Raw genomic sequence first — 168,692 nt, forward strand, 5'->3', positions numbered from 1 at the left:
CAGCCACTGCCCGTGTTCGCCCGTATCAGCGGGTGGGATTCAGCGAACAAACGCCGCTAGCGGAATGGCTGACGGCGGGCGAACCTGACCTCTCGGCGACCGATCTGCGTAAGCCAATTGATCCCGGATCGATCGCTGCTGCTTCTCGACGGCTTGAGCGAAACCGGCGACCGTCGCTCCGGTCGATCCGCCAAGCCGGATGGTGAACAGTGGCTTATGATCCCCGCGAACGCTTTCAAACTGCTGCCAACAGCAAGCTCATCCTCAGCAGCCGCGTTCAAGAATACCGCCAGATCGGCAACAGGCAGGTTTAAGCTGCGTTGTCCGGTTAGGAAAGGCCAGACGATGATCAGATGGCGTCATATCTAGGCGACCTACCGGATTTATGGGCAGTGGTGCAAACGGACAACTTGATCTCAAAGAAAGGCTGCGCACCCCGCTGCTGCTTGGCGTTATTCGCGTCGGCTTAGAGGAGGCGAGGAGTGGCACGCGCCTTCAGGATCTGAGTGCAGGTGATCTGAATGACAAAATTTGGGATGTGTTCATTGAGCGCCGTTGGGTATTTGAGAACAAAAACGCAATCCCGAGCATCCACTGCCTTATAGTGCAGACTAAACCTGAAGGCGCGCTTGGGTAAGGCTGCTGTAGCTTCACTCGGTGATTGGCAGCGTGACAACAGGCTTATTCTCGCTAGTGATGTGGGGATCGGATGGTACTGGTTATCGACTCCGCGCTCCGGCTCGACGCTGGTACTCGTAGAGATGGGGCTGCCACAGCTTTCTGCATCTGCAGTTGCGCCGAGTATGCTCAGTTCAGTGGTCACTGGACGTTCTACGCCAACCAATAGTGAACCCTGATCGTGCTACCGCCGTAAGGGTTCTAGTGATACTAGGGATATACGGGCAGTCGGCCGTTGATCGCCGCGCTGCACGATCCGAGCGCATCCTTATCAGAGTTAACCGATGCTCTCCGGGAATTTGCAGAATGCGTCGGTAGAACCACTGATCGCTGCCCTCCGTGATCGAACGGAACTTTCCTATGGGGTAGCAGATGCGTTAGGGAAGTTGGGATGCGCGGGCGGTTGAACCCCTTATCGCTGCTTTGCACGATCCGGATAAGAATGTCCGCTATATACGGCCCATTCGCGCTAACGCAATTGAGAGATTTATGGGCAAAGTTGAACCCCTTATTGCCGCTTTGCGCGATCCCGGATAAGAATGTCCGCCGCGCTGCTGATATGCTACGGGATTCCTGGAGACGCACGGGCAGTCGGGCCATTAATCGACCGCTTCATGATCCGTACGAGGATGTCCGTGAACACGCGCTCTGGGCACTGAGCCGTTTCAAAACGATCCTTTGGCACTCTTAGCTCTCACATTCCGTCGCACAGGCAGAGGTCGAACCGCGCAGGACGACGCTAGTCCGCACAAAATCCTGTACACGGGCATAAAGTCTCCGGCGCGCAAGATCAATAAATCAACCGCTCATAGCGTTTGACCGTTTGCTCGGTCATGCGCTCCACGCTGGATGCCGTCTCCAGCCGATCCCCGACTAACCCCATATGCCGCCGCAGTGCGGAGGTCCCGCGATCGCTCCGTTGAGCGCCCGCGCCAGCGGCGGGGGGTCGCGGCGGCACGAGCTTGCCCGTCCCGCGGTGCAGCGGCCGCCAATTTCCGGGATCGCGCTCCACATTCGACGCGATGATCGGCGTTGCTACGCCATCGCTTCCAGCAGCACCAGCCCAAAGCCTTCCCACGGGCTCGGCGCGGCAACAAGATGTCGAAGGCGGCCATCAACTGCGCGGTATCCTCCGCCAACCGAGAAGTGCACGCGGTCGGCCACGCTGATCGGCGCTTCGGCTTGCGCGACCCGCGCAGATTGCCATCCCTGGCGATCACCACTGACGGCGTTCGGCGCATCCAGCCGAGCGAACGCGCGCAGGCTGGAGACCAGCCCCTTCTGCGTCAGGCGGCACACCGAGGATGGACGCGTCCGGGTTCAGCCCGAGTTCATCGACCGCTCCGAGAGGCCAGCCTCCACCTGGCAGTTGCGCGCCCGTAGTGGATGGGTGGATTTTTCTGCGCTTGACACTCTCCACGCGGATGCAGAACGCCGCACCGACTCCGAGATCGCGATTCCGGCGGAGGCCAGCCGCCACAGGATGTGTTGACGAGGCGCATGGGGATCAGCGTGCGGAACTGGTCGTCACATTGTGCCGACTGATCACCGTGCGGCGTACGCGCGCCAGCTTCGCCGCGATGCCGCCAGAGATCAGCGTGCAGCAGATGCGTATGCGCGATATCCGGCTTGGCAGGCTGGCGCAGCGCCGTTCGCAGCCGCCCGATCACGCCGAAATCGAGATGCCGCCCGATCGGCACGCGCACCACGGGCACGCCCTCCGGCGCGAACTCCTCGACGGGCTTGCCCGCTCGTGGATCAGCAGCAGCGTCGTCGACACCCGCGCCTTGAGCGCAGGCAGCAGCGTCATCAGGTGGCGCTCCGCCCCCGCGACCCGCGTCGCTTTGATGATGAACGACTTTCATAGATTACCTTCGGTACAGGACTGAGCGCTGAGGACTAAGAACTGAGTGAAAACCAGCCGCCTCTGTGCCCCTATTCCTACACGAAGCCAAGCAGGCTTACCCACCTCACTTAGTCCTTTCACCTCAGTCCTCAGTCCTATCTCTTGAGGAACCACTCAACCGTGCGCGCCAGCCCCGTGTCAAAATCGACCACCGGCGCGTAATCGAGCAGATCGCGGGCTTTGTCGGTCGCCGCGCGCGAATGCTTGATGTCGCCCGCGCGCCCTTCCTCGAAGATCGGCGTGATGTTGGTGCCGAGAATGCCGTTGATTTTGTCCACGAGGTCGAGCAGCGAAATGCGCCCCCGTCGCGAGGTTCATCATCGCGCCCGCCGCATCCGGCGCCTGAATCGCCAGCAGGTTGCCATGCACGACATTGTCGATGTACGTGAAGTCGCGGCTCTGCTCGCCGTCGCCGTAGATCGTCGGCGCTTCCCCGCGCGACATGGCGGCGACGAAGCGCGGGATCACGCGGCGGCATACTGCGAGGTTTCGTCCTGCCGCGGCCCGAACACGTTGAAGTAGCGCAGCGCGACCGTCTCCAGCCCGTACACTTCGGTGAACGACTTGCAGTAGTATTCGCCCGCCAGCTTCGCGACCGCGTAAGGCGAGAGCGGCTTCGGCGTATGTCTTCGGTTTTAAACTCGCCTTCGATGTCGCCATACGCCGACGATGAGGCCGCATAGGCCACGCGCTTCACGCCCGCGTCACGCGCTGCCAGCAGCACATTCAGCGTTCCGGTGACGTTGTATTCGTTAGACGTCAGCGGGTCGGCGACAGAGCGCGGCACCGAGGCCAGCGCCGCCTGATGGAACACATAGTCCGCCCCGGCGAACGCCGTGTCTAGCGCCGCTTTATCGGTGATGTTGACTTCGAAGACTTCCAGATCGCCGGATAACTCGGCGACATTCGTTCGTTTACCCGTGACGAAGTTATCGACAATGCGGACGCGGTGACCCTGTCGCAGTAAATGCTCGGCGATGTGCGATCCGATGAAGCCCGCGCCGCCGGTAACAACGTAAGTTTCGCTCATGCTACCTTCCTAAGTTGAAAGTTAAAAGTCGAAAGTTAAAAGTTAAAAGCGAGCACTTGATGCCACTTTTAGCTTCAGTTTGGAAGGGAGTTTGCGTTCTATCCTCGACTCCATCCCTCGCCCCTAGAGAGGATCAGCAGCAGCGTAGGCTAAACCAAGCTAAACTCAGATTGCTTTTTTACTTGCTACTTTTAACTGCTCTTCGCCGATTGTAGCTGATATTTTCGCCGCACGAACATCATAAAAATGAAGGCCGCGCCCAGCAGCGCCAGCCCGATGGCCCCGGTCAGCAGCGCCAGATTGAACGGGAACACGCTGACCGCCACGCCCATCGCCCCGAAGAACAGGCACGCGCTGTAGAGCACGAGCAGCGTCCAGCGCTGACTCAAGCCGAGGCTCATCAGGCGGTGCGACGTGTGATCCTTGCCCGCCTGCCCCGGTGATCGCCCTTCCAGCAGGCGTGTGATCACCACGAGGTGAATGTCGAACACGGGCAGCGCCAGCACGAGAATCGGCACCATCCACGTCACGCCGAGTGGCTGCTGCCCGAATTAGCTTGATGCCGAGAATCGCCAGCGTGAAGCCGAGCACCATCGACCCCCCATATCGCCCATGAAGATGGCTGCCGGGCTGAAGTTGTACACCAGAAAGCCGATGGCACTGCCTGCCAGCGCTGCGGCTGAGCGCTGACCAACGTCAAGCCTTCGTTGAAGGCGATCAGCGTGAACCAGCCCGCCGCAATCGCGCTCAGGCCGGAGGTCAGACCGTCCATGTTGTCGAGGAAGTTGAGCGCATTCGTCAGCGCGACGATCCAGAAAAGCGTCAGCAGAATGTCGAGCACGGGGAAATTGAACAGTTGAATGTGAATGCCTGCCGCGACGACGATCAGCCCGGCGGCCACCTGCGCGATCATCTTGGCCTTGATGCCCAGCTCGTAGCGGTCGTCGATCAGGCCGACGATGGCGAGCAGCGCCGCGCCGATCAAGAACGCGCCAGATCCGAGCATATAGTGCGGCGGCGTGAAGCAGATCGCAATCGCCAGCCCACCGAAGATCGCCAACCCGCCCATCAGCGGCTGCGATCCTTATGGATTTTGCGCTGATTTGGCTTATCGACCACGCCCAATCGCAGCGCCAGCGCCCGCGAGAGGGGCGTCAAGCCGAGCGATGCGGCAAACCCGACCACGAGGATCGGCACAAACAACAGGGTCCATGAATGCCTCACGACACGTTACGCGGGCATTATAGCAGATGAGTCATGATGGGGAGGATTCACCCCGGAATAACCCTCAATAAACGTAATTAACGTACCCATCCTCGATTTTGAAAATCTCTGGATATTCTCTAATCCATACACTCAATTTTGTCTTGCCAAAGCGATGTTCATAATGCTTACCGAATTGACGCAGGTTCTTGCCCATGTTTGACAGCGAGACTTTGCCATATTCCTTCTCTGTACGGTCAAAGGCTTGGACGAGTTCGGCATAGCGCGCGGATTCGAGGTGCGCATCAATTCGGCGAACCTGCTGCCCATCATACTCGAACTCTTGCGCAACGCTCTTGAGTAGTGCAGATAAGGAGTATTTTCCGAATTGCGTTTCGAAGTCCGCATACAGTTCGCGTAATCTCGTCTCGAAGTTCTGTTGGCTGATCCAAACATAAAGTTCGTTTGATAGATCAAAATAGGCAAGCCGAGCAAAGTGAAGAAATTTCCTCACGTCCTGCGGTACAACGGGATAGCGCTGTTCAAGAACTGTGAGTTCGGCAGTGAGATCTTCCAGATAATGCGTGATGTACCCAGACGCTTGCAATGTGGGGGAGGTTTTCGCTCTGTTACCCATAACATATACATATTTCCCACGAGTTTCGAGTTGATCACGAAGGGTTACGAAATCCCCATCAGCAGAAACGATGATGATGACATTTACATAGGGAAAAAAGCCATCTGCTGCCATCTCCGCCGCTTCGAAAATTAACCCGTGATCGGTCGCGTTCTTCCTGCCTCCTTTAACCTGTCGGCGTTCAATCTGCAGCGCGTCTAATTTTCTTGCGCCAACGGACACGACCAGGACGTTCCCAATCCCCATATGCACGGCAAATTTCTATTTTGCCGTAATACTCGATCAGCCTCAGTGCTTGTTCAAGGTATTTCAGTTCTGCATTATCGCTATCAGTGAGGACCGCAATTCGGTTATGTAGGGAGAGTTCAAGCATGAAATTTCCTGCTGGGGTTACCGGGGAATAAATAAACGATGATAAAAGAAAGTATATACCGTTAATAAGTGGAAATGGCTTGAAATCGCTTTTCGCCGTGCCTAAATCTCGGTTAGCGTTGGACGAACATTTGCGAAAAAGATTGTCAAAACCGGGAATCGTCCCCTACGATGGAATTATTCGTCGGGACGCAATTCATGGCGTCCGTTTATTCGCAACCTCACCCCCTAACCCCCTCTCCCAAAGGCGAGGGGGAATCTGGCGACCCGCTGCAAATCCCCTCTCCCCGGAGAAGGGATATAGGGGTGAGGTGAGTAGGGATGACTCTCAATGGATGCACGCCACCAAGTGCGCCGGGTGTTGATCATCACGCTGGTGCTCAACCTCGCCGTCGCCGTCGGCAAAATCATTGTGGGCGCGCTGACGGGCGCAGTCTCGATCACGGCGGACGGCTTCCACTCGCTAATGGACGGCTCGTCCAACCTGATCGGCTTGGGCGCGAACGCCATCGCGGGCAAACCCGCCGACGAGGATCACCCGTACGGCCATCGGCGCTATGAAACGCTCGCCGCGCTCGCCGTCGGCATCCTCTTGATCTTCACGGCATACGAGATCATCACCAGCGCCATTGAACGTCTGACCAGTGGTGAAAAGCCGGAGCTGTCGCCGCTCTCGTTTATCGTGTTGATCGCCACGCTCGGCGTCAACCTGTTCATCAGCCGCTACGAAGGCGCCGCCGGGAAGCGTCTCAACTCCGAACTGCTCATCGCCGACGCGGCGAACACAGGCGCGGACGTGTTCGTGACGCTCTCTGTGCTCGTCAGTATGGTGCTGGTCGCGTTCTTCAACTGGACGTGGGCGGACCCCGTCGCCGCGCTCATCATCGTCGTGTTGATCGGGCGGGCGGCGTGGCAAATCATCAAGCAGACGGGCGGCGTGCTGGTCGATACCGCGCCCTACAAGTCTGGGGAACTGGCACAGTTCGCGGGCGAAGTCCCCGCCGTGCGCAAGGTGATCCGCGCGCGCAGCCGGGGGCACCATCGACGCCGCCTTCATCGACATTGATGTGGAAGTCGCACCGGGCACGACCGCCGAGCAGACCGCCGCCATCACCGAAGCAATTGACGAGAAAATGCGCGCGCATCTGACGGGCATCTCCGAAGTCGAAGTGCATTTTCAGCCGAGCGGCTACGACGAACGCGATTATGCGCAAACCGCCCGCGCCCGTGCCGATGCGCTCGGCCTGAACACGCACGAAGTCCGCGTGATCGACGCCAACTACGGCAAAGTCATGGAGATGCATGTCGAAGTGCCGCCGAATCAGACGCTCGGCGAGGCGCACGAACAGGCCAGCGAACTGGAAAGCTCGATCCGTTCGGCGCTGCCGGATGTGGTCGAAGTCGTCACACACATCGAGCCCAAGCTCACCGAGTCGAGCGGCGATTTCTCCCGCGAGGCGAAAGATCTCAAGGTACAGGCGCTCACACTGCTGCGCGACCACTTCCCGACGGCGGACTGGCACGAACTGCGCGTGTCGGCGCTCAATGGCAGCGGCTACTATGCGTGTACGCTGCACGTCGCGCTCGCCGCCACTATGACGCTCGAAGACGCGCACGACCTCGCGGAACGCGCCGAGATGCTGCTGCGCCTCGAACTTCCCCGCATCGCCCGCGTCACCATCCACACCGAACCGCAGGAAGCCCGCGATTACCCTACCTCCACGCGTGGCGGAGATGTTTGCTCCTGGGGGGGGCCGGGGGGGGGGCAGATCTCGCCCGTTATCTGGAAGGCTAGGTTATCCCTAATACAACACAACCGTCTGGCGCAGAGCGCTCTCCGCTAGCTCACGCCGACCTTCGATCTGCGCCAAGCCCTGATCCAGCACCTGCTGCGCGCTAACGCGCCCGGATGCCAGCCGGTTGAACTCCAGCCCATCCATCGTGATCGTCGCTTCGGGCGGGTTGTTTCCGCCGACCAGCCATGCCCCGCCCGCCGGTCCGGTCAGGCGATACAGCACGCTCTGCCCATTCAGGCTGGCGTTCAGGGTGCGATCCAGCTCCCGCACCACCAGCGCCACGATGCGCCCGTCGTGGTCTGCCGTCTGCACCATCTCGCGCCCGGTCGCCCGGCAGATATCCGCGCGATGCATCCACATATCCCGCGTGTAAATATTGTCGATCAGATCGCCTAAGCTCACCCGCAGGTTCGAACCGGGGACCGGGATGGTCACGCGCCGCAGCAGGGCGGGAAACCGCTGCCGTCCGGCGAACGAAGCCTCCCGGTGATCGCGCATTTCGGCGATCAACTGGGCCAGCGACCACTGCGCGCGCAAATCGATCTGCCGCTGGTTCGCCGCATCGAGCCCGTTCATGCCTCGGGCCGTGTAAGCGCGGGCGCGCAGCGGGTTGAACTGATCCATGAATTCGCCGAAGCGCGTCAGCCCAAACACATGGCTGGCCTGATGCGCGATGATGTCTTTGACCGACCACAGGGTGCAGTCGGTCGGTTGGTTGAGGTCGGCGGGCGTCAGCGTTTCGACCAGCGCCAGGAACCGTTCCAATTCGACGCGCGCCAGCGGGATCACCTCAGGCGGAGCCAGCTTAGGAATGGCCGCGGCGGGTTGTGCCGCACTGTAGTCTGTGAACTGGGATACGCGTGTCATAACCTGCATTGGATGGCTCGGGTGCTAAACCGCCCCTCCCCGATGGGTAAATCGGGACTGTTGGCGAGATGCAGCGCCGTAATTCCGTGCTGGATGGCGATAAACAGGTCGAGCGCCTGATCGAGCGAAAGCCCGGGATCGAGATTTGCGGCGCGCAAGCTGTCACCTAACTGTTGGCGGCCTTCGGTGAGCGCCGCGTACATCTCGGCCATGCTCTCGTCGGAGGGGACAAAACCGGGGACATGGCGTTCAAACAGCAGTTTGAACAACTCCGGATTCTCCACCGACCATTGAACGTAGGCCGTCATCACTTGCAGCCCCTCTTCCCAGCCAGCCGCTGCTGCCGCATCCGCCCGGATCTGCGCCATGTAAGCGCGAAAATGCCGCGTACCCACCCGGAAACAAGTGATCGTAGAGCGCCAGCTTGTTCGGGAAGTACTCATAGAGCGACGGCGTCTGCATGCCGAGCATCCGCGCGATCTCGTTCAGGTTGAGCGCCGCGACTCCTTGCTCACGCATGATCTGACGGGCGGAGTTGACGATGGCCTCGATCATTTCTTCCCGGTTGCGCTGACGGCGCTGCTTGGGCGAGAGTGTCTTGCGTTCAGTCACTCAAACCTACTCCAATTTGGTTTACCTAATACAATTAGGAATACCTAGATAGTATAGGGATTTGCGTGATTGTCAAGTGGTCAATTCAGGCGGACGAGTTGGTTGGGGGAAATGGGTTTTCGTGTCGAGGGTAAGCAGGTATCAGGATGTCTCAAAAGTCGGATTCCGACCCCTCCCCGAATTCAGGGAGGGGAGCCAACAAAAGCGGTTTTTCCGCCTCAGGCAACTTGCATGCGAGTGGGGTTTCAAGCAAGCTGTACGTGGGGCAGCTGGCGCTGATCGGCTTAGTTCGTCTCGTAGGCCTGCTTGAGCCACGCGATCAGCTCATCGTCGATCTGCGCGCTGTCGGTCAGCTTGACGAGATGCGACACCATGCCGTTGAAGCCGCCTTCGGTCAGGCGTTCGGTGGGCTGCACGCCCTTGAGCTTCAGACCAACGTCAAAGCGGCTCTTGGTCGCGGGCTGCAAACAGGCGAACTGCTTGTTGCGGCGCACGCTCACATAGGCTTTCATCGGCACGAACTCGACATCATCGCCAAACCCGCGGATGATGTCGGCTAACTGATCGTAGATCGGGCGCAGCGCTGCTTTGCCCCCGGCATACTGCGCCTCGATCAGGCTGTCGCGGTCGTCTGTGGTCGCGGCGGCGCTGCTGTTGGCGGTGTGCACGATGAGGTTCGCATAGCCATAAGACAATCCGTGTTCCGTTTGCAAAAACTTGAGCATCTCGCCGTGCTTTTGTAAACCGCTGCCTTTGGCGATCGCCACCCATTGATCGATGGTCTTGCCGGTCGATTTCTCCAGATTGGCGATCATATTGGCCGTCTCGGCGGCTGGATCCCGTGGTGCTGGCATCATCTCACTCCTGACCTGCGTCTAAAAATGTAATACGTTTGTTCTGTTTTAGTAGCGTAGCATAAGTTCATTTGTTCGTCTACTAACTGCTTGAAACTTAAGCTGATCGTTAGGAAAATCTATCGTCTGGGACAGGGTGCGCTATAATGCGCCTTACAATGTCCGTTAAGCAAAGGACGAGACGATGAGAATCCTACTGGCGCTGCTCGCTTTGATGCTGCTGGCGTGCACATTGAGCAATGTTCCCCCGACGCCCACCACCGCGCCGTTCCCTACCGTGGACCCGGCGCTCCAGTTCAGCACGCCGTTCGCGCCCGATCAGACGGGCCTCGGCGCGGCCACGCCTACGCTCGATATCTCCGGCGTGGGCTCCGGCGGTGGCGCGACGCTCGCCACCAACCCGAACTGCCCGCAGCCGCCCGGCTGGATCACCTATGTGGTCGAATCCGGCGACACACTCGGCTTGCTCTCACTGCAAACCGATACGCCGGTCGCGGATCTCGCCGCGTCCAACTGCATTACCGATCAAGACACCTTGTTTGTCGGCCAAGTGATTTATCTGCCGACGCAGCCTGTCGTCCAATAGGAGCCAGCATGCCCGACTCGATCAAGACCGTCCAAGTTATCATCAACCCGGCGTCCGGACAGGATGCGCCCATGCTCGCCATCATGAACCGTGCCTTTCGCGCCGCTAAAGTCGATTGGGATGTGAAGCTCACCAAGGAAGCGGGCGATGCCGAACGCTTCGCCCGCGAAGCCATTGCGGCAGGCGTCGATGCGGTCGGCGTGTATGGCGGTGACGGCACAGTGATGGAAGTCGCTTCCGGGATGAATGGGGCGGACGTGCCCCTGGCGATCTTCCCCGGCGGCTCAGCCAACGTGATGTCGGTCGAATTGGGCATCCCCGGCAATCTCGAAGAAGCGGTCGCGCTGGTGTGCAGTGACGCGCGGCAGATCCGCCAGATTGATATGGGACGGCTCGGCGATCAGCAGATGTTCATGCTGCGGTTGGGCATTGGCTTCTTCGCGGAGACCACCAAGGGCGCAGATCGCGAGGTCAAGAACCGGGTGGGCGTGCTGGCCTATGGCCTGTCGGCGCTGCAAGCCCTGCCGAAGGCGCAGAAATCCGTTTACACCATCACGCTGGATGGCGGCGAAACTGTGCAGGCCGAAGGTATGGCCGCCTTCATCGCCAACTCGATCAACCTCGGCGTTCCCGGGCTGACGCTCACCAAGAAGGCCAGCGTGAGTGACGGTCTGCTCGACGTGATCGTGCTCAGCGACATCACCATCGGTTCGCTGATGCAGGCGGCGGCCAATGCGGTCGGGCTGGCGCAGGATCTCCCGCACTGGCAGGCCAAGTCGATCAAGCTGGAAGCTGATCCGCCGCAGAGCATTGAATGTGACGGCGAAATCATCCACGATACGCCCGTCACCGCGACGGTCGTTCCGAATGCCGTGCGCGTCATCGTCCCGAACCCGGAGACCATCGACGATGCCGCGGAGCAGGTCAAGGCGGCGGAACCGAAGGGGGATTAAGGGCAGCCTGCCTTTCCAGTCCCCTCGCCTCTAGAAGAGGGGATTTAGGGGTGAGGCTGTTATCCCCCTCTCCTTTAGGAGAGGGGTTAGGGGTGAGGTTGATCTTTCTTCTGGCCCCCCTCCCTGAATTCGGGGAGGGGCCAGGTGGTGACCAGGGGAGGTAGGGCTTTTCGTCCGTGGACGAGGCATGCCTGGCCTAGTGTCAGGGACAACACGGCCGTAACCCGACTTGCTAAAGCGAGCTTTTGCGTTCACGGAACACAGGCTTTTTGTCCAATCCAGGGAAAACAGGACGAGGCGCCGTCCCCACAGGGAGTTTTGGCGAAATAACTCCGCGTTCCAGTGGGAAACACTTAAAAACTCCCCTCCCTGACGGGAGGGGTGGGGTAGGTTATCCCCCCATTTCGTATCATCTGTTGAGAGGCGATTGTATGAGTGATCAACTGCCATCTGATCCGACCGAGTTGAAGCCATCCCCGCCCACCGCAGCCGAAAAGAAGCTGAATCCATCCGTCGACGCCAAACCCATCGAAAATCCGGTCAAGGAATTAAATCAGCCGGAAATTCCCGAAGTCATCGCTACGCCCGCCGATGTGGTCGAACCGAATCCGCTCAAGCATGCGCTGCATCTGCTCCAGCAATTGCGCAAGCAGGGGCTGTTCGTCACGCTGCTCGAAGCCGTCGACCAGATCATCCGCCGCGTCGGGGGCGCGCCGACCGAACGCTTCAGCCGGGTGACACCGCATGTCCACGTTGGCGGGCAGTTCACGCCGCGGGGCTGGCTTCTCTTGCAGAAGCGTGGCGTAACCGCCGGCGTCAGCTTACGCGGCGAATTCGACACGCGCGCGGCGGGCTTCGCGCCCCAAATACCTGCACCTGCCGACCGTCGATAACCACGCGCCGACGCAGGAAGACTTACAAAAAGGGGTCGAGTTCATCCAGGCGGAAGTTGATAAGGGCGGGCAGGTCTACATTCACTGCTGGGAAGGCGTAGGCCGCGCGCCGACCATGACCGCCGCCTATCTCGTCAGCACGGGCTGCACGCCCGCCGAAGCGTGGGGGAAAATCAAGCAGGTGCGCCCGTTCATCCGACCGAGCGTCGCCCAACTAGAGCTGATCGACTTGTACGCGGCCAAGCTGCGCGGGGTCGACGCCGCGCCGCCGCTCTCCGAGAAGCTGCCCTCCGTGCCCGAAGGCTCGATTCAGCAAGCCGCGCAGGAACAAACGACGGCGACGTAAAGACCAAGATTCAACGCAAAGGCGCAAGGACGCCAAGACGCCAAGGAAAGTTATCTAAACACACTTTGCGCCTTTCCGTCTTGGCGTCTTGGCGTTGAATCTTTTCTTTCTTTAGGTTCTTTCTTGTCTTTTCTGCAATAGAAACGCCGGGAGGAGCGCCACCGCGCAGATCACCGCGCCCAGCAAGCCGATTTCCGTCAGCACCTTGACCGTGAGATCGGCGTACACCGTGATCGCCGCGCTGGGATCAACCACCTGCGCGCCGAGCGCCACGCTCGCCAACGAGGCCAAACGCTGCGATGCGAACGCCGTCAGCGCGGACACGCTGATCGTCATGCCGAGCAAACGCATGATGATCACCAGCGCCGACGCGCTGCCGAGCTTATCCTGATCCGCCGCATTGATAACTGCCGCGCTGATCGGGGAGAACGTCAAGCCCAAGCCGATGCCCACCAGCGCCATTTCGACCGCAATCAACGAATCGGTCATGCTGAGCGTCCATGTCTGCCAGATCGCCGCGAAGCCGATCCCCGCCAGCAGCAAGCCGAGTCCCGCCGTCCATCCATTCCCAATGCGCTGACTCAGCCACCCACCGGGGATCGCCGCTAACGCCATCGGCACGGTCAGCGCGGAGAGCAGAATGCCGACTTGCAGTGCCGCTTCCGAGAGGAAGCTCGCATCTTCAATGCGAATGTTGACGAGGATCGGCACGCTCACCAGCCCGATCATCAGACAGAACCCGACGAACAGATTGGTCACCAGTCCCGCCGACAATGCCCGCCGCCGGAACACGCGCAGATCAAACAGCGGATCGCGTGACCGGAGTTCCACCACGACGAACAGCACCAGCATCACCACCGCGCCGATCAGCACGGGCGCGGCATACGGCGGCAGCCCGCCGACTTCCTCAAACGTCGTCGTATCCGCCGACACTTCGATATTCGCGCCGAGGCCGAGCACGAGCGCCGTCAGCGCCCCGATGATCAGCAGCGTGCCGAGCCAGTCAAAGCGCCCGCCGGAGCGTTCCTGCTTGACCCCGCGCAGCGCCCACCAGGTGAGTACGAGCGCGATCAGCGAGATCGGCAGGTTGATCCAGAACAGCGCGCGCCAGTCCGGCACGCCCCAGTTCAAGCCAACCGAGCGGAAGAAGTTCACAATGCCATCGCCCGACTCCGCGAACCAGCGCACCATGATTCCGCCGTACAGGTGACCGAGCACCCAGCCGAGCGTATCAATCGCGCCGATCACGCCGAGCGGCTGCGCGCGCTTTTCCTTCGGGAACAGGTCGCCGACCAGCGCCAGACTCACGGGCACTATCGCGCCCGCGCCCAACGCCTGAATCACGCGCCCGATGATGATCGTCACCAGCGCGATCTGACCGGGATCAGGCCGCGCCCCCGTCGGGCTAAAGCGGTACGCCAGATCATAAATGATCCCGGCGATCCCCGTCCGCGCCCGCGGATCGACTTCCGCGACGACGAACGAGCCGATCATGAAGATGATCAGGCAGGCGATATAGGCGCGCCGCCGCCCGACGAGATCGCTCACGCGTCCCATAAACGTCATGCTGATGGTGTAGGCCAGCAGGTAGCCCGTGACCACCCACGCCGCGTCGTCGATGACGCTCTGCACGGGCAGTTCCAGCTTGATGATGATCTCCGGCAAAAACGCCGAGACAATCGTCAAATCCAGCGAGCCGACGAACACGGGAATCGCCACCAGCGCCAACACCAGCCACGGGTTGATCCGGCGCGGGGCGTTAATCATCTGTGTTTGCTGCATACATGCTCCTCGATTCAACCTCACCCCCTTGGGGGGGGGGCCGGGGGGGGGGCTCCCGTTTGGCGGGGTCGCTCCACCAACGCCCCATCTTTCTCCCCTCTCCTCTTTTCGGAGAGGGGATTTAAGGGTTGTCCGGTACTCAGATGGTCTGACCCCACCCCCAGCCCCTCCCCGAATTCAGGGAGGGGAGACAGAAAAGACCGCTTTCGCCCCTCTCCCCGCTTGCGTGGGAGAGGGGTTGGGGTGAGGGGTGAACCGCCGTCACTCTTGTTGAAGTATAGAAAACCTTCAATCAATACCGGACAAGCCTATTTAGGGGTGAGGTTGGACAAAACGCTAATTCTGAAATAACCTCACGCCTCGTTCCTTCACCAACGCCCCTATCTGTCTCCCCCTCCCTGAAAGGGGGAGGGCCGGGGGTGGGGTCGGAAACAACGATCATATCCTAACGTCAGGTCTACGACCCGTTCCCCAGCAGACTCGGCGCGCTGACGCCTTCCGTCGCTTCGGGCGTGACCTCCGCCGTCGCTTCGAGCTGCGGCACGTTCAAATCTGGCGCGGCGTTCACGTCATAGATGTCGATGATCCACTTAACAGGCTCGGCTTCCTGACCCGGTTCGGGCGTTTCCGCATACGGGCTGTTGAACTCGCTGATTTCAAAGCGCACGGGGAAGCGCGTCTCACGCTGCACATACACGTCGACGGTCACATCGCCGACCGGCTCGATCAGCCCGGCGAGCAGCGCCGCCACCTGATCGCCCTGCGCCCGCGAGCTGATGTGGTACACCGACGCGCCATTATCGAGCGTTTCTTCGCCCACATATTCCAGTTCGATCAGCGCGTTGAGCGCCGACTGGAAGCCGGTGTCTTCGGCGATCAGCGTTTCCGGGTTGAAGCCCGGCGCAAACGCCGCGTTGACCCAGTTATCGCCCGTCCACACCGCCGAATACCATTGATCCATGCCGCGGGAATACACGGAAATCTCAATCGGCAGGCCGAGCGCGATCACGCGGATGCGCGCCTGCATCTCTCGCGGCGCGACGTACTGCGCGGTGGCGCGGCGGAACAAGACCGGGGCGTATTCGGTGTAAATGGTGTAATTCGGGCCTTCTTGATTCACATCAATGCGGAATGTTTCGGCGGCGCGAATGTTGTTCGCCGCCTCGGTGATGAGCGCCAGCGAATCGACGGTCGCTTCCGCTTCGGGCGTGGGGTTTCCGTTGCAAGCCGCCAGCAGGGTGACGAGCGCAAGCAGGCTGATCAGTCGCAGCACGGGTTTTCCTTCCTCAGACAATCATGCTCTGGGATTATACGCACGCCGAGGAAGGATCGTTACACCCAACGCGAGAATCTTAGAGGCTTTTCACAAACCCCGAACAATGGAGCGCATTATTCCCCTCTCCTAAAGGAGAGGGCCAGGGGCTGAGGAGGACGGTGTCAATCTTAACTCTCCTCCCTGAATCCAAGGAGAGGGCTAGGGTGAGGTTAGTCTCTTTCCCCTCTCCTAAAGGAGAGGGGCAGGGGTGAGGTTGTATCTACGACATGCCGACGGGCGTTGGCCCGGGCGATCCGTTCAGATACCCGTCGCCGCCGCGGAACAGATCCTCATCGCTGATGATGGCACGCGGCGCGACTCCGGCGGGCGCGGCTCCTTCGGCGCTGCTCGCGCCTTCGGCGTCCGCTTCCTGAATCAGCAGGTACTGTCCGACCGAGATGAAGCGCGGACTGCGCAATTGCGGGTTGAGCGCCATGATCTCGTCGATGGTGACGCCATACGCGTAACCGATCGCCGCCATGGTGTCGCCCGGCATAATCAGGTGGCGGATCGAGCCGTCCGCTTGGGGCGGCTGCGCCACGACGAACGACGCGGTCGCCGGGGTCGGGACGGCGGTCGGGACGCCGGGGACCGGAGCCGCCGCGCCACCCGCGCCGCCCACGGTCAGCGAGGCATCGTCAAAATACGCGCGGTTGATGTCGGCGGGCCACGCCTGCGTGACAAAAATGAACAGCGTCGCGCTCGTCCCGTTGGCGGTGGCGCTCACGGTCGCCTGTTCCCAACGCTGATGCGGCTGGATGTTGTTCGACCACACGACTGCCGGATCGTAGGGGTTGGTGCCGCCGTTCGGGTCGATGCCCACGCGCACGTACACGCCCGATTCGACCGCCGAGCCGCAGTTATCCGCGATGAAGTTGCCACTCGCGTCTTTCGCAATATTGCAGGTGTGCACCCATGCCCACGCGCTCCCGACCAGATTGGCGCGATTCGGCACGGTCACCGTCTGGTAGACCGCCGCCGTGTAGGTGACATAACCACCGTTCAGGTTCTGCGACTTGGTGCCGCTGTGAATCTCCGGCGGCGCTGGGTGCGGGAACGCGAACAGGCGATCCGAGCGATTCTGCCATTCGTAATTGCGCGGGCTGTCTACCGACCACAACCCCCACGGGGCAGCGGTGTTCAAGTCCGGGCGGCCGCGCGCGACATATGCGCCTTCAAAGCCCGGGTCTTGCAGCAGGTTACCGTCCTGCGCGGAGGTGGTCAGGGTGGTCACTGCCAGCAGCGCAACCAGCCCAATGATCAAGAAGCGAAACCAACGCATGCGTCTATACTCCAGTTCACTTTTGGCGTAGGAACCCGCGGCGGCGCGTCTGTAAAGCGTCCCTACAGGGGATTCATTTCGTGTCTGTTCCAAAGTGTAACGCGAAATCAGCGGCGGGAAAGCACTGTTTTCCCTACGTAGGAGAGAATGAAAATCGCCGTGAGCGTGAGCACAATGGTCGCACTGGGCGCAATCCCGTTGATGTGCCACGCGAGGTACATGCCGACCACGCCACCAACCGCGCCAATCAGCGCGGCGACGATCATCATTTGCCACATCCGCTTGACCCAGAAGCGCGCCGCCGCCGCGGGGGTGACCAGCATCGCCGCCACCATCGCCACGCCCACCGCCCGCAGGCTGATCACGACCGTGAGCGCCAGCAGCACCAGCAAGGCGATCCGCAGCGGTTCGCCGGGCAGGCGCAGGGTATGCGAGAGCGTCGGGTCAAACGAGATGATCAGGAATTCTTTGTAGAGGAGGATCACCGTGACGATCACGATCAGGCCGATGCCCGCGATCAGCACCAGATCGTCGTTGCCAACCGCCAGCACGTTGCCGATCAGGATATGCGTCAGGTCGGCGGTGTAGTTGTTGGCCGTCGAAATGAGCGCGATTCCGAGCGCCAGCGCTCCGGCAAAGATCACGCCGATGGCCGTGTCCTCGCTCAATTTGCCGCCGCGCGTCAGCCAGCCAATCCCGAGCGCGGAGATCACGCCTGCGCCCAATCCACCGATCAGCACCCAGCCCGGATCACCGTTGCTGGCGAGGTAGCCGATGGCGACGCCCGGCAAAATGGTGTGCGCGAGCGCATCGCCGAGGAAGGCCATGCCCCGCGTGACGACGAAGGCGCCCATCACGCCGCTGACCACGCCGATCAAGATGACCGCCAGCATGGCCCGCTGCATAAACGGGAGCGTGAGGGGGTCAATGAGAAGCTGCTGTACTACGTCCATGCCAAACCTGAGCCCATGTCTCAATTAGAGTAGCAATCATAGCCGATTTGTGGGCGATTTTGAAGGGAATCCGCGCCGCGGGGGAGTGTTGGTCAGAGGGAGGAGTTTGAGATCGAGCGGTGGTAGGGACACCGCATTAAATGTTCAATGTAAAGTCGGTGCAACAGACTCGCTGTTGCGCGTCCGTGAACCAAGTTTTCCATCACAACCATACTGCAATGCACCCGAGTATTAAAACTACATCTTTCAATTTATTCGGGAAAGAACTGGTGCTGATCTCTTATTTTCTCCCCGTCTTCTCTTTTGGGAACAGGAGTTAGGGAGCGGTTGCACTTAAGGTCTATTCGGGCGCATCTCAATGATTAAGATCACCCACGCCTCAATGCTTTTCAGAGCCGGTCTGAGGTCACTTTTTCCCCTCATTTCAAGGCCAAACCTCACCCAAAATCGGTCAAAAACGAACTGGTCTGTCCTGCCCCGCCGTGATCCGCCCCATGACATTCAACCTCCCCAAACTTGGATGAAGATAACTCCCAATTTACCCCCACTTAACATTACACTAAAGGTAAATAGGAAACTTTTAGGAGTAATACCATGTTACAACCGACCGTGATGGTGCAAATGGCAGATGTACGCTGGACGACTGCCGCCGTCGAGGTAGCGGCGCGGCGAGCCAAGGAGATCGGCGCTGAAATTGCGCTGGTTGAGATGATCGCCTGCGAACGGCTGAACTGGCAGGGAATTGAAGCGCACGACTATCAATTCTCGTCGTCGGAACGCGAAAACATCAAGAGCTATAAGGCCATCGCTGCGCGCTTTGGCGTGCCGGTCTCGGTGCATGTGTGCAGATACGAATCGTTGACCGAAGCGATTGCGCAGGCCGCCGATGAACTGGATGCCGAATCTGTATTCGTCACCCTACCTCATACCCTCATTCCGTTCGTGCATGAACGCCAGGTCTTGCAGTTGAATCACCTGCTGGAAGAGCATTATCATCACCTGTTCACCGTGAACGCCCGGGTGAATGAACCTGAAATCGCCGCCGTCTAACGGGTACGCGAATCAAAAAGGACGAGGCCTGCCTCGTCCTTTGTTTTCACCCGGCTTACAACCCCGGCGGATACACCTCAACGTAGTACGACGTATTGTCCCCTTCGGCAATCCAACCGACCGTGCCCTCATGATCGACGCGATACCACGCGTAACGTTCACTGCACACGGGGCCTTGCAGCACAAAGAAGATCTCATTCGAGGGGATTTGCGCGATGCGGTCGTTCTCCGTGCCGGGCGCGGCCCGCATGTTGACCGGACGCGGATCCTGCGTCGAGACGCGGGCGCGCTCATGTACGATCAAGCGGGTCGGCGGGGCATTCGGGCACATCGGCTCGGGCGTAGTCGTCTGCGCCTGCGCCACGACGCCCGCCGCGATCACCACCCCTAACGCCAGCAACCATCCGATTAGCCGCATCTGCACCCCTTACCAATCCACGCTTCGTAGGGACACGCTGTCCATTGTATAAGGCTTATCAATCTGCCAGCCCCTCTCCCTTGGGAGACGGGCTGGTGGTGAGGCGACGCTTTACTGTGTCCGCGTGCCGAAGCCGAGCGCGTCGCGCGCACCCCAGTAGGCCATCACACCAAACGCGACCGCATACACCAGCAGATAGGGAATATACCCCGGCGCATAGCGCGCCGCGACCCACACACCCCACAGCGCATAGGCCGAAAACAGCACTTCCCACAAAAAGCCGCGCTGCTTCATCAGGCCGCCATAACCGTTCGGGTTGCGCGCCTTGACCGACGCGAACTTCGGCGTGCGCTTGAACTCTTCGCGTCGATTCAGCAGCCCGCTGATCACTGCGCGGCTGTTGCTCCACGCCATCCCTGTGCCGAGCGCCACCAACGCGGGCAGCGCCAGAATTTTCTGCTTCCAATTGCCGTACAGCGCCTGCTGACTGATGATGTACAGCAGCGGTGGGAACAACCCGACTAAGCCGAGCACGCCCAGGCTCAAATGCTGGATCGCATGCATGATCAGCAGCGGCGGCGTGAGCAGAATCATCAGCATGATCACGGGGTTGACGAGGTACTGGCACAGATGCATCGTCGCCATGAGCCGCTGCCCCAGCGTGAGGCGCGGATGCCGCCACACGGGGAAGATCATCAAGCGAAAGACCTGCGTGCCGCCCTTCGCCCAGCGCGCTTGCTGCTGCTTATACGCGGCGATGTGTTCCGGCAGTTCCCCCGGCACCACCACATCGGGCATATAGGCAAACCGCCAGCCGAGCAGCTGCGCGCGATAGCTCAGGTCGAGGTCTTCGGTCAGCGTTTCATCGCGCCAACCGCCCGCCTCGTTGATCGCGTTGACGCGCCACACCCCGCCGGAGCCATTGAAGTTCATCAGCAGACCAGCGCGGCTGCGCGCCGTCTGTTCAACCACAAAGTGCCCATCGAGCGCCAGCGCCTGACCTTTCGTCAGCGCGTTGTCGTCCGGGTTGAGGTGCCCCCAGCGCGTCTGCACCATGCCGATCTTCGGGTTGCTCACCAGAAAGGCGACAGTCCGCTGCAAAAAGTCGGGCTGCGGCACGAAGTCCGCGTCCAGCACGGCGATATATTCCACATTGAGGAGGGTCATGCCGTACGCTAACGCCCCCGCTTTGTAACCTTCGCGGTTCGGTCGACGCACATGGGCGATATTCACGCCCTGCTGCTGCAAAGCAGCGACCGTCCGGGCGACCAGTTCGGTCGTCGAGTCGGTCGAGTCGTCCAGGATTTGAATCCATAACCGGTCACGTGGATAGTCCAACGCCGCCACAGCGTGCAGCAGCCGCTCCACGACGAAGAGTTCGTTGTAGATCGGCAGTTGGACGGCGACGGTTGGAAAGTTATGCAATTGTAAAGGCGTAACAACCTCGTTACGGTAGCGTAGATAAGCGATCAGGAGAACGGTTGTGCCTAGGGCGAACGCCGTCAATGCAAATGCGCACACCACGTACACGGCAGTCAACAGGGCTAACAGCATAGGCTTTATCTGCCTGCATTTTCCGGTACAAACCATATGCAGTGTATCAAAACGCCTTACTAATGACAAGCGACAACCGAGCACCGCTCTCCAAGCTCTCATAGAAATAGGCCACAAGTTCTAGGCCGCTCTCCGCTAAAAGTTGGACACCGCCGCGACCCCTTCCCCAATTCAGAGACGTGAGCCAACAACATAAGCCAAGACACGTTTGTCTTCGTAGGGACGCGATTTAGAGGGTGTCCAATTAGGTTGTTATCTGTAGGGACGAGGCATGCCTCGTCCATGAACCTAGTTCACAATTGGTGAAAATGCTCAACCTCACCCCCAACCCCTCTCCTAGAGGTTGACAGAGGACAGTTTTAACATTGGGAGCCATGTAAGGCCCACCGGTTTGAGGGGAAACAGATTTCGTAACGGACGCGCAACGGCGCGTCCACGTTTTGCCCTCAACGGACGCCCCTTGGAAGCGCTATCCTCTCGATTGTTAAAAGTGTCCTGTCCTCAACCTAGAGGAGAGGGGAGACGTGCGCAGATCTTAAGTCCCCTCGCCCTTGGGAGAGGGGATTTAGGGGTGAGGTTAGGCAAAGTGCCGCTTGCGTTACAGCACTTTCCACAAAATGACCTCGGGCGGGCACAAAAAGCGCGCGCGCGGTGCGCCATACCCTTCCAGGCCGACGCCCCGCGACACGTAGAGCGTCATCCGCCCGACGGTGTAGCGCCCCATCACATACTGCATGCCGAGCTGACTCGCCGAGAGCAGCGCGCCCACCAGCGGCAGACGAATCTGCCCGCCGTGCGTATGCCCGCTCAGCATCCAATCGATCCCCGCGGCGGCGGCTTCCGGCGCGATATCCGGCGAATGCGCCAGCAGCAGTTTGAGGCCGCCCGCCGGCGCGGTCTGCAGGGCGGTCTGTAAGGCGGCGCGGTCGGTCGGCAGGTCGTGCGTGGTGATCAGCCCGAGGATGTGCAGCGCGCCGTCGGGAGTCACCACGGTATGCCACGCGTTGAGCAGCAGCGTGAGGTTCTCCAACCCGGCGACGAAGGCGTGCACGCGCTCGGGCGGTTCGACACCCGGCGTCCCCGGCACGCAGTACACGCCGAGCGGCGCCTGCCATTCCCCGATGATCGTGCGGATGTCAGCTTCCGCCTGCGAATCATGCGTGTACGACAGGTTGACGAAATCGCCCGTAAAGACGATCACGTCTGGTTTCAGCAGATGAATCAATCGGTTGAGCTTACGTTCGCGGTCGGTGATGCGCTCGACGTGAATATCGCCAATGTGCAGCACCTTAATCGGCGTCGACCAGCCCGCCGCGGTCAGCGTTTCGTGCGTCACGCCGAGGCGGAACGGCTCGACCCAGGTGGCGTAACCCGCCGCGCCGAGGATCAGCCCCACGACGGCGACCGCCCCGACCCAGTCCGCGTTGAGCAGACCGAATCCGAGCATGACCAGCGTGATCGCCGCAGCGAGCGCCAGCGTCGTCGCTTTTTCCGGGCCAAAGCTGCGCCGCTGCCGGGGCAGCAGGCGCAGCATGAACCATCCGCCAAAACTGGCGATCCCCGTGCTCACTCCGGCGGTCAGCGCCGCCCCTTGATCGCTCCAGGCGAGCGCGGCCAGCCCCGCGCCGCCAAGCAGCAGTGCCGCGACGACGGCATCCGGCAGCCTCTGGAGGTTGCGCGTCGTCACCAGCACCGTATGCAGCAGCGACGGCGGTTCCGTATGTTGTGCTGTCAATGTATCTTCAACCCTGATCTGTCAACCAAGCCCTGAATCTACCACATTTGGCGGATCATCCTCCGGCAGCGCTGCTGCACCCGGCGCCAGCTGCAGGCTGACCGTGAAGCAGCTCCCCTTGCCCGGCTGACTCGTCACCTGAATCTCGCCATTGTGCAGCGTGACGATTTGCTGGACGAGGCTCAAGCCCAGCCCGGTCCCCGCGACATCACTCACCACGCGGTAGAACGGTTCAAAGATGTGCGGCAGATGTTCTCACGCGATTCCGACGCCTGAGTCCTGAATATCGACATGTGCCCGGCCATCGATCACCCGCAGACTCACCGTGATCCCGCCCTTGACCGTGTAATTGATCGCGTTCGTCACCAGATTCGTGAACACCTGAATCAAGCGCTCGCCATCCGCGCTGACCATGATCGGCGGGCTGTCCACATCTAAAGTGAGTGTCAGCCCCTTTTGCTCGGCTTCGGGACGCTGCAAGTCGGCCACCCGCCGCAGCAAATTGACCAGATCGAGCGGCTGAAAGCGTACATTGATCAAGCCGCGTTCCAGCCGCGTCCGGTCGAGCAGATCTTCGACCAGCCGCTTCATGCGTTCCGCGACTTCCTCCAGCACGGGCAGTTGTTCGGGCAGGGTTTCCGGGCGTTTGCGCAGCAGATACAGGCGCGTCTTCAAGTTGGTGATCGGCGTGCGCAGTTCGTGCGAGGCATGCGCCACAAACTGTGACTTTTGCAGCGCCAGTTCGCGCTCCAGACTGATGTCGCGCAGCAGTGTCACCGAGCGCAGCGCCGCCTGCCCACGATTCCCCATCGGCGATACCGTGAGCCCGGCGTAGAACGTCGTGCCATCCTTGCGCACCAGGCGCGTCTCACCGCGCCACACACCATGCTTCCAGATCATGAGCGGCATGGCGCGGATCTGCTGCAGTTCGCCCGTGTTCAACCCTGGGTCGCGCAGGCTGTCCAGCGTCTTGCCGATCAATTCCTGCTGCGTGTACCCGGTGAGCGCTGCCATCGCCGCGTTCGCATACTGGATGTACGCGCCTTCGGTGTAAAAGATACCTTCGCCCGTCGCGTCGAGAATCGCCCGCAGCCGTGTGTGCGTCAAATGGAGCTGCGCCGTGCGCTCATTGACCTCTTTTTCGAGGTCGGTCGCGTAGCGCCGCGTCTCGTCGAATAGGCGCGCGTTGCGAATCGCGATGGCCGCTTGAACTGCGAACGTCGTCAGCAGCCGCGCCTGCGCGGGGGTGAACGCCCCCGGTCGTTCATCGCTCAGATTCAGAAAGCCGATGGTCTCGCCTTCGAGCCGGATCGGCGCGCTCAGTTCCGCGCGAATCCAATCCACCACCGGAATCGGCACCCACTCCGGATGCGCCGCCGTGTCCTCAATCAAAATAGTCTCGCCCGAGGCGATCATCTGCCGCAGATTAGCGAATTGACTCAGTGGAAAGCGCAGATCCAGCACTTGCTGTTCAATGCCGCGCGTTTGAAACCCGCGCAGACGCACGATGCGCGCCACGCCATTTTCGATCAGCATGATATCGCTGGAACTTGACGGCACAATCCCGGCGATCTGCTGCAAAATCCGGTCGAGCACCTCTTCGAGATCCAGCGTGCTCGACAAAATGGCTGTCATTTCGGTCAGCGCTTCGGCGAGGCGGCGCGCATCATGCACCTCGCGCAGCGTCTGCTGGAGTTCATTCTCATTCTCGCTGCGTACATAGGCGATGGTTTGCAGTGAGAGGAAGACGCCCACGTACAGAATCGTCACAAACAGGACGTAGGTCGTCTCGCCGGGGTGAAACCACGGGTATATTGCCATCGAAATGCAATAGGTCAGCAGCGCGCCGAGACTGGCGAGCCGCGTCCCATACAGCACAAAGATCATCCACAGGCAGATGATGTACCACACCAGCACGATAACCCCGACCGCAATGGGCTCGCTCGGAGGCGCGAAGAAGGTCGACACGGGCAGCAGCAGTGCGGTGATCACGGCCAGCAGCGGCGCAATCCTCCACCAGCGCGTGCGCAGCAGCCCATAGCTGATTCCCAAACCCAGCACGCCGATCCACAAGTTTGGGCGGGGCGTTCCCATCCAGAGCCGCGCAATAATCGCGCCGATCAGCAGCGGCAGCACCAGCAGAATCGTCAGCGCCAGCATCCGCGCTTGTTGGCGGGCCATGGGGTCGGTGATATGCGCTGGGGGTTCGGTGAGTTTACGCCAGAGCGCCAGTCTCCGGCGGGGCTTCGGCACTGTTGAAGTCAAAGTGCTTGTTCCTGACGTCGTACGGTCATTTATAAGACATCAATCATATCCTGAAAGCGGCAGCAGATCACACTCACGAAGGCCGGGCACGGGAATAATGTTTGCTCAAAACCATGTCAATACGCGCAGACGCCCCTCACTCACGCTCGGGGAGGGGCCGGGGTGCTAACAGGGGTAGGTATTTCATGCTTCCCCAGCCAACACCGTTTTCTTCGCCTCGTCCCTACAATTAAAAACCTACCCCTGAGAGGGGCCGGGGGTGAGGTCACTGTGCTCGTACCACCAGCGGAAATAAAACAGGACGAGCCTAAGCTCGTCCTGTTCGTGACAACGGGTGATAGAACTTACTGCGCCGTCGCAGCCTGATCGTCGTTCTGCGGGGTCGGCGTGTGATCTTCGGTCATCACGCGGCCCATCAGTTCTTCGAAGCCGGTACGATCCAGCGTTTCCTGTTCGATCAGGATGCTGGCGATCAGTTCCAGCTTGTCGCGGTTCTCGGTCAAAATCGACTTGGCGCGCGTGTAAGCGGTCTGCACGATACGCTTGACTTCATTGTCGATCTCTTCCGCCGCCTGTTCGCTGTAGTCGCGCTGCTCGTACAGGTCACGACCGAGGAACAGCGATCCCGAGCCCCCGCCGAAGGTGCGCGGGCCGAGCGTGTCGCTCATGCCGTACTGCGTGACCATGCTGCGCGCCATCGAGGTCGACTGCTGCAGGTCGTTGCTCGCGCCGGTGGTGAACTGGTTGAAGATAATCTCTTCCGCCGCGCGTCCACCCATCGCCGCCACGATCTGGTCTTCGAACTCTTCGCGTGATCGCAGGAAGATGTCGGTATCCGGCAGCGAGAGCACGTAACCGCCCGCGCGTCCACGCGGCACAATCGTGATCTTGTGCACGGGGTTGGCGTGTTCCAGCAGGTGGTGCAGGATGGCGTGTCCAGCCTCGTGGAAGGCAATCGACCGCTTTTCCTTTTCGGAGATCACGCGGGTCTTGCGTTCCGGCCCCATGATCACGCGTTCCATGCTTTCCTGCAGTTCGCTCATGCCAATCGACTTCTTGTTACGGCGCGCCGCGAGGATCGCCGCTTCATTGATCAGATTTTCGAGATCCGCACCGGAGAACCCGGGGGTGATCTTCGCAATCGATTCGAGATCGACATCGGCGGCCAGCGGCTTGCCCTTGGCATGCACCTTGAGGATGTCCTGCCGACCTTTGAGGTCCGGGTTATCCATGATGACCTTACGGTCGAAACGACCGGGGCGCAGCAGCGCCGGGTCCAGAATGTCGGGGCGGTTGGTCGCCGCGATGACGATCACGTTCGTGCCCGTCTCGAAGCCGTCCATCTCGACCAGAATCTGGTTGAGCGTCTGTTCACGTTCGTCGTGACCACCGCCCAGGCCAGCGCCGCGGTGCCGACCGACCGCGTCGATTTCGTCCACAAAGACAATCGCCGGGGCTTCCGCCTTGGCGCGTTCGAACAGGTCACGCACGCGGCTCGCGCCCACGCCGACGAACATCTCGACGAATTCCGAACCCGAGATGCTGAAGAACGGCACGCCCGCTTCGCCCGCCACAGCGCGCGCCATCAGCGTTTTACCGGTTCCGGGCGGCCCCACCATCAGCACGCCCTTGGGAATGCGCGCGCCGAGGCGAATAAACTTTTCCGGTTCTTTCAAGAATTCGACGACTTCCGCGAGTTCCTGTTTGGCTTCTTCCGCGCCCGCCACATCGGTGAAGGTGACCTGCGGCCGTTCCATGTCGCGCACCACGCGCGCCCGGCTGCGACCAAAGCTCAACGCCTGATCCTGCCCCGTGCGGACGGAACGCATCATGCGCCACAGCAGCCACACGATAATCAGCGTGGGGATGACGGCGATGAACAACTGGAACAGCAGGTTCGTCGTATTGTCGCCCTGCTGCTCGTAATAGCGAACGTTGTTCATTTGTTCCTGCGTCACGCCGAAATTCTGCAGCGCTTGCAGCAGATTGGTTTCGCGTTCCTTGTAATAGTAAGCGTTGGTGTTGTTGGTCAGCTCGATGTAAACGTCGTTGCCACCACGCACCTGAATCTCGACCACGCTGCCATCGCGAATTTCCTCCGCCAAGCGATCCAGCGTGATTTTGTTGCCACGCGGAATATTGTTGGGCTGCGCGAAAATCACGACGAACAAGAGGGCGACGACAATCGCCGCCACAATCCAAATGCGCTGGGCATTGCGATTGGAGAACGGGGAATTGCCGTTGTTGTTCTGTGAGTCTGGGGTTTTGTTGGTCACACTAAAAAGTCTCCGAACCTGTTGAACGAGTTGGGGAGTCGGTCTTGTGGGAGCTGCTGCACGATGAACCTGATGAACATAACGAAATTATACACGAGACCGTCAACTAGTGTCATACGAAAAACGAAGATCAGGGATCGTTCATAATCTTCTATCGAAAAATTTACAGTAGGGATAAAATAGGAATGTACGGTGAAATGACTGAGGTTAAGACTTTCATGACAGAATGTCCTTGGTGCGGGCGGCCAATTGAAGCAACAGTTACTACGTGTCCTCACTGTGGGCTTCCTATCAAAGCAGAGCCGATGGGGACGACGCGTGGACTGGGCAATACGGATATCGAACCGGGAACACCCCGCTGGGGATCCGCTAAAGTCGATTCGCGCACAAACTTGATCCTGAAAGTGAAAGATTTAGATAAGGTGTTTGTCTTCGATGCCGGGACGATCAGCGAACTGCGCATTGGGCGCGTCAACCCGGACAATGGCGAACGCCCCGAGGTCGACCTCACGGATGCCGAAGCGATTGAAAAAGGCGTTTCCCGCCGGCACGCGACGATTATCCGCAAAGAAGGCGGCGCGATTCATCTGGTCGATAAGGGGAGTGATAACGGCACCTACCTCAACGGGCAAAAGCTCATTCCGAACCAGGCGCGCATTCTGCGCGATGGTGATGAAATTTGGTTGGGTTTTCTGGTGCTGAATGTCCGTTTCGAACGCTTTAGCTAATCCTCATGCGCTGCGGTGGATGGGACGTGTTATCATCGAAGGGCAAAGCGCACTTCGGATTAGGATTCCATGACCGAACGCACAAATGAAGAGTGGCTTGCCGACCTCCAGAGCGAGGGCGAGCGACAAGCTGAGGCGCTTCAAGACCTGCAAACCCGCCTGCAACGCGGCATTTTTTATTACCTCAGCCGGGAACGCAGCGATCTCACCGGACTTTCCACGCATGAGCTAACACAGATGGCGCAGGACATGGCGCAGGATGCCACGCTCCGCGTGATGGAAAACCTCACCAGCTTCCGCGGCGACAGCCTGTTCACGACCTGGGCGACACGCGTCGCCGTGCGTGTGGCGATCAGTGATTTGCGCCGCGCCCGCTACAAAGACTTCAGTCTCGACCATATCACCGCGGAAGGCGATGTCCTGCCGCCCGCGTCCACGCTCGTCGGCGGATCGCGTCCGCTCAACCCGGAACGGGCCGCCGAACAGTCCGAAATTCTGGGCAAGGTGCAAGCCACGCTCGACGACGTGCTCACCGAACGCCAGCAGCAAGCCTTGATCGCCGTCGCCGTGCGCGGCGTGCCGCTCGAAATTGTCGCCGAGCAAATGCAGACCAATCGCAATGCGCTGTACAAGCTCATCCATGATGCGCGGCGCAAGCTGCGCACCCACCTCGAGGCGCAGGGCTTATCGCTCGACTACGTGCTCAATCTGTTCCAGGAATAACGCCACTCCACACCCTAGACGCTGCGGTTTACGGCAAGGGCGTAACTGGTTGTAACGCCGCCTTGGAGGGGTTTCCAACTGTCCGCTGTCGGCGGACGAGCCTAGCGTGTCTCTACAATGGCTCAATTACTAAAAAGTATTCTATCCTCAACCGAAATTCAGCGAGGGCAGACAGCAAACGCTCTGTTCGTCTCTCCTCTTTTCGGCGAGCGATCAAAGGTGAGGCTGCGCTTCCCTTCATGCCCAAGCCTTGGCGGCACAGCCCGCCGGACACGGTACAATAGGCGCTGTCGTCGTCTTATCGTTAGTGAAGTTGGGAGGCTGAACCCTTGCCTAAACTCAAACTCGGACACGCCCTGCGCATCCTGCGCCGCGGACGCCGTCTGCTCATCAACCGGGTGCGACTGCGCCATACCGGGCTCGACTACCTCACGCTGACGCTCCCCGCGGCCCTGCCCGCGCTCCCTGAAGATCGCAACTGGTTCCTGCGCCGCGTGCAGGGCGAACCGCCCATCAGCCTGTGGGAGCTGGATGAGGTTTTCACGCGGATTGGCGCAGATCCCCGCGTCCGCGGCGTGGTGCTGACGCTGCGCGGCCTGAGCATGTCGCGCGCCGACCTGCAAACGCTGCGCGGCTCGATCCAGCGGCTGCGGGCGCGGGGCAAGCGCGTGATCTGTCATGCGCAGTCCTACGATCTCGCCACCTATTACGTCGCCAGCGCTGCCGATCAACTCCTGTTGCAGCCCGGCGGCGATGTGAGCCCGCTTGGTTTGCATCAAGAGGCGGTCTTCCTCAAAGATGCGCTCGCGCAAATCGGCGTGGCGCTGGATGTCGTCGCCATTTCACCTTACAAAGGCGCCTTCGACCAGTTTTCGCGCGGTGATGTGTCGCCCGAAGGCCGCGAACAACTGGAATGGTTGATCGATTCGCGCTACGAGCAGTTGATCGCCGGAATTGCCGAGGGGCGGAAGCGTTCCGCCGATGAGGTACGCCGGATGATCGACACCGCGCCGCACATTGACACGGACGCGCTCGCCGCGGGCTACGTCGATGGCGTGGTGCACGAGGAGGGCTTATATAAACATCTCGGCAGCGAGCATGTCATCCCCTTCGCTGACGCGCGCAAGCGTCTGCTCCTGCCGCCGATCAAGCCGCCGAGCGAAAAGTATGTGGCGGTGCTCAAGGTCACGGGGTTGATGGTTCCCGGTGAGAGCGGCGCGCCACCCGTCGATCTGCCGATTCCGTTCATTGGCGGCGAACGCGCGGGCGATGTCACCGTTGTGCAGCAGGTGCGCGCGCTGATGAAAGACGAAGCGGCGGCGGCGGTCGTCCTCTTCATCGACAGCGGCGGCGGCGCGGCGATTGCCGCCGAAGCTATGACCAGCGCCCTCGAAGAGCTCGCCAAGACGCGCCCGCTCGTCGTCTATATGAACGCGGTGGCCGCGTCGGGGGGCTACTACATCGCCACGCCCGCGCAGCACATCGTCGCGCAGCCCGGCACCATCACCGGGTCGATTGGCGTCGTCACGGCGAAACCGGTCACCGGCGGCCTGCGTGATCTCCTGCGCGTCAAGGCGTTTGAACTGATGCGCGGCGCGAATGCTAACCTCTACGTCGATTCACGCCCCTTCACCGAGGCGCAGCGCGCGCAGGTGCGGCGCATCATCGAAGCCTCATACCAGCGCTTCGTCGAGCGCGTCGCCCGTGGGCGCAAACTGACACCGGAAGCCGTCGACGCGGTCGGCGGTGGGCGCGTCTGGACGGGCGCGCAGGCTTTTGGGCAGGGTCTGGTCGATGAACTCGGCGATCTCCGCGCAGCGATCAAGAAAGCGCGTGAACTCGCGCAGCTGCCGGAGTCGGCCCCGGTCGCCGTCGTTGGCGGCAAGGTCAAGAATCTGCCGCCGCAGCTCGCCGAGACGGTTGTCCCGGCAGCGCGGTATGCCCTGCACAACGCCCGCCACATCACCAACGGCAAAGCGCAGGCCATTCTCCCCTTCAGCCTCGAATAAGCTGTCATTAGTGAGCCGAACGGGCTGAACAAGAAGTTGGAGAGGACTGTGCCTGCCAGTCGCATTGAGGGGTAGTGAGTGTTACTTGGGTTCGACGGAGATACAACCCGCTTCAGAACTGCCGTTCGGCATCCAATCGTCCAGCGCCAGCATCTGCGCATTGCTCACTGAAACCAGCAGAGCATCTGGCGCTTAGATTGTCCATAACCGCTGTATGCGGTGCGCCATTCGGCGTGCATGCACCACCAGTTATTCAGAAAGTTGTTCGACAGGTATTTTCTCGGAGGCAGAATGCCGCCTCTGCACGCTCGCACAGAGGCGGCTCTGATTTAATGAGATGTAGGTTACAGCACGCAGTCCGCTGGGATAAAAACATTCTCCCAGCCGCCGACAAAGATCTGGATCCAGCGCGAACCATTCGGGGCGACCGTATCGACCGCGGCCCCATAGAACGTCTGCCCGGCGTAGACCATGCCATTGGGGATGGCCGCGCCGCCCGCACTCTCGTAGATCGGTGTGTCGCAGATGACGCTGCGCATTTCAAACTCAACCGGCCAAGAGGGGCCAATTTCCACCACGGGCACACAGCGCTCAATCTCGTAAAACCAAACATCATCATCCCAGTACCCATCTTCTTCATAGGCACTATTGGGATTGAGCGTGCCCCAGACTTCAAAATCCAATTCCGTCCCGGCGGGATAGGCGGGGAAGGTGAGCGTGCCGCTGTACGTGCCATCGATGACGGGAATAACCACATAATGGAGTGGAACAACATCATCAATGGATTGAGTGACATACAGCGTGACATACGGCGCATCCGACGTCCCGGTCGCGGTGAAGCTGCTGCACGTCAGGGTGTAGTCGGTGACATCGGCGTAAGCGTTCGCCGTCTGGAGGGGAGCAATCAGCAGGCCGAGGAGCAGAGCGGCGGTGACCAGAGAGATCCAGCGGAGCTTCATAGTCTACCTTTCTTGAAACTAGCGGTGCAATACTCTTATGGACAAGCTTAGCGCATCGCTCAGTAAATGAGCCTTGATAAAGCGTAAAGAAATTAATCAATTATGTGCTTGATTTAATGTGATCTGAGGCGCGCCACTGATCTGCCAACAGGGTCCGGGGGGGGGGGGGGGGGGGGGGGGGGGGCGGGGGGGGGGGGGGCTCATTAGTGCTCTGTCCGACAAGTCTTCGCAAAATGACGAGTTTTGTTCTTTCGTGGCGGGAGGGGCGCACCTGCGTGTGCGCCCACAACCGGGCAGACACATCGGTCTATCCCTACGCAAGAACATTCGGTAGCTTACTTTTAGACCGTCAGGGGCCAATAAAAAAAGCCGCCTCCATGTACTGGAGGCGGCTGGAACTGACAAAGGCTGGGAGCGTTACTGCACGCACTCCGAACGGATGTAACCATCCGCCCACCCGCCGACGAAAATCTGCATCCAACTGGTGTTGTCAGCGGCAGTGACCGCAATCGGATCAACATAGAATGTTTGGCCAATCGTCACAGCGGTGCCGGGGATGGGATTGCCCGCCGGGCTGTCATACAGCGCGGAGTCGCAGATGATGGTGCGCGGCAGATAGCCCACTTCCGGATACGGCCCGACATACAGTTTGCACGCTTCGATGTGCATCCACGGGTCACCGATGGGGAAGGGGGTTTCCAGATTGTCGACCGGGAACACATACATCATAATGGGCGTCCCTTCGGGAACTTCCGGAATGGAGACGCCGCCGCTGAAGTGACCATCGACGACCGGGACGATGACCATGTGGCCAAAGGGGATGAACCCATTGAGCGGCTTGGCGCCTGTGCGAATCAGCTCCGTGTGTTTGACGGGCATGCTGATGGTCCGCTGATTGGACGACGTTTTCGCGAAGGCATAGTCCACGATAATTGCGACATACGGCGCGGTCGAGCTGCCTTCGGCGCTGCCGCCGCTGCAGCTCAGTTGATAGGCATCGACGACGGCCGGGTCGCTTTTGGCGCCGGGTTGGGCGGAAACAGGAGCAAGGACAACAACGAATAGGAGCGCGGAGACCAGGAGGAGGATCCAGTAGCGTTTCATAATGTTTCCTTCATGGAAGCGAAAGCTGCGATGTTTGCTGACTTATATCGATAATAAATCCATTTCAAAACGGGAGTCAATGGATTTTAATTAAGAAGCATAAATGAATGTGGTTAAATTTACGAAAAATCAATATAACTTACAGCCCGGGGTCAGTGTTGGGGACTCTACCTTGCCCGCCCAGGTTTGGTGGCTGATGCGCAGAATCGCTGCCTGCCGGCTAAAGTCCAAAAAAACACCGCGCCCCTCCTATTGGAGGGGCGCGGTGGACAAGTTTCGCTACAAACGGTTACTGCACACAGACCGACGGGATGAACGGATAGGCAAACGCGCCGTCGAAAAACTGTGTCCAGTGGGAACCGTCGGCGGCGATGGTATCGAACGGATCAGCGTAGAACGTCTGCCCAGCAAATACATTCGCGCTGGGGATGACCACACTTGCAGGGTTTTCAAAGACCGGGATATCGCAAATGATTACGCGCAGCACATAGGCGGCAGGAATGTCGGGGCTGGGTTCGACGAACGGTACGATTGGCAGCACGCTGGGCGCGCTGTTCGACGGCGTGCTGTTCGACGGCGTGCTGCTCGACGACGTGCTGCTCGAAGTGGAGGTGCTTGTTGAAGACGAGGGATTAGGATCCTGACCATAGGCAGTGTGAAGCGGCGAGACGACGAAAACGAGCAGCAAAGCGGCGGCGATGAGAAGAGTCCAGCGGGCGTTCATGGGGTTTTCCTTCGCGTGAGCGAGTGTGCAAAGTTTCACTATCTGCAAATGATCATATAGTTGATTTATACGTAATGTCAATTCAAGAAGAGTTAACATAATAACTTTTCACAAGGAATTTACGTAAGGTTAATTAATTTACATAGGAAGGCTCAGACGGATTATTAGTGTATGGCGGCTGGAGTGTGGGCACCGGATCGTGACTCAATTCGCGGATGATCCGGCATTCGTTTACCGTGTAAACCATGAGTAACAGCAACCAGACCGCCGCTTCCGGCGTATAACAGGATGACACACGGTCAAATGAGGGTGACAAATCTATGGTTTCACGTCCGGCAATGAATTTCAATCCGCTGGCACCGGAATTTCAGGCGAATCCTTACCCGGTCTACGATATGCTCCGCTCGACTATGCCCATCTTTCACTGGCAGGACTGGGGCATGTGGTTTCTCACCCGGTACGAGGATTGTGCCGCCATCCTGCGTGATCCGCGCTTTGGCCATGAAATCCTCAACTTTATGACGCGCGACGAACTCGGGTGGGGCGACCCTGTGGCGAGTCAGCAACCGCTCAACGCGGTGATGGCCGGGTGGATGCTGATGCGCGACCCGCCGACGCACACGCGCCTGCGCGGTCTGGTGCACAAAGCCTTCACCCCGCGTGTGATCGAACGGCTGCGCGACCGCATTCAGGCGATCACCGATGAGTTGATCGATGGTGCGCTGGCGAAAGGCGGCATGGATGTGATCGCGGATTTCGCTTTCCCGCTGCCGATCACCGTGATCGCGGAACTGCTCGGCGTGCCGACCAGTGACATGGACGACATTCGCCGCTGGTCGCGGGCGCTAGCCTTTACGCTGGAACTGACGACCGATCCTTCGGTCTATGACGAGGGATCGGTCAATGCGGCGGAATTCGCGGGGTATCTGCGGGATATGGCAAATCAGCGCCGCCGCGCGCCGCAGGATGATCTGTTGAGCGGGCTGCTGGCCGCTGAAGCCGAAGGCGACAAACTCACGGAGGACGAACTGATCGCGACCTGCGTGCTGCTGCTGCTGGCGGGGCACGAAACAACCGTCAACCTGATCGGCAACGGCCTGTATGCGCTGCTCACCCACCCCGATCAATGGGCGCTGCTCAAGGCGAACCCGACGCTCACGCGTTCGGCGGTGGAAGAATGTCTGCGTTTCGACAGCCCGGTGCAGATGACCAGCCGCACGGTGCTGCACGATGTCGAGTTCAACGGGGTGACCTTCCAGCGCGGGCAGCAGGTCGCGACCATGTTCGGCGCGGCGAATCACGACCCGGAGAAGTTTGCTAACCCGAGCACGTTCGACATCACGCGTGATCCGAATCCGCATATGGCGTTCGGCAACGGCATCCATTTTTGCCTCGGCGCGCCGCTCGCTCGGCTTGAAGGGCAGATCGCGTTTGAGACCTTGGCGCGGCGGCTGCCCGACCTCAAGCTCGCTGGTGATCCCGAACGCCGGAGCACCTACATTCTGCGTGGTTTCTCGGCGCTGCGCGTGATGGTGTAGCGCCTCCTGCTCCTCTGTGCTTCACCTAACCTCACCCCGTTTCGCTGCGCTCAACCGCCCCTCTCCCTCTGGAGAGGGGCAAGGGCACGGCGGGTTGTGTCCTTCTCCCCTCCTGGGAGAGGGACGGCTTGCGCAGCCAGCAGGGTGAGGTTGAATATTATCACCGGGGTGAGGTTTGGATGCTGCGGATGCGCAGATCTGCCGCCGCCGAAAATTCCCCTCTTTGGTCGGATGCACAGGTTCGCAACGCGACATATACTGGTACCAATTGGGTTTTGATGCTTGGGAGTATATTTTCATGTCCGCTGACCAACTGCGTCGCGCCTACGACCTCATTCGCCAGGGGCAAAAGGAAGAAGCCGTCGCCATTTTGCAGCCCATTCTTCGATCTGAGCGCGACAACGCCGACGCGTGGTGGCTGATGGCGAATGCGCTCACCGATCCCGCCCGCCAGATTCAAGCGCTCAATCAGGTACTGCGCCTGCGCCCGAGCGATCAGCGCGCGCAGAAGATGCTCGCGCGCCTGGAAGCGGAACAGCGATCGAAGGAAGACGCCTTTTCCTTCCCCGTCTCCGACGATGATCCGTTCGCCAATGCGTCGCGTTCCTCCAACGACATTTTCCCAAATTCGTCGTCGCGCGCTGACCTGTCCGGCAGCGATCCGTTTGCCAGCAACGCGCCCCCGGTCGGCAGTGGCGACCCGTTCGCCAGCAGTTCCGATCCGTTTAGTCAAGGCGCACAGCAGCCGCGCCCGACCTATGCGACCTTTGAGCCGCCGCGCCAGCAGCGCGGGCGCAACCCGTTCGTCACCTGCCTCGCGATCGTCGGCGCGCTGGTGATCGGCTGCTGCGCGTTCACCTTTTTCGTCCTGCCGCGCGTGGCGGGGCCGATTGTCGAACAGGTCGCTTCCCAGTTTCCCGAACTGATCGGGAGCCTGACGGCGAACCCGGAGCTGCAGAGTGTCTTCGCCACGCTGGGTGCGGAAGGGTTTGAATTCAACGGCAGCACCAACGCCGCCTTCAACCCGAGCGACGCGCAGGATCGCGGCAAAATCGAAATCGGTCGTCCGCTCACGGGCAACGTCGATACCTTCGACGATGACTTTTACACGCTGGCCGTGAATGACCGCCAGAGCCTCACTATCGAAGTGAATGCGACCCCCGGCAGCGATGTCGACCCGCAGTTGTACGTGTATGACGCCAGCTATAATCTCGTCGCCGAAAATGACGACATTTCCCTGAGCGACAACAACTTCAACTCGCGGCTGACGGTCACGCTCGCGCCCGGCGCATATTACATCGTGATCAGCGCGTTTGGCTCCGGCGGCGCGTACGAAGTCAGCGTCACACGGTAGGCTAAGTCTCATCCCCTGTGCGTCTCTTGACAGGGGGTTGAAAGGAGCCATGAAGTCGCTGGTTTGAGGAAAACAGAATTCGGAGGGACGCGCAACAGCGCGTCCGTTGTGTCTAGCGCATGGCGGACGCCCCGTTGGGCGTCCCTACAGTCCCTGCATGTGTGAACTGTGTTCCGCCCCGGCGATTTCTGACTGTGGCGCGGATTTTTTACCTGATTCTTACACACCCCTGTTAAAACAGTAGACGTATTCAATCAGTCTGTTTTAGGGGCGTGTACCACATGGCAGAACAATTCTCATTTAAAGCCGAAATTCAACAATTACTCGACATCCTCATCCACTCGCTGTACACGGATCGGGAAATCTTTCTGCGCGAACTGATCTCGAACGCGTCGGACGCGCTGACCCGCGTGCAGTTCGAGTCGCTGACCAACAGCAACCTCGTCGATGCGGGCGCGGAACTCTACATCGAGATCACGCCGGACGAAGAGGCGGGCACGCTCACCATCAGTGACAGTGGCATTGGCATGACGCGCGAGGAGATGGTCGAAAACCTCGGCGTGATCGCCCACAGCGGCGCGAAAGCCTTTGTGCAAAAGCTCAAAGAGCAGCAGGCGGCGGGCGGGCAGGATGTGATCGGACAGTTCGGCGTCGGCTTCTACTCGGTGTTTATGGTCGCGGATAAAGTGCGCGTGGTGTCACGCTCCGCCCACCCCGAAGCGCAGGCCTTCGCGTGGGAGTCGAACGGGTCGGACACGTACACGATCGAACCCAGCGACCGTGAGACGCGCGGCACGGACATCATCATCACGGTGAAAGAAGACGCCAAAGACTTCCTGAAGACGTGGAAGTTGAGCGACATCGTCCGCCGCCACAGCGACTACATCGCCTACCCGATCTACGTGGGCGAGCCGAAAGAGGGCGAGGAGCAGGAAGCGGTCAACAAGCAGGTGGCGATCTGGCGGCAGGAGAGCAAAGAAGTCACCGACGAGCAGTACGACGAGTTCTACAAGATGCTCACGTTTGACTGGGAGAAGCCCGTGCATCACATCCACATGCGCGCGGATGTGCCGCTCCAGTTCTACGCGCTGCTGTACGTTCCCGCAGGCTCCGAAGCGAATCCGCTCATGGGGCGGCGCGAACCCGGCCTCAAGCTGTACGCGCGCAAGGTGCTGATTCAGGACAATACGACCGAACTCCTGCCGGACTACCTCAACTTTGTGGCGGGCGTGGTCGACAGCGAAGACTTGCCGCTCAGCGTGAGCCGTGAAACCGTGCAGGCGACGCGCGTCATGGCCAACCTCAAGAAGACGATCACCAACAAGGTGCTCAACGAACTCAAGCGCCTGCAGAAGAACAAGCCGGAAGTCTATCACCAGATTTTCGAGGCGTTCGGGCGGCACATCAAGCAGGGTGTAGTCGTCAGCCCCGGCGAACGCGAAGATATCGAACCGCTGCTCATGTTCCCCTCGACCAAGACGGCCAGCGCCGACGAGTGGATCACCTTGCAGCAGTACGTTGAGCGCATGGCGGAGAACCAGACCGACATCTACTACGTGATCGGCGACGACTACGCCAGCGCCACCCGCTCGCCGCACCTCGACGCTTTCCGCCAGCGCGGCATCGAAGTGCTGTACTTCGTCGATCCGGTTGACCCGGTGCTGATCATGGGCTTGAGCGAGTTCAGCGGGCACAAGCTGCGCGCCGCCGACGAAGCCGACATCGATTTGAGCAATGTCGGGGCGGTCAGCGCGGACGAAGAAGCGCCGCGTGACGCTCTGCCCGAAGATCAGTTCACGGGCGTGCAGGAGCGCTTCAAGGCCGTGCTCGGCGAACGTGTCACCGACGTGAAGGAGAGCAAGAATCTGGTGGGCAGCCCGGCGCGCCTCGTCACCAGCGACCACAACCCGACACGCAATATGTTCCGCATCAATCGCCTGATGGATCGCGATTACGAACTGCCGGTCAAGGCATTGGAACTCAACCCGCGCCACCCGCTGATCTACAACCTGAGCGGCAAGCTGGCCGCCGACCCGCAGAACCCGATCATCGACGCGGTGATCGAGCAGGTCTTCGAGACGGCGCTGCTGCAAGACGGCATCCACCCGGATCCGGCGTCAATGGCGGCGCGGCTGTATCAGCTCATGCAGGCGGCGACGGAATAGCAGGACTGAGGGTCGAGGACTGAGGACTGAGTAGGGACGCGCAAGGGGCCGTTGGGCTAATTGATCATGGCGGTGCCAGTGCGCGCCTCTCCTGTGGTAGAGGGCGATTGGTGAAGGGAGGTTAGGGAGTCCCCCGCGGTCTCTTGCGAAGAGGGCGGCGTTAGGGTTGCCGATACCAAGGAACACAGCGATTCTGAAATGACCTCCTGCCTTGTTACCGTTGGGCCGGAACGAACCGCGCAGGTGCCGTCCCTAAGCCTCCAGCACTGAGAGAATATTCCCCGCCGGGTCTTTGAACCACGCGATATTGGGGCCGCCCTGACCGCGCGCGATCCCTTTGTCATCCGTCTTCAGGTAGGGCAGGTCATAGACTTCAAACTGTACGCCGCGCTGCGTCAGCGCGTCCACGGCCTGCTCGACATTCGGCACGGGGAAATTCAGCACCGTGAACGTCGCGGGCACATGGTATTCGCCTTTGGCGTAGATCAAGACTTTCGTGCCGCCCCCAAAGTGCAGAATCAGCTCATCCTCTTCTTCGCTTACCTCAATGCCGAGTGTCCCGGCGTAAAACGCCTTCGCTTGTGCAATGTCATCGACCGAGAAACCGCTGAATGCTGGCGTATCTTTGAACATGCCACTGCTCCTTGATCTATGTTGGCTGCATCATAAAACCAGTCTCGTGCTTGTCAAGCGGTGTGCGGGGATGCGGCTGGCCGATATACTCTAGGGTATTCAAGCACGAGCAAAATTAGGAGCAATCCGTATGCACATCCTCATGGTCTACATTCACGTCAAACCGGAGATGGTCGATGCGTTCATCGAGGCGACGCTGGCCAATGCGCGCGGCAGCAATCAGGAACCCGGCGTGGCGCGCTGGGACTTCAACCAGCAGCAGGACGACCCGACGCGCTTTTGCCTGTACGAAGTCTACCGCTCGAAGGACGCCTTAGCCGCGCACCGCGAAACGGCGCATTTCCTCACGTGGCGCGACGCCGTCAAGGACATGATGGTCAGCGAGCGCACGCGCACCGAATACACGAACATCTACCCGCCGGATGAGAGCTGGTAAGCAATCTTCATTAGTGCAGAAGGGGTCAAGGTGTGGCACAATCGCCAGAGTTGGATCAGAAAGGCGATACCTTGGCTCCTACCTTCGATTTTGGTACGTTCCCCGTTTTAACCACCGAACGCCTCCGCCTCCGCCAGATCACCGCCGAAGACGCCGCTGATTTCAGCGCCATTTTCGGATCGCCGGACGTGCTGCGTTTTCTCAATCTGGAACCCGTGACCACGACCGAGCGCGCGCTCGACGTGATCAGCTGGCTGGCGCAGGGTTATCAGGCGCAAAGAGAAATCGATTGGGCGATCACCCGCCCCGACGATGACCGCATGATCGGCATGTGTGGGCTGCACGACCTCGACACGCAAAACCGCCACATCGAAATCGGCTGGCATCTGCATCCGTCGGTTTGGCGGCAGGGCTACGCGACCGAAGCGGCGCGCGCCATCATCGCGTGGGGCTTCCAGAATCTCGATGTCCATCGCATCTGGGCGGACTGCACGGCGGGCAACGATGCTTCCGAACGCCTCATGATCAAGTGCGGCTTCCAGTTTGAAGGCCACTTCCGCGAGCATTACTTTGAGCATGGGCGCTTCGTCGATGCGCGCTATTACGGACTGCTGCGCCGCGACTTTGAGGCGCTGTCAGCGAGGTAGGCGCGTTCGTACGCCTTAGGTCCTACGTCAAGTGGCTGAAGCGTGTTTCGACTTCTGACGGGTTTTTCTTGCGTTCTTATTATTCAAGCCTATGATGTGATTGTAAGCAGCAAGCGCATCTCACATCACATCAAGGGACGCACTCATGAAGCATATGACTCGTAAGTTTCGCTTTTTGCTGTTCACCGGTTTGATCCTCGCGGCGTTTGTCGCCGCCTTACCTGCTGCGGCTGCACCGGGGGGCACGATTGTCAACTACGCCCTCAATGCCGCCGATTGTTACGTTGATATCACCGTTCAGGTACAGGACGCGGGCTTCTATGCCATCAATATGTGGGATGATGGAGCTTTTCGGGCGGGGGCGGGCGCGCAGGTCGGCGCGGGCGAAACCTTGACCGTCCGCTTTGTCATCGGGGGCGTCATTTTGCAGGGCGCGGCGGGGATTGGCGTTTATCTCGAAGACGGAATTGGAACCGCTGCTACTACGACCTACGCTTCGAATAGCTCGGCTCAACTATGGTCGGATGTAGTTGGCAGCGCGTGTGCTGCGACCCACACGTGGAGCGCGGCGGTTGCGCCCGGGGCTTGCGCTAATCCCCTGCCGAGCGGAACTCCGATTTACAACGTTCCGGCAGGCGCGCTGGCCTTCTATGATGACGACGTGAGCGCGTACGCGGGTTTCAACCTGCCCGCCGGCACGTGGTACATCACCGACTTTGGCGAAGCGTTTGCCCAAGTCTGGATCGATTGCAACGCGCAGCCCATTTACATCCCCGTGGAAAACGTCGTTCGCTAAGCTTAGATGTCAACGGGCGGGAACACTCCCGCCCGTTTTTTTGTTTTTTCCTCTCTCCAGCAGTCAAGCAGCTCAGCCCGGCAGAGTTGCCACATAGATCAGTTCGTAGGCCAGCAGCCCCGGCAGAAGCGGCGCAGGCAGCGAACGCTGGGTGGCGCGGGCGAAGCGGTTGGCGAGGTTTTGCAGCGCGCTCCCGGCGATGTGCACCGCCTCTACCCGGTACCCCTGATCTTCGAGTAAGCGCCGCCCCGTGTCGACCGTGTAGAAATGCACGTGCGTGCGATCCATGATGCCGTAATCGGCGTAGTCGAAGCGCCCGCGCAGCAGCTTGAGGCGGACGTTCCAATGCGCGATATTGGGCAGCGACACGATCACCCACGCGCCCGGTTTGAGCAGCGTTTTCGCCCGCTGGAGCAGCGCTTCGGGATACTTCAGATGTTCGAGGATGGCGGCAGCCAGCAGCCCATCGAACGGGGCGGTGGGCGCGGCGAGATCGAGCGCGTCCGGCTGATCGAGATCGGCCAAATACGCGTGGGACATGCGCGTCGCGGCGATCTGGACCGCCGCGGGATCGAATTCCAGCCCGGTCACCGTACAGCCGAGGCGCTGCTCCATGTAGCCGGAGAGATACCCGGACGCGCAGCCGAGTTCCAGCACGCGGCTGTGCGGCGGCACGAGGCGCATCAGCAGACTGTGCGCGTCGTCCGGGTTGGTCTGTTCCGGGGTGAAAATCGTTTCGATATGATACTTGGGCAGCGCCATGCGGTGTCTCTCGGTGGATTGATTAGTCCGCTCCATTATAGCGCCAGATGAGCTGTCGCCCAGCGTGCCCTATTCAACTAAATTCAAACGGTCTATCGCATTTTAGCGATGCGCCTGTTACTATTCCCCGCATTCTTTCGACATGAGGTAGAAACTGATGGGTGAGAAATATCAGGCGCTCCTGCATCATCTGATGGAGATTCGCAACGTCAACCGCGCCGAAGCGCTGCTCGGCTGGGATCAGCAGGTCAACATGCCGCCGGGCGGCTCCAAGGGGCGCGCCGCGCAGGTCGCGACGCTCGCCCGCATCGGCCACGAAATGCTGACCGACGAAAAGACCGACATGCTGCTCAAAGAGGCGCAGTTGGAACTTGGCGATGTGGCCTACGACTCCGACGAAGCCAGCATGATCCGCGTGACGCGGGTTGACTATCACGAAAACACCTGCATCCCGTCGGATCTCATCGCGGAACATGCCGAAGCGACCGCGCTCGGTCACAACATCTGGAAAGAGGCGCGCGCCAAAAATGATTTCGCCGCCTTCGCGCCGATCCTCACGCGCATCCTCGACCTGACGCGGCGCATGGCCGACTACATCGGCTATCAGGAACACCCGTATGACGCCCTGCTCGGGCAGTATGAGCGCGGTATGAAGTCGAGCGAGGTCAAACGCCTGTTTGACGAACACAAGCCGCCGCTCGTCAAGCTGATCGCGCAGATCAACGAGCGTGCTGACCACGTCAGCGATGAGGTGCTGCACCGCGACTTCCCGCTTGACCGGCAGCGCCAGTTCTGCACCGACATCGCCAGCGCCATCGGCTACGACTTCAACCGGGGACGCATCGATGTAGCGACACACCCGTTCGCCATCACCTTCAATCAGGGCGATGTCCGCATCACCACCCGCTACTACCAGAACTTCATCAGCCCGGCGATCTTCGGCACCATGCACGAATCCGGTCACGCGATGTACGAGCAGGGCGTATCGCCGACGCTGGAAGGCACGCCGCTCTCGCGCGGCACGTCGCTCGGCGTGCACGAGTCGCAGTCGCGCCTGTGGGAGAACTTCGTCGGGCGCAGCAAGGGCTTCTGGACGTGGGCGTATCCCCAACTGCAAGCGACCTTCCCCGAGTCGCTCGGCGATGTGTCCGTCGATACGTTCTACCGCGCGATCAACAAGGTCGGGCAGTCGTTCATTCGCGTCGAGGCCGACGAAGCGACCTACAACCTGCATATCATGCTGCGCTTTGAACTGGAAATGGAAATGGTCGCTGGGAACATCCCGGTCGAAAAGCTGCCGCAGGAGTGGAATCAGCGCTTTGAAGCCTACTTCGGCATCGTGCCGCCGACCGACACGCTCGGCGTGCTGCAGGATGTGCACTGGTCCAGCGGCTTGATCGGCTACTTCGCCACCTACGCGCTCGGCAACATGCTGGCGGCGCAGTACTGGCAGCAGGCGCTGCGCACGCATCCGGAAATCCCCGCGGAGATCGAGCGCGGCAAGTTCGACACGCTGCTCAAGTGGCTCAACGTGAACATTCACCAGCACGGCCGCAAGTTCACCCCCGCTGAATTGACGAAGCGCATCACCGGGGAGAGCATCAAGTCAAGCGAATATATGAAGTATCTCGAAGCGAAGTACGGCGAGATCTACGGGCTGTAAACCAGGCCCCGGCGTTTCGTAGGGACGCAAGCAATTGCGTCCGTCGTTTCCAACCTCCCCCACTCGCCCATCCACCTAGCGGCGAGGGGCCAGATACGGGTTGTTGTGTAGGGACGAGGCCTGCCTCGTCCTCCTTTAATCAACCTCACCCCCCAGCCCCCTCTCCGAGCGGCGAGGGGGAGTTAGATGGGCTTTTCAAGTCCCCTCTCCGAAAAGAGGAGAGGAGATTTAGGGGTGAGGTTACCCTTGCAGCACCTTGAGCATGTCGCCGTGCAGCAAACCGTTGCTGGCGACGACTTCTTCGCCGCTGAAGGCTTTGGCTGTGCCACCGCCGATGTCGGTGACCGTGCCGCCCGCTTCCTGAATCACGCAGATGCCACCCAGCACATCCCACGAGTGGATACGCCGCTCCCAGAAGCCATCCAGCCGACCACACGCCACATACGACAGATCGAGCGCCGCCGAACCGAAGCGCCGCATATCGCGCACCGCCCACAGCATGTCGCGCCAATGCCGCAGGTTGTTGAGGTCACCCTCGACCGTGTGGCGATCTGTGGGGAAGCCGCTCGACATGACCGCGCGGCGCATATCTGCTGTACGCGAGGCATGGATCGGCTGGCCGTTGAGGGTCGCGCCGTGCCCTTGCGCCGCGCTGAACAGCTCGCCGAGGATTGGCATGTAGACCACGCCCACCACCGGGCGCAGACTTCGATCCGCCAGCGCGATGCTCACCGAGAAGAACGGGATGTTGTTGGCAAAATTGGTCGTGCCGTCAATCGGGTCGATGTGCCATTGATACTCGCCACCGTCGGCGCCGCCGCCTTCCTCGCTGAGGATGCCGAATTCCGGGAACGCCTGCTGCAAGATCGGCAGGATCGCCGCTTCCGCCGCGAGATCGCCTTCGGTGACCACATCGTAAATATTCGCTTTGATCGTCTCTTCGTGGGGGTGGTTGAACAGCGGGCGCAGTACTTCCCCCGCGCTGAGGGCCGCTCGTTCGGCTGCCGCTTGAACCGCTTTTAAATCCACGGGCTTTTAACTCCTGAGTACGTTACATCCAACATACCCTATAGCTTCTCAAAAAAATGAGCCTATCGCTAGGATAGGCTCAAGAAGTTCCATGCCAAACACATTTTTTAAGAGACGATCACGTAATTTGCGATCCCGCTAGACGGCAGTGACAGAGCTTGCCTGTTTTCCTTTCGGGCCGTCGATGATTTCGAATTCGACCCGTTCTCCTGCTTCTAATTTCCGATAGCCAGTGGACTGAATTGCAGAGTAGTGTACGAAAACGTCGGGACCGTTTTCTGGAGTGATGAACCCGTAGCCTTTGTCGGCGCTGAACCACTTCACCACACCACGAATGCGTTGTGCCATTGCTTCAAAAACTCCATACTTAAAATTGGGTCGAATCTGCCTCAATTACGCGGCTAAAATGGAGTGTATTGCAATTTCATAACGTTTGTCAAGTTTTTTGTTACTAACTTTTGCCTCTATGAAATAAAGCGATTGTATCGATGTAATAAGTTTGTGGTGACAAGTCTATGGGCTGGGCCACAACCAGTTCATAGCCGGCGCGCTTGAGGCGTTTGGTCTCTTTGGCGAGCGTCGCCGGGTCATCGCTCAGGTAGACCAGCGTCGGAATCTGGTTGATGCTGGCGAAGGCTTCGCGGCTGAGGGCGGCGGGCGGATCGACAAGGGCGGCATCATAGCGGTCGTTGAGCGTGGGCAGCACGACTTCCACCCCGCCTTCGAAGACATCCACATTGTCGAGATCGGCGAGGTTTTCGTCGGCATCGGTGACCGCGGGCGGGTAGCTCTCGACCAGCGTCACGAGGCTGGCGGCCTGCGCGGCGAAGCGGCTGAACATGCCGACGCCCGCATACAGATCCAGGACTTTTTCACCCCCCCGCAGATCGAGCAGCATGAGCGCCGTGTTGACGAGATTGTCCAACTGCGAGTAGTTGGGGCGGATGTAACTCCCGGCGGTTACGCGGAAGGCGTGCCCGTTGACCGTGAAACGCGAATGCGAGTCGCCGATCAGATTCATCGGCACGTTGTCCGGCAGAATCAGGTTGATGCTGGCGGGTAGGTCGATTTCGAGTTCGGGCGCGTCTTCACTGAGCGTGGTCAGGATGACCATCGGGTCGCCGTCGCTGCCCTGCTGCAAACGCACGCGCTTAAAGCCCGTCAGGTCGATATCTATCTGCTGGTACAGCGTGAGCAGATCCGGGTGCAGGATGTGACATTCTTCGATGGGGAAGATGCCGCGCCCGTTCGCATCGGGAAAGCCGATCTGACCGTCGGCGGTGACCGTCAGCGTCATGTGATAGTTGTAGTACCACTCGTCCGGGCTGGCGATGGTGGGGCGCAGGGCCGCGAGGATCGCGCGATCCGATAGTTCGCCCATACGCGACAAATGATCCGCCAGAATGTCCTGCTTGATCAGCAGTTGGGCGGCGTAGTTCATATGCTGCCAGTGACAACGCCCGCATTTGTGCGGCCCGAAGTGCGGGCACACGGGGAACACGCGGTCAGCCGACGCGTCGAGCAGGGTGATGCCTTCGGCGAGGATGCGCTTGTCATCGGTGTCGACGCGGCGGGCGAGCACCCGTTCGCCGGGGATGGTGTACGGGACGAACACCGGGCTGCCCTTGTGGCGTCCGAGTCCACTGCCGCCGTGCGCCATGCTCTCAATTTCGACTTCGAATTCGCTGCCCATCGCCTACCGCCTCTGTTCGATTGCGCTGAGTCAGTTTACAACGGTTGACTTTGATCCACCAGCGTGGTGATCTCTGTTACTAGGTGCGCATCAAGAACGCGGTCTGAACGTAGTGACTTGGTAGTAACCAAGCATTGGAGGTTGCACTATGCCTCGTATCCTCGTTCTGTGCGCTGTCGTCCTACTGCTCAGCACTTTGCCCGTACAAGCGCAGTTTGTTCCCACCTTTGAACCGGCTCCCTGTCCGATCCGGTACGCGCCTCATTATGACGTCACCTGCGGTTACGTCGTCACGCCGGAACACCACAGCGATCCCGACGGCGCGACGATCCGCGTGATGGTGGCGATTTTCCCGGCCAGAAGCGCCACGCCCGCCGAACCGATCATCTACCTGCAAGGTGGCCCCGGCACCAGCGGCATGGCGCGTTTCGCCTCCGGCCTCGACAGCTTCGGCGAAACGTTCATCCAGAACCATGCGTTCATCCTGCTCGATCAGCGCGGCATCGGTAACTCGCTCCCGTCGCTCGACTGTCCGGAAATCAACGAACTGCACGACAGCGCCCTCGGCGGGCAAGCCTGCTATGATCGGTTGGTCGCGGATGGCGTCGACATCAGCGCCTACACCACGGTCGAAAGCGCGGGCGATGTGATCGCCAGCGCCGATGCGCTCGGCTACGAGCAAGTCTCGCTGTTCGGGAGTTCCTATGGATCAACGCTGGCCATGACGGTCATGCGCCACTACCCGGATCGGGTGCGCTCGGTGCTTCTGGAAGGCGTCACGCCGCCGGAAGTCGATCTGTCAACCTCATGGGCGAGCAGTTTGCAGCGCGCGTGGGATCAGGTTGTCGCCGACTGTGACGCCAGCGAACGCTGTGCCGCTGCCTACCCGAACCTCGACGCTATGCTGGTAGAGGTCGTCCAGCGCCTCAACGCCGAACCGTTGGCGCTGCAGGTCACTGATCCCAATACCGGGGAACTGATCGATCTCACAGTGGATGGCGAAGCGGTGCTGTCCGGATTGCAAAGCGCCATGTACAGCTATGCACTCGTGCCGCGCCTCCCCCTGTTGATCGCCGCGCTGTACGCGGGGGAAAACGAAGCGGTGATTCAAATGGCGGAGTCACTGGCGCAAAACAACATCGATCGGCAGTCGGAAGGCGCGTTCTATGCCATGCGCTGCAGCGACGATGTACTCATGACAAACGTCGAAGCGGATCAGGCGGTGCTCGCCAGTGTCCGCCCGATCTTCGCGGAACACTTCCGGGATGGGTATACCTCGTGGGAGCCAACCTGTGCCCTGTGGGGAACTCAGCTTGACCCGGTGGAGAATACGCCCGTGGTGAGCGACATTCCGACCCTGATGCTCAACGGCGCGTATGATCCGGTCACGCCGGCCCACTGGGCGGACGCCGCCGCCGAACAGCTCACTTATGGGTACAGCTACACCTTCCCGGAATCGACGCACGGCGTGCTGCCCGATTTTTGTGCCACGCGGATTGTCGATCAGTTCCTCGCCGATCCCTTCACCGAGCCGAGCCATCAGTGCCTCGACCGCTACGCGGGGGTCGCGTTTCAACTGCCGTAAGTCTGTCTACGGGTGGGTGTGGGCCGATGCGCCGACACTCCACCCGTTTTCAATTGCCGCGTATGCGTAGTTCGGGGTAATGCATCTGCATCCACTGCAAGCCGATGATGGTTCGCGCATCTTTGATTTCCCCAGCGTACAACATCTTGATTGCGGTGCCGAAGGGGATTTCGACCGCGCGGATGTCTTCGCCTTCGCTGATCAGGCCGCCGCCCACACCAACCTTGTGCGCCGACGAGACCGCGGCATAGTACAGGAAGATGCGTTCTGATGTGCCGCCGGGACTCAGGTAAAACGTGGTGATATGCCGCAGTTCTTCAACTTCGTAGCCGATTTCTTCCAAAATTTCGCGGCGCATGGCGTCGTCCGGCGCTTCTTCGACCGTGTCGAACATCCCGGCAGGCGCTTCCAGCAGCCACCCGTCACCGCGTTCATAAGTGGTATGGCGAAATTGTTCAGTGAAGATCACATTATCTGTATCGACATCGTAGACCACGGCTGTAACGCCATCCCCGCGTTCGAGGGTGAGCCGCGTGATTTCGCCGCCTAGGCTGCCGTCGTACTTTTCGTGGCGCAGTCGGACTTCGTCAATTGCGAAAATGGCTTTCTTGAAGATCCGCTATTTGGAGATAATTTCGACGCGTTTAGGCATGGTTTACTCTCAGTGTCACTGGGGGGGCCCGGGGGGGGGCGGGGGGGGGCGGGGGGGGGGGGGGCCCGGGGGGGGTTTAGGCGGGACGTGCTCGATTCGCGCTGGGTACAACGTGAAGTCGATTTTGCGCGCGGCTTTAGAATCCTCACCCTCCCAGTTGTCGTCTTCGATGATGATTTGAAGACCACTCCAGGCAAAAGCAAAAACACGGGTCACTCTGCGCGATATTGATCTACGGCGCGGAAACGGAAAGGGCAAAAGGGCTGGCAGCTTCATCAGCGCTGGAAAAATGATCGCACTCCTTGCAGCCTGCTGAACCCCGGCGGGTGGAGGGGGCCCGGGGGTACCCAACGACCGGGGTCTTCGGCAGAGGCGTTGTGCTGATGTTCAAAAACGGTATGGAGCGTGTTCGCACCAATCTCAGTGTCAACAAAATCGCATGGGATCGGGACTTGGTAAACGGGATTTCCTGAATCAACGTTCGTCAAAGCATCGCCGAAAGGCGAAGAAAAAAACGCGAGGGGGCGGGGGGGGGGGGGGGGGGTTAATTGGGGGTTGAATTTTCCCCAAAAGAAAAAAAACAAAAAACAACAAAACCACCAAAACAAAAAAGGGGGGGGGGGTGTCGGCGGGGGGGGGGGGGGAGGGGGGGGGGGAAGGGGGGGGTTGGGCCAAACGGGGAGGGGAAGGAAGGAAAAGGGGGGGGGAAGGGGACGGGGAACAAGAGGGGGGGGGAACCCACGGGGGCGGTGTGGGGGGGGGGCGTGAGGGAAGTACAGGCGGGGAGAAGGGGGGGTCGGGGGCGGGTTTCGTTTGTGAGTGGTTTTTGGGGTTTGGTTTGGCCGGTGGGTGATCGGCGCTTTTGTCTTACTTCGCCAGCACGCTGACCACATCGACGAGTTCTTCGACCACCTGCGACAGGTGATCGGTCGTCATCTCCGGGTAGATGGGCAAGCTGATAATCGACTGGGCGGCGGCTTCAGACTGCGGGAAAGCGCCCGGTTGGCCGCCGTACCCGCGCATGGCGGGCTGCAAGTGCAGCGGAACCGGGTAATGCACGCCCGCCCCAATCCCCCGCTGATTCAGCTCTGCGAGGATCGCGTCACGGTCGCCCTGCACGCGCACACAGTAGATATGGAAGACGTGCTGGCTGTCCGCCATAACCTGCGGCGTCTGCACCCCGGCGACGCCCGCCAGCGCCTGCGTGTAATAGGCGGCATGCTGGCGGCGCGCTGCGTTCCAGCTTTCGAGATGCGGCAGCTTCGCGCCGAGAATCGCCGCCTGCAGCCCGTCGAGGCGTTCGCCATAGCCGAGCTCGTCGTGCTCGTACTTGCTCATGCGCCCGTGATCTTTCAGTTTGGCGATCAGCGTGGCCAGCGCCTCGTCATTGGTGCAGACTGCGCCCGCATCGCCATACGCGCCGAGATTCTTGCCGGGATAGAAGCTGAAGCACGCGGCATGCCCCCACGCGCCCGCCCGGAGGCCGTGCAGTTCCGCGCCGTGCGCCTGCGCCGCGTCTTCGATCACGTACAGGTTGTGCTTCCGCGCGATCTCCATGATCGCGTCCATCGGCGCGAGCTGACCGTACAGATGCACGGGCATGAGCGCTTTGGTGCGCGGGGTGATCGCCGCCTCAATCAGCGCCGGGTTGATGTTATACGTCGCCGGGTCGATGTCCACGAACACAGGCGTTGCGCCGCTCTGGGCGATTGGTTCGACGGTCGCGATGAACGTGTGCGGGGTGGTGATCACCTCGTCGCCCGCGCCGATGCCGAGCGCGCGCAGCACGAGATACAACGCGCTCGTGCCGTTGGCGATGCCCACTGCGCGCTTGGTCCGCTGGAACTGCGCGAAAGCCGCTTCGAAGTTCGTCACCTCCGCGCCGCCGATGAAGCTGGTGTTGGCGATCACGCGGGCCAGCGCCGCGTCAATCTCCGGCTTGATCGCCGCGTACTGCGCTTTGAGGTCGACGAGGGGAATTTTAGCCATGCTGCCTCCAAGAGAGCAGGACTGAGTGCTGAGGACTGGGGACTGAGACAACATCACGGTCGGCTGCACAGAGACGACCTGATGCTTCAATGACTCAGTCCTTTAACCTCAGTCCTCAGTCCTTAGAATAGAACTGGATATTGTCGATGTGATTGATCTGCCGGGCCGGGCTGCCCACCATGACCGCGCCGGGCGGCACGTCTTTCGTCACCACCGAGCCCGCGCCGATCAGCGCGCGCGCGCCGACCCGCACGCCGGGCAGCAGCGTCGTGTTCGCGCCGATGATCGCGCCCGCCTCGATGATCGCGCCTTCCAGCCGATCCTTCGCGCCCTGACTGATCGGGTAGCGCGCGTTCGTCACCATGACGCCGGGGCCAAGCCAGCAGCCCTCGTGCAGTTGGCTGTATTCCGGCACGAACACGCGGCTGTGCAGGCGCACCTGGTTGCCAATCGTGACGTGATGCTCGATGATGCTGTGCGTGCCGATGCTCACGTGATCACCAATCGTGTTCTCCTCGCGGATGACAACGTGATGCCCGGTCTGCAAGCCCACGCCGATCACGTTGCCCGCGTAGATCACGCTGTGCGAACGGATGACACAGCCCGCGCCAAGCGTGAGCGGCAGGTCGCCGGGCTGCGCGCCCCGCGGCGCTTTGCCGAGAATCACGAACTCGTCGATCTGCGCGTCGGCGGGCAGGTGGACGTTCGGGTAAATGTGAATGAGGGGCGATTCGGTCATCGATTGGTCTCATATTGTAGGGACACCCACCGGGGCGGCCGCTCTTGATAAAACTTGATTTGGCCTCACCCCGTTTCGCTGCCCTACGAAACTGCCCCTCGCCTGACGGGAGAGGGGCCACGAACCGGGAGGCCGGGGGGCGGACTCTAACCTCACCCCTAAATCCCCTCTCCGAAAAGAGGAGAGGGGACTTCAAATGCCCGCCTGTCTCCCCTCTAGGAGAGGGGTTGGGGGTGAGGTTTGGTTCTTACCCTTTTTCCACCGGCAGACCCGCCGCGATCCACGCGTCGAGGCCGCCCTCGACATGCGCGAAATCGGCGAAATTGTGCCGTTCCAGCAGGCTGGCGGCGATCTGCGAGCGCACGCCCGTCGCGCAGTGAATGACCAGCGAGCGGTCGCGCGGCAGTTCATCGATGCGCTCCGGCAGATCGTGATACGGAAGGTTGACCGCCCCCGCGATCCGCTTTTCACGGTACTCGCTGACCGCGCGCACGTCAAGCACCATTGCACCCCGGCGAATGCGTTCGGCGGCGGTGTGCACATCGATGACCGGGAGTGTGCCGCTGTAAATGTCGACTTCGTCCGGCACGAAATAGCCCGCGATGTTGTCGATGCCCACCGCGCGCAGTTGGCTCATCAGCGCGTCGACCTGCTCCGGCGCGGTGATCAGGTAGACCGGATGCGCGAAATCGACGAACCACCCGGCATAGGTGCTGAACTGATCGCTCGGTTGAATATGCAGCGCGCACGCGACATGCACGTTGCGCCGCCGCGTATCGATCAGCAGCGCGTTGGAGCGCACCACATCGTTGAGCAGAAAGCGTTCCATGCGTTCGGGGCGCGGCAGCGTGCTGACGAGCGGCGCGCCCTGCTTGTTGACGCGCTTCATCTGCGCGAAGTAACGCGGCGCGGGCGGTTGATCGCTCAGCAGCCAGCGGACAAATTCAGCTTCATCGTCAAATTGAAAGGCCGGGTTGACCAGCTTCTCATAGCCGAGCGTGGAGGACGGCACCGCGCCGAGCGCTTTGCCGCACGCGCTCCCCGCGCCGTGACCGGGCAGAATTTGCAGATAATCCGGCAGGGTTTTGAGCATTTGCAGGTTGCGGAATTGACCGCGCGCGCCGATCTCGGCGGTGTTGGCGTAGCCCGCCGCCACTTCCAGCAGATCGGGGCGTCCCACATCGCCGACGAACAGGCAGTCGCCCGTGATCAGGCCGAAGGGTTGATCCGAGGCTTGGGTGTCGGTGATGGCGAAGATCAGGTGTTCGGGGGTGTGCCCCGGCGTATGGATCGCCTGAATGCGGATATTGCCGAGCAGCCACGAAGCACCGTCGTGCAGCAGCGTGGTGTTGGCGTCGGCGAACTCATACTGCCACTCCGCGCCGCCCTCCGCGCTGAGGTACATGTGCGCCCCGGTCGCCGCGGCGACTTCGCGGATGCCGCTCACAAAGTCCGCGTGGATGTGCGTTTCGGTGACCTGGGTGATGCGCAGATGTTCCTGCTGCGCCGCGTGGAGATAGGGGGAAATATCGCGAGCCGGGTCGACGATCAACGCCTCGCCCGTCTCTTGACAGCCGATCAGGTATGACGCCTGCGCCAGTGCCCGATCGTAGAAATATTTGAGCAGCATGGGTGAACGCTCCTGGTGAACCGCGTCCCCCAACTATAACAAACTCTGTTCAAAAAAAGATTAGCGAGATGCGATCACGAAGGCGCGCCCCTCACGTTCGGGTTCCGCCAGCGGCGTCTGGAGGTCGGCGGCGCGGGCAAAGTAGACCTGCTGCCAGCCCGTATCTTCCAGCAGGTCGCGCACATGGGCGAGGTCGAACACCGTGTTGTAGGCGTTCTCTTCGAAGCGGGTGTAGCGTCCGTCGTCCTCGCGGATGAAACCCGTGATGCGCACATAGGCGCGCTCGCCGCCGTCGTAGATGCCCCGGTTGATGAGCGTGACTTCGGGCGTTTCGCTGAGCGTGATGTTGTTCCAGCGCTGCAAGCCGACGCGCGTGTTGAGGTCGAAGATGAACACGCCGCCGTCTTGGACAGCCGCATACACGCAGGCGAAACAGCGGCGCAGCGCGTCGGCATCCGGCAGATGATTGAGCGCGTCGAAGGTCGAGATGGCCAGCCCGACGGGGGTCGGAATCGTGAAATCCGCCGCATCGGCGACGATGAAGCCCGCGCGGTCGCGGTAGGCGGCGGTGTTCTGCCGCGCATGCGCGATCATGTGCTCGGAGAGGTCAACCCCGGTGACGGTGAACCCGCGTTCCAAGAAGTAGAGCGCGACCTGTCCCGTGCCGCAGCACACATCGAGCAGGGTAGGATCCGCGTCGGGGCGCGCCGTGTAGAACTCATGGAGGCGCGGCGCTACCGAGCGGGCAAAGTCGCCCCACAGCAGGTTGTACACGCGCGCAAAATCTTGGTTGTAGGCTTGGTTCATTGGTCGTGTACCCTCTTTAATCTAGGGTGGCAGGAAGCTTACTTATAAGTAAGCTTTTCGGATGTGAAATTCATGCAATTTGGAATAACAAAATGAACACACCTAGGGACCAATTTGAGATCGAGCATGACATAAGTCGGATAGAAATGATTTTGGATACAGAAATTTTTGCTCAAGAGAATATGTCTCATCCTTTAGTTCTGTCAGCTTTTACCGAACTCATTATATGTCTCAACGACTTGTTGCAGAAATGTCGCAAGGCGGATGTTCCCGTAAGATTTGATGTGGATGTCGACCCAACTGCTGATTTAGATAGCATCACAAATTTAGTGAATAGAATACGCAATGCTGTGTGCCACATAACAAATGAAACTCATCAGGTTGAGAACAGTGAAATGATATTCTCGTTCAATGTCATTTACGGTGAAGGGGCGTTAGCGCAGTTTGGTGCATACGTGTTTCGTAGTGATTACGCTGATGATATATGTTTCTTTTGGCACAAATCGCATCTATCTGAAGCGTCACATCACTCCGAGCATTTGAGGAAGCAAAACACCAATTGTTCAGCGATCGCTAAAGTCCATTTCTATGCAACGCAGTGAATTGCCGGAGGGACGCGAGTTATCGCGTCCGCCTAACGATATTCACGGCGGGATTGTATTCGCGGAGGAATTTACGGTCGCTAACGCCGACCGAATAGGCGGCGCAGCCGCGTCAGCAGCGGTGTGAGGCGATGGCTTGGGGGCGGGGTCAGCACCTGCGCGCCGCCGGGATACTCGACCGCCTCCAGTGCCTGCGCCATGGCCTGCGCCGAGTCAAAGCGTTCGTCAGGGTTGGCGCGCAGCGCCCGCAGAATGAGCGCGTCCAGTTTTGGCGACACATCGGCATTGAAGGTGCGCGGCGGGCGCAGGGTGTTCGCCAATTTGACGTCAAGCAGCGCTTCTGGGGTGACGGCCATGCGGAACGGCGGCTCGCCGGTCACGAGGTCGTAGAGCGTCGCGCCAAAGCTGTACACGTCCGAGCGCAGATCGAGCGCGTCCAAGCGGATTTGCTCTGGCGGCGCGTAATGCAGCGAGCCGAGGATGTGCTGCAGGTAGCCGAGCGAGGGCGCTTTCCGCACTACCCGCGCGAGTTCGAGGTCGTTGAGGTAGACCTGATTATCCCCGGCGACGTAGACCACCCGCGGGGAGATCGAACCGTGGACGAAGTGGCTGCGGTGCAAAAAGCTGACCGCTGTGCCGAGCTGCTGCATGATCGGCAGCGCCGTTGCCAGCGGCACGCCGCCGTTGCGCAGCAGGGCGTCGAGCGTGCCGGGCAGCATGCGCGACACGATGTAGACCGCCTCATTGCCGATCTGCCCGGAGGCATAGAGCGGCAGCAAATGCACGTATTCCAACCCGATGATGTGCTGGATCTGGCTGTTGAATTCGTCGAGAAACAGGGTGCGTTCCGCCGCGTCGTGCGGCAGCGGCGTCACCTTGAACGAGACGAAGCGCTTGACCGACTCCTGCACCGCCCGGTAAATCGTCGTGTCGACCCGCGTGTCGACCGCCTCCTGGACGAAGAAGCCATCGATGAGCCGGTTGGTGTAACGCGCATCCATTACGGGAACAGGCGGTAGAGAAACCGGGTGACGTTGGTCATCACGAAGCTGAATACCCAGTAGGCGGTCAGCAGCACGACGTGCTGTTCGCGAGCGAAGCGCGTCGGCCCTGCGCGCAGACCGAGCAGCGGCGCGCCGATCTCGTCCGCGCCCCACATACGCAGCCCCATGAAGAACCCCCCCGCGATATCGCGCCAGCGCGTCGTCGTGCGCGTGCCGCCGTAGAGGAACCCCGCTGTGATCAGATACGCCCATTCGGTGAGGTCGCCGAGCAGGTCGCGCGTTTCCAGCGAGCGCGGCGCGCTTCCGGTCAGCGACTGGTAGGCGCGGCGTCCCGCCGCCTGAAACGGCGTTTCGCCGTCGGCGTACTGCCGGGGCACGAGCGCGCGTTCTTCCAGCGGATCCGGGCGACCGCTGTCCTCAGCGGGCAGGAGCGCGCGCGGAAACACGACCGGGACGATCTGCCGGGTGTAGTAGCGCATGGCATACGCGCCAATCACGCCGCCGATCACGCCCATGAACGCGGCTTTCCGTCGATCCGGTACACCAGACATAGCCTGTGCTCCCCACTCTCTCGTCATCCCCTTAGTCTAGCGGACACACCGCCCCGCCTTCTACGGAAACAAGCAGAGACTCAGGATTGTCTCATGCAGCGGATAAAAAAGGCCACCCTATGGGGCGGCCTGTGGTTGCTTCGATGCGGTTTTACATCTGTCGCCCCTCCCCGAATTCGGGGAGGGGGGGGAGGGTTCGGAAAGCTCAGCCGCCGCCCATGTTCATGCCGCCCATGCCTTCGGCATCGGGATCGCGCACGACCACGTCGACGCTGACTTCGCCGTAGTGTTCAAACGTCAGCGTGAGCGTGAAGCTTTCGCCGACCACCAATTCACGGGTCAGACCCATCAGCATGATGTGGTAGCCGCCGGGCATCAACTGCGTCGCGCCGCCTTCGGGAATGTGGAGGTGCTGGCCTTCGACCGGGCGCATCTGCATCACGCCGTCGGCGGTCATGCTCATCTCATGGATTTCGACCATGCTGGCGACATCGGTGGCCGCGCCGATCAGGGCTTCGTGCACCGGGTCGGGGTTGGCGATCACCATGTAGGCGGCGCTGTTCGGCGCCCCCGCGATGCTCGGACGCGCCCACGCATCGACAATGCTCACGCCGCACGGCGCGTCGGCCTCGGCGTGGTCGTGCCCCGCTTCTTCGGTCGCATCCATCGCCATCGGTTCAGCGGTCGCTTCGTCCATATGCCCCATGTCGTGCATCGGTTCGGCGGTGGCGTCGCCCATGCTCATGCCGCCCATATCCATGCCGGGCATGGCATCGGGATCCTGCACGGGCACACTGAGCGCAACTTCGCCGGCGTGTTCAAACACGAGCGTCAGGTCGAGCATGCTGCCGGGGGTCAGTTCACGGGTCAGACCCATCAACATGATGTGGAAACCACCGGGCTGCAGGGTGAAGAAGTTGTGCGCGGCGACGGGGAAACCACCTTCGACCGGACGCATCTGCATGACGCCCTCGGCAGTCATGCTCATCTCGTGCAGTTCGACGCTGGTGGCCGCGTCCGTGCTGGCGCTGACCAGCGTATCGTCTTCGTCGGTCAGATTGATGAGCAGGCCGTAGGCGGCACTGTTCGGCGCTCCGGCAACGCTGGCGCGCGCCCAACCGTTGTACAGCGATACGGTCGCATGACATTCACCTTCATGGGCGAGGGCGGGCAGGACGGCCACGGATGTAAACAGGGCGATGAGCAGCAGAGTCAAAAGAACTGCTTTGGACTTCATTTTGTAGCCTTTCAGACTTGATCGGTGATTGTTTATCGTTAAGTGTGGTCTGCTGCGCCCATCTTTGCCATACGCTAAATAGCGTAGATCGATGGGCGCAGCCGCCAAGGGTGTCAGGCTTGGGGATTGGCGCCTAACAGCACCTGAATATCGTGGACAATGTCGCGGTAGTTCGTGCCGTACAGGTATTGCGAGAGGAGGCGGCCCTGCGGGTCGATGAGGAAGACAGACGCCGTGTGATCCATCAGGTAGGCTTGCGGGTCATCGCCGAGCACCTGCTTTTCCGCCACCACGCCAAACTGATCCATGACGGCTTGCAGGGTATCGCCTTCGCCGCGCAGACCGATGAAATCCGGGTTGAAGGCGGCGGTGTACAGCCCGAGCAGATCGAGCGTGTCGCGGTCGGGGTCAATCGTCACGAAGACCACCTGCACCTTTTCGGCCAGATCGCCGAGGTCGTTCATGACGCGGCGCAGTTCCGCAAACGTGGTGGGGCAGAAGTCCGGGCAGCTCCGGTAACCGAAGTACAACAGAATCACGTCGCCAGAGTACGCACTCAGTTCAAACGCAGCGCCCGTGGTCGAGTCGAGGTTAAACTCCTGCAGTTCGCGGGGTGGATCGTAGACCGCGCCCATCAGCTCATCAGCGTAGTCGGGAGTCGGCGTTGCCGCTGGGGTGGCCCCACTGCAGCCCGCCAGCAGCAGCAAACCCAATAGGACGAAAACAAATTGTTTCATGGTCAGCCTTTAGCTCTACTCGACGATAATGCGCACCACCGAGTCATGGCGCACGCTGCACACCCCTTCGAACACCTGAGGCGTGGTGAACGTTTGCCGGAGCGTCTCGCCCGCGCGCACGAAGAATGGTCCGATCGTATGATCGGCCAGATCATTATTTTTCAGAACCAGCGTGTTTTGTCCATTGACAGATAAGCGTATTTCCGTGGGCATCACATCGTCGCCATGACCTTCCCGGATCTGAGCGGCCGTCCCCTGCGGGATGACGATCCAGAATTCCTCAGGATGCGCGACTTGCGCTGCTTCGATAGCGGTGTTGCTGGCGTAGGTTTCGCGCGGGCTCATGTTTTCTTCGAGCACAGCGAATACGAAGGCCGTGAACTCATCGCGAATCAGTTCATCGCCGACCCAGGCGCTCACGTCGATTGTCCAGCGGTCGGTCGCGGGCCACACCATCGGGATTTCGTACACGCCCTCCTGATCTTCAGTGGCACGACCGTACAGGGGAATCTGCCCTTGCATCGTGCGGTTGGCTTCGACTTCGATGCTGGCCCCGCTGATCGGTTCGCCATTCTTCACGAGGCGCAAAACCAGCGTGTTCACGCCGACAATGAGCGGGAAGGGTTTCGAACTCAACTGAATATGGATCTGGTCGTCCATGAGGACTTCTTCTTGGGAGCCGCGCACGACGAGATAGGTGCCGATGCCGATGGCGACCACGACGATTACAGCGACTACAGCGATGATCATTCTTCGCATAGGTGAGTATCTTGGCTATGTTTGCGGGTGCTTTGTGATCATAAAGGTGGATGTCATGCCTGAATAGTGACAACTTGCACGAAATCAGATGAGAAAGTTTACGTCTTAACCTGTCGTAATAATCAGCCACAGCACGCCGACGCCTAATGTCAGCAGCGTGATCGGGATACCGGCTTTGAGGAACGCCCCGAATTTGAGTTCGACGCCCTGCACTTTCGCCAGCTCCGCGACGATCAGCGTGGCCGCCGAGCCGAGCAGCGTGAAGTTGCCCGCCAGCGTCGAAGCCATGGCCAGCGTCAGCCATGCCTGCTGCGGATTGGCGAACTGCGCCATCGACGTTTGCAGCAGCAGCACGGCGGGCACGTTCGAGATCAGGTTGCTCAGGACGGCAGTGATCAAGCTTAAGCCGGGGACGCCGTTGGTCAGCATGGAGCGCGTCGCGTCGAAGAAGGCGTCACTCAACCCGGTTGCGCGGATTGCGCCCGTGATCACGAACAAGCCCGCGAAAAACACCAGCAGTTCCCAATCCAGCGCGAGCAGTTTACGCGGACGCAGCCGCGAAACGAGCAGCGCCGCCGCCGCGACACAGGCCGCCGTCACAATCGGCGCGCCGAGCAGAAACGCGATCAGCAGCAGGGCGACGATGCCGAGCGTGCGGTTGAGCAGCGGCGTGAACGGGCGCGGCGGCGGCAGTTCGACCTCCGCCAGCGTCCCGCGAAACTCGGCGCGGTACAGCAACACGATCACGCCCCAACAGAGCGCCAGCCCGATCAGCGCGACGGGCGCGAGGTGCGCGGCGAAACTCACGAACGAGATATCACTCGCCTGCCCGATGATGATGTTCTGCGGGTTGCCCGTGATCGTCGCCACTGAGCCGATGTTGGTCGCCGTCGCCAGCCCAATCAAATAGGGGATCGGGTCGCGCCCCAAGCGCCGGGTGATATCCACGACCAGCGGCGTGAGCATCAGGCAGATGGTGTCATTCAGGAACAGCGCCGAGAGCACGCCTGACGAGATGATCACCAGCGCCAGCAGCATCTGCGGCGTGCGCGCGAGGCGCAGGGTGCGGCTGGTCACGGCGCGGAAGAACCCGGCGAGGCGCAGATTGATGTTGATGACCATCATTGCGCCCAACAGCAGCAGCGTGCCGAGGTCAATCGACTCCAGCGCGGCGTGCTCGCTGATCGCGCCGATCACGACCAGCAGCGCCGCCCCGACCAGCGCAATGGTCGCGCGGTTCATGCGCAGTTGGGGAATGGTGCCCACGGCAATGGCCGCGTAGATGAAAATCAGCGTGATGGCGTACAGGGGGAAGGTTAAGCTCGACATAGATCAGTTGCAGAGTCCTGGGTAGGGACGCGCTATGAGCGTGTTGAAAGGTACCCCACCCCCGGCCCCTCCCCGAATTCAGGGAGGGGAGACAGATTCACCTCCGCCCCGATTGCGTGGGAGAGGGGAAGAGCGATCTCTGTTTTGCTGCCCTCGCCTCTTTTCGGAGAGGGGGCGGGGGGTGAGGTTAGTTGTTCGCGCGCACGGATATCGGTGTCTACTCTACTCGCAAATGATCATTCAGCCAATGGATCACCTGCGCGGTGGCACTGTCCCGCTGGGGATTGCTCTGCCGAAACATGTCCGTGCCATGCACTGACGAATTGTAGACCGTCATCGCCGCTTCGCCCGTGGTGCGCTCGAACATGCGCAGCGTGTCGTAGAGCACATTGTCGGTCCGCCCGACCATAAACAGCACCGAGCGGTCGCTCATGCGCGCATACAACGCCTCGTTGAGCAGCGGGAAATCGCCGGGGGAGATGAGGATCGAGGTCAAACAGCCGGGTTCGGGAGCACAGCCCGCCAACGCGGGCACTGCGCCGAAACTGCCCCCGACTAAGGCCAGCGCGTCGCCCTGCACATCGGGTTGGGCGTGCAGCCATTCAAACCAGAACCGCGTATCGTCAATACTGCCTTCCATGGACCGTGTGCCGCGTGTTTCACCAAAGCCGCGCAGATCTACGGTGAGGACGTGGTAACCGGCTTCCAGCAGCGGCGGGATCAAGGGCAGCCACTGATCCCGATTGCCGCTCAACATGTGCTGCAGCAGCACGGTGGGCAGTGGTTCGGTCGCATTCGGGACGCGGTAAAAATCGCCCACCATGACCAAGCCATCGGCGGCGGTGACGGTCACGCGCTCCGGTTCAGGCAGCGCGTCCGTTTGGGCGAAAACGGTCAGCGGCAGGCATAGGAACAGGACGAAAACAGTTAGGCGGAACACGGAGACCATAGCATCCTTTCAGAGACCGGGATTGTAGGGACGAGACAGGCGGGTGTTTGCCCCCTCACCCCAACCCCTCACCCACGCAAGCGGGAAGAGGGGAGACGTTGCGAGCAAGGTTGGCTCCCCTCCCTGAATTCGGGGGGGGCCGGGGGTGGGGTCGGAATCAAACCTTTTTCAACACGCTCATGCCTCATCGTCAGCGACTATAAGGTGATTTGAATCCAGTAAACAAGCACACTGATAACTTGGTGGCCAGTTTTAACAAAAAAGGACGAGGCATGCCTCGTCCCTACAAAAGATTAACGCAAATTACTGCCGCTGGGGAAAGTTGCCCTACTTCACGCCCTGCCACGCGGTCTTGACCTCGGTTGCGCCGGCTTTCATGGCGCGGAGCAGCGCGTCCTGATCGACCGGGATGGCATAGATGCGCACGCCGACCGCGTTGTAGATCGCGTTGCAAATGGCGGGCGTCGTGTTGATCGACGGGATTTCGCCCACGCCTTTCGCGCCGTACGGCCCTTCACTCATGCGGTGCTCGACCAGATGCGAGATGATCTCCGGCGCGTGCTTGATGCTCGGCATCTTGTAGCGCGAGAGCAGCCGTGACCACGGCACGCCATCTTCGAGGATGAAGGCTTCGCTCAGCGCGTTGCCCATGGCCATGACGATGCCGCCTTCGATTTGCCCCTGCAGCATCAGCGGGTTGATCGCGCGGCCAATGTCCGTGCCGGACACCACCTTGATCACGTGGACTTCGCCCGTTTCCATATCGACTTCCACCAGCGCGGCCTGCGTCGCGTAGCTGAACGCGACGTGCATGTCGCCGCCCGTGCCGAGCGGCTGCGTCTTGGGCGCCCAGTATTCGTGTTTGACACGGGCTTGCAGACCGTGCTGCTTCATCCAGCCGACCACCTGACCGAGCGGCACGCGGTCGCCGTTGGAGCGGAGGAGACCTTCTTCGTAGTAGATGTTTTCCGGCGGCACATCGAGCATTTCGGCGGCGCTCTGCGTGATCGCTTCGCGCAGCGCGGAGGCGGCGAGGCGCGCGGCATTGCCGCTCACGAACGTCTGCCGGGAGGCGGTGGTTGGGCCGCCGTTCGGCGTCAGATCGGTATCGCACAGCAGCACTTTGACGCGCTCGTAGGGCAGGTGCATCTCTTCGGCGGTGCACTGCGCCACCACATGCGCGATGCCTTGCCCCATGTCGGCGGCGGCGGTGCGCACTTCGACCGTGCCATCTTCGTAGGCTTCGACTTCCGCCTCGGATTTGTCCGGCGCGCCGCCGCCCAAGCCCGTGTTCTTATACGCGCAGGCGATCCCCCACGCATAGGCTTTCGTGCCTTCACGCCACGCCCAACGGAAGGAGGCGGGTTTACCCGTCTTGTCTAACCCCACCCCCTGCCCCTCCCCGAATTCAGGGAGGGGAGCCAGCGGCTCTGTCGACGCGGCGGTTGTTTCGCCTGTGGCGGACGTGTTTGCGCCCTCTCCCGAATTCGGGGGAGGGTTGGGGAGGGGGTCGAAGTGGGCGATCATATCCGCTTCCACCCGATCAATCGTCTCCAGCAGGCCGACCGATTCGCGCAGGAGCTGCCCGGTCGCCGTCGTCACGCCGACCGTTTGCGCATTGATGCGCCGGAGTTCAATCGGGTCGATGCCGAGCTGTTCCGCGATGAGATCCATGTTCTGCTCGACGGCGAAGGCCGACTGCGTCACGCCGAAGCCGCGGAACGCGCCCGCAGGCGTGTTGTTGGTGTACATGGCGAAGCAGTCGATTTTGGCGTTCGGCACGGTGTAGGGCCCGGTCGCGTGCGTCGTCGCGCGCGTCATGACCTTGTCGGAGAGCGACGCATACGCGCCGCCGTCGCCGTAGAGTTCGGCTTGCACGGCGGTCAGCTTGCCGTCTTTGGTCGCGCCCGTCTTGATGCGGATGATGGTCGCGTGGCGCTTGGGGTGGAAAATCAGCGATTCCTGCCGCGAATACAGCATCTTGACCGGGTGTCCGGTGACCGTTGCCAGCATCGCCGTGTGAATCTGCCCGGCGATGTCTTCTTTGCCACCAAAGCCGCCGCCGATCAGCGTGCCGATGATACGGACTTCTTCTTCGGGCAAGCCCAGCGCCAGCGCCACCTGATTGCGATCCTGATACGGGATCTGTGAGCCGACGTACACGGTCAGCTTGTCGTGACCGGGGTAATCTTTCGGCACGCCGATGGAGCATTCCGGTTCGAGGAAGGCGTGTTCGGTGGTCGGCGTGCGGTACTCGCGCTCGACGATCACATCCGCCTGCGCAAACCCCGCGTCAATGTCGCCGTGGCGCACCTTGATGTGCTTGAGCAAATTGCCCGTTGGGTGATTCGGATGCAGCACGGGCGCTTCGGGTGTGTGCGCGTATTCGGGATCGGCGACGACGGGCAGCGGCTCATATTCGACTTCGATCAGCGTCAGCGCCTGGTCGGCGATGTCTTCGCTGTCCGCCGCGACCACCGCGACCGCATCGCCCACGTAGCGCACGACCGTGGCGCACAGCACCGGCCAATCACGATAGACCAGCCCGTGCAGATTTTCGCCGGGCACATCCTTGTGCGTCAGCACGGCTTGCACGCCGGGGAGCGACTTCGCCTTCTCCGTGTTGATGCTGAGGATTTTCGCGTGCGGGTAGGGCGACCGGAGCGTGCGCGCGTACAGCATGCCGGGGAAGGTGAGATCATCGGTGAAGATCGCCTTGCCCGTGACTTTCTCGCGCACTTCCTGCGGCGGCACGCTGCGGCTGATCACGTCCAGCGGTTCGCTGACATGGGGATCGGCGACGGGCAGCGGTTCGCCCGTGCGGATCTCGTGCGCCGCCGACTTGATCGCGCGCAGCACACTGCTGTAACCTGTGCAGCGGCAGAAGGTGTCCTTGAGCGCGTGCTTGATGTCGCCGTCGGTCGGGTCAGGGTGCTCGTCGAGCAGCGCCTTCGAGGTCATGATCAGGCCGGGGGTGCAAAAGCCGCACTGCACCGCGCCGTGCTCGATGAAGTTGCTTTGCAGCGGGTGCAGGTCTTCGCCGTGCGCCAGCCCTTCAATCGTCACGACGCTGCGCCCGTAGGCCTTGAACGCCGGGAAGATGCACGAATTGACGGGCGTGCCGTCGACCAGCACGCTGCAAATGCCGCATTCGGCTTCCTCACAGCCGATTTTCGTCCCCGTGAGATGCAGGTCGTAGCGCAGGAACTGCGCCAGCGTCCGCGATTCGGGGATGTCGAGCGTGTAGTCCTGTCCGTTGACGGTAATCTGTAATTCGCTCATGGGAACACCTGTTGAACTCAAATCCTACATTTACGCGCAGACCGCAGTCTGCTGTTTCTGACCCCACCCCCGACCCCTCCCCGAATTCAGGGAGGGGAGCCAACATCGCTCACAACACCTCCCCCTCCCCGGGGGCGGGGAGAGGGCTGAACGGACGCGGTTGGGCATCCCTACGATCTCGTCCTCACCAAACGTAGGGGCGACCCAATGTGGTCGCCCGTGAAACCGGGTAGGGACATTGCCCCGCCCCTACCAACCATACCCTGCTTTTATTCCCCCTCTCCTCTTTTCGGAGAGGGGGGCGGGCTAGGGGGTGAGGTCAGCTCACCCCTTCCGGCACCGCCGCGCCCGTTTCCGCGCGTTCGACCGCTCTGGTGAGCGTCTTGCGCAGCAGCACGGCGACCATCTCATAGCGATAGTCGGCGGTGGCGCGATACTTGCTCGTGCGCAGCTTGAGCGTCGCCTGCGCGGTGGTGATCGCCGCCTCGATGCTCTCCGCATTCGCGGGCGCGCCGAGCAGCACTTCTTCGACATCTTCCGCGCGGGCGGGGATCGGCGCGGACGGCGCGACACACACACGGGCGCCCGTGAACTTCCCGTCGGCCACGCTCACCCACACGGCACAGCCGAGCACCGGCAGCGCCACGCCCTGCGGGCGCATGATGCGCGCAAAGGCGGTCGCCTGACCGCTGGTCGTCGGCTGGAAGCGGAAGCGAATGAGCAGATCGCGGCTCGAATCCAGCAGCGACTGCCCCGCGCCGCGGAACAGATCGCGGATGGGCAGCCACTGCCGTACACCATCTTTGATGAGTTCGGCTTCGGCGTCCAGCGCGACCAGCGAGGTCGTGCCATCGCCCGCCGGGAGCGCGTGCGCGACGTTGCCGCCAATCGTGCCAACGTTGCGCACCTGCGGCCCGCCGATCACGCCGCAGCCTTCGACCAAACAGGTCGCGTTCGCCCGCAAATCCGCCGATTTGACGATCTGCGCGTGGGTCACGCCTGCGCCCAAGGTGATCGTGTCGCCATTGCGGGTGATCGCCGCCATGTCGGGGATGCGCGTCACATCGACCAGCGCCTCGTGCGGCCCGTGATACTCGGCGCGCATATCGACGAGCAGATCCGTGCCGCCCGCGACGATTTTCGCCTGTCCCGCATAGCGCGTCAGCATAGCAACGGCTTCATCTACCGAATGTGGAGTGTGATAGTGATTCCAGAGTTTCATAATCGGCAACCCCCAACGGTCGTTTGATGCTGTTCAGGGGCCTGAAGGCTTTGCCTTGGCGCTTAACTTGGTCTAGCAGAACAACCTGATCTTGCGCGGTTCAAGGGTCGCGCTGAACTTATCGCGTCCTGCCTATTCGGTGTAATAGTGCACGGCGCGCCTTTGCGCGTCAGGCAGGTTCAGGTTAGCATATGCCTTCATCTGTCTCCGCTGAATTCGGGGAAGGCGTCGGAAGTGCAGGGTCGTTCTCAAGGCCGCGCCGGCCAGGGGGTTTGAGGGGCGCGCCCCATCTGCTTTACCGATATCGATAGTTTCCGCCGACTGCTGCCACTTCTCTCATTTGATCGCCCACAATCCCTCACCCCGACGTTTCCCGCCTTCGCCAGATGCCCTTCGTACATGACGAGGATGCGATCCGAGATTGCGCGGATTTCGTCCAAATCTTCCGAAATCAACAAAATCGCCGTGCCTTTCGACCGCTCTTCCAGCAAACGGTGATGGATGTACTCGGACGCGCCGATATCCACCCCGCGCGTGGGCTGCGCCGCGATCAACACCTGCGGCTCGCGCGCCAGTTCGCGCGCCAGCACCAATTTTTGAATATTCCCGCCCGATAAACTCTTGATCGGCGTGTCATGGGACGGCGTCTTAATATCATACGCGCGAATGGCGTTTTTGCACTCCCGCGCAATCGCGCCGAAGTTCATCAATAAGCCGCCCCGCGCGAACGGCTGCTTGCCATGATTCTGCAAAATGTAATTTTCAGCGACCGTGAAATTCTTGATCACCCCGTCGATCATGCGTTCTTCGGGGATGTAGGCCAGCTTGCGCGCGCCCGTCGGTTTGCCCGTCACATCCTGCCCGTTGATGATCACGCGCCCACCCGTTGTTGGACGTAACCCGGCAATCGCCTGCGCCAGTTCATGCTGACCGTTGCCGCTCACGCCCGCGATGCCGACGATTTCACCCGCGCACACCGTCAGGCTGACGTCTTTCAGGCCGAGATCGCCGCGGTTGCTCAACGCGCTCACGCCCGCCAGTTCCAGTTTGACATTGCCTCGTTTACACGGATGGCGGTCGTATTCCAGCGTGACCGGACGCCCGACCATCATCTCCGCGAGCTGGAGCTTGGTCGCGCCTGCCGTCGGGATCGAATCGACGTACTGGCCGTCGCGCAGCACGGTGATGCGGCTGCTGATCGCCAGCACTTCGTGGAGCTTATGGGAGATGAACACCAGCGCGCGCCCATCCGCCGCCATCTGCTTGAGCACGTTAAACAGGTGATCGACCTCGTTGGGGGTGAGCACGGCCGTCGGTTCGTCAAGGATGAGCAGATCCGCGCCGCGGTACAGCGCCCGCAAAATCTCCACGCGCTGCTGTTCGCCGACGGCCAACTGCCAGATCGGGCGGCGCGGATCGACCTTGAGGTTGTAACGGTCGGCCAATTCGCTCAACGCCTTTTCGATCGCGCGCAGATCCGTGCGCCAGCCGAGCTGCATGCCTAAGGCGACATTTTCCGCAACCGTCAGCGAGGGCACGAGCATAAAGTGCTGGTGGATCATGCCGATGCCGCGGCTGATCGCCTCAATCGGGGAGCGGACTTTGACCGCCGTGCCGTTAATGCGAATCGTCCCGGCTTCGGGCTGGTACAGGCCGTAAAGCAGCTTCATCAGCGTGGATTTGCCCGCGCCGTTTTCCCCCAACAGCGCGTGAATCTCGCCGGAGCGCACATCAAAGTCGACGTTGTTGAGCGCCAGCACGCCGGGAAACCGCTTGACGATGCCTTGCATGTGCAGGTGGTCGATCTGAGGGGTGGTGGTCATGGGGCAACCTACGCAATCTAACCAAACGTTGTGTCTAAAACACGGAGGACGAGCGGCTGATTTTTTCACCCCACCCCACCTACCCCTCCCCGCAATCAGGGAGGGAGCAGGTGACCTCTTCGCCCCGCCCCTGATGCGGGGAGAGGGGTCGGAGTGGGGGTCAGAAAGCGCCACCTCGCCCTACAAAAACACCCCCTACAACCCTCTCCAACCGGAGAGGGGGCAGGGGTGAGGTTATCTCACTTACGACGCCGGGGTCGCTTCCGGTTCCGGCGGCAGCACGACGATGTCGCCCGCGATGATGCCGGTGATCAGTTCGTCAATCTGCGCGCTGATCGCGGTCACGGTTTCTTCATCCAGCCCCGTTGATTCGCTGATGTCGACCGTCAGGCCGCCATTTTCGAGCGTCAGGGTGTAGGCTTCGCCGCCGAGCACGCCTTCTTCGAGGTTGGCGATGATGTCATTGAGCACGACTTCCCAGTGATAAACCTGGAAGCTCACGCCAGCTTCCGCCGCGAGGTCGGCCTGGCTCGACTGCGTGCCGAACCACAGCAGTTCGTTTTCCTGTGCCACGCCGATCGCGCCGACGACCATCTGCGCCGACCCGGTCAGGACGTCCGCGCCGTTCTGAACGTGCGCGTTGGCGGCTTCAGTCGCCAGCGGGACATCGCTGAACGAGCCGATATAGGTCACGTTGACGGTGGCTTCCGGATCCGTCGCCAGCGCGCCGTTGACGAAACCATCAACATAGGCCTTGGCATCGCCCACTTCAATCGGGCCGACGACGCCGATGATGCCGCTTTCGCTCAGAGTCGCCGCGACTGCGCCGTTGACGTAGCCGCCTTCAGCCGCCGCCGCCGTGTAGGCGTACACATTGTCGAGGCCGAACGTGTTGACGTCGGTGCCCCACGCGAACGACACTTCGGGGAATTCCGGCGCGAGTTCTTCGATGATCGAGCCATACTGCGAGCCGTGCGCGATGATCAGGTCATATTCGCCCGACGCCGCCCAGTCACGGAGCGCGACCGCCGCATCGTCGACCACGAACGTGCCTTCCTGGAAGTCGAACTGGAATGCGTCTTCACCCATCTCGGCCTGTACGCGCAGCAGAGCGTCGTACATCGATTGGCTGAACGCGAGATCGTTGGTGGCGCTCGGCGCGACCACGGCCACGCGGAACACGTCATCTTGTGCCGAAACGCTGAGGACACCCATCATCAGGACGACCACCAGCAGGAGACCGAAACGAACCATGTTCTTCATCTTCTAACTCCCTAGGCTGCAAATGCTCTGAGCACTGGAACGGGGATGTCTCCCCGCTGATCCCACTATCAATGCAGGACTGAGGTGCGAGGACTGAGGACTGAGTAAAAACGAGATCGTAGGGAAATTATCTTGGCATCCGGCGTAGTGGATGTGCAAAAGGTTGTCCCTATCGATTTCTCAGTCCTCAGTCCTTCATTTTCTCAGTCCTGATTACGACTCGCCGCGTTCGAACGGCTTGTTGAGCGCGTCGGGCTTTTCCGTCTGCCGCGACGCAAACACCAGCGCGATGATCGTGATCACATACGGCGCCATGACCGCGAACTCGGTCGGGATTTCGATGCCGATGGCGCTCACCTGCAACTGGAGGGCGTTGACGAAGCTGAACAGCAGCGCGCCCACCAGCACGCCGTAGGGTCGCCAGCGCCCGAAGTACACCAGCGCCACGGCGATGAAGCCGAGGCCACCCGTGATGTTCTGCTGGAACACGTCAAGCAGCGCAATCGACAGGGACGCACCGGCCATGCTCGCCAGAATGCCGCCAATCGTCACGGTCGTATAGCGGACGCGCCGCACGTTGACGCCCATCGCATCCGCCGCCTGCGGGTTTTGCCCCACCGCGCGAATCGACAGGCCGAAGCTCGTCTTGTTCAGAATGTATGCTGAAATCGGCACGAGCGCGAACGCCACGTACACGAGGAGATTGTGATTGAAAAAGATTTCCCCGATCACTGGAATGTCGGACAGGACGGGGAAGTGAATGCGCGGGAAACCGTCCACCGACTGTGGCGTGCCGACCCACTTCTGAAACAGCAGTTCGCTCATGCCGAGGCCGAACAGGTATAAACCAATACCGCTGATGCCCTGTTCCGCTTTGAGGGTCACGCTGACAAACGCCATCGCCAGACCGAGGATTGCCCCGACGATGATGGCGACGAGCACGCCGAGCAGCAGGCTGCCCGTGGACAGCACGGCATAGAACGAGAAGAACGCGCCCATCAGCATGATGCCATCCACGCCGAGATTGAACACGCCGCTGCGCTGCCCGAACATCTCGCCAATCGAGGCGAACAGGTACGGCGTGGCGAGGCGGATCATCGAGGCGAAAACGCCCGCGGTGAGAATGTCGCTGATCATGGCTGTGTCTCCAACTGGGCGACGGGCGTCGCGGTGGCCGGGGCAGTGGCGCTGAGCGCGCGGCGTTTGGCGCGCCACGTCACGAAGATTTGACTGCTCACGACGAACACGACGATCAAGCCGTTGATCGAGGTGATCATCGAGGCGGGGATGCCGAGGTCGCGCTGCATTTTCTGTGCGCCGACCAGCAGCCCGCCGAAGAAGACCGAGGCGGGGATCGCGCCGAGCGGATTCAAGCCGCCGAACAACGCCACGACGATCCCATTGAAGCCCGCGCCCGCGGTGAAGCCCGCCGCCGAGCCATCCGTTTGCAACCGATATTGGAGGCCGAGCACCTGCACGACGCCCGCCAGCCCGGCGCACCCGCCCGCCAGCAGCATCGCCAGCACCATCTGGCGCTTGTCGCTGATGCCGGCGTAACGCGCCGCGCGCTCATTCGCGCCGACCGCGCGAATCCGGTAGCCGATGGTCGTGCGCCAGAGCAGCACGTAGATCAGCACGGCGAGCAGCAGCGCGAGGATCAAGCCCCAGTGCAGGCGCGTGCGCCCAAAGAGTTCGACGCCGTCGCTCAGCGTGAATGACAGGCGTGGCAGTTCCGCCCATTCGACGATGCGCGCCGTCTTGGGAATGTGGTTCATCCCCGCTTCGCTCGGGTCGAGCAGCACGCCGTTGAGCAGGTAGTTCATCAACTGCACGGCGATCTGGTTGAGCATGATCGTGCTGAGGATTTCGTTGACGTTGAAATAGGCTTTGAGCACACCCGCGATGCCCGCGTAGACGGCCCCCGCCGCAAACCCGCTGATCAGCGCGAGCGCAATGATCACCCAGCCCGCCGCGTTCGCATTGCCCAGCGCCAGCGCCACCGTCACGCCCATCACTGCCCCGGCGATCATCTGGCCTTAGCCGCCGATGTTGACCACGCCGCCGCGAAACGCCACGCAAATGCCGATGGCGACGAACAGCATGGGAATCGCCTTGACGAGCGTTTCAGCCGTCGAATTTTCTTTGCCGAACGCGCCATTCCATAGGGATTGGAAGGCTTCGATAGGATTGGCGTTGAGCGCGATCAAGAGGAGGGATGCAACCAGCAGCCCGGCGAGGAGGGCAAGAAAGGGGGGGAACACATCGAGTGTTCGACTAAGCAGGCGCTTAAAGACCATACCGTATTCCGAACGTTAATGTCTGTTTAATTATGCTGCGGATTGTAACGCGAAATACGTCAGTAACCACCACAAGTGTAACTATTCTTTTGTGAGATTTAACCCATGTTTATGATTGTCGACAGCTATTGTTTTGTAAGATTTAACCCATTTGGGCGATTTCGGCATGGCGAAAACAGTCAACGGTGTGATCATTGACTAACCCGGTGGCCTGCATCATGGCGTAGCAAATCGTTGAGCCGACGAACTTAAAGCCGCGCTTGAGCAAATCCTTGCTGATGCGCTTCGACAGGTCGGTTTCAGCGGGGATCTCGCTGAGCGACTGCCAGTGATTGTGGATTGGTTGGCCGTCGACATAGCCCCACAGATAGTCGGAGAACGAGCCGAATTCGCGCTGCACCTCGAGGAATTTCTGGGCATTGTTGATCGTCGAGGCGATCTTCAGACGGTTGCGCACAATGCCGGGGTTCGCCAGCAGTTCCGCGACTTTCGCCTCGTCGTAGCGCGCCACGACCGCCGGGTCGAAGCCGTCGAAGGCGGCGCGGTAGTTCTCGCGCTTGCGCAAAATCGTGATCCAGCTCAAGCCCGCCTGTGCCCCTTCCAGGCAGATGCGCTCAAACAAAGCTGAATCATCGCCCTTGAGCGGCACGCCCCATTCTTCATCGTGATATTTAACGTAGAGCGGGTCAGCGCCGCTCCAGGCACAGCGGATCAGAGTGGTCATACGTGACGATCTCCTTGCGGTATCACTTTACGTCAGTATATGTCAATTCAGGGTGGTTCTGTTACGACGAGCCAACAAGTAGGGCCGCGCAACGGCGCGTCCGGTGGGTCTGAATAAATGAAACGGACGCCCCGTTGGGCGTCCCTACGAACATGCTACCAATTATCTGAAGCGTTTTATCCCTGTTTCGCTTCCCGTTCCAGCAGCAGACGCTTGCGCTCGACGCCCCACTTATACCCGGTGAGCTTGCCATCCTTGCCGATCACGCGGTGGCACGGGATGAGGATCGCCGCGTGATTGCTGCCACACGCCGACGCGACCGCCCGTACCGCTTTGGGATTGCCCAGCGCCGCGGCGATCTCGGAATAGGTGCGCGTTTCCCCGCGGGGGATGCGCCGTAGTTCGTCCCACACGCGCCATTGAAACGCGGTCGCCTGAATATCCAGCGGCAGATCCGGCGCGGGGCGCGTGCCCTCGACCGTGTCGAGAATGGCGTTCACCGTCGCTTGCAGCGCTTCGTCGTCGCGGAGCAGGTGCGCAGCGGGGAATTCGCCCGTCAGCGCAGATTCCGCCGCGCGTTCATCGTCGTAGATGCCGATGGCGCATACCCCGCGCTCGGTCAAGCCGATGAGCAGCGCGCCGAGGTAGCAGGTCGCCACTGTGTAGCGAATCGTCGTGTCGGGCGCACCGTCGCGATACGCTCCCGGCGTCATGCCGATCAGACCGTCGCTGTACACGCGGCTGGGCGAGCCGAAGCCCGCTTCGTAAATCGCCTCGGTGATCGTCGTGCCGTTCTTCAGACTGGTCTTCAAGTGATCCATCCTTCCCATTTGGGCGTACTGGTGCGGGGTGATGCCGAGCGTCGCTTTGAACATTTCGCCGAGATGTCCGGCCTCATAGCCGAAGTGCTCGCCGAGCGCCTTGAGCGTCAGCGCCTCCGGTTGATCGATGTGCGCGCGGATGTGGTCGCACACGGCCTGCACGAGACTCAAGCGCGGGTCGGTGATGCGGGCTTGCCGCGGATGGCAGCGTTTACATGGGCGAAACCCGGCGTCCTCGGCCTGCGCGGGCAGCGTGAAGAAGACGACGTTTTCGCGTTTGGGCAGGCGCGACTTGCACGAGGGGCGGCAGTAAATGCCCGTCGTCGCCACCGCGTACACGAATTCGCCGTCCGCCGCGTGATCGCGGCTCGCCAATTGTTCCCACTGCGTATCAGTGTGCATGTGCCACTCCTCTTCGTGTACCTCCCCCGCTCGTAGGCACTCTGCTGCGAACCCTGTTGTCTCCCCTCCCTGAATTCGGGGAGGGGTCGGGGGTGGGGTCAGCTTTTCAAGATACGCCTATGGTACAGGATTCGCTGATGCGGCTCTATCCGTTTTCGGGGATGCAATTTTTAAGGTGGATTGGCAACTTGTGACTGCTGTAAATTTCAGCCTCAACCCGGTTCGCGTCGCTCAACCGCCCCTCTCCCTTGGGAGAGGGGCAAAGAACCGTCAGGTTCTTGGGGTGAGGCTTGGACGTTCCTAGTACGGCAGCGACCGGCGCGCACGCGACGGTGTGCTGGCGATGAAGTGCGCCGCCAAGTGCATGGCTTCCTGCTTGTTGTGCGTTGTGAGTAGGCGGTTACGCAGCAGATTGCGCGCGATCACTTTGTTCGCGTCGAAGAACCAGTACTGCGCCATCAGCGGTGAGACGAGGATCGGCACGAGGTTGCGGTGCTGCGGGTACATCTGATAGTTGCCGAATTCGCCGTGCACCGCGGGGATGATCCGCGTGCTGATGTGGCTGGCGGTGTGCTTGGGCTGTTCCCACACATAGCGACAGGCCGCCTCGAACTGCTGAAAAGCGGGCATCTGCTTGACCAGCGCGCACGAGCCGTAAAACGCGTCCGCTTTGAAAAGCGCCGCCATGTTTTCGAGCGCACTGTAATGGCACACCGCCTCTTCGACTTCGGTGCCGAAACCGATGCATGCCAGAATCTTGACGGGCACATCCAGCGGTTCAACCGCGATCAGCGAGAGCGTATCCTCGACAATCGTGCCCGCGCCTGACTCATCGCCGCGCATGATCGAATCCACGCCGCCATCCACCAGCAAAATCGCGTCGATGGCGAGATGTTCGACCAATGTCTTATACGCGTCGATCAGCGGGAGCGCGCCCGTATTCGCGAACATCCAGATCGTCACCGCTTCGCCGTGCACGTCGCGGAACCACTGCGCGAGGTACGGCTCGGGACAGTAAGTCAGCGGCACTTCGACCTCGCCCTGCGCCCCGATCAACAGATTGGGGATGATTTTCTCCGTTTTGCTCATATAACTGGTGAGCTCGAGATCGGCGAAGCTGAAGTTGGCCAGATGCACGGTTTTGCCCTGCTCGCGCAGGGTGAAGTAGATCGGCAGCCCGGCGAAGACATCAAAGCCGCCGCCGGCGCCCGCGATGAGAATGTTTTGGGAGGACTGGAGTTGGTCGAGGATGGGCAGGTTCAAACGCATGAGAGGAGTCTCCTGAGTAATGCCTAAATTATACCCCGGCTCGGATCTCCCGTGTCGCTCGCCGATGGCCGGGCCTGACTAATCCTCATCGGGGAGTGGTCCCCGGTAATGCTGCTGCATCCACTCGATCGCGAAGCTCTTCAAGCCGTCGGCGGGAAACAGATAGGCCTGTGCCTCGCCCACGGTGCCCTTGCGGGCATTCGCCGTCGCCGCGAAAGCGCGCCCGATTTCTAAGAAATAGTCTTCCACGCCAAAATCGGCAATCCCATCGGTCGTATCAAATTCCTCAACGTCGACCCACACTGTCTTGCCAGCTTGGAGTATGGGCATCTGATATTGATCAAGCTGCTTAGACGGCAGCTCGACAAGCTGCTCAGCGTGGTGCACCAGCGTTAGGTTAGAGAGCGGCGCGCCCAGCACCAGAACGCGTCCATCCGCCGCACACAGTCGCCCCAGCGGTGAATCGACCCCGAAGCCATAGTGCCGGGGATGCACTTCGGTCAACCAGGTCGCTTTATGACCAACCGCAACAAACGAAGCGAGTGGGTGCGTGCTGCGTTGTGCTCCTTCCCATGTGCGCAGATATTCGGCGAGGATGCTCAGTTCGCGGTGATCGGCAGGACTAGTCTCCGGGTCAAAGGGTGGACACTCGTCCAACCACCGCTGCTGTTCCTCATCGCTCCACTCGTCAAGCTCATACGGGTTGCCCTCCCAACTCGCCAGCATCATCAACGTGCCTTCAGCGGTCAAGACATCAAAGATCGCCTTGAGTACGACTTGTGGTCCGCCGACCATCCAACCGATCGATTTCACTGAGACATGCAGGAGCACGGTATCGCCCGCCCGCAGCCCCAACCGCCGCAAATCGGCGCCCAGTTGGCTGCGGACGACTACGGGTTTTGCAGTTTCATCTTGCATGACACACCGCTTTCTATCCCATCTCATGTTCAAACCGGCACGATTGCTTGATTATATGCGGAACTGGGGCTTGCCCCTGACGTAACGTAACCCTGTAGACTCTGAATGCAATCAGGGGCTTGGGGAGGGCTGCACCATGCAGAGAACGACTTATCACGTCGGCGAATTCGCCGACCTCGCGGGCGTGACGGTGCGCACGCTGCGCTACTACGATCAATCCGGGTTGCTGCGTCCGGCGCGGCGCGGCAGTACACGCCAGTATCACCAAACTGATCTGCTGCGTTTGCAGCAAATTCTCACGCTCAAAGCGCTCGGTTTTTCGCTCAACGAGATCCGCGACCTGCTCGAAGACCCGCACTACGATCTACGGCGCTCGTTCGCCATTCAGCGTGAGGCAATCCATGCGGAAATCGAACGCCTGCAGAAGGCGCTTAAGGGGCTGGACTTGACTATCGCGCACCTCGACGCAACCAACCAGATCGACTGGCACGAGATCGCCGTCATCGTGACGGCGCTGAATGCCGACTACAAGCAGGAATGGTCGCGGCGCTACTATACCGATGAGCAGCGCGCCCGGTTCGCGCAGGCCACGCCCGCCGAAGTCGAAGCGGGGACGAGCGGTTGGCTGCAGCTGACTGAGGATTACAAAGCGGCGCGGCATTTGCCGCCGGATCATCCGCAGGTGCAGGCGCTCGCCGCCCGGCAGGTTGAACTGGTGCGCGCGTTCACGCAGGGCGACCCGGAGGTCGAAAAGTCGCTCAAGGCGATGTACGCCAACTTCGAGAGCATCCCGCCGGAATTTCGCCTGTTCGACCGCGATCTGCTGGAGTACATGGGCGAGGCCGTGCGCATCTATCAGGAGCATAATCGGTAGACTAGCAGGGCCCCCCCGCGGGGCCTGGCCGCGCCCCCGGGCCCGCCGCCCCGGGGGCCCGGGTACAATCACACGCATCAGGCGGCGTGTTCGCGGAGCGCGAACGCGGCAGCAAAGGAGTCGAAGACCTGATGAAGTTTGTGATGGTGGGCAGCGGCGCGGTCGGTTGCTATTTCGGTGCGCGGCTGCTGCTGGCGGGACATGACGTCACTTTTATCGCGCGCGGGGAGCGGCTGCGCGCTTTGCGGGAGCAGGGGATCACGCTGGTGCATGGCGACGAGCCGACATCGATCCCGCATGTCCACGCAACCGACACGCTCGCGGATGTGGATGCGGTCGATTATGTGTTTCTGGGCGTGAAAACGTGGCAGGTCGCAGCAGCGGCGCAGACCTTCAGCGCGCTGACGAGCGAACACACGCGCTTTCTCACGCTGCAAAACGGCGTCGATGCGCCGCACGAAGTCGCGGGCATGGTCGGCGCGCGTCGGACGCTCGGCGGCATTGTGCGCGGCTTCTTCGAGATGACCGACCTGACGACGGTGCGCCATGTCGGTGTGCCGCCGACCATCATCTATGGGCAGATCGACGGCGGGCGTTCCGCACCAACGGATCAGCTTCTGCGACTGCTCACCGAAGCGGGCATCAACGCCGAACATTCGACCGACATCGAAGCCTCGCTGTGGGAGAAATTCCTGCTCGTGACCGCGTTGAGTGGTGTCGGGACGGTGACGCGCTCGACCGTTGGCGAATTCCGCGCGTGTGCCGAGACGCGCCACATGCTCTACGGGGTGCTGGTCGAAATGGCGGCGGTGGCACGGGCGCGCGGCGTCCGCCTGCGTGACGATGCCGCTGACCGGACGCTGGCCTTCATTGATACGTTCCCCGCCACGGCGACCACCTCGCTGCACCGCGACCTGATCAATGGGCTGCCCTCCGAACTCGAAGCGCAGACGGGCGCGGTCGTGCGGATGGGGCGGGAGACGGGCGTGCCTACGCCGATCAACCAGTTCATTTATGCGAGCCTGCTGCTGCAAGAAGCGCGCAACCGCGCCGGGATGAAGCCAAAATGACCTTGACCAAACTGGAACTCGCGCGGCAGATCGCGGCGCGCTACGCGGAAATCCCGCTCGTGCGGGCTGTGGCTGTCAGCGGTTCGACCGCCTCGCAGGCCGCCGAACCCGGATCAGATATCGACATGTATGTCTATGTGGAGCGCGCCATCCCGCTCGATCAGCGCATGATCGCCGCGCAGCCGTATAACCCCGACGCCGAATTCGACCTGCAGTTGTTCGAGACGACCGACAACTACGTGAACGCCGAGACCGGCTATCCGCTGGATGTGCTGTTCCGCTGGGTCTCGTGGACGGAAGGCGAGATGGCGCGCATCTTTGATGAGCCGGTCGGCTGGCTCGGCTATACCACCTCGGTCTGGTACAACATCAAAATTGCCCTCCCGCTGTTTGATCGCGACGGGTGGTTCGCGGGCATTCAGGCCAAAGCCAAGCAGCCATACCCGGAAGCGCTGCGGCGCGCCATCATCGAGAAGAATACACTCGTCGCCCGGCGCACCATGTTCTCGTATATGCAGCAGATCGAGAAGGCGGTCAAGCGCGGCGATCTCGTGAGCGTGAATCACCGGATCGCGGCGCTGCTTGCCAGTTATTTCGACATTCTGTTTGCGCTCAACCGCCAGCCCAACCCCGGCGAAAAGCGCCTGATCAGCTTTGCGGAGACGCTCTGCCCGCTGCGACCGGAGCAGATGCGCACGGATATCGAAGCGGTGCTGCGGCTCGGCGGCACGGGCGACCCGGCGACCACTGCCGCCGCCCAGCACCTGCTCGATCAGCTCAACCCGCTGCTCACGGCAGAGGGGTTCACCGCGGTCTAGACAGCAACCCTTTTTGCAGATGCGCTGTTCTCACCTCTCCTCTAGGAGAGGGGCCGGGGGTGAGGCTGCCTGTCCCGAATTCAGGTGAGGGTGGGGGAGGCGGACGCGCCGTTGCGCGTCCGCCTCCCCTAGATAGGGATGGCTTGCGGAACAGGCAGGGTGGGGGCGCTCTTCTTTACGCACCGCTTACCCACCGCTTTTGCCAGATTTTCCCCATCGCGCTAGAATACACACAGCGTTTGCAAGCGGTAGGAGCGGTGATATATGGCAGCATACGGACGGCTGGACGTGTTCTTCCCGGATGGGCTGTTCAAGACATACCTGCTCACCGATCCGAACACGACCATCGGACGCTCAAATACCAGCACGATCCCCATCGACGACGAAACGCTCGCGCTATCACGTCAATATCACGCTGAAGAACAGCGTCGTGTACATCGCCGACATGGAGTCGGAGAACGGCACGTTCATCGACGGCAGTCGTCTCGAAAGCAACACCGCGACCGAACTCAGCGGCGGCGAAGAGATCATGATCGGTGACCTGCGCATGATCTTCGCGACGCTCGACGACAGCCCCACGCGCCCCATTGAAGTGCCCGAAGAGACCACGCAGCGCGTCGACCTACCCGATGCCGAGTTTTACATCGAAATCGCGGATTCCTATCAGACGGTCGCGCCGGGGGCGCACATCTCCACCCGCGTCAGCATCACCAATGAGGGCGAGAAAACGGAACGCTTCGCCATCGAAGTGACCGGGCTGCCGCGCGAATGGCTGCGCATCGACAAAACCGAAGTGGAGATCTCGGCGGGCAAGAGCGCCGAGATCACCCTGAGCTTCAAGCCGCTGCGGCGCAGCGACAGCCGCCCCGGCGATTACACCGTGCAGATCGCCGTGCGCCGCAAAAGCCAGCCCGATCTTGTGCTGCGCGGGAGCGTCAATCTGTTGGTGCTGCCGTACAGCGGTTTCGGGATGGCGTTGGACAAGAGCCGCCTCAAATCGGGTGACCGCTTTCGCCTGTTTCTCCACAATCAGGGGAGCGCCCCGCTGCCGCTGACGATCAGCGGGCGTGACCTGAGCAACAGTCATTTGCTCATTAAGCTCGTGCCTAACCGCGTCGAACTCGCACCCGGTCAGCGCGTGGTGGTGCAGGGCGACGCGCGCCCGAAAAGCACCCGCCTCTTCGGTGACGCTCGCCAGCACAGCTTTGATTTGCTCGCGCGTTCCGGCGACGCCTCCGGTTTTCTCGTCTCGGCGCGCGCTTATGTCGATGAGAAGCCGCCGCTGCCCGCGTGGTCGGTGTTCGCGTTCGGCGGCCTCGGCGTCGCCGTGATCGGCATCTTCCTGATCGGCCTGCTGGTTCTGCTGCGGCCCTCTACCGCCACGCCGAGCATCACGCAGTTTGACGTGAGCGCCGAGCGCGTTGCGCAGGGCGATCCGCTCACCCTGTCGTGGATGGTGCTGGACGCCGACTCGGTCGCCATCACGCTGAACGGCGCGCAGGTTATGCAGACCGACACTGACGAGAACAACATTCAGATCGACACCACACCGTTCACGCCCGGCCCCGTCACGTTTGGCCTGATCGCCATGAACGGCGATCAGCAGGTGCAGGAGACGCGCACGGTCGAAATCTTTGTGCCGCTGCGGCTGCTCAGCTTTGCCTACAGCCCGAATCCGCTCGTGCGCTACGTCAACCAGACGATCACGCTGCGCTGGGATGTGCCGCAAGCGTCGAGCGTGCGGATTGTCGGCTTAGAGGGCTTCAGCACCACCGAATCGATTGATACGGCCTTCAGCGCGTCTGACGAGCTGTCGCTGACGGGCATCATCACCACTGCTGACCCGCTCACCGTCACGCTGATTGCCGAAGGCGCGGGCAGCACGACGCCCTTAGAGCAAACTGTCGCGCTCGACGTGATCGACCCGCAGTGCACGACCGCCGCGGGCGGCGTCACACTCTACGATGGGCCGAGCACTTCCGCGCAGGTGATCGGCACGATCCCCGACGGCGGGTTCGTCACGGTCAACGCGCAGGACCCGAGCGGCGCGTGGCTGCGCGTCGTCTTGAGCGGCGGCGTTCCCGGTTGGGGGCAGTTGAGCGCGTTTCGCTGCGCGGTGACCTTCAACACGCGTGACCTGTTCCGCGAGTTGATCGTGCCGACGGCTGTGCTGCCCGCCACCCTCCCGCCGACCAGTACCGGGACGCCGACCGCGACGCTCCGCCCCACGCGTACACTGCGCCCGACGTTCACCCCGACGCCCGCAGGCTGAGCGGTGGACAATCACCCTATGGCGGACGCCCCGTTGGGCGTCCCTACACATGACGCCGGACACGCACAAGCGTGTCCGCTTGCTGCCTAACGGACTGCCGCACCCATGACCAAACACATCCCTTTGTTTGTGCTTCTGATCGTCTACGTCATTGTCGGGGCGCTGTACGCGGTGCGTACGCCCGCGTGGCAAGCGCCTGACGAACCCGCGCATTACAACTACGCCGCGCAGGTGGCGGCGAACGGCTGCTGTCCGGTCATTGAAATGGGCGACTGGGACTCGGCCTATCTCGACACGCTCAAGGCGGAACGCTTTGCGCCCGACCTGCTCGACCGCTTGCCGACCATTCAGTATGAGGATCATCAGCCGCCGCTCTACTACCTGCTGAGCGGCCTCGTCTATCGCCTCACCGACGGCAGCCTGATCGCGCTGCGCCTGCTCTCCGTATTGATCAGCGCGGGGATCGTCGCGTGCGCCTATGCGATCACCTTGGCACTGCTGCCCGATCGGCGCGCGCTGGCGCTGGCCGCCGCGCTGCTCGCCGGTTTCATCCCGCAAAACCTCGCGATCATGGCCTCGGTCAACAATGACGCGCTGGCGGGTTTGATCGTCGGCTTGACGCTCTATCTGCTCATTCGCTATCTACAGGGCGCGCGTGTGCCGGTGTGGGCGCTCGGTGTCGCGGTCGGCGTGGGGCTGCTCACCAAAGTGAATACGATCTTTCTCGCCGGGCTGGTGCCGCTGTTCGTGCTGCTGCACTGGTGGTTCACCCCCGACCGCCGCTTCAGTGAGTTGATTCGCCGCCTCGCGCTGTTCGCCGTCCCCGCGCTGATCCTCGGCGGGCTGTGGTGGCTGCGCAACGTCGGCGTGTACGGCTTCCCCGATGTGTTCGGCCTGCGGCGGCATGATCAGGTGGTGGTCGGCCAGCTCCGCACCGCCGAATTGATTGCGCAGGTCGGCTTCAGCGAATATCTGCGCCGCGCCGTCGACACGACGTTCACCAGTTTCTTCGGGCAGTTCGGCTGGATGGGCTTGTTCATGCCGACATGGGCGTACTGGATCGTGCTGGCGTTCCTCGGCGTGGTGGTGGTCGGCTGGATCGTTGCCTATCTAGGACTGAGGACTGAGGTGAAAGGACTGAGTGAAAAGACTTCATCCTCCACTCAAGCTGAGCGGAAACCTCAGTCTGTTCTCAGTCCTCAGTCCTCAGTCCTCAGTCCTTCGTTTCTCTCGTGGGCGCTCCTCGCCTTGGCGACCATCCTCGCCGTGCTGCAATACCTGTACTACAACACCGAATTTGTGCAGTTTCAGGGGCGCTATCTGTACCCTGCGCTGATCCCGCTGGCGTTGTTCGCCGCGCTCGGCGTGGACGGGTGGCGGCGTGTACTGGCGTGGTTGATCGGTGACCGTTCCGCGCTGGCGTGGCTCACCCCGCTGATCGCAGCCTTGTTCATCCCGCTCAGCCTGTTTATGATTTGGCGCGTAATCCCACAACTTGCGCCATAATGAGGGCAATCGTATGGACATTTTGATCGCTACTTCCAACCCCGGCAAGCTGCGCGAATATCAGGCGCTGCTCAGCGAGTTGAACCTGACCTTTTTGAGTCTGCGTGATGTGAACGTCAACTTGGACGTGCCTGAACCCTACGAGACGTTCACCGAGAACGCCGAACACAAGGCGCGCGAATACGCCAAGCTGACGGGCATGGTTACGCTGACCGACGACAGCGGCCTCGTGGTCGATGCCTTGGGCGGGCGTCCCGGCGTGTATTCGGCGCGCTACGCGCCCGGCACGGATGCGGATCGCTATACCAAACTGCTTGAGGAACTGGTCGGCGTGCCGGAAGAAGGCCGCACGGCGCGCTTCGTGTGCGCGGCGGCGCTGGCCGCGGGCGACGGCTCGCTGATTGATTTGCAGGTCGGCACGGTGGAGGGAAAGATCGCGTTTGCGCCCGGCGATGGCGCGAACGGCTTCGGCTTCGATCCCGTGTTCATCCCGAACGGCTTCGACGTCACGCTCAACGCGCTGACGATGGATGAGAAGAACGCCATCGATCACCGCGGCAATGCGCTGCGCCTGCTCATCCCGACGCTGCGCAAAATAACCTAACAATCGTGGTAGTATGTCATTCGATTTGCTGCATAACGACACAGCCTGAAAGCTGCGCTTATGTTATTATTCTTAGGAGATGTCTGTGCTTTGACACCTAAGAGGTAACAATGCATAAACAAGCGAGGATCTGTTGCAGTTCCCTTAGCTCGGGGATGATGCTGCTAATAGCAATACTCGTGCTGACAGGTTGTGGTCAATCTGACATAGAAGCAACACCAAATACTATGGCGCTGGTCTCTACCCCTGCCGGAACTGCGATTGGGATAGTACAAGGGGTTGAAACTAGGACACCAACCCGAACCCCCATGCCGACCTTGACCCCAAGTATGACTCCCACCGCAACTTATACTCCAATGCCCACGTTGCCAGCCGAACTGCCTTTACCCCTTCCGACAGAACCACCTCGGAAAGCTGGAGAACCAACGAGCATTCGAGATGTCGTAGTGACTAATGGATCCTTCATGTTTCATGTTCAGCGTGGGAGCTTTCGAAATATCATTCGCGGGTGGACACCTGAATCCGGTAAGAAATACTTTGTTTTAGACGGATTGCTCTACAACTTTGGAATCGTCAACCAAGCTTTCTTCGACACGGATTTTGTTCTTCAATTATCTGATGGGCAATTGATAACCGCCGATGTTAGCGCATCAGGTGCATACAGTGATGAACTTGAGTCACTTACACCAGTCACAGATGTGATTGATTTTCCAGGGCGTAACTTTGATCGCGCGCCTGGTCGATTTCTAGAAATTCCGGCTGGCGGTTTTCGCCGAATAGTCATTGTGTATCAGATCCCAGAAGAAATCGAAGATGTCATACTCCAATTTATTGCCAACGGATTGCCATATCAGGCTATTCAGATCGCCCTAGTTCGAGATCCAGCCACTCCAGACCAACTAATCATGATCACTACTCACCGTGGAGATGCGAGTCAAAGTTCGTTTGCGTTTCATATTGTGGATAGCGAAATCGGAGATCCAATTCCCATTAGTGAACCCTCCACATCGAATATCATTGAAGATGACTGCGTCGAAGTCGATACTACAACGACGTTCACAACAGATTTTTGGTTTGAGTACAGCGAAACGCTGATCATCGATCAGGGATATCAAAACAATGTGGACATTGGGCTGGTAGCAAATCCAGATGCTGATAATTCGCAAGTTTCAAACGTGTTTTCGCTCGTTGCTGATCAACTGGATCGAATTGGCCTTGGTCTAGAAGCTCAGAATTGGTATCGAGAAAACTATCAGAGAGAAGAACAGTCAGGAGTCAAAATTGGTAACTCTACTCCTGAAATTGTTAGAGCCAACCATCGAGCGGTAACCACGATTTTACGGCAGTCGGTGATCACACCCTATCGTATTCAGGTTTTGGTTGACAATCAGCTTTTCGAGTACCAGTATGCGGTTGAAGGAAGCAAATATACAACGGATCGCCACCAAGAACCGTGCACACCATAATTGGTGGCATGCACATGTAATAGATTCGAGCGCTCTGGCCCCTCGCCCTATCGCGAGGGGCCATTAAGCACTGCGGCGTAAGGTTACCCTTTCCGCCGACTCGCCTCCGCGTACCGCGCGTCCCATTCCGCCCGCAGCAGTGACATCAGGTGCACATCGTAGTACACGCCGTCACGGTAGACGTACTGGCGCAGCGTGCCTTCCGGCGTGAAGCCGATCTTCTCGTAGGTGCGCCGCGCTCCCTCGTTGTAGGCCATGACTTCCAGCCCGACGCGGTTCATGTTCATTTCCCAGAAGGCGTATTTCAGCATCACCTTGACCGCGTCCGAGCCGTAGCCCTGACCCCTGATCCGCTGGATCGCCGATATTGATGAAGAACGAGCAGTGCCGCGCCTGCCAGAAAAATATCCTTGATCGCCAGCATGCCCACCAACCGATCATCGTCCAGCGTGCGGATGCCAAACGGGATGAACTGGTATTCGTCGACCTTGCCCAACCAATCCCGCATATCCCGTTCGTCGCTCGGATAGACCATGGAGCGGCGCAGCAAGCGCTGATTCTCCATGTCTTCCGTCCAGCGGGCGAGCAGGGCGTAATCGCTGTCCAGCAAACGGGCGAGGCGCACGCGCTCCCCGCGCAGCAGTTCATTTCCCAAGAACGGCACAGGCATCGATCAACCTTCCTTATCTGGAGTTCGCTCAACAACTGTATGTGCTGGGGTATGGCGAATGTGACAGATTACATTTGAACTAGCGAATTTGCGGCTATAATCGGCGGTGATGAAGCCTATTGGGTCAGCGGATGAGCGGCTTATGCCTCTGCACAAGTGTTTGATCGCCAATCGCGGCGAAATCGCCGTGCGCATCCTGCGCGGGTGTCACGAGCTCGGCGTGCACACGGTCGCCGTGTATTCGGAGGTCGATGCCAACGCACGGCATGTGCAGCTCGCCGACGAAGCCTATCTGCTCGGCGCGGCCAACCCCGCGGACAGCTACCCTCAACATCCCCAAACTGATCGATGCGGCGCGACGGTCGGGCGCGGACTGCGTGCATCCCGGTTACGGTTTTCTCTCGGAAGTCGAAGATTTCGCGCAGGCGGTGCTCGACGCGGGCTTAGTGTGGATCGGACCGCCGCCGGAAGCGATTCGCCTGATGGGCGTCAAAACCGAGGCGCGCGCCTTGATGGGTAGAGCGGGTGTGCCCCTCGTCCCCGGCTACCAGAGCGATGCGCAGAACGACGCCGATTTCGTCGCCGCGGCGGATCAGATCGGTTACCCGGTGATGGTCAAGGCGGCGGGCGGCGGCGGTGGCAAGGGGATTCGCGTGGTCTACGAGCGGCGCGATCTGCCGGAGGCGCTGGCAGCGGCGCGGCGCGAAGCCCTGCACGCTTTCGGCGATCCGCGGGTGTTTCTCGAACGCTACATCGAGCATGGGCGGCATATCGAAGTGCAGGTGCTGGCCGATCAGTTCGGACACACCGTGCATCTGTTTGAGCGCGAATGCAGCGCGCAGCGCCGCCATCAGAAGGTGATCGAAGAGTCGCCGTCGCCGCTGCTCACACCAGAGATTCGCGCGCGCATGGGCGCGGCGGCGGTCGAGGCGGCGCGGGCGGTCCAGTACGTCAACGCGGGCACGGTCGAATTCATCGCCGCGCCGACGGGCGAATTCTACTTTCTGGAGATGAACACGCGCTTGCAGGTCGAGCATCCGGTCACGGAGATGGTGACGGGGCTGGATTTGGTCAAGCTGCAAATCGCGATTGCGGCGGGCGAACCACTGCCCTTCACGCAAGCCGACCTCACGCAGCGCGGGCACGCCATCGAATGCCGCCTGTACGCCGAAGACGCGCCGAATGGCTTTCTGCCCGCCGTCGGCACGCTGCTGGAATTCATCCCGCCGAGTGGCTTGGGCGTGCGCGTGGATTCGGGCGTGGGCGCGGGCGATGCCATCACCATCCACTACGACCCGATGATCGCCAAGCTGATCGTCTATGATTGGACGCGAGATGGGGCGATTCAGCGCATGGACGCGGCGCTGCGCGACACCGTCATTCTCGGTACGACGACCAATCTCACGTTTCTGCGCGCGCTCATCAATCACCCGGCGTTCCAGGCTGGGGAAGTGGATACCAACTTCATTGAGACGCATCTCGCCGAACTGCTGCCGCCGGAATCGGCGCTGCCCAAAGCCGCCTTGATCGCGGCGGCGCTGCACGATTTGACCACCTCACCCCCTGACCCCCTCTCCCAAGGGCGCGGGCGAAGTGAGCGGTACAGCGTACCTGATCCGTGGGCGCGCACAGATGGGTTTAGAATCGGGTAAAGCTAGCCTCACCCCTCATTCCCCTCTCTCACGGGAGAAGGGAGGCATATAATTAGTTTCGCCCCTCTCCGTTCGGAGAGGGGACGGGGGCTAGGCTCACTATTGAAAAGGATGGCTCCATGTGCGGACTGTTGACTTTACTGCTCGTCTTTGGTGGCTTTATCAGCGTGTTCGGCATTAGCTCGGCGGTGGTGATGCCCGTCGAACCCATCGGATCGGTGGAAGTGACCGTCGTGCAGGCGCTGCCAATGACGCCAACGTTCACGCCCACGCCCGCGCGCCGGGTGGGGAGCGTCCTCGCGCCGACCATGACGCCGTCGCCGACCGCGCTGCCTCCCGCCAATCCGCAGATTGTGAGCATTTGCGCGCCGCCCGACCAGAGCGATTTGCAGGTCGCCGCCGCGTTCGAAGGCAACCTACTGCCCAGTCCCGCGTGGATGCTCTCCGCGACCAGCACCGAGTCGATGACGCGCTTTACGTGGAACAACAGCGCCTATGGCAGCGTCGCCATGCTCGAACTGCTGCACTACGACTGCGGCTACACCGACGACGACATCGACGCTTTCTATAACGAGGGTGTGTGGGATACGCTGTTCGCTAGCTACGAGTCGTGGGAAGAAACCGGGGTCTGCCTCGTCGGGCGGCTGCGTCTGCATGAATTCGCTGCGACCTACGCGGGCTCGAATTACACCATCCGCTACTGGATCGACCCGATCAGCGATCAGCGCGTGGCCGCGTTTATGCTCGTGTATCCGGAATGGGGACTCGACGAACTGGATGTGATCGCCGGGCAGCTGCGACCGGATCTGCCGTCCTGCGCCAGCCTATGATCGCCAGCTACGTCTATCAGGGTAGGCCGTACACCGTCGAGTTGGAGCGCCAGCTGGATGGCAGCTACCGCGCGGTGATCGACGGCGAGACGATCCCGTGCGCATCGTGCCCGCGCCCAACGGCGGCACGATCCTCGTGCTCGGCGATGAGCGCATCACGACGCATGTCGTCCGCGCCGGGAATGAACGCCATGTGGCGGTCGGCGGCGATGCCTATACGCTCAGCCTGCCGGAGAAGCGCGGATCGAAGCGCGGCGGGGCGGCGGGTGGCGGTGGTGACCTGACTGCGCAAATGCCGGGTCAGGTGCGCGAACTGCTGGCCGCCGAAGGGGACGCCGTCGAACGCGGCCAGCCGATTCTGCTGCTCGAAGCGATGAAGATGGAAATCCGCGTGACCGCCCCGATTGCCGGGACGGTCAAACGGCTGCTGGTCAAGGCGGGCGATGTGGTCGAACGCGGCCAACGCCTCGCCGAAATCGGCTAGCATCTTCCCCTCTCCTTTAGGAGAGGGGCTAGGGGTGAGGTTTGCTTTTCCGGCTGAATCCGTGCCAGCGGACCAATTCAAAGTAGGGACAAGGCATGAGGGTGTATAAGAAGCATTCCTTAAAGCCTTTCCCTTCGTCAGCGGACGCAATGATGCAATTTAACTTATGAGTACGGAGATCCCGAATGTAGGGGAGGGGCAGTGTCCCCACCCGTTCATGGGCGACCACATAGGGTCGCCCCTACAGCCAATATCCGCGATCATTAGTTAAACTGCATAATTGCGTCCCTACGAAAACCAATTTGACTTGGCGAGTGATGTTGGCTCCCCTCCCTGAATTCAGGGGCAGGGGGTGGGGTCAGAAGCGGCCCTACGGCCCGACGTTCGCCTGTTCCGTGATCTCCAGCGTGCCTTCAGTATCCGCGCCGCCGCTGGCAATCCAGATGTCGTACTGCCTCGACCGGATTCTCCAGATCGACCACCGGATTCAAATTCCCTGCCTGAGTCGTCATTGCAGTACCAGTTGCCCTGTGGATCGTTGACCAGCAGCGCGGTGTCGCCGTTCGCGTTCGTCGCCTGGAAGAAGATGCGCAGGAGCTGCGACGATCCCGACCAGTTGAGCCGCACATCCGGTTGGGCGGTCGCGCGCCCCACGCATTGATCGCCGAGGTTGAGCGTGCTCGTGTCGATGTCGCCGCCGGCGATCACGTCCAGCGTGAACGGATCCGGTTCGAAGCCCGCCGCCAGATCGTATACGCCATAATTCGGGTCGAGCGTGTAATCCAGCGTGACGCCGGTCAGCAGTTCGGGATCACTGCCTGACACGGCAGGCGCCGCGGCGATTTGCTCGTTGCCCACCTGCCCAGCGTTGATCTCCTGCGCGGTCACGCCCAGTTCGGCGAGGATGGCGGGCAGCGGCGTGATGCCGCCCAAGCGCCCGCCGGTCGTGTTTTCCGCGCGCACGGCGGTCGGAATGCCGATGTATTCACCGTTCTGGTTCACGACCGTGCCGCCGCTGTTGCCGGGGGAAATTTCCGCGTCGGTGTTATACCAACCGGCCACACGCTGACCGTTGAGCGATTCGTTCTGCACACCGGAGATCGTCCCCGTCGTGTAGACGAGGTAACCTTCGCTCAAGCCGGGGTAGCCGAACACGGAAATGTTCTCGCCGAGCCGTGCCCGTTCCGAGGCCAGCTGGATCGTCGGCAGGTTGAGGCTGGCCGTATCGATCTGGTTGCCATCGAGGTCGCGGTCGATTTGCAGCAGCGCGAAATCGATGGTCTCGGACACGCCGACCACGCTGGCGAGGAAGCTCTCGACGGGTGGTTCGGACGGGTCTTGCAGGATGAGGATCAAAAAGTCGTCCGATCCTTCGACGACGTGGCGATTGGTGAAGATCAAGCCGTCCGGGCTGACAATCGTCCCCGAACCGATGCCGGCGACCTGACCTTTCTTGAGCGCACCGATTTCGACCACGCTCTGCGCAATCTGCGCGATCTGGTCCGGGCTGAGAGTCCCGGTCTGCGCGCTCACGCCGCTGGCTACCAGCAAGCTAAGTAGGACGACGAGCCATAACATCCGTTTCATCTGCTGTACTCCTTAGATGTAATGTAAGTCGTCAGAATTATGATTGTAATTGTTTAATGCTACATGAGACGCGTTGGGCAATGTGCGTGGCTGTCCGGTAGCTCCACCGAATAGCGTGAAGTCGTTCTAGATGCAGCGGACGCAATGAATTGCGTCCCTACACCAGCACCGTCTTCTCGTAGGGACGCGATTTATCGCGTCCGCAAATTCCCAAAACCGACCTGTAACCCATTTTCACGGTGGTCTACGCACTTACCGGCTGTCCTCGACAACCTGCAAGTAGCAGATGCGGCGCGGATAGCCTATGATGAATCGAACGAGCGGAAACTGCTCCTACGGATTGATGGATATCTGAATCATGCAAACAGCGCAGCGGGCCAAGCTGAAAATCTATCTGGGGATGGCGGCAGGCGTGGGCAAAACCTTCGCCATGCTCGACGACGCGCGCGAAGCCAAACGTGCCGACGGCGTCGACGTGGTGATCGGCTGGGTGGAGACGCACAACCGCCCCGAAACCGACAACCTGCTGGCGGGCTTTGAGATCGTCCCATACCGTGCCGTCTCCGGCGGCGGCGTGATCCTCGCGGAGATGGATCTCGATGCCATCCTCGCCCGGCAGCCTGCGCTCGTGCTCGTCGATGATCTGGCGCACAGCAACGCGCCGGGGTCGCGCCATCCGCAGCGCTACCAGGATGTGCTGGAACTGCTCGACGCCGGGATCGACGTGTGGACGACGGTCAACGTGCAGCACTTCGACAGCCGTGCCGACACCGTGCAGACGATCACCGGGGTGACCGTCAGCGAGCGTGTGCCCGATTCGATCCTCGAACTGGCCGACCAGATCGAACTGGTTGATTTGTCGCCGGAAGACTTACGCGCCCGCCTGCTCGAAGGCAAGGTGTACACGAGCGAACCGGTCGAAACGGCCATCAAGACGTTCTTTCGCATCGGCAACCTGACCGCGCTGCGCGAGATGGCGCTGCGCTTGACCGCCGAGCGCGTCGATCAGCAGTTACAGGACTACCGCCAGCTCAAGCAAATCACCACGCCGTGGAAGGCGGGGGATCGCTTGCTGGTGGCAGTCAGCCCGAGCCCGCTGTCCGAGCGCCTCATCCGTTGGACGCGGCGCATGGCCTACAACATGGAAGCACCGTGGATCGCCGTCAATGTCGAACTGCCGCGCCGTCTCTCGCCCGCCGACCGCGAACGGTTGATTCGCAATGTGGCGCTCGCCCGCGAACTCGGCGCGGAGGTCGTCACCACCATCGCGGGGGATGTAATCGCCGGGCTGATGCGCGTCGCCCATGAGCGCAACGTCACGCAGATCGTCGTCGGCAAGCCCGCGCACAGCCGCCTGCAGGACTTCGTGCGCGGCGGTTCCATCGTCAACCGCCTGATCGAAGCCAGCGGTGCGATTGATGTGTACGTCGTCACGGGTGACGAACCGGAGAGCAGCGCGCCGCGGACGTTCGTGCCGCCCGTCGAACGGCATTCGGCGCTGCGTCACTACCTGATCGCTTTCGCCATCGTCGTGTTGATCACGGTGGTGAGCATCTGGCTCAGCCCGATCATCGAGTATCAGGCGGTCGGCCTGATCGATCTGCTCGTCGTGCTGCTGATCGCGGCCTACCTCGGGCGCGGCCCCGCCATTCTCGCGGCGACCGTCAGCGCGATCACGTGGGGCTACCTGTTCATGCCGCCACGTAACATGTTCATGGCCGTGAACATCGAAGATGTGATCGTGCTCGGCCTGTACTTCGTGATCGCGCTGTTCGTCGGCAACTTCACGGCGAAAATCCGGCAGGGCGAACGGCAGGCGCGCCTGTACGCCGAACGCACGCTCGCGCTCTATCACCTCTCGCGCCAACCCTCGGTGACCGACGTGCTGCGGAGCGCGGTCGACGAAATTGAGCGGGCGTTCAATGCGGAAGTTGCCATCTTCCTCACGCTGCCCGACGACATGCTAGCGCTGGAAGCTCACCCGGTGAGCACGCTGCGCGTCACCGAGCGGCACTTCAGCATCGCCAAATGGGCGTTCGAATCGGGCAAGCCTGCCGGGCGCTTCACCGACACGCTCTCGCAGTCCGACGCGACCTTCCTGCCGCTGATCACCTCCGGCGGCAAGGTCGGCGTCATCGGCCTCAAGCGCCGCGGCGAAACGCGCCTCTCCCGTGACGAAGAGACCCTGCTGGAGACGTTCACGCGGCAGATCGCGCTTGTGATCGAACGCGAACTGCTCAACGAAGCCGCCGCCAAAGCCGCCATGCTGCAAGCCTCGGAACAGTTCGCCACCTCGCTGCTCAATTCGATCTCGCACGAGTTCCGCACGCCGATTGCGGCGATAGCGGGTGCGTCCTCCGGGCTGATCGATCCGCTCATGCCGGACGCCGCCAAACCGGATCTCGTGGAGGATATTCAGGACGCGGCAGATCGGCTCAACTGGCTGGTCGGCAATCTGCTCGACATGACGCGCCTCGAAAGTGGGCGCGTGGAGGCTAAGCTCGAATGGTGCGACGTGACCGATCTGATCGGCTCGACACTGCATCGCATGGGGCGGCATCTGGACGCGCACCCGGTCAGCATCAGCCTGCAGCGCGACCTGCCGCTTATCAAAATCGACTTTGGCCTGATGGAGCAGGTGATCGCCAATTTGCTTTACAACGCGGTGAAGTACACGCCTGTGGGCACGCCCATCGACATCAGCGCGACCGTCGAGGACAACGTCGTCTGCCTGCGTGTGACTGATCACGGCGGCGGGATTGCCCCCGCGGATCAAGCGCGCGTGTTCGAGAAGTTTTATCGTGCGCCGGGGGTGGCCGCGGGTGGTACCGGGCTCGGCTTGTCGATTGCGAAGGGGTTTGTCGAGGCACACGGCGGCAGGATCTCCGTCGCGAACCTGAACGGTGGCGGGGCGCAGTTCACCATTCGCCTGCCCATCAAGGCGCAGCCGCCGCCACCGCCGGAGAGCACGCTGTGAGTGGGGACATCTGTCTACCTTCACTGAATTCGGGTGGGCGAAATACCGGAAGCCGACTTTGGCTGAGAAAACAAACGGACGCGACTTATCGCGTCCGTGCAGAGCCTTGACAGCGCAGGTCGCACCACCGACCCCATGGCTGTCACACGGTGAGCACGCTCACCATCAATTGGCTGTACTGGATGAACACCGTGTTGATCAACTGGCGCGCCGTGTTCAGATCGCGCTTCTCAATCGCTTCGAGCAGTTGATCATGCAGTTCGATGTTGCTGTTCAAGCCCTGTGCGTTGACCGGGGCGCGCACCTGCCGGATCGCTTCCAGCATGCGCGTCTGGTTGCTCAAGAGTTCCAGAATCTGGCTGCTCAACGGCTTGTCGATAGAACGCGCCAGATAGTTGTGGAAGTCGAACAGCTTGTCGATCGCTTCGCGGCGCTCGTCTTTTTGCGCGTGTTTGCGGGCCGCGTCGAGGATGGCATGGAGATCCGTCCCCATCTGCCGGGTGTACTTGTCGAACACCCACTCCATCGCCAAGCCTTCAAACGTGCGGATCAGCGCGTAGACTTCTTCGGCGGCGTCCGACGTAAAGCTGCGCACATATACCCCGCGCCGAGGGTTTTTCGTCACCCAACCCTCTTGTTCGAGGATGCGCAGCGCGTCGCGCACGGTGATCTGGCTGACGCCCATCGTCTTCGCCAGATTGAGTTCAATCAGGCGTTCCCCGCTCAGGTACTTGCCGTCCAGAATGCCCGCGCGGATTGCGGCAGCTACAGACTCCGCTAATGTTGGTCCCGATATCATGAAGCCCCTCTCACCCACCTTGCCGCTGCCGCGCCGTTACTGGTCAATTGTTGGATGTAACGTCCACCGCTGGCATATACATAAAGTTCATCGCGCCCGGTTTCGGCAGAGGTGAAGATGAGCAGGCCGCCGTCGGGGTGCGCTGACACAGTCGATTCGTAGCCGCTGCCGTCGTAGATGAGTTCGTCACCGCCGCCATCGGCTTCCATCTGCCGGATGGCCGCGTAGCCTTCCCCTTCCGAGATGTACAGGATCTGACCGTCTGGCGTCCAGACCGGGGCCGAGTCGCGCACGTCGTTATCCGTGAGCGCGTTCACCGTTCTGGTATCGAGTTCCAGACTCATGATCTCCCAGGTCTGCGCGTCGAAGGGGTCGCCATTCACAAAGACCAACATCGCGCCATCCGGTTGATAACTGGGCTGCAGGTTGCGCTGACCGTCGCTGTACAGCTCCATCAATCCTGATCCATCGACCCGCACACGATACAAATCATCGGTGCCGTCACCGCGCACATCGCTCGAAAATACGAGCCAGTTACCATCAGGACTCCACGCCGGGAAACGATCCGCCACCTCGTTGTCCGTCACCCGCCGCACATTCATGCCGTTCATGTTCATCACGTAAATGTCGAAGTCGCCGTCGCGATCCGACATATAGGCGATGCGTTCGCCATCAGGCGAGACAACAGGAAACAGTTCCCGACTTTCACTGTTCGTCAGACGAATTTCAAAGCGATCTGGCAGTGACATCCTATAGACGTCAAAATTATCATCCCGATAAGCAAAATAAACAAGCGTTCCCGAAAGCATATTTTCGACCGTATTGTCCAGCGCCGGGGTTGGGATTTCGCCTACCGGCGCGACCTCCGTGGTCGCCTCGGCGCGGGGCAGCGGCGTGAGCGTGGGCAGGACCTGCGCGGTGGTGGTCGGCGCGGATTCAGCGATGCTGGGCGTGGTGGCGGGCGTCGGCTCGGCCAGCGAGTTGATCACCAGCATGGCGGCGACGACGATCAGGCTGAGCAGAATGCACCCGAACAGCGCGCCCACGCTGAGGCTCAACCACCAGCGCGACCCGCTGCGGCGCGGCACGACCGGGCGACTGGGGGCGGCGTCATGACCAGGGGATAGACGTAAGAGGAGGGCGGCGGCGTATTGCTGATCGGCGGCGGCACGCTGACCTGCGCTGGGAGGTGAATTGGCGGGGGAGGGCTGCGTATCCAGCAGGGTGATCGGTGGCGCATCCAGGGCCTGCTTGAAGGCGTCCGCGAATTCGGTGGCGCTGCCGTGGCGCAGTTCGCGGCGTTTGCTCAAGGCTTTGAGGATCACGCCTTCGACGGCCAGCGACAATTCCGGACGGAATTCGCGCGGGGACGGCGGCGGCGCGGTGACCTGCAGCACAGCGGTACCATAGGGCGTATCCGCTTCGAAGGGACGCACGCCCGTGATCATCTCGAAGACGGTGATGCCGAGCGCGTAAATGTCGCTGCGGCCATCGAGCGGCTTGCCCTGCGCCTGTTCAGGACTCATGTAGCTGGGGGTGCCAACCGCGCCCTGCGTGGTGATCGAGCCGCTCGGCACTTCGCCAACCACGCGCGCGATGCCGAAATCGGTGAGGAAGGCGCCGCCCGCGTCGTCGAGCAGGATGTTGCTCGGCTTGAGGTCACGGTGGAGCACGCCTTTGCTGTGCGCGTAATCGAGCGCCGGGGCGATCTGCTGGATGATGCCGAGAATGGACTTGGGATCGAGCGCGCCCTGCCGGAGCTGGGAATCGACCGAGCCGCCCGCCAGATAGCGCATGACGATGTACGGTTGGCCGTCGTGTTCGCCGTGATCGTACACGGGGACGATGCTGCGATGCTCCAGCGTGGAGACGATCTGCACTTCCCGGCTGAAGCGCTGCATATACGTGTCGTCGTGCAGGAATTGGCGCGGGAGCACCTTCAGGGCGACGAGCCGACTGCTCATCGAAATCTGGTGCGCCAAATACACCGCCGCCATGCCGCCACGACCGATGACACTGCGAATTTCGTAACCGCCGACCCGCTTACCGATCCACTCGTCCATGCAGTCGCTCGTCTGTGAAGCCTACGCGCTAGCATTATAGCCGCGCGTCGGGTTTCTGAACATCCGCCTTACTTGCCGGTTTCCTCACTGCCACGCGCCGACATGTCCTCGATGGTGGTCAGGCGTTCGCGGACGTAGCTTTCGGTCGCGTCGCCCACCAGTTCGATGTACCACTCGTAGTAATCCCGCGCTTCGTCCCAACGTTCGAGGTCGTAGAACAGGTCGGCGGAGCGGCGCACCGCGTAGCTATCATACTCGTCGATGTCGAGCGCGTCCTCAAACGTTTCCAGCGCATCTTCCTTGTCTTCAAGCGCGTCCTGCGCTTCGGCGGTGGCGTGGAGAATTTCGATGTTCTGGGGATCGGTCGCCAGAATCGCCTCGAAATCGCTCAGCGCGGCTTCGTACTCTTGAACGCCAAAGTACACCCACCCGCGCTCGTAGTAGACGCCCGTCCACGTCAAGTCGAGTTCCAGCACACGGGTAAAGTCAACCAGCGCCGCCTGCGGATCGTCCAATTGCAGTTGGATTTGCGCGCGCAGGTAGTGCGCGCCCGAATTTTCCTCGTAGATATCCAGTGACGCGTCAATATCGGTCAGCGCAGCCGCGTAAGCGCCGAGCTCGTACTGAACCTGCGCGCGATTGGCATAGACATCCAGGTAATCCGGCTTGAGCGCGAGCGTCTGGTTGTAGTCGCTCAGCGCGGCGTCTAACTGCGCGGTGTAGTAGTGAGCGACCCCGCGGAAGTAGTAGGCGTCCACGTAGCCGGGATCGAGCGCGAGCGTCTGCGTGAAATAGGTGATGGCCGTCTCATTGTCGCCCGAGTCGAACGCCTGCATGCCCTGCGTGAAGTTCTGATAGCCGGTCAGCGTGGGCGTGAGGTTAGTTTCTGTCGTGTCGGTGGCGGTGTGCGTTGGGCGCGGCGTGCGGCTCGGCGGAACGGGCGTGAAGGTCGGGCGCGGTGTGCGGGTCAGTGGCATCTCAGCAGCGGTCGGCTCGACGGTCGCAGTCACTTCAGCGGCTAAGGCTTCCGCCGTGCGCTCCGCGGTCGCTTCCTCAGTGACGAGCAGGGCGGCGATCTCCGTGGGCGTGACGGGAGCGGCGGGCGGTTGGCCAATGCTTTGCAGCAGCACGACGATCACGCCGATCAGCGCCAGTACGGCGACCCCCGTGATGAGGCCGCGTGACGGCGGGCGGCGCTGCGAGCGCGTCTGCGGCAGTTGATCGGTCACGGCGGCGGTAGGCGCGGGCTTGGTGCGGGCCGAGATCGGCAGGGAGATGGGCGTGGTTTTCAGATCGGCTTCGCGATCTTTGGTGGCCGTCTCGAAGACGGTGGCATAGGCGGTCACAGTGGGGAAGCGATCCGCGGGCGCTTTGGCGATGGCCCGCTGCACGACCGCCGCGACGTTTTCCGGAACGTCCGGGCGCAGCACCTGCGGCGAAGGTGGCGCTTGATTGATGTGCTTATTCATCAGCGCGTAGGGCGTGGTCGCCTCAAACGGCAGTTCGCCCGTCAGCAGTTGATAGGTGAGGATGCCGAGCGCGTATTGATCGGCGGCGGGCGTCAGGTCTTGATCCATCCACTGTTCCGGCGCCATATACGACGGCGTGCCGAGCAGCGCCGTGTGCGTGGTCAGCACCTGCGACGATTGGAGCAGCTTGGCGATGCCGAAATCGACCAGATAGGCGTCGCCGCGCCCGTCGAACATGACGTTGCTCGGCTTGATGTCGCGGTGAATCAGCCCGCGGCTGTGCGCGTATTCGAGCGCGGCGGTGATCTGCCTGAGAAGCGTGGCGATCTCCGTGAGCGACAGGCGTTCGCCGCGGCGCATGCGGTCTTCAAGCGAGCCGCCCGTGAGCAAGCGCATGACGACGTAGCTCACGTCGCCGGAAATGCCGTAATCGTACAGCGGGACGATCTGCGGGTGTTCCAGCGAGGCGACGATTTTGGCCTCGCGGTTGAAGCGTTCGGCGTAGCCCGGTTCGTTGACCACCGACAGCGACATCACCTTGATGGCGACGCTGCGATCCAGCGCGGGCTGGTAGCCCCGGTAGACCGCGCCCATGCCGCCGCGTCCGATTAATTCTTTCAGCTCATACTGACCGAGGGTCTGTCCGCTGAGATTCTGCCCATTCATTGCTAGTTCACCTTGTGCTGAGTCGTTGTCAGTTCAGTCAGTTCGCGCGCCCGGATTAGTTTAGGCGAGCCGCAGCGGTGGTCCAATCAGTTCCATGCCGTGCGCGCGCCAGAGCGCCGGGTCCTGAGGCGGCATGGCATCAGCTTTGGTCACTTCCCGGAAGAAGGCTTCCATGTTCCCGGCGGGCAAAAACGTGATGAGCATCCGCCCGGTCGTGCTGCCCACCGACGCCCACACATGCGGGACATTCCGCGGCGCGAGCACCGAATCCCCGGCCTTGAGCGTCAGCCGTTCCTGACCAATTTCAATAATAAACTCGCCTTCCACCGCGTAGAACCATTCGTCCTGCGCATAATGCAGATGCCGCGCTGGTCCACCGGGTTGATGGAAGGTGTTTTCCAGAATGAGCAGGTCGGGCGTAGCCACTTTGAACGCAATCGAGCTGATGCCGAGCCCCCGATGCTCGCCGAATACATCTTGTCCCGCGGGCACAAGCTGAACCGCGGGCTGCGGCGTGTTCGCTGGTGTGCTGCTCATCGTCTCTGTTCACCTCTGAGAAGCCATTTGAAAATACGTTGTTTTCGCTTGTGTAGGGGCGCACGGCCGTGTGCCCCTACGAGAAAATTTGCGAATATTCAGATGGTCTCTGAAAAACCGGCGCACGGGGCACGATCACGTGCCGTAACGCTGTGATTAGGTTGCGGCGCGCTTACGCTTATCCGTTGTCACGATCTCGTACTATACGTTCAGTATGACATGAATTTCGTTTGGCTGGCGATTAACTTCAGGCCAGCGCGCCGGATTCGCTCAACCTATACCCAATATCGATCCCTTCGTATAATGATGCGCGTTTTGTCATTCGCACTCCGTAGGACTCAGGTATGTATATTCTCGGCATCAATGCGTATCACGGCGGCGCGTCGGCCTGCCTCATTCAGGACGGCAAACTCATTGCCGCTGTCGAAGAAGAACGCTTCAACCGCACCAAATACTGGGCGGGCTTCCCCGTGCAGGCGATCCGCTATGTGTTGAGCGTCGCCGGCATCACCCCGTATGAGGTCGATCACATCGGCATCAGCCGCGACCCGAAAGCCAATCTGCTGCAAGCGGCGCTGTTCGCTTTCCGCCAGCGCCCCAGCCTCGACCTGGTGCGCGATCGCCTGCAAAACACCATGAAGGTCGGCACGCTCAAGAACGAATTCGCCAAGCACATGGGCGTCGGCGAACTCAAGGCGCAGTATCACAACGTCGAACATCATCGCGCGCACATGGCGTCGGCGTTCTTCGTATCGCCGTTCACTGACGCGGCGATCCTCTCGGTGGATGGCGCGGGCGACTTCGTCACGACGATGTGGGGCACGGGCAAAGACAATCAGATCAGCGTGCAGGATGAGATCAACTTCCCGCACTCGCTCGGCATCTTCTACACGGCGGTGAGTCAGTGGCTCGGCTTCCCCAAGTACGGCGACGAAGGCAAAGTCATGGGGCTCGCGCCGTATGGTGAGCCGCGCTATGTTGATTTGATGCGCAAGATCGTGCGCGTGCAGCGCGATGGCACGTTCGACCTCGACCTCGATTACTTCGTGCATCACGCCGAAGGCGCGAGCATGTCGTGGGAGGGCGGCGAACCGACCATCGGCACGATCTTCTCGTCCAAGCTGGTCGATGTGCTCGGTGAACCGCGCGCCCCGCGCACCGAACTCACGCAGAAGCACATGGATATCGCGCATTCGCTGCAAGCCATGCTCGAAGAAGCGGAATTCGCGCTGGTGCGGCGGCTGCAAAAAGACACGGGCAAGCAGGCGCTGTGTCTGGCGGGCGGCGTGGCGCTCAACAGCGTGTTCAACGGCAAGGTGCTGCCCAACACCGAGTTTGAAGATATCTACATTCAGCCCGCGTCCGGCGATGCCGGTACGGCGCTCGGCGTGTGCTATTACATCTACCATCAGGTGCTGAATCAGCCGCGCGCCTACGTGATGAACGACGCCTACACCGGGCCGGAATACGGCAACGACGCCATCCGCGCCGAACTGGACCGCTACGGCTTGAAGTACCAGCAGTTGGAGACGGATCAGCTCGTCAAGAAGGCGGCGGAAGTCGTCGCGGGCGGCAACGTCATGGGCTGGTTTCAGGGGCGGATGGAGTGGGGGCCGCGGGCGCTCGGCAATCGCAGCATCATCGCCGACCCGCGCCGCGACGATATGAAGGACATCCTCAACGCGCGCATCAAGCACCGCGAAAAGTTCCGCCCGTTCGCGCCGTCGATTCTCCTCGAAGCGACCGGCGATTACTTCGACCAGATGTACCCCGACCCGTTCATGATCAAGGTGTACAACGTGCTGCCGGAGAAGCGCAAAGAGATCCCCGCCGTGACGCATGTCGACGGCACGGGGCGTCTGCAAACCGTGCAGAAAGAACACGCGCCGCTCTACTGGTCGCTGATCCACGCGTTCGGCGAACTGACCGGGACGCCCGTCGTGCTCAACACCTCGTTCAACGAGAACGAGCCGATTGTGCAGTCGCCCGCCGAAGCGATTGATTGCTTTGTGCGCACGCACATGGACGCGTTGGCGATTGGGAATTACTTCACGGCGAAGGGGTAGAACAACCCCACCCCCGGCCCCTCCCCGAATTCGGGGAGGGGCGCCAACAGCGCTCGCCACGTCTCCCCGCTGGCGTGGGTGAGGGGAACTACTCAAGACACCGATCGACTTGCGTTCACGTTATCCATTAACTCAAGCTAAAATAGGCTGACCGTACGCTGTTGGGGCGCGGCACGCTGCGCCCCGACGACTGTTCCCCGAGGTCGGCCATGCACATCTTCATCAGCTACAGCAAAAAAGACATCGAGTTTGCGCGGCATGTGCGCGCCCTGCTCAAGGCGGAAAACTTCCCCGTCTGGATGGACGAAGAAGGCATCAGCGGCGGCGATCAGTGGGAAAAGACCATCGAGACAAACCTGAGCGGGGCGGCGGCCTTCCTGATCATCATGTCACCCAGTTCGCGTGAGTCGGATTGGGTGCGGCGCGAACTGCTGCTCGCCGAAAAGCTCAAAAAGCCGATCTTCCCGGTGCTGCTGGCGGGCGATGTGTGGTGGAACCTCGCGGATATTCAATACGAACAGATGCAGTCGGGCATGCAGGCGACCTTTACGCCTAAGTTCGTTGGACGCATGCGCGGGGTCATGCCGGCGGCTGGGGCACAGCAAACGATCACGCTGAAAATTGTAGCGGGCAACATCACCGAGATTGACGCCGATGTGATCGCGCTCAAGTACGCGCAGTATTTTCTCGGCGCGGATCTCGCGGTCGCGACGCTGCTCACGCCGCCCAACACCTCGTATTCCGAGGCCATCCAACCGCCACCGGGCAAACATGCCTTGGTCGAAACGTTCGGCGCGACCGGGGCTTCGCATACCCTGTTTATGGGCGTGAACCGTCTGGCTGACATTACCTACGCCGATATTCAGTCCATGTCGGCGGAAATTTGCCATATTCTGAAGACGGAACTGCCCGTTGAGCATCTGGCGATGACCATTCATGGCACGGGCTTTGGCCTCGACGAAACCGCCGCCCTGATCGCGCAGATCAACGGCTACCTGAGCGCCTTTCATGCCAACGATCTGCCGAGCACCCTGCGGCGTATCACCATCGTCGAACTCATCCCGGAGACGGTCAAGCGCCTGCGGGTCGCGTTTGAAACGCAGTTCGGCGGTGTGTTTGAGCGCGTGCCCGGTGACGAGTGGGCGTATGCCTACACGCTCGGAGCGAGCGCTGCCGCGCCCGTTGCGCCGATCAGTCAGGAGCAGCCCTACGCCTTCGTGATCATGGCGACGGATCCCGAGCTGGATGATTTCTTCTACTACGGCCTCCAGAATGCGGTGCACAGCATCGGCGATCTGTGTACGCGCATGGAGTTGTCGCTGCATGACGCCGAAATCATGGGGCAGATCCGCCAGAAGATCGATGGCGCGCACCTCGTGATCACCGATTTGACCGGGCTGCCGTCCGCTGCTTTGCTCTATTTAGGCTACGCGTGGGGCAAACAGCGCCCGACGATCCTCATCAAGCAGACCGATACAGTAACCGAGCTGACCGAACACGAAGCGCTCACCTATGAACGCATCCGCGACCTTGAACAGGGGCTGCGCGCCAAAATCGGCGAGCTGAAAGCGTCCGGTCAGCTTTCCTGAGCAGGCAGTGAGTAAGCCGTCACAGCCGGCTGAATCCGTAGTATCCTATAAGATGAAGATTTGGATTACGGAGGAACTGGCAATGACAACCAAATCACGAATGACAACCAAACCAAATATCGGTCTGACCGATGATCAACGGGTCGGCGTATGCGAAATCCTCAACGGGCGCTTAGCCGATGAATACGTGCTTTACACCAAGACGCGCAAATACCACTGGAACGTCACCGGGCTGGAATTTTCGCAGCTTCATGCGTTCTTCGAGGTTCAATATGACATTCTCGAAGAAGCCATCGACGAAATTGCCGAACGCGTGCGTCAGTTGGGCTTCATGGCCATCGGCACGCTCGACGAATTCAAGACGCTGAGCAAGATTAAAGAGAAACCGGGGCACAACCCGGGTGCGGTCGAGATGATCCGGGATCTGCTGCACGATCACGAAACGGTGATCACGCAGCTCCGGCAGGACATCGACACGACCGCCGACAAGTATCATGACATGGGCACGAGCGATTTCCTCACCGCGCAGTTGGAAACCCACGAAAAGATGGCGTGGATGCTCCGCGCGCACCTCGAAGGGGAATAAAGTTCACAGTTGACAGTGGTCAGTTCACAGTGAAAAACCGTGAATTGAGATTGTCAGTAGATTCGTGTATTCTCTCGTAGGGGCGCACGGCCGTGCGCCCCTACACAAGCGAAAACAACCGATTGTATAAGCATGATCTAACACACAATCACCCAGCTAAGTCGGAGGGACAGATCCCGCGATCTGTCCCTCTATGTTTTGCCTGTCGACTGTGAACTGTCAACTCCAAACGCCCTTCTGCTATAATCAGCCTGACTACGTACGAGGCTGAGATGTCCCTACTGACTGCCCATCATCTGGCAAAAGAATTTGGTCCGGACGAGATTTTCTCCGGTGTGAATGTCGACGTGCCGCACAAGGCGCGCATCGCGCTGGTCGGGCCGAACGGCGCGGGCAAGACCACGCTCTTGTCGATCCTGATCGGCCTGGATACGCCGAGCGCAGGCACGGTCAACCGCGTCAAGAAGCTGAAGATCGGCTGGCTGCCGCAGCGCCCGGAAATCTACGGCGATCACACCATCTACGCGGAGATGCTGGCCGCCTTCGCTGATCTGCGCCAGATGGAAGCCGATCTCACGGCGCTGGAGCAGGCGCTGGCGGACCCGACGCAGCATGACGCGGTGCTCGGGCGCTACGGCGAACTGCAAGAGCAGTTCGAAGCGGCGGGCGGCTACAACTACGAACAGCGCATCAAGACCGTGCTGCACGGCTTGAGCTTCAAGCCGGAAGACTATGAGCGCCGCATCGATCACCTGTCCGGCGGGCAAAAGACGCGCGTGCTGCTCGGTCGCCTGCTGCTCGAACAGCCGGATCTGCTGGCGCTGGACGAGCCGACCAACCACCTCGACATCGACGCGGTCGAATGGCTGGAAGGCTTCCTGAACGAGTTTCCCGGCGCGGTGATCGTCGTCAGCCACGACCGCTATTTCATGGATGCGGTGGCGCAAACCATCTGGGAGCTGGACTTCGGTTCACTGGAAAGCTACCGCGGCAACTACAGCGCCTACGTCACGCAGCGCGATGAACGCCACGAGCGCATGCTCAAAGAGTACGAGGCGCAGCAGGAATTCATCGCCAAAGAGACCGACTATATTCGGCGCAACCTCGCCGGGCAGAACACCAAGCAGGCGCAGGGACGGCGCACGCGCCTTGAACGCCTCAGGCGCGAAGGCGGTCTGATGACGCGTCCGCACCGCCGCCAGTCGATGAGCCTGCGCTTGGGTGGTGTCGCCCGCAGCGGCGACCGCGTGCTGGCGAGCAAAAATCTCGCCGTGGGCTACCCGGATCGCACGCTGTTCCAGTCGCCGGATATATTCCTGCGGCGCGGCGAAGTGGCGGCGCTGATCGGGGCGAACGGTGTGGGCAAGAGCACGTTCGTCAAAACCGTGATCGGCGACTTGCAACCGCAGCACGGCGCGGTGATCGTCGGCGCGAACGTCAAAATCGGCTACTTTGCGCAGGCGCACGAACTGCTCAACGAGAACAACAGCATCCTCGACGAGATCCAGACGGTCAAAGCCATGCCGATCAGCGAGGCGCGCAATTACCTCGGGCAGTTCCTGTTCCGCGGTGATGACGTGTTCCGCCCGATCAACACGCTCTCCGGTGGCGAACGCGGGCGCGTCGCGTTGGCGAAGCTGGCCTTAGCGGGCGCGAATTTCCTGCTGCTCGACGAGCCGACCAATCACCTCGATATTGCCAGTCAGGAAATCTTGCAGAACGTGCTGGCGGACTTCCCCGGTACCATTCTGCTCGTCAGCCATGACCGCTACCTGATCGACGCGCTGGCGACGCAAATCTGGACGATCACGCCCGGTCAGCTCGACGTGTTCGAGGGGACGTACGCCGACTACCTCGCCGCTCGTGAGAAGGCGCGTTTGGCCGCCGCCGCGCAGGCCGAAGCCGCCCGCGCTGCCGCCAAACCCGTCGTCAACGGGATCAAGGCGGGCGAGAAGAAGTTTGGCCTTAACCCGTACCAATTGCAAAAGCGCATCGAAGAAGTCGAGGCGCAGATTCTGGAACTCGAAGGCAAAGTCGAGGAGATCGGCACGGCGATTGCCGATGCCAGCGCGGGCGGTGACGCCGGGCGTGTCTCCAAGCTCGGCGCGGAATACACGCAGGCGGAAGCCGATCTGCAAGCCGCGATGGAAGAGTGGGAACGGCTGGTGAGTTAATTTTCTAACCTCACCCCCAGCCCCTCTCCTCTTTTCGGAGAGGGGAGCAGACACATTCAACAATCGATGGAATTGTAGGGACGCCCAACGGGGCGTCCGCCAATTTAGATGCAAAACGGACGCGCCGTTGCGCGTCCCTACACAGTACGTTTTCCCACAAATCTGCGCTTCACAGTTTGTCCCTATCAGCACATTGAGCACAAATCCAATCGGACAATTGAAAAGGATCCCCCATGCCCAAACTGACGGGCAGCGCCCCGGTGGTGCTGGTGCGTGATGTGCGCGCCGCCGCCAACTACTATGCCGATAAGCTCGGGTTCAAGGACTGCACCTTCTACGGCGACCCACCCTATTTTTGCATCGCGCGGCGCGATGGCCTCGCCGTGATGCTGGCGCTCGCGGATGCAGCGGTCATCAAACCCTACTGGCAGGTCGTGAAGGGTACGTGGAATCTCTACCTGTGGGTGGATGATGCCGACGCGCTGTATGTGGAATACCAGGCGAGCGGCGCGATCATCGACTACGAGCTGAGCGTTAAGCCGTACGGCGTCAAGGAGTTCGGCGTGCGCGACCTCGACGGGCATGACATCGGCATCGGACAAATTCTCACCCGGTAGCCGCAACCCGAGTTGCCCTCTACGCGTAATATATCTATGATGAAGGTGTGCAGGCTTTGACGCCGGGAGGGCAAATTATGAACTTTGAGTGGTTAACCCTGAATCCGATTTTGTGCATTGGCTGGATCATCGTGGGCGCACTGGCGGGTGGTTTGGCGCGGCAGTTGATGGGGCGTAAGGACTCGCCATTCATGATGGACGTGATCCTCGGCTTGATCGGCGCGACCGTGGGCGGTTTCGTCGCCGGGTTGGTCGGGCTGGCACCGAATGCGGCCAGCGGCGGCATTGAGCGCGTTCTCATCAACTTCGTGATCGCGGTGATCGGCGCGATTGTGCTGCTGTTCGTCGGCCAGATTCTCGGCATTGGTCGGCGGCGCTAAGGCACGGCGAATTCACTAAGGAAACACGGGGCGAGCCGACTGAGGCTCACCCCGTGTTTTTATTTAAGCAAGTTCAGGGTTTGCCAGCGTTTCCGGATAGGCGAAAGAAGTATCGCGCTCAGTCAGAAAAGCCAGCGTTTGCTCCATCGTCGGGAAGATGCGCATCCGATTATTTAAGCTGCCCACGATCATGGAAAAGAAATTGACTGTCTTGTCGTTCGAGATGATGATGATCCATCCCAAATTGGGGTGGCTGAAAAATGAGCGCAGCCGGATCAAGTCGCTGAGGGGCGGATAGTGTTCGAGCTGGCGAAAGTCGATAATGGAGTGCACATAAGGGGCTGAATCAAGCAGCGCAAAGGTGGCCTTCGCGCAGGTTGTAAGTTCTTCGATGGAAATATTTCCCCCAATGGTGGTCTGAATAATGTGATTTTCAACTCCCCAACGAACATCCACGCTCATGACTGAGGCTCCTATGGTATCAGCAATGTGAAATAACAAATTCATTCTAATGCTGCTTTATCTGCACCTCCGTTAAGCCCGTGCTTTCCGATGTCACATGCTCTTGCGCCGTGCACATATAGAGACACGACAAGACGAAAGTTCGTTCTATGCCGACTCTATTGACCGACTTACCCAACAAGTCTGTGATCTCGACCCTCTATTTTCATTTGCTGGCTGCGTGGAATGAGCGGGATGTGCGCGCTTATGCAGCACTGTTCGCCGAAGATGCGGCGGTCGTTGGTTTTGACGGCAGCCAGATGAATGGCCGCGCCGAGATCGAAGCGACGGTCGGGCAAATCTTCGCGGATCACACGACCGGGGGGGGGGGGGGGGGGGGGGGGGGGGGGGGGGGCGTGGGCAGGGGGCGGCATGGTTCCGCGCGGGCAAACCGACATCAACCCGGCGGTGAGGCACCAGCCCGGCGATCGCTGGCAGATCGCGCTGTTCCAGAACACGCCCGCGCAGTTTCATGGTCGCCCCGACTTGGCCGAAGCCCTCACCAGCGAACTGCGCGCACTGCTGTAGGTGCTGCTCCTACGCCTTCGCCACCAAGCGATAGCCGACACCGGGCTCGGTGATCAGCAGTTCGGGGCGCGCGGGGTCGGCTTCCAGCTTCTGGCGGAGCTGCGTCATGTACACGCGCAGGTAGTGGACTTCCTCTTCGTATTCTTTGCCCCACACCTCGCGCAAAATCTGCTTGTGCGTGAGCACCTTGCCGACATTCTGGATCATCAGGCGCAGCAGCGCATACTCGGTCGGCGTGAGCTTGACCGGTTCGCCGCCCTTTGTGACCAGCCGCCGCGTGAAGTCGACGCTCACATCGCCGGCCTGAAAGATCGGCGCTTCGTCGGTTTCCGGGTGGGCATGGCGCAGCGCGACGCGCAGCCGCGCCAGTAGTTCCTGCACGCTGAACGGCTTGGTGACGTAGTCGTCCGCGCCCGCGTCGAGCGCCGCAATCTTGACGTGATCCTGCCCCTTCACCGAGAGCACGATCACGGGCGTTTTTGTCCATTCGCGCAGGCGGCGCAGCACTTCAAGGCCGTCCATATCCGGCAGCCCCAAATCGAGGATGATCAGGTCGGGGCGCAGGATGCCCGCTTCGTTGAGCGCCTCCTTGCCGCTTTCGACTTCATGCACGGTGTAGCCGTTCGCCTCTAAGCTAATGCGCAAAAAACGGCGAATTTGCACTTCGTCGTCAACAATGAGGGTGACTGCTCCGCTCATGAACTTAACTCCGTTTGGATTTTTACAACCATCAGCCTCACCCCCCGACCCCCTCTCCGAACGGAGAGGGGGAGATAGAAATGACGCTAGGGACGAGGATGCCTAGAAGAGCGTCAAGTCTGTTTGAGACTGCGGACGCAATGAATTGCGTCCCTACACAAAGACGGTGTTTCTCGTAGGGACGCGATTTATCGCGTCCGCCGCTCTCAACCCCAACCTCACGCCTCCGAATTCAGAGAGAGGGGCCAATACCCATCCACTGTGAACTGCTTACTTCTTCTTGCGCCCCGTCAACCGATACATGACCGTGAAGTCGGTGCGGCCTTTGGTCTTGTGCGGCGTGAGCGCTTCGAACTCAAAATCGTCTTTGACGTACTGCAGTGTCGCTTCGCTGATGATGATCTCGCCGCGTCCGGCGTTTTCTTGCAGCAGCTTGCTCAATTCGACGGCGTCGCCGATGGCGGCAAATTCCTGCCGTTCTTCCCCGCCCACATTGCCGAGTGTCGCCATGCCGGTATGAATGCCGATCCCGTACCACAGGCGGCTGTCTTCCGGCATGATTTCGTGCAGCGCCAGCACATCGTAGACCATGCTCAAGGCGGCGCGCACCGCCCGCACCGCATGATCGCCCTGCGGGTTCAACTGTGTGTTGAACAAGCCTGTCACCGCGTCGCCGAGGTATTTATCGACCACGCCTTCGTACAGGTTGATCGCGTCGCTGGCTACGCTCAAATACTCGTTGATGATCTGCATCAGCTCTTCGGGTTCCAGCAGTTCGCTGAACGAGGTGAAGCCGCGCACATCGGCGAACAGCACCGTGATTTCGCGCTCCTGCCCCGCCAGCACGGAGAGATCGGTGCTGCGCATGTTCTCCACCAGCGCCGAGGGCAGATAACGCTGCACCTGCGCCAACTGCGATTCGCGTTCCTTCTGCTCGGTCAGGTCGTCGAGCACGAGGGCGATGCCGCGCGCGTCGGCGGGGTCGCGCAGGGGACTCAGGTGCACGTTCCACACGCGGATCTGGTCACGCAGCGCGATTTCCAGTTCCAGCGCGATGACATCGCCGCTTGCGCGCACGCGCTCCAACTGGTCGGCGAGCAGTTCCGCCAGCCCCGGCAGCACTTCATGCAGATACATATCGATGGCGCGTTCGCTGCCCACGCGGGTGATCGCTTCGGCAGCAGGGTTGAACAGCGTGATGATGTTCTCGCCGTCCAGCGTGATCAAGCCACTGGCGATGGACGTGAAAATGTTGTCCATCAGGGCGCGCGCCGCGCTGATCTGGGCGAGTTGGGCGCGGGTCGCCTCGAACAGACGCGCATTCTGAATGGCGACCGCCGCTTGATCCGCGAAGGCTTTGAGCATGTTCAGTTCGGAGTCTTTGAACAGGGCGGTGAGCGCGCGGTTATCACAGTACACCACGCCGATCACTTCGCTTTGCACCTTGAGCGGCACGGCGAGGATGCTGCGCAGTTGGTAGCCGACGATGCTCTCCTGCTGCTGGTAGCGCGGGTCACTGCGGGCGTTATCGGTCAGAACGGGCTGCCCGGTGTTCGCCACCTCGTTGATGATCGTGTTGCTGATGATGAAGTCTTCGCGCTGCAACTGTTCCTGATCGATGCCGCGCGCGATGCGGAATTCCATCTGCCCGCCGGGTTGGTCGCGCAGCATGATGTAGCCGCGTTCCGCGCCCGGTGAGCTGAATCACCGTGTCCATCACCTGCGTGAGCACTTCATCGGTGTCGAGCGTCGAGTTGATCAGCGCGGTGGTTTGCGCCAGCGCGCGCAGTTGGCGCAGCTCGATTTGGCGGTTGAGCAGATCCAGCGTCAGGCTCTCCATCTTCGAAGTCATACCGCTGGCTTTGCGCAGCGCGTCGGCAGGCAAGCCGACCGCATACGGGCGCAGAGTGCTTTGCTGCACGCGCAGCAAATCGTCTAACTTCGCGACTTCCTGCTTCAACTGGCGGAGCTGCTCCTGTCCGCTCTGCGTGGGCTTGAGCGGATTCATGTTGTTAGTGGCGGTGTCGCTCATGGCTGTGAGATCCCTTGTCGCTCAAAGCGGACAAGGCTGGCCTTGTCCCTACCGTATTGACCGAAAGAGACATTCCGAATTCAGGGGGGAGCCACCGCCTCTTGGGGAGAGGGGTTGGGGGTGAGGGGATTGCACAACACGCCCATGTCTCGTTTTCTGTCAGCCGCACCCAATCGAATCATGCGCGGAATACCTCATAAATGCTGGTCAACTGCTTGCGCCCTTTCACCTGAATTGAGCCGCGTTCGGCGGCCTGAATGTCCGCAGGCGCGCTGCCGATGGCCCGCAGCACGTCATCGCTGACGATGATCTGGCCGGGGGTGGCATTCTCTTGCAGGCGCTTACTCAGATTGATCGCGTCGCCGATGGCGGTGAAGTTGCGGCGGTTCAAACTGCCGACATTGCCGAGCGTCGCGACGCCGGTATGCATGCCGAGGCGGTAGAGGTGCGGCTGCGGGTCGAGGCCGAGGCGTTCGTACAGCCGCAAGAAGCCCTCGCGCATATCCAGTGCCGTGTTGACGGCGCGGAGGGCGTGATCATCCTGCGGATTCAACTGCGTGTTGAACAGCACCATGATCTCGTTGCCCATGTATTTGTCGATGACGCCGCGCCCGTCGTGGATGGCGTCGGTGGCCGTCTCCAGAAACTGGTTGAGCATGTCCATCATGGCCTGCGCGCGCAGGTTAGATGGGAACACGCTGTAGGGCGCGACGAATACGAACATGCACGTCACCGTGCGCCGTTCGCCGCCGAGCGCCAGCCCCGCGATCTCGTGGATGTTTTCGACCATGCCCGGCGGCAGATAACGCTGCGCCATGCCGAGCGTCTGTTCGCGTTCGCGCTGCTCGGTCAGGTCGTCGACGACCACGGCGACGCCGACCGTGTTCTGCTGGCCGTCTTTGAGCGGGCTGACCTTGAAGTTGAGATCAACGGGGCCGCGTCCGGTGATTGACGTTTGCTGTTCGACCGCCGCGCTGCGACCTGACTGCGCGATGTCCAGATACTGATCGAGTTCGCCGACGTGTGGTGAGACACTTTCGAGCGGCTGCCCGATGGCGGCTTCGGTCGGCACGGCGAAAATCTGCGCGGCGGCACGGTTGAACGTTGTCACCGTATGGGCTTGATCGGTGGTGATCACGCCGCTGGCGATGGAGGCGAACACGTTCTCCATCAGTTCCTTCATGCGCGTGATTTCGACGAGCGTGGTCTGCACCTGCGCGAACAGGATCGCGTTCTGGATGGCGACGGCGGTCTGATTGGCGAAGGCCGTGAGTAGATTCAGCTCGCGCTGGGTGAAGACGGCCTCGCGGAAGCGGTTATCGACGTAGATCGCCCCGGTGACGCGCTCCCGGTAGACGAGCGGCACACACAGAATTGAACGCAGCGTGAACTTGCCGACGGTCTCGCTCTTGTTCACGCGTGGGTCGCTGGAGGCGTTGTCGGTGAGCAGTGGTTCGCCGGTGGTGATGACCTGATTCAGAATCATGCGGCTGACGTCGTGGCGTTCGTCGCCATCGCTGGCGCGCGCCACATGAAAATCGAGTTCGCCCGTATCGCGGTTCCGCAGTAAGATGAACCCACGACCCGCGCCCGTCAGGTTGATGATCTCGTCCATCGCCTGCGCCAACACCTGATCGAGATCGAGCGTCGAATTGATCAGCGCGGAAGTTTCGGTGAGGGCGCGGAGTTGTTCCAGCTCGGTCTGCTCGTCGAGCAGCGTGTGTTCCAGGCGTTCGAGGTGTTCGTCGAGACTGACGAGATTCTGGATCACGTTATCCGGGACGCTGACACTGCGCCGCTCTAAAATGGCCTGCTGGTTACGCAGTCCGTCGCGGATTGCGCCGTTGAGCGCCCGCACCTGCCGGACTTCATCGACACATTTCGGGTCATCGCCGTTCTGGATCGTCATCAGTCGCCCGCCTCAATTGCCTTCCCTGACAGTAACGGTATTATAGCACCGCCGGAACGAATCGTAGGGTCTGTGCGTATTGAGGAATGTGGCGCTCACCCACCGAGTGAACGCTGGCACACGGGAAACATATCGGCAAATCTCACCCGACCCTCAAAGGGTCGGGCTATGCTGAAGTAAGCCTTCTAAAGAGGGCTGCCCAGCCTGCTTCAGCAGGCTTAGTTCAATGGCCGGAGGGCTTTGAGCCTCCGGCGGTGTATAAAACAGTCTCAAAAAAGGAACTTCTATGGCTCGACTGTGGTTTTATCTGCGCTATGCCGCGCGTAACCTGCGCCGCAGCGCTCGCTGGACGATCTTCGCGGTCTTTTGCATCGCCGCCGGGGTGGCGACCGTCGTCGCGCTCCGTTCGCTCGGCCTCGCCATCGGCGATTCGCTGATCGACAACGCGCGTTCCAGCATTCACGGCGACATTCTGCTGACCTACGCGCCGCCGGGCAACGCGGCGTTCGCCTTCTTCGACCCCAGTGAACAGGAAGGCGCCGTCTTCGCCAGCAGCGAAGTCGCCGCGTACACCGACTGGGCGGCGGCGAATGATGCGCAGCTCAGCTTTTACACGCGCAGCTTCGGCTTGCAGGTGACCGCCGTCGATGCGGTGACTGTGGGGCGACCGCAGTTGATCAGCACGCTGCTGATCGACCCGGCGACGTTCCCCCCCACGGGCGACATCACCGCGCTGGAACCGGCGGGCGTCCCCCTGCGCGACCTGTTCCCCGATGTGAACAGCGTGGTCATCAGCGAGAATTTAGCCACGCAGCAGGGCGTCGGTGTGGGCGATACGGTGCGCGTGAGCAACACCGAAGAACTGTTCACGGTGACGGGCATCGTCCCCGCCGAAACGGAAGCGGGCATCCGCGATCTGTTCGCCGCGTTCTTCGGCTTCGCCTACCTGCACATCGACAAGGCGGCGACCGTGCAAGCCTCGACCTCACCCAACGTGCTGAGCCTCGTCTTTCCGCCGGGCACGGACATCGAAGCGATGCTGGATCAACTCCGTGAGGACGTCCCGTCCAGCCGCAGCTTCCAGCTCGAAACAACAACCGTCACCGAACTGATCGAAGAATTCGGCGAAATCGGTGACTATATCGGGCGCTTCATCGTGATCATGGGCCTCGGCGCGCTGTTGATCGGCGGCGTGGGCATCATCAACACCATGCTGGCGATGGTCAGCCGGCGCACCAACGAGATCGCCGCGCTCAAAACGTTTGGCCTCAAGGGGCGGCAGGTCGCCGCGATGTTCTTCGCCGAGGCGTTCCTCCTCGGCGTCATGGGCAGCCTCGCCGGGACGGTGATGGGCGTGCTCTTGAGCGGCGTTGTCAATCAGTACGGCGAAGCCTTTTTGCAGCAGCGGCTGACGTGGCGCGTCTACCCGGACGCGATCTGGTACGGGTTGAGCCTCGGCATGGTGGTGACGCTGGTGTTCGGCGTGCTGCCGATCCTCACCGCCAACCGCGTCCGTCCGGCAATCATCCTGCGCCCGAATGAGACGCATATCCCCGGCACGAGCATCCTGCACGCGCTGATCGCGCTGCTGGCGGTCGTGCTGGTCATCGGCCTGATGGCCGGGCAGATCATCGGCTTCCCGATTGCGGGCGTGATCGGCGTGGCGCTCACGCTGGTGATCCTCGGCATTCTGGTCGGCATTCTGTGGGTGATCGTGTGGCTGGTCGGCAAGCTGCCTTCGTTCGGCAACGTCGATTTGCGGCTGGCGCTGCGCAACCTGTCGGCGCGCCGCATCCGCACGGCGACCACGCTGCTGGCGCTCAGCGCGGGGATGTTCGCCTTGAGCAGCATCACATTTGTCGGCGTGGGCACCCGTGAGATTTTGCAGTTCCAGCTAACGCAGACGTTCGGCGGCAACGTGCTCGTGTTTCCCTTGGTCGGCCTCGTCTCGCCCGCCTTCGGGCAGAGCGTGGTCGGCAATGTCGTGGATCGCTTTGAGGGCGTGTACAACACGCGGCTGATGCAGTACACCGCCGAGATCGTGCGCGTGGACGGCGTCGAACCGCAGGTCGAATTCCCGTTCTCCGACGATGCGCCGCGCCGCATGCAGCGCGCCTTTCGCTCGATCCCCGTGCAGGCGCGCGAGAGCGATAACCCCAATCTGTCGAGCGGGACACTGCTCGCCGGGCGTGACCTGACGCCGGACGACCGCGGTCAGCGCGTGATCGTCGTGTCGGAGGCGCTCGGCTTTGGCGTGGAGAACTCCGTACAGGTCGGCTCGGAGATTGTGCTGCGGGTGCGCGGCACGGCGGAGGTAACTTTCACGGTGATCGGCATCGTCGCGAACAGCGGCGGCCTGACGCAGGTCGGCACGGCGTATGTCCCGCCGGGGTCGATGAGCGGCGACTCCGGCTTCACGCTCAACGTGCTGCAAGTGCCGGACGCCGAACTGAACGAAGTGCTGCTGGCCTTCTCGGAAATCCCGTTTGTGTTCGCGCTCGACATCAGCTTCATCGACAGCCTGCTCACCCGCCTGATCAACCAGTTCAGCGCCATTCCGACGATTGTTGGCCTGCTCTCGCTGCTGGCGGCGGCGGTCTCGATGGCGAACACCGTGTCGCTGGCGACGCTCGAACGGCGGCAGCAGATCGGCATCCTCAAGGCGGTCGGCCTGAAGGGGCGGCGCGTGCTGTGGGTCATGCTGCTGGAAAACACGCTCGTCGGCTTGCTCGGCGGGGTGCTCGGCATTGGCGTGAGCGCGCTCGGCGTGGCGATCATGACGGCGCTCGGTCAAGGCGATGCGATCCCCATCCCGCGCGACGCCGTGCCCGCCGCCCTCGCGCTGATCGGCGCGTCGGTGCTGATCGCGTGGGTGTCGACGTTCCTGAGCGCGCGCGTCGCCGTGCAGGAGCGCGTCGCCAACGTGCTGCGCTATGAGTGAGCTAGCACCGGGCAGACACGCAGGTCTGCCCCTACAAGATCAATCATGATCGATTACCGTTTATCCGCGCCGATCACCAATGCTGCCCTGAACGATCTGTTCGGGGCGGCGTGGGACGGGTATCAGCAGCGCGATTTCGCGGCGCAGCTCAAACATAGTCTGCTCTATGTGTGTGCCTACGACGGCGCGCGCTTGGTCGGCTTTGTGAATCTGGCGTGGGATGGCGGTGCCCACGCTTTTCTGCTGGATACGACCACGCATCCCGACTATCAGCGGCAGGGGATTGGCGCAGAGTTGGTGCGCGTGGCGGTCGAGGCGGCGCGCCCACGGGGAATCGAATGGGTGCATGTCGATTATGAGCCGCACCTCGCCGCGTTTTATCGAAGGTGCGGGTTTCAGCATACGGAAGCGGGATTGTTGAATCTGCGTGAGATCTCAGGTGAATAGTCGAATGCTGCCTCGTTGATTACGATGTGATACTCCATGTTCCTCAGCGCGCGTTGCCAGCATACTGCGCCATCAGTAGAGGTTTCTGATAACAATGAGTTACGTCCCCTTATACTCCAATACTCACGTCGACCATGCGGTCATTCGGTGGAATAGGCGGCGTTCTGTCGTGTTAACACTGCTGATCGCACTGTCAATCCTTATGCGGATCGGATACATGGAGATTAATGCCCATCCCGATCTCTCCGATTTTTTCGCGCCGCGCAGCATTAGTCTGGCCCAGAACGGGCTGTTCAGCATGTATGCACAGCCAGATAATTTCAACTATCCACCATTCTCGCTGATTCTGACGGGAATGCTGACCTCGTTGTGGATCTCGTTAGGGGGCAGCTTAACTACGGCAACCGGCGCTGGTTTCGTGGCTATCTTGAAATTAGTCTCAGTCAGCGCGGAGGTGGGGATAGTGGCATTCAGCTATCTTGTGCTGCCCCCTCGGACACGCATCCGCTGGTTCGTCCCCATGCTGCTTGCGATCTACCCCGGTTTGATCGCGACAACCGCCTTTTGGGGGCAAACGGACGCGTTGTTCACCCTACCTCTTTTGATTGCGTTTTGGCTGCTGCAGCAAGATCATCCTCGCTGGGCATGGGCTGTTTTCGCTCTCGCACTGTTAACGAAGTTCCAGGCGGTCGTCGCCGTGCCGCTGCTGCTGGTGCTCACCTTCCGGCGTTATGGCTGGCGTACGACGCTAATCTGTCTGCTGCTGCTTGGCGGCATCGCCGCGCTCACGCTTGCGCCGTTTGTCGCCGTCAGTGGCCTTTCTAGTGTATTCGTGCCGTTTACTGCGGCCGTTGATCAGTTCTCCGCCTACACGATCAACGCGCTCAATGTCTGGTATCTCGCCAATCCGAACGTGTGGACGATGCGTCCTCCGCTGCTGTTCGAATACCCGCCTGATACGCAAATACTGTTTGCCGGACTGACTGCTAAGCTGATTGGCCTGAGTGCATTGGCGGCTTACGTTGGCGGTTTACTAATTCTCGTGTGGCGGCGCGCTGAGCAGCGGCATGAATGGTTGTGGCTGACGGCAAGCTATTTCGGCTTCTTCCTGCTGCCCACGCAAATGCACGAACGATATCTTTACCCCGCTGCTGTCGCCAGCCTGCTGGCCGTCGCACAAGATCGGCGCGTGTGGTGGGTTGCGCTGCCGACGTTCCTGGCTTTTTCGTACAATGTAATCATCACGACCCAAGCGCCATTTGACTGGTTGGGGATGAATCCTCTGTTCTTGCTCGGTGACGTGACGGTCTTCATGGCGCTGCTCTTGATCGCAACCTTTGGCGCACTCAACGTGATTTTGCTGACGGAGGCGAATAAGCGCCGTCTTGTTGAGTGGGTATTTCCCTTGCTGATCGTCGGGCTGACACTGACTGTGGGCCTCAAAGTGGCGATTCCCACGCCACTGCCTGCCGGTGTGACTCCACTGCGCACAACGCTTGCGGATAGTTTCCAACTGGCGGGGTTTCGACTCACATCTGATGCGGATGTTTGGAAGCTCGATCTGTACTGGCGCGCCTATGCGTTCAACAATCAAGATTATCAGATGTTTGTACATGTGCTACAAAATGGGGAAATCGTTGCTCAGGAGGACGCGCGCCCGCAAGGTGGTAACTATCCTACATGGCGCTGGTTTCACAATGATTTGATTGTGACCTCTCATCAGCTGGCTATAACAGCAGACGTCAGCCCTGATACGATTAATGTTGGGTTGTACGATCCGACAACCTTCGTGCGCGTGGCCGTGTGGCAAGACGATCAGGCAGCGCCTGATAACGCCGTTCGAGTTTGGATAAATCAAACGACAGCTCCCTAGGCGCTCCCCAATCTTCACAGGGATGCGTACCACTGCGCATCCCTTATCTTCTCCGAACTGACAATCGATGCTTTTTGTCACCTCGAAACTTGTGACAGATTTCACAATTTACATCTTGCACTTGTGAATTAATTCACATATCATTCTGGTCATGGTGTGGCGCTGACGTGCAACGCAGTGCCAACCGAGAATTTGCGCTCGCGAATGAGGAATCAACCATGACTGACCAATGCCCGGTGTGCAGCTCGACTGTCTCCAATACCAACGATACGTGCCACGAATGCCATACGCCCATCCGCTGGACGTATGCAGGCGCGTCGGAGATGAAGTCGACTTCGCTGCTGCAGCCGGAGATGCTGTATATCGTCTACGCGGTGATCGCGGTGGCGCTGCTGGTGGCAGGCGCTAATCTGGTGTTGTAACCCCGGCTGAGGGATAATCAGCGAACTGAGCAAAAGGGCGACCCATGTGGTCGCCCTTTGCGTTTCAAGAGAACCTCAACCTGCTGGCTGCGCCAGCCGTCCCTCTCCACCCGGAGAGGGACAAGGACAACCCGCTTTTGCCCCTCGCCCTTGGGAGAGGGGCGGTTGAGCGCAGCGAAACGGGGTGAGGCCGTTTACACCCTGACCCCGTTCTTCGTCCAGTCGGCGCTGTGCCACGCGCCCGCCCCGCTGAGCAGCCACGCCATCACCGGGAAGCCGACATCGGAGCAGCGGCGGTAGATGTTATTGAGCTTTGCGCCCGAATTCGCGATGTTATCCGCCGGGCCGCCTTCGGTGATGATCACCGGACGACCGCCTGCCAGTTCGCGCCACTTGCCCGGCTTGAGGTCGATATCTGTGCCGTCGCCGACGAAATAGGCATGCACGCCGAGCCAATCGCTGGCGCGGATGGCCGGGGCACATTCCGACGCGAAGCGCCATTCGTCAATGCGCTTGACCACGCCGGGGATGTCTGCATCGCCGCCGGGGGAGAGCGCCGGGAAACCGATCAGCGCGCCGGGGAGCTGTTCGCGGTAGATCTGCGCCACGCGCGTATACCAGTTGCCGAACTCCGCGCCATTTTGCCACGCGCGCCCTAGACCTTCGCGGTCGATGTTCGGTTCATTGTGGACGGCGATCAGCATACGGTTGCCGCCGAGCTCCGCGTAGTATTCGCGCAGCCGACTGAGCGTGTCCGCGGCGAAGTCGTCGGGGTTGGCGTGCACGGGCGCATGGGTCGCCGCGCGGATGATGAAGTCAGTCACGCCCGCATCGCGGAAACCGGTCACGGCAAGCAGCGCCTGACCCGGCTCGTAGGCCACGATCAGCACGGATTTGACGCCGTTGGCGCGGACGTAGCTGAGTTCTTCGCCGGAAGGTGCCCACCCGCCCGCGCTGGCATGCACGCCGCGACCCTCAATGGTGAAGGTCGGCGCGGCGACGGGGGCGGGACTCGGCGCAGGCGCGGAACTCGCGACGGCGACCGCCTCCGCGGCGGGGGTGGCGACCGGAGTCGGCGCTGGCGTGCCGCCGGGGGCGATGAACGTGCGCACCCCCACGCCGAAATCGGTGGGTGCGGGTACGGGTTCGGTGTACATCTCGGCGATGAAGCCGCCGCTGAGCAGTTCACGCCACACGATGCCGTCGCGCTCAATGCGGATGCCCTTGATCTCGATGATGCTGTTGTTCGGCAGGCGGTACATGATCGCCGCCGTTGATGAGTCGCGGGCGCGCACGTTGAGCGTCGCGGGCGCGTTGACGCGCACCCACTGCGTCAGTGTCGGCTCGACGGAGACGGTGACTTCGGCCTCGCGATACCACGAATTCGGATCGATGTAGGTTTCCAGCACGCGCTGCTTGTTCTTGCCCGGCCAGTCGAGCGCGTTTTTGATGCGCATGATGTCAAAGTGGAGATGCGGCGCGGTCGAGCGGCCGGTCGTGCCGAGCAAGCCGACCCGCTGTCCGGCGGCGACATCCTGCTTGGCGGCGACATCGATGCGCGAGAGATGCGCGTAGCGCGAGAACAGCTTGTCGTTGTGCTGCACGACGACCAGATTGCCGAAGCCGCCGTTCCCCGCGTTTTCCGCCCAGATCACCTTGCCGTCCGCAATCGCATAGATCGGCTCGTTGCCCTCACGGGAGCGTGCCAGATCATGCCCGGTGTGCCAATCGCCAAACCGCTGAAAATACGCGTCGGTCGCAAACCCGCTGGTGATCAACCAGCCCGCGCCGGGGTAATCCGGCTGTCCAGTCACAGGAGAAACTTTACGCATCGCCGAATAACTCCTTTAGACAAGAAAAAACCATCACACTTTTCTTCAGTATAGTACATATGACTATTAAAAAATGGGTTTGCATAAGAGTGGCGGGGGCGAATTTTGTAGGGACGCCCAACGGGGCGTCCGTCCGCTGGGAGCAGGCATCACGGACGCGCCGTTGCGCGTCCCTACGAAAACCAATCGGGTTTAGCGGGTGGTGTTGGCTCCCCTCCCCGAATTCGGAGGCGTGGGGTCGGCTGCAACGGACGCAATGATGCAGTTTAAGAAAACGATACGGATTACCCCTCACCTCCAACCCCTCTCCCACGCAAGCGGGGAGAGGGGAGGGGCCGAGGGTGGGGTGGGAAGCGCGGACGCAATGAAGTGCGTCCCTACGAAGAGCGTTTAGAATTGGCCGCGGGCAAATCTTACGCGGGGAACAGGCAAATAAAAAGACGGGAGCATTTCTACCCGTCTTTCGTCAGTCCACCGCAGGTCAAACGAGGGAATTATTCCTCGTCTTCGCCTTCGTCCTCGTACTCGAAGCCGTTCCATTCGCCATGCGCGTGACCGTGATCGAGTTCTTCCTCGGTCGCCTGCCGCACCGCGATGATCGCGCCTTCGTAGGTGAGGGTCTTGCCGGCCAGCGGGTGATTGAAGTCGAGCACCACCACGTCGTCGTCGATTTCCGCGACATACGCCATGTACTGGTAGCCGTCTTCATCTTCCACTTCGACCATCATGCCGAGTTCGAGCTCTTCCACGTTGGGGATGTCGCTCTTGCTCACTTCTTCGATGTCGTCTTCGTCATAGTCGCCATAGGCATCTTCCGGGGCGAGCGTCACCGCAAATTTATCGCCAACCGTCTTGCCTTCCAGCGCCGATTCGAGGCCCGGGAGAATGTCTTCCGCGCCGTGCAGATATTCAAGAGGATCGCCGTCTTCGGTACGCGCAACTTCTTCGCCGTCCGCCGTCAGAACATAGCTCAACGTGACGACTTTGCCGTCCGTGATCTTTTCGGTTTCCATGGGGATTCCTTTCAAAGACCCTGAAAGGGTCGATACAGGTCGACATTATACAGACAGCATACACCAAAAGGAATGTTCTATTTATCTAGGATCAACAGGTTCGCATAATTCGCCAGCATCAGCTTGGTGCCGTACTGTTTGAAGTGCACCTGAACCTCTTCATCCTGTCCTGACCTGCGGCTGTCGATGACCATGCCCTCGCCGAGTTTGGGGTGCATGACACGCATTCCCGCCTTGTATTTGAGCGGCGTCGCGGTCTGCCGCGCCTGCTCAAACGAGATGACTTTCGGGCTGGCAGACTTCGTTTGGCGCTCCCAAGTCGTCGCCGATTTGTAGCCCGCGCGGTTCGTCATATCCTTGACCTTGAGCGATGCGCCATCGGTCAGATCGCCGGGGATATCGCTCAGGAAACGCGACGGTTCGGAGAGCGAACTTTCGCCGTACAGCGATCGCTTGAAGGTGTGCGTCAGGTACAGTTGATCTTTGGCGCGCGTCACACCGACGTAGAACAGGCGGCGTTCTTCCGCCATTTCGTCCGGCTCGGAGAACGAGCGCGAATGCGGAATCAGGCCGTCTTCGCAGCCTGTGATGAACACGACGGAGAATTCCAGCCCCTTGGCGGAGTGCATGGTGAGCAGCGTGACCGCATCTTTTTCGAGGTCGAGCTCGTCGGTTTCGCCGGAGAGCGCCGTCTCTTCGAGGAAATTATCGAGCGACAAATCTTTCTTCGACTGGATCAACCCGCGCAGCGCCTGCACGTTTTCGAGCCGTTCCTGCGCTTGATCGACGGTGTCACTCATCTCCCGGATATATAACCCGTATTCGGTGCGGCTCATGATCTCATCAAACAACTGCAGGAGATCGTTGCCGTTGGGCACGAGTTCGCGCAGTTCGCGCACCATCAGCGCGAAGTCGGCGAAGCTCTTGGCCGCCCGCCCGCTGATCGGGCTGGCTTCGCCGTTCGCCAGCGCCTCCAAGCCTTCCGCGTTGCTCATGCGCCGCGTCTGCACCCATTGATCGAAGGCCTGCACTGATTTTTCGCCGATGCCGCGCCCCGGCACGTTGACGATGCGCGTGAACGACGCCGAGTCGTTGGGGTTGTTGACCACACGCATGTACGCCAGCAGATCGCGGATTTCACGCCGCTTGTAGAAGCCGACGCCGCCCACCAGCTTGTAAGGCACGCCGATGCGCACGCAGGCGTCTTCGAGCGAGCGCGACTGCGCGTTGGTGCGGTAGATCACGGCGAAATCGCGGTAATGGTAGCTTTTGCGCTTTGCCAGATCTTTGATCGTGCGGACGATGTATTCGCCCTCTTCGTCTTCGTTGTAGGCCTCGTGGATCGTGACGGGCGAGCCTTGTCCGCGTTCGCTGAACAGCTCTTTGGGCTGGCGATGCTTGTTCTTGTCGATGACCGCGCGCGCTGCTTGCACGATAGTGTTGGTGGAACGGTAGTTCTGCGCGAGGATGATCACGCGGGCGGCGGGGTAGTCGCGCCGGAACTGGTTGACGTTGCGGTAGTCCGCGCCGCGGAAGGCGTAGATGCCCTGATCTTGGTCGCCGACGACGAACACATTCTCCTGCGGTTCACCCAACAGGCGCACCAGTTGATACTGCGCCTGATTCGTGTCCTGAAACTCGTCGACGAGCACATGCTCGTAGCGCTTCTGGTATTTCTCGCGCACGTCGGCATTGCGGCTAGGTTTTCGACCAGCTTGACCTGATCATCGCTGTCGTAGATCGTGTAATCGCGACCGTAGGCCGTGTGCTCGGCTTCGATACGCAGCAGGCGCGCGCAAATGGCGTGGAACGTGCCGATCTGCAAGCCGTCGAGCCGCCCGCCGAGAATATTTTCGACGCGGGCGCGCATTTCCGCGGCGGCCTTATTGGTGAACGTCACCGCCATGATGTGATGCGCCGGGATGCCGATGTCGCTGACTAGAAAGGCGATGCGGTTGGTCAGCACGCGGGTTTTGCCCGATCCGGGACCGGCGAGCACGAGCGTTGGCCCTTCGCCCGCGGTGACCGCTTCGCGCTGCTGCTCATTCAGTTGTGCTAAAAGATCGATTGCCATGCTCTCGCCCCTCTCATCATGCGAACGATTGTATCAGAAATAGTTTTGTTTGACTGCATCACCTTAGGGCTGCAATAAGTAGAGGGATGCGATACATCATGTCCGTTTTTCCGACCCTACCCCCGGCCCCCTCTCAGGGGTAGGTTCTTAATTGGAGGGACGCGGCATGCCTCGTCCTCCTGTGCTCACACGACCACCCTATCCGTTAAAACACCTCTTTTGCTTTCACAGACAACCGACCTATTGCCTAATCCAGAGGAAAAACCGGACGAGGCATGCCGCGTCCCTACAGGTTCGCAGCGAAGAAAACCGTATTCGATGGGGAAGCATAAAAAACCTACCCCTGTTAACCCCCGGCCCCTTCCCTGAATTCGGCTGACGGAGGGACAGTTTTAACATTGGGAACCAATTAAGGCACCGGTTTGAGGGGAAACAGATTTCGTAGGGACGCGCAACGGCGCGTCCGTTTTGCCCACGATCTGGCGGACGCCCCGTTGGGCGTCCCTACAATCCTCTCGATTGTTAAAAGTGTCCTATCCTCCACCTTTAGGAGAGGGGGGGTGAAATTACAGGGGCGTTCTTAAACAACCAGTGAACGCCCCTGATGGTGCTCTTGCGCAAACCCCGGCGATTTGGCAACATCTGATCAGAGAGGAGGACGCATGGAATTTTCACAGGAACTGGCGCTGTTCGGGGCGCGTGTGGTGCTCGTGCTGATTCTGCTGATCGCGATCTGGCTGCTGCGGCGCTTGATTGCGTGGCTGCTCGCGCGTCCGCTCGAACGGATTGTCACGCGGGCGGGGCGCACCGATTTGATCGAGCCCACGCGCGGCCTGTTCTCCACGGCGACCGGGTATCTGCTGCTCGCGCTGTGGATTGACCTCGGCGCGCGCATTTTCGACTTCCACCCGACGATCATGAACATCGTGCAGCACCTCACGCGCACCTTGGTGATTGTCGCTTTCGCCGTGATGATCTACCGCTTGGTAGCCAGCGCCGTCTATTCGCGCAACCGCCTGCTGTTGTTCACGGGCATCACCATTGAAGAAGCGCTGATTCCGTTTGTGCGCACGGGCTTGCAGCTCCTGATTCTCGCGATTGGCCTCGTCATCATCATTCAAGAGTGGGGCTACGATGTGAGCGGCTTGATCGCTGGTCTCGGCCTTGGTGGTTTGGCGCTCTCGCTGGCGGCGCAGGACACGCTCGCCAATATCTTTGGCTTCACCGCCGTCGTCGGCGACCGCCCGTTTGTGGTGGGCGAATTCATCAAGACCAAAGATGTCGAAGGCACGATTGAGCATGTTGGCTTGCGCTCGACGCGCGTGCGCCAGATCAATCAGGCGGTCGTCACCGTGCCGAACAGCATGCTCGCGTCCGCCGCTGTGCTCAACTGGTCACGGCTGACCAAGCGGCAGGTCGATATGACACTCAACATCAGCTATGACGCGGACGCCGAGACGATGCAGTCGATGCTCGGGCAGATCCGCGCGTATCTTTCCGATCACGAGAAGGTCGAACCCGGTTCCGTGGTCGTGTATCTGGTGAATTTCGGCAGCAGTTCGATGGAAGTGCTCGTGCGCTGCTACCTGACCATCGGCGACTGGAAAGAGTTCACGGCCACCAAAGAGGGCATCCTGCTGGAGATTTTACGCATCGTCAACCAGTTGGGACTGCATATCGCTTTTCCGCGCAGCGCCTTGTACATCGATAATCTGCGCGGCGAGCTCAACCTATCCGAGCAGCCGTTGGCTCCACCCAAGTAGGTGATCATGCAGCTATACTTTTTCCGCCACGCCCTCGCCGAAATCGCTTCCGTCGGTCAGACCGACGCCGACCGTAAGCTCACGCAGGAAGGCATCGACCGCACGCGCCAATCTGCGCGTCTGCTCAAGCTGCTCGACCTGACGCCGATCAAACTTTACACCAGCCCGCTGGTGCGCGCCAAGCAAACCGCCGACATCCTCGGTCACACGCTGGAAAGTCCGATCGAGGTGCGCAAAGAACTCGCGCCGGGGTTCAACCTCGCCGCGCTGACCGCGCTCGTCAGCGACCTCGCGCTGGATGACAGCTTAATCGTCGTCGGCCATGAGCCGGACTTCAGCCGCACGATCAGCGCGCTGACGGGCGGCAGTCAGATTGTGATGAAGAAGGGCGGCCTCGCCCGCGTGGACATCACGAGTATGCACCCGCTCAGCGGTGAACTCGTCTGGCTGATCGCGCCGAAGGTATTTCAGAAACTCGGTTAAAAACAAGAGAAAGACTTAACGCAAAGACGCTAAGACGGAAAGGCGCAAAGGCCAGTGAAACTAATTTACTTTGCGTCCTTGCGTCTTCGCGCCTTGGCGTTGAGCCTTTTCTTTATTTTTGACTTTCTTTGACGACTCACCACTCATCCGCGCTGACATACAGGATCACGCGCCCACACGGCCACGCGGGCGCGGTTGAGATCACAGAGGACAAACACCATGAAACCTTTAAGCAAGATGATTGCGCTCGTGACCGGAGCGAGCCGCGGCGTCGGTCTGGGAATCGCCCTGGCGTTGGGCGCAGCAGGCGCGACCGTTTACATCACCGGGCGCACGGTCGATTCGTCAGCGCCGACCGTTCCGCTGCCCGGCACGATCCACGAGACCGCCGCGGAGGTAACCGCGCGGGGCGGCACGGGCATCGCCGTGCAGTGCGATCACCGCGACGATGCGCAGGTCAAAGCGGTGTTCGAGCGCATCCAGCGCGAACAGGGGCGGCTCGATGTGCTGGTCAACAATGCGTGGGGTGGCTATGAGGGGTACGTCACCGGGGCGCATCAAGCGCCGAACACGCCGTTCTGGGACGTGCGCTTGCCGTACTGGGATGAAAATGTAGACGGCGTGCGCTGGACATATATCGCCAGCGTGCTCGGCGCGCAGGCGATGGTCGCCCAAAAATCCGGCTTGATCGTCAACATTTCGTTTCCCGTCCCCAACGCGGGGAACGTCGCCTACGGGGTCGCCAAAACCGCCGTGGATCGCATCACGTGGGACACGGCGCAGCAGTTACAGCCGCACGGGGTGGCCGTAGTGTCGCTCTATCCCGGTCTGGTGCGGACCGAAAACGTCCTCGCCAACGCCCAATGGTTCGACATGTCCAACTCGGAGTCGCCGGAGTTCACCGGGCGGGCCGTGGTCGCGCTGGCCACCGACCCGCAGGTATTGAGTAAAACGGGCGGCAAGTACGTCGTCGCGCGCTTGGCGCAGGACTATAACTTCGACGATATCGACGGCAAGCGCCCGCATCCAGTCTTCTAGCGCCCGGCGAACGTCCGGAGCGCTTCGTCGGTCTGCTCGACCATGTGCGCGAAGGTGAAGCGCTCCATACCAACGCTCGAATGCGCCGCGAGACTCTCGCGCGTGCCGGGGTAGAACGCGTCGCGGAGCGCTTCGGTGAGCAGCGGCATATCGACGTAGGGCACGAGCAGCCCGTTGACGCCGTGGCGTACGACTTCGGGGTTGCCACCCTTCTGGCTGGCGATCACGGGCGTGCCCACGCGCAGACTTTCCAGCAGCGTATGCGACAAGCCCTCATAGCCAGAATACAGCGCCACGTAATCGGCGGCGCGCATGTAGATCGGCATCTGTTCGCGACTCACGCGCCCTAAAAACATCACGCGCTCCGCCACCCCGGCCGCGACCGCCTGGGCTTGCAGCGCCGGGAGAATATCGCCATCCCCCGCGACCAGCAGCCGCACCTGTTTGACGTTGACCAGCGCCGCGATGAGATGATCGACGCCTTTCCACGGCAGTAAGCGCCCGACCGTGAGGATGGTCGGCGCGTCGTCCAACGTGAGCGCCGCGCGGGCTTCGGCTTGCGTCATTGATGGGAGCGTGGCGGCAGGCGGGAGCGCATTGTAGATCACGCGAATGCGCCGCTCGTCCACGCCCCAGCCCATGACCATGCGCTTGAGGTACTCGCTCGGCACGATCACGCCGTCCAGGCTTTGCGCTTCGCGCGCCCGGTTCGCCTTGCCGATTTCCGCCAGCCGCCCGTAGCGTTTGATCTGAAAATCGTCGATGTTTTCGGTCGGCGGAATCCAGCCTTTGCGCACGGCGCGCTCCCACGCCAGATCACCGACGATTTTGACGATGCGCGGCGCGTGATGGTCGCCGTAGAGGGGCAGGCCGAGCGTGTGCAGGTAGGTCACATCCGCCCACTGGAGCAGTGGACGCGCCGCCCGCGCATAGTTGAAGGTGCGGATCGGGAGCGACTTGCGCGGGATGCGCGTGACCGGGTACGGGTACGATCCGCCCGCCGCGTCGCCAAACGAGAGCGCCCGAATCTCCCAGTCACGCTGGAGGAGTTCGGGCAGCAGTTCGTGCAGATAGGTGGCGGGGCCGCCCGGTTCCGGGTGAAAGATGCCAGAGGCGATGAAGAGTTTCATAAACAAAAGGACTGAGGGTTGAGGACTGAGGACTGAGTCAGTGCGGCCATACCAGACAGCCGACTACTCAGTCCTTTCACCTCAGTCCTGCTCCTTAGACGTTGAAGCGGATGTGGACGATATCGCCGTTCTTGACGACGTATTCCTTGCCTTCGAGCTTGAACTTACCCGCCGTGCGTAAGGCGGCTTCGCTGCCGAGCGTGATCAGGTCGTCATAGTTGAAGACTTCCGCGCGGATGAAGCCCTTCTGCAGATCGCTGTGGATGACGCCCGCCGCTTCCGGAGCGGTCGCGCCGATGCGCACGCTCCACGCGCGCACTTCGTCTTCGCCAACGGTGAAGAACGAGTGAATGTTCATCAGTTCGTAGGACAGGCGAATGACTTTGGACGCGCTCAGTTCGGTGATGCCGTACTCTTCCATGAAGATCGCCGCGTCGTCAGGTTCGAGCTGCGCGAGTTCCGCTTCGATGCGCCCTTGCAGCGCCACGACCGACGAATTCTGGTGCTCATAGGTGAAGCCCGTATCCTTGGTGTTCTCGTTGGAATTGAGCACGATCAGCGCGGGCTTGAGCGTGAGGAAGCCATAGCCGCGATACGGTTTCATCTCGTCATCGCTCAGGCCGAGGTCGCGCAGCGGTGTGCTCGCTTCGAGGGCTTCTTTCAGGCGCTTCATCATCTCGATTTCGTCGAGCTGCGCCTTTTCCATCGTGCGCCCCTTGCGCTTGATCTCGGCGTCCAGCTTTTCGAGCCGCGACTCGACCATGACGAGATCGCTCAGCAGAAATTCGCCGTCCAGCGCTTCGACATCGCGCGCGGCGTCGTTGGTGTCATAGGGGTGGGGGACATTCGGATCTTCGAAGGTGCGGACGACGTGCAGGAAACCGTCCAACTGCGCTAACTCGTTGCGGAACTGCCCCTTGAGGCCGCCTTCGCCGATGCCCTTATCCAGCCCGCCGATGTCGACGTAGGTCACCTGCGTGTAGGTGGTCTTCTTGGGGTTGTACATCGCCTTCAGGCGATCCACGCGCGTATCCGGCACGGGGACAACCGCCGTGTGCACTTCAAACTGACCGCTGGTCGCCGCACCGGTCGGCAGGTTGCTGCGCGTCAGGGCGTTGAAAATCGTGGTTTTGCCGCTGTTGGGTAAACCGATAATGCCAAGTCTCATGTCATCTTCCGCTGGTCTGAATCGTCAAAAACTGGCAGAAGTATAACGGACAATAGATGAGAATAGAACTGTCGGCATGGGGGGATTAAATGGGCGCGGCTGGTGTCCCCACCACGGAACAACCGCCGCGCGTGGGTCGGACTAACGGCGGGTGGCGGGGGTATCGTCCTCGTCTTTGGCGATATCGCGGCTCTCGCTCACAATTCGCACGATGCCGGTCGTCCCGTGCGGATCGTCCATTTCCGGCAGGCTCGGCGGCGGCGATTCCCGGAACTTGGGGATCAGCGGCTCATACCGTGGGACCTGCCCGGTCTCGGTGACAGGCCTCTCTTTTGGAGTCTTCATGCGCCCTTCCTCCACTCTTGAATACTGCATGTTGTATCACACATTGATGGATGCGGGACTAGTCATTTTGTCACTGGCCGGAAAAATGCCCACAAACTGAGGTCTTTCGCCGGCACGCGATACGCTTCCATCACCTGAAAACCGTAGTGTTGATACAGCCCGACATTGGACGGCGTCATCGTTTCCGTGTACGCGCTCACGCCTTCGCGATCCGCTTGGGCGAGGAACGGGCGGATCAGCTTGGAGGCGATGCCTTGTCCCTGGGCTTCGGGCAGCACGGAGATCGTGTTGAGGTAGTAGTGCGGGTCGGGCGCGTACTGTTTCTGCATTTCCCCGAAGCGCCCGAAGATCTCTCCGGCGCGCACGAACTGGAAGAGGAACGGGCTGAACAGCAGGCGCGGCCAGCCCGCCCGTAGCGCCGCCGAAAGCTTGGTTTTCTGCCCCGGCGCGCTCCAGATGGCGACCCCGGCGAGCGGATCGCCGACGCCATAGGCTTGCCCATTGAGGATGCCGAAGTGAAAAAGCACGCGCGAGAAGCGGGGCAGGTAGATCTGGCGCTGACGCAGGTCGGGGATGAGGTAGACCCACAGCGGGTCGTTCAGGAAGGCGCGCGCCTGAACCAGCGTTGCGCGGTCAAGGTCGCCCAGCGTGAGTGGGCGCAGTGTCACAACTTCGGATGATGTCATGGCGCACTCTCCGAGGGTCGGATGGACGGATACACAGCAGTGTTGATCGGCTGGATAAGCCGGAATTTAAGCGTGCCTCCGAAATCGATAAGCTCGCTGATCAAGTCATTTCTTGACTTGATGTAAAATATACTTGACATGAAGTCGTATTTGATATACATTGTGTATATTGAAGTTGACGTGGTGTCAACGTCAGTAGACAAGGAAGCAATCATGTCGTATCAAGAACGCCAGAGCATCATTTCGCTGCTGAGTACCCTAATCATCACCGCGGCCTATTCCGCGTACATGCTCCAACGCTATCCCGCCGCCGACGCCTACTCGCCGGAAGTCTTTCGCTTTTGGGGTACCTACTTTCTCGTTTTGATCCCGGTGACGATTGTCGCCAAGATCATCATCACCATCGTGTTCAGCATCCTCAATACCATCGCCACGCGCGAAGTGCAGCCGGATTTGATGGATGAGCGCGACAAGCTGATCGAACTGAAGTGCGCCCGCGTTTCGCTGTATGTCTTTTCGCTCGGCGTCGTGTTGGCCGTCGGCTCGCTGGTGTTCGATCAAGTCCCGGCGGTCATGTTTGCCCTGCTGATCGGCGCGGGGATCCTCTCCGAGATCGTGTTCGATGTGACGCAGTTTGTCCTCTACCGGAGAGGCTTCTAGCATGGAAAAGCTCAGCCTGCGGAATAACCTGCGCCGCCTGCGCTTTGACCGCGACGAGATGACGCAGCAGCAGTTGGCCGACGCGGTCGGCGTCACCCGGCAGACGATTGTCGCCATTGAAAAGGGGAACTACTCGCCCTCGCTGGAACTCGCTTTCCGCATCGCGCGGGTCTTCAACACCACCGTCGAAGACGTGTTCTACATCGAAGCGGGCTAAAGCCTGACCCCAACTCACGCCCTCTGGCGTCCGGAACCAGCGAAATCGCGCCGGAAATGCAGGGAGGGACGCGCGGTCCGCCAACCAGACTACTGGGCCATGGCAAGCCTCGCCCGCCTAGACAGCCAATTCACTCGTTCGGGCGCGCTATTGCGCGGCCCCTGGTTTCACTTTGCCTAATTCCAAGGAGATCAAGCTCATGAAAGCGATCATTTCCACGCAGTACGGTTCACCGGATGTCTTGCAGTTCGCTGAAATCGCCCAACCCATGCCGCAGGCCGACGAAGTCCTGATCAAAGTGCATGCCGCGACGGTCACGCCGTCCGACTGCGCCTTTCGGAAAGCCGATCCGTTCATCATTCGGCTGATGTATGGCCTGACCAAGCCGCGCCTCGCCGTGCCGGGCGTGGAATTTGCCGGAGAGATCGTCGCAGTCGGCAGCGCGGTCACCACCTTTAAAGCCGGGGATCGGGTGTGCGGTATCAGCCCAGATCGCTTTGGGGCACAGGCCGAATACCTGACGCTGCCCATCAGCAAACCGCTCACGCTGATGTCACCGCGCCAGAGCTACGCCGAGGCGGTCGGCATCGTCGACGGGGCGGCGACCGCGCTCCTGTTCCTGCGCGATGTGGCGAAGGTGCAGCGGGGTCAGCGCGTGCTGATCAATGGAGCATCCGGCGCGGTCGGCGCGTATGCCGTGCAGATCGCCAAGTACTACGGCGCGCATGTGACCGGGGTGTGCAGCGCGGCGAATGTCGAATTGGTGCGCTCGCTCGGCGCGGACGCGGTTATCGACTATACGCGGGAGGATTTCGCGAAGAGTGGGCAAGCCTATGATGTGATTTTCGATGCGGTCGGCAAGCGCACTTACGGCCAGTGTCAGCGGGCGCTCACGCCGCAGGGGATCTACATGACCACTGTGCCCACGCTCGGTACGGCGGTCGCGCTGCTGCGCACGGCGCGCAGTCGCGGCAAACGCGCGGGCTTCACGACGGCGGGGCTCAAGCAGAACCACGCGAATCTCGATTTCCTCACCGAGCTGTTTGAGCAAGGCGCGCTCCGTGCGGTGATCGATCGCTGCTATCCGCTGGCGCAGGTCGCGGAGGCACACCGCTACGTCGAGACCGGGCGCAAGAAGGGGAACGTCATTATCACGGTCGCGGCTTGACCTCACCCCCTGCTTCCGACCCCACCCCCCGGCCCCTCCCCGAATTCGGGGAGGGGAGCCAGCGGACTCGCCATTTCTCCCCTTAGCGCTGGCGTAGGACAGGGCTGCATCACCTGCTTTTGCCCCTCTCCTCTTTTCGGAGAGGGGCGGTTGAGCGCAGCGAAACGGGGTGAGGTTGCAGTTCAATTTTCAGCGGAGGACGAGGCATGCCTCGTCCCTACCGCTCTGATCGGTCTCCACTCTCTGAATTCGGGGAGGGGTCGCAGGTGAGGTTGATCTTTACGGCGGCGGCTGATTGATCCACTCGACGGCCTGGCCGCCGCTCACTCGGTCCGTGATCTCGCTCATGGCGCCGTTCACCCCGGCGAGGTAGTAGCGGCGCACGTCGTTTTCGCGGGTGACGACTAGCACTGCGCTGCGATCCGGACTCCACTCGACGCGTTCCGGCGCGACGGTGCCGATGTCGCCGGAGAGCGGATTGCCGTTCACATCGACCAGATGCACCGCGCCGCCCGTCGCGGCCAGCGCCACGATCTGCCCGTCGGGGCGCTGCACGGCGTAGCTCACGTACAGGCCGAGCGCGGTCAGATTCGACTGGGGTTCGCCGAGGAAGCCGCTTGTCGGGTCAAACCAGCGGATGGCGACCGTGCCATCTGGCCCATAACCGCTCACCAGCACGCGCGTGCCATCCCACGACCATGCGGCGTAATCGTAGCGGTAGATGGTCGGCTGCACCTGCGCATTTTGCCCTGGCGCGAGGATCGCGAAGCCGTTACGGTTCTCGTCGTGCAGGAATAGGCGCACCATGAGCAGATTTTCATTGCCCCACGCCATGTCGATGGTGTGATAGACGTACGGCCCCGCCTGCAAATTGACGATGCAGCCTTGCAACAGATTCGGGTGGCAGTCGCGGAACACCTGATTGCTGTAGGTAAAGTAGCGATCCGCGATCCACACGCCGTCGTTGATTTCCTCGCGGTTGTTGCCATCTGACCACTGATCGACCAGATAGGCGACGAAATTGCCATCGCGCGACCACACGACGCGCGTCGTGCGCGCCTTGTTCGCGGCGGGGTCAGCCTCGCTGAAGGTGAACGGGGCGAAGTTGGCATTGCTCTCCGTCCCCGCGGCGTAATCGCTGATCAAATGGATGTTGCCCGACGGATCGACGCGCACAAACACATTCGGATCGACTGGGTTTTGGGCGAAGGTGGAGGCCTCCGCCAGCCCGAAATTGAACGCTGTGCCGCTCGTGCTCAGCGCGAAATTGCGGATGGCCTGTGCGGGATCGGGCAGGTCGGAGATCACCAGCGCGCCGGGTTGGGGTAGCGGTGTCGGCGCGACATTGATGGGATTGGGCAGCGCGGTCGGCGTGGCGGCGAACGGCGTCGCCTCTCCGGTGATCGGCGTGAGCGTGGGCAGGTTGGCGACTTCGACGCCCGGTTCGGCGGTGATGAAGGTGGGTGTCGCATCAATCGTGGCGGGCGGCTGAGTCAGCCCGACGGTCGGCGGTTCCGGCGTGACTTCGCGCACGCCGACCGGAGCGACGCCCTGCGTCGGCGGTTCGATCGGGGGCTGCGTGCGTTCCCCGATAGGAGCGAACGCCTCGGTGGCGGCGACCTGCGGCGTGAAGGCGACGGTCAGCGTCCACGTGGGGCGCGGCGTCCATGACGGAATCGGCGTGAGGGTGGGCAGGAAGGTGGCGCTCGGCAGGGGGGTGAAAGTCGGCAGTGGACTCGGCGTGTACGTGAATGTCGACGTGCTGGAGGGCTGCGGGGTATTGCTCGGCGTCCAGGTGAGCGTCTTGGTCGCGGTCGGGAGTTGTGTGTCGCTCGGCAGCGGCGTGGGACTCGCGCCAATGGTGGGCAGTGTGGTCGGCGACGGGGGAAGCGTCTCCGTCGGCAGCGGTGTAATGGTCGGGAACGGGGTGACGCTCGGCAGCGGCGTCGGCGAAGCGGTGCCCGTAAAAGTTGGCGATGGTGTAAGCGTGGTGGTTGGGGTGGTGCTGGACGTCGGCGAGACGACCTGCGCAATGAGCGTTCCGATCAGGGTGGGTGGCGCGCTCGGCGTAAATGTGGGGGTCGTGGCGGGTGGCGCGCTCGGCGTAATCGTCGGCGCGACGGTCGGCGTCACGAGGACGGGGACACCCATCGTACAAGCGGAGACGAACAGCGCGGTGAGGCCAAGGACCAGCAGACGTTTCATATCACACCCCCGCCGTCATTGTACCCGAAACGACGGCGGGGCGTTGACACTGATCAAACGATGCTTACCCTACGTTTAGCTGCCGACCACCGGGACGATAACGCCGCCGGGGTTGCGGTAGAGGACACGGTCGGCCTGCACCCAACCTTCGACCGGGAGGCCGTCGCAGGTCAACTCGATGCGATACCAGTTTTCAGCGTCGGCATCACGGGCGGTCACGATGTAGAACTGACCCGCGGTGGCATTGCACAGCACGCGAATGCTGCCCGGACGGCTGTAAATCTGATTCGCCGCGCCCATGTAGAGCGTGGGCGGGAGGATTGTGCCATCCACTTCGACGACCGGAATATCACTGAGATCGCCACGCACGACGACAAACTGATTCGTCACCCACCCGGTGAAGGTGCCCACCCGCACATACCACCACAGTTCGTCGAGACCGTTCTGACCGAGCGGAACCAAGCGCGTGCCGCCGTCGAGGATGGCCAGCGGCGTGTACTGCGGGCCGTCACCACTGCGCAGGAACAGGTTATCGGTTGCGACGATGAGGTAGCCTTCGAGGTTGCGCGTGGCGCTCGCCGGGTTGGTCGGGCGCGGCAGCACCGCGTTCGGGTCGTAGTCCTGCGCGGCGGCAGGCAGCACGGCGATCATCAGGAGCAAAAGCACAACAATGAGAAAAAGAGGCCGCTGTTTAGACATTCACGCTCTCCTGAATAGAATTCCAGCTCACACTATTGGAGTCTATTGTCGGGCATTTTCCAATTTCTGCAAAGGAAATTTCTACCAGATGCCGTTTATGCTAAAATAGCCCCTTGTCAATGCGCCTGTGCCCTTCAAACGGCGGGTGTTCCACCACAGTATCTAGCCCCCTCAGCCTAGCGAAAGCCAATCTCATGTCCACCCCGACCAATGCACCTTTTATGCGCTTCTATCACAGCGAAGCGCTCCGCGCCAAGACTCTCACCGTCCTCAACAATCTGGAACAAGCGAAAGATCCGCTGCAGCAGCGCGGCCATCTGGCCGGAGTCGTCGTGGAACTGCTGGAAAGTGGCATGGATTACTATTTCATGAAACCGCTGAAACTCGCCAAAGTCGGCTTTGTCGTCGAACAATCGGCGGTGGTCGGCATGAGCGGTGCTGTCCGCATGATTGCGGGCGTCATCCATAACATCATCGGGCGCATGGACAAAGCACAGTTACTGGTCGTTTCCACCTATATCCGCCAGCTCATGGAGTAAGCGCTTCAGGCAATCGCCGCGCCGATTCTCGATACACTTGTGCTAAAATAGTGCCTATGGAATATGTTCGCGTTGCCATAGATACCCCCGTCGATTCGACGTTTGATTATCACGTGCCGCCAGAACTCGAGGGCCGACTTCAGCCCGGTCATCTGGTGGAGGTGGCGTTTGGTCCGGCGCGTCAGCACGCCATTGTGCTGGAGGTGATGGCCGAGTCGAGCGTGAGCAAGACCAAGCCGATCCTCAACCGGCTCGATCCCGTGCCCGTGCTCACCTCCATGCAGATCGCACTCTCACTGTGGCTGCGCACGACGACGCTGTCGCCCATCGGCGCGGCGCTGTGGATGTGGCTGCCGCCCGGCCTGACCGGACATCATGATCTCACCGTGACGCTGCTCGATCCTGATTTCGTTTCGCCAGATGATCTCGAGATGGAAGTTGTGCAGATCCTCAAACGGCGGGGCACGCTGCGCAGTCAGCAGTTGAATCAGGCGCTGCCCGCAAAAACGTGGCGTCCGGTGATCGACGCGCTGGCCAAAGCGGGCATCGTCGCCAAAGAGTCGACGCTCACGCCGCCGCGCGTCAAACCGCGCATCGTGCAGACGGCTGCGCTCGCCATACATCCGCACGAGATCGCCCACGGACTGCGCCATGTCGAAAAGGAGTCGCGCCCCGCCGACCTGCTCGGCGTGATCGCCGAAGCAGGCGGCAGCGTGACGCTGAAAGCGGCGTTCAAGCTGGCGGGCGCGGGCAAAGCCCACCTCGCCAAGCTGGTCGAAGCGGGCGATGTCGCTGTCGCCAATGATGTGATCACCCTCAAGCTCGCGCCGGAACAGGTTGAAGAGCGGCTGCACCAACTACGCAAAGTCGACAAGGCGCAGCGCATTCTGAGCGTGCTGGCGCGGCATCGCGAACCGCTCGATGTCGGCTGGCTATACGCGCAGGCCGACTGCACCCTCCCCGACTTGAAGAAACTCGAAGAAGCCGAACTGATCACACTGGGCGAACGTGAGACGTGGCGCGACTCGCTGGCGGAACGCGAGTTCATCGCCGTGACCGCGCCCACGCTCACTATCGAACAGGCGGCGGTGTGGGAACGCGTACGTGCGGCGATCCGCCAGCAGGGTCAGCGGTTGAATTTGGGGAACGATGAATTTGACCTGCCTACTCCAACTCCGAGCGAACTCGACGAGGAGTGGGATGCGGAGAGTTCGACCCCACCCCCGACCCCTCCCCGAATTCGGGGAGGGGAGCCTGCAAGAACCTCGGGCGGGGATAACTATCGTCACTGGCGGATTGATCGGCGGTTGTACGAGAAGATTCAACCAATTGCGCGCGAACTGCGTATGAATCCAACCCCTGCGGAGGATTGGCTGTGGCAGCGCGTGCGCGACAAGCAGCTCGGCTACAAAATCCGCCGTCAGCAAACTATCGAACGCTTCATTGTTGACTTCTACTGCCCTGATGCGCGCCTTGTGATCGAAGTGGATGGTGAAGTCCATCAATATCAAGCGGATGAAGACGCTGCCCGACAAACATATCTGGAAGCCCTTGGTCTGCGGGTGCTGCGTTTCACCAATGAGCAGGTCATCAATACAACGAATGCTGTCCTAGACCTTATTCAGCGAACGATTGCTGAGCAAGTTAAGTCTCATGAGACGAGCGAACCGCTGGCTCCCCTCCCCGAATTCGGGGAGGGGTCGGGCACCATTCGATTTCGAACTGGGGCCGGGGGTTGGGTCGGATTTCACCCCGCCAACCGACTCTGAGCCGAATCTGGGTTTCGACTCGTGGCCGGACGAAGGTAAAACTTTCCTGCTGCACGGCGTGACCGGGAGTGGCAAGACGGAAATCTACCTGCGTGCCGTCGAAGAGACGCTGCGGTTGGGGCGCAAGGCGATTGTCCTCGTACCGGAAATTTCGCTCACCCCGCAGACGATTCGGCGCGTGGCGGCGCGTTTCCCCGGTCAGGTGGCGGTGGTGCACAGCGGGCTCAGCGAAGGCGAACGCTACGACACGTGGCGGCGAGCGCGGGAAGGGCGCATCGGCGTGATCGTCGGCGCGCGGTCGGCGCTGTTCACGCCGCTGCCGGATGTTGGCTTGATCATCCTCGACGAGGAGCACGACCCCAGCTACAAGCAGTCGCCACCGATTCAGCCGCCGTACTACCACGCCCGCGATGTCGCCGAAGAGATGATGCGGCGGAATGGCGGCGTGGTCATCCTCGGCAGCGCAACGCCCGACATCAACACGACGTACCGGGCGCAGCATGGCGAAATCGAGCGGTTGGAACTGCCGCACCGCATCATGGGGCATCGCGTCAGCATCAGCACGCAGGCCGAACGCACCGGGATTGCCGCGCGCTACCAACCCGCCGACGCCGAAGATGCCCTCATGATCGATCTGCCACCCGTGCAGGTGGTCGATATGCGCGACGAACTGAAGCGCGGCAACATCAGCATCTTTAGCCGACCGCTGCAATACGCGCTCGCCGAAGTCCTCGAGCGCAAGCAGCAGGCGATTTTGTTCCTCAACCGCCGCGGCCAATCGACCTACGTGTTCTGCCGGGACTGCGGCTATGTCGCCAAATGCCCGCAGTGCGATAACCCGCTGACGTATCACCGCATGGGCGAGTCGCTGCGCTGTCACCGCTGCGGGCACATGCAGGATTCACCGACGCAGTGCCCGGCGTGCCAATCCAAGCGCATCAAGTTTTTCGGCGCGGGTACGCAGCAGGTCGAACAAACGCTGATCGACATGTTCCCCAAGGCGCGCACCGTGCGCTGGGACAGCGATACCGCGACCTCGCACGAGGCGCACGAGGCGATTTTGCAGCGCTTCATTGACCGCAAAGCCGACATCATGATCGGCACGCAGTTGGTCGCCAAAGGGCTGGATTTGCCGATGGTGACGTTGGTCGGCGTGGTCAGCGCGGATATCGGCTTGGCGCTGCCGGATTTCCGCGCCGGGGAACGCACGTTTCAGGTGCTGACACAGGTCGCGGGGCGCGCGGGGCGTGGCTTGCTCGGCGGGCGCGTGATTTTGCAGACGTATCAGCCGGAACACTACGCGATTCAAGCGGCGGCTAAGCACGATTATCCCGGTTTCTATAAGCAGCAGCTTGAGCATTTACGCGAAATCGGCTATCCGCCGTTCCGGCGGCTGGCGCGTATTCTGTTCCGCTTCCCGACCGAGGCCAAAGCGCGCTCGGAGGCGATCCGCGCCGCGCAGATGATCCGCCAGCGCATCGAGGAGCAGCAGTTGACCGGGACGGAGATCATCGGCCCGGCGCAGTGCTTCTTCCCGCGCGAAGCGAATATCTTCCGCTGGCATCTGCTCGTGCGCAGTCCGGATCCGGCGGCGGCATTGGGCGATCTCGACATCCCGCGCGGCTGGTACGTAGATATCGACCCGGTGGAAGTGCTGTGAACCGCTATTTCGCTCGCGTCACGGCGGGCACGGAAACGCTCGCAGAGCGGGAGATCGCTCAACTGGACGGTGTGCAGCCTCTCGCGACCGAACAGCGCCGCCTCGATTTCATGTACGTGGGTCACCCTGCCGATCTGCTGGACTTGCGCAGCGTCGACGATGTGTACGTCTATGTGGGGGAACTTGCCCAGATTGATCATACGCGCGCCATGCTCGCCGCGATCACGGCGGGCGTGGCGCAGCTCGATTGGGGCGCGGCGCTCCAACCGTGCCGACAGGTGCGTCCGCTCCCCCGCCAGCCGAGCTACACGATCACGGCGAGTCTGCTGGGCGGGCGCAACTACACGCGCTTTGAGGTCGCCGCTGCGGTGCAGGCGGGGCTGGCACGGCGCAACTGGCGCTATGTCGTCAACGAACCGCAGCATGCCCCGGTTGATCTCGATGTGCGCGTGCTGGTCGAAGGCGATGCGGTGCTGGTCGGCTTACGCTTAGGTGAGACGCCGCTGCACCGCCGCCCCTACAAACTGACGAGCCTGCCGGGATCGCTCAAGCCTCCGGTCGCGTACTGTCTGAACCTGTTCGCGGAGATCCCGCCGGGGGCCGTGCTGCTCGATCCGCTGTGCGGCGCGGGGACGATCCCGATTGAAGCGGCGGCGTTCGGCGTGAGCCGGCTGCTGGCGGGCGATGTGAACCCGGAAGCGGTCGCGTGCGCGGCGGCGAACAGCGCGAATGCGGGGCTGCCGGTGTGGGCGCTGCACGCGGATGCACGCCAGCTCCCACTGCCGGATCAGTCCGTGGATCGGATTGTCAGCAATGTGCCGTGGGGGAAACAAGTCTTACAGCCGGACGCGCTGCCCGCGCTCTACGCCGCGCTGATCCGCGAGTTTGCCCGTGTGCTGCGACCGAACGGGCGCTGCGTCCTGCTCACCGACCGGGGTGATCTGCTGCTGCCCGCGGCGGCGGAGCGTTTCCGACTGATCACCGAACAGCCGATCAGCCTGTATGGGAGTCACCCGACGATCTACAGCCTTGCGCGAGCCCAGTAGAGTGCATGCCGGGTGCGCTCAGGCCTGCCTGACGTAGTTCTCAATTGCCGTGATGATCCGTTTGATATCGCCGTCAAAATCGGGATCAGACCGAGCGAGCATCGCATTGCGAAAAGTGAGTTCCTTCAAATCTTCGGGCAATTCATCGCGATCCGGCACTTTTGCGCCCCGCACGAGCACGGGGACAACCAAGGCCTCCGGTCGTTTCAAGGCTGTCGCAATTTCGCGCCGCACAAAATCCTCCGGGTTGAGCAGCCGCCGCTCGCCTGTTTCCGTGTCGGTGATGTTTTCCCAGTCCGTCCCAATGATCACCAGCACCACGCTGCACCGCTCCACCGTCGTCAGAATGCGCTGGACGAAATCCTCGCCGCCCAGGATCGTCTGCACATCGCGAAAGATTGTCTCTTGGCCGAAATAGGCGCTCAGTCGATCCCAGATGCGCCCGACAATCTCGGCGCTGTCTGCACGACGATACGAGATGAAGATCGCTTGTTTGGCATAGCGGATGGGTGAAACCTGCGTCGAGCGGTTGAGCAGCGCGATCCCGTTCTGCATCAGGTCGGTGACCACCGACTGCTGGTTCATGCCGCTGTTAGCTGACCGAAAGAAAGAGCTGAGCACCCACATTTCGGTTGCAAACTGCAAGGTGTCCTCGACGCGCTCGACAAATTCCGACATCGTTCGGCGGCTCGATAGTTGGCGCTGTTTCTGCTGTTCGGCTTCCCGGGGAGTTGCTTGAGGATCGCCCGGTTCCTCACCGAGTCTCAACTCAGTGCGCACGAGATTCCAGTCATTCAATGCTTCTTGAAGCTGCTGGGCGGTCGATTCATAGAACAGACGGCGCGCACTGTCGTCGATGATCTGCAACTGCTGCTGCACGGCCAGCGCCCCGAAAAGACAGACTAGAAAATACACTTGCTGCTCTAGAAACAGGAGCAAAATCCCCATGACCAAAAACGCACCGCTAATGAGCTGATGCAGGATGAAATAACGCGCCGCCGAGCGCGCCCGCCGTGCATACAGGTTCTGCACGGGGAGCACCCGGTAGTCGATAAAATCGGACACGCTCATTTCGGTGAATGGACGTTCCGCCAGTCCCCAATCGCCAGACCGGGCGATCGCTTGCGCGAGGAGCGACTCATTCAGCAGCGCTTCGGTCACGGGTTGCAGACCCATCTTCTGAACCCGGTCGTCAATCGCCTTCAGGCTTTGGTTCAATAGTCGCTGTCGGTCACGTGGATTCATCTCCAGATAACGCCCAACGCCGAGACGGTACAGATAGATCTCGCGCTGAATGAGGCTTTCGGCCAGACGATAGGCGTAGTACTCGGCATTGGCGCTCGTTTGGCTGCGCAGAAACGCATAAATCGCCGTGATGAGCAGCAGTAGTGCGACTACAAAGATCAGGATATACAACCCTGGCCGCTCATCTTCGTAAAGAGGCGCTGTACCTTCGTAAACGGTTAATTGCCAGATCAGGGAAGCAAGGTAAAAGCCGACGAGGACGACGGCGAGTGCTGCGATATAGACTACGGCCAGCCGTACCCGCCGATCAACGCGCATGCGCACCGTAGCGTTGCTGTCATAGGCCACGAAGCGCTGCCACGCGGCAACTAACGCAGGATCAGAAGTTGGGGACAACTCATCAGCGGACATCAGTGCCTCACTCAACTAAATTCTATAATTCTATACACATAGATTCAGTATAGGGAGAAATTAGTCCGCCGTGCAATCACCGATTTACGGAATGACCCGATTTTGCAGCATGTCGTTGATCGACTTGACCAGCCGTTTGAGTTCATCTTCGAGTTCGTCGGGGATGCCGTCCTGAATGGCGGCTTCGCGGAAGAGATCGCGCGCTTCGCGTAGATAATCCTGCCCACGGCGCACGCGGCTGATCCCCGCGCGGAGCTGGGAGCGCGCCTCCCGGTTGATCGGGCTGCTCGCGTAGTTCGGGAAATCCCAGCCGTGCGCGGTCGCCACTTCGCGCAGCCCGCCGATGAGCTCATCCGCGCTTTCAATTTGCACCGCCGCCCCTGACTGCAAGAGCGTTTGCAGCCCCTGACTCAGCGTGGGTTCGACGCCGAAATCCAGCGAGTCGATATCCTTATAGCGCGCTTCCACGTCGGTGATGGTGCCCGGCTGCGGGCGCAGCGCCGTCTTTTGCGGCGATAGTCCGGTGAAGATCGAATACAGGATGCCGACGCACAGATTGTGCACATCGGAGCGGAACATCTGCGCCGGGTTGTCGCGCGATTTTTCGAGCAGGCGCGAACTGTTGAAGTCGATCACGCGGAGCTGCAGGCCGTCCCAGTAGATGTGTTCCAACTTGTGATCCATATAAACGATATTGCGGCTGTGTGCCAGCTTGAGCAGTTCGGCGAACTGGAGCGCGAGCGCCAGTCCTTCTTCACTGGGGAGGCGTAGACGCGTACCCTGCTTGTCCGGGCGCATCTGATAGAACAGGTTGTTGTTGCGCGGCAGGTTCTCCAGCGCCAGATACGGCCGCCAGCCGCGATCAGAGAACGCCGCCAGCTCCCGCGTGAACGTCTGCACGTTGGTGCCAAACGATTCGATCTCGCCATCGATAGGGGCTTCGCCCCGCGCGGACACATAGCCGCAGTCGTACAGCTTGACGACCTGCGGGCTGTCGGCCAGCTTCATGAGCAGATCGGCCTCGTTGGCAAAAGCGCGGTATTCCCAGCGCGGATCCTCGGCGAGATGTTCGGGGCGCAAGACCTTAAACGCGACCGCGCTGCCAGTCCGCTGATGTTGGGCATACAGCACCCGCGCGTAGTGCCCGAGTGCAAAGGTATCGATGAAGTTATCAATGCGGTAGAGGTCAGCTAGTTGTACCATGCTTTGGTATCCGTCCCCGTTTTCTAACGACTCTACCATTCCTAACGGGGTGCGGACAGGGGAAGATTCGCCCCCGCCGTGGGCCATTAACGTGCCATGATAGATTCGGGTTCAGAGAACGTTGTCTTTACGTTGACAATCATTGATTGTTGTATACTGATATTGCGTAATCGTTTAAACAGCTCCTGAACGGGTGTCACAAATATGAAACTGCGCTTGTTCAGTTTTCGGCCTTGAGTAGAATAAGAGCAATACGACAGTTCGGGGAGTCCTGAATGGCAAATTCGGACAGCGAAATTCGGCTTCGCAGCAGCGCCCGTACCAGCATTGGTCAGGTGCGGGAAAACAATGAAGACACCGTGCAGCTGTGGGCTGAGGATCAGTATGTGCTCGCCGTAGTCGCCGATGGCATGGGCGGGGCAGTCGCTGGTGAAGAGGCCAGTCGGATTGCAGTGGAAGCTGTACAGCAGGAAATGACCTCTCCGGGCAATCGCGAAACGCTGCCCGCGCTCAACGATGATCTGCTCATTGATAAGCTGTGTGAATCGATCCGTTCGGCTAACCTGAACATCGTCCGCCGCGCTGCCGCCAACCCCGAACTGCGCGGCATGGGCACGACGATCACATTGGCGATGGTGCGCAGCACGAACGCGATTGTCGCGCATGTTGGCGACAGCCGCGCGTATCTGGTCGACAGCACATCGCGCCGCATCACGCAGATCACGGCGGATCACACGTTTGTCGAGGCCTTGGTCGCTGCTGGGCATCTGACACCAGATCAGGCGAGCGAGCACCCCATGCGCAATGTGTTGTACCGCGCTCTGGGGCAGCATGAAGACGTGGATGTTGATATTTACGAGGCGCATCTTCGAGCCGGGGATCGCCTCGTCTTATGTTCCGATGGGCTGACGCGCCATGTGCGCCCCGCCGAAATCACGGCCATCGTCGCCGAGGCCGTGCACCCTGATATTGCCAGCGAAGAATTGATCGCGCTGGCCAATGAACGCGGCGGTGAAGACAATGTCAGCGTGATTGTCGTCGCGCTGGACGGCGAACCCCCCGCGGCGGACGAAGTCGACACCGACGTGATCTTTACTGATGGCGACACCGTGAAACTGCAAGACCCACGCATTGCCACCGCAGTCGCGCAGGCCATTCGTGACGCTGGCCTTGACCCCGACAAGACGCTCAACGTGAATAACGCGCTCGATCAGGTGGATTGCTGCGCCGAGCGTTCGGGCGGTCTGGGTGCTGAAGGTCGCGATACGTTCAACTGGAAGAACTAGCGGTCGTGATTCATTCCGATGCGTTAGCGGCGGCGTTTGCCCGGTTCCCCACGCTGACCACCGACCGCTGCCTGCTGCGGGCGATCACGCCCGCCGATACTGCCGCGCTCTTCGAACTTGAAAGCGATCCTCAGGTGACGCGCTACTTAGGGCGTGCGCCCATGCCCTCGCTGGAAGCCACTGCCCGCCGCATTGAAAGCTTTCGGACTCAGTTTGATACCCGCCAAGCGCTTCAGTGGGGTGTTGTGCCGCGTCCCGATGGGCCGTTGATCGGTACGTGCGTCTTCTGGCACCTGCGCCCCGCGCATTATCGCGCTGAGATCGGCTACATGCTGTCTCCGGCGTGGTGGGGGCAGGGTGTGATGAGCGAAGTAGTCGCCGCCGTGCTCGATTTTGGCTTCGCCACCATGGGACTGCACAGCGTCGACGCGCAGATCGACCCCGCCAATGCCGCGTCGCGCCGCCTGCTGGAAAAGCTCGGCTTTGTGCAGGAAGCCTACTTCCGCGAAGACTATTTCCACCCGGTTGAACAGCGCTTCACCGATACGGCGATCTTCTCCCTGCTCGTGTCCGGTTGGCGCGCTCGCTAAACTTCCCGTAATCGACGCTTCCCCGCCGTGTCAGCAAAGCCCGGTATTTTGCGTTATAATCTACCCGTTAGACTATTCAAACTTAAAGTGACGAAGGGTGCGGAATGGTGGAACCCCTTTTCTACTTCGACGCTGACGAACCGCAAGGCGGGGGCGGCGGAACACAACCGGAAAACCAAGCTGGCAGCAGCTGGAAACGTCCGACTTCGCTAACGGGACGCGCGCCTTTGCGCAACAAGCCCGTGACCGCAACCACCACGCCCAACCGGTGGCAGACACCCCCTCCGCCCAAAGGCGACAGCGCGTGGGCGAAACCGCCCGCGGGGCAGAGTACCTATCAGCCCGCGCCGGTGACGGACACCACGCTGACCGCGGAAGCCGACTCGGCGCCGGTGGCGGAGGAAACACCCGTCGACGAGGTGCTGCCCTTCGACGACACCGGGGCGAGCGCCCCCGTGCAGGCGGTGCCCGTCATCGACGATGATGCGGACGACGATACGTTCAGTATGAGCGAATTGATCGCGCTGGCCAGCCTCGCGGAGAAGACGCCGTCGACGCCCGCCGAACCGGTCGTCGCCGCGGATGCAACGCCCGCGCTGGATGCGGTCAACGACCCCGCCGAATACGCGCGCCGCGCCTTAGCCGCGCTGCAAGCCCAGCAAGAATCCGAAGAAGCGGTTGCCCCGATTGAAGTGGCCGCCGCGGCTCAGGATCCGCAGGCGACCGGGCCGACCACCGCGCAGCCCGGTCTGACTGAAGACCCCGCCGAAGTCGCGCGCCGCCGCGTTGCTGAACTGACGGGCGGAACGAGCGGCGCTGTGCCCGCCGCAGTCGGCGGTCTGACCGCTGAACAGCAGGATCTCGCCAACCGCTACCACGCCGCTGAAGCGAATGTGCGCCGTCTGCGCGAACAGTACCGCGCCGGTCAGCTCACCCGTGAACAGCTTCAGGCGGAACTGCGCGGGCAGATGGTGCTCGACGAATATCAGGTGTGGTGGATGCTCGGCGTCGAGACCGACACGTGGTATCGCTACGAGAACGGCGGGTGGGTCGCGGCGGTGCCTGCGGTGCTCGCCGCGCAGTCCGGGTCGCCGGGCGCGTCCATTCCGATTGATCAGGATTTGAGCGACCGCACGGTGCCCACGACGCCGATCACGAGCGAGGGCTTCATTCCGCGGCAAGTGCCGATGAATGACCCCGATTACACGCTGCCGGGGACGGGGGCGGTCTTCATGGAAGACCCGAACCGCACCGTGCCGCGCGCCCCCTACACCAGCGAAGCGACCGTCCCCATGCAGACGATCAGCGACGCGACTGTGCCGACTCCGGCGGTGTCTGGTGGTTACGATGCGGGGGGCGGCTATAACTATGTGCCAACGCCGGCGGTCGTCGACCCGATTCCCGCCGTCCCCCCCGACGCGGTGCGGCAGGCGCAGCAGCAGCGCACCAACCGCACGATCACCACGGGCGTGCTGATCGCCGCCGTGCTGATTGGCTTGGTGTTTCTCGGTCTGGCGGTCGTGATCATCGGCGGCGTGCTGTACTACAACAGCCTCGCATCGCCGTGGCAGGATGAGATCGCCGCGCTGGCGAACTACACGCCGCAGTTCCAGACCGCGCGTATCCTCGCGGCAGACGGCAGCACCATCGCCGAGCTAATCAGCCGCAGTGGCGTGGCGCGTGACCGGATTGACCTGGAGAATATCGCGCCCGAGCTGATTCATGCGGTCATCTCGACCGAAAACGAACGCTTTTACGATGATCCCGGTTGGGATTTGATCGCGATTGGCCGCGCCTTCCTGCAGAACGTGCAGGGCGGCGAAATCACCTCCGGCGCGAGCACCATCACGCAGCAGATCGCCCGCAACTTGATCCTGCAGGACACGACCGTCTCGGCGGATCGCAAACTACAAGAGATCATCATCGCGGCGGAAATCGCGCGGCGCTACGACAAGAACTTCATCCTTGAGCTGTACCTGAACGAAATCTTCTTCGGCAACCAGTCCTACGGGGTGGAATCGGCCGCGCAGTTCTATTTCCATCACAGCGCCGCCGATCTCAATTTGCCGGAAGCGGCCATGCTCGCCGGGTTGATTCAAGCGCCGGCGCGCTATGACCCCGTCATCAATCGTCAAGCCGCCTTCGAGCGCATGGATACCGTGCTCAACCTGATGGCGCAGGTCGGGTGCTTGCAGTTCCAGCACGCGCCCTACAATGAGACACCCTTCTGCGTGACGGAACAGGATTTGCGTTCCGGTCAGGTGGTGCTGGACCGCGCGCGCGTGGAAGCGGCCAACTACACGCCGCGCACGTTCCAGGTGCGTTACCCGCACTTCGTCAACTATATCCAGACGATCATCGAACAGAGTTTCGGCACGGACGAAATGTTCCGCCGCGGTTTTACCATCCGCACCACGCTCGACCCGCGCGTGCAGGATACCGCGCAGACGGCGCTCAGCAACCAGATTCAGCAGAACGCCTTCACGGGCATGAACACCGGCGCGATCATGGTGACCGACCCGCGTGACGGCTCGATCCGCGCGATGATTGGCAGCCCGAATTTTAGCGATGACTCGATTGACGGGCAGGTGAACAACGTGTTCACGTGGCAGCAGCCCGGCTCATCGATCAAGCCGATTCTCTACACGGGCGCGCTCGAAGGTTTCGATCAGAACGGCGGACGCCAGTACTTCACGCCCGCCAGCATCATCTGGGATGTGCCGACGCGCTACGATAACCCGCCGTATGAGCCGCGCAACTTCGACGGGCGCTTCCGCGGGCCGGAGCCGGTGCGCTTCGCGCTGCAGAACAGCCTGAACATCCCCGCCGTCAAGACGCTCGCGTTCCTCGGCGTGGATAACTTCCGCAGCGTGGCGGAACGCATGGGCATTCGCTTCCTCGACGAAGCGCAGTTCACGCTCGCCAGCGCGCTCGGCGCGAACGAAGTCCGCCTGTACGACATGATGCAGGCCTACGGGACGCTCGCCAACACGGGGATGCGCGTGCCGCTCTATTCGATCACGCAGATCACGGCGGCGGACGGTTCGCAGATCGAACTGCCAGCGCGCGCGCAGCCCGGTCAGGTGATTCAACCACAGGTCGCCTACCTGATGGAGAACATCTTGAGCGACAACAACGCTCGCGCGGAGGTCTTCGGCCTGAACTCCGGTCTCGCGATTGCCGACTATGTGGGTTTGATCGGCGCGAAGACGGGCACGAGCAACGATAATCGTGACCTGTGGACGATGGGCTTCACCCGCAATGCGGTCGTGGGCGTGTGGCTCGGTCGCGTCGATAACGGCCCGACCACTTCGACCACGCAGACCAGCGCCGTCCCGGTGTGGAACACGGTCATGCGCGCCGCGCTGGAAGGCCGCCGACCGGACGCGTTCGCCAACCCCGGCGGCGTCGTCGAGCAGACGATTTGCGCGGATACGGGCACGCTCTTCGATCAGAACATCCCGTGCACGACCGTGCGCAACGAACTGTTTATGCAGAATCAGCTGCCGCCCGCGGCGGCGGCCTCGTTCCTGCAAACCATCCCGATTGACACGTGGACGGGCTATCGTGCCAACCAGTACTGCCCGGACAGCGTGATCACCGACACGTTCGTGAGCATCAGCGACCCGACGGCGGTGGCGTGGCTCAACACGTCCGATGGTCAGGTGTGGGCGCAGTCGCTGGGCATCGAACTGCCCGTGCAAGCCGCGCCGGAGAATGAATGCACGGCGGGCATGGCGCTCCCGCAGATCAACCTGACTGGCCCGGCGAACGGCGCGACCGTGTCCGGCGTCGTCAACATCACCGGGACGGTGAGCGCGCCCAACTTCAGCCGCTACGAGCTGCAAGTCGCGTCGCTCAATGCGCCGGATAACTGGAGCCTGTTCTCCAGCTCGACCAATCAGGTCAATAACGGCACGCTCGGCACGCTGGATACGGCCCAGCTCGCGAACGGGCTGTATCGCATCCGCCTGATGGCCTACAGCAGCGCCAATGGCACGATCACGCGCGAAGTGCAAATCGGCGTGAATAACCTTGCGGCGACCGCGCTGCCCACGGTCGATCCCGCTGTGCCCATCCTGCCCACCGTGGACGGTGGCGGGGGTGTCAGCGGGGGCGGCGCCACCCCGACCGCGACGATCATCCCGTTCGGCGGGCTGTCGGATGTGGGGTCGGGCGGGTAAGCATGCGCGAGCTCGTGCAGCGCGTCATTGCGGCGGTGTCGGCGTTTCCCGATGTGAGCGCCGCGCCGCATCGCTTCGGCGGGGTGGAGTTCAGCCTCGGTAAAGTCGAAGTCGGGCATATTCATGTGGGGAACGGGATGGTCGACATCCCGTATCCCCGCCGCATCCGCGATGTCTTGATCGCCGAAGGGCTGGCGCAGGAACATCACCTGCTGCACGACAGCGGGTGGATCACCACGTTTGTCCGCACGGACGCCGATTTTGAGCGGATCGTCAGCCTGTATCACCTCTCCTATGTGCAGAAACGCTTCCGCCGCCGCGCCGACCGCCAGAGCGACGCCTATCAGACGGCCGTCGCCGCGCTCCCCTTCAGTGATGCGGTCAAAGCGACTCTGCAGCCGACTCAGATTACCGATGAGGATGTCGAGTAAGCGGATAAGGAGCGAGGCTCATGGCGCGGCGATCTGCTGACGAGCCGAAACAGTCCAAGGCTTGGATGCTGTTCCTCATCCCGGTTGGTCTCTGCGTTTTTTCAGTTTGTGGCACTTGGCTCATCCCAGATATGGTCGGCCTTGCCATCGCAACTGTCACCCGCTACGGCAGCTCGGAACTCGTCTACGCCGGGTCAAACGAATACGGTTCAGCAGAGTGGGTCTCCGCCGCTTATATCTTTTGGACCAGCGCGCCACTACAGGAAGTTGAAGCGCATTACGAGCAGTTTTTCGATATGCAAACGGTGGAATGGTACGGATTCGTTAGTCGCTATCTGAAGCAAGATTATCCCAGCATGTCGCTCATCTGGCTGCCGTTCGCCTATGACACTGATTTCTCTGTGGACGTCAGATTCGTCTATGCCAGTGATTATAGACACCGCACTCCCTGCTGCAATTATCGGAATATTGACCGCTACCTTGATCCGGTTCCGCACTACGGTACGCTTATCATCCTTCGGCACACCGCGTTTCGCCCGTAACTTCATCATTCCGAACTAGTCGACTCTCTTCTCACTTGCCCCTGAAAGCTATGTCACCTAAGATCAGGGCATTTGCTGCTCATCTCTCTGTGTAGTGACCATGACCAAACCTGACTTCTTTCTCGTCCTTGAAGGACTCGACGGCTCCGGCAAGAGCGAGATTTCCCGCCGCCTGACCGCTTACCTCACCGAACAGCGCGGCGTAAATCGCGTGCTGCTCACCTACGAGCCCTATGATCCGTTTGTGGCGGGCGAATACTTGCGGCAGGCGCTGCGCAAAGAGATTCGCGTGCGCAATCATACGCTGGCGCTCGCCTATGCGCTCAACCGCGCCGACCACCTCGACCGCCTGGTCAACCCGTTTCTGAACGGCACGGGCGGCATCGTGATCTGCGACCGCTACCTGCTCTCATCGCTGGTCTACCAGTCGCGCGACGGCCTGTCGATGGACGATGTCATGCTGCTCAATGCCGGGGCGCGCACTCCCGATTTGACGCTGTTCATGGAAGTGACGCCGGAGACCACGAGCCAGCGCATGCAGGGGCGCGCGATCAAAGAGCTGTTCGACGATCAGGCCGAAGAGATGCGCCAGCAGTACCACACGGCGATCCGCTACCTCGAAGCGCGCGGGCACGCCTTCCGCGTCATCGACGCGAACGGCACGATTGACGAGGTGCTGGCCGCCGTCATCGCCGCGGTCACGCCGTATCTGCCGCCTGCAATCCGCACCCTTGCCCTCTCCGCGCCAGCGGGGGTGAGGCGACAGTTCAATAGGCACAGTGGGGAGGGCTGCCTCGCCCCTACCATGTATCCTGGGGGGGCAAAATAACGTCGCCTAAACCTCGCTTCACGGATGGCAGGCTTTGGTTCAATCCGGAAAAAGGACGAGGCATGCCTCGTCCCTACGAGGGGAGGACCCGGGACGGGGGGGGGGCTCCCCTCTCCCTCTTTTCGGAGAGGAGGTTGGGGGGTGGGGTCACCCGTAACCACCCCTTCATGCAGTTGTGTTCACGCGGCAAACAAAGGTATACTTCCCCAAAATATCCCTATTTCGCTGTGTTTTTTAGAGCCTCAGGGTGAACGCATGACAACGAGTCGTCCCGTCGTATTAGAGGTACGCGGACTCACCAAACGCTTTCCCGGCGTGCTGGCGAACGACCATATCGATCTCCAGTTGAAGAAGGGAACGGTTCTCGGCTTGCTCGGCGAGAACGGCGCGGGCAAAAGCACGCTGATGAACATGATCTACGGCCTGTACCAGCCCGACGAAGGCGAGATCGTCGTCAACGGGACGCCCGCCACCATCCACAGCCCCAACGATGCGATTCGGCTGGGGATCGGTATGGTGCACCAGCATTTTCAGCTCGTCCCCGTGCTGACCGTCACCGAGAACATCATGCTCGGTAACGAATCGGTGCGCGGCCTGCTGCTCGACCGTAAAGCGGCGCGCGCGCGCATCCTCGAAATCTCCGAGCAGTACGGGCTGGATGTCGACCCCGACGCCAAAATCGAAGACTTGCCCGTCGGCGTGCAGCAGCGCGTCGAAATCATCAAGGCGCTGTATCGCAAAGCCGACATCCTCATCCTCGACGAGCCGACCGCCGTGCTCACGCCGCAGGAGACCGAAGGCCTGTTCCGCATCATGCGCACGCTGCTGGAACGCGGCGTGAGCATCATCTTCATCAGCCACAAGCTGAAAGAAGTGCTGGAAATCTGCGTGGAGATCGTCGTGCTGCGCGGCGGCAAGGTCGCCGGACACACGCAACCCGGTCGCGCCACGGAAGAATCGCTCGCGGAGATGATGGTCGGGCGCGAAGTCCTGCTCGAAGTGGACAAGACGCCCGCCCAGCCGGGCGAACCCGTGCTGCGGGTGGAAAATCTCGTCGTGCTGGACGACCGCCGCCTCGAAGCGGTCAAAGGCGTGACGCTGGAAGTCCGCGCGGGCGAAATCGTCGGCATCGCCGGGGTGCAGGGCAACGGCCAGACCGAACTCATCGAAGCGATCACCGGGCTGCGCAAAGCCGAAAGCGGCCATGTACGCATCAATGGGCAGGACGTGACGAATGCCTCCCCGCGCCGGGTGACGCAGGCGGGCGTCGCCCATGTGCCGGAAGACCGCCAGAAGAACGGCATGGTGAGCGGTTTCCCGGTCAAAGACAACCTCGTGCTGCAAACCTATTATGTCGATCCGTTTGCCGGGGGAATCGTCGCCGACGACCGCGCGATCGAAGAATCTGCGCGCGAACTGGTCGAACGGTTTGACGTGCGCCCGCGCAACATCTTCGCGCGCATCGGGGCGCTCTCTGGCGGCAACCAGCAAAAAGTGATCATCGCGCGCGAACTCTCGCGCCAGAGCCGCCTGTTGATCGCCGCACAGCCCACGCGCGGGCTGGATGTCGGCTCCATCGAATTCATCCACAAGCAAATCGTGCGCATGCGCGACGCCGGGGCGGGCGTGCTGCTCATCTCGGCGGAACTCGACGAAATTCTCTCGCTCTCTGACCGTGTGGTCGTGATGTTCGCAGGCAAAGTCATGGACGACATGCCTATCCAATCCGCGACGCGCAACCTGTGCGGTTTGCTCATGGCAGGCGTTGACCCGAAGACGGCGACGCGGGAAGTCAATCAAGTATGACCGACACAACCCTTCGCCCCACCCCCACCGTGAACCCGATTACGCGCACGTGGCTGCGGCTGTCGCCGTCGCTCGTGCCCGTGCTCGCGGTGGTCACGGCGCTCATCATCACCGTCCCGTTCATGATCGCGACGGGCGCGGAAGGCGATTTCGGGCGCGGCCTGAACATCGCGGGCACGGCCTACAGCGCCTTGATCGAAGGTTCGATTGGCGTGGCGGTCAACGACATCGCCTCGCGCGACGACTTCGATCAACTGCTGGCGCTCTCGCAGGCCGAAGGCGGCGACCTGACGCGCGGCGAACTCCGCCAGTTGGCGCGCGGCGCGGATCGGCTGGTCGCGCTCGGCGCGGACAACGTCGCGCAGTATGACGCTTTACTCCGGTTATTCCCGGATGTGACCGAAGATGATTTGACCACCCTCGGCGAAAGCATCCCTGACATTCGCGCCATTGGCACGGATTGGCTGGCCTCGGTGCAGCCGCTCGTGTCCGCCCTCGACGCGCTCGAACGCGATCAGGTGGCCGCGCTGACCGCCGATGTAGTGGGCGCAGAAGCGCTCACGCCGGAACAGCGCGCCGCCGTCGAAGCGGTCTTCCCGGAAGCTGGCGGGATGACGGATGAGAATTTGCTGCGCCAGCTTCAGCTTGTCGCCGAATTCGGTATTGTGCGTTTGCAGCGCCTGTACGAGCGGTCTGCTGTGCTCGCCGCGTCAGGCGCGACCGAGGAACAGCTCGATTTGCTGGCGACGCTGCCCACCGTTGAAGGCGGCGTGGGCGCGGTGCAGGAAGCCACCGCCGTGATCGAACGCTTCAACGCGGCGGGCATCCTCAACCCGACCGCGCTCGCCGAACAGATCAGCGTGCTGCGCGAAATGTACAGCGCCGATCTGCTCACGAATGATGATGTCGAAGCCGCCATCCAGACCGAATTTGACACCGCACTGGCGAACAACCTCGTTGTGCGCCGACCGGGCAACCGCATCATCACCACGCCGACAGCGGCGGCGAGTGGCGTCATTTACGGCGACAACAACACCGCCGACGACCCCGCCGATGATGTGCCGGAGACGGTCTTCCTGCGCGTGGGCGGGACGGCGCTGCTGTTCTTCCCGGAAAACCTCGAAGTTATGCTGGTACGCGCCATCCCCTTCGTGATTGCGGGGTTGGCGGTGGCGCTCGGCTTCAAAGCCGGGCTGTTCAACATCGGCGCGGAAGGTCAGCTCTACGCGGGCGGCGTGCTGGCGGTGTGGGTCGGCTTTGCGCCGATCTTCGACGCGCTGCCGCTGCCGCTGCGCCTCACGCTGGTGATCGCTGTGGGCATCCTCGGCGGGGCGCTGTGGGGCGCAATTCCCGGCGCATTGAAAGCCTATACCGGGGCGCACGAAGTGATCACGACGATCATGCTCAACTACGTGGCGCTGCGGTTGGTTGACTGGCTGATCAAGTCCACCAACCCGATCATCCTGCTCGATCCGGCGGCCTCGACGCCGCGCACCCCCTTCATCAACGAAGCGGCGCGCGTACCCGGCCTCTCGACCTTCTCCCCGCTGATCTTCATCCTCGCGGGGGTGGCCGTGTTCCTGTGGTTGGTGTGGGGTAAGCGCGCGGCGGTGAGTCAAAACCCGGCACTGCTCATTCGCCCGGTCGTCTTCGGGGTGCTGACCGCGCTCGGTGGTTTGTTCCTTGCGTGGATCGGGTCGCGCGGCACGCTGCATATCGGCTTCGTGCTCATGTTGATCGCCGTGTGGCTGACCGACTGGTTCCTGAATCGCACGACGCCCGGCTTTGAACTGCGCACGGTCGGCGAAAACCCGAACGCGGCCAAGTATGCGGGCATGAACGTCAAGTTTAATGTGATCCTCGCCATGGCCTTGAGCGGCGCGCTCGCGGGCTTGGCTGGCGCGATTGAAATTTCGCGCGTCGGCTTCCTGCAGCCCGAGTTCTTCAGCGGCCTCGGCTTCGACGCGATTGCCGTCGCGCTGCTGGCGCGCAAAAACCCGCGCAGCATGATCTTCGCGGGCTTGCTCTGGGGCTCGCTGCTGGCAGGCGCGGGCCTGATGCAAATCCGCGCGGATATTTCCATCGATCTCGTGAAAGTCATTCAGGCGCTGATCATCATGTTCATCGCCGCCGATGCAATCATCCGCTACCTGTGGCGCATTCCCGCCCCGTCGGAGAAGCAGGTCGGCACGTTTAGCAAGGGCTGGGGGGGCTGAGAACAGGACTGAGAACCACAGGACTGAGGACTGAGTGAAGAAACGACTTAGTCCTCAGTCCTCAGTCCTAAAGGAACTGACTATGGCAACGATGACAACCACTGTGACTCCCGTTGAACGCGCGGGCTTCAAGTTCACCCGGCAGATTTTGTTCGCCGTCTTCTTCATCGCCGTGGGCGTGTGGACGCTGTTCGGCGCGCAAAACGTCGCGGGCGATGTGACGACGCGCCTTACCTTTGGTTTTGACCTGCCCGATGGTTCGCCCGCGCTGTGGATCATCCCCACGCAGGCGTACATGATCGCCGTCGCGCTGCTGTATGTGGTCGGTGGGGCGGTCGCGCTCATACCGAACGTGCCCAAGCGCGTCAAATTCATCTGGCTAATCATCAACGGCGTGCTGCTCATTCCCACCGTGTTGATCGTGGCGGCAGCAGGCAACAGCACCAACGTCACCGTGATGCTGCAAGTCAGCGTGCGCCTCGCCACGCCCGTGGTGCTCGGCGCGATTGCGGGCATCTGGTGCGAACGCTCCGGCGTCGTCAACATCGCCATCGAAGGCATGATGCTGGCGGGGGCGTGCTTTGGCTTCGTCGCCATGACGCTGTTTGCGGCGGGCGGCATGGACACCTTCACGGCGCAGGCGCTCGGCGTGCTGGTCTCCGTGCTGGCGGGCGGCATGATGTCGGCGCTGCACGCGTGGCTGTCGATCACCTTTAAGACGGATCAAGTGGTGAGCGGGACGGTCATCAACATCCTCGCCATCGGCCTGACCTCGTTTGTGCGCCGCGAAGTCCTGCTCTCGTCGGAAGCCGGGCGCGAAACGCTGCGGACGATCAACATCCCAATCCTTTCGGATATTCCGGTGCTCGGGGATGTGCTGTTCAAAGGCCGACCGATCTTCTACGCGATGTTCATCCTGATGTTTGTGACGCACATCGTGCTGTTCCACACGCGCTGGGGCTTGCGCACGCGCGCGGTCGGGGAAAATCCCCGCGCCGCCGATTCGCTCGGCATCAACGTCATCCGCAACCGCTGGATCAACGTGATCATCGGCGGGCTGGTGGCGGGCTTGGCGGGCGCGTGGTTCTCGCTGGAAACGAACGGTTCGTTTGACGACAACATGACGAGTGGGCGCGGGTTCATCGCCCTCGCCGCGATGATCTTCGGCAAGTTCACGCCGTTCGGGGCGTTCGGCGGCGGGCTGCTGTTCGGCTTCTCCGACGCGCTAGGTCAGCGCTTCCAGTTCTTAGGCGTGCCCGTGCCGAATCAGTTCTTGCAGATGGTGCCGTACATCATCACGATCATCGTGCTGGCGGGGTTGGTCGGGCGTTCGGTCGCGCCGAAGGCCGACGGTGTCCCGTACGAAAAAGAGGGCAAGTAGCGCCTGTAAACCTCATCCCGACCCCTGTCCTCAACTCTTTGAGGACAGGGCACTTTTAACGATCGAACCAGTGTAGGGACGCGCTTCTGCGCGTCCGTGGTCAGCGGACGGCCAGAAGGTCGTCCCTGCCGCGTGTCGTCTGAGGGAAGCTGGTGTCGAAAAGGAGAGCGGGTGCGGTTTGACCTTAACTCGCCGTGCGCTGCCCTCGATTCCGCCATTTGTTGATCTTCGGAAGCTGCCACATCACAATCCCGCTGATCACAAGCAGCGGCACCGCCGCCACTTGGATGAGCGTGCCGTAGGTGGCTTCGACGCGCAGCGTGGGGACGTAGATGAAGAGGGCGATCAAGGCGCCGAGGACCAGATGCAGCCCGCGCAGCGCGACGCGAATTTGCTTGCTTGACATGCGGCTCACTCCCTGAGATAGTTCTCGGATACTCTATATGGACAGTGTCCATATAGAGTATAGTCAGGATATGGACAGTGTCAATATCAAACAGCAAACCTTATCATCACGGCAACGTGCGTGGGGCGTTGATCGAGGCGGCGGTTGCGGCCTTGCAGGTGGAGGGGGTGCAGGGACTGAGTTTGCGCAAACTGGCGACACAGATCGGCGTGAGCCATAACGCGCCGTATATGCACTTCCCCGATAAAGAGGCGCTGTTGGCAGCGGTGGCCGAAGATGGTTTCACGCGCCTCGCTGAAAACATTCAAGCGGCTCTGGATCAATCGTCATCCCCTTGGTTGGCACGGTTAGAGGACGGCTGCATCGCCTACGTGCGCTTCATGCGCGATCAGGCGGGTTACGCACAGGTCATGTTCAGCGATTTTGACTGGCAGAAGTACCCAACACTCCCCCGCGCGGCGGGGCGCGCGCTGGGACTGCTGGAAGCATTGATACAGAGCGGACAAGCGGCGGGGCTCGTTGCACCCGGCAGCCCGCGGCAGCAGGCCACCCTGATCTGGTCGCTATTGCAGGGGATCGCCACCATGACTAGCGTGGGCAGCAAACCGCCGCCGGGCGTGGCCGAGCGTTCAGCCGATGACCTGACGCGCGATTACGTCCGGTCGCTGTATGCAGGCCTGCAACCGCGTTGATCCCTCAATCGCCTCACGTTAGCTGCGGCGCGCCCGCTGCGAGCCGCGCCAGCGCTTCGGCTTCGGACAAGCCGATCAGGTTCTCGATCCACCACGTCGCGCCGGACGCCTCCCATTCGAGCAGCTTCTCTTGCCGCTGAATTGGCGTTAGCTGGGCGGTTTGCCCCTGCACGACGATGTCAAAGGGCGTAGTGAGCGTCCGCTCGGCCTGCACAAACGCGCGCACGTCGCGCACATCGGCGGGTGTCAGGTCCGCTTCCTGTCCCGTCTCGGCGCGCTTTTCCAGAATCACGCCATCCGCTTTCAGCACGCGCTGCATCGACCTGGGGCGCGGCCACAGACCGACCACCCATAAGGGGATGCGCGGCTGCTGCACGGGCTGGGGTGGATAATGCATCACGTCCAACTGGGTGAGCTTGAGGTGAAAGTGCTGGCCGTTATAGTCGAAGGGTTGGCGCTGGTAGAGCAGCGTCAGAATGTCGATGGTTTCGTCCAACATCTCGGCGCGGGCGCGCGTATCGGTCACTTCGTCGGGAAACGCCTGCCAGCCCATCCAGACTGCGCCCGCCCCGAGTCCGAGCGTCAAGCGTCCCTCCGACAGCCGATCCAGCGCCACCGATTCGCTGGCGATCTTCCACGGACGGCGCAGCGGTGTGGGGATGATCAGCGTGCCCAGCCGAATCCGCTGCGTGACCATCGCCGCGGCGGTCAGGGCGATCATGGGGTCTTCACACCAGATCGCGTCGCCGATATAGCAGCCAGCCCAACCCGCGGCTTCGGCAGCTTGACACAGACGCGCCGTCGACCGCGCCGAACCATACGGTAACACAACCCCCATTTTCATCAGACACCTTCTTGTGTGCAGGGTTGATCACGACAAAACCTTCAGCCTAGCCTATTATGGGGAGCGTCGGGTGTTCGTTCCGGCAGGGAGTTTACCCAACAACCCAGCGTCTAACCTGACTCTGGTTCTTAACGGTCGGCTGGAATTATGAGAGACTCCCCATGTTCACAGTCCCTGACCGCTGCGCATTTCCCCTCAAATTTCCCAATCTTGAAGCCCCCGTTAGAAAACTGTTAAGCCCACTACCCAAATTCGAAAAAGGCATTATGCTTAGTATTGACACGTAAGCGTCGTGGGGCTAGAATTCACGCTTATCAACCGCATATCTTCGCTTGCGCCAACCATCACGTCAACAGAAGCGCGGGCCTATAGCTCAGCTGGGAGAGCGCTTCAATGGCATTGAAGAGCTCAGGGGTTCGCATCCCCTTAGGTCCACATCTGGCGCAGGTCGCAAGACTTGCGATAAACGCCCCTCCGCACTAATTAGTGAAGGGGCGTTTTTGCTAATCCCCTACGTTCGGTATGTTGAAAGGTGAACGGCTGTGGCAAAGCAAAAGAAGACGGTGTTGGACGAACTAGCAGCCCGCCTGCGTGGGTTACTTGAAGAGTTGGATCGACTTATCAGCCCTCAGCCGCCCAAGCCCGTTCGCGTGCCCGTTCCGGTACCCGTACGTTCTCGCCGTCCGCGTCCTTACGATGACCCGTACCGTTAGAGAGAACGACCGATACATAATCGGAAGTCAACTTTAAAAGGCACAAGCGACAGGCTTGTGCCTTTTTGTTTGTTATACTTACCCGCTATTCATCAACGACAATGTGAGACTGATATGACGCAGAGAGAAAGATATAATCCCCAAGCCATTGAAAGCAAATGGCAGGCACGTTGGGACAATGACGAGCTGTACCGCTCCAAGGTCGATTGGAGCAAGCCGAAGTATTACGCGTTGACCATGCTGCCGTACCCGAGCGGCGATCTGCACATCGGCCACTGGTTCGCCATGACGCCGTCGGATGCGCGCGCCCGCTTCAAGCGGATGCAGGGCTTCAACGTGCTGTTCCCGATGGGCTTCGATGCGTTCGGTCTGCCCGCCGAAAACGCCGCTGTGCAGCGCGGCATTCACCCGGCCAAGTGGACGCACGCCAATATGGAGCGGATGCGCAAGCAGTTACGCAGCATGGGCGCGATGTTCGACTGGGAACGGGAAGCCGCTTCGTGCGAACCGGAGTACTACAAGTGGACGCAGTGGTTCTTCAAGAAGTTCTATGAGAGTGGGCTGGCGTATCGCAGTGAGGCGCTGGTCAACTGGTCGCCGACGCTGCAAACCGTGTTGGCCAACGAGCAGGTGATCGATGGCAAGGACGAGCGCACCGGGCAGCCCGTTATCCAGAAGATGCTGACCCAGTGGTTCTTCCGCATGACCAAGTACGCCGACGAACTGCTGCTGTACACCAACATCGATTGGCCGGAACCGATCCGCATGATGCAGTCCAACTGGATCGGGCGCAGCGAAGGCGCGCGCGTCGTGTTCCACACGGAAACGGGCAATCATCCGATTGAGATTTTCACCACCCGTCCCGACACGCTGTGGGGCGCGACCTTCATGGTGCTGGCGCCGGAGCATGATCTGGTCAAGCAGATTGTCCCCGCCGAGCATCAGGAAGCGGTGCAGGCGTACATCGACGCGGCGGCGCGCCAGACTGAACTGGAACGCACGTCGGACGACCGCGACAAGACGGGTGTGTTCACGGGTGCGTATGCCATCAACCCGGTGAACGGCGAGCGCATCCCGATCTGGATCGCGGACTACGTGCTGATCACCTATGGCACGGGCGCGATCATGGCCGTGCCTGCGCACGACGAACGCGACTTCGCCTTTGCGCGTAAGTACGGGTTGGAAATCCGCCCGGTGATCCGCCCCGACGATGCAGGCGACGATTTCTGCGTGGACGCGGCCTATTCGGGCGCGGGCCAGATGATCAACAGCGGGCGTTTTGACGGCACGTTCTCCAACGGCGACAAAGGCCGCAAGAACGGCGCGATCAGCGCGGTCATCGACTGGATCAGCGGGCAGGGCTACGGGCGCGAAGCGATCAACTACCGCCTGCGCGACTGGTTGATCAGCCGCCAGCGTTACTGGGGCGCGCCGATCCCGATGGTCTACCGCGCCGATGGTTCCGTCGAACCCGTCGCCGATCAGGATCTGCCCGCCCAACTGCCCGACGATGTGGTGATGAGCGGCATCGGCAACCCGCTGGCGAATCACGAAGGCTTCGTCAATGCCAAGGATTCGAGCGGTCAGCCTGCCCGCCGCGAAACCGACACGATGGACACCTTCATGTGCTCGTCGTGGTACTGGTTCCGCTACCTGAGCCCCAAGAAGTCGGATGCGGCGTTCGACGCGGAAGAAGCGGCCTACTGGCTGCCCGTCGACGTGTACACGGGCGGCGCGGAACACGCGACCATGCACCTGCTGTATGCGCGGTTCTTCACCAAGTCGATGCGCGATCTGGGCATGTTCGAGGAGGCGGCGGACATCATGCAGGCGCACGGGCGCGACCCGCAGGCGGCGTTCGATGAGCCGTTCATGCTGCTGCGCAATCAGGGACAAATTCTGGGCGAGGAACGCGAAGGGCACTACATCCGCGCGCACGGCCAGTGGGACAGCAATACCAAGCTGTTCGCCGACCAGGTGAACGTCATCAGCAAGGAAGAAGCACTGGATGTCGATCCGGTCGCGTTGTCGCACATCACCGGAGAATTCGCCTCGGTCGCCGAGGAACAGATGAGCGGGTCGGTGATGGGCGAAATCGTCAAGCGTACCGAAAACATCGTGACCGTGCGCGACAGCAAAGGCGAACTGAAGACTGTCGAAGTGCGGGCGAATGCGGAGATCAACATCCCCGACATCCCCGGCGAGAACACGGTCAACCAACTGAAACATCATCTGGAAATCCAGCGTATGTCCAAGAGCAAGGGCAACGTGGTCAACCCGGATGATTGGGTGAACAAGGTCGGCGCGGACACCGTGCGCGCATACCTGATGTTCGGTTTCGACTGGACGAAGGGCGGCCCGTGGGATAGTCAGGGCATCGAAGGCCCGGCGCGCTGGCTGCGTGACGTATGGGACATCGTGACGGCGGGCGCTCCGGCGAACGCGCAGGGTGAGGCCGACGCGGAACGCGCGCTGGAACGCCGCGTGCACCAGACGATCTACAAAGTGGGCACGGATCTGGAAAATTTCAGCTTCAACACGACGGTCGCCGCGCTGATGACGCTGAAGAACGACCTGAAGACCGCGCTGCGCGAACCCGGCAAGATCGGCGCGGCGGCGTGGACGGACGCGGTCAAGACGATGCTGCTGCTGATGGCGCCGATCACCCCACACATCGCCGAAGAACTGTGGGAACGCATCGGTCAGCCCTACAGCGTGCATCTGCAGGCCTTCCCGATCTACGATGCGGCCAAGGCGGCGGATGATATGACCACGCTGATCGTCATGAAGAACGGCAAGCCGGTCGACCGCGTGGACGTGTCCGCGAACATCGGGGAGCAGGAGGCCATCGCCGCCGCTATGGAGACGAACGGCGCGAAGCGCGCCCTGAACGGCGGCCAGCCCAAGCGCGTGATCTTCGTGCCCGGCCGCAATGAAGGCCAGAAGTCCGAGCCGAAGGTCAATATCGTCGTGTAACGCTGACCCCACCCCCGTCCCCTCCCCGAATTCAGGGAGGGGAGACTGCTTCCCCTCTCCTCTGGGAGAGGGGTTAGGGGGGAGGCTTCTATAAATAGGATGCAAAATGAAAACCGTGCAAAACCCTGAACATATCGAAAAAATCCGGCAGGAAGTGATGCGCTTCCGCGAGCTGCTCGACGTCATGAAGCTGCGGCTGGAACTCGGCGATCAGTTGTACGCGGGGCTGTTCGCGCACCTGACGGAGGAAGAGAAGCAGGGCAAGCGCGAGAAAGACCTGCAAACGCTCGTCGCCTATCACCTAGAGGAAGATCAGAAGCCGCTAGAAGATGCTGTGCTGCGCATGCAGTTCGAAGCGCGCGACTTTGAGAAAGCCTTCGAGGAACTCTACGGCAAGATCATCACCCCGCCGCTGGAAGAGGATTAGACTATACTGGTAGTCAGTGTTTGGAGGGCAACCGCATGACTTTCACCGTTAGTCTCGATCCGACTCCGCTGCGCGTGCACGAAAACGGCACGGTGTATGTTGGAAGCACCCGCGTGATGCTCGAATTGGTGATTGAAGCTACCAAGCGGGAAATAGCGCGGAACAGATTGTCGAAATCTGGGATGTGCTGAAGCTGTCTGATGTGCATCGCGTGATTGCCTACTACTTGGAGCATCGCGACGATGTCGAAGCCTACATGCGCCAGCAAGAGGCCAGAGGTCAGCTTTTGCGTGAGGAGAACGAGCAACGGTATCCCTCGGCGGAAACACGCGCTTATCTGCTGAAAAAATTGCAGGACAAGGGGATTGATCCTTTTCCCGACAATGACAATTAGGCTTCGAACACGGGTGACCAAATCACCTTGTTGTCAAAATATTCTGGCTCATCCACGGCGAGAATAAACTCAAAATCGCGGATAACCAGATCGAAATCAAACGGCTTGTCGACCAAAGATCACGCCGGGCATAGACAGTCCGGCAGCGATCCGCTCATACGCTAATGGAATCAATGTGTTTTTTGTCGTGAGTGAGCAGAATCCGTTGCGTAGCCGCCGAATACTCCAAAACCTCTTCGTCCGCCGCTCCATAGATCGAAGTGTCTTGCACGCGAACAATATCGATGTTCAGTAATCTATGCTTCAAAGCGCTTGCAGCGTTCCGCTCAGGTTTTCATCGGCCAAAAGCGTATCACAGTCTTCTCTCGACTACGGGAACTCTATGCTCACTCCTCTACAATACAGAACGCATTAGAATTAAACAACATTCAACCTGTACTCACCGCAAGTAGCTCGAATTCCTAAACTCACGCTACAATGGGTCGATGAGGGGGTGACTTATGAACCGTATTCATCGACTACTGCTGCCGTTATTGCTAATTCTAATTGCGCTTCCGCTGCTGCTGGCGGCGCCGTTCGCCGCGCCCGCCGACATGCAGGGCGTGACTCCCGGCGTCACGCCGGGCCTCATTACGCCGACCGTGTTTGTCCCTACGCCGACCTTTGCCGTTCCCGTGTACGTCATCACGCCGGCGACGGGCTGCGCCGCGCCGCTGTCCCTCACCATTGGCATGAACATCGTCGTGCGCGGCGGCATCAACATCCGCTACGAACCGTCTATGTCCGCGGCTTTGCTCAACTATTTCCCGCAGCCGACCGTCGTCACGGTGATCGATGGGCCGCGCTGCGCCAACGGCTACAACTGGTGGCGCATCTCCGGTTACGGTCAGCCCGGTTGGGTGATCGAAGGCCGTCCCGGACGCTACTTTATCGAACCGTTTGGCCTGCCGACGGTTACGCCCACGCCCTCGCTGACGCCGTCGGGCTGTGTGTATCCGCTCAGCTTCCAGCTCGGGTCGCATGGTGCAGTCCGCTACCGCGATAATGTGCCGCGCCGCCTGCGCACCGAGCCGAATACCAACGCACCCGTCATCGTCGAACTGCTGGATGGCATTGCTTTTGAAATCATTGGTGGTCCGGTGTGCGCTGAGACATATAATTGGTGGCAGGTGCGGATTCTGACCACCGGCATCACCGGTTGGATCGCCGAAGATGACCGGGACGCTATTTTGTCGAAGTAATTTCTCATTGAGCGAGGGCTGAAGGATGACTGTCAACCAATCGAAGCTGATCTGTCACATTACCGGCAACCCGAACGTGCCGGGTATTGTCACCGCGAACATCCGCGCGTCTGCGGGCAGCGCTACGACCGTGGCGATTCTGCTCAAAGCGCCAGTCGGCACGCGCCAGCTCCCCGTGCTCGAAGTGCAAATCGATCCGGTGGGGACAGCGCTCAACGGCAAGGTCTACCAGTGGTTTAAAGTGCAGTTTCCCGACGGTGTGATTGGTTGGGTGCGCGATGATCTGGTTTCCATCGAAGGCGATGGCTCCAGTTTCGGCTATCCGATTCTCGCTGCTGCTGCCTATGCCTTCGGTCTGACGCGCTCGCTGACTCCAGTCGCTTCGTCCGCGCCGGCGCCAACTCCTGCCGCGCCGCCGACTCCCGCACCGGCTCCGGTCCCCCCGCGCCTGCCCCATCGACACCAGCCACCCCACCGACGCCCGCTGCGCCCGTGGCACCTGCCCCCGCACCGACTCCCGTCACGCCCGCACCGGCACCCACCCCAGCGCCGATCCCCGGCCTCGTGACCGGGACGGTCATCGGCAAAACCGGGATCAATGTGCGCGAAACGCCGATCACCGGGACGGTCAAAGGTCGCATCGACTTCAACGCGCAGGTCAAGATCGTCGGCGGGCAGCCGCAGGGTGGTACGAGCAATTACATCTGGGTGAAGGTGGACAGCGCCATCGGCACGGGGTGGGTGCGCAACGACTTTCTGAGCATCAGCGGTGATGCCACCTCCTTCGGCTTGAGCAAAGGCGACGAATGGCCCGCCCCGATGGTCAATGACTGGTGGGTGCGCGGCTTCAACGACAACCAGAACCCGAACGAAGCGCAGCATCTCGGCTGGGACTTCGGCGCGAATGTCGGCGAACCCGTGCTGACCGCGCCCGTCAATGGCAAGGTGACGCGCATCCTCACCTGCACCAAATGCACCGCGGCCAAGCCCAGCACCGTCATGCAGGGTTTTTCGCTCGGCGACACGCGCATTTTCAATGATCCGGCATGGGGCTTTGGCTACGGCAACGCGGTGGTCGTGCGTTACCTCAACGCTGATCTGCCGCAGTCCACCAAGGATCGTCTGACGGCGAAGGGCTGGGGCGGGTCGCACCTGTACGTGATGTATGCGCACCTCTCGACGGTGGTGGTAGGGCTGAATCAGGATGTGGGGCCGGGCGTTCCAGTGGGTGGCTGTGGCAATACGGGCAACAGCGAAGCGTCGCACCTGCATCTCGAAGTGCGCGCCTCAGTTAACCCGCAGGATACCAACTGGTCGGCCATGCGTCCGCGCCTGCTCGACCCCGGCGTCGCCTTCCTCCGCTAGAATATAAAAGACTCAACGCAAAGACGCGAAGACGCTGAGACGCAAAGAAAGGTTTTAATGACTTTTCCTTTGCGTCTTTGCGCCCTTGCGCCTTTGCGTTGAGTCTTTGTTTTCTTGTTTTTACTCTGTCTTCTCTGTGGTTGATAATCTTTGCGTTACTCGTTGCGCCGGAACGCCAGCAGCGAGTTGCCCGAGAGCACATACACGATCTGCTGGTCGCTGTCGGCGTACACGTTGGAGATCTGCCCGAATAATTCCTCATCCGACGCGCGGTAGCTGTTGATGAATGTGCCCGCCATCGTCGTCTCGTAGACCGAGCGCGCCTCACGGTTGACGAAGTACAACCCCCTGCGCGATCAGGTTCAGGTTGAGGAACATAGCGCTGTTGGCGTTCAACGACTGTCCCTGCGGGAAGCCGACGAAGGCGAACGGCTGAATATCCGCGCTCGTGAATTTGACGACCACCCCTCTTGCAGCAGCAGGTAAATATCGCCCTCGTTGGTGATCGCGAAATCGAGCGCGCGGCTGATATCGGGGCGGCGTTCACCCGTGAAGTATTCGAGCGGCATGCCGGGGTACGCGCCGCCAGAGGGATCGTAGCGCCAGATCTGGTTCGCGCCCGGGTCGAGGATGTACATGCGCCCTTCCCAGAAATCGATGGCGCGCGGCGATTCCACGTTTCCGTGCCGCGCAGTTCCTGCGCTGTGCAGTCCTGCAGGAAGCGCGGCGGGCACGCGATCAGCACGCCGTTCTCGTCCAGCGCGGTGATCACATTGCTCTGCGCCACGCCCGCGCCGTTTTCTTCCCACGCAATATCGACAATGTTGCCGACCGTGTACTGAATCACCTGACCGCTGCGGCGCATCGCCTGAATCGGTACGCGCGAATCGGGGACGATGCTCAGACCGTCATCCGCCAGCGTGACGCGGTACACGAACTGGTTGCGCGAGTCGAGCACGTACACGTCTTCGCCCTGAATCACCAACTGCGTGAGTTCGGCGTTAGGGAAGGTGTCGACCACGCTCACCGTGCGCCGTTGGACGGCCAGCAGGCGGTCGATGATGGTGCGCGCTTCGCTCTTGAGGATCGACAGCGACGGATCGCCGCCCTCTTTGATCGCTTCGCAGTTGGTCGCCAGTTGGAGCACGGCATTCCACGCCGCCAGCGTGCCGTTCACGTCATTGGAGGCGATGCCGCGCGCGGTCACGGCGGTGTCGTTCGCCCCTTTTACGCATTGATCGAATTCGCTTTCGCCCGTCCCGCTGATCCAGAAGATCACCACGAGGATGACGACGAACACGGGGATCAGCACGGTCACGCCAGCCGCCGCGGGCGATGAGAGCAGCCCGCGCGTTCCGCCCCTCTTTCGGCGCGGGGACGATGCGCTCAAAGGCCTGCTGCATCGATTCGGTGACGTTCGCGGTGCTGCCCGCCGCGCTGCTCAACGCTTTGCGCACGCCGACGCCGCGCGTACCGGAGCGGCGCAGCGTGCCGGGTTCGGGCGCGTCAGCGCTGGCGGCGGGAGCGGCGGCTGGTGGCGCGGCTTTGGCTTCCAGCGTCGAGGCGGTCTCTTTGATGGGCAGCGCGACGGGCTGATCGGGCGGTACGAATTCCAGTGCCAGCAGTGTGATCTGCGTTTTGACGATCTCGCGCAGCTTCGCCAGCACCGCGCCAATATCTTTCCAGCCCACCGCCGCTTGGACTTCGTCCAGCGGCTGTTCGCGCGAGCGCGGCGTCGGCCAGCAGCAGCCGCGTATTGGCGCTCACCGTATACTTCGCCATCTTGATCTCCGGCGTCATCTCCACGCCCATCGACACGCCTTTGAGTGCGGCTTTGTCGCTGAAATCCGCCGGGAAGGCCTGGGTTACGTCCTTGAGCGCCAGCAGCCCCGCCCCTGTGCCGATTTTGCCAAGGTACAGGTCCGCGCCGCCGCAGCACCCCGGCGATCACGTTGGCTTCGTAGCGCCGCGGGTCGGTGCTGTTGTGCTCGAACAGATTCTCGTTGATGTTCGCCAGCACATCGCGCAGCGCGGAGGTCACACTGCCGCTGCTCTCAAAGTATTCATCCGAGGCGAGCTGCGCCATGCGCTCATAGAAGGCCGCCGGGGCAATGGTTTCGCCCGCCGGGGTGACGAGCGCGAAGAACGTATCCGTTTCGCGTCCACGCGCGGCGCGTTTGGGCGCGGCTTCCACCAGCAGACCGGGCGGCGCAACGCTGATCGCGCGCCCGCCAACGATATACAGATGACCAATAAGGGCTTCCGTACTCGATGGGCATGAGCTTGCCTTCAGCTGATCAAATCGGGCGAGAGATGATCCACACGGTTGAGATAGCGCACGATCATGTGGTCCTTTTCAAAATCGATGCGCGTGATTGCCGTGTTGTAATGCAAGTAGTAGACGCTCCGGTTGGGCAGTTGATTGAGCAGCCTGATCGATCGGCGCGTCCGTGAAGGTGCCGTGCGTGATGAGGGCGATCCGTTCGCTCTTCTCCGCCTGATCCTGCGCGCGCCGCTTAAGTTCCGCCGCGATCTTGATCGCGCGGCCACCGCACGCCGGAATGCTTTCCATGCCCGTCTGCGGGTTCCACCAGCCGGATTCGGTGACACCGTCGGAATCACATAGTTGGGGAACTCCTGCGCGATCTGCGCGCGGGTGCGTCCCGGAAAACCCGTGATTTTGCCCGCTTCGTCAAGGTACACGCCGCCGTTTTCGTGCACGTCCACCCAGATTTCCGGCTGCATGCCGAGCGCATCCGCCACCGGGAAGGTGGTTTGCATGGCGCGGTACATGGGGCTGCATACAGGTGCGTAAACGATGCCCTGCGAGCCTAGCGGTTGCGAGTAACCGGTATTCGGGTTCGTCCACGGGCGGCTGGCCCCTGGCGAGGTAGGTCGCCAGCGCTTCCGCCTGCCGCTTGCCCAGGTCGGTCAGCGGCGCGTCGTTGACACGAGTCGCCTGCGAGTCGTCTGGCAGCGCATTGTTCGTCGATTGCCCGTGCCGGATGATATACAGTTCCAATTCGTCATTCACCCTTCGTTTGATTATCGCTCATACGTTTTACTGTTGAGCGCCCACATCGGTTTGACATCCATGTCGAGATCATCGCGCAGCCCCGCCTCATAGCGGAAGCAGCCTGCCGCCGCGATCATCGCCGCATTGTCCGTGCACAGATTTAGCGGCGGATAGCGCACGGGCAGTTCGGTCTGCGCGCGCGCATGGCCTGCCGCGGCGCCTGATTCGCTCCGCCGCCCGCCATGAATCTCCTCCGTCGCCCGTGCTCTTTGGCCGCGCGCGCCGTCTTTTCGACCAGCGTGCTGACCAGCGCCTTCTGGAAGCTGGCCGCCATCACCTGACCGAGACATCGGCGCGCAGCACCGGGTCTTTATCGCCCCTGCCGCGTCGAGGCGACCGTTGCCTCCCGCTTGACCGCCGTCTTCAGGCCGGAGAAGCTGAAATCGTAGCTCGAATCGGTTTTGGCGCGCGGAAAGTCGAAAGCAGTGGCGCTGCCCTGCAGCGCGACCCGTTCGATGTTGGGCCCACCGGGGGAAGGGCAAGCCGAGCATGCGCCCGACCTTGTCGAAGGCTTCGCCCGCCGCGTCGTCGAGCGTGCCGCCGAGCCGTGTGTATTCGCCGTGCCCAGTCATGAGCAGCAGTTCAGTGTGCCCGCCGCTACGATCAGCACCAGCACCGGGAACACGATTTCGCGCTGCGCTTCCGTCAGCCACAGCGAGTAGACGTGCCCCTCAAGGTGATTGATGCCGAGCGGCGGCTTATCCAACGCCAGCGCCAGCCCCTTCGCATAGTTGATGCCGACCAGCAGTGACCCGACGAGGCCGGGGCCGCGCGTCACGGCAATCGCGTCGATCTTGTTGACGCTCACGCCCGCGTCAGCGATGGCGCTCTCGACCACGCCCGATGGCCTCAATGTGCGCGCGTGAGGCGATCTCCGGGAAGACGCCGCCGTACTTTGGCATGCGAGATCGATTTGCGACGCGATGATATTCGAGGGCGATCACCTTGCCATCGGTCACCACAGCGGCGGCGGTCTCATCACACGATGATTCGATTCCGAGAATGGTCGTCATAACACCTCAGTTCAGAGTTTAAAGTTCAGCGTTTACAGTTCACAGTTAAATCGCATCATGGCTTTTGTACTAACTGTTTACTGTCCACTTTGAACTGTGAACTCGCCAACACTATCCAGCATAGCATGGTTGGGAAAATGTAACGCGGCAGCGCAAGTAAGAAGAAATGAACCAACGTCACATAGGCGATGAAACCGAGCAGCGGCAGGGTCAGCCGCCACTGCCGCCGCGAGCGCCACGCGCCGATCACGCCGAAGATCAGCGCGAGGTAGTGGAACGTACAGCAGCAGGAAGAACTGCTCCCCGCCGATCACGCGTCCAATACCCGCAAGTGATCGGTCGTCGCGCAGCCAGTTGACCACCAGATCGCGCAGGCTTTCGCCAGAAAAGAGCGTCGTGCCGTGCGGTTGCAGGTATGCGCTCGCCAGTTCGCCGACGCGGCGTTGGAGGTAACCGCCAATATTCCCGCCGATCTGGTTGCTGGCGGCTTCCAGATAGTCGCCCTGCCGTTCGCTCATATCGTTCGAGGCTTCTTGACCTAGATTCTCGTTTAACTGCTGATCGAAACGGAATGGGTCATCCCATCCCACCACACTCATATACAGAAACGCGGGCAAGCCCTCCCCGGCGATCACGAAGCGCTGCCAGCGTGCGAGGTTGTAGACCGTCCATGTGGAGACGACCAGCGCGTAAGCGAGCAGCAGCACGCCGATTTTGCCCCACGCCCGCCCGCGGTACACGATCAGGAGGTGGATGGCGAGGCCGAGTGGGAACAGGAGCAGCACCGCCCGCGTCAGCGTGGCCAGCCCGAACAGCGCGCCCACCAGCACCAGCCGTCCCCATATCCGCCGGGGAGCGGATGCGGATGTGGCGGCGAGACTATCCACATACACGGTCAGCCCGAGGCTGATGAAGAAGATGTACGTGGTTTCGGTGAGGATTTTACCGCCGTCGAGGATGAAAATCGGGTTGATGGCGACGAACGCCGCCGCGATCAGCCCGGCGCGCTCATCCGCGATGCGCCACGTCAGGCGATAGGCACAGTAGGCGACGGTAGTCAGCATGAGCGCTTGAATGAGGCGGACGGCGATCACGCCGCCCGCCTCCCCCGGAACACCGCCCGCGCTGCGCCGACGATGATGAAGTACGCGGCGGTTGGCTCAGCACCGAGATATCTACGCCCGGCAAGGGCTGATCCGTCACCAACGTATAGCCACGATCGAGATAGAAATGCTCATCGCCGCCGCTGCTGCCGTAGGGCGTCAGCGGATCGAGCGGTAACACATAGGCGACGGAGACCGAAACCGACGCGAGGATGATCCAGAGCAGCGCCGGAGCGCCTATGTAGCGGCGAGACAGGAGGTTTTTCATAGCTCGAAAGTCTGCCTAAACGACAGCGCATTATACGCGTCCCCGCGCCTGTGGATACAGCAGTTGATCTCGTGGGGATAATAGCCGCTGACGATCAGGGTGCGCCGCGGCGCTTTCCGGTCAGGTATCGTGCAGCGGACGCGGCTTTGCGCGTCCTTACGTCACTGGGGGAAACTATGGATCGCGTGATGGTGATCGGCTTGCTCGCGTCGTTCGGCGCGTTGATCTTCATACTGGAATTGGTGCGCCGCCAGAAGCTGCGCGAGGACTATTCGCTGCTCTGGCTGGCGACGGCGGTCGTGCTGCTGCTGTTGTTCGTCTCACGCCCGCTGCTGGACCAGCTCGCGGCGCTCATCGGCGTAGTGACGTACCCGCCCGCCGCGCTGTTCGCCGTGGCGATCTTCTTCGTGCTGGCGATCCTCCTGCATTTCTCGACCGTCTTGACCAAGTTGACGCGCGAGAACAAGCGGATCGCCCAGCAGATGGCGATTTTGCAGCACGAATTGGAACAGGTGCGGCGCTCAGCCGAC

At 61.1% G+C, this 168,692-nt stretch carries 158 protein-coding genes, 1 tRNA gene and 7 pseudogenes; 78 read left to right on the forward strand and 88 right to left on the reverse strand.

The window, feature by feature from the left end:
• A partial coding sequence (locus IPK17_RS38005) for a hypothetical protein (RefSeq protein WP_343422967.1) occupies positions 1-206 on the forward strand: 206 nt, incomplete at its 5' end.
• 179 nt (positions 207-385) lie between these two features.
• Positions 386-637 carry a hypothetical protein gene (locus IPK17_RS38010; protein WP_343422968.1) on the forward strand — a complete coding sequence of 84 codons (252 nt, stop codon included), beginning with the start codon at positions 386-388 and terminating at the stop codon, positions 635-637.
• A gap of 831 nt (positions 638-1,468) precedes the next feature.
• On the opposite strand, the gene IPK17_RS38015 is transcribed toward IPK17_RS38010, so the two are convergent.
• The 8 genes and pseudogenes from IPK17_RS38015 to IPK17_RS38050 form a co-directional block, all read right to left on the reverse strand.
• The gene (locus IPK17_RS38015) at positions 1,469-1,756 is read right to left on the reverse strand and encodes a hypothetical protein (RefSeq protein WP_343422969.1); all 288 of its coding nucleotides are present in this window, start codon (positions 1,754-1,756) and stop codon (positions 1,469-1,471) included.
• Positions 1,714-1,977, reverse strand: coding sequence for a glycosyltransferase family protein (locus IPK17_RS38020; protein ID WP_343422970.1), 264 nt, complete (start codon positions 1,975-1,977; stop codon positions 1,714-1,716). The genes IPK17_RS38015 and IPK17_RS38020 overlap by 43 nt, the downstream gene beginning before the upstream one ends.
• A gap of 32 nt (positions 1,978-2,009) precedes the next feature.
• Complete coding sequence (locus IPK17_RS38025; protein WP_343422971.1) at positions 2,010-2,543, reverse strand: hypothetical protein; 534 nt, start codon at positions 2,541-2,543, stop codon at positions 2,010-2,012.
• Between the two features lie 136 nt (positions 2,544-2,679).
• A pseudogene (locus IPK17_RS38030) lies at positions 2,680-3,614 on the reverse strand (SDR family oxidoreductase).
• Between the two features lie 191 nt (positions 3,615-3,805).
• A complete protein-coding gene (locus IPK17_RS38035) occupies positions 3,806-4,135 on the reverse strand; it encodes a hypothetical protein (RefSeq protein ID WP_343422972.1) in 330 nt (109 codons plus the stop codon).
• Positions 4,136-4,140: 5 nt separating this feature from the next.
• Complete coding sequence (locus tag IPK17_RS38040; protein ID WP_343422973.1) at positions 4,141-4,683, reverse strand: MraY family glycosyltransferase; 543 nt, start codon at positions 4,681-4,683, stop codon at positions 4,141-4,143.
• Positions 4,683-4,811: a hypothetical protein gene (locus IPK17_RS38045; RefSeq protein ID WP_343422974.1), complete on the reverse strand. Its 129-nt coding sequence runs from the start codon at positions 4,809-4,811 to the stop codon at positions 4,683-4,685. The genes IPK17_RS38040 and IPK17_RS38045 overlap by 1 nt, the downstream gene beginning before the upstream one ends.
• Before the next feature lie 91 nt (positions 4,812-4,902).
• Positions 4,903-5,676: an NYN domain-containing protein gene (locus IPK17_RS38050; protein ID WP_343422975.1), complete on the reverse strand. Its 774-nt coding sequence runs from the start codon at positions 5,674-5,676 to the stop codon at positions 4,903-4,905.
• A gap of 481 nt (positions 5,677-6,157) precedes the next feature.
• Between IPK17_RS38050 and IPK17_RS38055 the strand changes: the two genes are divergently transcribed.
• Positions 6,158-6,892, forward strand: a complete 735-nt coding sequence (locus tag IPK17_RS38055) for a cation diffusion facilitator family transporter (protein WP_343422976.1) — start codon at positions 6,158-6,160, stop codon at positions 6,890-6,892.
• 1 nt (position 6,893) lies between these two features.
• Complete coding sequence (locus IPK17_RS38060) at positions 6,894-7,670, forward strand: cation transporter dimerization domain-containing protein (RefSeq protein WP_343422977.1); 777 nt, start codon at positions 6,894-6,896, stop codon at positions 7,668-7,670.
• Here the strand turns inward: IPK17_RS38060 and IPK17_RS38065 are convergent.
• The 4 genes from IPK17_RS38065 to IPK17_RS38080 form a co-directional block, all read right to left on the reverse strand.
• Positions 7,629-8,489, reverse strand: coding sequence for a maleylpyruvate isomerase family mycothiol-dependent enzyme (locus IPK17_RS38065; RefSeq protein ID WP_343422978.1), 861 nt, complete (start codon positions 8,487-8,489; stop codon positions 7,629-7,631). The genes IPK17_RS38060 and IPK17_RS38065 overlap by 42 nt on opposite strands.
• Positions 8,486-8,758 (reverse strand): hypothetical protein, encoded by a 273-nt coding sequence (locus tag IPK17_RS38070; RefSeq protein ID WP_343422979.1) that lies wholly within the window; start codon positions 8,756-8,758, stop codon positions 8,486-8,488. Before IPK17_RS38070 ends, IPK17_RS38065 begins: the two co-directional genes overlap by 4 nt.
• Positions 8,739-9,101: a TetR/AcrR family transcriptional regulator gene (locus tag IPK17_RS38075; protein WP_343422980.1), complete on the reverse strand. Its 363-nt coding sequence runs from the start codon at positions 9,099-9,101 to the stop codon at positions 8,739-8,741. Before IPK17_RS38075 ends, IPK17_RS38070 begins: the two co-directional genes overlap by 20 nt.
• 284 nt (positions 9,102-9,385) lie before the next feature.
• Entirely contained in the window at positions 9,386-9,958 is a 573-nt protein-coding gene (locus IPK17_RS38080) for a DUF4287 domain-containing protein (RefSeq protein ID WP_343422981.1), read from the reverse strand.
• 181 nt (positions 9,959-10,139) lie between these two features.
• On the opposite strand from IPK17_RS38080, the gene IPK17_RS38085 reads away from it, so the two are divergent.
• The 4 genes from IPK17_RS38085 (at position 10,140) to IPK17_RS38100 (ending at position 12,733) form a co-directional block, all read left to right on the forward strand.
• Positions 10,140-10,541, forward strand: coding sequence for a LysM peptidoglycan-binding domain-containing protein (locus IPK17_RS38085; protein ID WP_343419894.1), 402 nt, complete (start codon positions 10,140-10,142; stop codon positions 10,539-10,541).
• A gap of 8 nt (positions 10,542-10,549) precedes the next feature.
• Positions 10,550-11,494 (forward strand): diacylglycerol/lipid kinase family protein, encoded by a 945-nt coding sequence (locus tag IPK17_RS38090; protein ID WP_343422982.1) that lies wholly within the window; start codon positions 10,550-10,552, stop codon positions 11,492-11,494.
• Positions 11,495-11,925: 431 nt separating this feature from the next.
• Complete coding sequence (locus IPK17_RS38095) at positions 11,926-12,387, forward strand: hypothetical protein (protein WP_343422983.1); 462 nt, start codon at positions 11,926-11,928, stop codon at positions 12,385-12,387.
• The gene (locus tag IPK17_RS38100; RefSeq protein ID WP_343423120.1) at positions 12,371-12,733 is read left to right on the forward strand and encodes a protein-tyrosine phosphatase family protein; all 363 of its coding nucleotides are present in this window, start codon (positions 12,371-12,373) and stop codon (positions 12,731-12,733) included. The genes IPK17_RS38095 and IPK17_RS38100 overlap by 17 nt, the downstream gene beginning before the upstream one ends.
• Before the next feature lie 111 nt (positions 12,734-12,844).
• Here the strand turns inward: IPK17_RS38100 and IPK17_RS38105 are convergent, their stop codons facing one another.
• The 4 genes from IPK17_RS38105 to IPK17_RS38120 form a co-directional block, all read right to left on the reverse strand.
• Positions 12,845-14,515 carry an MFS transporter gene (locus IPK17_RS38105; protein ID WP_343422984.1) on the reverse strand — a complete coding sequence of 557 codons (1,671 nt, stop codon included), beginning with the start codon at positions 14,513-14,515 and terminating at the stop codon, positions 12,845-12,847.
• Positions 14,516-14,972: 457 nt separating this feature from the next.
• Positions 14,973-15,788, reverse strand: a complete 816-nt coding sequence (locus IPK17_RS38110) for an LppX_LprAFG lipoprotein (protein WP_343422985.1) — start codon at positions 15,786-15,788, stop codon at positions 14,973-14,975.
• A 262-nt stretch (positions 15,789-16,050) separates the two neighbouring features.
• Entirely contained in the window at positions 16,051-17,112 is a 1,062-nt protein-coding gene (locus IPK17_RS38115) for a LysM peptidoglycan-binding domain-containing protein (protein WP_343422986.1), read from the reverse strand.
• A gap of 107 nt (positions 17,113-17,219) precedes the next feature.
• Complete coding sequence (locus IPK17_RS38120) at positions 17,220-18,065, reverse strand: metal ABC transporter permease (protein WP_343422987.1); 846 nt, start codon at positions 18,063-18,065, stop codon at positions 17,220-17,222.
• A gap of 594 nt (positions 18,066-18,659) precedes the next feature.
• Here IPK17_RS38120 and IPK17_RS38125 point away from each other — a divergent pair.
• Positions 18,660-19,115 carry a hypothetical protein gene (locus IPK17_RS38125; RefSeq protein ID WP_343422988.1) on the forward strand — a complete coding sequence of 152 codons (456 nt, stop codon included), beginning with the start codon at positions 18,660-18,662 and terminating at the stop codon, positions 19,113-19,115.
• Positions 19,116-19,170: 55 nt separating this feature from the next.
• Here IPK17_RS38125 and IPK17_RS38130 read toward each other — a convergent pair whose 3' ends face one another.
• The 5 genes and pseudogenes from IPK17_RS38130 to ftsH form a co-directional block, all read right to left on the reverse strand.
• A complete protein-coding gene (locus IPK17_RS38130) occupies positions 19,171-19,533 on the reverse strand; it encodes an SH3 domain-containing protein (protein WP_343422989.1) in 363 nt (120 codons plus the stop codon).
• A gap of 111 nt (positions 19,534-19,644) precedes the next feature.
• Entirely contained in the window at positions 19,645-21,087 is a 1,443-nt protein-coding gene (locus IPK17_RS38135) for a glycosyltransferase (protein ID WP_343422990.1), read from the reverse strand.
• 598 nt (positions 21,088-21,685) lie between these two features.
• Positions 21,686-22,822 carry a metallophosphoesterase gene (locus IPK17_RS38140; protein WP_343422991.1) on the reverse strand — a complete coding sequence of 379 codons (1,137 nt, stop codon included), beginning with the start codon at positions 22,820-22,822 and terminating at the stop codon, positions 21,686-21,688.
• A gap of 21 nt (positions 22,823-22,843) precedes the next feature.
• Positions 22,844-25,003 (reverse strand): annotated as a pseudogene (locus tag IPK17_RS38145) (ATP-binding protein).
• 428 nt (positions 25,004-25,431) lie between these two features.
• Entirely contained in the window at positions 25,432-27,363 is a 1,932-nt protein-coding gene (gene ftsH / locus IPK17_RS38150) for an ATP-dependent zinc metalloprotease FtsH (protein WP_343422992.1), read from the reverse strand.
• 218 nt (positions 27,364-27,581) lie between these two features.
• On the opposite strand from ftsH, the pseudogene IPK17_RS40910 reads away from it, so the two are divergent.
• The 4 genes and pseudogenes from IPK17_RS40910 to IPK17_RS38165 form a co-directional block, all read left to right on the forward strand.
• Positions 27,582-27,650, forward strand: a pseudogene (locus IPK17_RS40910) (zinc ribbon domain-containing protein); the annotation flags it as partial.
• An 18-nt stretch (positions 27,651-27,668) separates the two neighbouring features.
• On the forward strand, positions 27,669-28,091 hold the full coding sequence (locus IPK17_RS38155; RefSeq protein WP_343422993.1) for an FHA domain-containing protein: 423 nt from the start codon (positions 27,669-27,671) through the stop codon (positions 28,089-28,091).
• A 69-nt stretch (positions 28,092-28,160) separates the two neighbouring features.
• The gene (locus IPK17_RS38160; RefSeq protein ID WP_343422994.1) at positions 28,161-28,814 is read left to right on the forward strand and encodes an RNA polymerase sigma factor; all 654 of its coding nucleotides are present in this window, start codon (positions 28,161-28,163) and stop codon (positions 28,812-28,814) included.
• Between the two features lie 329 nt (positions 28,815-29,143).
• A complete protein-coding gene (locus tag IPK17_RS38165) occupies positions 29,144-30,823 on the forward strand; it encodes a S49 family peptidase (protein WP_343422995.1) in 1,680 nt (559 codons plus the stop codon).
• A gap of 344 nt (positions 30,824-31,167) precedes the next feature.
• Here IPK17_RS38165 and IPK17_RS38170 read toward each other — a convergent pair whose 3' ends face one another.
• From IPK17_RS38170 to IPK17_RS38180, 3 genes are all read right to left on the reverse strand, one after another.
• Positions 31,168-31,782, reverse strand: a complete 615-nt coding sequence (locus IPK17_RS38170; protein WP_343422996.1) for a hypothetical protein — start codon at positions 31,780-31,782, stop codon at positions 31,168-31,170.
• Positions 31,783-32,199: 417 nt separating this feature from the next.
• Positions 32,200-32,886 carry a hypothetical protein gene (locus IPK17_RS38175; RefSeq protein WP_343422997.1) on the reverse strand — a complete coding sequence of 229 codons (687 nt, stop codon included), beginning with the start codon at positions 32,884-32,886 and terminating at the stop codon, positions 32,200-32,202.
• A gap of 289 nt (positions 32,887-33,175) precedes the next feature.
• A complete protein-coding gene (locus IPK17_RS38180; RefSeq protein WP_343422998.1) occupies positions 33,176-33,610 on the reverse strand; it encodes a hypothetical protein in 435 nt (144 codons plus the stop codon).
• A gap of 320 nt (positions 33,611-33,930) precedes the next feature.
• On the opposite strand from IPK17_RS38180, the gene IPK17_RS38185 reads away from it, so the two are divergent.
• From IPK17_RS38185 to htpG, 3 genes are all read left to right on the forward strand, one after another.
• Positions 33,931-35,148 (forward strand): cytochrome P450, encoded by a 1,218-nt coding sequence (locus IPK17_RS38185; protein WP_343422999.1) that lies wholly within the window; start codon positions 33,931-33,933, stop codon positions 35,146-35,148.
• A gap of 298 nt (positions 35,149-35,446) precedes the next feature.
• Positions 35,447-36,502: a DVUA0089 family protein gene (locus IPK17_RS38190; protein WP_343423000.1), complete on the forward strand. Its 1,056-nt coding sequence runs from the start codon at positions 35,447-35,449 to the stop codon at positions 36,500-36,502.
• Positions 36,503-36,783: 281 nt separating this feature from the next.
• Positions 36,784-38,667, forward strand: a complete 1,884-nt coding sequence (htpG, locus tag IPK17_RS38195; protein WP_343423001.1) for a molecular chaperone HtpG — start codon at positions 36,784-36,786, stop codon at positions 38,665-38,667.
• Positions 38,668-38,919: 252 nt separating this feature from the next.
• Here htpG and IPK17_RS38200 read toward each other — a convergent pair whose 3' ends face one another.
• Positions 38,920-39,300, reverse strand: coding sequence for a VOC family protein (locus IPK17_RS38200; RefSeq protein WP_343423002.1), 381 nt, complete (start codon positions 39,298-39,300; stop codon positions 38,920-38,922).
• Positions 39,301-39,430: 130 nt separating this feature from the next.
• Here IPK17_RS38200 and IPK17_RS38205 point away from each other — a divergent pair, with 130 nt between their 5' ends.
• From IPK17_RS38205 to IPK17_RS38215, 3 genes are all read left to right on the forward strand, one after another.
• Positions 39,431-39,736 (forward strand): putative quinol monooxygenase, encoded by a 306-nt coding sequence (locus IPK17_RS38205; RefSeq protein ID WP_343423003.1) that lies wholly within the window; start codon positions 39,431-39,433, stop codon positions 39,734-39,736.
• Positions 39,737-39,768: 32 nt separating this feature from the next.
• Positions 39,769-40,383 carry a GNAT family N-acetyltransferase gene (locus IPK17_RS38210; protein WP_343423004.1) on the forward strand — a complete coding sequence of 205 codons (615 nt, stop codon included), beginning with the start codon at positions 39,769-39,771 and terminating at the stop codon, positions 40,381-40,383.
• 145 nt (positions 40,384-40,528) lie between these two features.
• Positions 40,529-41,179, forward strand: coding sequence for a hypothetical protein (locus IPK17_RS38215; protein ID WP_343423005.1), 651 nt, complete (start codon positions 40,529-40,531; stop codon positions 41,177-41,179).
• 72 nt (positions 41,180-41,251) lie between these two features.
• Here IPK17_RS38215 and IPK17_RS38220 read toward each other — a convergent pair whose 3' ends face one another.
• Entirely contained in the window at positions 41,252-41,941 is a 690-nt protein-coding gene (locus IPK17_RS38220; RefSeq protein WP_343423006.1) for a class I SAM-dependent methyltransferase, read from the reverse strand.
• A 157-nt stretch (positions 41,942-42,098) separates the two neighbouring features.
• Between IPK17_RS38220 and IPK17_RS38225 the strand changes: the two genes are divergently transcribed.
• Positions 42,099-43,604 carry a carboxypeptidase M32 gene (locus IPK17_RS38225; protein WP_343423007.1) on the forward strand — a complete coding sequence of 502 codons (1,506 nt, stop codon included), beginning with the start codon at positions 42,099-42,101 and terminating at the stop codon, positions 43,602-43,604.
• A 240-nt stretch (positions 43,605-43,844) separates the two neighbouring features.
• On the opposite strand, the gene IPK17_RS38230 is transcribed toward IPK17_RS38225, so the two are convergent.
• From IPK17_RS38230 to IPK17_RS38240, 3 genes are all read right to left on the reverse strand, one after another.
• Complete coding sequence (locus IPK17_RS38230) at positions 43,845-44,633, reverse strand: inositol monophosphatase family protein (protein ID WP_343423008.1); 789 nt, start codon at positions 44,631-44,633, stop codon at positions 43,845-43,847.
• A 138-nt stretch (positions 44,634-44,771) separates the two neighbouring features.
• Positions 44,772-44,981, reverse strand: a complete 210-nt coding sequence (locus IPK17_RS38235) for a cold shock domain-containing protein (protein WP_343423009.1) — start codon at positions 44,979-44,981, stop codon at positions 44,772-44,774.
• A gap of 103 nt (positions 44,982-45,084) precedes the next feature.
• On the reverse strand, positions 45,085-46,326 hold the full coding sequence (locus IPK17_RS38240; protein WP_343423010.1) for a class I SAM-dependent RNA methyltransferase: 1,242 nt from the start codon (positions 46,324-46,326) through the stop codon (positions 45,085-45,087).
• Positions 46,327-46,474: 148 nt separating this feature from the next.
• Here IPK17_RS38240 and IPK17_RS38245 point away from each other — a divergent pair, with 148 nt between their 5' ends.
• On the forward strand, positions 46,475-47,911 hold the full coding sequence (locus IPK17_RS38245) for an alpha/beta hydrolase (RefSeq protein ID WP_343423011.1): 1,437 nt from the start codon (positions 46,475-46,477) through the stop codon (positions 47,909-47,911).
• A 49-nt stretch (positions 47,912-47,960) separates the two neighbouring features.
• Here IPK17_RS38245 and IPK17_RS38250 read toward each other — a convergent pair whose 3' ends face one another.
• From IPK17_RS38250 to IPK17_RS38270, 5 genes are all read right to left on the reverse strand, one after another.
• Complete coding sequence (locus IPK17_RS38250; RefSeq protein ID WP_343423121.1) at positions 47,961-48,527, reverse strand: NUDIX domain-containing protein; 567 nt, start codon at positions 48,525-48,527, stop codon at positions 47,961-47,963.
• A gap of 903 nt (positions 48,528-49,430) precedes the next feature.
• The gene (locus IPK17_RS38255) at positions 49,431-50,552 is read right to left on the reverse strand and encodes a DegT/DnrJ/EryC1/StrS family aminotransferase (RefSeq protein WP_343423012.1); all 1,122 of its coding nucleotides are present in this window, start codon (positions 50,550-50,552) and stop codon (positions 49,431-49,433) included.
• 115 nt (positions 50,553-50,667) lie between these two features.
• On the reverse strand, positions 50,668-51,291 hold the full coding sequence (locus IPK17_RS38260; protein ID WP_343423013.1) for an acyltransferase: 624 nt from the start codon (positions 51,289-51,291) through the stop codon (positions 50,668-50,670).
• A gap of 247 nt (positions 51,292-51,538) precedes the next feature.
• Positions 51,539-52,921, reverse strand: a complete 1,383-nt coding sequence (locus IPK17_RS38265) for an MBL fold metallo-hydrolase (protein WP_343423014.1) — start codon at positions 52,919-52,921, stop codon at positions 51,539-51,541.
• Positions 52,922-52,981: 60 nt separating this feature from the next.
• A complete protein-coding gene (locus IPK17_RS38270; protein ID WP_343423015.1) occupies positions 52,982-53,728 on the reverse strand; it encodes a class I SAM-dependent DNA methyltransferase in 747 nt (248 codons plus the stop codon).
• 146 nt (positions 53,729-53,874) lie between these two features.
• Between IPK17_RS38270 and IPK17_RS38275 the strand changes: the two genes are divergently transcribed.
• The gene (locus IPK17_RS38275) at positions 53,875-54,330 is read left to right on the forward strand and encodes a hypothetical protein (protein WP_343423016.1); all 456 of its coding nucleotides are present in this window, start codon (positions 53,875-53,877) and stop codon (positions 54,328-54,330) included.
• 80 nt (positions 54,331-54,410) lie between these two features.
• Here IPK17_RS38275 and IPK17_RS38280 read toward each other — a convergent pair whose 3' ends face one another.
• The 18 genes from IPK17_RS38280 to aac(3) all read right to left on the reverse strand — a co-directional run bounded on the left by IPK17_RS38280 (position 54,411) and on the right by aac(3) (position 74,917).
• Positions 54,411-55,331 carry a serine/threonine-protein kinase gene (locus IPK17_RS38280; protein ID WP_343423017.1) on the reverse strand — a complete coding sequence of 307 codons (921 nt, stop codon included), beginning with the start codon at positions 55,329-55,331 and terminating at the stop codon, positions 54,411-54,413.
• On the reverse strand, positions 55,331-55,885 hold the full coding sequence (locus IPK17_RS38285) for a hypothetical protein (protein ID WP_343423018.1): 555 nt from the start codon (positions 55,883-55,885) through the stop codon (positions 55,331-55,333). The genes IPK17_RS38280 and IPK17_RS38285 overlap by 1 nt, the downstream gene beginning before the upstream one ends.
• 205 nt (positions 55,886-56,090) lie before the next feature.
• The gene (locus IPK17_RS38290) at positions 56,091-57,122 is read right to left on the reverse strand and encodes a copper chaperone PCu(A)C (RefSeq protein WP_343423019.1); all 1,032 of its coding nucleotides are present in this window, start codon (positions 57,120-57,122) and stop codon (positions 56,091-56,093) included.
• Positions 57,123-57,235: 113 nt separating this feature from the next.
• Positions 57,236-57,859, reverse strand: coding sequence for an SCO family protein (locus IPK17_RS38295; protein WP_343423020.1), 624 nt, complete (start codon positions 57,857-57,859; stop codon positions 57,236-57,238).
• A gap of 15 nt (positions 57,860-57,874) precedes the next feature.
• A complete protein-coding gene (locus IPK17_RS38300; RefSeq protein WP_343423021.1) occupies positions 57,875-58,618 on the reverse strand; it encodes a FixH family protein in 744 nt (247 codons plus the stop codon).
• Between the two features lie 105 nt (positions 58,619-58,723).
• Entirely contained in the window at positions 58,724-59,947 is a 1,224-nt protein-coding gene (locus IPK17_RS38305; protein WP_343423022.1) for an anion transporter, read from the reverse strand.
• A gap of 217 nt (positions 59,948-60,164) precedes the next feature.
• Positions 60,165-60,896 (reverse strand): alpha/beta hydrolase, encoded by a 732-nt coding sequence (locus IPK17_RS38310; RefSeq protein WP_343423023.1) that lies wholly within the window; start codon positions 60,894-60,896, stop codon positions 60,165-60,167.
• Positions 60,897-61,223: 327 nt separating this feature from the next.
• Complete coding sequence (locus IPK17_RS38315) at positions 61,224-64,178, reverse strand: molybdopterin-dependent oxidoreductase (protein WP_343423024.1); 2,955 nt, start codon at positions 64,176-64,178, stop codon at positions 61,224-61,226.
• Between the two features lie 319 nt (positions 64,179-64,497).
• Positions 64,498-65,400 (reverse strand): FAD binding domain-containing protein, encoded by a 903-nt coding sequence (locus IPK17_RS38320; protein WP_343423025.1) that lies wholly within the window; start codon positions 65,398-65,400, stop codon positions 64,498-64,500.
• Between the two features lie 248 nt (positions 65,401-65,648).
• Positions 65,649-67,223 carry an ABC transporter ATP-binding protein gene (locus IPK17_RS38325; protein ID WP_343423026.1) on the reverse strand — a complete coding sequence of 525 codons (1,575 nt, stop codon included), beginning with the start codon at positions 67,221-67,223 and terminating at the stop codon, positions 65,649-65,651.
• Between the two features lie 243 nt (positions 67,224-67,466).
• Positions 67,467-68,486 carry a BMP family lipoprotein gene (locus IPK17_RS38330; RefSeq protein ID WP_343423027.1) on the reverse strand — a complete coding sequence of 340 codons (1,020 nt, stop codon included), beginning with the start codon at positions 68,484-68,486 and terminating at the stop codon, positions 67,467-67,469.
• A gap of 213 nt (positions 68,487-68,699) precedes the next feature.
• Positions 68,700-69,623, reverse strand: coding sequence for an ABC transporter permease (locus IPK17_RS38335; RefSeq protein WP_343423028.1), 924 nt, complete (start codon positions 69,621-69,623; stop codon positions 68,700-68,702).
• Positions 69,620-70,516: an ABC transporter permease gene (locus IPK17_RS38340; protein WP_343423029.1), complete on the reverse strand. Its 897-nt coding sequence runs from the start codon at positions 70,514-70,516 to the stop codon at positions 69,620-69,622. Before IPK17_RS38340 ends, IPK17_RS38335 begins: the two co-directional genes overlap by 4 nt.
• 6 nt (positions 70,517-70,522) lie before the next feature.
• On the reverse strand, positions 70,523-70,783 hold the full coding sequence (locus IPK17_RS38345; RefSeq protein WP_343423030.1) for a hypothetical protein: 261 nt from the start codon (positions 70,781-70,783) through the stop codon (positions 70,523-70,525).
• A 142-nt stretch (positions 70,784-70,925) separates the two neighbouring features.
• The gene (locus tag IPK17_RS38350; protein ID WP_343423031.1) at positions 70,926-71,507 is read right to left on the reverse strand and encodes a DNA-3-methyladenine glycosylase I; all 582 of its coding nucleotides are present in this window, start codon (positions 71,505-71,507) and stop codon (positions 70,926-70,928) included.
• Positions 71,508-71,683: 176 nt separating this feature from the next.
• Positions 71,684-72,730: a bifunctional DNA-binding transcriptional regulator/O6-methylguanine-DNA methyltransferase Ada gene (gene ada, locus IPK17_RS38355; protein WP_343423032.1), complete on the reverse strand. Its 1,047-nt coding sequence runs from the start codon at positions 72,728-72,730 to the stop codon at positions 71,684-71,686.
• A gap of 300 nt (positions 72,731-73,030) precedes the next feature.
• Complete coding sequence (locus IPK17_RS38360; RefSeq protein WP_343423033.1) at positions 73,031-73,999, reverse strand: DUF1152 domain-containing protein; 969 nt, start codon at positions 73,997-73,999, stop codon at positions 73,031-73,033.
• A 78-nt stretch (positions 74,000-74,077) separates the two neighbouring features.
• Positions 74,078-74,917 carry an aminoglycoside 3-N-acetyltransferase gene (gene aac(3), locus IPK17_RS38365; protein ID WP_343423034.1) on the reverse strand — a complete coding sequence of 280 codons (840 nt, stop codon included), beginning with the start codon at positions 74,915-74,917 and terminating at the stop codon, positions 74,078-74,080.
• A 136-nt stretch (positions 74,918-75,053) separates the two neighbouring features.
• Here aac(3) and IPK17_RS38370 point away from each other — a divergent pair, with 136 nt between their 5' ends.
• The 8 genes from IPK17_RS38370 (at position 75,054) to IPK17_RS38405 (ending at position 83,527) form a co-directional block, all read left to right on the forward strand.
• Positions 75,054-75,791: a MerR family transcriptional regulator gene (locus tag IPK17_RS38370; protein ID WP_343423035.1), complete on the forward strand. Its 738-nt coding sequence runs from the start codon at positions 75,054-75,056 to the stop codon at positions 75,789-75,791.
• Positions 75,792-75,877: 86 nt separating this feature from the next.
• Positions 75,878-76,861, forward strand: a complete 984-nt coding sequence (locus IPK17_RS38375) for a 2-dehydropantoate 2-reductase (RefSeq protein ID WP_343423036.1) — start codon at positions 75,878-75,880, stop codon at positions 76,859-76,861.
• Positions 76,858-77,679 (forward strand): DUF4037 domain-containing protein, encoded by an 822-nt coding sequence (locus IPK17_RS38380; RefSeq protein WP_343423037.1) that lies wholly within the window; start codon positions 76,858-76,860, stop codon positions 77,677-77,679. The genes IPK17_RS38375 and IPK17_RS38380 overlap by 4 nt, the downstream gene beginning before the upstream one ends.
• Positions 77,680-77,943: 264 nt before the next feature.
• A complete protein-coding gene (locus tag IPK17_RS38385) occupies positions 77,944-78,219 on the forward strand; it encodes an FHA domain-containing protein (RefSeq protein WP_343423038.1) in 276 nt (91 codons plus the stop codon).
• Complete coding sequence (locus tag IPK17_RS38390; protein ID WP_343423039.1) at positions 78,110-79,951, forward strand: FHA domain-containing protein; 1,842 nt, start codon at positions 78,110-78,112, stop codon at positions 79,949-79,951. Before IPK17_RS38385 ends, IPK17_RS38390 begins: the two co-directional genes overlap by 110 nt.
• A gap of 105 nt (positions 79,952-80,056) precedes the next feature.
• The gene (locus IPK17_RS38395) at positions 80,057-81,457 is read left to right on the forward strand and encodes a DUF2142 domain-containing protein (RefSeq protein WP_343423040.1); all 1,401 of its coding nucleotides are present in this window, start codon (positions 80,057-80,059) and stop codon (positions 81,455-81,457) included.
• Between the two features lie 13 nt (positions 81,458-81,470).
• Complete coding sequence (rdgB, locus tag IPK17_RS38400; RefSeq protein WP_343423041.1) at positions 81,471-82,061, forward strand: RdgB/HAM1 family non-canonical purine NTP pyrophosphatase; 591 nt, start codon at positions 81,471-81,473, stop codon at positions 82,059-82,061.
• A 464-nt stretch (positions 82,062-82,525) separates the two neighbouring features.
• Positions 82,526-83,527 (forward strand): hypothetical protein, encoded by a 1,002-nt coding sequence (locus IPK17_RS38405; RefSeq protein WP_343423042.1) that lies wholly within the window; start codon positions 82,526-82,528, stop codon positions 83,525-83,527.
• A gap of 83 nt (positions 83,528-83,610) precedes the next feature.
• On the opposite strand, the gene IPK17_RS38410 is transcribed toward IPK17_RS38405, so the two are convergent.
• Both IPK17_RS38410 and IPK17_RS38415 read right to left on the reverse strand, forming a co-directional pair.
• Positions 83,611-83,838 (reverse strand): GNAT family N-acetyltransferase, encoded by a 228-nt coding sequence (locus IPK17_RS38410; protein ID WP_343423043.1) that lies wholly within the window; start codon positions 83,836-83,838, stop codon positions 83,611-83,613.
• A complete protein-coding gene (locus tag IPK17_RS38415) occupies positions 83,838-84,197 on the reverse strand; it encodes a GNAT family N-acetyltransferase (protein WP_343423044.1) in 360 nt (119 codons plus the stop codon). The genes IPK17_RS38410 and IPK17_RS38415 overlap by 1 nt, the downstream gene beginning before the upstream one ends.
• Positions 84,198-84,339: 142 nt before the next feature.
• On the opposite strand from IPK17_RS38415, the pseudogene IPK17_RS38420 reads away from it, so the two are divergent.
• The 4 genes and pseudogenes from IPK17_RS38420 to IPK17_RS38435 all read left to right on the forward strand — a co-directional run.
• A pseudogene (locus IPK17_RS38420) lies at positions 84,340-84,441 on the forward strand (biotin carboxylase N-terminal domain-containing protein); the annotation flags it as partial.
• Positions 84,442-84,448: 7 nt separating this feature from the next.
• Positions 84,449-85,849, forward strand: a complete 1,401-nt coding sequence (locus IPK17_RS38425) for an acetyl-CoA carboxylase biotin carboxylase subunit (protein ID WP_343423045.1) — start codon at positions 84,449-84,451, stop codon at positions 85,847-85,849.
• A 119-nt stretch (positions 85,850-85,968) separates the two neighbouring features.
• The gene (locus tag IPK17_RS38430; RefSeq protein ID WP_343423046.1) at positions 85,969-86,679 is read left to right on the forward strand and encodes a hypothetical protein; all 711 of its coding nucleotides are present in this window, start codon (positions 85,969-85,971) and stop codon (positions 86,677-86,679) included.
• Between the two features lie 97 nt (positions 86,680-86,776).
• A complete protein-coding gene (locus tag IPK17_RS38435; RefSeq protein ID WP_343423047.1) occupies positions 86,777-87,163 on the forward strand; it encodes an acyl-CoA carboxylase biotin carboxyl carrier protein subunit in 387 nt (128 codons plus the stop codon).
• 339 nt (positions 87,164-87,502) lie between these two features.
• On the opposite strand, the gene IPK17_RS38440 is transcribed toward IPK17_RS38435, so the two are convergent.
• Positions 87,503-88,750 carry a S1C family serine protease gene (locus tag IPK17_RS38440; RefSeq protein ID WP_343423048.1) on the reverse strand — a complete coding sequence of 416 codons (1,248 nt, stop codon included), beginning with the start codon at positions 88,748-88,750 and terminating at the stop codon, positions 87,503-87,505.
• Between the two features lie 358 nt (positions 88,751-89,108).
• Between IPK17_RS38440 and IPK17_RS38445 the strand changes: the two genes are divergently transcribed.
• The gene (locus IPK17_RS38445) at positions 89,109-91,727 is read left to right on the forward strand and encodes an ATP-binding protein (RefSeq protein WP_343423049.1); all 2,619 of its coding nucleotides are present in this window, start codon (positions 89,109-89,111) and stop codon (positions 91,725-91,727) included.
• A gap of 142 nt (positions 91,728-91,869) precedes the next feature.
• Here IPK17_RS38445 and IPK17_RS38450 read toward each other — a convergent pair whose 3' ends face one another.
• The 4 genes from IPK17_RS38450 to IPK17_RS38465 all read right to left on the reverse strand — a co-directional run bounded on the left by IPK17_RS38450 (position 91,870) and on the right by IPK17_RS38465 (position 97,261).
• Positions 91,870-92,526 carry a GntR family transcriptional regulator gene (locus tag IPK17_RS38450; protein ID WP_343423050.1) on the reverse strand — a complete coding sequence of 219 codons (657 nt, stop codon included), beginning with the start codon at positions 92,524-92,526 and terminating at the stop codon, positions 91,870-91,872.
• A complete protein-coding gene (locus tag IPK17_RS38455; protein ID WP_343423051.1) occupies positions 92,523-94,589 on the reverse strand; it encodes a protein kinase domain-containing protein in 2,067 nt (688 codons plus the stop codon). The genes IPK17_RS38450 and IPK17_RS38455 overlap by 4 nt, the downstream gene beginning before the upstream one ends.
• Positions 94,590-94,657: 68 nt before the next feature.
• Positions 94,658-96,724 (reverse strand): serine/threonine-protein kinase, encoded by a 2,067-nt coding sequence (locus IPK17_RS38460; protein ID WP_343423052.1) that lies wholly within the window; start codon positions 96,722-96,724, stop codon positions 94,658-94,660.
• 60 nt (positions 96,725-96,784) lie between these two features.
• A complete protein-coding gene (locus tag IPK17_RS38465) occupies positions 96,785-97,261 on the reverse strand; it encodes a cupin domain-containing protein (protein ID WP_343423053.1) in 477 nt (158 codons plus the stop codon).
• 344 nt (positions 97,262-97,605) lie between these two features.
• Here IPK17_RS38465 and IPK17_RS38470 point away from each other — a divergent pair, with 344 nt between their 5' ends.
• The 6 genes from IPK17_RS38470 to IPK17_RS38495 all read left to right on the forward strand — a co-directional run bounded on the left by IPK17_RS38470 (position 97,606) and on the right by IPK17_RS38495 (position 104,673).
• Entirely contained in the window at positions 97,606-99,327 is a 1,722-nt protein-coding gene (locus IPK17_RS38470; protein ID WP_343423054.1) for a carbamoyltransferase family protein, read from the forward strand.
• Between the two features lie 209 nt (positions 99,328-99,536).
• Complete coding sequence (locus IPK17_RS38475) at positions 99,537-100,916, forward strand: toll/interleukin-1 receptor domain-containing protein (protein WP_343423055.1); 1,380 nt, start codon at positions 99,537-99,539, stop codon at positions 100,914-100,916.
• A 100-nt stretch (positions 100,917-101,016) separates the two neighbouring features.
• Complete coding sequence (locus IPK17_RS38480) at positions 101,017-101,502, forward strand: Dps family protein (protein WP_343423056.1); 486 nt, start codon at positions 101,017-101,019, stop codon at positions 101,500-101,502.
• A gap of 272 nt (positions 101,503-101,774) precedes the next feature.
• A complete protein-coding gene (locus IPK17_RS38485; RefSeq protein ID WP_343423057.1) occupies positions 101,775-103,676 on the forward strand; it encodes an ABC-F family ATP-binding cassette domain-containing protein in 1,902 nt (633 codons plus the stop codon).
• Between the two features lie 233 nt (positions 103,677-103,909).
• Positions 103,910-104,293, forward strand: a complete 384-nt coding sequence (locus tag IPK17_RS38490; RefSeq protein ID WP_343423058.1) for a VOC family protein — start codon at positions 103,910-103,912, stop codon at positions 104,291-104,293.
• Positions 104,294-104,370: 77 nt separating this feature from the next.
• Positions 104,371-104,673 (forward strand): GlsB/YeaQ/YmgE family stress response membrane protein, encoded by a 303-nt coding sequence (locus IPK17_RS38495; protein WP_343423059.1) that lies wholly within the window; start codon positions 104,371-104,373, stop codon positions 104,671-104,673.
• Between the two features lie 63 nt (positions 104,674-104,736).
• Here IPK17_RS38495 and IPK17_RS38500 read toward each other — a convergent pair whose 3' ends face one another.
• The gene (locus IPK17_RS38500; RefSeq protein ID WP_343423060.1) at positions 104,737-105,135 is read right to left on the reverse strand and encodes a hypothetical protein; all 399 of its coding nucleotides are present in this window, start codon (positions 105,133-105,135) and stop codon (positions 104,737-104,739) included.
• 149 nt (positions 105,136-105,284) lie between these two features.
• Between IPK17_RS38500 and IPK17_RS38505 the strand changes: the two are divergent.
• Positions 105,285-105,437 (forward strand): annotated as a pseudogene (locus tag IPK17_RS38505) (SgcJ/EcaC family oxidoreductase); the annotation flags it as partial.
• Between the two features lie 109 nt (positions 105,438-105,546).
• On the forward strand, positions 105,547-105,702 hold the full coding sequence (locus IPK17_RS38510; protein WP_343423123.1) for a hypothetical protein: 156 nt from the start codon (positions 105,547-105,549) through the stop codon (positions 105,700-105,702).
• Positions 105,703-105,711: 9 nt separating this feature from the next.
• Here IPK17_RS38510 and IPK17_RS38515 read toward each other — a convergent pair whose 3' ends face one another.
• The 4 genes from IPK17_RS38515 to IPK17_RS38530 all read right to left on the reverse strand — a co-directional run bounded on the left by IPK17_RS38515 (position 105,712) and on the right by IPK17_RS38530 (position 110,342).
• Positions 105,712-106,401, reverse strand: a complete 690-nt coding sequence (locus tag IPK17_RS38515; RefSeq protein WP_343423061.1) for a response regulator — start codon at positions 106,399-106,401, stop codon at positions 105,712-105,714.
• Positions 106,402-106,671: 270 nt separating this feature from the next.
• Positions 106,672-108,045, reverse strand: a complete 1,374-nt coding sequence (locus IPK17_RS38520; RefSeq protein ID WP_343423122.1) for an adenylate/guanylate cyclase domain-containing protein — start codon at positions 108,043-108,045, stop codon at positions 106,672-106,674.
• A complete protein-coding gene (locus IPK17_RS38525; protein WP_343423062.1) occupies positions 107,927-108,433 on the reverse strand; it encodes a hypothetical protein in 507 nt (168 codons plus the stop codon). Before IPK17_RS38525 ends, IPK17_RS38520 begins: the two co-directional genes overlap by 119 nt.
• Before the next feature lie 178 nt (positions 108,434-108,611).
• A complete protein-coding gene (locus tag IPK17_RS38530) occupies positions 108,612-110,342 on the reverse strand; it encodes a GAF domain-containing protein (protein ID WP_343423063.1) in 1,731 nt (576 codons plus the stop codon).
• A gap of 286 nt (positions 110,343-110,628) precedes the next feature.
• On the opposite strand from IPK17_RS38530, the gene IPK17_RS38535 reads away from it, so the two are divergent.
• From IPK17_RS38535 to IPK17_RS38550, 4 genes are all read left to right on the forward strand, one after another.
• Positions 110,629-113,283 (forward strand): ABC transporter permease, encoded by a 2,655-nt coding sequence (locus IPK17_RS38535; RefSeq protein ID WP_343423064.1) that lies wholly within the window; start codon positions 110,629-110,631, stop codon positions 113,281-113,283.
• A 45-nt stretch (positions 113,284-113,328) separates the two neighbouring features.
• Positions 113,329-113,730 carry a GNAT family N-acetyltransferase gene (locus tag IPK17_RS38540; protein ID WP_343423065.1) on the forward strand — a complete coding sequence of 134 codons (402 nt, stop codon included), beginning with the start codon at positions 113,329-113,331 and terminating at the stop codon, positions 113,728-113,730.
• A 169-nt stretch (positions 113,731-113,899) separates the two neighbouring features.
• Positions 113,900-115,603: a putative hexosyltransferase gene (locus IPK17_RS38545; protein ID WP_343423066.1), complete on the forward strand. Its 1,704-nt coding sequence runs from the start codon at positions 113,900-113,902 to the stop codon at positions 115,601-115,603.
• A 218-nt stretch (positions 115,604-115,821) separates the two neighbouring features.
• A complete protein-coding gene (locus tag IPK17_RS38550; protein WP_343423067.1) occupies positions 115,822-116,025 on the forward strand; it encodes a hypothetical protein in 204 nt (67 codons plus the stop codon).
• A 194-nt stretch (positions 116,026-116,219) separates the two neighbouring features.
• On the opposite strand, the gene IPK17_RS38555 is transcribed toward IPK17_RS38550, so the two are convergent.
• The 4 genes and pseudogenes from IPK17_RS38555 to IPK17_RS38570 all read right to left on the reverse strand — a co-directional run.
• Positions 116,220-117,857: a M23 family metallopeptidase gene (locus tag IPK17_RS38555; RefSeq protein ID WP_343423068.1), complete on the reverse strand. Its 1,638-nt coding sequence runs from the start codon at positions 117,855-117,857 to the stop codon at positions 116,220-116,222.
• Positions 117,858-118,351: 494 nt separating this feature from the next.
• Complete coding sequence (locus IPK17_RS38560) at positions 118,352-118,870, reverse strand: FKBP-type peptidyl-prolyl cis-trans isomerase (RefSeq protein ID WP_343423069.1); 519 nt, start codon at positions 118,868-118,870, stop codon at positions 118,352-118,354.
• Between the two features lie 77 nt (positions 118,871-118,947).
• A complete protein-coding gene (locus IPK17_RS38565; protein WP_343423070.1) occupies positions 118,948-120,555 on the reverse strand; it encodes an ATP-dependent helicase in 1,608 nt (535 codons plus the stop codon).
• Positions 120,556-120,596: 41 nt separating this feature from the next.
• Positions 120,597-120,944: pseudogene (locus IPK17_RS38570) on the reverse strand (UvrD-helicase domain-containing protein); the annotation flags it as partial.
• Between the two features lie 662 nt (positions 120,945-121,606).
• Between IPK17_RS38570 and IPK17_RS38575 the strand changes: the two are divergent.
• The 3 genes from IPK17_RS38575 to IPK17_RS38585 all read left to right on the forward strand — a co-directional run bounded on the left by IPK17_RS38575 (position 121,607) and on the right by IPK17_RS38585 (position 124,228).
• Positions 121,607-122,707: a mechanosensitive ion channel family protein gene (locus tag IPK17_RS38575; RefSeq protein ID WP_343423071.1), complete on the forward strand. Its 1,101-nt coding sequence runs from the start codon at positions 121,607-121,609 to the stop codon at positions 122,705-122,707.
• Between the two features lie 6 nt (positions 122,708-122,713).
• Positions 122,714-123,190, forward strand: coding sequence for a phosphohistidine phosphatase SixA (gene sixA / locus IPK17_RS38580; RefSeq protein ID WP_343423072.1), 477 nt, complete (start codon positions 122,714-122,716; stop codon positions 123,188-123,190).
• 219 nt (positions 123,191-123,409) lie between these two features.
• A complete protein-coding gene (locus IPK17_RS38585) occupies positions 123,410-124,228 on the forward strand; it encodes an SDR family NAD(P)-dependent oxidoreductase (protein ID WP_343423073.1) in 819 nt (272 codons plus the stop codon).
• Here IPK17_RS38585 and IPK17_RS38590 read toward each other — a convergent pair.
• The 4 genes from IPK17_RS38590 to IPK17_RS38605 all read right to left on the reverse strand — a co-directional run bounded on the left by IPK17_RS38590 (position 124,225) and on the right by IPK17_RS38605 (position 127,557).
• Positions 124,225-125,358, reverse strand: a complete 1,134-nt coding sequence (locus tag IPK17_RS38590) for a glycosyltransferase family 4 protein (RefSeq protein WP_343423074.1) — start codon at positions 125,356-125,358, stop codon at positions 124,225-124,227. The genes IPK17_RS38585 and IPK17_RS38590 overlap by 4 nt on opposite strands.
• A gap of 94 nt (positions 125,359-125,452) precedes the next feature.
• Positions 125,453-126,526, reverse strand: a complete 1,074-nt coding sequence (gene ychF, locus IPK17_RS38595) for a redox-regulated ATPase YchF (RefSeq protein WP_343423075.1) — start codon at positions 126,524-126,526, stop codon at positions 125,453-125,455.
• A 141-nt stretch (positions 126,527-126,667) separates the two neighbouring features.
• Positions 126,668-126,871 carry a hypothetical protein gene (locus IPK17_RS38600; RefSeq protein ID WP_343423076.1) on the reverse strand — a complete coding sequence of 68 codons (204 nt, stop codon included), beginning with the start codon at positions 126,869-126,871 and terminating at the stop codon, positions 126,668-126,670.
• A gap of 62 nt (positions 126,872-126,933) precedes the next feature.
• The gene (locus tag IPK17_RS38605) at positions 126,934-127,557 is read right to left on the reverse strand and encodes a GNAT family N-acetyltransferase (RefSeq protein ID WP_343423077.1); all 624 of its coding nucleotides are present in this window, start codon (positions 127,555-127,557) and stop codon (positions 126,934-126,936) included.
• Positions 127,558-127,770: 213 nt separating this feature from the next.
• Between IPK17_RS38605 and IPK17_RS38610 the strand changes: the two genes are divergently transcribed.
• The 3 genes from IPK17_RS38610 to IPK17_RS38620 all read left to right on the forward strand — a co-directional run bounded on the left by IPK17_RS38610 (position 127,771) and on the right by IPK17_RS38620 (position 129,602).
• Positions 127,771-128,217, forward strand: a complete 447-nt coding sequence (locus tag IPK17_RS38610; protein WP_343423078.1) for a hypothetical protein — start codon at positions 127,771-127,773, stop codon at positions 128,215-128,217.
• Position 128,218: 1 nt separating this feature from the next.
• A complete protein-coding gene (locus tag IPK17_RS38615; protein ID WP_343423079.1) occupies positions 128,219-128,434 on the forward strand; it encodes a helix-turn-helix transcriptional regulator in 216 nt (71 codons plus the stop codon).
• A gap of 199 nt (positions 128,435-128,633) precedes the next feature.
• The gene (locus tag IPK17_RS38620) at positions 128,634-129,602 is read left to right on the forward strand and encodes an NAD(P)-dependent alcohol dehydrogenase (protein ID WP_343423080.1); all 969 of its coding nucleotides are present in this window, start codon (positions 128,634-128,636) and stop codon (positions 129,600-129,602) included.
• Positions 129,603-129,881: 279 nt separating this feature from the next.
• On the opposite strand, the gene IPK17_RS38625 is transcribed toward IPK17_RS38620, so the two are convergent.
• Positions 129,882-131,807: a WD40 repeat domain-containing protein gene (locus IPK17_RS38625; RefSeq protein ID WP_343423081.1), complete on the reverse strand. Its 1,926-nt coding sequence runs from the start codon at positions 131,805-131,807 to the stop codon at positions 129,882-129,884.
• A gap of 75 nt (positions 131,808-131,882) precedes the next feature.
• The gene (locus IPK17_RS38630; protein ID WP_343423082.1) at positions 131,883-132,506 is read right to left on the reverse strand and encodes an SH3 domain-containing protein; all 624 of its coding nucleotides are present in this window, start codon (positions 132,504-132,506) and stop codon (positions 131,883-131,885) included.
• A 194-nt stretch (positions 132,507-132,700) separates the two neighbouring features.
• On the opposite strand from IPK17_RS38630, the gene IPK17_RS38635 reads away from it, so the two are divergent.
• Genes IPK17_RS38635 through IPK17_RS38650 form a run of 4 tightly spaced genes read left to right on the forward strand, consistent with a single transcriptional unit; the run spans position 132,701 to position 137,520 of the window.
• Positions 132,701-133,045 carry a hypothetical protein gene (locus tag IPK17_RS38635; RefSeq protein WP_343423083.1) on the forward strand — a complete coding sequence of 115 codons (345 nt, stop codon included), beginning with the start codon at positions 132,701-132,703 and terminating at the stop codon, positions 133,043-133,045.
• A gap of 56 nt (positions 133,046-133,101) precedes the next feature.
• Positions 133,102-134,814: a DUF559 domain-containing protein gene (locus IPK17_RS38640; protein WP_343423084.1), complete on the forward strand. Its 1,713-nt coding sequence runs from the start codon at positions 133,102-133,104 to the stop codon at positions 134,812-134,814.
• Positions 134,699-136,474 carry a replication restart helicase PriA gene (gene priA, locus IPK17_RS38645; protein WP_343423085.1) on the forward strand — a complete coding sequence of 592 codons (1,776 nt, stop codon included), beginning with the start codon at positions 134,699-134,701 and terminating at the stop codon, positions 136,472-136,474. The genes IPK17_RS38640 and priA overlap by 116 nt, the downstream gene beginning before the upstream one ends.
• Positions 136,471-137,520, forward strand: a complete 1,050-nt coding sequence (locus IPK17_RS38650; protein ID WP_343423086.1) for a methyltransferase domain-containing protein — start codon at positions 136,471-136,473, stop codon at positions 137,518-137,520. The genes priA and IPK17_RS38650 overlap by 4 nt, the downstream gene beginning before the upstream one ends.
• A gap of 18 nt (positions 137,521-137,538) precedes the next feature.
• On the opposite strand, the gene IPK17_RS38655 is transcribed toward IPK17_RS38650, so the two are convergent.
• Together IPK17_RS38655 and IPK17_RS38660 are read right to left on the reverse strand one after the other, a co-directional pair.
• Positions 137,539-139,176, reverse strand: a complete 1,638-nt coding sequence (locus tag IPK17_RS38655) for a toll/interleukin-1 receptor domain-containing protein (RefSeq protein ID WP_343423087.1) — start codon at positions 139,174-139,176, stop codon at positions 137,539-137,541.
• A gap of 84 nt (positions 139,177-139,260) precedes the next feature.
• The gene (locus IPK17_RS38660) at positions 139,261-140,379 is read right to left on the reverse strand and encodes a protein kinase domain-containing protein (protein ID WP_343423088.1); all 1,119 of its coding nucleotides are present in this window, start codon (positions 140,377-140,379) and stop codon (positions 139,261-139,263) included.
• A gap of 275 nt (positions 140,380-140,654) precedes the next feature.
• Between IPK17_RS38660 and IPK17_RS38665 the strand changes: the two genes are divergently transcribed.
• The 9 genes from IPK17_RS38665 to IPK17_RS38705 all read left to right on the forward strand — a co-directional run bounded on the left by IPK17_RS38665 (position 140,655) and on the right by IPK17_RS38705 (position 153,644).
• Complete coding sequence (locus tag IPK17_RS38665) at positions 140,655-141,665, forward strand: Stp1/IreP family PP2C-type Ser/Thr phosphatase (RefSeq protein ID WP_343423089.1); 1,011 nt, start codon at positions 140,655-140,657, stop codon at positions 141,663-141,665.
• A gap of 5 nt (positions 141,666-141,670) precedes the next feature.
• A complete protein-coding gene (locus IPK17_RS38670; protein WP_343423090.1) occupies positions 141,671-142,255 on the forward strand; it encodes a GNAT family N-acetyltransferase in 585 nt (194 codons plus the stop codon).
• Positions 142,256-142,359: 104 nt separating this feature from the next.
• Positions 142,360-146,439 (forward strand): transglycosylase domain-containing protein, encoded by a 4,080-nt coding sequence (locus IPK17_RS38675; RefSeq protein ID WP_343423091.1) that lies wholly within the window; start codon positions 142,360-142,362, stop codon positions 146,437-146,439.
• Between the two features lie 2 nt (positions 146,440-146,441).
• Positions 146,442-146,870, forward strand: a complete 429-nt coding sequence (locus IPK17_RS38680; RefSeq protein WP_343423092.1) for a luciferase domain-containing protein — start codon at positions 146,442-146,444, stop codon at positions 146,868-146,870.
• A 20-nt stretch (positions 146,871-146,890) separates the two neighbouring features.
• Entirely contained in the window at positions 146,891-147,412 is a 522-nt protein-coding gene (locus IPK17_RS38685; protein WP_343423093.1) for a hypothetical protein, read from the forward strand.
• 100 nt (positions 147,413-147,512) lie between these two features.
• Positions 147,513-148,241, forward strand: a complete 729-nt coding sequence (gene tmk / locus IPK17_RS38690) for a dTMP kinase (protein ID WP_343423094.1) — start codon at positions 147,513-147,515, stop codon at positions 148,239-148,241.
• Positions 148,242-148,496: 255 nt separating this feature from the next.
• Positions 148,497-150,047 (forward strand): ABC transporter ATP-binding protein, encoded by a 1,551-nt coding sequence (locus IPK17_RS38695; RefSeq protein ID WP_343423095.1) that lies wholly within the window; start codon positions 148,497-148,499, stop codon positions 150,045-150,047.
• On the forward strand, positions 150,044-152,263 hold the full coding sequence (locus IPK17_RS38700; protein ID WP_343423096.1) for an ABC transporter permease: 2,220 nt from the start codon (positions 150,044-150,046) through the stop codon (positions 152,261-152,263). Before IPK17_RS38695 ends, IPK17_RS38700 begins: the two co-directional genes overlap by 4 nt.
• Positions 152,264-152,345: 82 nt before the next feature.
• Positions 152,346-153,644, forward strand: coding sequence for an ABC transporter permease (locus tag IPK17_RS38705; RefSeq protein ID WP_343423097.1), 1,299 nt, complete (start codon positions 152,346-152,348; stop codon positions 153,642-153,644).
• Positions 153,645-153,828: 184 nt separating this feature from the next.
• Here the strand turns inward: IPK17_RS38705 and IPK17_RS38710 are convergent, their stop codons facing one another.
• Positions 153,829-154,050, reverse strand: a complete 222-nt coding sequence (locus tag IPK17_RS38710) for a hypothetical protein (protein WP_343423098.1) — start codon at positions 154,048-154,050, stop codon at positions 153,829-153,831.
• 77 nt (positions 154,051-154,127) lie between these two features.
• Between IPK17_RS38710 and IPK17_RS38715 the strand changes: the two genes are divergently transcribed.
• Positions 154,128-154,742, forward strand: a complete 615-nt coding sequence (locus tag IPK17_RS38715; protein ID WP_343423099.1) for a TetR/AcrR family transcriptional regulator — start codon at positions 154,128-154,130, stop codon at positions 154,740-154,742.
• A gap of 13 nt (positions 154,743-154,755) precedes the next feature.
• Here IPK17_RS38715 and IPK17_RS38720 read toward each other — a convergent pair whose 3' ends face one another.
• Positions 154,756-155,580, reverse strand: coding sequence for an LLM class flavin-dependent oxidoreductase (locus IPK17_RS38720; RefSeq protein WP_343423100.1), 825 nt, complete (start codon positions 155,578-155,580; stop codon positions 154,756-154,758).
• Positions 155,581-155,948: 368 nt separating this feature from the next.
• On the opposite strand from IPK17_RS38720, the gene IPK17_RS38725 reads away from it, so the two are divergent.
• From IPK17_RS38725 to IPK17_RS38745, 5 genes are all read left to right on the forward strand, one after another.
• A tRNA-Ala gene (locus IPK17_RS38725) sits at positions 155,949-156,021 on the forward strand.
• Positions 156,022-156,128: 107 nt separating this feature from the next.
• Complete coding sequence (locus IPK17_RS38730; protein WP_343423101.1) at positions 156,129-156,299, forward strand: hypothetical protein; 171 nt, start codon at positions 156,129-156,131, stop codon at positions 156,297-156,299.
• A gap of 114 nt (positions 156,300-156,413) precedes the next feature.
• On the forward strand, positions 156,414-159,275 hold the full coding sequence (gene leuS, locus IPK17_RS38735; RefSeq protein ID WP_343423102.1) for a leucine--tRNA ligase: 2,862 nt from the start codon (positions 156,414-156,416) through the stop codon (positions 159,273-159,275).
• Between the two features lie 106 nt (positions 159,276-159,381).
• Complete coding sequence (locus tag IPK17_RS38740) at positions 159,382-159,702, forward strand: hypothetical protein (RefSeq protein WP_343423103.1); 321 nt, start codon at positions 159,382-159,384, stop codon at positions 159,700-159,702.
• A 184-nt stretch (positions 159,703-159,886) separates the two neighbouring features.
• Positions 159,887-160,096 (forward strand): hypothetical protein, encoded by a 210-nt coding sequence (locus IPK17_RS38745; RefSeq protein ID WP_343423104.1) that lies wholly within the window; start codon positions 159,887-159,889, stop codon positions 160,094-160,096.
• Between the two features lie 154 nt (positions 160,097-160,250).
• Here the strand turns inward: IPK17_RS38745 and IPK17_RS40915 are convergent, their stop codons facing one another.
• A complete protein-coding gene (locus IPK17_RS40915) occupies positions 160,251-160,403 on the reverse strand; it encodes a DUF5615 family PIN-like protein (protein ID WP_350341688.1) in 153 nt (50 codons plus the stop codon).
• A 193-nt stretch (positions 160,404-160,596) separates the two neighbouring features.
• Between IPK17_RS40915 and IPK17_RS38750 the strand changes: the two genes are divergently transcribed.
• The 3 genes from IPK17_RS38750 to IPK17_RS38760 are packed head-to-tail and all read left to right on the forward strand — an operon-like array spanning position 160,597 to position 162,702.
• Positions 160,597-161,337 (forward strand): SH3 domain-containing protein, encoded by a 741-nt coding sequence (locus IPK17_RS38750; protein WP_343423105.1) that lies wholly within the window; start codon positions 160,597-160,599, stop codon positions 161,335-161,337.
• A gap of 25 nt (positions 161,338-161,362) precedes the next feature.
• Positions 161,363-161,905 (forward strand): SH3 domain-containing protein, encoded by a 543-nt coding sequence (locus tag IPK17_RS38755; protein WP_343423106.1) that lies wholly within the window; start codon positions 161,363-161,365, stop codon positions 161,903-161,905.
• Positions 161,830-162,702, forward strand: a complete 873-nt coding sequence (locus IPK17_RS38760) for a M23 family metallopeptidase (protein ID WP_343423107.1) — start codon at positions 161,830-161,832, stop codon at positions 162,700-162,702. The genes IPK17_RS38755 and IPK17_RS38760 overlap by 76 nt, the downstream gene beginning before the upstream one ends.
• 155 nt (positions 162,703-162,857) lie before the next feature.
• Here IPK17_RS38760 and IPK17_RS38765 read toward each other — a convergent pair whose 3' ends face one another.
• Together IPK17_RS38765 and IPK17_RS38770 are read right to left on the reverse strand one after the other, a co-directional pair.
• Positions 162,858-163,046 carry a hypothetical protein gene (locus IPK17_RS38765; protein ID WP_343423108.1) on the reverse strand — a complete coding sequence of 63 codons (189 nt, stop codon included), beginning with the start codon at positions 163,044-163,046 and terminating at the stop codon, positions 162,858-162,860.
• 48 nt (positions 163,047-163,094) lie between these two features.
• Complete coding sequence (locus IPK17_RS38770) at positions 163,095-163,379, reverse strand: hypothetical protein (RefSeq protein WP_343423109.1); 285 nt, start codon at positions 163,377-163,379, stop codon at positions 163,095-163,097.
• 333 nt (positions 163,380-163,712) lie between these two features.
• Here IPK17_RS38770 and IPK17_RS38775 point away from each other — a divergent pair, with 333 nt between their 5' ends.
• On the forward strand, positions 163,713-163,940 hold the full coding sequence (locus tag IPK17_RS38775) for a hypothetical protein (protein WP_343423110.1): 228 nt from the start codon (positions 163,713-163,715) through the stop codon (positions 163,938-163,940).
• On the opposite strand, the gene IPK17_RS38780 is transcribed toward IPK17_RS38775, so the two are convergent.
• Positions 163,881-164,393, reverse strand: coding sequence for a hypothetical protein (locus IPK17_RS38780; protein WP_343423111.1), 513 nt, complete (start codon positions 164,391-164,393; stop codon positions 163,881-163,883). The genes IPK17_RS38775 and IPK17_RS38780 overlap by 60 nt on opposite strands.
• Before the next feature lie 65 nt (positions 164,394-164,458).
• On the opposite strand from IPK17_RS38780, the gene IPK17_RS38785 reads away from it, so the two are divergent.
• The gene (locus tag IPK17_RS38785) at positions 164,459-164,983 is read left to right on the forward strand and encodes a hypothetical protein (protein WP_343423112.1); all 525 of its coding nucleotides are present in this window, start codon (positions 164,459-164,461) and stop codon (positions 164,981-164,983) included.
• 8 nt (positions 164,984-164,991) lie between these two features.
• Here the strand turns inward: IPK17_RS38785 and IPK17_RS38790 are convergent, their stop codons facing one another.
• The 6 genes and pseudogenes from IPK17_RS38790 to IPK17_RS38815 all read right to left on the reverse strand — a co-directional run bounded on the left by IPK17_RS38790 (position 164,992) and on the right by IPK17_RS38815 (position 168,162).
• The gene (locus IPK17_RS38790; RefSeq protein WP_343423113.1) at positions 164,992-165,495 is read right to left on the reverse strand and encodes a hypothetical protein; all 504 of its coding nucleotides are present in this window, start codon (positions 165,493-165,495) and stop codon (positions 164,992-164,994) included.
• Positions 165,395-165,736 carry a phosphoglycerate mutase family protein gene (locus IPK17_RS40920; protein WP_350341689.1) on the reverse strand — a complete coding sequence of 114 codons (342 nt, stop codon included), beginning with the start codon at positions 165,734-165,736 and terminating at the stop codon, positions 165,395-165,397. Before IPK17_RS40920 ends, IPK17_RS38790 begins: the two co-directional genes overlap by 101 nt.
• An 11-nt stretch (positions 165,737-165,747) precedes the next feature.
• A pseudogene (locus IPK17_RS41220) lies at positions 165,748-166,616 on the reverse strand (tRNA (adenosine(37)-N6)-threonylcarbamoyltransferase complex transferase subunit TsaD).
• Positions 166,594-166,791: a hypothetical protein gene (locus tag IPK17_RS38805; RefSeq protein ID WP_343423116.1), complete on the reverse strand. Its 198-nt coding sequence runs from the start codon at positions 166,789-166,791 to the stop codon at positions 166,594-166,596. Before IPK17_RS38805 ends, IPK17_RS41220 begins: the two are co-directional and overlap by 23 nt.
• 77 nt (positions 166,792-166,868) lie before the next feature.
• Positions 166,869-167,885 carry an ArnT family glycosyltransferase gene (locus IPK17_RS38810; RefSeq protein WP_343423117.1) on the reverse strand — a complete coding sequence of 339 codons (1,017 nt, stop codon included), beginning with the start codon at positions 167,883-167,885 and terminating at the stop codon, positions 166,869-166,871.
• Positions 167,800-168,162, reverse strand: a complete 363-nt coding sequence (locus tag IPK17_RS38815) for a hypothetical protein (protein WP_343423118.1) — start codon at positions 168,160-168,162, stop codon at positions 167,800-167,802. Before IPK17_RS38815 ends, IPK17_RS38810 begins: the two co-directional genes overlap by 86 nt.
• A gap of 176 nt (positions 168,163-168,338) precedes the next feature.
• Here IPK17_RS38815 and IPK17_RS38820 point away from each other — a divergent pair.
• Positions 168,339-168,692, forward strand: a 354-nt coding sequence (locus tag IPK17_RS38820; RefSeq protein ID WP_343423119.1) for a DUF2304 domain-containing protein, incomplete at its 3' end; no start/stop codon positions are given.

This window comes from Candidatus Flexifilum breve (genome assembly GCF_016713355.1).

Excerpts from the sequence above, each read along its gene's own strand:
- IPK17_RS38295 (WP_343423020.1), bottom strand. The coding sequence starts at position 57,859 with ATGAAACAATTTGTTTTCGTCCTATTGGGTTTGCTGCTGCTGGCGGGC.
- IPK17_RS38485 (WP_343423057.1), top strand. The coding sequence starts at position 101,775 with ATGTCCCTACTGACTGCCCATCATCTGGCAAAAGAATTTGGTCCGGAC.
- IPK17_RS38305 (WP_343423022.1), bottom strand. The coding sequence starts at position 59,947 with ATGTCGAGCTTAACCTTCCCCCTGTACGCCATCACGCTGATTTTCATC.
- IPK17_RS38615 (WP_343423079.1), top strand. The coding sequence starts at position 128,219 with ATGGAAAAGCTCAGCCTGCGGAATAACCTGCGCCGCCTGCGCTTTGAC.
- IPK17_RS38555 (WP_343423068.1), bottom strand. The coding sequence starts at position 117,857 with ATGCGTAAAGTTTCTCCTGTGACTGGACAGCCGGATTACCCCGGCGCG.
- IPK17_RS38635 (WP_343423083.1), top strand. The coding sequence starts at position 132,701 with ATGTCCACCCCGACCAATGCACCTTTTATGCGCTTCTATCACAGCGAA.
- IPK17_RS38500 (WP_343423060.1), bottom strand. The coding sequence starts at position 105,135 with ATGAGCGTGGATGTTCGTTGGGGAGTTGAAAATCACATTATTCAGACC.
- IPK17_RS38175 (WP_343422997.1), bottom strand. The coding sequence starts at position 32,886 with ATGAAACGCTACTGGATCCTCCTCCTGGTCTCCGCGCTCCTATTCGTT.
- IPK17_RS38425 (WP_343423045.1), top strand. The coding sequence starts at position 84,449 with ATGCCAACGCACGGCATGTGCAGCTCGCCGACGAAGCCTATCTGCTCG.
- IPK17_RS38815 (WP_343423118.1), bottom strand. The coding sequence starts at position 168,162 with ATGAAAAACCTCCTGTCTCGCCGCTACATAGGCGCTCCGGCGCTGCTC.
- IPK17_RS38330 (WP_343423027.1), bottom strand. The coding sequence starts at position 68,486 with ATGAAGAACATGGTTCGTTTCGGTCTCCTGCTGGTGGTCGTCCTGATG.
- IPK17_RS38510 (WP_343423123.1), top strand. The coding sequence starts at position 105,547 with ATGGTTCCGCGCGGGCAAACCGACATCAACCCGGCGGTGAGGCACCAG.
- IPK17_RS38340 (WP_343423029.1), bottom strand. The coding sequence starts at position 70,516 with ATGATCGCCGGGGCAGTGATGGGCGTGACGGTGGCGCTGGCGCTGGGC.
- IPK17_RS38235 (WP_343423009.1), bottom strand. The coding sequence starts at position 44,981 with ATGGCACAACGCATTCGTGGTGTGGTGAAGTGGTTCAGCGCCGACAAA.
- IPK17_RS38520 (WP_343423122.1), bottom strand. The coding sequence starts at position 108,045 with ATGGAATTCCGCATCGCGCGCGGCATCGATCAGGAACAGTTGCAGCGC.
- IPK17_RS38135 (WP_343422990.1), bottom strand. The coding sequence starts at position 21,087 with ATGCTGTTAGCCCTGTTGACTGCCGTGTACGTGGTGTGCGCATTTGCA.
- htpG (WP_343423001.1), top strand. The coding sequence starts at position 36,784 with ATGGCAGAACAATTCTCATTTAAAGCCGAAATTCAACAATTACTCGAC.
- IPK17_RS38130 (WP_343422989.1), bottom strand. The coding sequence starts at position 19,533 with ATGCGGCTAATCGGATGGTTGCTGGCGTTAGGGGTGGTGATCGCGGCG.
- IPK17_RS38590 (WP_343423074.1), bottom strand. The coding sequence starts at position 125,358 with ATGAAACTCTTCATCGCCTCTGGCATCTTTCACCCGGAACCGGGCGGC.
- IPK17_RS38610 (WP_343423078.1), top strand. The coding sequence starts at position 127,771 with ATGTCGTATCAAGAACGCCAGAGCATCATTTCGCTGCTGAGTACCCTA.
- IPK17_RS38665 (WP_343423089.1), top strand. The coding sequence starts at position 140,655 with ATGGCAAATTCGGACAGCGAAATTCGGCTTCGCAGCAGCGCCCGTACC.
- IPK17_RS38280 (WP_343423017.1), bottom strand. The coding sequence starts at position 55,331 with ATGGATGCGCGTTACACCAACCGGCTCATCGATGGCTTCTTCGTCCAG.
- IPK17_RS38220 (WP_343423006.1), bottom strand. The coding sequence starts at position 41,941 with ATGGCGCTGCCCAAGTATCATATCGAAACGATTTTCACCCCGGAACAG.
- IPK17_RS38530 (WP_343423063.1), bottom strand. The coding sequence starts at position 110,342 with ATGACGATCCAGAACGGCGATGACCCGAAATGTGTCGATGAAGTCCGG.
- IPK17_RS38660 (WP_343423088.1), bottom strand. The coding sequence starts at position 140,379 with ATGGTACAACTAGCTGACCTCTACCGCATTGATAACTTCATCGATACC.
- IPK17_RS38080 (WP_343422981.1), bottom strand. The coding sequence starts at position 9,958 with ATGATGCCAGCACCACGGGATCCAGCCGCCGAGACGGCCAATATGATC.
- IPK17_RS38035 (WP_343422972.1), bottom strand. The coding sequence starts at position 4,135 with ATGGTGCCGATTCTCGTGCTGGCGCTGCCCGTGTTCGACATTCACCTC.
- IPK17_RS38200 (WP_343423002.1), bottom strand. The coding sequence starts at position 39,300 with ATGTTCAAAGATACGCCAGCATTCAGCGGTTTCTCGGTCGATGACATT.
- IPK17_RS38625 (WP_343423081.1), bottom strand. The coding sequence starts at position 131,807 with ATGAAACGTCTGCTGGTCCTTGGCCTCACCGCGCTGTTCGTCTCCGCT.
- IPK17_RS38475 (WP_343423055.1), top strand. The coding sequence starts at position 99,537 with ATGCACATCTTCATCAGCTACAGCAAAAAAGACATCGAGTTTGCGCGG.
- IPK17_RS38705 (WP_343423097.1), top strand. The coding sequence starts at position 152,346 with ATGGCAACGATGACAACCACTGTGACTCCCGTTGAACGCGCGGGCTTC.
- IPK17_RS38320 (WP_343423025.1), bottom strand. The coding sequence starts at position 65,400 with ATGAAACTCTGGAATCACTATCACACTCCACATTCGGTAGATGAAGCC.
- IPK17_RS38300 (WP_343423021.1), bottom strand. The coding sequence starts at position 58,618 with ATGCGAAGAATGATCATCGCTGTAGTCGCTGTAATCGTCGTGGTCGCC.
- IPK17_RS38245 (WP_343423011.1), top strand. The coding sequence starts at position 46,475 with ATGCCTCGTATCCTCGTTCTGTGCGCTGTCGTCCTACTGCTCAGCACT.
- IPK17_RS38640 (WP_343423084.1), top strand. The coding sequence starts at position 133,102 with ATGGAATATGTTCGCGTTGCCATAGATACCCCCGTCGATTCGACGTTT.
- IPK17_RS38335 (WP_343423028.1), bottom strand. The coding sequence starts at position 69,623 with ATGATCAGCGACATTCTCACCGCGGGCGTTTTCGCCTCGATGATCCGC.
- IPK17_RS38445 (WP_343423049.1), top strand. The coding sequence starts at position 89,109 with ATGCAAACAGCGCAGCGGGCCAAGCTGAAAATCTATCTGGGGATGGCG.
- IPK17_RS38680 (WP_343423092.1), top strand. The coding sequence starts at position 146,442 with ATGCGCGAGCTCGTGCAGCGCGTCATTGCGGCGGTGTCGGCGTTTCCC.
- IPK17_RS38360 (WP_343423033.1), bottom strand. The coding sequence starts at position 73,999 with ATGCGTTTGAACCTGCCCATCCTCGACCAACTCCAGTCCTCCCAAAAC.
- IPK17_RS38215 (WP_343423005.1), top strand. The coding sequence starts at position 40,529 with ATGAAGCATATGACTCGTAAGTTTCGCTTTTTGCTGTTCACCGGTTTG.
- IPK17_RS38410 (WP_343423043.1), bottom strand. The coding sequence starts at position 83,838 with ATGCTGAAATACGCCTTCTGGGAAATGAACATGAACCGCGTCGGGCTG.
- IPK17_RS38450 (WP_343423050.1), bottom strand. The coding sequence starts at position 92,526 with ATGATATCGGGACCAACATTAGCGGAGTCTGTAGCTGCCGCAATCCGC.
- IPK17_RS38655 (WP_343423087.1), bottom strand. The coding sequence starts at position 139,176 with ATGTCCGCTGATGAGTTGTCCCCAACTTCTGATCCTGCGTTAGTTGCC.
- IPK17_RS38385 (WP_343423038.1), top strand. The coding sequence starts at position 77,944 with ATGGCAGCATACGGACGGCTGGACGTGTTCTTCCCGGATGGGCTGTTC.
- ychF (WP_343423075.1), bottom strand. The coding sequence starts at position 126,526 with ATGAGACTTGGCATTATCGGTTTACCCAACAGCGGCAAAACCACGATT.
- IPK17_RS38675 (WP_343423091.1), top strand. The coding sequence starts at position 142,360 with ATGGTGGAACCCCTTTTCTACTTCGACGCTGACGAACCGCAAGGCGGG.
- IPK17_RS38465 (WP_343423053.1), bottom strand. The coding sequence starts at position 97,261 with ATGAGCAGCACACCAGCGAACACGCCGCAGCCCGCGGTTCAGCTTGTG.
- IPK17_RS38325 (WP_343423026.1), bottom strand. The coding sequence starts at position 67,223 with ATGACCACCACCCCTCAGATCGACCACCTGCACATGCAAGGCATCGTC.
- IPK17_RS38710 (WP_343423098.1), bottom strand. The coding sequence starts at position 154,050 with ATGTCAAGCAAGCAAATTCGCGTCGCGCTGCGCGGGCTGCATCTGGTC.
- IPK17_RS38720 (WP_343423100.1), bottom strand. The coding sequence starts at position 155,580 with ATGGGGGTTGTGTTACCGTATGGTTCGGCGCGGTCGACGGCGCGTCTG.
- IPK17_RS38620 (WP_343423080.1), top strand. The coding sequence starts at position 128,634 with ATGAAAGCGATCATTTCCACGCAGTACGGTTCACCGGATGTCTTGCAG.
- IPK17_RS38065 (WP_343422978.1), bottom strand. The coding sequence starts at position 8,489 with ATGACACGCGTATCCCAGTTCACAGACTACAGTGCGGCACAACCCGCC.
- IPK17_RS38105 (WP_343422984.1), bottom strand. The coding sequence starts at position 14,515 with ATGCAGCAAACACAGATGATTAACGCCCCGCGCCGGATCAACCCGTGG.
- ada (WP_343423032.1), bottom strand. The coding sequence starts at position 72,730 with ATGCACACTGATACGCAGTGGGAACAATTGGCGAGCCGCGATCACGCG.
- IPK17_RS38155 (WP_343422993.1), top strand. The coding sequence starts at position 27,669 with ATGGGGACGACGCGTGGACTGGGCAATACGGATATCGAACCGGGAACA.
- IPK17_RS38120 (WP_343422987.1), bottom strand. The coding sequence starts at position 18,065 with ATGGACGTAGTACAGCAGCTTCTCATTGACCCCCTCACGCTCCCGTTT.
- IPK17_RS38575 (WP_343423071.1), top strand. The coding sequence starts at position 121,607 with ATGGAATTTTCACAGGAACTGGCGCTGTTCGGGGCGCGTGTGGTGCTC.
- IPK17_RS38025 (WP_343422971.1), bottom strand. The coding sequence starts at position 2,543 with ATGAAAGTCGTTCATCATCAAAGCGACGCGGGTCGCGGGGGCGGAGCG.
- IPK17_RS38095 (WP_343422983.1), top strand. The coding sequence starts at position 11,926 with ATGAGTGATCAACTGCCATCTGATCCGACCGAGTTGAAGCCATCCCCG.
- IPK17_RS38260 (WP_343423013.1), bottom strand. The coding sequence starts at position 51,291 with ATGACCGAATCGCCCCTCATTCACATTTACCCGAACGTCCACCTGCCC.
- rdgB (WP_343423041.1), top strand. The coding sequence starts at position 81,471 with ATGGACATTTTGATCGCTACTTCCAACCCCGGCAAGCTGCGCGAATAT.
- IPK17_RS38630 (WP_343423082.1), bottom strand. The coding sequence starts at position 132,506 with ATGTCTAAACAGCGGCCTCTTTTTCTCATTGTTGTGCTTTTGCTCCTG.
- IPK17_RS38185 (WP_343422999.1), top strand. The coding sequence starts at position 33,931 with ATGGTTTCACGTCCGGCAATGAATTTCAATCCGCTGGCACCGGAATTT.
- IPK17_RS38010 (WP_343422968.1), top strand. The coding sequence starts at position 386 with ATGGGCAGTGGTGCAAACGGACAACTTGATCTCAAAGAAAGGCTGCGC.
- IPK17_RS38700 (WP_343423096.1), top strand. The coding sequence starts at position 150,044 with ATGACCGACACAACCCTTCGCCCCACCCCCACCGTGAACCCGATTACG.
- IPK17_RS38040 (WP_343422973.1), bottom strand. The coding sequence starts at position 4,683 with ATGGGCGGGTTGGCGATCTTCGGTGGGCTGGCGATTGCGATCTGCTTC.
- IPK17_RS38405 (WP_343423042.1), top strand. The coding sequence starts at position 82,526 with ATGTTTCATGTTCAGCGTGGGAGCTTTCGAAATATCATTCGCGGGTGG.
- priA (WP_343423085.1), top strand. The coding sequence starts at position 134,699 with ATGAGACGAGCGAACCGCTGGCTCCCCTCCCCGAATTCGGGGAGGGGT.
- IPK17_RS38415 (WP_343423044.1), bottom strand. The coding sequence starts at position 84,197 with ATGCCTGTGCCGTTCTTGGGAAATGAACTGCTGCGCGGGGAGCGCGTG.
- IPK17_RS38310 (WP_343423023.1), bottom strand. The coding sequence starts at position 60,896 with ATGGTCTCCGTGTTCCGCCTAACTGTTTTCGTCCTGTTCCTATGCCTG.
- IPK17_RS38455 (WP_343423051.1), bottom strand. The coding sequence starts at position 94,589 with ATGGACGAGTGGATCGGTAAGCGGGTCGGCGGTTACGAAATTCGCAGT.
- IPK17_RS38055 (WP_343422976.1), top strand. The coding sequence starts at position 6,158 with ATGGATGCACGCCACCAAGTGCGCCGGGTGTTGATCATCACGCTGGTG.
- IPK17_RS38160 (WP_343422994.1), top strand. The coding sequence starts at position 28,161 with ATGACCGAACGCACAAATGAAGAGTGGCTTGCCGACCTCCAGAGCGAG.
- IPK17_RS38255 (WP_343423012.1), bottom strand. The coding sequence starts at position 50,552 with ATGGCTAAAATTCCCCTCGTCGACCTCAAAGCGCAGTACGCGGCGATC.
- IPK17_RS38495 (WP_343423059.1), top strand. The coding sequence starts at position 104,371 with ATGAACTTTGAGTGGTTAACCCTGAATCCGATTTTGTGCATTGGCTGG.
- IPK17_RS38225 (WP_343423007.1), top strand. The coding sequence starts at position 42,099 with ATGGGTGAGAAATATCAGGCGCTCCTGCATCATCTGATGGAGATTCGC.
- IPK17_RS38370 (WP_343423035.1), top strand. The coding sequence starts at position 75,054 with ATGCAGAGAACGACTTATCACGTCGGCGAATTCGCCGACCTCGCGGGC.
- IPK17_RS38750 (WP_343423105.1), top strand. The coding sequence starts at position 160,597 with ATGAACCGTATTCATCGACTACTGCTGCCGTTATTGCTAATTCTAATT.
- sixA (WP_343423072.1), top strand. The coding sequence starts at position 122,714 with ATGCAGCTATACTTTTTCCGCCACGCCCTCGCCGAAATCGCTTCCGTC.
- IPK17_RS38685 (WP_343423093.1), top strand. The coding sequence starts at position 146,891 with ATGGCGCGGCGATCTGCTGACGAGCCGAAACAGTCCAAGGCTTGGATG.
- IPK17_RS38190 (WP_343423000.1), top strand. The coding sequence starts at position 35,447 with ATGTCCGCTGACCAACTGCGTCGCGCCTACGACCTCATTCGCCAGGGG.
- leuS (WP_343423102.1), top strand. The coding sequence starts at position 156,414 with ATGACGCAGAGAGAAAGATATAATCCCCAAGCCATTGAAAGCAAATGG.
- IPK17_RS38290 (WP_343423019.1), bottom strand. The coding sequence starts at position 57,122 with ATGAAGTCCAAAGCAGTTCTTTTGACTCTGCTGCTCATCGCCCTGTTT.
- IPK17_RS38440 (WP_343423048.1), bottom strand. The coding sequence starts at position 88,750 with ATGAAACGGATGTTATGGCTCGTCGTCCTACTTAGCTTGCTGGTAGCC.
- IPK17_RS38540 (WP_343423065.1), top strand. The coding sequence starts at position 113,329 with ATGATCGATTACCGTTTATCCGCGCCGATCACCAATGCTGCCCTGAAC.
- IPK17_RS38180 (WP_343422998.1), bottom strand. The coding sequence starts at position 33,610 with ATGAACGCCCGCTGGACTCTTCTCATCGCCGCCGCTTTGCTGCTCGTT.
- IPK17_RS38525 (WP_343423062.1), bottom strand. The coding sequence starts at position 108,433 with ATGAGCGACACCGCCACTAACAACATGAATCCGCTCAAGCCCACGCAG.
- IPK17_RS38695 (WP_343423095.1), top strand. The coding sequence starts at position 148,497 with ATGACAACGAGTCGTCCCGTCGTATTAGAGGTACGCGGACTCACCAAA.
- IPK17_RS38270 (WP_343423015.1), bottom strand. The coding sequence starts at position 53,728 with ATGAACCAAGCCTACAACCAAGATTTTGCGCGCGTGTACAACCTGCTG.
- IPK17_RS38480 (WP_343423056.1), top strand. The coding sequence starts at position 101,017 with ATGACAACCAAACCAAATATCGGTCTGACCGATGATCAACGGGTCGGC.
- IPK17_RS38600 (WP_343423076.1), bottom strand. The coding sequence starts at position 126,871 with ATGAAGACTCCAAAAGAGAGGCCTGTCACCGAGACCGGGCAGGTCCCA.
- IPK17_RS38115 (WP_343422986.1), bottom strand. The coding sequence starts at position 17,112 with ATGCGTTGGTTTCGCTTCTTGATCATTGGGCTGGTTGCGCTGCTGGCA.
- IPK17_RS38125 (WP_343422988.1), top strand. The coding sequence starts at position 18,660 with ATGTTACAACCGACCGTGATGGTGCAAATGGCAGATGTACGCTGGACG.
- IPK17_RS38535 (WP_343423064.1), top strand. The coding sequence starts at position 110,629 with ATGGCTCGACTGTGGTTTTATCTGCGCTATGCCGCGCGTAACCTGCGC.
- IPK17_RS38430 (WP_343423046.1), top strand. The coding sequence starts at position 85,969 with ATGTGCGGACTGTTGACTTTACTGCTCGTCTTTGGTGGCTTTATCAGC.
- IPK17_RS38460 (WP_343423052.1), bottom strand. The coding sequence starts at position 96,724 with ATGAATGGGCAGAATCTCAGCGGACAGACCCTCGGTCAGTATGAGCTG.
- IPK17_RS38345 (WP_343423030.1), bottom strand. The coding sequence starts at position 70,783 with ATGGTCTTTAAGCGCCTGCTTAGTCGAACACTCGATGTGTTCCCCCCC.
- IPK17_RS38470 (WP_343423054.1), top strand. The coding sequence starts at position 97,606 with ATGTATATTCTCGGCATCAATGCGTATCACGGCGGCGCGTCGGCCTGC.
- IPK17_RS38170 (WP_343422996.1), bottom strand. The coding sequence starts at position 31,782 with ATGAAGCTCCGCTGGATCTCTCTGGTCACCGCCGCTCTGCTCCTCGGC.
- IPK17_RS38350 (WP_343423031.1), bottom strand. The coding sequence starts at position 71,507 with ATGACCACTCTGATCCGCTGTGCCTGGAGCGGCGCTGACCCGCTCTAC.
- IPK17_RS38585 (WP_343423073.1), top strand. The coding sequence starts at position 123,410 with ATGAAACCTTTAAGCAAGATGATTGCGCTCGTGACCGGAGCGAGCCGC.
- IPK17_RS38395 (WP_343423040.1), top strand. The coding sequence starts at position 80,057 with ATGACCAAACACATCCCTTTGTTTGTGCTTCTGATCGTCTACGTCATT.
- IPK17_RS38490 (WP_343423058.1), top strand. The coding sequence starts at position 103,910 with ATGCCCAAACTGACGGGCAGCGCCCCGGTGGTGCTGGTGCGTGATGTG.
- IPK17_RS38790 (WP_343423113.1), bottom strand. The coding sequence starts at position 165,495 with ATGTACCGCGCCATGCAAACCACCTTCCCGGTGGCGGATGCGCTCGGC.
- IPK17_RS38315 (WP_343423024.1), bottom strand. The coding sequence starts at position 64,178 with ATGAGCGAATTACAGATTACCGTCAACGGACAGGACTACACGCTCGAC.
- IPK17_RS38085 (WP_343419894.1), top strand. The coding sequence starts at position 10,140 with ATGAGAATCCTACTGGCGCTGCTCGCTTTGATGCTGCTGGCGTGCACA.
- IPK17_RS38265 (WP_343423014.1), bottom strand. The coding sequence starts at position 52,921 with ATGCTGCTCAAATATTTCTACGATCGGGCACTGGCGCAGGCGTCATAC.
- IPK17_RS38550 (WP_343423067.1), top strand. The coding sequence starts at position 115,822 with ATGACTGACCAATGCCCGGTGTGCAGCTCGACTGTCTCCAATACCAAC.
- IPK17_RS38090 (WP_343422982.1), top strand. The coding sequence starts at position 10,550 with ATGCCCGACTCGATCAAGACCGTCCAAGTTATCATCAACCCGGCGTCC.
- IPK17_RS38205 (WP_343423003.1), top strand. The coding sequence starts at position 39,431 with ATGCACATCCTCATGGTCTACATTCACGTCAAACCGGAGATGGTCGAT.
- IPK17_RS38240 (WP_343423010.1), bottom strand. The coding sequence starts at position 46,326 with ATGGGCAGCGAATTCGAAGTCGAAATTGAGAGCATGGCGCACGGCGGC.
- IPK17_RS38755 (WP_343423106.1), top strand. The coding sequence starts at position 161,363 with ATGACTGTCAACCAATCGAAGCTGATCTGTCACATTACCGGCAACCCG.
- IPK17_RS38740 (WP_343423103.1), top strand. The coding sequence starts at position 159,382 with ATGAAAACCGTGCAAAACCCTGAACATATCGAAAAAATCCGGCAGGAA.
- tmk (WP_343423094.1), top strand. The coding sequence starts at position 147,513 with ATGACCAAACCTGACTTCTTTCTCGTCCTTGAAGGACTCGACGGCTCC.
- IPK17_RS38285 (WP_343423018.1), bottom strand. The coding sequence starts at position 55,885 with ATGTCTGGTGTACCGGATCGACGGAAAGCCGCGTTCATGGGCGTGATC.
- IPK17_RS38515 (WP_343423061.1), bottom strand. The coding sequence starts at position 106,401 with ATGAGCGGAGCAGTCACCCTCATTGTTGACGACGAAGTGCAAATTCGC.
- IPK17_RS38560 (WP_343423069.1), bottom strand. The coding sequence starts at position 118,870 with ATGGAAACCGAAAAGATCACGGACGGCAAAGTCGTCACGTTGAGCTAT.
- IPK17_RS38380 (WP_343423037.1), top strand. The coding sequence starts at position 76,858 with ATGACCTTGACCAAACTGGAACTCGCGCGGCAGATCGCGGCGCGCTAC.
- IPK17_RS38805 (WP_343423116.1), bottom strand. The coding sequence starts at position 166,791 with ATGACGACCATTCTCGGAATCGAATCATCGTGTGATGAGACCGCCGCC.
- IPK17_RS38275 (WP_343423016.1), top strand. The coding sequence starts at position 53,875 with ATGATTTTGGATACAGAAATTTTTGCTCAAGAGAATATGTCTCATCCT.
- IPK17_RS38605 (WP_343423077.1), bottom strand. The coding sequence starts at position 127,557 with ATGACATCATCCGAAGTTGTGACACTGCGCCCACTCACGCTGGGCGAC.